Consider the following 230686-nt stretch of genomic DNA (forward strand, 5'->3'; position numbering starts at 1 on the left):
GCAAAAGTATGTATCAACGGAACTTCAGCGGAAAAATTGGTAAAATCGAAGGCTGAATTTGCAGAGGCCGGAATTGATGTGTTCACCGTTGCTTTTGATGTCTCCAATGAGCAAAGTGTCGATGAAGGCATTTCTCAGATTGAGCAGGAGGTAGGACAGGTCGATATCCTGGTAAACAATGCCGGGATTATTAAGCGGGTGCCGATTCTTGATATGCCGGTGGACGACTTTAAACAAGTACTGGATATTGATCTGGTTGGACCACTGATTGTCTCGAAGCGTGTTGCTCCGGGCATGATTGCGAAACGTGCCGGTAAGATTATCAATATTTGCTCGCTGATGAGTATTTACGGCCGCACGTCGGTGTCGGCTTATGCGGCAGCCAAAGGTGGCTTGAAGCTGCTGACCGCTAACATGGCTAGCGAGTGGGCAAAATACAACATTCAGATCAACGGTATCGGTCCGGGTTACATTGCGACTGCTCAAACGGCTCCAATCCGCGAGGGGGGACATCCGTTCAATGACCTGGTGATGGCCCGAACACCGGCCGGACGCTGGGGTACTCCGGAAGATATTGGCTATGCAGCCCTTTTCCTATCAGCAAAAGCGAGTGAATTTGTCAATGGTCAATTGCTCTTTGTTGACGGTGGCATTACAGCCAATTTTGGCTATGTGAAGGGTGAAAACGACTTGTAATTAATGGAGTAGGAGTTCCTCTGCTCTTTGATCCGTTATTTCTATTATTCGCTGTTGAGGGGAGTTATTCTCCTTCTGATGTTTGAAATAGCACAGTGAAGCATTCCTTCATGAATTGCGGCTCCCGGATCTGACACAATAACCCGCGGAAACTTTCCTTTTCAGAATGACCGCTAAATTCGGTTCGTTTGTTAGGAGTTACGCGAACCGATTCCTTGAAATCCATCCTCTTTTGATTTTTCAGTTTCTGGTTTCTTTTCACCGGAAAAGTCAGGGCTAAAGCATGATTCCGTTTCGGTTTAAGGGAATTTTTGCCGTTAAAATTTGTATTTTTGGTGACGTTTTTAACTACTCAATTCATCTATGTTTCTGCGAATAGAAACAAAAACTACTAATTATGAACCGTTTAAACCGTTACCTACTTATTCTCCTTTTTGGGGGATTATCATTTACCGGAAATTCTCAATCCAATAGCAAACAAAATTCGTACTGGCCTGAAATTAAGCAGGAAGCTAAACCGTGGACCCGTTGGTGGTGGTTGGGAAGTGCAGTCGATCAGCAAAATCTTGACCGATTGATTAAAGAATATGCCGACAAAGGTATAGGTGGTGTTGAGATTACGCCAATTTATGGTGTAAAAGGGGAAGAAGCAAATAATATCGATTTTCTGTCACCCAAATGGATAAGCATGCTCAAAGAGACTGTAGATACCGGACAGGCGAATGATTTGGGAGTTGATATGAATACCGGAACCGGTTGGCCCTTTGGCGGCCCTTTAGTGACCGATGAATTTGCAGCCAAAAAGATGCTCTTCCATCAACTTGGAAGTCTTTCTCAGGATGAAGTAAACCAATTTGTCGATTCTATAAAAAGCTCAACTGAGGAAGAATTGATCGCTTTGTCTGCTTTTAATCAGGAAAATCAACGGATAAATTTATTCGCCGAAGGAAGCTCAGTGAATGATATTGATGACGACAACACATTGGTCATCGCAGTGACCGAGTCTAATACAGGGCAAAAAGTGAAACGCGCAGCTCCCGGTGGCGAAGGCTTGGTTTTTAATCATTTCTCGAAACGTTCAACCTTGCAATATTTGGATCGGTTTGATAAAGCTTTTCATGGAAATCCAGGCGTCCGTTGCTTTTTTAACGATAGTTACGAGCTGGAGAGCGCCAGTGCTGCAAGAGAACTTTTTGGAACCTTTAAAAAATTGAAAGGCTACGATCTGGCGCTTTATACCAGGGAAATGAGCGGAGAAGGAAACGCGGACACAATTGCTCGTGTGAAAGCCGACTACCGCGATGTCTTGGGTGATATGCTACTTCATAATTTCACCCAAACATGGACGAACTGGGCCAACACTTATGGTGCTGTTACCCGCAACCAGGCGCATGGTTCACCGGGCAATTTGATCGATTTGTATGCCGCGGTGGGTATTCCTGAAATGGAAACTTTTCATGCGACAAACTTTCCGTTTTTACAGGATTTTATTGATCGTAGTGATGCTAAACATACCGAAAGCAACAAACTGTTCAAAAAGTTTTCATCGTCTGCAGCCCATATGAAAGGCGAGAATCTTGTTTCTTGCGAAAGTTTCACATGGTTGAACGAACATTTCAAAACACCTCTTTATCAGTGCAAAGCCGAGCTTGACGAGCTGTTTGTGAAAGGCGTAACCCACCTGTTTTTTCACGGAACAGCCTATTCGCCAGAGCGTGCCGGGTGGCCGGGATGGTGTTTCTATGCTTCAACACACATGGATCCGAATAATCCGCAATGGGCCCATATCGATGCGATGAACAGTTATATTGCTCGTTGCCAGTCGGTTTTGCAAGCAGGTCAGCATACCAACAATTTTCTTGTATTTTGGTCACCGGACGACTACAATTACGATGCTAACGGTCTCGAAAAAAAGCTGACGTTACATAACTCAGAAAACTGGGTCAATATGCCGGAAATTGAGGATTTGCTTGATGAAGGTTATTTGTTCGATTTCACAACCGATCGCATTATCGCGGACATGAAAGTTGAAGGGAAAGATGTTGTTACGGTTGACCGTGTTCCGTACAAAGCAATTTTGTTGCCAAAGATTCATCGAATCAAATTGGCTACTTTTACAAAGCTTCTGACATTGGCCGATGAAGGCGCGACGATTATTTTTAGCAATATACCCAAGCAGGTTTCCGGCTTCAATAATTATCAGGAAAAAGAAGCAGAACTGGCAGAACTGGTTCGTAAACTGCAGTTTTCCGATAAAGATGATTTTCAGTTTGCTGAAAAAGGGAAAGGGGCAATTTATGTCGGAAACGCCGAGGCTGCGCTAAAAGATTATGGCATCCAACGAGAAAGCCTGAATGATTACCACATCAAAAGCATTTCGCGTAAAACCGATTCCGGCTACTATTATTTTATTGCCAATCACGAAAAGGAAGATGTTGATGCGTGGCTGCCCTTCAAGTATTTTGCGAAGAATGCTTTGTTGATGAATCCGATGAACGGAGATATGGCTGTAGCCGAAACCGATCAGAATAAAGTTAAAATTGCTTTGAAGTCGGGTGAGTCGATAATTGTTTATTTCACAGATGATGATTTATCGGGTGTTGAAAAGTACCAGCCAATGGCGGAAGGAAACGCGTTGGTTCTTGAAAACGGGTGGAAGCTGAAAGCTTTGAACGGTGGTCCGGAGTTGTTCTCAGAGGTTACATTGCCTGAATTGAAATTCTGGACTGAATTGGATGGTGACATTTACCAAAATTTCGCCGGAACGGCTCAATATACGACGACATTTAAAATGAAAAGGCCTCAGGCAAGCGGTTATTTGCTGCGTCTGGACAAAGTAGAGGCTTCCGTGAAAGTGTTTGTGAACGATCAGGAAGTGGCGACACTTTGGAGTTTTCCGTTTGAGGTTGAAGTTGGTAAATATCTGACGAAAGGGGAAAATACGCTCCGCCTCGAGGTTTGCAACCTGGCAGCCAATCGGATCCGTTACATGGATCAAGAAGGCATTGAATGGAAGAAATTTGAAAATATCAATATTGTCGATCTTGATTACAAACCACTGGATGCTTCCAAATGGGAAGTATTGCCATCAGGAATCAGTGGAAACGTTGAGTTGATCGAACAGATCGTAAAATAGATCCAGAATATCACATGACTGGACCAAAGAAGAGTCCTCGTGAACGGTTGTTTACGAGGACTTTTTTTATGTCTTTTTTTAATTAAAAGACAGCTTTTGCGAATTACTGTTAGCCGTGATTTCTTAGCTGATCAATAATTTATTTTTGATATAAATGGATACTAATATCCCAATTATTGGGGATTGCCGGTAGAAATGGGTACTGGTACTTTTGAAGCAGAATAATAACCTGTTTCGCCATGAAAAAACTTGATGCAAGGATCTGCCTTGCTTTACTATTACTTTTTGTATGCTCTTGTACTAGTCAGAACGATGATAACTTACCCTCAAAACTGGACGGTGAGGCTGCAGGAGGCGACATGACTGTTTACCTGAGTACCAGTCAGGCTTTTGGTACACCTGCTCCAAACTTAAGCGCTGAAAACCTTATTTTTCATCAGAATGGTGATGTTGCATTCGAAGCAACATTTGTCTCTAACCCTTCACCTAAGAACGGCGGTTTGGGGCCTGTTTTTAACAACAATGCGTGCAATTCATGCCATCCTGCTGATGGTCGCGCTTCTTTTCCGTCAAACGTGAACGCCATGAGTGGCTTTTTCTTTCGCATCAGTGTTCCCGGAACCGACGAGCATGGAGGTCCAAAACCAGTACCCGGTTTCGGCACCCAGTTGCAACATCAGGCGCTTTACGGCTACGAACCGGAAGGGAAGTTGCAGGTATTTTATAGTGAGCGGGTTGTCCAATTAGCTGATGGAACAGCAGTAAGCCTGCAAGTTCCGGAATACGAAATTATCAATCCATACATGGAGTTGCCGGCTGATGTGCAGATATCACCAAGAATCGGGATGCCTGTTTTTGGGTTAGGCTTATTGGACGCCATTCCGGATGAATCAATCCTGGCCAACGCTGATCCGGATGATTTGGATGAGGATGGTATATCGGGAAAGGCGAACTATGTGTGGGATGTTGTCAGCCAGTCGATGCAACTGGGACGATTTGGATGGAAAGCAGGAACGGCCAGTATTTTGGCCCAGTCGGTTGGTGCATACAGTGGCGATATGGGCTTAACAACTTACTTGCACCCTGTACCGGATACTTACGGGCAGACCAATGGCGACACGGCCATAACTTCGGTTGAAGTTAGTCGCGAAGAGGTGGAAAAAGTTGTTTTCTATGGACAAACGTTGGGAGTTCCGGCTGCCCGAAACCTGGATGATGTTCAGGTAATCAAAGGCCGCCAGGTTTTCGATAAACTGAACTGCAAAGCTTGTCACATTCCTTCATTCACCACAGGAGCCGATTATTCACTGGCGGAAGCCCGCAATCAGAAAATTTACCCTTATACGGACATGCTATTGCACGATATGGGAGATGATCTGGCTGACAATCGCGATGAATTTGCAGCTAACGGAAAAGAATGGAAAACCCGCCCGCTTTGGGGAATTGGATTGACAAAACTGACCAGCGGCCATACCAGCTTTTTGCACGACGGACGTGCTCGTAATCTGACCGAAGCCATTTTGTGGCATGGAGGTGAAGCTGAAGAATCACGGGATGGTTTTATCAATCTATCAACTGCTGATCGGGAAGCTTTGTTGGTTTTTTTGAATGCCCTCTAAGGTATTAATCTAATCAAATGAATATTTAGTATAAATATGAAATTCCCAACTATTAGGGATTGTAGTACTCCTGATAAGAGTGTTGCTTTGCATAAATTAAATTCTTACAGATCTTTTAGTATGAAAAAGCTTATTTTGCCCTTATGGGTAATTATATTCCTGATTGCGACAACAAATGCAAAAGCTCAGAATCAGGATTCGACCTACTCCGTTGGTGCCGGTTTTAGTAAATACCGCTTCGGAGGATACGGTGAAATTCTTTACCAGCATATGGACTATGGCGCCGACCGCTACAATGATCCTAGTGGTGCGCCGAGTGAAAATCGTGCATCAATGACGATACCACGAGTGGTGTTTACTTTCGATTACAAGTTTACTCCCGACATTACTTTTTCTTCGGAAGTTGAGTTCGAATATGGCGGAACAGGTTCTGCACTGGAACTGGAATACGAGGAGTTTGGAGAGTACGAAATGGAAGTAGAGAAAGCAGGCGAGGTGGTTCTGGAACAAATACATTTAACCAAGTTTTTCAGTCCCTACTTTAGTGTTCGGGTGGGACACATGATTATCCCGGTTGGTCAAACCAATAACCGCCACGAATCAATTTTGTACTACGGAACAGTTCGCCCGGAAAGTGAAAGCAGTATTATTCCGCTGACCTGGCACGAAACCGGTCTTTCGATTTTGGGGCGATACAGGGCGTGGTCCTATCAGATTTTCGTGGTAAACGGACTGGATGCCAACGGTTTTTCATCGGCTTACTGGGTTCGTGACGGGAAACAGGGCATTTTTGAAAATGTAAAAATGACTGACCCCGCATTTGCCTGGCGGATTGAAAATACGCGGATACGTGGGTTACGACTGGCCTCATCCGGCTACTGGGGAAACAGTACCGGAAATACTCAAAAACCTGCAAAGATGGCTCATTTGGACGGAAGAGTGGCAATCGTCTCGGGTGAGTTTGAATATACTTCCCGCCGCCTGACTGCCCGTGGAAATGTGATCTACGGCGACCTGACTGATTCTCGTGAGATCTCGACGATTAACCAGAGTATTTCTTCAAACATTCAGTATCAACGAACACCTGTTGCTAAAAATGCATTGGCTTATGGCGGTGAGTTCGGTTATAACCTTTACCTGAAACAGCCGGGGTCAAAGTTGACTCCTTTTGTTCGCTACGAGTACTATAACTCAATGGAGAACACAGACGGAGACCAATTGGCAGACAAACGCTACCAGCGCGATATTTTAACCTGTGGTGTAAACTATTCTCTGAATCAGGCGATTGCGCTGAAAGCGGATTACAGCCTTCGTCGCATTGGATTGGGCGACTACAACAACGAAAACACTTTTGGACTGGCTTTGGTGTATACCGGCTGGTTCATGTCGAAATAATTTTGAAACCACTTTAATCTTATAGCATGAAACAAATTGGAATTTTTATACTTACCCTTTGCTTGTTAAACAGCTGTTCGAAGTCAGACGATCTGGTCGACAGCGAAGAAAGCTACGATTACTCAGCCATTTTAGAGGCTTTTGTGACGAATACCGCCATCCCGACTTATGCGGATATGAAAAACAATTCGATTGAGTTGTTAAGCTCGGTTGACGCTTTTGTTGAAACAGGAGCACAAACCGATTTGGATCAGGCTTGCCTGGACTGGAAAGCGACACGTAAAGCCTGGGAGTCAAGCGAAGCATTTTTGTTTGGTCCGGCAGACTATAATAACCTGGATCCGCTATTGGACTCATGGCCATTGGACCAGGCGCAGCTGGACCAGGTTTTGGCTGGCGAACAGGAATTAACAGCTGACTTTGTGCGCGACGGACTAGGCGCTTTGCTGCGCGGTTTCCATACGATCGAATACTTGTTATTCCGCGATGGAGCAGCGCGTACCGCTGCTGATGTAACCGACCGCGAAAAAGAATACCTGGCTGCCGTAGCGGAAGTGCTACGCGACGATTGTATCACTCTTTGGGCACTTTGGGCCGGTGTTGATGATGGAACTACAGAGGCTCAAATTATGGAAGATTTGGGTATTGATGTAAGCAGTCCCTTTGGTGCGCAACTGAAAAATGCCGGTCAGGCCGGAAGCAGTTACTTGTCGCAGGTAAATGCCGTTGAAGAAATTATCGAAGGGATGATTGCCATTGCCGACGAGGTTGCAAACGGAAAAATTGCAGAGCCTGTAGGTAGCGGAAATGTGTTGGATGTGGAATCATGGTTCAGCTGGAACTCATTGACAGACTTCAAAAACAACATTCGAAGTGTCCAAAACAGCTACATCAATGGCTATGACGGAAGTACGCCGGGAGCGAGCCTTTCGGCCTATGTAGCAGAGCTCGATGCGTCGGTTGATGCGTCGATGAAAGCTAAACTTCAGGCTTCACTTGACGCCTTGGATGCTATTCCGGAGCCTTTCCGCAATAACCTGGGTGACGAAGAAAAAACGACGGCAGCGATCAATGCGATCAACGCGTTGGCGACAGCATTGCAAAACGAGGTAAAACCCTTAGTTGTAGAATAACGACTGACCTTCGGATCACGATTCTACATTTATTTGAAATACTCTTTCCAAGGCGTTTATCGCGCCTGGAAAGAGTGATTTTTAGTTTCAGACGATATCGGTTCAACGATGAAAGTTAAATTCAATATGCCGTTTATAAAACCATTTTTGTCCATTCTAATAGGGGGGATGGTGCTTGCTTTTATGGCCTTTAGGCCCTCTGCCGCCAAAGAGCTAACTGCTGAATTGTATAGTTATGATACCGGATCGGGAAAAACGGAATTCTACCAGGTGAAAAATGCAGAAGGGTTACCGCTCTATTACTACCGGGATATCGATCAATATCCATGTGACGATTCGGTTTGTGCGAAGATGGTGTTGCGGATTTACTGGGATATTTGGGGGAATTTCCTGAAAATTGCCCTGGCCGATAGCCAGCAGCTGACTAAGATTGGACATCAGCCCTTTTCCCAAAAGGATTACGAGCGACTGCATCGCTTGTTAAATGATCCCAAATGCAACCTGCAGTATTACAAAATGGATGATCTGACCGATAAGGAATCGGAGCATGCTTATTACAATGTCGATGCCGTTTCGGCCGCAACGGTCGTCAATTTCACTTTCGACTCGGTGAAAGGTGCAGTCAAGACCTGTTACACCCTTTGGAAAATTGTACACGGAGATATGGTCTCACAGATTTGCCAAACAACCACTGCCGAATTGGATCAGTGGACGGTCCGAGAAGACGACAAAAGATTGGTCGAATTCGTCAATAGTGACTCGGTTGGTCAGAAAACGATCGATTCCTTGAATGCGAGTTTCAAGCCGGATAATTCGTTGGTATTTTTCAGCCTGATTGAGTTAAATCGCAAAAAATCGGCAGCCTCGAAAAAAACGATGGAGCAATTGAGTTTAACTTTAATTCAATCCGGATCAGTAGAAGAAGTCGCGACCTACAACTTTCTGCTGTTGGAGAAATATATGAAAAAGCTGGTTCGTGATTACGAATTATCATTGGACTATTTTCAAGATATCCGATAAATATGCTCTTCAATTTTTCGAATTCGACCTCTTGCATAAAATGATTTTCTTGTTGTATCTTTCAGTCTATGATTGACAATATTATTAACTATTTGGAAGAAGAGCTGGTTGAAACGTTGGGTTCTGGTTTTCAAGTCCAGCGAAAAGAGGCAGTTGGTGGAGGCTGCATCAGTCATACTTATCGGTTGTACACAACGAAGGGGGTATTTTTTCTGAAGTGGAACTATTCCTGTGCCGATGATTTATTTGTTCGCGAAGCTGAATGTTTAACTGAATTGCGGAAACTGGCGGGAACCCAATTGGTTGTTCCTGAGGTGATTTTGGCACAGGAGGCCGGAGAGATGAGCGGATTCATTTTGATGGAAAATCTGGAAAGCGGACGCGTTTCAAATCAGGATGAAAAGTTGGGAAGGGGACTGGCACATTTGCACCGGGTTCAACAAAAAGATTACGGCTTTGGAAACGACAACTATTGCGGAGCAACGCCGCAACTCAATAATTGGAACGAATCGTGGATCGACTTTTTTGCTGAAAACCGCTTGGGATGGATGATCCGTTTAATTCGCAATAACCGCGATTTGTCGGGCGCAGAACTGACCGTTTATGAAGATTTGATTGACCGTCTTCCGCAATTGATTCCCGACAATCCCGGCGCATCACTCATTCACGGTGATTTATGGTCGGGAAATTATCTGTACACGTCGAATGGGCCGGCGATAATAGATCCGGCGTCTTACTACGCTCATCGTGAAATGGAATTGTCTATCATGCAGATGTTTGGTGGTTTTTCTCCTAAATGTTGGGCTGCTTACCAGGAGGCATTCCCGCTAAATGATGGATGGGAAGAGCGTGTTCAGCTTTACCAGCTGTACCACATTCTGAATCATTATTACCTTTTTGGCGGAAGTTACGGACAGCAAGCGCTGTCGGTGGCCAAAAGGTTTATCTGATCGAAGGGATGACGTCGACGATTTTAAATTTCTACCAACTGATTTTTGATGGCGTACATGACTAGTTGAGCGGTGTTTTTACATTCGCTTTTTTCAAGAATGTTTGCCCGGTGCTTGTCTACAGTTCGTTTCGAAATAAACAGCTGATCCGCGATTTCCTGGTTTGAGAATCCTTGGCAGATCAAAATCAAAATTTCAATCTCCCGATCTGATAAGCCCGATTGAGGCTCCTGATTTTGATTGCTACTGCGCAGACTGTTCACCAAGGTCTGCAGGAGCTCGCTCGAAAAATAGTTTCCTCCTTCCAACACGGTGTCAATCGCTGTTTTCACCTCGTTCATGTCCGAGTTTTTCAGCAAAAAGCCTTTTACCCCGGCATCTACCATCTTGTAATAATAGTCCTCTTCACCATACATCGACAAGGTGATTATTTTAAGATTCGGGTATTTATCCATCGCTAATTTGGCTGCAGTAATCCCGTCCATAACCGGCATGTCAATGTCCAGTAAAACAATGTCCGGAGTCATTTCTTCCAATAAATCCAGAAATTCCTGTCCGTTTGAAGCTTCTCCGGCTACCTGGTACTTTTGAATGGTATTCAGTAAAATACGCAGTCCGTTGCGGAACAAGGTATGGTCGTCAACCAAAACTATTTTAAAAATCGAATCATTCATTCTCAATTCCAACTTTTATTAGTACATGTGTTCCCTTTCCGGGCTGACTATCAACATGAATTTCGCCCTTCAGAGAGTTTATCCGGGAGAAGATATTGGAAAAGCCCATTCCACTGTTACTGGGGCGGTCAAGCAACCGTTCCTTGTGAAAGCCTTTGCCGTTATCCTGATACACAATGGTAAGATTTTTTTCTTCTTTGGTCAAACTGATCTCTATTTTTTTTGCTTTGGCATGTTTGATTGTATTATTGATCAATTCGCACACCACACGGTACAAGACCACTTCAATATTATTGTCGAATCGCTCCGAGCCTAAATTCGATTTTAACGTAATGTGCAAGGCCTTTGTCGCGTTGATTTTATTGATGAAGTTTCGGATAGCTCTTGCCAGTCCAAAGTTGTCAAGCACGTGTGGACTGAGGTTGTCCGAGATTTCTTTCAGCGACTTTATCGCTTCGTTAATCACCATCTCCGTATTTTTAACAATCTCCATGGAGCTTTTATCGTGTTCCAGTTGCTCCAGACTGGAAATGGACATTTTTACGGTTGATAACAAGGGGCCGAGTCCGTCGTGCAAATCTTTGGCAAAACGTTTGCGCTCCTTTTCTTCTGTTTGAATAATCGCATTCAAGAACATTTTTTCCGTCAGCCGCCGCGAATCTTCCACCCGTTTCATATACTTGAAAATCTTCTGAATCATGAAAACACCGATGGCAAAGGTGAGTGACATGGCAACACCCGACCACACCATAAATTCACCCAATTCCTGCGACTGAAATTTGCTGATATAGGGGAGCAGTTCCACCAACAGGCGAACGGCCATCACCAGAAACCCAATAGTAAGCAAAATCCATGAGAAGTTATATTTGGTTTCTTTCGTGAGCTTGATGGCTACGGCCACAGCAAAAAACTGAAGGATGATAGCAATTACCAGAAGAAATTGAAGAATCATTGCGTTGTATTTTAGCGATTGCTTTGTGCAAGTTCCTGAGTTTGGGCAGGTCATGCGTTGGCAATTCCGGTGAACTACAAATGTACAAACTCTTGGGCCTTTTCATAATCCTAATTTGCCCGGAAAATGTGATTAACCGTGCCCGGAAAATTGTACTTTTAGCTACAAATTACAAGCACAGCAGCTCAAAAAGGATTGCGTTGCTAAAATCAACCCTGCATGTCTCAACTTCAAATCTATAAAGCTTCTGCCGGATCGGGAAAAACCTTTCGTCTGGCAGTTGAATACCTGAAAATTGCGCTTTCCGGTGAGTTCAACTACAAAAACATCCTGGCGGTGACTTTCACCAATAAAGCAACCACCGAGATGAAAGAGCGAGTTATTGAGGAACTGTATGAGCTGGGACAGGGCAAAAAGACGGCTTACCTTGATGTGCTGAAAGAAGAGATGAACTTGTCGGAACCGGAGCTGGTATTGCGTGCACAAAACGCCTTGAAGAACCTCTTGCACGACTATTCCCGCTTTTCAATCAGTACGATTGATAGTTTTTTTCAGCGGGTAATCAAAGCCTTTAACCGCGAATTGGGAATCAATACGGCGTACCAGGTTGATCTGGAAGATGACCGGATTTTGGATGAAGCGGTTGATCAGTTGTTGCTTTCTATCGACGATGATCCGGAGTTACTGTCGTGGTTGAAACAGTTTGCGGAGGACAAAATCCGGGAAGGAGATGGCTGGAACCTGAAGGGTGATATTCTGTCGCTGGGCCGCCAGATCTACAATGAAACATTCCGCCAGTTAAGCCCGGTTTTGAATGAAAAGCTGAGCGACAAAAAATTCATTCGGAAGTATCGTGCCGAGTTGCGCCGAATTATTGTCAATTTTGAGACTGAATTGAAGAATCTGGGTGAAAAAGGGTTGGGAATCATGCGTCAGGGTGGTGTGACGGTCGATGATTTTAAATATAAGAAAGCTGGTGCCGCTTCAGCCTTCGATAAACTGGCCAGGAACGATTTTGCACCTTCGACCAGAGTTCTGGATGTGGTAAGTGATGTGGCTGTTTTTCACGATAAAAAGGCTTCAGCCCATGTCATTAATCTGGCGAATCAGCTGCAGCCTGTTTTGGTTGAAGCAGTAGATTTTCACCGCGAAAACATTTCAAATTACAATACCGCCCGACTCATTGTCAACCAACTGTACACGTTGGGTATTTTGGTCGATTTACAGGAAACGGTTCGCAAGTTGACCCGCGAAAAAGGGGTGATTCTGATTTCCGAATCGGGAAACCTGCTTAAGCAGATTATCGATGATTCGGACACGCCATTCATTTATGAAAAAACGGGGGTGTATTACAAGCACTTCATGATTGATGAGTTTCAGGATACCTCCGGTTTGCAGTGGGGTAATTTCAGGCCGTTGGTCGGAAATTCGTTGGCCGAGAATAATCTGGGGATGTTGGTGGGCGATGTGAAACAGGCAATTTACCGCTGGCGAAATGGCGATTGGAACCTGCTGGCCAACGAAGTGTCGCAAGCTTTTCCGGCCAATGGGGCGGAGGAGAAGCAGCTGAGCCAAAACTGGCGGAGTTCGGGGACGGTGATCCGTTTCAATAACCGGATTTTCCAGGTTGTGCCACAGCTTATTCAGCAACATTTCTCGGCTGAGATTGCCGAGGCAGGCTTACCTGATAATTTGTTTGGCGATGCGATTTTGGGAATTTATCAAGAAGCTTTGCAGGAAATCGGGCGAACGGAGACCAAAGATGCCGGATACATTCACATGCGTTTTCTGGAGAAGAAACGGAGTGACGATGAAGCCAGCAATGAGGAGTTAATTTTGGGAGAATTGGTCGAGTCGATTCGAACGGCACAGAATAAGGGGGTGAAAGCCAGCGACATGGCGATCCTGGTTCGCACCAAAGCTGAAGCAAAAGTGATCGCCGATTGCTTGCTTACTGAAAAAGCTGCCGGTGACGAAACATACAATTTCAACGTTTTGTCGGGCGAGAGTTTGTATGTCAAGAATGCCGATTCGGTGTCGTTTCTTATTTCCATGCTTCGCCTGTTGAAAGATCCGGATGATGATCTGGCGTTGACCTTCGCCAATTACGAGTTTTACGGGACAATTGAGCCCGCATTGGCTGCAATGGACAAACAAGTTGATTGGGTGGTGGAACCCGGTGCAGGACAATTGCAAATGGATTTTACGCCGCCTTATGATCCAGATCTGGCAGAACGTTTTGAAGATTATAAAAAGGATGAAAATAAACTGTTTGAGTTTTTGAAGAGCAGCTATTTCAATCATCAATTGGCCGCTCAAAATTTACAGGAGGTAATTTTCACCCTCAGTAATCGGTTCTTTTTATTTGACTTTCAGGACGAATTGGCTTACCTCCAGGCGTTCATCGATCATGTGTCAAACTACATGAAAAACAGAAGTGCTGATTTATCCGGGTTCCTTGCCTGGTGGGACGAGCAGGGACAAAAGAAAACCATTTCGGTTTCCGAGGAACTGGATGCTATTCGCATTCAAACCATCCACAAAGCCAAAGGGCTTGAGTACGCTTGCGTGTTTATTCCTTTTTGCGACTGGTCGTTGGGAATTTCGGCCCAACATGCGCCGGTAATTTGGTGCCAGCCCGCAGTGGCGCCTTTTAACCAATTGGAGCTGGTGCCGGTCAAATACAACAAATCCATGGGATTGTCGCATTTCTTTCATGAATATTTTAGCGAAATCCGAGCCAACTATATCGATAACCTGAATATGCTGTATGTCGCTTTTACGCGTGCAAAGACAGCGCTGTACACTTGGTCGGAATACGGAAAGAAGCTTTCTTCGGTCGGTGACTTACTGAAAATGAGTGTGAATACCGAAGAAGGATTTCCGTTTAACGGGCGGGAAGATATCTGTACCAAATTAACCGGTAATTACGACGAAAAAAAGCAATTAATGGAGATCGGCACGTTGAGCGCTTCGCCGGTAAAGGAAGTGCAAGCAAACGGAGCGCTGGCCTTAGATCGGTTTCAGTTTAAAGATTTCAGCGCTTACCTACGTTTGCGGAAGAACCACGAAAATTTCTTCGAACCGGGTGAATCGTACGAGAAGAAAATCAACCGGGGGCGACTGGTTCACGAGGTGCTGGCTCAGATTGAAACAGCGGATCAGCTGGAACAGGCTTGTGACGAATTGATTTTTAAGGGCATGATGACCGAAGATGAAGCCGCTGAAATCCGGCCGCAGTTGGAAGAGTTGATTGCTGACCCAGAGGTTGCCTCCTGGTTTGACGGATCGTACAGGGTACTGAACGAGCACAATATTATTACCGGTTATGCCGGGGTGAAGCGCCCCGATCGCATTATGCTGTCGGATGATGAAGTGATAGTCGTGGACTATAAATCGGGCGAGCACGAATCGGAGAAGTATGTGAAACAGGTGAGGGACTACGTGACTGCGATTGAACAATGCGGCTATCCAAAGGTGAAAGGCTTTATTTGGTACACGCGGATGAATAAGCGGGTACGGGTTAGCTGAATTGGCTAACCCGTACCCGCTTATTCAGTTAGTGCAATAAAAGCGGGCCTTCTGAGCACTTTTCCCGTTCGTGTCCACTGGCGGGGCAGTGTAAGCATTTACGGGCATTTTAATTGTAAAGTCTCCAAATCCAATTCGACTTGTATTAGTTTTCCTTTGGTTTCCGATTAAGGTATCATTGCCAGATTCAGACGTTTTATCGTAAGGTGCGACTAACTTTAATTGAAATTCCTTTGTCCGCAATGTATTTAGGAATCGTTTACAGTTCAAAGGTGCGAGTGACAAACTACAACATCACTTCTTTTTCTTCTTCATATTTTGAATTTTATCACCACGCCTGATTGGTTTTTTGTACCTTTCTTTTAATAGGGTCTGGTAACTTTTTCGCTCGACTTTTTCTTTGCTGTTCTTGGCCGATTTTTCATGAAAAGAAGCCCCTGCTTCAGTAACCGGTTTTTTATGGTACATTTCATCAGGGTCTATCGGTTTGTCCTTCTCTTCAGGAGTAAGCTGGTTCGACACCTGCACTTCTTCAGGCAATTCATTGAACGGAATACTGTAATTCATCAAGCTTTCAATCGACTCCTTTAAAGCTGTTTCCTTCTCACTGTATAAAAGGATGGCTTTCCCACTCTGTTCGGCCCTGCCGGTTCGCCCAATTCTGTGGATATAGTTTTCAGGATAGAAAGGAGTATCAAAACTGATTACGGTGGTAATTTTTTCAATATCAATTCCACGGGCAATAACATCGGTCGCGATCAGAATTCTACTTGTGCCGTTTTCGAACATTTCGATGGATTTCGAACGATGATTTTGTTCTTTACTTGAGTGAATTACCGAAGTTTCAGATTCAAAATTCAATGTTTCAAGTAGTCTGTCGGCATTCGTTTTTGTAGCTACAAAAATTAATACTTTGCTATATTTTTCCTTATCTCCTAATAAATGGTTTAATAAGTTGGCCTTGGTATAAAAATTAGGAACAGCATAAGATTCCTGGCTAATATTTGTCAAAGGTGTACCGCTAATGGAGATGGTTTTCTTAATCGGGTTAACCAGAAAATCATCGATCAATTCATCTACATAGGTAGTCATGGTGGCCGAAAAGAGGATGTTTTGCCGTTTTTCCGGTAGGTGATCGAAGATGTTGTTCAACTGCGTTTTATAGCCAAAATCAAGCATAATATCAACTTCGTCAATCACCAGTTTTTTGATCGATTTTAGTCGTAATACATTACTAAGGGCAAGGTCATACAATCGTCTGGGAGTACCGACAATGATATCCAACCCTTCGGCAATGGCTTTCTTTTGCGTATTTATGTTATTGGTACCCCCGTAAACTCCTAACACTCTTAAGCTGATGTAGGTCGTTAGTTTTTCGATTTGTTCGACTATTTGAATGACCAGTTCTCTGGTGGGAGCCAGGATTAACACCCGGGGGTGTGGTTGATCTGAAAACTTCAAATCCTGCAAGATCGGGAGTAAATAAGCAATTGTCTTTCCGGTTCCGGTTTGTGCAATCCCCACAAAATCGGAGCCACCAAGAATCGTAGAATAGGACTCTGTCTGAATGGGGGTTGGCTTTTCAAACCCTAAATCAGCAATGGCATTTTGCAATTGCTTTTTGATCTTGAAATCTTCGAATGTATTCATGCTGCAAAGTAATTGAGAAAAATCTTCTGGTGAGCGTTTTTATGAGAAAAAAATGGAATTTATCTGCCAATGAGTTCTATCGTAGATCCAAAATGTTTCGCACAAGGTTCAAACTCTTCAAATCTCCATTACTATACTAAGCTCTTTTTCGTTAATGGAGAATTACTGTCCCTTTCCGAACAAAAAAGGATCCGATCTTTACCCAAGATCGGATCCTTCCGTAAAATGATTATGAAGTATTAAATCGGTGCCCGCAACTTACTTCCCTTCAATCCAACTCACAATTTTGGCATCGTCTGGTTTCGTTTTAGGGCTGGCCATGTCAACGAGTTTGCCGTTTTCGTCAATCAGGTATTTCTGGAAGTTCCAGGCAACCGACGAGTCCATGACCCCGTTCTTCGATTTTTCGGTCAGCCAATGGTAAATGGGCGCCATATCGTCGCCTTTTACCGAAATCTTCGACATCATCGGGAAAGTTACGCCATAATTCTTTTGGCAAAATTCCTCAATTTCTTCATTGGTGCCGGGTTCCTGGCTCAGAAAGTTATTGGCCGGAAATCCAACAATAACAAACTTGTCGCCGCCATATTTGTCGTACAATTCCTGTAACCCCTCGTACTGAGGAGTTAGCCCACACTTTGAAGCTGTATTAACGACCAGCACCTTTTTACCTTTCAGGCTGGACAGATCGAAATCATTCCCATCAATATCTTTCACAGTAAAATCGTAAAACGAATTTTGGCCGAAGCTTAATAAGGCCGCAAAGACGAAAATGATGACTAATTCAAATTTTTTCATGGTTTTCAATTTTAATGACAATCATTTATGGTGAAAAACGCTTGTTTGCACCAGTGGTATTTTTGTTCAGTAAATTTTAGTTTAAAACAGTCGCTTTCAGAAAAAGTTTAGGTTGAAGGATTTACAAAAAACGCGCCGCACTGTTAATAAATTCAATCCCGAAAATAGGCTAAAATGTTTATCTTTGGGTTTTCACAAGGAGATTTATGGAGAATTTTATTGTTTCTGCGCGCAAATATCGTCCCGATACGTTTCATTCTGTAGTTGGTCAGGCATCAATTACAGCTACGCTAAAAAACGCTATCAAAAACCAACAATTGGCTCATGCATACTTGTTTTGCGGGCCTCGCGGTGTTGGGAAAACGACTTGCGCCCGTATTTTCGCAAAAACTATCAATTGCCAAAATCTGACCGCAGAGACTGAGCCTTGTAACACTTGTGAATCCTGTCAGGCGTTCAATACTAATCGTTCGTACAATATTCACGAGCTGGATGCGGCATCGAATAACTCGGTGGAAGATATTCGTACCCTGACTGATCAGGTTCGGATACCCCCACAGATTGGCAAATACAGCATCTATATCATTGATGAAGTCCATATGCTGTCTCAGTCGGCGTTCAATGCCTTTCTGAAAACTCTGGAAGAGCCGCCCAAACATGCCTTATTTATTTTGGCAACAACCGAGAAGCATAAAATCATTCCAACGATTTTGTCGCGTTGCCAAATCTTCGACTTTAACCGGATTAAGATCTCTGATATTTCAGGGCATTTAGGATATGTGGCTAAGAGTGAAGCGGTGGAAATTGAGTCGGAAGCGTTGAATGTAATCGCTCAAAAGGCAGATGGTGCTATGCGCGATGCTCTTTCTATCTTCGACCAGATTGTTAGTTTCTCGGGTAAAGACATTACTTATAAGCATGTGATTGCCAACCTGAATGTGCTGGATTACGATTTCTACTTCCGGTTGATTGATCATTTCCTGAAAAACAATGTTCCGGAAGCCTTGATGCTGTTTAATGAAGTGCTGGATCACGGTTTCGACGGACATCATTTTATTACCGGTTTGAGCAGCCATATTCGCGACCTGCTGGTTTGCAAAGACCCGCTGACAGTTCAGTTGCTCGAAGTGGGAGGCGAAATTAAAGAGAAATATAAGCAGCAGGCTGCTGCGTGCGATCAGGAATTTCTTTTCGAAGCATTGAAAGTCGGCAACGAATGTGATATTCAATATAAACAAAGTCAAAACAAACGCTTACTGGTTGAGTTGGCCCTGATTAAAATGGCTCAACTTACCTTAAAAAAAAAATAGCTGACGATACTGAATCGGAGGAGTTGGCACCTATTTTTGAGCAGTTCGCTACAAAGGCGGCTGCCAATGCACCACGAGCTCAATCCAATCAGGCTGTTGCTCAGCCGTCCGAACAACAACATTCGAAGGCACAGAATGAGGTTCAGGAAGAGGCTCCGGCAGCCAAAATAACCACCAAACGGATGATCAAGCGGCGGGGTAGTGGATTTACCCCTTCCATTAAAGATGCCTTGTCCGGTAAATTTGCTGAAGAGAAAGAGGAAGAAACGGCCATCGACAAGATGAAATATTTCACCGGTGAGCAGTTGAATGAGTCGTTTACACAAGAAGCCTTTGATGAAAAATGGGCGGAGTATCTCCTGCGTTTGAATGGGCGTCCTGCCCTGAAAGCATCAATGAGCCGTACACCTCAGATTTTTGACTCATGTAAGCTGAAGCTACAGATCGACAGCAATATTATCGATACTGAAATTAGTAAAATAAAACCGGAATTGGTTTCCTGGCTACGTAAGGAGCTTCGGAATACCAGCATTGAACTGATCACAGAGGTTGTTGAATTGGAAGGAACTTCCAACCGCCCTTATTCTGAACGGGAAAAGCTGGCAGAGATGGTCAAAAAAAATCCGAATGTGAATTTGCTGAAACAAACCTTCAACCTGGATTTTAGTGACCATTGATAAATTTTATTTTAAATCGGTGTGAAAATATGATTAACACTGCCACGATCTTCTCAAATCAGATAGAAATTATTTATATTTGAGAAAAACACAAAAAAATAACTGATTATGCTTAAAGAGACAGTAGAAAAAGCATTAAATGCTCAAATAAACGCCGAAATGCATTCGGCTTATTTATATCTTTCCATGTCAGCTTGGTTGCAAGACAAAGGGTTACCCGGATTTGCAAACTGGATGAAAATTCAATACCAGGAAGAGCTGACTCATGCGATGAAATTCTTCGATTACGTTCACGAGCGCAATGGTCGTGTGTTGTTGGAGCCTATTGCTGCAGTTGACCAGGAGTTTGATAGCATTATTGATGCTTTTGAGAAGACCTTGGCGCACGAGCAAAAAGTTACTGAATTGATTAACGGATTGGTTGATGTAGCGGTTGCTGCTAGCGATCACGCAACCCAAAGCTTCCTGCAATGGTTTGTTGACGAGCAAGTAGAAGAAGAAGCTACCGTCAATGGAATCCTCGATGATCTTCGTTTAATCGATGGTCAGGGTAATGGTCTGTTCATGTTGAATCGTGAATTGGCGACCCGCACATTTGTAGATAGCACGGCAGTATAAGATTTTTTAAAAGAATAGATAAAAAGGCTGCCGGTTTGGTGGCCTTTTTTTATTTTCATAGTCCTCTAACCACTGATACAAGATGAATACGAATATAGAACAAGCCTGGTTGAATTTGGAGCAAGCCTGTAGGGAGAATCTGAATGAAACGGAACGGAAAAAGGTAAGGCGAGCTTTTGACTATGCCTATGATATTTTGGAAGATCGGCAATGGTCGACCGGCGAGACAATTATTATTCATTCACTGGAAGTTGCACAGGTGGTTGCGGGGGAAATTAGCTTGGGAGTTGACTCTATAACAGCTGGTTTGTTACACAATGTACCCTATGAAGACGTTCCCAAACGTCCCGACTTTAGCGAAATTGAAGAGAACTTCGGCCCGGTTGTGAGAGGCATCCTTGAAGGTATGGCCAAGATTAATTCATTGGGTACCGATACGGTTGACTTACACTCGGAGAATTATCGCAAACTGATGCTGGCTTTGGCCGGTGATGTCCGCGTGATCCTGGTTAAAATAGCCGACAGGTTGCACGTGATGCGGCATTTGGATAATTATCCGGCTGATGTTCAGTCGAAGATCTCGGTTGAAACCTCCCATTTATATGCTCCGTTAGCTCACCGTTTGGGACTGTATTACGTCAATTCAGAGTTGCTGGATTTATGTCTGAAATTCTTGACACCCGAGGCCTATTATCACGTTTCTGAGCGACTGGCAGAATCTGAAACAGAGCGTAAAAACTTTGTGGCCGAATTTGTCAAGCCGATTGAGGAAAAATTGAAATCGAGGGGCTTTAAGTTTGAAATGAAGGCCCGGACGAAAGCGATCAATTCAATCTGGAAGAAGATGAAGAACCAGGGAGTTCCGTTCGACGAAGTTTATGATATTTTTGCCATTCGAGTGATTTTAGATTCTCTGCCGGAATCTGAAAAGTCAGACTGTTGGCAGGTGTATTCCATTGTAACCGACGAATATCAGGCAAATCCCGAACGGATGCGGGATTGGATTACTGTACCCAAATCGAACGGATACGAGAGCTTGCACGCGACCGTTTTAGGCCCGAACAAGAAATGGGTAGAGATTCAGATTCGGACAGAACGCATGGATGAAATCGCGGAAAAGGGTTTAGCTGCTCACTGGAAATACAAGGGCGGTTCTGCTTCGGCCGAAATGGAAAAATGGCTGGCCAGTGTCCGCGAAATATTAGAAAATCCCGAGTTGAACGTCGTTGATTTCATTGACGAGTTCAATACCAATATTTATAACGACGAGATTTTTGTATTCACCCCCAAGGGCGATTTAAGGCGACTTCCGGCCGGAGCGACTTTGCTTGATTTTGCTTACGAAATACACTCCGGTGTTGGCGATCGTTGTGTTGGAGGAATGGTGGACGGTAAAAAAGTCACGCTTCGCTATAAATTGAAAAACGGAGAGCAAATTTCGATTGACACTGCCAACAGTCAAAAACCCAAATTGGACTGGCTGGACATCGTAATTACCAGTAAAGCCAAGAGCCGGATCAAATCCAGTTTGAATGAAGAACGAAAACGGGAGGCCGATAACGGAAAAGAAATCTTAGTTCGTAAGCTGAAAAACTGGAAGATTGACTACAACGATGAGTTGATCAGAACCTTGTTGAAGCACTATCAGCTGAAATTGGCGCAGGACCTGTATTACAATATTTCGACTGAAAAAATTGATACGCTCGATATTAAAGAACTGATCACTGCCAAAGAAGAAACGGCACATTCAGCCAAGCAAAAACTGGAGGATAGCCTGCCGACTGAACAGTTCAAGGACATGGAATTTACGGGGGGCGATGATTACTTAGTTATCGACAACAACCTCAAAAACGTTAATCACAAGTTAGCGCAATGTTGTAATCCAATCTTTGGCGACGACATCTTTGGTTTTGTGACCATTGGCGAAGGCATTAAAATTCATCGCCGATCATGTCCGAATGCCAAGCAATTGTTTGAGCGTTACCCTTATCGTATTATTCCTGCCAAATGGCGGGGAAGTGATAAGAAAAGTTCGTTTCAGGCAACCATAAAGCTGTCAGGTACCGATGATGTTGGTATTGTTAGCCAGATTTCGCACGTTATTTCAAAAGACATCGGAGTATCGATGCGTTCAATTAATATTGATACGGCTAACGGCGAATTTGAAGGAACTTTGCGAGTCTATGTTAATAATTTGCAGCACCTCGACTTTTTGATGCGTAAATTGCAGCATATCAAGGGTATCGTGCATGTTTCACGCGCTGATACCTGATTCTTTTCAATATCCAAAAATTTAACATTTATGTGAAAAATGTTAAAACATGTCAATAAATATCGTGGACGATATAAAATGATTATATTTGTATCGCAAACGATATAAATAGAACAGATATGTACAGGACAACAGTAAAAGCAGATGGCGGCCGTAATGGTCGTGTAAAGAGAGAAGATGGAATATTGAATTTTACGATCAAGATCCCCAAAGAAATGGGAGGCCCCGGTGGTCAACACACGAACCCGGAACAATTGTTTGCTGCGGGTTATGCTGCTTGCTTCGATAGCGCCCTTCAATTAATGATATTAAAAGAAGGTTTAAAGCAGAAAGAATCATCAGTCGAAGCAACAGTCGGGTTAAACAGAAATGGTTTGGAATTCGATTTGAGCGTTAAATTGAGGGTGGCAATAAAAAATGTAGATCTGGAAACAGCCCGACGACTTGCCGGCCTGGCTCATGCAACGTGTCCGTATTCGAAAGCAACCAAAGGAAATATTCCGGTGGAGATTGAAATTGTTGAGCCAACTTTAGAAATTCGTAACAACTGATACGCACGACTAAAAATAGAGAAAGCCATGAAAACAATTTATGATTATACAGCAAAATCGCTGCAAGGGAAAGAAGTTACACTGAATGAATTTAAAGGCAAAGTTGTTGTGATTGTCAATACGGCCAGTAAGTGTGGTTTTACACCGCAATACGAAGGACTGGAAAAACTTTACCAAAAGTACAAGGATAAGGGATTGGTAGTATTAGGCTTCCCTTGTAACCAGTTTGGTAACCAGGAACCCGGCTCAGCTAAAGACATTCAGGAAGGGTGTTTGATTAACTACGGGGTGTCATTCCGGATGTTTGAGAAAATTGATGTGAACGGAGATCAGGAACACGCATTGTACTCTTTCCTGAAAAAGGAACAAAAGGGACTGCTTAATAGTAAGATCAAATGGAATTTCACAAAATTCCTCATCGACAGAGATGGTAAACCGGTAAAGCGTTTTGCCCCAATTACGAAGCCCGAAAAAATGGAGGAGGATATACTCCAACTCCTGTAATACATTTAAATATTGCAGGTGGCTTTTGTGGCTGCCTGCAAAACTTTTTATTTATGGAACAACTGAAACTTGATAACCAACTGTGTTTCCCGTTTTATTCCGTTTCGAGACTGGTTATTCGAAAATACCAGCCTTATTTAGATAAACTGAGAATTACCTATCCGCAGTATTTGGTACTGTTGGTTTTATGGGAGACTGATGATATGCCTGTCAACGATATTGCCAAAAGGTTGATTTTGCAGACCAATACCGTAACTCCTTTGCTAAAACGAATGGAAATTCAGGGCATTATTACCCGTGGTAAATCGGCAAAAGATGAACGAAAAGTAATTGTTTCGCTCACTGAAAAGGGGAAACAAATGAAACAGCAAGCTTCGGAAATACCATACAAACTGGCAGAAGGTATGCAGATGTCGCAAGTGGAATTGCAAAATCTGCACCGAACACTTTATCAACTTATCGATCAATTGAAGTAGGTCAAACTAGTTTTTCTTTGTTTGACCGGGCGCATATTTTTTAGCGCTTTTTTTGCCGGTTAGTTTTTTCATTTGCCCTGGTGGAATGTCTCCGTTAGCATTTGTTTTTACGGTTTGATTTTTCCCTACAAAAATGGTTTTACACGACGAGAATGACAGTAATCCTGCAAAAAGGAGAATGATTACGCTTTTTGACTTCATGAATGTTGGTTTTAAAGAACTCAAATCTAAAATAAAAAGCTCAAGTCAATCTATTATTCCCTGATCCACTCTGTTTTTTCAGCCACAGGAATTCGCATTCGGGGAGGACGTTGAACACTTTCGTCAGCTTCGCCAAGGATGAAAAAGCCAATCGGTTCATCTTCAGTCCCTAATTCTAAAAAATCTCTCATTTGCTGAGAGTAACATATACCTCCTGTACTTAAATAACCGGCAATGTCATAAGCTTGCAAACTCAGGTACATGTTTTCTACGGCACAAGCTACCGATGCCACATCTTCCTGCTTCGGAAATCGTTTATATTTATCCCGTTGGGCAATCACCGCGATAATATGAGAAACTCGTTCATGTTTCTCCGAATAAGCCTCATATTTAAAATCCATGTACTTATCAGCCGGGGTAATTTCCTTGTATATTTTTTGCTGAACACTGAAGAAGCGCTTCACAGCGTCTCCGGTAAAAACTTTGAAGTTCCACGCTTGTACCAATCCGTGAGAGGGTGCCCAGCTGGCATTCTCGAGTAGTTTCTCAACTATGGAGTCGTCAATCTTGCTTCCTTTTTTAAGGCCGTTTACAAAAGTTGATTTCCGGTTTCGAATCCAGTTCTCAATATTTTCTGCTTTCGTAGTCATAGTCAAATTATTTCGAATTTAGAGGAAGAAACAAAATTGGAACAGATAAGTTTGTACCTTTCAACCTGGTTTTGGACTCAAAACGCCCGAAAACAGTAGATTTTGATGATAGAAGGTTATGGCACAACAAATTGAGCAAATAAGTCAGTTGATAGACGAAAATCGCCTTGATGAAGCTTCCGGATTGATTGATGAAGGACTGCAGAAAAATAGCAAACTTGCTGAACTGTATTTTCTGAGAGGACAGATTCAGATGAAAAAGGAAGCATGGGGTAGTGCGATCAATTGTTTTCGGAAGGCACTGGAAATTGATCCTGTTTTTCCGGGTGCACAAAACCGGATAGAAATGGCTCAATCGATTTTAGGCTTCTTCAACCCGGATTTACTAAATCCCTGATTAATCCAATACAAAGCGATAGGTGATGGTCCCGGATTGAAAGGCTGGAGCATTTGGGTCGGCGTTGAAGCTGGCTTTGAGCGCCGCCTGACGAGCTGCTTCTAGCAGATTAGCGTTATAGGTATTGGTTCCTTTTACGCCGGGTTTCGCATTGCTTACTTTCCCGTATTTATCCACCGTGATGCTCACCACTACAACACCTTCTTCGTTGCCTGGATAATTAGGTTTCGGCAGTCCTGTAGCACTTCTACCATCCAGACTAAATGAAGGTCCTGAACCGGAATTACCGCTTCCTGTTCCGCCATCGCCGGTGTTGGTTGAGTTACCACCGTTTGGAGTTCCTTGGTTTCCTCCGGGGTAAGTCGTCCCTTGTCCGGTGCTTGTCGAGCTAGTGCTTCCGGCTCCCGAGCCTGAGCCAAAGGCATTAGCTGCCCGGTTGTTTATTTGGGCAATTTTTTGTGCTTCAGCTTCTTTGCGCAAACGTTCTTCCTCTGCAGCTTTTTGCTGGCGTTCCAATTCTGCTTGCTTTTGCCGTTCAATCTCTGCTAAACGTAGTTTCTCAGCTTCAATCTCTTTTTGTTTTTTTATTTCAGCCTGATGCCTGGCTTCAGCTTTGGCAGTCTCTTTGCGTTGCTGCTCCAGCTCTTGTTGTTTCTTTTGATCAGCGAGTTTTTGCTGAAGCGCTAATTCTTCCTGCTTCTTTTTAGCAGCTTCTTGTTTTTTCTTTTTTTCCGCTTCCAGAGCTACGGTTTTTTCATAGTCCTGAGTCATCAGTTCTTCCTTGGCTTGGTCGGACGAAACAGCTGGGACGGCAGATGATGTTGGCGGCGGCGGAGGTGTGCTTGCCTGAACCGGAGTTGAAGTTGCTTCTTGAACAGCAGGAGAACTTTGCCGGGAAGCAGGTGCGGGCTCTTCTTTGCCTGCTCCTTGCTGGCTGTTACCAAAGTTTACCAAAACACCTTCTTCGCCCGGTAAGGGTAATGGTGTAAAGAAACCGAATAAAAACAGCAATATCAGAACAATCGCATGTATGATGATTGTTCCCCAAAATCCTTCCTTATGTTCTCGAAAATAACTCATTAACGTTCAGGTGCAGTAGCTAAAATCAGTTTGTATTTATTGCGTCTGGCAATATTCATCACTTTTACAACTTGTTCTACCGGAACAGATTTGTCGGTGTGAAGTGAAACGTATGCTTCCGGATTGTTGCCAATACTTTTTTGAAGTGCCGGTTCAATTTCACTGAAAGCTACACGTCGAACATTCCCGTCGGTATTGACATAGTATTTCAGATCAGCGGTGATTGAAACCGTTGTAATGGGTTTGGCCGCCGTTTGATTGTTGCTTTCGGGTAGCAGCAGTTTTAGTGCGTTTGGAGCGATCAAGGTTGATGTAACCATAAAAAAGATCAACAGCAAAAACACAATGTCAGTCATTGACGACATGCTGAAACTGGCATCTACTTTATTTCTTCGTTTTAAGGCCATTGTTTCTATTTTGCAGGTTCATTCAACAGGTCCAGGAATTCAGACGTAGCAGCTTCCATTTTGAAAACCACTTTCTCGACGCTGGAAACTAAAATATTGTAGGCAAAGTAAGCGATAATACCAACGGTCAACCCGGCAACAGTAGTAACCATGGCTTGGTATATACCCGACGACAAGAGTGTCACATCGATGTTATTTCCGGCATTAGCCATATCGTAAAATGCCTGGATCATACCAATAACCGTTCCAAGGAATCCAATCATCGGAGCTCCACCGGCAACACTGGCCAGAACCGGCAAGCCCTTTTCAAGCTTCGAAATTTCGAGGTTACCAACCATTTCAATGGCGGAGTTAACGTCTGACATTGGACGTCCGATACGGGTAATTCCCTTCTCGATCATGCGGGCAGTAGGAGTGTCCTGCGAACGGGCCAAAGCCAGGGCCGCGTCAATTTTCCCTTGCATAATATAGTCTTTTACCCGCTCCAAAAGTGATTTATCAACTCTGCCGGCACGCTTAACAGCCAGGTAGCGGTCGATAAATATGAATACTGCGATAAGCGACAAGGCGATGATTGGAATCATGATCCATCCACCTTTTAGCGCCAAATCGAAAAAACGGGTTACAATGCCATCTTGAGCAGCCTCAGCCACGGAGTCAACACCTTCAGTTACTGGTGTGCTCACTTGTAGTAAAACGAAGTTCAACATATAGTTTTCTGTTTTTTGAAATCCTGTAACAATAAAACGAGGCACACTAAAATAAAGTATGCCTCGCAAAAATAAGAATATTTTTAAGCTGACCTTACAGCATGAACTCAATATAATAGAAAGCTGCACCTGCTAAATAACCAACCAAGGCTAACCAGGAAATTTTCTTCAAATACCAGATGAAGTCAATTTTTTCCAACCCCATTGCAGCAACACCGGCCGCTGAACCAATGATCAACATACTACCACCTGTACCGGCAGTGTAAGCCAGGAATTCCCAGAAAACACCATCCTGAATAAAACTTGCTAAATAGCCGGTCGTTCCTGCATCGGAAATTGGGTACATTCCCATGGCACCGGCTACCAGTGGCACGTTATCGATAATAGAGGATAAGACACCAATGGCCAAATCGATCAGGAAAACATTTCCGAGGTGTTCGTCCAAGTATTTGGATAGCAGATTCAGATGACCGGCAGACTGTAAAGCAGCAACTGCCGATAAGATCCCAAGGAAGAACAGTATCGTAGGTACGTCGACCTTACGCAAAACAGCTGTCACTCTTAGTTTGTGCTTTATTTCATCGTCTTTGTCTTTGTGTATGATCTCAGAAACCACCCAGATAAAGCCCAATGACAACAACATACCCATGTAAGGAGGTAGGTGAGTGACTGTTTTGAAAATAGGAACAAACAGCAGACCCGCAATTCCAAGAATGAGTAATAACGTCTGTTCCGACTTCGTTGTCAATTCGATTTCTTCTTCGTTCACTTCAGGACGCGTAACATTTCCTTTCATCGTAAAACTCAGAATTCCCAACGGTACGACCATACAGATTAAGCTTGGGATAAATACCCCTAAAACAATCTTCGCAGCCGTTACCTGACCACCGATCCAAAGCATAATGGTTGTCACATCACCAATAGGAGACCAGGCACCGCCGGCATTGGCAGCCAAGACGACCATACTGGCAAAAAACCAGCGGGTTTGTTTGTCATCAATCAACTTACGCAGCAGAGCTACCAAAACAATTGTAGTGGTTAGGTTATCTAAGAGCGCTGACATGAAGAACGTCAGAAAACTCAGGATCCACAGTAGTTTTACTTTGTTGGTGGTTTTAATACGATCGGTAATTGCCTTGAAACCGTCGTGTTGGTCGACTGTTTCTACAATAGTCATGGCTCCTAACAGGAAGAATAATATTTCGGCGATTTCACCCAGATGGTGAATGATTTCAAACTCGACAATGAACTCATGTGCAGCTTCTATGGTCAACCACATGCCGTGTTCGTGAGAAAATTTTGCCCACGCCGGACTAAAATCCAACGACAATATTTCTTTGGCACCAATGGCGTACACGACCCAACATAGGGTGCCAATTATCAGGGCTGAGGCAGCTTTGTCTACTTTTATTGGATGTTCGAGTGCAATCGCCAGATAGCCAAGCACGAACACCACCACCATTAATATAAACATAGTTTTTAAATTAGGTTAATTATTCAGATTTTGATTCCCAAAGATAGAAGAACCTTGGTTTTTCGCTAAGATTTTTACTACAAAAAAAGGAAAAAGGTGGAAATTATTGAGGAGGTAGGAGGCAATTAGTTGCTTTCCCGTTTTCCGAACAGATGTAAAAATTTTTTCCACAGCTCATCAAAAGTATCGTAGTTTTCGCGGTAGCTAATTCCGATGCCCTGTTTATAAGGTGAGGTTTCGTAGATGATATTGTTATTGGAATGATTATAGGCTTTCAATTGTAATTTCCCGTTATTGGTGAGCTTAACGTTGACATCGAAATCGCCTACAAAATTACTGCTGTTGTTGTTAAGCGTTGAACCGGTTTGATTCGCGTTATTGCTGATATTGCCGTTAATTGTAACACGATCGTTGAAAAATTGGGTACTTAGTGCCAACTCAATCTCGTCATCCGAAAGTTGATTTCCCGGGCGATAATTAACGCCAATATCAAAATCATTACTGATTTGTGACAACCAGTTGCTAAGCTGATTGGAGAACAGTTCGCTGGCAGTTGTTCCCATCAGGTTGGGATTTTGTGCCTGATAGGTGCCTCGAAGATATTCCGGCGTGTAAAACTTGCCCATCACCAGTAAGGACAGAATCTGTTTATTCAAATCTTCCTCGGTATTCATATATTGTTTGACTTCTTCTCTCACCCGATCTTCAATGGTTGGTAATTCAATATCGAATCCGATTGTTGGATTGCTAAGCTCATCGTGAAGCTCAATTTTACAGTTAACCGGAACCCGCTGCGAATAATCGTAGTTTGCGTATGAATTAGCCAGCAAGTCGTTCAGGGAGGCTTTTAGTCGATAGATCGCATTTAGGTTGATAATGGCATCATAGGGATTGCCACTCCACTGTACCTTTCCTCCCTGTTCAATATCGAATTTTTTATTGATCACATTCTTCAATGTAAACAGGTAATCTCCGCGGTCCACAGTGTATTCGCCGTAAATATCGATATTGAATTCAGGGTCAATTTTAATTTGCAGGTTTCCTGTCCCCTGGGCCCTGATCATATCACCAACCTGAGAGTTGTAGACCAACTGAAATCTCGCGTCAGGTGTCAGGTTTACATTAAAATTCATGAACACCGCTGATTCATTCTTAGGCGCTCTCTTGAAAACCGGTTTTTCCTCGGTGGTGTGGTGACTGATAAAACGAATGAAATCGTAAACCTGTGCTTCTTCGTTGTAGTCGAGCGCAATATTTATGGCGGTATGATTTAAAGTTGTCGCAGCTCCATCTATATAAACTTTCTTGCCGTGGCCCTTAATCGTTACAACTCCATTGGCATAAGCTTTTCCGTAAAAACGTTCATTAATCGTAGGAGTCGTATTGATGACCTGAAGATCTTTGGAGTTGATGGATAAGTCATAGTCCATATTCGAGAAATTATCATGTCGGATCGATCCGTTGAATATACCCGTATTTCCCTCAAAGTCGTGTATTGTAATATTATCGAAAACGATGGAGTCGCCTCTGAATTTCACCAAATCGTTGAAATAATAGCTCACTTGCAAGTAGCTTAGCGCTAATCCCGCATTGGTTCCCATCACATCGCCGTACATCAGTATTTTGTCCAGCCCACCTTTAATTTTCACTTCACCGGTGGCATCTCCATGCACATTCTGAAAACTTCCTGCCAAGATTGGTCCCAGTAGACTTAACGAAAGTCCTTCAGCGTTCAGCGTAAAATCAAGACTGTCTTGCGAGGGGAAATAGCTTCCGTAACCATACAACGTTTGCCTTTTTTCATTGTCTACAATCAACTCTGACTGGATGGAACTTGATGGATGGTCCCATTTGCTGAGGACACTTAGATTGCCAACTTTGGTGTCGTTGAAGGCGAAATCGTTCAATTTTACATCTGCGAGGAACAGTGGGCGTTTATAAATATCAATCAAGCTTATTGTCCCATCTAATATCCCTTCCAGTTTGGTTCTCTCGTTAGTAATCAGGTTCAGGTTTTCAAGCTTGAAGTGGTTGATTCGCAATTCGAGTGCGTCATCCTGGTTCTTGGATACGATTCCGTTCATTGAGATAAACTGATCCTTATTCGAGATCATAACATTGTCGACTGAAACCCGACTGGAGTCAATTGATATTGCTGAAGGATGCACGGTCCATAAGGTATCGGCGACATAGATTTTGCTGGGTTCAATCTTTATATCGACATGTGAATCGCCATTTTCCCGTTTACTGAAAAACACGTTACCTTCCAGCTCCCCGCTGTAGGTGAGAACATCGTAGTTATTCCAAATGAGTCTGGTGCTCATCTTATCCTTGCTGGCCGATGCGAGTAAAGCGAGGTTGTAAAGTCGCTGTTCTACGCCCAAATCCAGCTCTTCGATTCGACTTTTTAGTTCCAGCTTGTCGTTCGAATGCACAGATATTGAATAGCCTTTTATCAATAGATTATTAAGCTGAATATCGGCAACCTCGGAGTAAAAATCGATTGTGTTATTCAACTCATCGATTTTCCCCGTTAAATACCCCGGACTTATCCGCAATTGCGGATAGAAAGTATTCAAAACCGGGTTCATATCTTTGATTTCAACATTCAGATCGAAATTGTTTGAACGTGGTGTTTCCTGGTATTCTACTTCACTGGAAGGAAGGTACAATAAAATCAGATTCTCAATGGTTTTGCCCAATGTCGCGAGGTTGTAATGACCTTCAATTTCCGCATCGATAAAATCGGAGTTGAGCTCAAGTTTGTTTTTGTCGCTGCTTGTTGTCCGAATCGTCAGACTATTCAGCTTTAAAGAATCGTTTTCGTTGACATAGTTGCCGTCATCGAAATTTATAACTCCTTTTACGTCATCGATGTTACTTCCCGTGAAATTAGCGTTCACATGCATCGACAATTCAGACTTTTTAAATGTCTTGTCTAATTTCAGCGCAACAAGATCGGCCTTGTCCAATTTTAACTCAAAGTCGAATAACGATGAATCCGGGTCCAGGTTTAGTTTCCCGTTAAAAGCTCCCTGAAGGTTTTGGTCGTTGATGGTTAATTCTCCCTCGAATTTGTGCTCCTGTATCAATCCATCAAGCACGATATTCTTGTATTTGTAATTGCTGTAGGTAATGCTGTCTACCTTACCGGCAATTTTAGCATCAAGCGTATTTTTGATTTGATCAAACTGCCCGTTGATCTGTCCGCCAAAGGTTACTTTCCCCAGGTTCTTTGACTTTAGAAGTTTCCCCAGGTTGAAATTGGTTGTTCGGATATGCCCGTCAATGTCCAGTGCTCTGTTGGAAGCCGGTCGAAAGGACAGGTCGGTTTTGATTCGTCCAAAATTTGAATTAATGGTACCGTAGGCAACAAAATCACTTAAGAACCCGGTAAAGTTACCGTTATAGCTAATGATTCCGGCATCAGTTAGGGTAGAGGAGATTTTCGGATACCGGGAAGCCGAACTGCCCGGAAGCTTTATTTCTGCAACATCATTGAAGTCCAATGTCGAATTTTTGAGGTCCAGCTGAATGAATGCTTTTTCCATATCCGGCAATCCGTTCACATAAAAATCACAGTTAATTGCGGTCGATTGTCCTGTCCTGATTTGAAGATTCCGGGCTTTTAACTCATCAATCCGACCAAAAATGTGACCTGAAATGTTCACTTTCTGATCCATTCCCCTGATTTCAGGAACGACAGTGGCGATATCCTTCAAATTAATTTCAGAGGCGGTCAATTTCAAATCTAGGTACGTTTTTTTGAAATCCTCCCCATCTTTTAGCTGCGTCTGGTCTAAAACGACATCGGCATCGGTAAGCTCCGAATCATTCGTTTTAATGCGGAGATGATGCAGCTTGATGTATTTTTTGTAGGAAACGAACTCGGTACTCAGGTTTTGAAGCCTGAAATTTTTATGGTCGTCAAGTTGCAACTCATTAATCCGAAAATAAATTGAATCCTTATCAAGAATTAAGTTTGAAACCTCCAGGTGGATATTTTGAAGATCGATGAAACGATAATCTTCTTGAGCGAAGTAAGAATACCCAACCTGGGCCTGATCGAACAAAAATTTTTCACAGCTGATATTCCAACTGAGAGTATCTTCTTTCGCTTTCGAATTTCGAAGGCTATCCAACAAAAAGCTATAGTTTGGCAGATGCTGCTCATCTAACGACATGTATACTTTAGTCCGTAACAAATTCACAGCCGAAAGATTAACCTCCCGCTTCTTAAAACTTAAATGGCCAATTGTGGCAACCAGGTTGTCGATGTACAAAAGCGTGTCTGCTTTTTGATCTTCGATGCATACTTCTTTCAATATCAGTTTATTGAAAAAAGATATGTCGACCCGTTTGATGCTAATGTGTGTATTGAATTTATTGCTGAGTTGATTTGTAATCTGCCGGACAACAAAAGTTTGAACGACACTGGTTTGAAAAGCCAGATAAATGAGGAGCAGAAGTAGCGCCAATACTCCTGTAAACCAAACCGCTATTTTGAATGTTTTTTTAATACTTTTGTCCCCTTATTAGTCGCAAATTAAGTTAAAATCGATGGATTTCTTTGGACGTTCAACGAAGTTTTTCGTCTAAAAATATACCAAAAAAGCATGGATCAGAAAAAAGATATTATCATTCTTGGAATTGAGTCGTCGTGTGATGATACTTCAGCTGCTGTTTTGAAAAACGGTTATCTGCTTTCGAATATCATTGCCAGTCAGAAAGTGCACGAAGCTTATGGTGGTGTGGTGCCCGAGTTGGCATCAAGAGCGCACCAGCAAAATATCGTTCCGGTGGTCGATCAGGCCATTAAACAAGCCGGCATTGATCGCAAAGATATTACAGCTATTGCCTTTACCCGAGGCCCCGGATTGCTCGGATCGTTGTTGGTTGGAACCTCTTTTGCCAAAGGTTTTGCCTTGGCTGCCGGTATTCCGATGATCGAAATTAACCACTTGCAGGGACACGTTTTGGCGCACTATTTAAAAGAAGATGGGGCGGAAAACCGCTCTCCAAAATTCCCTCACTTGTGTCTGTTGGTTAGCGGCGGTAATTCGCAAATCATTTTGGTGAAAGATCATTTAAAAATGGAAGTGATCGGGCAAACCATTGATGATGCAGCCGGTGAAGCTTTCGATAAATGCGCCAAGGTGATGGGAATGCCGTATCCTGGTGGCCCGTTGATCGACAAACTGGCACAGCAGGGAAATCCGGATGCTTTTCAATTTGCCAAACCCCGGATTAAAGATTTAGATTACAGTTTCAGTGGTTTAAAAACCAGTTTCCTGTATTTCCTGCGCGATCGTCTTAAGGAGAATGAAAATTTCATTGAGGAAAATAAAGCGGATCTGTGTGCTTCGCTTCAAAAGACAATCATCGATATTTTGATGGTCAAGCTGGTGAAGGCATCGAAACAGACCGGAATTCGAGAAGTGACCGTCGGCGGGGGTGTTTCAGCGAATTCAGGTTTGAAAAATGCGTTAATAGCTGAGGCTGAGAAACGCCATTGGAATGTGTTTATTCCCAAGTTTGCCTTCACGATGGACAATGCAGCGATGATTGCAATGACAGGACATTATAAGTATTTGAACAACGAATTTGCTGAAATGGATGCTATTCCGTTTGCACGGATGAATATTCAGGAATAAGAGATCGTTGATCGAAAAGTAGTTATTTCTTTTCTGTAATTCGTTATTTATTGTCAGAAAAGTCTTATTGCTAGCTAATAAGTAGTTATTGTTGTTTATAAATTGCTCACTACTTTGCAATAATTCGTTATTGCTTGCTAAAAATAGCTTATCAATGAGCAATTAATCGTTATATGTTGCTAAAAAGTAGTTGTTTGTGACTAATTTTTGCACATTTCCGACTGCTTTAGTCGAATTGTTCTGAGCGATCGTTTTACGAACGTTCCAACTATAAAATTCAGCCGTTGTGAATACGAATCAAAAAATACGCGTGGTCCTTGTTACCGGTTTTCTGGGAGCCGGGAAAACAACCTTCATCAATGAAGTCATTAAAAAGCACCATTATCTAAAATTGGCACTGGTAGAGAATGAGTTTGGAGAAAAATCCATCGATCAGGATTTGATTGTCGGAATGCGCGCAGAGAATATTTTCGATTTGAGCAACGGTTGTATCTGCTGCACCATTTCAAATGAGTTTTCGCTGACTTTGCTTGATTTGGCCGACAAAGCTGGAGAGCTGGATTTCCTGCTGATCGAAACAACCGGGATTGCCGACTTGTCGAATGTGATCCGTCCGTTTTACGATGATGAAGATCTGAAAGAGCGTTTCGAACTCCAAGGAAGCATTTGCCTGGTCGACGCGCTGAATTACGAAGAACAGCTTGCCGGAAATGAACAGCAAATGCAGGTCATTCTGAGCGACCTGCTCGTTATTAATAAATCGGATGAAATTGACGCGAAGGCCCTGCAAACATTGGAAAGACAGTTATCGGCTTATAATAATTCTGCTTTAGTAGAACATACCAATTTTGGGCTTTTAGAGGCGTTTGCTCTTGATGATTTTAGTCAAAAGGTACAAGGCAAGATTGAGCAAAAATTACAGCAACCTGTCATGTTTCGGCTGGTTGAATCGAAGAAATACAGCACTTTCACCCACCAATTCCCGGGTTTTATCAATTTGGAGCGTTTCAAATATTGGTTTGACTACTATGCAGCCATCAATCAACGTGAAATTTACCGGGTTAAGGGGATTTTAAATTCGACTGAATCACCTTTTAAAACGATTGTCCAGTCTGTCGGTGGAGCCGTTTCATATGCCGAAGGTTCGTTTGTCGAACCTGGCGAAGAGCCCGTAAATACGCTGGTTTTTATTGGGAAAGATATTGATCATGAACGTGTAGTGCATGAGTTGAAGCACTACCTGGACGGCAATTAGAACACCGTTTGCAACCTGAATTTATTTCGGGATGACGACTGTATCATTGTCTTGTTTAGTACCAACCTAACATCTGCATCAGAATAACGACTAAAACAGTCGTTAATGCTGCAACACCGATCGCCAAACTGCTCATTGCCGCTTCAGTTTCACCCATTTCAATCGCTTTTGTCGTTCCCAATGCATGCGAGGAAGTCCCGATACTCAGGCCCTTCGCAACCGGATGAGTAATTCGTAGCAGCTTTAGCATCATTGGTGCGATAGAGGCTCCCAGTATCCCGGTAATGATAATCGAAATAATAGTGATCCCTTCAGTTGCGTGCAACATGTTGCTGACACTGATTCCGATTGGTGTAGTTACGGAGTGGGGGATCAGCGATCTTTCAAGCAGGTCATTCAGCCCCAACAAGCGACTTAAAACAACTACTGAAATAATGGCCGAGGCAACACCGGAAATAATCCCTCCGATAATGGCGTATTTGTGCTGAACCAGCAACTTGCGCTGCCGATACAGCGGGAGTGCTAAAACAACCGTTACCGGACCAAGAAAAGCGTGAATGACACTTCCGCCTTTCATATAATGATCGTAAGGGATGTCGCCCAAGATCAAGATGCATATGATAATGATAACAGACAGCAAAAGAGGATTCAGCCAATTTAGCCGCGAACGATGCTTGGCTAAGGTGATCAGGTAAAAACAGCCGACCGTCAACAGGATGCCAAATAGGTGCGTATTAGTTGTTATGCTTGCCATTTTTCTTTTCGCTCAGATTAATGAATAACTGGGTTGCAAGTGCCGTGACTGCTAAAACAAGGATGGTTGAAAGGACTACGACCAGTACGGTTTCAAAATAAAAACCATCCAGAGCATGATAAGATACAATAATGCTGACACCTGCAGGGATAAAAAAGAACCCCATATTCTGAAGCATGAAATCAGCAGTGTCGCGGATATGGCGTTCTTTAAGCACCCCTGTGAGTAACAGAACCAGCAAAATAATCATTCCGGTAATGCTTCCGGGAAGCGGAAGGTTCAGGTAACGACTGACCAATTCTCCAGCCAAATTGATGCCAAGAATAATGAATAACTGTTTGAAAATCTTCATGTCAAAATGCTGATGGTTTAGCTTACAGGGCTAAAATTTTCGTAGGTAAACGGGCGTACGTCGATTAGGTACATGCCTGCTGTTTTTGCAGCTTCCATTCCCAATACACCATCTTCCAAAACCTGGCAGTTTTCTGCTTTCACACCGATTAGTTCGGCACATTTCAAAAATGTTTCCGGTTCTGGCTTGTGTTTGGTGACGTCGTCTGCCGTAACAATAGCGTCAAAATATTTGGTGATACCCAATTTTTCGAGTTGTACTTCAGCACTTTTGCGACTAGCACCGGTACCAACAGCCAGCGGAATTTTACCATGATAGCGGTAAACCAATTCCACGACATCTTTGTGGGGCTTTAATAGTGACGCATGATCCCAAAAGGTTTCCTGCTTCAATTTAACCATTTCATTCGGATCAACGCCTTGTAATCTGTTTTCCGCAATTACCCGCTCAGCAAATGCGATCGTCGGCATGCCAGTCATTTCTTCTATAATTTTCTCGTTGAATCGGCAGTTGTAGTGGGCACAGACTTTGTGCCAGGTGGCAATGTGCACCGGAAGCGAATCAGACAACGTTCCATCTAAATCAAAAATCAGCGCTTCGGCATTCGGGTGTTTATCTAATACCATAATGTCTTATTTGTGCGACAAAGGTAGAAAAGTTCTCGATCTGCATTCATAAAGTGTGTTGTCGCGTTTCATAAATCGAAAAAGCTTAAAATTTGCTTTAAATGGGGTGCAAATCCGCTAATTGGCACTTTCTTTCGCTTTAAAAGGTTTGTTTAAAACTAAAATATTCCTAATTTTGCGCCACCTAAAATATAGGTGTATTTTTTTAATGTTTAATAAATTAGATGTTTTATGAAAAACCAGTATGAAACCGTTTTCATCTCAACTCCCGTTTTATCTGACGTTCAGATAAAGGAAGCGGTAAGTAAATTCAAGGGCATCATCACCGAGAACGGTGGAGAGATTGTCAATGAAGAGGACTGGGGATTACGCAAATTGGCTTATCCCATTCAGAAAAAAAGCACTGGGTTCTATCATTTGTTTGAGTTCACAGCTGAACCTGAACTGATTGAAAAATTAGAGCTGCAGTATCGTCGCGACGAGCGTATCATTCGTTTCCTGACTTTCAAACAAGGCAAATACGCTGCCGAGTATAGTCAAAAAAGAAGAAATAATTTGAAAGCTAAAACTGAAAAGGAGAACTAAGCTATGGCAAGTAATCAAGGTGAAATCAGATACCTGACCCCCCCGTCAGTAGAAATTAAAAAGAAAAAGTACTGCCGCTTCAAAAAGAACAAAATCAAGTATGTGGATTATAAAGATCCTGAATTCTTGAAAAAATTCTTGAATGAGCAAGGTCGTATTCTTCCACGTCGTATTACCGGTACTTCTTTGAAGTATCAACGTAAAGTGGCTAAAGCTGTGAAAAGAGCTCGCCATTTGGCTTTGCTTCCCTTCGTAACTGATATGATGAAATAAGAAAAAGAAAGAACAATGGAAATTATTTTATTACAAGATATTAATAATTTGGGGAGCAAAGACGATATCGTTAATGTTAAAGCTGGTTACGGACGTAACTTTCTTATTCCTCAAAAAATGGCTATCGTAGCCAACACGTCAACAAAAAAGATTCTTGCTGAAAACATTAAGCAACGTGCACACAAAGAAGCTAAATTGAAAGATGAAGCTTTGGCATTGGCTGCTCAACTGGAAGGCAAAGAAGTTGTTATTGGCGCTAAAACCAGTACTTCCGGTAAAATCTTCGGATCGGTTAACACCATTCAATTGGCTGAAGCTATCAACAAATTAGGCTTCGACATTGAACGCAAACAAATTCGTTTGACTGAAGACAGCATCAAAGAAGTTGGTAAATACACAGCGAAAATCAAACTTCACAAAGAAGTATTGATTGACTTCAACTTTGAAGTTGTTTCAGAATAATTAATTTTTTCAAACACACACACAAGATTTCAAACGTTTTTCAAACAATAAAAGCCGTCAGCTTCACACACTGACGGCTTTCTTATTTCTAAGCCCACTATTTTCTGACGATTTTAAGCTAAAAATCGTTTTTCTCTTTTTCAATCCGTCTTGCCTTTATTATCTTCGTGATCAAACACGAAGAAATGAGTCAACAAATTCAAACAGCACTGGCTTCGTTCGGTATGTCAGGCATGGTGTTCCACGGTCCTTCATTGAAGGTCAATCCAAATTTCAAACTGAGTAAGATATTGGAACGTTCCAAAAATCTTTCTGAAGCCAATTATCCAGATGCAACTACCGTGCGTACTTACGATGAGATTTTGACTGATGCGGCTATTGACCTGGTGATTGTAAATACGCCTGACTACCTGCATTACGACATGTGCAAACAAGCGTTGGAAGCCGGTAAACATGTTGTTGTTGAAAAGCCATTTACGCAGACTGTTGAACAAGCCAATGAATTAATAGACTTGGCAAAACAAAAAGGTTTGGTGCTCAGCGTTTACCAAAACCGGCGTTGGGATGGTGATTTTCTGACTGTCAAAGAGATTCTTGATGAAGGCCTTTTAGGGCGCTTGGTAGAGTTTGAGTCACATTTTGATCGTTACCGCAATTTTATTCAACCCAATACCTGGAAAGAAGAGGGGATTGATCGGGTAGGTGTATTGTACAACCTGGGATCACATATGGTTGATCAGGTCATCTGTCTATTTGGAATGCCCAAAGGAGTAACTGCTCATATCGATTGTCTGCGGACCGGAGGAAATGTTCCTGATTATTACGATATTCGGTTGCAGTATCCCGGATTCTCTGCGTTATTGAAGAGCTCCTACCTGGTTCGTGAGCCTGGACCACGCTATTCCGTTCATGGAACTCTGGGCTCGTTTCAGAAATGGGGAATCGACCCGCAGGAAGAAGCGTTGAAAGCCGGAAAATTGCCTGGCACTATTGGTTGGGGAGAAGAACCAGAGGATGCATGGGGATTTTTGCATACTGAAAAAGATGGCATAGTCATTCGCCAGCGTTTAGAAACTGTTCCGGGGAATTATGCTGTGTACTACGAAAATATTGCCGATGCTATTATGAATGGTGCCGAATTGTTGGTTAAACCGGAAGAAAGCCGCGATTGTTTGCACGTTCTTGAAGCATGCTTGTTGAGTAATTCGGAGAAACGAACTATTCTTTTGTAAGCGCTGAATCGTCCAGCTGAATTTCCTTAAGAACCGTGCGTTCTTTGATGTTCCCGGTAAATAATACCAAGGTGTAATTTAACTCGAGTGGCAGATCTTTTTCCAATTGAAATGGATTTTTGCCCGGAAACACGGCATTTTGCATGCTTTTTTGCTCACGCAATATCCAGCTTTGCATGTTCATCGGGTTTTTGGGATCGGCATAAATGATTACACCACCCTGACCATTTCCGTTCCTCGCCATCGATCCGATGATTTCAATATAGTCGCCAGCTCTAACGGCGTTATTTTGAGGTGTGATTGGGCCGGCATCTGATTTAAAATGAACATCCTCCGGTAGTTTTATCCGGGCCGAGAAACCGCCGTAGCCTTTGTCATCGTCCGAACCTCCTAATTTCAAGTCATCAACCTGCGAAATTAGACGAATCGTGAAATGAATAATTCGGTAATTGTTCTTTTGCTTGTGAAAAGTATAAGTAGTGATTTCTTTTAAATAGGCTTCTTCTCCGCCTTTATACAGCGGAGAACTCCAAAAAGCTGTTGTTTGCAACTCTCCGTCACCGCTCATTAGGCGTTTGAATTCAACACTTTTTACAGCAACCAGAAAATCTTTCATCTCCCAACCATCACCAACCGGCTGGTTGTTAATTAAAATCTGATGCCAGGCCCAAAATATGCCGCGATGATGCGGATGATCATCAGGTGCATTCTCTGTAATACTTGTTCCGTCGGGAAGCATAACAGGATGCAGAAAATTATTCCGGTTTTCACCGAAGTTAAACCCCATGGGTTCTTTTTGATAGAAGGCAACATTTTTACCGCCGTCGGTAATCCAAAAGCCTCCTTGTTCTTTTTTCATGCTGATTTGAGCGGATACAGATCCAACTCCCATGATCAGTAGAAATATTGTAGTAGTCAGGTTCTTAATCATATCGGTTTTTGGTCGTCAGTTAAGGCTAAAAGCCTTTTGTTTTTGTCTCTCAAGTATTTGAACAAACTCAAAATGTGATGATCAATATACTATCGATATCATTTTAGTGTTAGTAGGGCTTCTAAGATAAAAAATGAATGTTAGATTAGATAAATTTTGATCAATTATTCCACAAAAAAATATGATTACTGTAATCCTTTCTTAAAATTGAAATTGGTTGAAGGTTGAATGGTTTCACCTGAACGATAATTCAGAAACAGCTTCTTGAGCAATTTCGGATTGGGGGATTGGTGCTTCAAGTCGAACATGAAACGACTAAATCCGGCTTTCAATAATTGGCTCTTATATTGAAACAGGTTAACAGGGCGATCGGGAACGACGATGGTAATTCCGTCTTTATTCTGTTTGCTGTAAGTTTTATTGAATTCGTCTTTAATTTGATTCGTCTCGTTTTCGAGCTTGACAGGCATCCGCGAATAAAACAACTCCGGAATGCTGTGAAGCAGAACGATTCCCTGTTTATTTTGGAGGTTGTTCAGGTTCTCGAAATCATCCTCCACCGAATAGCAGAAATGCATCATTTGCTGTTTTGTCAGGAAATGAGAGGCCGCATCATTATACACATAAACTTGTTCATTGCTGCTAATTCGGCTGGTTTTTGAAATCAGCAGCTTTTGAGACAGGTGGCTTATGAAGAAATGACTGATGCCTTTTTCTTCCGCTGTTTTTATCAAGTTACGCCAATCCTCTAATTGGCTTTCTGCGATAAACTTGGGCAGTTCTATAGCTATTTTTGCTTTGTTTTTCTGAATAAAACCTTGTTCAAAATTTGTCTGTTGCAATTGATGTTTGGTCAAAGTCAGGACTAAACATTCAATCTCATCAATCCGGATGAAGGGGAACCAACCGCTTTCGTCAATCCGTAAAAACAGCGATTGGCGGGGATTTGATTTCCCTGAAATTTTCTGTTGATCAATGATCTTGCTTTTCTGCTGAAAACTCAACCGGACCGGTGGTGCAGGGACCTTGGGCAGTCGGGAAGGGAAGGACTGTTCACGCCTTCCAATCCAATAAACTTCGTCGCCGGCATTTATTCGTTCTTTGCTTTTATTGGAGAAACTGTATCGGCCGTTTTCTTCCCACAGATCTTCCAGTTTCTGGCTTACTGTTTTGTTGCTTGTGGTATCACGAAGTCGAATGCGGTCGTCGTTTTTTAATTCATGTGTGCTGAAAAAGGTAATTTCAGATTTTGAGGCCCGAATCACTTGGCCCACCAAAATACCGGTGTTCGAGTTGTCGGCAATGGAGTCCGAAACATTTTGATCCAGAAAATAGCCGGTCTTCGCTCGGCCAAAGTCGAGTTGCAGCATGGCTTCTGCCTCTTGAGTACGATCGGGATGATCCAGTGCTAAACGGTAAGCTGAAGCCACCCGAAAAACATAATCAGCCGATTTCATGCGTCCTTCAACCTTCAGCGAATGAACGCCTGCTTGATGGAGCTTATCGAGGTTCTCAACTTGTTGGTTATCCTTTAAGTTGAACAGGTATTTTTGTTCTTTTTCATCTTTATAAACCATGCGGCACGGTTGGCTGCACATCCCGCGGTTAGCACCACGGCCGCCAATGTAGCTGCTGAAAAAGCATTGGCCCGAAAATGAATAACAAAGCGCACCATGGATGAACACTTCCAGTTCACAAGCGGGTTTTCGGGCAATTGTGTCCACTTCCGTCAGGGTGAGCTCACGGGCCAAAACCACCCGTTTAATGCCGATGTTCGAAGCGAAATCCACACCTGCTGAATTGTGTGTGCCCATTTGAGTACTGGCATGAATGGTGAGCCTGGGAAAGAATTGTTTGGTCAAAGCAAATACGCCCCAATCTTGCACGATGATTGCATCCACGCCGACTTTTTCGAGATAAGCCAGAAAGTCCAGCAGTTTGGGTATTTCCTTATTTTTAATTACTGTATTTAGTGTAATGTACACTTTTACACCGTGATTACGGGCTTCCTGCATGATGGCCGGTAACTGATCTTCACTGAAGTTGTTGGCACGAACCCGCGCATTGAACTGTTTTAGTCCCAGGTAAACGGCATCTGCGCCCCCACGAACAGCAGCCCGAAATGAATCAACACTTCCTGCCGGAACCAATAATTCTGTTTTGCCTTTAGTCATTCTCTAAATTTGGGCAAAAATAGTAAATCCAAAGCGATCTTAATCTATCGAATTAGCGAGTCTCGGTTTGAGCCTATTTTTTCCGAAAGACTACCCTCAGGTTTATGGTCGATTCGACAGCATTTTCGTTGACTGTTTTAGGGCTCCATTTGGGGCCCTCTCGGACAATTTTACTGGCGACTTCAATTAGCTCTTGATCTGCATTGTTGATGTATTTTATAGTGCTAATCTCGCCCTTCCATCCAATGGTTAATTCAAGTTTTACCACGACTTTGTTTGCCGAATAGTCGGCCGGAAGAACAGCTTTTTCTTCCAGGTATTGGTGGTAAGCACGCATGCCATTCGCAGGGCGAGCATTTTGAATGCGATCGGGGGACTCTGATTTTGTTTGAGTGCCATAGCCAATGGCAACAACCTCTTCCAGTGCCAACTGGTCCGGTTTCATGCTGATGATTAGGCTGGAGTTTCCCGGATAAAATTCTTCTGCTTGCATACCAATGAAGTTGGCAACCAGCAGACTATCGGCATTATTGCCAAGCAGCAGTTTGAATCTTCCGTCGATATCGGTAATGGTGCCGTTACCGGTGCTTTTATCAACAATGCTAACACCCGGAATGGGAATGCTATCTCCTTCCATTACGACCTGTCCAAGCACCAGACGCGTATGTTCCGGAATGGCATTGGTCAATTGATGAGTTTGAAGACTATCTATTTGCTTCCTTTTTGACGGGAGAGAGCTGATTCCGCGAATCCGAATAACGGACTCAGTATTGTTGTTAGCGTGTGTAATAGTTTGGGGCGGATTTATTTTAGCGACTTCAATTTTTGCGGCTTTACTTGCTGTGTCATCCTGTATAAAATCCAGTTCAATTTCGTCCTCTTTTTCTACTTGTACTAATTCGTCGCTATTCAATTTATTTTGTGTCTGCTTTTCCGGTACAGCAAAAGCACCATTTTTTTCCTCATCACTATTTGCACCCAGGATAATTTCATCCTTATTTTCAGTCTCCAAAGTATCTACCGGAATTTTTCGTTCCTGCTCCGTTTTCAACTGAGCCATATTGGGAACATCCGGCTTATTTCCGGTTAGATAGAATAAAGTTCCGACACCCAACAGTATTAAGATACTTGCCGCAACAGCCCAAAAGCGGAATGGGCCATCAGATTTTTTGCGTTGCAGTTGGTTCTTCAGTTCTTTAAGGTCGTCTTCAAAGGCATCGGGTGAAATTGATTCGTATCCTTCAAAAGCCTCCGTCAGGAAAGGATCCTTTTGCAATTCCCGTTCAAAAGCATGGCGTTCCTCTTCGTTCATGCGATTTTCCCGGTAGCGACGAAAGTCTTGCTGGTCGATATGTTTTTTGCCTTTGTTCATTCTTTGGTTTCCAAACAGATTTTCAGGTTTCGTTTGCCGTTCTGAATGTAGCTTTTTACCTTTTTCTCTTCCATGTCAAGCAACGAACAAATTTCGCGATAGCTTTTATTTTCAAAGTAAAACAGCTCAATGCACGCCTTTTGTTGTTGCTTCAACTTTTCAATACATCTTTTCAGAGCTTCCTCATTTTGCTCTTCCGGATCTTTATCAATAGGATGCGATTCACTCGCTTTTTCCATAAAAACTTGCAACTCCTGTTCGTAACCTATTGACCGAACCTGGCCTACTTTAGCTTTACGCATTTCCATGAGGCAATGGTTTTTTGTCACGACATACAACCAACTTTTAAAGTTTTGCACTTTGTGTTTGCTTAACAGGGGAATCAGTTTTGCGAAAAGTTCAATAACTGCATCTTTGGCATTTTCGCGCGACTTAAAATGTTTGAGACACAAGCCATACACTAGATCCATATAGCGCGCATACAATTCTCCCAGAATATCGATATCTCCGGTTTGAAGGTAGTTGTGGAGCAAATCTTCGTCTGCGAGTTCCTCTTTTTTTCGGTGAAAAGGATTTAGTTGCATGCGCTTGAATTCAAATCAAAAATAATAAAAATGAAGTTTTTAAATTTTTTTTATGGAATTTATTCGTCTGCGGCATCCCACTGGTGAAATCAAATTTTAAAACCAGTTATTATGAAATGTTTTGTATCCCTATTAATTAGTATTCTGCTGCTGCCGGGACTGGCAATGGCACGAGAAATATCAGGAATAGTAAGTGACGAATCGGGACAGGCCTTGCCGGGCGTTAATGTCATGGTTGCAAACACGAGTCGCAGCACCATAACCGATGTTTATGGCTATTACACAATAGAATTTAAGCCGCAAGATCAGGTGTTGATATTCTCTTTCATCGGAATGGATACCGAAAAGGTTCGGGTTACGGACCAAAATCGGATCGATGTTGTACTGAAAGCTTCTGCAATGGATATGGAAGAATGCGTTGTGATCGGCTATGGATCTCAAAAAAGCTTTCGGGCAAGCCGTTCATCATCTAATATTCGGATTCGCGGAGTTGCAACAGCGGGAAAGCAGCCGGCAGAATGGAATACTGAAAACTATGCCACGGTTCACGAAAATGGCTTTAAGGATGTTGGGGTAAATCCGCTTTCAACTTTTTCTATCGATGTAGACAATGCATCCTATACCAATGTGCGTCGCTACTTGAATCAAGGTCAGCGGCCTCCTAAAGATGCTGTGCGGGTGGAGGAGATGATCAATTATTTCTCCTACGATTATCCCGTGCCGGAAGGTGAGCATCCCTTCAGTGTGAGCACTGAACTTGGGAGCTGTCCCTGGAATCCGAGTCATTATCTGATGCAGGTTGGCTTGAAAGGCAAAAGTTTCGACAAAAGCGAGTTGCCGCCTTCAAACCTGGTTTTCCTGATTGATGTTTCCGGTTCAATGTCGTCAGCCAATAAACTGCCGCTCTTAAAACGTGCTTTTGCGTTGCTGGTGAACGAACTACGTCCGCAAGACCGGGTCGCCATAGTGGTTTATGCCGGTGCTGCGGGAATCGTGTTGGAGTCGACTCCGGGAAATAAAAAGGAGAAAATAATGGAAACACTGGAAAATTTGCAGGCCGGCGGTTCTACAGCCGGAGGAGCCGGTTTAAAATTAGCTTACAAGATTGCCCGAGAAAACTACATGCAAAATGGAAACAACCGCATTGTTCTGGCTACCGACGGCGATTTTAATGTGGGTGTGTCTAGCACCTCGGAGATGGAGCGGCTGGTGGAAATTGAACGGGAAAGTGGCGTTTTTATGTCAGTGCTTGGCTTTGGAATGGGCAATATTAAAGATGATAAAATGGAAACCATTGCCGATAAAGGAAACGGTAATTATGCCTATATCGACAATATACAGGAAGCACGTAAAGTGCTGGTGTCAGAGTTTGGAGGAACACTATTCACGATTGCCAAAGACGTGAAGTTTCAATTGGAATTTAACCCGCAGCAAGTGCAGTCGTATCGCTTGGTTGGGTACGAAAACCGCTTGTTGAACGATGAAGATTTTAATGATGATACCAAAGATGCCGGAGAAATGGGGGCCGGGCACACCGTGACCGCTTTATACGAGATTGTTCCTGCTGGGAACATAACAGGAAAGGTTGTCGTTGATCCGTTAAAGTACAGCAAGTCTATTCCATCTACCGGTGATTATGCCGATGAGCTGCTAACAATTAAATGGCGTTACAAGCAGCCCGATAGTAAAAAAAGTACCTTGATGGAACTGGCTGTTTCGAATGAGTTGGCTGAAGAAAATACCGCCGATTTCAATTTCGCAGCTGCTGTTGCCTCCTTTGGAATGTGGCTGCGAGGTTCCGAGTTCAAGGGCTGTACAACACCAAATCAAATACTGGAACTGGCGAAAGCAGGTCGAGGTAAGGACAAAGCAGGTTATCGTTCCGAATTTATCAGGCTGGTCCAGGCTTTCAACGGATTCGGCTTGTATGTAGACGTTGTTACACCGAACGAATAATTTTATTATCTTGAGCTTTATAGATTAAAGTTTGTGGGGAATCGAAGTTGTATGTGTTGACGCGGATTTTAGGGACGAAAGCGCATGTATTCGAAAAACAATCCGTTAGGTAGGGTGAGTTCACAGACAAACGTAAATTACTGAGCGAATAAAAACTTGATGAAATAAAATGTTTAACCTAAAACCCGAAAGTTTATGATACAGCAGAAAGAAATCAAATTGCCCGCCTTTCGTCGCGGATACCATCTGGTTACAGATCAAATAGAAGCAGAACTGTCTGATTTACCTGATACCGGACTCTTGCATATTCTGGTAAAGCACACCTCCGCAGGGATTACCCTGAATGAGAATGTTAGCCCAACAGTTCGTCGCGATTTCGAGTCTATCCTGAATATCATGATTCCGGAAAACAATAAGATGTATACGCACACCTCAGAGGGGAGTGATGATATGCCTGCTCATGTTAAATCATCAGTGATTGGAGCCGAGCTTACCATTCCGATAACACGGGGAAAATTGAATCTGGGAATCTGGCAAGGGATCTACCTTTGTGAGTTTCGCAATCATGGAGGTCCTCGCATGTTGGTGCTGACTGTTTATTCTTAATTCGCAAGCTATTGCCATTAGTTGGTTGCCGAGCTTCAATCGGAGTCAGGCAAACCACCTGGTGGCAATATTATTTCCAAAATTATCTTCCAGCACGGTAGGCGTCGCAGGCCACAAGGATCCCTATTTATTTTCGAAGTTCACTCGGACTAACGCCGGTTTTACTCTTGAAGATCCGGCTGAAGTAGTGGATTGATTGAAAGCCTAATTCGAAGCTGATTTCTTTAATGCTTTTGTCGGTTGAAAGCAGTAGCTCTTTGGCGCGCATGATCTTTAATTCCAGGTGATATTGGTGCGGCGCAACACCAGTGTAGCTTTTAAACATTTTTCGGAAGTAGGAATACCCAATGTGGTGTTCCTGGGCAATCTGTTCCAGGTCAATCGACTTGTCAACTTCAGCACGCATCTTAAAACGAGCTTCCTCAATGATGGTTGCAATTCGTTTCCCTTGAAATTCTTTTTGCATTTGGAATGAAAGCAAGTACCCTAATAATTTTACAATTAAGCCCGAGGTTATTTGTTGATAGCCGGGCTTTTCTTCCTTCGCTAAATCAAAAATTTTGAGATACGTGTCGAGTATTTCTTCGTGCATTCCAATTTGTATAACCGGTAACTCAGCCGAAAAAAGGGGATGAGCTAAAAATTGCGCCGCGATTTGACCGTTAAAACCGATGTACTGTTCTTTCCATCCTGTCTTTAAAAGTGGTTTGTAACGGTGCCATATATTGGGCGAAATCAGCAAGATACTTCCGGGTTTTATCGGGTATTTACTGTTGTTTATTTCCAAAATTCCCTTGCCTTCTGTAATGTAGTTTATTTGGTACTCGCTTAATAAACGTCCTTGTTTCCAATTAAAGTGATAACCTGTCGGGTGGAGTGGTGACGGATAGATACTATTAGGCTGAACATGAGATGATCCGGCTACATTTAGGTAGATTCCCCAATCTTTATCACGCTCTCCCGGAGTCAGGTATTTTAAAAAATCTGTCATTCGATATTAGTGTCAAAATGTGCAAGTGTTTTGCCAATTTGTGTATTGATGAATAGCCTTTGTCCGACTACTTTTGTTTCGCACTTATGAATATTATCAAACCAAATGTATAAATAATCATTTTAAACCTGATTAATCTACTAAACTATGCAAGCTATTTTAGGAATTATTTTTCACTCTCTCGGTGGTGCTTCGTCCGGAAGCTGGTACATGCCATATGATCTAGTAAAAAAATGGCGCTGGGAGGTCTATTGGATCGTTGGAGGACTTTTTTCGTGGCTGATCATGCCGTTTATCGCAGTTCTTTTAACAACTCCCGACTGGCAGGGGATTTTGGCAGCAGCTGATTCTTCTGTCGTACGTACAACTTATGTTCTTGGTATTCTTTGGGGGATCGGCGGATTGACCTATGGCTTAGGTATCCGCTATCTTGGTATGTCGCTCGGTAACTCAGTACTACTGGGAATTACGTCGTTGGTGGGCTCGTTAGGCTTGCCAATTCTTCGTAATGTTGGCAATTTAGCTGAAGTTTTACCTGCAGGAGATTCACTGACAGATATGTTGGCAAGCGACAGTGGCCGTGTGATTCTGTTCGGTATTCTTGTGCTGATGGTCGGAATTGTCTTTTGCGGGAAGGCCGGTTTGATGAAAGACAAAGACATCGTGGGACATAAAGACGGTGTTAACACCGAATTTAAATTAACATTTGGATTAATTATCGCAGCTATATCAGGTGTGCTAAGTGCCTTTTTTAGTTTTGGTATCGATGCCGGTAAACAGATGGGCGAGGCCGTTCGTGAGGTCGCGGTTTCAAATAATTTCCCGTTTGTTAGCGACGGAACCTACCTGTTTGAGAACAATATCATCTTCTTAGTAATTCTATGGGGCGGTTTAACAACCAATTTAATTTGGTCGGTTGCGCTTATCATTAAAAATAAAACCGGTGGCGATTTGGTTGATTCGTCGTCGCCTCTGCTTAAGAACTACCTGTTCTGTGCATTAGCCGGTACAACCTGGTTCCTCCAGTTTTTTTTCTACGGAATGGGTGAAACAAAAATTGGTAATGGTGCCAGTTCCTGGATTTTACACATGTCTACGATTATTCTTACGGCTAATTTCTGGGGATTTTATCGCAAAGAATGGGCCGATGTTTCCAGTAAGACCAGAACGACCATTTTCCTTGGAATTGGACTGATCCTTTTATCTATAATAATTATGGGTATTGCTAAAAGTGATTTTTTAAATTAAAACAAGCGTGTTATGAGCCGTTTAGCATTTAAAATGCACCTGAATGAAGGGCAAAAAGAAGAATACCGGAAACGGCACAATGAACTTTGGCCGGAACTGAAAAAATTGTTGAAAGACGCCGGTGTGAGCGAATACTCCATCTTTCTGGACGAGGAAACAAATACCCTGTTTGCTTTCCAAAAAGTTAGCGGCGAGGGTGGTTCACAGGACTTAGGGCAAACTGAAATTGTGCAAAAATGGTGGGCATTTATGGCCGATATCATGAAAACAAACCCCGATAATTCGCCTGTGAGTGTGCAATTGGAAGAAGTGTTTTACATGGCGTAAAGGTTGGTTGATCAACGTATTTGACAACCAAATAGTATTTAAAACGAATACGAAAAGTAACAGATACAAGAATTACAGAATCTAAAAATCAATATAAAATGAGCAAGACTGAATTAATCAAAAAAGCTTACGAAATAGCAAAAGAGCAATACGCTGCTTTGGGCGTAGATACAGATGCCGCCATGGCAAAAATGAGCGAACTGGCCATTTCATTGCACTGTTGGCAAACCGACGATGTATCAGGTACTGAGAATCCTGATGGTCAATTGTCTGGTGGTATTCAGGCAACTGGTAATTACCCGGGTAAGGCGCGCAATATTGCAGAAATCACAACAGACTTAGAAAAAGTAATGGCCATGCTTCCCGGTAAGCAACGTATAAACGTGCACGCATTGTATGGTGATTTTTCAGAGGGTATGGTTGATCGTGATACAATCACTGTCAAACAATTCCAAGGTTGGATCGACTGGTGTAAAAAAATGGGAATCGGCATGGACTTTAATGGTTCATTTTTCTCTCACCCTAAAGCTGACAGTGGCTTTACTTTGTCATCAAAAGATGAAGAAGTTCGTAAGTTTTGGGTTGAGCACTTGAAGCGTTCTCGCGAAATCGCCAACGAAATTGGGGCGCAACTTGGATCTCCCTGTGTGTTGAATACCTGGATTCCTGATGGATCAAAGGATACACCTATCGATCGTAACGGCATGCGTGCTCAATTAACAAAATCGTTGGACGAAGGCTTTGCAACTGAGTATCCGAAAGAAAACATGAAAGATGCCGTTGAAAGTAAAGTGTTCGGTATTGGTGCCGAGTCGATGACTGTAGGTTCTCACGACTACTACCTGGGGTATGCGATCAAGAATAACAAAATGATTTGTTTGGATAATGGTCACTTCCACCCGACAGAAGTTGTTGGTGATAAGATTTCGTCTTGCCTTCAGTTTGTTGACGAAGTGTTACTTCACGTAACTCGTCCTATCCGGTGGGATTCTGACCACGTAGTGACTTTGAACGAGGAAATTCAATTGATCGCGTCTGAGATCGTTCGTAACGATTTTATGGGACGTGTAAATGTTGGTTTGGACTTCTTCGATGCTTCAATCAACCGGATTGGTGCTTACGTTGTGGGTACACGCGCTGCACAAAAAGCATTCTTGATTGCTATGTTGGAGCCTACTAAATCATTGATTGAACTGGAAGAAGCTGGTCAAAACTTTGAGCGTCTGGCGATGTTGGAAGAGCTGAAAACAATGCCATTTGCAGCTGTTTGGGATTACTACTGCTTGCAGGAAGGTGTTCCAACAGGATCAGATTACATTGCTGAAATTCAGCAGTACGAAAAAGAAGTTTTAAGCAAACGATAGTTTTTTATTCAAATAATGTGGAAGAGATTTTACCGGCACCGGAAGCGGGATTTAGGAAGTAAGCTGTGCCGGTAAATTCAAATTTTTCTGCAGCAACCTAATTTGTTAGGTTGATTAAATAGGTCGATGACCTTTTTTACTGGAAGATGAAAGAAGTTATTGCAGTATTCGATATTGGAAAAACCAATAAGAAAGTTCTCCTATTCGACGAGGACATGCAACTGGTTTTTCAACACGAACAAAAATTCCCGGTTTGTGCAGATGAAGATGGTTTTGAATGTGATGATATTGATCGGATTACCGATTGGATTAAAGTAGAATTAACCAATTTGACTGAAGCCGGTGAATATAATCTCAAGGCTGTCAATTTTTCAACCTATGGTGCTTCGTTGATGTTCCTGGACGAAAATGGAAAGCGCCTTACCCCAGTATATAACTACCTGAAAGAAGTTCCGGAAAGTATCGCGACCACTCTTTTTGATCAAAACGGAGGCAAAGATGAATTTTGCCGACGTACAGCAAGCCCGGCTTTGGGTTTATTGCTGAATTCCGGAATTCAGGCTTTATGGCTCAAACAGGAAAAGCCTGAAGTTTTTGCGAAGAGTCGTTCAATTCTGCATTTCCCGCAATACCTGACATACGCGTTAAGTGGCCAAGTGGTATCGGAACCAACTTCAATTGGGTGCCACACATTTATGTGGGATTTCGACAAAATGGCTTATCATCCTTGGTTAAAAGATAATGGCATTGAATTGCCACAGCCGTTAACCAACGATCAGGTATTTGATGCTTCAATTGGCGACAAAAAAATATTAGTCGGAACCGGAATTCACGACAGTTCATCTTCGCTTGTTCCTTATTTGAAAGGGAGCGAAGAACCATTTATTTTGGTTTCAACCGGCACCTGGTGTATAACAATGAATCCGTTCAACAGTGAACCGCTAACAGCGGAACAGCTGGAACAGGATTGCCTTTGCTTTTTAAGTCCCGATCAACAACAAGTGAAGTCCTCTCGTTTATTCATGGGGCATTTTCACGAAGTGTGGGCCGCCAAACTGGCCGAACATTTCAAAACGGATGAAAATCACTTTCGCTATGTGAAATGCGATGAGGAGCTAATTGATAGCTTGAATGATCGTTTCAAAAATGAATCGCTCTTCTTCCCGACAGGAAAAAAAAGCTTTGATGATGGATTGAAACTGGTCGGTCTGACGCAATTCTCAAACTACGAAGAAGCTTATACCAAATTGATGATTGATTTGACAGCTTTGTGCATCACATCTATTCATTTGGTGATTCCCGAAAATGATGAAACACGGAAATTGTACATTTCCGGTGGCTTTGCCCGGAACCCGATTTTTATTCATTTACTGAACCAGCATTTTGTGCAAAAGCAAATTGTGACCTCAGAAATTGATAATGCCAGTGCACTAGGCGCAGCATTGGTTGTAGCCGACCGAGTAGGTTTTCGCACAACTACAAAACTGACCAAAAATTAAAAATCAACATAAAATCAACTACAGAAACAATAACAAAATGGAAAGTGCAACAAGAATTTATTTGCCCCCTTTAAGCTTGATTGGCCCTAATGCCTTGGCTGAATTGAAGGAGGATCTGAAAAATAGCGCATACAAGCAAGTTTTATTCGTAACCGACCCTGTTTTAGTTCAAATTGGACTGGCAGCGAAGGTTGAAGATATTTTGAAAGAAGCCGGTTTGAAATATTTGATCTTCGATCAGGTAAAACAAAATCCGACTGTAAAAAACGTCAACGAAGGGTTGAAAGTATACCAGGATAACAACTGCGACTGTATTATAACGCTCGGTGGTGGATCACCTCAGGATTGTGGAAAAGCAATCGCGATTCTGGCAACAAACGGTGGAAAGATTGAAGAATACGAGGGTATTCATAAATCGGCTAAAAAATCGGCTCCGTTAATCGCAATCAATACAACAGCAGGAACGGCCAGCGAAATTACTATTAACTATGTAATTACCGACGAAGAGCGGAAAGTTAAAATGGTGATGGTTGACAAAAACTGTTTGGTTGATATAGCTGTTAATGACCCGATACTGATGCTGAACATGCCGAAAAGCCTGACAGCCGCTACCGGTATGGATGCATTAACTCACGCAGTTGAAGCGTATGTTACTGCAGGTGCTTTTGATTGGTCAGACACCTTGGCATTGAAAGCGATTCAGTTGATTGGCGAAAGTTTGCGGGACGCTGTAAACGACGGTCAAAACCTGGAAGCTCGTAGCAAAATGGCTTGGGGACAATTTATTGCCGGACAAGCATTTTCGAACTGTGGCTTGGGATATGTACACTCAATGGCTCACCAATTGGGAGCAGTTTACGACTTACCACACGGTGTTTGTAACGCAGTGCTACTTCCTTACGTTGAAGAGTTCAATGCACCTGTTTGTGGCGATAAATTCCGAAAAATTGCTGAAGCTTTGGGAGTTGACACAACGGGTATGTCGACAGAAGAAGCAAATAAAGCAGCAATCGCCGCAATTAAAAAATTGTCGTCCGATGTTGGTATTCCTACAGGATTAAAAGAACTGGGCGCAAAAGCCGAAGACTTCGAAACCATGGCCAACAAAGCTTTAGCTGATGTTTGTACAGGAGGTAATCCTCGTTCGGTTAATTTAGAAGAAACGGTGAAAATTTACGAAGCAGCATATTAAATTCCACAATAAAATTTAGTTAGAAATGAGAAAATTAGACACCAAATTGATGCATCCACGTGACCAGATCACGATGATCATTGATAAGATTTACCGAAGCGGTTTGACGACTACTTCAGGAGGTAATATTTCGATTATTGATGAAAATGGAGATATTTGGGTAACCCCGTCGGCTATCGACAAGGGTACACTTCGGGCTTCAGATATTGTTCGTGTTTGTAAAGACGGAACAATTGATGGTCGTCATAAACCCTCTTCAGAATTTCCTTTCCACAAGGCTATTTATGAATGTCGTCCTGAAATTAAAGCAGTTATTCACGCTCACCCGCCGGCACTGGTATCACTCAGTATTGTGCGTCAAATCCCGAATACCAACATCATTCCTCAGGCAAAGAACATTTGTGGTGATATTGGTTATGCGCCTTATGCACTTCCAGGAAGTGATGATTTAGGTGATGTAATTGCTGATGAATTCAAAAAAGGCTTCAGTGGCGTAATCATGGAAAACCACGGTACTGTTGTTGGTGGTACAGACATGATTGATGCCTACCAACGTTTTGAAACCTTGGAATTCTGCTGTCGCACGATCATCTATGGTAGTCAAATTGGTACGCCAAAATATTTGACTGATGAGCAAATCGAAGAGTTTGAATCTCAAATTCCTCGTTTATTGCCGGAAATGGAAACAGTTGAACATCCTTCTGATGAACGTGCTATTCGTGAAGATATCAAGAAGATTGTTCACCGTGCCTGCGATCAAGGTTTGATGATCAGCTCGTACGGAACAGTTTCTGTCCGTTGGAGAGGCGACGACTTCCTGATCACTCCTCCGCAAGTTTCTCGTTGGGATATGCAGAATGACGATATTGTGCAAATTAAAGACGGAAAACGTGAACCGGGTAAAGTTCCGAGTCGGTCAACTTGGTTGCACCAGGAAATTTACAAACGCAACCCGAGCATCAACTCTATCATTTTAACACAAACGCCTTACTTGATGGCTTATAGTGTTACTGATGAGAAGTTAGATGTACGTACGATCCCTGAAAGCTGGATCTTCTTGCAGGATATTCCAAATATGCCGTTTGGTTCGCATTTTGCTGGCGAAGAAGCTATTTTGAATACCATCTCAAACGATACTCCGGCTGTCATCATCAACAACGATTCAGTACTTGTAACAGGTGACAAATTGCTGGGAACTTTTGATAAACTGGAAGTAGCTGAGTTTAGCGCTAAGTCGCTTGTTATGGGAGCTTCTTTAGGTAAACTGGTTCCAATTAACGATGACCAGGTTGAAGACCTGCGGAAGAAATTTTTGAGCTAATACGTTTAGGTTAAAATAGGTTTAGAATTATTGGAAGTAGGATACCTTCGGGTATCCTGCTTTTTTTATGCTTGCTCCAAACGCAATTTACGTTCGTAAGTCCGAATATATTGCGTAAAACTGAGTGATGTAATTGCAATTATAGCACCTGCTATAAACGGAATTCGCCAATCAATTGTCCATAGTAATCCGCCAACAACAGGTAAAACAACTGCCGAAATGTGATTAATCGTAAAACCGACAGCCATTGACGGCGCAATATCTCTCGGTTCGGCATATTTCCTGAAAAAGCTGTTAATGGCAATCGAAAAGCTGAAAAACAGGTTGTCAATCACGTACAGGCCGGTGGCAAAGTTTCTGTTCTCAACCAAGGCGTATCCCAGAAAAACGAATATCAGGCTGCTGTATTCAATGGTCAACATGGTTCTTTCCCCAAAATGGTTGATCGCTTTCCCAACGTACGGACTGAGAAAGTAGGTGATAATGTTATTGATAACGAAAAGGGTCGTGATATGACCAATCGAGAAGTGGTACTTTTCAACCAAAATAAACACCGCAAAAACTACAAAAATCTGACGGCGGGCTCCACTTAAGAAGTTTAAGACATAAAAGAGCCAGTATTTTTTCTTCAGAATCAATTTTTTTTGCTGTGCAGGAAGATTTTTATCCACCGGGTTTCGGGTCAAAGCGTAGGTTCCCAGGATAATTACAATTCCTCCGATAATGTAGAAGATGGAATTCAGTTCAAGATATTTTGAGATGATCCAGATGAAACCACCAACAGCTACATTGGTCAGGGCGCCAAAACTTTTTAGTTTTGCCAGTACCTGGGGCACCCGATTACCCTCGAAATATTGTAGGGATAAGGATTGATTGCAGGTTTCGAAAAAGTGAAACCCGACCGACATGACAACAATGGTGAATAATAAACCGCGGAAGCTGGGAAACAATCCGGTCAGAAAAACACCTATCCCCAACAAAATAACCGAAAACGACGCAAATCTGTGTTCCGCAAAAATCAACAATAGATAAACAACGAAAAAAGTCAGAAAACCGGGAATTTCACGAACTGACTGGATCATGCCGATTTGTACCGAATTGACGCCAACGACATCAACTGCAAAGTTATTGAACAGCGTCCGCCACCCCTGAAAACCCATGGCCGAAGCAACTACAAGTAAGATGAGAAAATGGTACATCGGGTTTTCCCGATACGTTTTGTATGGAGTCATCTTGGATCGTTAATGAAAGCAAACTTAAGAAAACACCTTCGTGATGCATTCAAAAAAGATCGTTTGCGACCAAAGTTTCATTTTCCGGAAATATTCGGTGGAAGTGTCTCTTTCGAAGGTCAATATTGAAATCCTAGATCGCGGTAACCCAATTAAAAGCTCAATAAGATTACTTATTGCGAGAAGAGGACTCCCTTTGGATAAGTTCGGTAGGCATCGTAATCGTAACGTGCTCTTCCAAACGAACTTTCGATTCGATTTCCTGAATGAGTAGTTCTGCAGCCTTAACACCCATTTCGAAAGCGGGTTGTTCTAAAGTTGAAATAGACGGTGTAACAACCTCAGAGAACGGTTCATTGCTAAATCCAATCAACCCAAAATCTTCAGGAATGCGTATGCCAACCTTCTTCAAATATACCATCATGGCCAAAGCTGAAGTGTCGTTCCCGCAAAATGCCGCATCAGGAGGCTGGGGGAGTGCAAGTAGGGTTTTAATTGCTTCCTGTCCTTCAATCCTGGTCAGGCGACCATGAATAATCAGGTTATCGTCAATGTTGACGTTGTACTTCTCCAGTGCAGCCCGGTAGCCCGCCATCCGGTCCCGATAGGTATGCAATACTGTTGGACCTGCTAAATGAGCGATCCTTTTGTATCCCTGTTTAATGAGATGCTCGGTAGCTTTAAAACCGACCATGAAATCGTCGACAACTATTTTGTGGGCCTCTAATTCGGGAACAACGCGGTCAAAAAATACAATCGGAATATGCTTCTTCGAGAACAATTGATAATGGTCAAATTCGTTGGTCTGCATACTTAACGACGCAATCAATCCATCGACTCTGTTTGAGAATAGCGAGTGTACAATCTGCTTTTCTTTTTCCAGTAAGTCATTCGATTGAGAGATAATTACGTTATAACCTGATGCGAATGCAACATCTTCAACACCACTGATAAAGGCTGAAAAGAAGTGCCGATTGATTAGCGGAACAACGATACCGATCGTATTGGTTTTCTGGTTGCGCAAGTTCGAAGCAATCGTGTTGGGTTGATAACCCATTTCCAATGCTTTCGCTTTAATTTTATCCTTTGTAGCCTTGCTGATTCTTGGATTATCATTCAGGGCGCGAGAAACCGTTGACGCAGAGATATTTAGTTCTCTTGCGATATCGTGTATTGTAATTGAAGCTTTATTATCCATAGTTCGAAATTCAGTACAAAGATGGCAATATTTTTGAAAATCAAGCTAAAATACAACTTTTTGCGCAATCGATTGCATCTTTCTGTTTTATATTTTATATTTGCACATGAAATACGGATCGACATGAAAAAGATTGAACTAATTTCAGCTTTGTTTCGTCTATCTTGTATTACATATTTTCATTTTTACAGATTTATAAATCAAATAAAATAGGACATTATGGCTATTACTTTCGAAGAGCGTTACGCTTATAATCCTCAGGACTTTAAATCGTATGATACTGAAAGAATTCGTCAAGAATTTTTGGTGGAAAAACTGATGGAAGAAGGCAAAATCCACATGGTTTACTCTCATATAGAGCGTTATATTGTTGGCGGTGCTGTTCCAGCTGCTGAAGCTTTAACATTGGAAACTGTTGATGCCTTAAAATCAGAATATTTCTGTAAACGCCGCGAAGTTGGTATTATCAATGTAGGGAATACCGGTTCGGTTACAGTTGACGGAAAAGAGTATGTTTTGGACTTTAAAGATGCTTTATACATTGGGAAAGGTGCGAAAGATGTTGTTTTCAGTTCAAAAGATGCTTCGGTTCCTGCTCGTTTCTATTTTAACTCGGCTCCTGCACATAAAGAGTTTCCAACAAAGCACGTTACTTTGAAAGAAGCCAATGTATTGCATTTGGGAGCATTGGAGACATCAAACGAACGCGATATTAACCAATTGTTGATCAATACTGTAGTAGAAACATGTCAGCTGCAGATGGGAATGACTGAGTTGAAACCGGGTAGTGTTTGGAATACGATGCCAGCACATACACACAGCCGTCGTAACGAGGTTTACTTCTACTTTAATGTGCCTGAAGGACAGGCAGTATGCCACTTTATGGGACAACCAAGCGAAACTCGTCACTTGTGGATGAAAAACGAACAAGCCGTTATTTCTCCAAGTTGGTCGATTCACTCTGCTGCAGGAACCAGTAATTATATCTTTATCTGGGGTATGGCCGGCGAAAACCTGGATTATACAGATATGGATGTAATCCAACCAACCGAATTGAAATAAGATCACGAAGAATCTATCTAGCTATCATTTAAAGTTTTAATTATGACAGAATTATTTGATTTGACGGGCAAAGTTGCCTTGGTTACCGGTGGAACACATGGTATTGGTATGGCTATTGGTAAAACATTAGGCAAAGCCGGTGCTAAAATATGTGTAAACGACCTTTCAGAAGAAAAACTTGCTGAATGCAAGGAAGAATATAAAAAAGACGGTATCGACGTCTTCACCGTAAAATTTAATGTAACCAGCGAAGAAGAAGTAGATTTCGGTATTAGCGAAATTGAAAAAAATGTAGGTGATATCGATATTCTGGTAAACAACGCAGGAATCATTAAGCGTATCCCTATTTTGGACATGCCTATTGCTGACTACAAACAAGTAATTGATGTTGACTTGGTTGCTCCGTTAATTGTTTCAAAGCGTGTTGCTCCTAAAATGATTGCAAAACGTTATGGAAAAATCATTAACATGTGTTCAATGATGAGCGTTTACGGTCGTAATTCGGTTTCTGCCTATGCTTCTGCCAAAGGTGGTCTGAAATTGTTGACTGCTAATATGTGTTGTGAGTGGGCTAAATATAATGTTCAAATCAACGGTATCGGACCAGGTTATATTGCAACATCGCAAACTGCCCCGATTCGTGAAGGTGGTCACCCATTTAACGACTTGGTTATGATGCGTACACCGGCTGCTCGCTGGGGAGAACCGGAAGATATTGGTAATGCCGCTTTGTTCCTGTCTTCAAAAGCTGCCGATTTTGTAAACGGCCAGGTGTTGTATGTTGACGGTGGTATTTTGGCCAACTTTGGTTACGTAAAAGGCGAAAACGATTTATAGTATTTAGCTATGAAAAGAAATCTATTCATAGCGTTATCAGCTTTTGCTGTTTTATTCAGTTCGTGTGGTAACGAGAAGCACATTTTTGTTGAAAATCCGATCGATCAGACTCGTGCCGATGAGGTGTTGGTTCTGGATCGTCAGCAACTCGATGCTTCTTTTACCGCTCCCAAAGCGGGACTATTACCGGTGATTCTGAATGGAACAGATACTCTGCCTTCGCAACTTGACGATTTGGACGCCGACGGAGACTGGGATGAGTTGGCCTTTATGGTCAGTTTTCATCCAAATGAAAAGTTGGAATTAAGTGTCGCTTATGTAGATACTTATCCTGTTTTTGAGAAGCGAACAAATCTGCGATTGGGAATCGATCAGGGAGATCACACTTACAAAGAAGTTGACTATTACATGGCGCCTTCTGCAAGTGAGCCTTTCAAAATTATTGCACAGGGAGAAAGTGTGAGCTGGGAAAATGATAAGATGGGTTTTCGAACCTATTTTGACTGCCGGAATGTCAAGGACCTTTTTGGAAAGTTACAACCTGGTTTGATCATTGACAAAATCCATACGCATGAAATGGGCAGTTATCACGAACTGGCAGACTGGGGGATGGATGTTCTGCACTGTGGTAATTCGCTTGGTTCCGGTGGATTGGCGATGTTGGAAAACGATTCACTGTATCGTTTAGGCTCAACAGAGACTTACGAATATCAGAAGATCACTGAAGGACCTGTTCGTTCCGTTTTCGATCTAAAATATGATGGCTGGGCTGTTGCTGATCAAATGCTTTCTGCTGTTGAACGCATCAGCGTTTACCCGGGAAAGTATTGGTTCCAGTCTGATGTTACCGTTTCTGGCTTCACTGGGGAGAAGCAGCTGGTTACTGGTATTGTTACCAGTTTTCTGACTACTAAACCAGAGGAATTCAACGCAAATGCCGATTATGATGTGATTGCAACATTGGATCAGCAGTCGGAGAATCATGATGAACTGGGAATGGCTGTCATGCTAAAGGCTGACGAGGTTACAAAAGTTGCCAGATCAACAGATGTGAACTATTTTGACCAGTACCCAACGGTACCGGAAAAGGGCTTTAGCAATGTAATTTCGGAGACATATTACGTGGCACAAAAAGTTTCGAACGATATTCCTGCACGGCATTATTTTGCTGCCGTTTGGGGTTTGGAAAATCCGAGGTGGAAGAAAATGGATGGATTCAAGTCCTATCTTTCTGCCGAGGCTGAAAAATTGAGTAATCCTATTGTTGTTACGATTCAATAATTACTTTTTTCTTGAAAAATAGAAAGGCTGCCCTCGTGGTGGCCTTTCTTGTTCGTAGTACGCTTTATTTGTTGTACCATTTTTTGTAGATTCACGGCAACAAAACACGTTACACCCCCTCATATGGCTTTAAATTATATTTGGATCTTCTTTTTTCTGATTGCATTTGTTGTAGGCTTGGTGAAATTGATCGTTTTCGGAGATACCGAAATTTTTTCAACGATGATGAATTCAACCATGGATACGGCAAAAACCGGTTTTGAAATCTCGCTGGGCTTGACCGGCGTTTTGACCTTGTGGATGGGGATTATGAAGATTGGTGAAGAAGGGGGAGTGGTTCGCGTATTTTCAAAGTTGATCGGGCCGTTTTTTCGCAAACTCTTTCCGGAGCTGGGAGACAACCACCCGGCGCATGCTTCTATCATGATGAACATTGCTGCGAACATGCTAAATTTGGACAACGCGGCAACACCCATGGGACTGAAAGCCATGCAGGAAATGCAGGAGACTAATCCGAAGAAAAATACGGCATCGAATGCTCAGATCATGTTTTTGGTACTGAACACTTCCGGCTTGACGCTTTTGCCGATTAGTATCATGGTATACAGGGCTCAGCTCGGTGCGATCAATCCAAGTGATATTTTCATCCCCATCATGTTGGCAACGTACTTTTCAACTTTAGCGGGGCTGTTGGCTGTTTCCTATTATCAAAAAATCAATTTGCTCGACAAGACAATTCTTTCCTACCTGGGAGGATTGACTGCAATTATTGCCGGGATTATCTGGTACTTCTCTTCCATCGATAAAGATCAGATTACGATGGTTTCGAATGTTGCCAGTAATTTGATACTTTTCAGCGTTATTGTTTCTTTTATTTTGCTCGGAGTTCGCAGTCGGATAAATGTGTATGAAGCGTTTATCGACGGCGCAAAAGACGGGTTCAAAGTAGCTGTTAAGATTATCCCGTATTTGGTGGCTATTTTAGTCGCTATCGGCGTTTTTCGTACTTCGGGGGCGATGGATTGGTTTATTGATGGTATTGCCTGGATTTTAACAAAAATGGGCGTAAATACCGATTTCGTGGAAGCGCTGCCTACAGCGTTGATGAAACCCCTGAGCGGAAGTGGCGCCCGCGGAATGATGGTTGATGCGATGACAACTTACGGAGCCGACTCGTTTGTAGGACGGGTCGCGAGTACAGTTCAGGGAGCAACCGACACGACTTTCTATATTTTGGCGGTGTACTTTGGGTCAGTTGGAATCAAGAAAACCCGCCATGCTTTGGTTTGTGGACTGTTTGCCGATTTTGTCGGCATTGTTGCCGCAATTACTATGGGCTATTTGTTCTTTCATTAATTGTCAATCGGAAAACAGAAGCATAAAAAATGCAAGAACCGTCTGCTTTTCCGATTCTTGCATTTCTCGTTGGTGGCCCCTCGTTGAAGAACTATAATTCGTCAATCGTTTTTTTCAGTTTAACCAGCTTTGTAAGCAAAGCTTCCAATAGGTCTAATCGGAGCATATTCGCACCGTCTGATTTGGCAACAGCCGGATTAGGATGTGTTTCAATAAAGATTCCGTCAGCACCAACAGCAATCGCTGCACGGGCAATGGTTTCAATTAATTCGGGTTTTCCACCAGTTACTCCGCTGCTCTGATTTGGCTGCTGCAACGAGTGAGTAATATCCATAATTACGGGGCAATTGTTTGCCTTCATCACTGGTATTCCCCTGTAGTCAACCACCAAATCCTGGTACCCAAAAGTCGTTCCTCGCTCAGTCAGCATGACCTTATCGTTGCCACTGTCTTTAACTTTATTCACCGCAAACTGCATGGCCTCTGCCGATAGAAACTGTCCCTTTTTAATGTTGACAACTTTCCCGGTTTCTGCAGCAGCAATCAGCAAATCCGTTTGGCGGCACAGAAAGGCTGGGATCTGAAGCACATCGACGTATTGAGCAGCCAACGCCGCTTCTTGAGCCGAGTGAATATCCGTAACGGTAGGGATATTGAATTTTTCACCAACGGCTTTCAATATACGAAGCGCTTTTTCATCGCCAATTCCCTGAAAGGAGTCTATTCGGCTTCGGTTAGCTTTTCGATACGATCCCTTGAAAACAAAAGGAATATGTAGTTTCGTCGTTATGTCAAGAATCTTCTCTGCAATTTCAAAAGCCATTTCTTCTCCTTCAATAACACAAGGACCGGCCATCAATATAAAATTCTCTCCGGGGTAATTTATTTTTGGAATCATCTCTGTTTTTTATTTATGCGAATATACAATTTTCGCCGGAAGCTTCCATTCCAAAAATAACTGTCAAAAAACGCTGAGAATATTTTGTCTGATGTGTTACAGGAATCAAATCATCTTGCAATTATATCGCTGGCATAACAAGAAGAATTCTATTTCCTCGGTATTTCGTTAACACAACATGAATATTGAGTAAAATTATTGCATGTGATAAACTAAAACTGGCAATTAGGGTTTACTTTAGGGAGAAATACAGAACAACGAAACAATAAATTCATTTGCTTCCTCCAGTGATGGAGGGGGGTAGAAGGCGAAAAAGTACTTGTTCATGAATTAGTATTCTGGATTTATAATTAATTAAGGTACAGGTGGTACATTTGTAAAAGCACAGTTAGATGACTTTTAATTTGAAGGATATAAGTGACGATAAAGTTCAGGACTTGGTAAGGGAAGCTGAATTTAAATCAGGAAAGCAAATTATTAGTTTAATTTCTCATGAAATGAGGACTCCGCTTTCAATTATAAGTTCGAATGTGCAATTATTAAAATCGTTCAGGTTTAACCTGGATGAAAAAATGGTGAACGACACATTTTTGCTGTGTGAAGAAGCCATAAGTTCGTTGACAGATTTTATAGAGAATGTATATTTTTTAAACACTGCGTTTAAAGGTGAAGTTAAAGCTCGCTACAGTCCTGTTGATCTTAATCTATTCATAGATGAGGTGGTTAACAAAGCTGCTGACAGCGAATTTAACAGAAGCCGGATTAAGGTAAAAAAAGAGATTTTAATGGATCCCTTTTTTACGGACAGAATTCTATTAATGCGCTGTTTGGATAATCTTTTGGTGAATGCATTGAATTTTTCTTCAGAAGATATTCAACTAGAGGTTTTGTCTCGTGAAAATGAACTGGTAATAACAATTGAAGATCAGGGAATTGGAATTCCTGGCGAAGAAAAGGAATTGGTTTTTGAACCTTTTAAGCGTTGCAGCAACGTGAAAATGATTTCAGGCTGCGGCATCGGCTTACCAATTGTTAAGATATGTGTAGGATTGTTGGGAGGTAGTATTGATTTTACAAGTAAGTTAAATCAAGGAACAGAGTTCATTATTAAGATTCGTAACCATGAGTGCTAAAAAAGTTTTAATCATAGAAGATGATCAGGGCTTATCCAGAACATTGAAAAATGTTTTGACCGTTAACGGCTATGAGGTACAAATTGCTAATACCGGCGCCGAAGGCATTCAAAAAGCCTACGAGTATAGTCCGGATTTGATTTTGTGTGATATAAATATGTCACCGATCGATGGCTATCAGGTGTATAATATCTTAAATGATAGCTCGATAACAAACAAAATTCCGTTTATATATATATCGGGAAAGTCAGATTTGGAAGATATCCGCCTCGGAATGGAGCTAGGTGTTGATGACTATATCGTCAAACCGTTTAGCAATGAGGAACTATTGAAGTCTATCAAAGTACGTTTGGCGAAGTATGAAAAATTGATGAATGCAGGGAAAAGTGATTACCAGGCACTTGTCGAACTTTCACCGAATGGTATTTTTCTGTTTGACGGAGATACAATCTACGAAATTAACCAAGCTTTCTCTGAAATGATTGGAATCGAGTCAAATGACTTGAAAAAAATGAACTTGAAAGATTTGTTGACTGACAGTTCATACGCCATAATCCAATCCAAAATCTTCAAATGCTCGAATGGGCTAATTAAGAATTTTGACGAAATCATTGAGGTAACAACAGCCAGACGTTCTTCAGACCAGTTTAAGCTCTATGTGACTACCAGCCAAAAATACAAGGGATTTACTTTTATGATTGGTTTGCTGGCACCGGTGGAAAACACAAAATCGAAAGAACAGAATGAATATGACAGGCTGGTTTCAATTTTATCAGAAGAGAAAGTAGATGTAAGTGGCGAATTGGCTATGAAACTTCAAAAAGCTTTTGATTTTCCGGCTGTTCAATCTCAATCCTCACAAAAGCTAATGTCGGAAAGCCTATTCTCGAAACGGGAACAGGAAGTTTTAAAGCTTTCCTGCAAAGGATTGCCAATTAAAATTATCGCTGATGAACTCTCGATTTCCGATCGTACAGTCGAAAAACATCGGGCCAGCCTAATGGAAAAGACCGGTTCAAAGAATATCGTTGAAGTTATTATCTATGCTCTAAAAAACGAGTTGGTTGATTTGTAAGCTAATATTGGGATAAATAAGCAAAATAAAATAGGGTTGGTCCACATCATGGAGCCAACCTTTTTATTTCCCAAATACTTTCATTTAATGTATATCGGAACCGATCGTGAAGGCGATTTGGCCGACCTTGCCAGAATTCTATTTCAACAGCTTTCACCAGGTATCCGCCCCATGTGGCAGGCTTTACAATTTCCTTTCCCTCAAATTGTGCTGTATAGTATTCAAAGTTCTGATCTAACTCTTTTCGTCCGGTAATCTCACGACTTTGAGGCGACGACCATGCTCCAATTTGGCTGTCACGGGGGCGTGAGTTAAAGTAGTCTGTTGAGAGTTGCTCAGAAAGTTTTTCTGCGATTCCTTTTACCCTTACCTGTCGCTCAAGCTTCGGCCAAAAAAAATTCAAGGCTACATGATTATCTTCGCCCAATTGTTTGCCTTTATTACTGAGATAGTTGGTGAAAAATACAAAGCCTGAAGCGCTTACCTCTTTCAGCAGAACAATTCTGGAATCCGGAAACCCTTTCGAGATCGTGGACAATGTCATGGCAGTTGGCTCTTCCTCTTTCCCTTGTATAGCGTCATTTAGCCAACTTTGAAATAAATCCAATGGTTCCTGGCTGAGTTTATCTTCCTCCAGGTTATCTCGTTGGTAGTTTTTTCTTATATCCCTTAGCATTAACAAATTATTTAGAATTTCCTTGAATCATCGGTAAACAATGCTCAAAAAAACGTTGTTGTCAAAAATTATAACCAATACAATTAATATCCATGAAAAGTTTATTGACAGTTTGCTTTTTGTTTTTGGTTAGCCTTGCAATTGCAGGTGGAAACCAGTTAATGCTCGGTGATAAAGCGAAGCATACAGAAGTAAAGATGGCCGACACGTCAGGGAAAGAATATTCTCTTACTGACCTCAAAAAGGAAAATGGAATTGTTGTCATATTTTCTTGTAACACTTGTCCGTTTGTTTTGGCTTGGGAGGATCGTTACAATGACATCTATGAGTGGGCTAAGAAGAATGATGTGGGAATAGCCGTGCTAGATTCGAATTACATGAAGCGGAGTGGAGATGATTCGCTGGAAGCCATGAAAGAGCATGCTTTGGAGAAGCATTATAATTTCCCGTACTTGGTTGACAGCGAAAGTTTAATCGCGAATGCTTATGGTGGTCAAACGACACCACATGTTTTCCTTTTCGATAAAGACTTCAATTTGGTTTACAAGGGAGCAATCGATGACAACTACAAGAATGCCTCCGATGTTAAAGAAGAATATCTAAAAGACGCGATTACCAGTCTGGCCGCGGGTGAAAAGATCGCAGTCGCAGAAACAAAGCCATTAGGCTGTAGCATAAAACGTAAGCTCGATTAATCACAATACAGGTTTGGTTTTGTGCCAAACCTGTATCATTTAAACGAGTACGTTAACAAATCTTTTTTTCTGTCTATATATTCATTTTGAAAAATATGCATATCTGTTGAATACTAATGCCCTTTTACATTGACAATATTATTTGAAATGCTTATGTTTGTTTCAAAAGAAGCTTAAATTCAAAGGTCGATTCCATTTTAAGGTTGATTTTTCAAGAGGTTGGGCCGATATATTATTGAAAATAATCATCTTGTTTTTGCTTTTAGAAATTAAAAAAAAAGTTAACTTGTAAATCGAGTTTTAGCAAATAATATTTCAGTTTGGGAACTCGATTTTTAGTGCATTAGCTAATTTTATGTTTTTCGCGAATGGCAGAACAAAAACATTCTCCTACAATTTTAATTGTTTCTGATACAATGGGGAATACGGATCAATTAAGATCTGTATTAATTAGTCGAGGCTATTTGCCTGTTTGGATGAATAGTACTCAAGCTGCTGTTTTAAAGTCTACCCGTGAAAAATTTGACCTGATTATCCTGGATGTTGAGATATCGGATAAAAACGGGATTGAGATTAGTCGAAAGATTCAAAAAGAAGTTCAAACTCCAGGCGTCCCTCTAATTTTTATTACTCCGGCAAAAGATGAAGACCGCTTGTTAAAAATGTTTCGACCAGGCGAGTTCGACTACGTTCAAAAACCCGTTAAATATGAAGAGCTCATTATTCGAATTGAGCTCCATTTGGCTTTGCGAAGGGTTCAAAACGAGTTGAAAAAATCGAAGGAAATCGCAGAGAAGGCGGCCAATGCGAAATCGTTATTCCTGGCTAATATGTCCCATGAAATTCGCACTCCGTTAAACGGGATTGTCGGCATGGTTGATATCATGAAGCAAACAAAACTGGATGACGAACAACGCGAATATCTGGACATCATTGAAATATCGGGGGAAACGTTGTTGATGATCATCAACGATATTCTTGATTTTTCCAAAATTGAAGCTGGTCAAATTTCGTTTGAAAATATAACCTTTAATATTCGGCACGAGATAGAGAATGTTCGGAAATTGCTGGCCTATAAAATCAAACAAAGCAAACTTGATTTTTCCGTGTCGGTAAGCGATTCTGTTCCCGTACTGATAACTGGCGATCCACTTCGGCTAAAGCAAATCTTAATTAATTTATTGAACAATGCGATTAAATTCACCAATAAAGGATTTGTCAAACTTAATGTAAGTCTCGAAGGGATTATTAATAATAATTATAAGTTACGTTTTGAGGTTGAAGACTCCGGAATTGGCATTTCTTTGCAAAATCAAAGTAAATTGTTTAAGTCATTCACACAGGCCGATACTTCAACAACACGAAAGTTTGGAGGAACAGGTCTGGGCTTGGCAATATGCAAGCGATTGACCCATATGATGAAGGGAGAAATAGGGGTCGAAAGCGAGCTCGAAAAAGGCTCGTTGTTTTGGTTTACCGCTGTTTTTGATCCTGTCGTTTCAGGGAAAAGGCCGGAAAATCCGAACGCTTTTATTTTATCGAGTGAAGAACCGTTGAACATTTTATTGGCGGAAGACAATGAAATTAATGCCAAAGTGTCGATGTTGTGTATCCGAAAGTTGGGACATAAAACGGTTTTGGCTCGTAATGGAATTGAAGCGGTAGATCTGTTTCAACGAAACAATTTTGACATCATCTTGATGGATGTTCAAATGCCAGGCATGGATGGGGTAGAAGCAACTCGCGAAATCAGGCGAATTGAACAACAAAACGGTGTTGAAACACCAATCCCGATTATTGCAATGACCGCTAATAAGTACAGCGATGATATTCGATTATTCATGAAAAGTGGCATGAATGATCATCTTGGCAAACCTTTTAAACCAATAGAACTGGATGCTGTTATTAAAAGAAACCTTAACTTTAAAGAAGTTTGACTATACTATTCTTAGCTTATTTAACGCATGGTAACAACTGAATTAGATCTTACAGGGAAGAAAATTCTGATTGTAGAAGATAATGACACGAGCCGTTATTATTATCAGACGGCTTTGGGGCAATGTAACGCAACTAGCTTGTGGGCTAAAAACGGCGTCGAAGCAGTTTCTGTATTTAAATCAGAACCGGGCATTGAGTTGGTATTGATGGATCTTAATATGCCGGAGATGGATGGTTTTGAGGCAACGAGGCAGATCAAAATAATGAATCCTGCTATTCCAATCATTGTTCAAAGTGCCTTCATTTTATCTGGTGAAGAATCAAAAAGTTACGAAGCTGGGTGTGACGACTTCATTGCGAAACCTGTCCGGTTAAGAACCTTAATGAACGCGATCCAAAAGCATTTAAAATAATTCAGCAAAGGCTCCGAATCTGGTCTCTGAATTGTAAGGGGTCAACGCAATAAAGCCCTTTTTAACGTAACCGTCAGCTAACAGTGGCGGATTTTTTTTTGCCCTATTTTCAGCAAACTCATTGTAATCTCCTTTGGGGTGAAAAACAATCTTAAAGACTCCGTGGGCATCCTGATGAATTCTTTGCTCAATCATTTGACTGAAATAACCCATCGTAAATCGCGGATTAATTTCAAGGCACGGATGAAGTTTGAGTTGGTGATTTTCGTCTAAATAAACGATGGCATCAATGCCTAATATTCCCCGATGGCTTTCGCAAAATGCCGATTTGGCAAGCTCTTCGCCTAGTTTCGATCCTGCTTCTTCCAAAATATTCGTTGAGATTGGTGGCTTCTTGTCATTGCTGAAGTTCAAAAAATGACCGGTGTATTGCCCATTACTGTTGCAGGAAAAAAAACTGGATCCCAAATAGAAAACGTCACCGTTTTGTCTAATCTCAAATTGAAAAGAAAGGTCAGCTTGTTTATTCAACCAAGGTTCTGCACTCAGGTATCCCTGCTGTTCCAAAACTCCTTTAATCCATTGTCGGTTCGCTTCATTTAGCTTATCCTTGCGCAGTACGAGTAGTCCCCGCCCCGACGAACTTAAAGGAGCTTTCACCACGATTGGCCGTTTCTTTATCAGGAGTTCTTCAATTTCCAATTCGGTAGTCACAATCTGAGGAACGATCTCGGTCCCTCCGATTTCTGCAATCGTATTTCCTTTCAGAAATTCAGACAAAAATGTGGCTGAAGCCTTTCGTTCAAACAAACCTTTCTGCTTCTCATCCCATCCATTGAGGTCGGAGTTCAAAAACTTAAATAAATGAGCTGCCACCGGGCTTTTTCCCCATGGCTTGAAATCGAACAGCATCTTTGGATGATCTGAGGCATATTGTTGTACCTCCGCTTTTGTCATGAAAGTAGGAGCAGATAATCCTGTTTTTCTTAGCTGATCAACAAAGCCAGAACCCGGGATCGTTTCACAAATGACAATATCGCTTTCTTTCGCGACGACGAACATTAATGGAGCTAAGTCTGCTTCGAATTTCTGCAGCAAATTAGGCGGGACATAGTAGGGCGAACCATTGGCAATAGCAATTTCGCAGGTGGGATTGAAATGAAAAACTGATACCGTATTTGTTGTCACTTTTTGCGGTAAAAATACCAATTCCTGTTGTTTCTATTCATCTTTTTAAACATAAATGGACCAAAGACAAACACGGTTGTTTATATTTGTTGAGTGCATGTGAAATTTTAACCGTGAAAATAGCCCCCCACAAACGAAACATGAATATTCTCATCAAACTTACTTGGATAAGTAAAGTTGTTTTGTTGGTGAGTGCGATTTTAATCATTCAGCTTACCGGATTTGCACAGGATAAGAAGGCTCTAAAATTGTTCAATGAAGCAAAAACCTATTACAGCAACCGGCAAAACCAGAAAGCTTTGGATAAACTGAATGATGCGATTCGGCAGGATCCTAGTTTTGTTGACACCTATTTGCTGGCCGCCGATATTTATAATGAAATAGATTCCACAGATCTTCAAATTGATGCGCTTCAGCAAGCAATTGCAATAGATTCCTCTAAGTTCCCAAAAGCCTACTACGTATTGGGAAATGCTTATTACCGCATTGGTAAATATTCGCAGGCTTCAGAAGCCTATCAAAATTTTTTAACAACTGGTTTGGCTGGGAAACTGGCTTCAAAAACAGAAAAACGTAATAGCGACTGTAGATTTGCAGCGGAATTGATGAAAAACGAAGTCCCGTTTCATGCTGAAAATATGGGTGATGCAGTGAATACTGATCTAGATGAATATTGGCCTTCCTTAACTATCGATGGGAAAACATTGATTTTTACCCGGTTGGTGCCGTGTGGAAATCAAACCAATGAGTTGATGCCACGTTACCAGGAAGATTTTTATGAATCGGTGCGACAAACCGACGAATGGCTGGAAGCACAGCCGTTATTATCGATTAATACCAATCAGAATGAGGGGGCCCAAAGTGTTTCTGCCGACGGGAAATTGATCTTTTTCACAGCGTGTAATCAACCTCAGGGATACGGCAGTTGCGATATTTATTTCACCCGGCAGTTAAATGGCTCCTGGACAAAACCACAAAACGCAGGAGCTCCGGTAAATAGCGGCGCCTGGGAATCGCAACCTTCAGTTTCTGCAAATGGCGAATACCTCTATTTTGTAAGTAACAGAAAAGGTGGAAACGGAGGGATGGATATTTGGCGCTGTCGTTTGGACGGTTTCAATTTGCATGGGCATCCGGTTTGGGGAAAGCTTGAAAATCTTGGTGATTCAGTGAATACAACAGGCAACGAAATGTCACCTTTTGTACATGCCGATGGCGTTACTTTGTATTTTGCCTCCGATAATTGGCCGGGCCTGGGAGGAAACGACCTGTTTATCACCCGACTTAAAAATGACAGCGTTTGGACAACTCCTGTTAACCTAGGCTACCCGATAAATTCCAGTAAAGACGAACAAGGAATGATCGTGGATGCTGCAGGAAACAATGCTTACTATTCTTCTGACCGTCCAGGTTCAAAAGGCGTTGATATTTATCGCTTTAAGTTGAATGAAGAGGCGCAACCGACTCCGGTTTCTTATGTGAAAGGTACTGTGTACGACAAGTTAACGGGAAGAGCGCTGCAAACGGTCGTTGAATTAATTGATTTGGAAAAGGACCAGGTCGTGTCCCGCACAGAGTCCAATGCCGCGAATGGCGAATTTTTGGTGTGTTTGCCATTGGGCAGGGAATATGCATTCAACGTTTCAAAGACCGGCTATTTATTCTTTTCAGAGAATTTCTCGTTGAAGGAAGTTCGACAGATAACAGATCCGACTCATCTCGAAATTGGCTTAAATCCGCTCGAAGTTGGGAACTCGACCGTTTTGCGCAATATTTTCTTTGAAACCGATTCCTATGAATTGCTCAATCAGTCACAAGCAGAACTGAATCAATTGATTGTGTTCATGAAACAAAACCCCAGTGTTTCAATTGAAATTGGAGGACACACCGACCACGTTGGCGCAGAGGATTATAATTTGATTCTTTCGGAAAACAGAGCCAAAGCAGTTTCTCAGTATTTAATTGAGGCCGGAATAGATGACTTTCGCCTGGCATATAAAGGTTATGGTTATTCCGTGCCGGTAGCCGGCAATGATACCGCCGAAGGGAGGTCGCAAAACCGCAGAACCGAGTTCAAAATTATCGGCCTTTCTAAATAATACCATCCCCTTGAATTGGCTTTTTGGTGCTTTATTTTGCTTGCTGCTAGTTGATTAATGTCAACTTTGAATTTGTTAATATTTCCAACTATTTAGAAGCTTGTTAAATTAAGCTTCTAATTCTCGAATCTGATCGAGTATTGATAAATTTGAGTACCATAAATCAACTTAACACGATGAAAAAAAATATTCTTTCTCTGTTTTTAAGCTGCTTTCTATTCGTACATATCTATGCCCAGCAGGCAACGCAATGGAGAGGAGCAAACTCTGAAGCAAAATATCCAGCACCTAATTTAATCGCGCAATGGCTGGAAACAGGACCGGAAGTGATTTGGCATTTCGATGAACTCGGCGATGGTTTTTCTTCTCCGGTTTTTGCAAATGGCAAAATTTATATCGCCGGAATGGCAAACAGTTTGGGGTATATTTCTATTTTGAATGAATCGGGTCAGCTGATCAAGAAAGTAGAATATGGAACCGAATTCGAAGTGAGCTATCCCGGGTCCCGCGCAACACCAACAATAGTTGGTGATTTGGCATACATTTCTACCGGATACGGAGAATTAATCTGTGTCAATTTAGAAACAGGAAAGCGACTTTGGAGCAAGAACTTAAGTGAAGACTTTGGCTCTGAGAACTTACGTTTCGGTTTTACCGAATCGATAGTTGTTGATGGTGATCAATTGTATTTCACACCGGGTGGAAAGGACTTTAATTTGGTCGCTTTTAACCGCATAAGTGGCGATTTGATTTGGAAAAGTTCAGGGAATGGCAAGCTTTCAGCTTATTGTACCCCCAAATTGGTTCAAGTTGAAGGCCGACAAATCCTGGTAACTCACATGTCTGATGATATTGTCGCAGTTGATACGAGGGATGGAAAAGTTTTATGGACCTACCCGCATCCGAATCAATATAACATTCATCCCAATACGCCAATCTTACAGGATGGTGATTTGCTCTGTTTTAGCGGTTACGGGCAAGGATGCGTACGATTGCACTTGAATGCTGATGGCTCAGCCGTGACCAAAGTTTGGAGCACTGAAAAGATGGACAACCAAATGGGAGGTGCTGAGATCGTCGATGGTTTTATTTACGGATCAGGTCACAAAAGTCGGGGATGGTATTGTCTGGATTGGAAAACCGGTGAAGAGAAATGGCAATCCTCAGCTTTGGGAAATGGTGTGATCATCATGGCAGGCGATAAATTTATAATCTATTCCGAGCGAGGAGAATTAGCGTTGGTCAATCCAAATCCAAGTGACTTTGAAATCATTTCAAAAGCAAAAGTTGAATTTGGAACGGCACAACACTGGGCACATCCGGTGGTATACAATGATATTTTATACGTGCGACACGGAAATTCTTTGATCGCATACAAAATTTCGGTTTAGACCGATTTTTAAAACTTAACAAAACTAACTGAATCAATGAGAAAAATAATAGCCCTGTCGTTTTTTGTCGCAACTTGCTTATTATCAAATGCACAAATTTACCAGTTTCGTGGGCCTTCGCGCGATGGAAAATTCCCGGAAACAGGTTTGATGAAAGCATGGCCGGCTGAAGGACCGAAACTATTACTCGAAATGGAAGGAATAGGGAAAGGCTATTCTTCTGTCATTTCAAATGGGAAATATATTTACGCCTCGGGAATGATTGACACCCTGGATTGCCTGACCTGTATCGATTTTGACGGTGAACAACAATGGCAGGTCGCCTATGGTGAGTCCTGGAAAAAATCGTTTGCCGACACCCGAAGCACACCGACAATTGAAGACGACCGAGTCTATCTGATTAGTGGAATCGGGGAATTAGTCTGTTTGAATGCTGAAACCGGTGAAATTATTTGGAAACAAAACGTTGACCGTGACTTTGAAGCCGATTGGCATATTTGGGGAGTGTCAGAATCGCCGCTGATCGTGGGCGATTTGGTAATTTGTACGCCCGGTGGAAAGAAAACCTCTGTCGTCGCTTTCAATAAACTGACGGGAGAGATGGTTTGGGAAACAGGCAGTATCGGCGGACAGCGTGCCTATGCTTCACCAACGACATTCAATTTAGACGGGCAGCAATATATTTTGGCTGAAACAGCTACAAATTTACTTGTGATTGATCCGCTGGATGGTACTGTCAAAATGAATTACCAGTACTACGAACATGATAAATGGTCGGATCAACCGGGGCTGATTTGGACAAATATTCCACTGATTAAAGGTGATGAGATCTTCCTCTCAATGGGGTACGATTACCCGGCTAAGATGCTAAGGGTAAATGACGACCGGACAGGTTTTGAAGAATTATACACCGACACCATTTTCGACAATCACCATCATGGTCTAATTGAGTTGGATGGTTACATATACGGTTCGAACTGGGAAAATAACCGCAAAGGGAACTGGTTGTGCAAAAATTGGGAGACCGGTGAAATATCTTATAACGAGCCTTGGAATACCAAAGGAGCCATTGTGTTTGCCGATAGCATGCTTTACATCTACGAGGAACAACGAGGAACGGTGGCATTGGTAAAACCTGATCCGGAAAAATTTGAGGTCGTAAGCAGTTTTCAGGTAAAAAAGGGGAGTGGTCCGCATTGGGCTCATCCTTTTATTAACGATGGCAAACTTTTCCTGCGTCACGGCGATGTACTGCAGGTTTATGAAATTAAAGAATAGGTGAAAAAGAATCCGGTCCATATAATTCTGTTGTTGGCGATCCTGGTCGGATTGGCAGGTTTTGTGTATTGGTTTACGACCGATCCGGTGAAAGATTTAGCCGTTAGCGTTCCGGGAAAAGATAACCGGCAAAAAGGCAACCTCATTGAAGAAATCATTAAAATCGGTGAAAAGTTCCAGCTGTTTGGAAAAGCCAGTGAATCCAGTTTTGTCGGTACATGGCCGCGTTTTCGGGGCGAGAACTTCGATAATATCGTTAGCGAAAAACAGCATTTGAAAGACAATTGGGATGCCGGTGAGCCGGAGATAAAATGGTCGGTCGAATTAGGCGAAGGGCACGCCGGCGCTGCAATTTACAAAGGTTTGGTTTATGTAATGGACTACGATGAAGAATCCCGTGAAGATGCGTTACGCTGCTTTTCTCTATTGGATGGAAAGGAAATATGGCGGCGTTCCTACGGCATCCATGTGAAACGGAATCATGGCATGTCACGCACCGTTCCGGCCGTTACTGACGATTATGTCGTTACCATCGGTCCTCGCTGTCAGGTCATGTGTGTTGACCGTAAAACCGGCGATTACTTATGGGGAATTGATATGGTGAAAGAATACGGTTCAGTCATTCCGCAGTGGTACACAGCCCAATGTCCCTTGATCGATGGCAACAAGGTCATTCTGGCTCCGGCCGGAAGTAAACTGATGATCGCTGTTGATTTGCAGACCGGAGAAAAAATTTGGGAATGCCCGAACGACCTTCAGTATAACATGTCGCATTCGTCGATCATGCCGATGACTTTAAACGGTGAAAAAATGTATGTGTACAGTGCGAATGGTGGTATTTGTGGCATATCGGCCAGTGGTGACGACGAAGGAACAGTACGTTGGTATTCCAATGAATGGCGTTTTTCGGTGGTTGCTCCTTCTCCTTTAATTTTTCCTGATGGTCGGATTTTTCTGACGGCAGGTTATGGTGCAGGAGGGATGATGATCAAAGTAATTCCGACAGGAGATAGCTACCAAGTTGATGTTTTAGCGGAGTACAAACCGAAAGACGGACTGGCTTGTGAGCAACAAACGCCGGTGTACTACAACGGTTTTGTATATGGCATTCTACCCAAGGATGGCGGTGCATACCGGAATCAATTGGTTTGTGTGAGCCCCGATGATGTGCAAAAAATTCGGTGGACTTCAGGGAAGGTCAGCCGGTTCGGATTGGGACCTTACCTGATTGCTGATGGCAAAATGTACATTTTGAGTGATGATGGAACGCTGACTATGATCAAGCCGGATCCCAATCAGTACATCCAGTTGGCGCACAAGAAGCTGTTCGATGGGCATGATGCGTGGGCTCCTTTGTCCATCTCAGATGGTTTGCTGCTTTTACGCGATTCGAAAACCATGTTTTGTTTGGATATCAGTGAATAGAAGACTATGAAAAAACGAACGTTAATCAATATTATTCTAATCGTTTCAGCGCTGGCCATTGCGTTTATCATTGGACGAGATTTTGTAGTCAACCGACAGGGAAAGCAGTTGGAAAATCCCTATGAGCTGGATTTGAAACAATTTGCACAGGTTAACCCGGAAGAAATTTTATATGCGGAAACAAAAGCGATCCAATTGAATATCAACGAGGCTTATGCGTTGTCAATATTTAGCGATACCATGTACGTCGTGGCCGACAGTACTTTGTTGCTAGTCAATCAGGAAGGTCAAATATTGAAGTCATTTCAACTTTCGGTACCGGCAACTGCCATTGCTGTCAATCAGTCGATTTGGTTAGCCTTAAAAAACAGGATTATCAATTTAAACAAGGATGGGGATGTCCTAAAGGAATGGGCTGATTTAGGTCCTCGCTCAGTGCTAACATCTTTGGCCGTAGATGATCAATCAGTTTTTGCTGCAGATGCCGGTAATCGGGTCGTTTATCAATTTTCAAAGTTGGGGGAGTTGAAGCAAAAATTGGGAGAACGGGATGAGCAGAAAGGCCTGGAAGGGTTTACTGTTCCAAGCCCGTATTTTGATGTTGCGTTGAGTGAGGATGGCTTTCTCTGGGCTGTAAATCCGGGAACACACAGTTTGATTAACTTCAATGTCGATGGAAGTTTGCGCACTTACTGGTCAAAATCGTCCGCCAATACAGCGGGTTTCAGTGGCTGTTGCAATCCGGCTCATATGTGTATCGCCACTCAGGATAAATTCATCACCAGCGAAAAAGGAATTGTGCGGGTGAAGGTTTACGACCAGCACGGAGAATATCAGGGAGTGGTCGCTGCACCCGATCAGTTTGATGAATACAGTTTGGCGCCGGACGTTTGTGTTGATAATCAAGGAAGGATTGTTTTGCTGGATTTCAACCGGAAACAGATTCGCTTTTTTGAAGCCAAAAACAAGGAACTATGAAACGAAGAGAATTTCTAAGACAATCGGCACGTGTTGGAATTTTGACAGCGATGGCTGGTGGAGTAGTGCTTTTAGCCAGCAAAAACAGAATTGACTGGACTTGCACCGAAAATAAAACCTGCAAGGCTTGCACAAAATATGCTTCTTGTGATTTAGACCAAGCGATAGGAAACAGGAAAAATGAAAAAGGATAAACAACAAAATAGTCGAACCAGCCGGCGCGAATTCATTCAAAAGAGTATGCGGCTGTCGATGGGGATAGGACTCGCTGCAGTTGGTGGATTGGTGGCTTTTCGTGTTCATGCCGATGATACGGTTTGGCAGCTCGATCCATTTAAGTGCGTGGCTTGTGGTCGGTGTGCCGATTATTGCGTCATGACCCCTTCGGCTGTAAAATGCGTGCATGCTTTCGATCTTTGCGGGTACTGCGACCTGTGTGGTGGTTACCTCAAACCCAATGCGAATGCCCGGTCAACAGCGGCGGAGAACCAATTGTGCCCAACCTCGGCTATACGTCGGAAGTTCGTTGAAGAGCCTTATTTTGAATACGAAATAGAAGAGAAATTATGCATTGGCTGTGGCATTTGTGTGGAAGGTTGTACCGCTTTCGGAAATGGATCGTTGCATTTGCAGGTGCGTCACAATGTATGTGTGAATTGCAATGAATGTTCTATCGCACGGGTTTGTCCCGCAGATGCCTTTCAGCGGGTACCGACTTCTCAGCCATACCTGATAAAAGGAGAGTGGACCAAAGACCAGGATAAGAAAAAACAAAGCCCAACCGGATAGAGCCCATGAAAAAGAGACTAATAAAACTAACCCTGTTGATTTTTTTCATCTGCCTGGCGGTTACAAGCTTTGCACAACAGCAGCGATTTCCAAAACCTGAATTCGAAACCGGTTATGTGCAGCCGCCAACCCAGCAACCATTACCACGGGCATTGTTTCTCGAATATCTGGATGTAATTGTCTTGATTGGTGCACTGATTTTGGTATCCTGGTTTTTACTGAAGAAGCGTTCGCGTCAAGGCGTGCTGTGGACATCAGTATTCTCATTGTTGTACTTCGGATTTTACCGCGAGGGCTGCATCTGTGCTATCGGAAGTATTCAGAATGTTGCTTTGGCGATCTTCGATCCTACTTATACTTTGCCTCTGACGGCACTCTTATTTTTCCTGATTCCGTTGATAACCGCGCTCTTCGCTGGCCGAACCTTTTGTGCAGGTGTTTGCCCGCTGGGGGCCATTCAGGATTTGGTTGCTTTTAAACCCATTGAATTGCCGCGTTGGTTGCAGAAAGTCTTGGGACTGATTCCATATGTCTATTTATCGCTGGCAGTACTTTATGCGGCAACCAGATCCGAGTTTTTGATTTGTCGCTACGATCCCTTTGTTGGTTTCTTTCGCTTCGACGGAACCTTCCAGATGTTACTGCTGGGTGGACTTTTCCTTCTAGTAGGCGTATTTGTAGCCCGCCCGTATTGTCGCTTTTTTTGTCCATATGGCGTATTGTTGGGATGGATGTCTTCGTTCTCAAAAAAGCACGTCACAATCACGCCTTCGACCTGCATTCAATGTAAACTTTGTTCCAACTCGTGTCCGTTTGGAGCAATAGAAGAACCACTATTGGAAGAGGGTAAACGCCGTTCAAATGTAAACCGATTGATGACCTACTTGATTCTCATTCCAATATGGATGGGGATCGGCGGGCTTTCCGGTTCGATGCTACACGGTACGTTGGCAAAATTCAATAAAACAGTTTATTTGGCTGAAATGCTGGTCCAGAATCCCGATATCCGCTTTAATCAGGAAAATATTGATGCCCGCACATTCATGCAAAAAGGAAAGACGATGGACGAGCTGGTGGTAGATGCACAAAAAATTAAAAGTCAATTTTATTGGGGAGGATGGATTGCCGGTGCATTCATGGGGCTGGTCGTTGGACTGGTTTTGGTGAATTTATCGTCTTACCGCCGACGAAATGATTATGAACCCGATCGAACAAATTGCCTGAGTTGTGGACGATGCGTTGATTATTGTCCCGTAAAATGAGGTTTTGCTATGATGACTATAAACGATAAAAAGCATTTGGCCCGGGGGCTTGCTTGGTTTGGAGCTATTTTTAGCCTGGTGGTCAGCGTGATGTTGATTGCGAATTACTTTCAACTGAAATCTGTTGATCCGTTGGAAAGCCCGGCTCTGAAGGTTCTCGTGGAGCAACTACATGAAAATCCGCATGATGATGTGTTGAAGGAAAATATTCGGGCACTCGACTTAATGATTCGCAAAGCCTACTTCACCAGCCAATGGCAAATCAGAACCGGAACCTGGATGTTGATTCTGGGAGTATTGGTTCTCATTCTGTCGATTCGTTGGCAGAAATCCCTTCGCAACGAATTAGATGAGCTTGAATCCATCGATAAGAATCCCTTTCTGGACAAACAACTCGCTCGTAAAGGAGTCATATATACCGCTCTTGGAATTTTTATGCTAGCCTTACTTTCCGGTTTCTTATCGGGCAATATCCTGGATCAGTATGATTCAACAAAAGGACAGGACCAAGAGGCAGATTCAGCGGTCGAAATCATTGTGGCTAAGCCAGTGGAGCAAAATTCGGAGACTATTGCAGATTCTTCAAAGTCAGTTAGTATGCAAGAAAAAACTTCAGATGAAATAGTCGAAGTGCCTATAAATGAAGAACTAGATAAAAAAGAAGAAATAGAGAGTAAAAGTGAAGAGGTTAAGAAAATCAAGTCCGAACCGACAGTCCCTTCCAGAGAACAAATTCGAAAAAACTATCCATTCTTCCGGGGACCCGATGGTGACGGAATGAGTTATAAAACCGGCGTACCAAAATCATTTGACGGGCCGAACGTGAAAAACGTTTTGTGGAAAGCGAGTGTTCCGAAGCATGGTTACAACTCACCGATAATTTGGAACGATCGACTCTTTCTTACCGGAGCCGATAGTGAGGCTCGCATGGTGTATTGCTTCGATAAAAACAGCGGAAAGCTTTTGTGGGAATCTGCTGCTGACAATATTCCGGGCTCGCCGGCAAAAATGCCCAAGGTTACTGAAGATACGGGATTAGCAGCTTCGACAATGGCTACAGACGGACAGGCTGTTTTTGCAATTTTTGCAACCGGTGACCTTATCGCACTCGATTTTGAGGGGAAAAGACTTTGGGCTAAAAACCTTGGAGTACCCGACAACCACTATGGACACTCGTCATCGCTGGTAATTTATAAAAACAAATTACTCATTCAGTACGATACCAATAAAGGGGGCAAGCTGATCGCCCTCTCCACTGCCGATGGATCTCAAAAATGGGAAACAACCCGAAATGTAAAGATTTCGTGGGCATCACCGGTTCTGGTTAATACAGGAACACGAGATGAAATTATTTTGACGGCCGATCCGCTGGTGGCCGGATACGACCCCGAAACCGGCAAGGAACTGTGGACTGTTGAGTGCATGATGGGTGAGGTTGGCCCATCGGTTGCCTATGCGAATGGCTTGGTGTACGCGGCAAACGAGTATGCAACCATGGCTGCTATTAGGTTGGGAGGCTCGCCAGAGATCATCTGGGAGGAGCAGGAATATCTCCCCGAAGTGGCCAGTCCGCTGGCAGCAAACGGTCTGCTGATTGTTGCGACAAGTTATGGCGTACTGGCTTGCTATGATGCTGAAACCGGCGACAAATACTGGGAACATGAAGCTGCGAGTGGTTTTTATGCGTCACCGGTTTATGCTGACAGTAACGCCTATGCGATTGACATGAGCGGCAAAATGTACGTGATCAGGATGGCTAAAGAGTTTGAATTGGTTGCGGAGTCTAATCTTGGGGAGAAAGCTTTTGGCACACCTGTATTCTCGGAGGGGAAACTATACCTCAGGGGAGTCGAAAATCTGTATTGCATAGGAGGTAACTAGTATGGCAGAAGATCTTCAACATATCCACAAGCAGGTTGATGAAATCATTAGTAACCGGGGGCGGACGAAAAAGTCGCTGATCCCGATTTTGCAAGACATTCAGCGTCATTTCAATTATTTGCCAGAAGAAGCATTACAATACTTGGTCGAACAGAGCGAAATTACGCCCGAAAACATAACCAGTGTCGCAACATTCTATTCCCAGTTCCGGATGAAGCCTGCGGGACGACACATGATCAAAGTTTGTGTTGGAACAGCTTGCCATGTTAAAGGAGCGATGCAGGTTTACGATTCATTTAAGCGTCATTTTAAGTTGAATGATAATGATCTAACAGATATTACCGGAACTTACACTTTAGAAAAGGTTGCTTGCCTGGGCTGTTGTACATTGGCACCTGTTGTGCAGGTCGATGATGTGACCTACGGACATGTCACCTCGGATAAAGTGGAGTCGGTCATTGCTGATTTTGAGAGTCAGGTTGGAAAGCGAGGCGATCGCAAGCAATTTCGCAATGCTGATGGCTCCGAGTTTCAGGGCGAAATCCGAATTGGATTAGGATCGTGCTGTGTTGCCAGTGGCAGCGAAGAGGTGAAACGTGAAGTTGAAAATACAATTATCGGGACAGGGATTAACCTGCAACTCAAAAATGTGGGCTGCGTGGGGATGTGTCACCAGGTTCCTTTGCTCGAGGTTATTGACGAAAAGCAAAATCATAAACTATACGCGAAAGTAAAACCGAATGAGGTTTCCGGGATTATCAATTCGCACTTTAAGCCCAAAAGTTTGCTGGGAAGGTTGAAGGCCAAAGGCTACAGCTTCCTGGAAAAAATGCAGAGCGACGAATCATGGGAAGGTGTGGAACGTTACGCTTTGGATGTTCGAGAGGACATGGTTTCCGGTTTTCTGGATCGTCAGCTGCCAGTTGCTACTGAGCATCGTGGGGTCATCAATCCGCTCGACATGGACGAATATCGCAGTCATGGCGGCTTTGAGGCGCTAACGAAAGTACTGGGCATGGACAGGCAGGAACTTATTCAAACGGTTAAAGAAAGCGGTTTACGCGGCCGTGGCGGCGCTGGTTTTTTGACAGGCTTGAAGTGGGAGTTTGTTGAAAAAGAAAAAGCCGAACACAAATATCTGATTTGTAATGGTGACGAGGGGGATCCGGGGGCGTTTATGGATCGGATGATTCTCGAGTCGTATCCTTATCGGGTCATTGAGGGGATGCTTATTGCCGCTTATGCAGTAGAAGCTACCGAAGGCTATTTTTACATCCGCGCCGAGTATCCGCTGGCTGTCATTCGAATTCGGCAGGCACTAATCAATTGCCGCGAACAAAATTTATTGGGTGAAAATATATTGGGCTCAAACTTTAGTTTCGATATGCAGATTTACGAGGGTGCCGGTGCATTTGTCTGCGGTGAAGAAACAGCACTGATGACTTCAATCGAAGGAAATCGGGGATTCCCGACAATTCGTCCGCCATTCCCGGCGCAGAAAGGGCTTTGGGGATTTCCCACGCTCATCAATAATACCGAGACCTTCGCACAAATTTCATACATCATTCGCAACGGAAAAGAACAATATTGTTCAATTGGTACCGAGCAGTCGAAAGGCACTAAAGTGTTCTCGTTGGCCGGTAAAATAAATCGCGGAGGACTGATTGAAGTGCCGATGGGGATTACCATTCGGGAAATTGTGGAAGAAGTCGGCGGTGGTGTCCAAAATGGAAAAAAGTTCAAAGCCGTTCAGGTTGGAGGCCCTTCGGGAGGCTGCATTCCTGCCTCACTGGCCGATACACCGATCGATTACCAGTCGCTAACCGCAGTGGGTGCGATGATGGGATCTGGAGGGTTGGTCGTGTTGGACGAGGACGATTGTATGGTTGACATTGCACGTTACTTCCTGTCATTTACTCAGAATGAATCGTGTGGAAAATGTACTTTTTGTCGGATTGGAACCAAACGCATGCTGGATATCCTGAATCGGATTTGCAGCGGGAAAGGTACGCTTAAGGATCTGGATGAATTGAAATATTTGGCTGAATGGACAAAAAAAGGAAGTTTATGCAACCTGGGAAAATCAGCGCCAAACCCAATTCTGACAACGCTCAAATATTTTCATGAGGAATACGAAGCACATTTGGAAGGACGTTGCCCTGCCGGAAAGTGCACCGAAATGATTAGCTACACGATTACAGATGATTGCATCGGTTGTACCAAATGCGCGCAGAAATGCCCGGTTGATGCCATCAAATTTGAAGCACATAAGAAGCACTCGATCAACACAGAACTTTGCATCAAGTGCGATGCTTGTCGCCCGGTTTGCCCGGTCGACGCTGTGAAAGTGCTCTGAGTTGCGTGTTTCGAGTTACAAGTTTCGCCTTTACAACAAAAGTGAAGAGAATGAAAAGTTACAAGGATTTAGAGGTTTATCAGGAAGCATGTAAACTGGCGATCAAAGTTCATCGGGTGAGTTTGGAGCTACCGAAATATGAACTTTACGAGCAGGGGAGTCAGATTCGGAGAAGTTCAAAAAGCATTAAGGATAATATTGCTGAAGGATTTGGGCGAAGAAGATACAAGGATGAATTTATTCGCTTTTTGATATTTGCACATGCATCTTGTGATGAAGCGATTTCGCAACTAAGCATGATTAATGAAATCTATTTTGAAAATAGTGGATTAAATGAACTGCTTAGTGAATATGAGATTCTCAGAGCAAAAATCAATAAATTCATCCAATATGTAGAAAGTAATTGGCAGACTCCAACCCGTAACTTGAAACACAAAACATTGCAATAATGATTAAACTCAAAATAAATAGCCAATCCATCGAAATTCCGAAAGGAACAACTGTTTTGGAAGCAGCCCGAAAGTTAGGCATCAATATACCCACGATGTGCCACCTGGAGGGAACTGAGCATTTTACCTCGTGCATGGTTTGCCTGGTGAAAGATGCCGGCAATGGTCGCTTGCTTGCTTCCTGCTCCATGCCGGCGATGGATGGAATGGAAATAATCACCGACGACGCTGAATGCCTTGAATCGCGAAGAGTGTCACTGGAGCTACTACTGAGCGAGCATGTTGGCGATTGCGAAGCTCCCTGTCAATTGGTATGTCCCGCCCGTATGAATATCCCACTGATGAACCGACTGATTGCCAGCGGGAACTTCAGCAAGGCTATCGAGGTTGTGAAACGTGACATTGCTTTGCCTGCTATTCTGGGACGGATTTGTCCTGCTCCCTGCGAAGCGGGTTGTCGGCGTAAATCCATCGATGAGGCTGTTTCCATTTGCCTGTTGAAGGGTTTTGCTGCAGATAACGAATTGACTACAAATAAACACTCTGTAGCGTCAAGCAGCAATTCAGGCCGCAAAGTTGCAATTATTGGAGCTGGCCCGGCCGGACTGGCAGCTGCTTTTTATCTGAGCAAAGCAGACCATTCAATTTCAATTTTCGAGAAAAATGAGAAAGCCGGAGGTGACTTGCTGAAAATTGAAGAAACAGTTCTACCCGCGAATATTCGGGAAATCGAGATTCAAACTATTTTGAATTCCGGTGTAGCCATTCAATACCAAACAGAAATTGATAAAGTCCGCTTCACAGAATTACAACAGAATTTTGATGCCGTTATATTGGCAACAGGAGCCATGAACGGTGCAATGGAAGAGTGGGGGTTGACTCTCTCTAAAAGTGGGATTGAAGTCGATAAAAAAACCTACCAAACGATACTTCCAAAGGTTTTTGCGATTGGCAACGCCTTACGGCCTTCAAAACTGGCAGTTCGGTCGGTCGGGCAAGGGAAGGAGCTGGCTCACCTACTGGATGAATACTTTAAAAATGATGTGCTGCATGCATTGCCGGAGCGATTCAATTCAAAGTTTGGGAAGCTGATCGAAACCGAGTATGTAACCTATTTGAAGGAGAGCAACACCAATAAACGCGTGGATGCAAGTGGAGGAAAGGCACACGGATTTTCCAGCGAAGAGGCCGTGGCTGAAGCTAAACGCTGCTTACATTGTGATTGTCGAAATCCGGAAAGCTGCAAACTGCGGGCGTTGGCCGACGAATTTGGAGCAGTTCAAAAACGGTTCCAATATGACGATCGTGTGCTCGTTGAAAAAGAATTTGTGTCAAAAAAGATCGTCTACGAACCCAATAAATGCATCAAATGCGGCATCTGTGTTCGACTGACCAAACAGCATCAGGAAGCGTTTGGCTTTAGCTTTATCGGGCGGGGATTTGATGTTCGGATTGGCGTTCCCTTTTCAGAATCGATAGAAAAGGCTTTGGAGAAAACAGCGGTTTTAGTCGCTGAAAAGTGCCCGACTGGAGCGTTGGCTTTACTGGATTCGGAGGAACAATTATAGTTTAAATGAAGCGTTCAATTTAAAAATGCGAAGAAAAATATACCTACTACTTTCAATCCTTTGCTTTTCTGTTTTGGCTAGTGCCCAAAGCGAATGGCCTATTTTTAGAGGAAATCAGGAATTGACCGCATCAATCAAGGCCGATCTTTCGCCTGACCTGAAACTACTGGCTTCCTTTCAAACGGAAGATGAAATAAAGGCATCGCCGGTTGTCAAAGACGGCATCGTGTTTTGCGGTTCGACCGATGGATGGTTTTATGCCTTCAACCTGAAAGGCGAGTTGAAATGGAAATTTCAAGCTGAGAATGGCATTGAAGCTCCTGCTGTTCTATTGGATGGCAAAGTTATATTTGGCTGTCTGGACGGGCAATTAATTTGTCTGGACGAAAAAGACGGCGCGCTCCTTTGGAAATACGAAACTGAGAATCAGATTGTCGGCTCAGCCAATTGGAAGGTGATTGATGAAAAAACAGTTTTAGCTGTTGGAAGTTATGACTATTTCCTCCACGGAGTGAACTTGGCCGATGGGAAGGGATTGTGGAAATATGAATCGAATAATTTCATTAACGGAGCTCCTTCGCTATACAAGAATACTGTTGTATTTGGCGGTTGCGATGGGCTTTTACATATTGTCGATCTGGCAGTTGGGAAGGCTGAAAAGACAATTGAGCTTTCAACTTATGTTGCTTCTTCGCCGGCTATCGTAGAGAATATAGCCTATGTGGGAGATTATGACGGTCGTTTTTTTGCCGTCGACCTGCAAGCGGGAAAGGTGCTTTGGACCTATGACAATCCGGAGAAAGATCTGCCCTTTATCGCTTCGCCCGCGATCAGTGGCGATTTGATTGTCCTTGGAAATGAAGACCGTCAACTCTATGCATTCAATAGAAAAGATGGTACATTAGTCTGGACAAAGCGATTGAGCAATCGGATTGACTCGTCGAGTGCCATTGCCGGAAATTCGGTTTTTACAGCCACCATGGATGGGATGCTGTACCGGCACGATTTGAAAAGTGGCGAGGAACTGTGGACTTACGAAATTGGCAGCCGAATATCAGGCTCACCGGCTATTAGCGATGGAAAGCTAATTATTGGTGCAAGTGACGGCAGAATCTATATTTTCGGAACAGACTAAACCAAACAGTATGAAAATAGCGCATATTATACCAGGTTCCGGAGGCAGCTTTTATTGTGGCAATTGCCTTCGCGATAGCAAATACATGCGGGCCCTGCAGGATTTAGGCCAACAAGTAGTGAAAGTGCCGCTATACCTTCCTTTATTTGAAGATGCGCATGATTTAGCTGAAGTACCCGTTTTTTATGGCGCTGTGGACACTTACCTGAAACAGCGTTTCCCGGTTTTCCGATATATGCCTCCATTGGTTGATAAAATGCTGAACTCGAAACCTGTTTTGCATTTAGCGGCGCAAAATGCCGGTTCAACCCGTGCGAAAGGCTTGGAAGAAATGACTGTGTCAATGTTACTGGGAGAAGATGGTCTGCAAAAAGAGGAGTTGGAACGTTTGGTGGAATGGCTGAAAGAAGAAGCCAAACCTGATGTTGTCCATTTGTCGAATGCTTTGCTATTGGGATTAGCGCGTCGAATCAAACAAAAACTAAAGATTCCGGTGGTTTGCTCCCTCCAGGATGAAGACGTTTGGATTGATGTGATGAGCGAGAAAAACAGGGATGAATGTTGGGAGATCATGAAAGAACGGGCCAAAGAGGTCGACGCATTTGTAGCTGTAAGCGATTTCTATGCCGGCGATATGAAACGTCGTCTTCACCTCAATGACAAGCAACTATTCGTCAACCATATCGGTGTTGATTCGGCTGATTATTCACCTAAAGTAATTGCTGAAAAAAAACCGATAATTGGATATATATCAAGGATGTGTGAAGATAATGGGCTCGACATTTTGGTTGATGCTTATATCTTGCTGAAAGAAGATCCTGCTTTCGAATCGGTTGAGTTAAGAATAACTGGTGGCAAAACAAACGACGACACTAAATTTATTCAGGAACAGAAGAAAGTCATCGCTCAAGCTGGATTGACCGGATCGGTACATTGGGTGGAAGAATTTGAAGGGGAAGCTCGTCAACGGTTTTTCGACTTAGTAGCGCTTTTGTCTGTTCCGGTGTTGAATGGAGAAGCTTTCGGCTTGTATCAACTGGAAGCACTGGCTTCGGGCATTCCACTTGTTCAACCCGAACTGGGGGCCTTCCCCGAAGTTGTCAACCTTTCTGAAGGTGGTGTCATCTATCACCCGAACAGCCCGAAAAAATTAGCAAAAGCCTGGAAAAGTCTGATTCTGGATCCTGCCAAATTGAGCGAACTAAGTAAGGCAGGTCTCGCAGGCGTGAAAAAGCATTTCGACATTCACCAACAAGCTAAAAAGCTGGTGGATATTTATGAAAAGGTCAAAAATTGAAACTATTAATTCGATGCAAACAGATACACAGGGGGTAACGACCGATGACTGTCCCCTGAATCCTGCGTCACCCCAATAACTCATAACACGAAACTCATTTTATGCTTGAAATCAACCAACTTTGCAAAAGCTTCACCTCCGGTTCAGGAGAAAAACGAATCATTCTGGATGAACTGGACCTGACCGTTAATGCAGCCGAACGTGTAGCCATTGTTGGACCATCAGGTTCCGGTAAAAGTACCCTGCTGAATCTGATCGGTGCTTTGGATGCTCCGGATTCGGGGACGATCTTGCTGAATGGTGAATCGGTGTTCTCGAAGACTGAAGCTGAATTAGCTGTTTTTCGGAACCATTCGGTTGGCTTTGTTTTTCAATCGCATCATCTCTTGCCGCAATTTAGTTTGAAAGAAAATATACTGCTTCCGGTATTGGCTCAGCAGCGAAATATTGACCAATTGGTTCTGGAGCGAGCCGATTATCTGATGGAGCGCCTGGGAATAGCTTCTCTGCAGAAACAGCGCCCTTCGCAACTCTCGAGAGGAGAGTGTCAACGCACAGCTGTTGCCCGTGCTCTTATTAATCGTCCCAAGATTCTGTTGGCCGATGAACCTACCGGAGCACTGGATCAGCATTCCGCTGATCAGTTGGTAGAGCTATTGCTTCAGCTCAACCGGGAAGAAAAGGTGAGCTTACTGGTCGTAACTCATGCGATGCGTGTCGCTTCTCAAATGGGCAAAATTTACAACTTGACGGACGGAAAACTACTGATCAAATGAATTCAATCCGCTACGTATTGAAATCCTTGCTTCATTTTTGGAAGCTAAATGTAACGATCCTTTTGGGAGTCGCTCTCAGTACAGCTATTTTACTGGGGGCGCTGATGATTGGCGACACGGTCGCTTTCAACCTGAAGAAAATAAGCAAGCAACGCCTTGGAAATACACAGTGGACGGTATCGGGCGGGGAACGATTGTTTCGGCAACAACTGGCTAACGAAATGAACCATGACGGCGGAGCATATTCGCCTGTGTTGTTTAGCCGTGGTATGGCTGTGCTGGATGGTGGAAAAGCCCGAGCCAATCAGTTACAGGTTTGGGGAGTTGACCATTCATTCAACCCAATTGCCGGCACTGACAGCTTGTTCAATTTAAACAGTAATGAGGCGATACTGAACGAGAAGTTGGCCACTGTTTTGGGCGTAAATGTTGGCGAAGAGCTTATGTTGCGGGTCAATAAGCAAAGTGCTTACCCGGCGAACACCCCTTTGGTCTCCGCTGATGAAAGCACCATTTCGTTTCGGGTGAAGGTGAAAGCGCTGGCAAATGCTGATCAATGCGGGAACTTTAATTTGCAGCCGATTCAGTCTGCTCCGCTGAATGTTTTTGTTTCGCTGGATTTTCTGAACCGGCAAATGCAGCTGGATGCAAAAGCAAATTTAATATTGATACCGGAAGTCCAAATAGATGCTGCAACAATCATCAACCAAGTGCAAGCCAACTGGCAGCTGGCTGATTTGAACCTGGAAATATTCCGTGATTCTGCCAACATGAAATGGGGAATTCGTTCGGAGCGGGTTTTCATTGAAGAGGATTTGGAGAACAAGATCTTGCAGGCAGATTCTTCCGCCCGGTCTGTCCTGACTTACTTTGTGAATCATTTTGACGCTGGCGGACAATCGACGCCTTATTCGTTTGTATGCGGGCTGCCGGATGATGTGCTTCAGCTTGGGGATAATGCCATTGTCATTAATGAATGGCTGGCTGAAGATTTGCACGTTGAAACAAACGATTCGATTGAACTAAGCTATTTTGAAGTCGGCCCCTTGCGTCAATTGGTGGAAAAGAAAACAAAATTCAAGCTGACAGGAATTGTACCTCTTTCCGGAAAATGGGATGATCCCGCACTGATGCCTGAGATTCCCGGATTGTCGGATGCCGGACATTGCAGCGATTGGGAAACCGGTGTCCCGGTTGATTTGTCAATTATTCGTCCGAAAGATGAAGCCTACTGGAATACATACAAAGGCACACCGAAGGCATTTGTGAGCTTAAAAACTGCTCGCCACTTGTGGGGTAACCGCTATGGCAAAGCAACGGCTATTCTTTTTTCAACTCCTGATCGGGAACAGTTGGAACAGAAAATCACAAGTTCAGTTTCTCCAGAAGATTTAGCTTACGCTGTTGTTGCAGTTCAGAAAGAGGGATTGCAAGCGGCCAGTCAGGGGGTAGACTTTGGCGGACTGTTCATTGGCTTGAGCTTCTTTGTTCTATTTGCAGCTTTGCTGCTGGCTTGGCTCATGTTCCGGCTCTACCTGAACTTTCGGCGTTACGAAATCGGAACGCTTCATGCGATGGGCTTTAGGTCACGCTTAATCCGGAAGCTGTTTATGCTGGAAGGAGCCTTTCTCATTCTGCCTGGAATCCTGATTGGGATACCATTAGGCATTGCTTACAACAAAGTCGTTTTGGACGCGATCAATACCATATGGCGGGATATCGTCCGAACATCTGTGCCTGAGGCCTATTTGCAGTTACAATCTGTTCTTATCGCTATTCTCAGCATTCTCGTGATTTGTATGCTGAGTGTGTGGTTTGTTCTTCGGAAGTTTTCGAAGGAAGCGATCACCAGTGTACAACGACAACAAATTGCATCTGCCCGACTAAAGCGGCGCAATTTATGGATTGGATTAGTCTTGCTCATTCTGGCCATTGCTTTAATGTTTTGGCAGGGAGTCGGAAACGAAATTCAGCCTGAAATATTTTTTATAGCGGGATTCTTGTTGCTACCCGGGTTGCTATTTCTCGTCGATTTTGGATTTCAAAAGATACTTACCAAACAAGCGAATGGCTTACCATACGGACATTTCTCAGCCCTGTTGACTTTTGCTGATCGGCGTCGAAATAACCTGACGATCGGTTTTTTAGCCATTGGCATCTTCCTGGTTTTGTCAACCGGAATGAATCGGCAGGATTTGACGAGTGGCGCCGAAGAAGCCTCATCCGGAACGGGTGGCTATCAATTTTTTGCTGAAACCAGTTTCCCGGTTTTGTATGATTTGAATTCAGAGGAAGGCCGTTTTCAACTGGGGCTGGAAGATACGAAAGCCCATTTTGTCCAGTTACAGACGCTGGAGGGCACCGATGCGAGTTGTTTAAATCTGAATCGAGTGAGTAAACCCCGGGTGCTGGGAATTGATCCGACTGAGTTTAATGCACGAAAAGCCTTCAGCTTTAGTTCAAAAAGTGAAGAGCTGAATGACGGGAGTTCCTGGCTGACGTTGAAGAAACAACTGCCCAATGGAGCCATTCCGGCAATCGCAGATGCTTCTGTTATTCAATGGAGTTTGGGCAAGTCGGTGGGTGATACGCTGGTGTACACGAACGAATCGGGAGAGCCCATTGTGCTGCAATTGGTTGGTGGACTGGCAAATTCAGTGTTCCAGGGAAACATCCTGATTGGAGATAGCCTGTTTCGTGCCAACTTTCCATCAATAAGTGGATCTTCGGTATTTCTGATTGATGCTCCGGGCGAAGAGGAAGCCAGCTTAAAAAGTGCCTTTCGCAACTATGGAATAGAGCTAATGCCCAGTCAGGAACGCTTGCTTTTGTTTTACCAGATTGAAAACACTTACCTCAATATTTTTCTGATGTTGGGTGCTTTAGGCTTGTTGATTGGAACCATTGGATTAGCGATTGTTATCTTCCGCAGCTTGTTTGAACAACGGTCTGTGTTTGCCTTGCTTGAGGCTGTTGGCTTTACCCGGGCAAAGATTCGACGCATCAGTCTGAAAGGGCATTTGTTACTGGTTTTGATGGCCTTGCTTATCGGCTTAATTCCGGCTGTTTTATCGGCACTGCCAAGCTTGTTGTCAGCCCAATATTTCAACCTGTTGTATTGGAGCTTAGGTGTTTTTGCCTTGGTGTTGGTGAGTGCCTGGATTTGGGTTTTCACTGGACACCGCCTGGCAATGAAAGGGAAAGCAAGCGACGCGCTAAGAAATGACTAAACTTCGACTTTAAGGATATCGATGTCTTTTTTTTAATCAACACGGACATGATTTAAATGATTCGTAATCTGCAAATTATCTGATTTGCATTTTTCCTCATGTAGTTTTGAAATCAAAAAATCGCTTCCTGTATCAAAACTTTGGCATAAGCTGTTCGTATTCAAAAAAGTCACCTCAGCCAAAATTTTCAAAGTCTGGGAATGAGGTGAGTGAAGGTTTTTATAGCCGTATACTTAACGTTATTTGAAGTACGTCGGTGTGCAGGAAATGAACTTTACAAGAGATCAGTATGTGTTTATTTCCAGAGTTGATATCCAATTTATAGTCAAAACTTTCAATGGAATACAAAAAGTTCATCCTGCGGATGCCGACTTGCGGGTTAGATGTGACGCTGAAATGAAACAATCTGGTTTCAGATCATTTCAGTATTAATCAGTACGTTGGATTATTGAGAAATGTGCAACAGATTTATTTTAACTCCAAACTGTGTTCGCATGAAAACAAAGTTTTTAATCATCGTTGCGTTGCTGTCTTTCTTCATCGGTTGTCAATCGACGAAGAAAGAAAAACAGCCTTTGAGTTATATCACTGCGACTTGTGCTCCGCCTCCAACATCCGACAGCGACTGGTATAAAACAGACAAGAAAGCGCCAGTATTCGAAGGGTTGAACGTTTATCACTATCCGGTAACTACGAATAGCGATGAAGCTCAACGCTATTTTGATCAGGGGCTGATTCTGGCTTACGGATTTAATCATGCAGAAGCGGCCCGTTCCTTTTATTATGCAACAAAACTGGATCCTGAATTTGCGATGGCTTACTGCGGCTATGCCTATGTTTTGGGGCCAAATTACAATGCAGGAATGGAGAGCGACAACTACCAGCGGGCTTATGATGCGATTCAAAAGGCAATAGCGTTATCGGACCATGTAACACCCAAAGAAAAAGCGCTTATACAAACCGTGGCCAAACGATATTCCAAAGAAGTTCCGGAAGATCGGACGAATCTGGATGTAGCCTATTCGGAGTCATTGAAAGAATTGGTTCAACAATACCCGGACGATCCGGATATTGGAACGCTCTATGCCGAATCGATGATGAATCTTCATCCCTGGGATTTGTACGAGGCAGATGGAACAGCCAAGCCGTGGACTCCGGAAATCATCACCACGTTGGAAAACGTCATGCGGATTTCACCCAAACACCCCGGAGCGAATCATTTCTATATTCATGCCGTTGAAGCTTCAAGTACTCCTGAAAGGGGACTGGCATCGGCTAAACGATATGACGATGGCCTGGTTCCGGGAGCGGGGCACCTGGTTCATATGCCTTCTCATATTTATATCAGAACAGGTTATTACCACCTGGGAACAGTTGCGAATATCAGGGCAGTGAAAGTCGATAGTTTGTATACCACTGCTTGTCATGCGCAAGGCGTTTATCCGCTGGCTTATTACCCGCACAATTACCATTTCCTGTCAGCAACAGCTACATTGGAGGGAAACAGTTATTGGGGAATAAAAGCGGCAGAGAAAATGGCTCAGCAAATCAATATTCAACTCATGCAGGAACCCGGTTGGGGAACACTTCAACACTATTATTCAATTCCCTACTATGTGTATGTGAAATTCGGGAAATGGGATAAAATTCTTGAACGGCCAGCCGAAGTCGCCACTTTAACTTATCCTGCTGCAATAAGATCGTACGCGCGGGGAATGGCCTTTCTGGGAAAGAAAGACGTGGAGGCTGCAAAAGAAGAATTTTCTGATTTGGAAAAATACGCTCAGGACGAAAGTTTGAAGCAGCTTACAATCTGGGAGATTAATTCAACGTATGAGCTGGTCCAAATAGCCAGAGATGTGCTAAAAGCTGAAATATTGGCGAGTGAAAACAACTTTGACGACGCCATAGCCATTTTAAAGGAAACCATTAAACTGGAAGACAGCCTGAACTATAACGAACCGCCCGACTGGTTCTTTTCAGTCCGTCATAACCTGGGCGCCATACAAATAGAGGCTGGTCATTATCAGGATGCTGTTCAAACATTCACTGAAGACCTGCAGGAATTACCCAATAATGGCTGGGCTTTGCATGGCTTAAAGACAGCCTATGCCAAGCTTAACCAAAAAGACCACGAATCAGAAGTCGATAAACTACTGGCTGATGTCTGGAAAACAGCTGATACCCAAATAACGACCGCCCGAATTAAATAGCTGCTGGTAAAAGCGCTTTTTTGTCTAATGTTGCCAGGTTCCGAACTTACCCAAACGGTAATCTTCGTAAGCTTGTGCAATTTCTTTGCGGGTATTCATGACAAATGGTCCTTGCGAGACAACCGGTTCATATAACGGAACGGCATGTCCCACCAGCAAAACACTGTCTTCCATGGCATAAATCCGGATCGAATCTGCTTCATTTTCAAATTCAACCAGGCTTTTATTTTCAATTTCGCGTTCATTAACCTTCAGCTTTCCCCGAATAATATAGAAGAAGATATTTTCATCCCCCGGAATTTGCAGCGAAAAATCGGCATGTTTCTTCATTTCAATAGTCGCCAGATGCAAGCCAATTCCGGAATCAAAAGGTCCTGCAACTCCGGCATATTCTCCCGAAATAAGGTTGAAGGTTGTTAAACCATCTTCCGAAACAATCCGCGGAATATCTTCTTTTTGCAATCCTTTGTAAAACGGTTGTGTCATCTTGCTCTTCGCCGGAAGATTAACCCAAAGCTGCAAAATCTCGAGTGGGCCGCCGGTTTGTTTAAACGCTTCTGACGAAACTTCCGAATGGATTAAACCACGTCCGGCAGTCATCCATTGTACGCCACCGGCTTCAATAACACTTTTATGCCCGTCGCTATCGTAATGGGCAATATCGCCATCTAAAATAAAGGTTACTGTCTCCATTCCCCGGTGCGGGTGAGGACCGAACGGTAAGCCATTATTATTGGGTTGATAAACCTGTGGCCCGTGATGATTTAGAAATAAGAACGGATCAAGGTAACTAATCGATGATGTTGGAATAACCCGGTAAGTGACCAAATCGGCAATCGGTTCGTAAACCGGCTTGTGAATCGTTTTAATTGTTCGCATTGTTTTCTGTTTTTCATCAACAGAAACAGCTGACTCGTATGCTTGTTTAGATGAACTGCACCGGGATCGAACATTCTCTTTTCGATGCAGCACTGAAAAGGGACGGTTTCGCTGATCACAGCATAAAATCCGGAACTTTTCCGGTTACTAAAGGGCTGTTTCTTATCCGTTTTGTGCTGCTTCTTTCAAAAAGGGAAGCAATATTGATTAAAACTGCAGCAATATTGATCAACATTAGCCCAATGTTGATTATAACTGCCTCAATATTGATCAACATTACCGCAATGTTGATTAAAACGGTCTGCGTTCTTTAAAGAACCAGCGCACTTCTTTAATGAACTGTCGTGTTTCTTTAAAGAATTGACTTCCTTTTTTAGAGAATTATGCCGGTAAGGCAAACAAAAAGAGCTGCCCCCGAAGGAACAACTCTTTAATATACTAGTCTCAGATTAATTGACTATTGGAAATACCAGCGAGGATCTCCAGCTGATGTTTTTCCGTCGAACAATTCGTCGGCAATAGAATAGTCGCCGTTCGCAGGATCAGTAAACAGGTCTGTTGACGCGCCTGAATAACTGTTCAATCCGCTGATTGAAGCGCCACCCAACACAAAATCGGATGTTGCATAGGTGTTTGTCACTGTTGGGCTTCCGTTGAAGCGAATACCTTTAGCGGTAGCATCTTGTGTTGCACCCAAAATACAGTTTCTCATTGTAAATCCGTTTGACGGACCAAATGAAGAACTATAGTCGAAGAAGTATCTTCCGGCAGCAACAACGGTATCGAATGTACAATCAGCAATCAACACACTACTGTTGTTTGACTTGTTGTGCAGGAACAAACGGCCAATGTTGTAGAACGTTGAGTTGGTGATGCTGATGTTATCGACTACGTGGTTTGACGCAGAACAATTGATCACATAGTAACTGTCGGGTGTATTGTAAACCATACAATTATCAATGTTGAATGTTCCGATGTATTTATCTGCCGAATCTTTCAATCGCAATGGCGTGTTGTTGAAGTCGTGCAACAAACAGTTTGAGAATTCAAGTACTGTTGTGTTCGTTTCGCCACTTTGATTGATGAAATAGCTGTTTACACCTCCGGTTGGAGTGCCTGTAGCATCGTAAACCAAACCAGAGATATCGAGGTTGGCAAACTTCACATAGTCGTGATTGGTTCCCAGCTCTAACTGAGTAAGGTTTAAAATTGCTTTCGTTTCACCCGGCAATCCAAAGAAGTTAAATGAAACTCCGGCTGGCAGGGTTAATGTTTCGGCGTAAGTGAAGAATGTACCGGCAGGGAAAGTCACAGTTACTGTAGATGCTGTGATGGCATCAAACATTTCCTGGGTCAAAACATCACCGGCTTGCAGACGAATATAATATTCAGCCTCCGGCACATCCGGATAAGTGGTGAAGCTGGCAGAACCTCTTTGTTTGGTTCCGTTCATCAGTAAGGCTTCATAGGCCGTTTCAGGCGAAAGGCCTGTTACTTCCAATTCGCCAGCAGCCATTTGCTCAGCCGTGATGGTGATGTTTTGTACTTCAGTACCATCCGCATCGTTGATCACAAAATTGGTCACCGTAGCGCCGGCTTCCCAACGAAGAGTCACCGTACGACTGGCAACATCGCCGGCACCAACAGTTTCCATGATTTGTTCTGCACGGGTCTTAAAGTAAACGGATGCCCATTCAGACTCACCTTTGGCTTTGTCAACAGGAATTGCTTTAATACGCAATGAGTACGCAGTATTTCCATCAAGACCGGTTAAGGTGAAACTGTTTGCAGTTGTGTCGAAAGCAGCGATGATCTCGTCAAAAAGCAAGCTGTCGTTACTCATTTCGAACTGGTAGTACTCAGTTCCCGGAATCGCTACAAAGTTAAGATCTCCGGTTGTTGCTGTAATACTGGTTACAGCCAGGTTGGTTGGGCGGAACATCCGATTATAATCGTCATCCGTTCCCCAATCGTTTTTGTCGACACAGGCATTGAATACAAGCAAGCCTGAGAGGATGACAAAAAGGATTTTAATATTTATCTTTTTTATGAAATTCATTCTTTTACTCGTTTAGTAAGAACGTCTGTTTGGGATAAACTGACCTTCTTGCATTGATTAATTAAATCCGTATGAATTAGAAATCGTTCCGTTTGACTGGCTTACAATTTCCTGGTAAATAGGGAAGAGGTGACGGTTTTGAACCGGGCTGTTCAAGCCTGAGCTGTACCGTTCGATCATTTGTAGTTGTTGTGTTCTTGAACTGCTTTCTGAATCCAATCCCCAAAACCATTTGACAGGCTCTTCGTAACCATCGATCAGATCTGTTCCCAAATCTTCGTAGAAATTAACTTCGTCGAAATTGATGGTTTCGTTATCGTCATTGTATTTGATGTAAATAGCGGAAGGAACATCAACAGTAACACCTGATTGGTTTACAAATTCGCCGCTTGTGTACATTTCGTTCAACGCATCACGTTGTTCCTGTATTTTATCACCAAGCATGTTCCAACGGATCAAATCATATTTGCGAATACCTTCACCACCAAACTCAAACATACGCTCGTTCGCCACGGCGTTGAAGAAGGCATCTTTGTCGTTCAAACCGTCGATGTAAGCATCAACTTTCAACGCTTGGTCATCGGCACTGAATGCGCGACTGCGAACTTGAGACAAAGCATCTTTCGCCAACTGAGTCGGTCCGTTCAATTCATTTTCAGCTTCAGCAAACATCAATAGGATATCAGAGTAACGCATCATGACCCAGTTAATACCTGAACCAATTTTAGAGGTCGCACTGATGTTGATGTTTTTGAATTCTTCGCTCATCCAGCGTTGGTCGTATTTACCGATTGTCCACGAGAAAGGATTGCTCACGAACATTTCCATCGGCGCATTGGCTTCAGCTGCATTCGGGCGATATTCGTAACAGGCAACAGATACATCGCGGCGCATATCTTTGGGATCGAACTGGTAGAAATAGTAAGGTGTTGTTGATACGACGTTGGTGTTGTTTCCGTAACCGTATTTCGTGTTTGTCCGGAAGCGCACACCGATTGAGTATCCAACTTCACCACTGCGTGAAAGTCCCATCGCTACTTCAAACAAGTTTTCGTAAGTGTTAACATCCAGGTTTAAGCCACAAAGGTTCTGGAAAACGGACACATAACTGCTGTTCAGTTTGTGTGGGCCTTCAGTCATTACTTTATAAGTAGCATCGCGTGCAATTTGGTAATAGTCCAGGTAATTGCTTCCGCGTTCAGTTGGGTAACCGCTTTTGTTACGGATTGAGTAACCACCTCTCCACAAAGCGATACGAGCTTGAAGGCCAAGTGCAAATCCTTTTGCGATACGTTCAGGGCTTGTTCCCCAATTCATCATATCGGCAGCAACCGTTAAGTCGTCGATCATCTGATCCAGGATTGTATCGCGATCGGCAACAGCAGGGTAGAAGTTAGCACCGTCAGATTGAGTAGGAACTAATTTGAATGGTACATCGCCCCAGTTACGAACCAGTTCGAAATAGTAAAGTGCACGCAAGGTTAATGCTTCACCATAATAGTTTTGCATTTCACTTTGGGTATCAGCATTTGAGTATGCCGGGCTATTTGGAATTTCCTGAATTGCCAGGTTAGCACGCTCAATACCTTTGTACAGTGCTTTCCATGTTCTGTCCAGGTGACCGGCCCAACTTGGAGATGCCATGTAGTTTGAAATACCACGGTTACCCTGTTGGTTGTAAGAGTCCTGGTTGGCACCAACTACTTCAATGTCGGTGTTTTCGCTATACATCAAACTTAAACGGGACGAGTACATCTCATCGTAAGTCATGATTGAGTAGATCCCTAACAGGGCTGAGTTCGTAAAGGCAGGGTTTGAAAATACCACATCACTGGTACTTTCAGAATCTGATGTCTGGTCCAGGAAATCGGTACACGATGCAAAGCCCAGCGTCAGAAGAATTAATAATGCAGGTAATATTTTATTTTTAATCATCGCTCTAAAAATTAGAATGTTAAGTTCACACCAACAACATACTGACGACTTCTTGGGTAAGCCGAATAGTCAACACCCGGAGTCAGCGGCGTACTTCTTCTTGTATCTACTTCAGGGTCGAAACCGCTGTAGTTAGTCCAGATTGCCAGGTTGTAACCGGTAAAGTACATGCGCAAGCTTCCTTTGTTTTCACCCTGTTTCCAGTTGAATGGCATGGTGTAACCAACCGATACGTTGTTCAAACGAAGGAATGAACCATCTTCAACCGCATAAGAGTGTAAAACAGTCGTTGTATGCAACGGCGACCACATTGTTTTGCCTTCGTTCAGGCTTTGCAATAATGCAGGATCAGCAAATTCACCTCTGTAGATGTTATTTCCGGTAGCCGGATCAATGATGGTGAAACGGTGAGCCAGATCCATGTTTGTAATCAGGTTTTGGTATTTACGAGACATCAATTGGCTTGAGTAGTCTAATTTGTTCGCATTGTAGACTTCGTTTCCGTATGACCAGTTCAGGAACGCAGAGAAATCCCAGTTCTTATAACGTCCGGTAAGGTTGAAACCTCCGGTGTGAGTTGGCTGAGCAGATCCCAGGATTGTTTTATCGTTTTCGTCGATAATGCCGTCACCATTCAGGTCTTTCAATTTCAATGCGCCAGGTCCGAAATAAGATCCGGCAGAAGTTAATCCGCTGTCGTCGGCAATACGGGTTACTCCGTCAGCATAGAATTCGTTCAATGACCATGAATTGCTTGATTGATCAAACGTAAAATCGTCGAATGAATACATTCCTTCAGTCACGTAACCATACATCTGGCCAACTTCATGCCCTTCACGGATGATATAATCTGAAGTTGGAGCAGCAGAACCGTTCCAGCCGGAAGAATAAGTCTTGTAATTTAAGGCTCCGTTCGAGAATTTATCAACCTTGTTTTTGTTGAAAGTAATGTTGAAGGAAGCGTTCAACGAGAAGTCTTTTTTGTCGACCAATACCGCGTCAACAACGATTTCAACCCCACGGTTAGAGGTTTGACCGACATTCATTAACTGAGAGCTGTAACCGGTACTTTCAGGAATCGGTTGGTCAATCAGCAAATCAACCGTACGGTTGTAATAGAAGTCCATCGAACCATTAATACGGCCATCGAACAATCCGTAATCGACGCCCAGGTTAGCAGTATGCGTTGTTTCCCATTTCAAATTTGTATTTGCTAACGTACTTGACGGAACATACTGGGCACCTTCACTTTCATTTGGATAGTATGGTTTGTTGTTGTTATCCGTACTAAACGTTTGTAAATAGGCACCACTTGGGATATTGTTATTACCGGCGCTACCATAGCTGGCCCGTAATTTAAGGTTGTACAACCAGTCATTGGTATTTTCCATGAAACCTTCTTCAGTCATTCTCCAGGCGAAAGCCATTGATGGGAAGTAGCCCCAACGGTTTCCATCGGCGAATTTACTGGAACCGTCAGCACGCATCGTACCTGTTATAAGGTATTTGTCAGCAATCGAGTAATTTACACGTGTAAAGAATGAGGACAGATTTTCGTCTGCAGGAATCGAAGTAACGGTAGGAATTGCAGTTCCCAGGTTGAAGTTCGCTAAAACAGATTCAGCGGTCATCCCGGCAGGGAAGAAGCGTGATTCGGTTGTTACTGATTTCGCTTTTTTAGAAGACATCTCCTGTCCAACCATGATGGTTAAATCTTGTCCGGGAGCGATTTTCTTTTTGTCGAAAGTCAAAACGTTGGCAAAACGCCAGTTTTCACCATCGTAGTTATAAATGCGTCCAACAGGTTGTCCGGCATAGTTTTTAGCCGTACTGGTTGCTTCTCCCCAAACGTAGTCTGTTCGGTTTTGTTGGAAAGCATAACCCCATTCAGTGCGGAAAGTCAATGGTTTTGAAATTTTCCAGTTCAAGGCTGCATTGAAGTTCATATTCAACTTGAACTGTTTTTTGTATTCATCCAATACCGACTCTACCGGGTTATACAACAAACTTGTCGCTTCAGGGCTGTTGATATCATCATCGGCAACATCGCCCTGATTAAATTCGCGTAAGCCTTTTGTTGGGGCATACTTTACCGCGTTACGCAGTTTTGTATTCGCACCTGATTTATCGGAAGAAGTACCTGCACCATTGGTGATCCCATGAGACATACGGGTATTAAAATCTAACGTAAGATTGTCTGTAATTTCCGTTTTCAGTTTGAAATTGAGGTTATTCCGCTCGAACCCTGATGTAATCATGATCGCATCTTCATCAGAGCGAGTCAAACTCAGGTTGAAAGTTGTTTTTTTAGTACCACCACTAACTCCCAAGTTATAATACTGTTGGGTAGCTGTGCGACCAAAAACCTCATCTTGCCAGTCAGTACCTTTCACCGACTTGTAAATATCCAAGTCATCGTACACCCCATAATAACCTTGGAATGTTGATCCTTGATCGAGCTCATATTGATACAAGGTGTATTCGTAAGGACTTAAAACCGATAGTGATTTAACCCGTTGGCGAACACCAAAATAAGAGTTGAAAGAAACGTTAACACGGCCTTCTTTTCCACCTTTTGTTGTAATCAGGATTACCCCGTTTGCACCACGGGCTCCATAAATAGCTGTTGATGAAGCGTCCTTCAAAACAGTGATATCCTGGATATCTGTTGGTGGAATATTGCTGATTGAGCTCACCGGGAACCCGTCAACGATATATAAAGGAGAATTGTCCTGGGTGATTGAACCACCACCGCGGACACGGATTTTAACCTCCGCGTCAGGAGAACCTTCAGTGGTTACAACCTGTACACCAGCCATCCGTCCGGTAATCGCTTCCGAAGCAGAACTTACAGGAATATTTCTTAAAGCGTCAGCACTAACCTGTGCTACAGATCCTGTTAAGTCCTTCTTTTTCATTGTACCGTAACCTACTGCTACGATCTCTTCTACCATTTGTACCGATGAGGTAAGGGTGATCTTAATACCGGTAGTTTGTTGTGCCAGAGATACCTCTGCCGTTTCAAAACCGATACTGCTGACCTGTAACATTTGATTTTTTGCGTCTGCTACATTCAACGTAAAGTTTCCGTCAAAGTCAGTAGAGGCGCCATTCGTGGTGCCCTTCACAATTACTGATGCTCCGGGTAAAGTCTCTCCCTGATCGTCATAAACAACCCCGGTGACCTGGGTCGTTTGAGCGAATAGGCTCAGCGAGACCAAACACATCAGTAAAAAACTTAATAGCTTTTTATTCATAGGATAATTTTTAAAAACAGCCTGAATCATTTTATCGTGTGGAAGAATTTGTGATTCAGCTGACTAGTTTGAAATTGATTGTGTTTAATAATTGATAATTGATTTTTTGTACCTTTTTTTCTCTTCTTTTTTTACCATTTCTATTTCATATCATTAGTCATTATTTGAGTTGTTTATAAGTTGATTTAAATACGTTTCCAGCATGGTGTAGCCCGACTTGTCTAATTGTTGGCTATCTGCAGGATCATTGGGATTCAGTTTGTGTTGAATCTCCCAGTAATCGGGTATTCCGTCCATGTCGTCGTCCAGGGGCGCTTCCACCGAAGTCAGTTTCGGCCATCCACCAACATCGGATTGGCTATCTATGATTCCTGCTATTCCTTCTTCCTTCCCGGAAAAGGTTGTTGTTCCTGTTTCGACCTCGCGAACAATGCGTTTGTCAACAGCATCACGTTGGTGCGAGGCCCCGGCCTGTGCCAGTACTTTTTTATAGGCTTTCTTTGCTTTGTCAATTTTGAGTGATCCGGGGACAGAGAAAGGGATAGCAGCTGCGATACTTGAAAATTCGCCGCCATCGCTCATATCGATGCCTTCAAGATTGCTTTTGCTTATTTCCGGATGGCCAAAGAGGTAGTTGCCGGAAACGAAAAAAGATCCATAGCCCTCATCTTCGGCATAAGGCTGCAGAATACGTTCCGGATTTTTAGACTGAGGACCGGCTTTGTAATAGTTGTTTATGATATTGAATTTTCCGGCTTCACCACCGTAGGACGAATTGCTGTGCCAATTGTAAATGACATTATTAACGAATTCAACATTGCCCCGGTATTCCTGCATTTGTTCCGCTGAATCATAAACGCCCGGATGGTCGAAACGCGGATTGCGGCTGTTGTGGTGGGCAAGTAGGTTGTGATGAAAGGAGGCATTTTTACCTCCCCAAATAGCGCCGTACCCATGGTCTCCTTTTTTGTGAACCGAGTGATTGAGACTTTCGGAAATGATACACCACTGCATGGTGAAATTCTTGTTGCCATAAAATGATGCTGCTTCATCGGTGCTCCAGCTCACGCTGCAATGATCGATGATAATGTTTTTGTGGAATTGACCTTCGATAGCATCAGTTTGCTGCGCCGTCTCATCACCCATCCGGAAACGCAAATAGCGAACAATGATATTGTCCGCATCAATTTTAAACGGGTAGTTTTTAAGTGTAATACCTTCTCCCGGCGCTGTTTGTCCGGCAATCGTCAAACTGTCACTTCGGATCAGTAATTTTTTGGAGAGCTCAATGGTGCCGGAAACTTTGAAGACAACCGTACGGGGATATTTGCGGGTGGCTGCCCAGCGTAAAGATCCTTTTTTACCATCGTCGCTTAAGTTCGTTACATATAAAACTTTTCCGCCGCGGCCACCGCTTGTATACATGCCACCTCCTTCTGCACCGGGGAATGCCCGCAGTTCTTGTGACTTTGCCGTTAAAGCGAAAGCCAGAAGCAAGCAGATTGTCAATAAATAATTTGATATGTTTGAATTTAATTTCATCGGTTGATCGGTTTTAAATATTGATTTCAGGTTTCAATTTTGGTTTGAAACAGGTTTTGACCAGTGAGTTGATCCGTATTGTTTTTGATCAGTGCAGTTTGATTAGATTCCGTCAACGTTAACGGAAAAATGCCGTAAAAAAAGAGCACTGAAGGACAACTAGATACAAAATCGTTTAGCTTGGTAGAAAAAATAGGTTTAGGAACAGTGCCTTGATAATAGTTAGCGAGGTTAGGCTTATGGGTGAATTCAGACAGGTTTGTCTTAGGATCAAAACAATCCAAATAAACAGCATTGCCGTTAACGCAAACGGGATTGCGCAAAATAATAATACGATATGATTCATTTCCTCCTGCTACCATCTTCCTTCTACTTCCTGAATTAATCGTCTATGTTCTCTGCATCTTGCAGAGAACTATCATAATCTCCCTTAGAGGATGCCAAAAATAACTGAAAAAGTATTTTTTACTATTCTAAATTTCCTAATAATCTTAAATGAGAATCGAATGTGATAAACCGCAATAAAACAGGACCTATTTGTATTATTTACGTTATTTTAATATTCTTTTGAATCTGAGTATTTTAGCACATCATGTTATAATGACATATATCATACATTTCAGCTATTTAGATTCGTTCCATATTTCAATATTTTTGATGAAGAATCTAAGAAAGGAGATGTTGTAACCGTAAAAACGTTGTTCGGTGGATAATATACTAAACAAAAAAAGCGCAATTACCATTGCTGATAATTGCGCTTTTTGACCTTGGAGACGTCTGACTTCTTAGTTAAACCAAGCGTCTACAATTGTCTTATGTTCTTCGTACCATTTTTTAGCGGCTTCGCTTTCTTTTCCGGGGTTTCCTTCAACGGCGAGCATTAACGATCCGAGCAGTTCGTCGTCCATTTTAAAGTTTTTAAAGAAGGTAGCCAATTCCGGATTTTGTTCGGACCATCCTTTTGTTGCAATAACCGAGATCGTCTCTGCATCACCCATCGTCTTTTTAGGATCATCAAGAATTTTCAGATCGTAACGGGCAAACTTAGTGTGAGGTTTCCAACCGGTTACAACAACCCATTCTTGCTTATCGTAAGCTTTTTTCAGGGAGGCTAACATTCCTGCTTCGCTCGATGTAACCAGTTCGTAATCCAGGTTGTAATCAGTGATAACTTTCTCAGCAATAGTCATGATTCCAGCTCCCGGATTAATCCCAATGATTTTTCCATCGAATTTATCCTTTACACTGTTTAATTCATCAATTGAGTTAATTGTAACATAACTTGGTACAACTAAGCCCAATCGTCCTTCGGTATAAACGGTACCAATATGTTCGATTTGGTCACCGAATTTTTCGATGTAAGGTTTGTGGGTAACAGGTTCCCAAACTTCCATGAACAGGTCTGCGTTTCCACGTGCTACAGCGGCAAATACAGGCGCTACATCAGCGTTAACCAATTCAACGTCGTATCCTTTTTCTTCCAATACAGCCTTCGCTAAGTTGGTATTGGCGATACATTCAATCCAATTTACCATGGCGATGGTCACTTTCTTCTTGTCAGGTGATTTTTTATTTCCTCCGGTACAAGCGGAAAAAGTTAAACTGATTGCAATAAGAAAAGTTAAGAGATTCAATTTCTTCATGTCTATTTCTTTTTATTTGATTTTCCTAAATTTTGTGTAATTCGATCTAAAATAATGGCCAGGAGGACGACTGCCAATCCACTTTCGAACCCGAGTCCAATTCGCAACTGACTGATCCCTTGCAGGACGATTTCGCCTAAGCCTTTTGCTCCGATCATACTGGCAATAACGACCATTGACAAGGCCATCATGATGGTTTGATTGACACCGGCCAGTATTGTGGGCATGGCCAGCGGTAGTTGCACTTTAAACAACAACTGGCGGGGAGTTGCACCAAAAGCTTTCGTGGCTTCCACAATCTCCTCAGGCACTTGTTTGATTCCCAGCGACGTTAATCGGACGACTGGTGGCATGGCAAAAATAATTGTTGCAAAAGCTCCGGGTACTGTACCTAATCCGAAGAACAGGACAGCAGGAATCAAGTAAACGAAGGCCGGCATTGTTTGCATGAAGTCAAGGATTGGCCGGATAATTTTTTGTGCTGTTTCAGTTTTAGCACTCCAAATTCCTAACGGAATACCCATGAGCAAGGCAATGATTGCAGAAGCTAAGACCAACGCAAAAGTTTGCATGGTTTCAACCCAAAAGCCGGCGAAGTAGATGAATATTAGCCCCAGTACGGTAAGAATGGCGTTTTGCTTTCCTGCTTTCCACCAGGCAACACCTGTGAAGATTGCGATAACAACATAAAACGGCAACCAGACCCAAAAGGCTTCAATAACATTGATCAATGATGACATGCCATAATTCACGGCATCAAAAAAGCCCGAGAAGTTAATGGTCATCCAATTAATGGCATCTTCTATATATTTGCCGACTATCATAATTCAATTGCTTTTTGGATTATATCGTTTATTTCGTGTTTATCCATACCGGTACTTTCGGCGATAATAGAGGTTGGCGATACAACGCCCATCAGATGATTATCATCATTGACGACCGGAATCGGCAGGTTCGTTTTACTCAGCAACGGAAGCATGTTTTCAATGGTTGTGTCCGGTGTGACACTCATAATTCCTTCAATGATTGCTTTGTCAATCGTTTTCGCTTCTTCCTGTTTCAGCCGTAACACATCAGTTAATTTGATAAAACCAAGAAAGGTTCTGTTCGTCCGAACAACAGGCAAATGCTCAACACCATTTTCACGCATAATCCGAAGCACTCCGGCAGGACCATCTTTTTTCAGACGAGCGATCTTCGGTTTAGCAAACATGATTGAACCCGCCGTAACAATTTTACTGCGGTCAACATTCTCGACAAATGATTTGATGTAGTCGTTTGCCGGATTGGTAATGATTTCTTCAGAGGTTCCAATCTGGACAATTTCACCGTCTTTCATAATCGCGATTCGATCACCAATTTTAATGGCTTCGTCCAAATCGTGCGTTATGAAGACAATTGTTTTCTTCATCTTCTCCTGCAAAATGAGCAGCTCATCCTGCATTTGAGACCGAATTAAAGGGTCGAGTGCAGAAAAGGCTTCATCCATTAACAGAACTTCCGGCTTGTTGGCTAGTCCGCGAGCTAAACCTACACGTTGTTGCATGCCACCGGAAAGCTCACTTACTTTCTGGTTTTCGTAACCTTGCAGACCGACCAGCCCAATTGTTTCCATTGCCTGCTTCTCGCGTTCTTGCTGAGGTACGCCCTGAAGTTCCTGGCCAAATGCCACGTTACTTAAAACCGTCCGGTGGGGGAGCAAACCAAAATGTTGAAAAACCATTGCCAATTCCTTCCGACGAATATTCAACAATTCTTTGTCGTTCATATTGGTGATTTCTTCGTTGTTGACGAAGATCTTACCTTTTGTTGGATTGATCAGGCGGTTGATACAACGCAATAAGGTTGATTTTCCACTTCCGGAAAGTCCCATTACGACAAATATCTCACCTTCATCAATGCTTAAATTCGCTTCACGAACGGCGACCGTACATCCGGTCGCATCTAAAATTTCAGCTTTGTTTTTGCCGTTTCCCAGCATTTTAAGAGCTTTGTTCTTGCCCTTCCCGAAAACGAGCGAAAGATTTTCAATTCTAATTTTTTCCATTGACTAGAAATAATAACCGATGTTAATGTTGAATCGTTTTTGCCATTCTGCATCAGCATCGCCAACTCCCATTCCTTCGCCGAAACTAGGTGTCAGCCAAGGTTGGTTTTTACCCATGGCATAATCGATGTAAGTATAGACCGGTCCGGCAGATACCAGAATTCCCGGAATGAGGTGATGTACATTGGCATATTCACTTTCAATTTTGTCCATCAACGTGTAGTCAACATATGCCTGAATGTTTTTAATAGGTCCTAAATCCACATCAAAGCTTTTGGCAATACCGGCACTGTACGCATTTGCTTTGGCAGCAATGTCATAAGGAGTACCGTAAGCACCCATTTGAACAATGTCCAGCATGCGGCCGTCGTCCGATTTTGCTTTATAGTTATAATTGATGAATGATCCTTTGAAATTCCATCCTTTGCCCCAGTTTGCAACCATGTGCAAAGCGAAAGCTGTACTGGTTTCTGATTGATCCAAAACACTGTTATAGATTCCGCCAACTTGCGCCGATGCTCCGAATTCAAGAGATTCATTCACATGGTAAGCAGCGCGAGCATTGAATTGATTTAATTCACGAATATGGGCGTCAACTTGTTCGCTGCCGATACGACCGACTCCCGGAGTAATATCATAAGAATAGCGTCCCGGACCTGCATTTCCATAGGTCACATCTCCTCCGGCAACAGGTCCTTCCGGTTCTGCTTGACGGAAATATGCGAAACTCAAATCCAGCTTTTCAATTCCGGCATAATCGAATTTTATACCGATGTCATAGTCATCTTCCAGACCAAAATAATATTGGCCCTGAAACCACCAGGAGTGGGAAGCGTACTTTGTAATTCCAAATGGCACCTGAACAACACCTAATTTCACATACAGGTCATCCGATACCGCATATCCCAACCAGCCATGATGAATGAAATGGGTTCCAAAAGTAGGGTAGAAGCGATATTCAAAACTGAAATCAACGCCTCCTTGCGAACCATCGACATTTAAGCGCCAGGTATCCAGGGTAAATTCAGGTTGCGTTTTGTTGTTTACCCAACTCTTGGCAAACACATTGAAACGAAGAGCTCCGCCAACTTTGAAACTATTTTCCTTTTCCTGGGCAAAAGCATGTACGCCAATAAATAATGTTAATACAATTAATGTCGTTCTTACAAGCGACGTCCTTAAGTTTTTAAAAATCATAGAAATTTGTTGATTGAATTGGTGTCAGAATAATACACCATAATAGATTCTGTGCGACAAAAGTACACATTTTATAATTGCCGTCAAAAATACAATATGACGACAACGGTCATTTGTGATCTAAATTAGAAATTTAATAGGTTTTATTTCAGCTATTTAAAACCATAATTCATACATGCGTAGTCACTATGCTTAGTGACGATGGGGGAATTAATGTTCTGTGAAAACAATATTAATTAACCAATATTTAATCGTGTATTAAATAGTTTGTATAGAAATTAATAACTGAAACTTGAGAGAAAAAAGGGCACGAAAAGGCAACACTAGTCTGTTCCGGAATTTTGCAACAGATACTGGAGATTAATCGTGAATAAACAGATTTACAGTTTTAAATCTTCATCCGCAGTCAACATGGGGGATGCTTCGACACCTTGGATATTCAACATCTTTGTAAGCAGATCCAATGACTCATTAATGTTGTCAAGCTCTTCATTGGTAAGCTTAGATAATTTTACAGACAACCGCTGTTGGAGTAAATCCGGCGTCTTTTTCAGAAGTTCGTCGCCTTGCGATGTCAGGGTAATATTGGTTACGCGCTTATCGCCGGTTTTTGGCAACCTGGCTAAAAGCCCTTTGGCTTCCAAACGGGAAATTATTCCGGTAACTGTACTCGAATTCAATTTTAAATGATCCCGAATGTCTTTTTGAGAAGCTTGGTAATTTGGAGCAGACCTTAAAAACTCCAAACACAACACCTGGGGAATGCTAACACCAAAATCACTCTGTACCTTTTTTGATTCCAGATTGATTGACCGAACGATTTGTCGGATCTTAATAATGATTTCGGTGTAATTCATATCTAAATTTTGATCAAAAGTAGTTATTTCCTGAAAATTCTTCATCAATTTTATCCGGGAACTTAGTTCATATTTTCTTGTTACTTAAATTATAAATAGGGATTGTCCAGGTCATTTTACCTCCGACATTGACCTGATTTTGCACAAACGCGAAGCGTAAGCCGATTTTCTCTGAAACTAAAATGGGGTTGGGCTGGTATACCTTTATCTAGGCACCTAGCCTCTATAATGATTGAATTTGTACAACAACTTTAATTTAGACCTATGCCAATTTACATGGATCGACATGATGTATCAGCCCAGGTTACTGCAGAAGTGGTAGCACAATTACATCAACAAGATTTAAAACTTCAGCACTTATTTGGTTGTCGCGGATTAACGTATTGGTTTGATGATAAGCGCAAAACAGCTTTCTGCCTGATTGAGGCGCCGGATAAAGAGGCGATTAAAAAAATGCACGATGAGGCGCATGGTGAAGTACCCCACCAGATCATTGAGGTAAGTCCGGATATTGTGGAATCGTTTTTAGGTCGCATTGAAGATCCGGAAAAAAAGACCGATAGTGACCTGAATATTATTGATGATTCTGCTTTTCGGGTGATCATGGTTACCGGTTTTGACGAATGTCTGTTGTCCAAATCAAGTGCTAAAAAAGAAGATGCTGATTTGAATTGCTGCATGGACTTACTTTCGGAGACATTAACCCGTTATGAAGGACAAGTCGTCAAACAGTACGAACAACAACTGATGGCTGTGTTTGAAAGTGTTTCTCAAGCCATATTTTGCGCCATCGAATTGCATTCCAACTATCGCAATTGGAGCACTAAAACACATTGTAAAAAATTCAATTTGAAAACAGGTATTAGCGCAGGTGTTCCTGTAACGGAGGATAAATCCTTTTTCGAGGAAGCCGTTCACAGCGCTGAGCAAATGTTTTTCCTGTCAGATACCAGGATAATTGTTAGTTCAGAAATCAATGAGTTGTATCGTAGCGAGAACCGGAACTTAGCTTTGAGCCGTGACTTATTTGTCGTTCTAACACCTGCTGATGAAGAGTTTTTAGCCGATGTTATGAATTTTCTGGAAGAAACATGGCAATATCCGAACTTGCATGTCGATGATTTTGGGAAAAACCTCGGATTTAGTAAGTCCCAGGTATATCGAAAAATGGTTTCGTTAATTGGGATGTCTCCCAATAGCTTCCTGAAAAATTACCGGCTTAATAAAGCGGTTAGCTTGCTTAAAAAACAAAGCAAAAGTATTGCCGAAGTAGCCTACGATTCAGGCTTTAACAGTCCTTCTTATTTCACGAAATGTTTTCATAATAAGTATGGCGTTTTACCTTCAGAGTATATTCAAAGTTCGATCTAAAGGTTCATCCACATACAGCATAAAGATAAAAAGACCTAAAAGTTTTATTCTTTGAACTAAATGTGCTAGTAAGCACGATGCCCTCTGTTATATCTTTGATAAACAATTATTTCATTTTTACCTGGGGATAGAACCGGATCTACTGGTTTTGCGCTCAGCTAAACAAAAAATACAACAGTTTAAATTTATAATATAAAAAATGAATGTTATGAGTGAACCATTATTTGAACGCCTTGGAGGAACTGAAGGTATAACGAAAATTGTGGACGATGTAATTGAGGCGCATATGAATAACCCGGCTGTTAGTGCTCGTTTTCTTCCTTACAAAGAAACCCCGGAAGTACTAAGTGTAATCAAAAAGCATTCGGTTGATTTTTTTAGTGCCGGAAGTGGCGGGCCTGCTGTTTATGGAGGTCGCGATATGCCTGAAGCCCATCAAGGGATGAATATCAGCCCTGAAGAGTACATGCATGTAATGGATGATATTTTCGGAGTACTGACCAAACATCAAATCGATCAAGATACGCAAAACGATGTGTTGGCCATTCTGTGGTCTATAAAAGGAATGATCATTGCAAAATAACCGCTGAGATTCCAATAGTGGTAAAAGTTTCAATACCCAAGAAAAAATCACCCATTGACCTACTCTTGCTCTCTGTTGTTAATGGGTGGTTCTTTCTGTTTGTTCGGTTGAAAGTTACAAGGCTTGAATTACCCGCTCAAGTCTGGCTTTAATTTCGCCGGCAATTGGAGCCAGTTCTTCATTCTGAATAGCCATCATCGATGCAACGGGATCAACCGCTGCAACAGCAACTGTTTTATCATCTAACTCCCGAACAATAACATTACAGGGCAACATGACCCCAATATGAATTTCTGATTGCAATGCTTTATAAGCATTTGGAGGATTGCAGGCGCCAAGTATCCGGTAGCGGTTAAATTCAACGCCCAGTTTTGACTTTAGTTTTTCATCAATATTGATTTCACTCAATACGCCGAATCCTTCTTTTTGCAGTTCTTCGGTTGTTTTACTGACCGCTTCGTCGAACGAATAATTAGTTGTCTTTTCGATATAATACTTCATGTTTGATTGATTATTTATTGATTTTTTTTGTGTTGAATTTTCTGTTTTCTTAAAATTTGAAAGACGTCTTACTAAGTTAACCAATATCAGTCAAAACATTCCACAACTGTTGCTTAAAATCAACAGGTATGTTGAGAATTAAGGGGACAATTGAGATTGAAAAACGTTCCGGTTAATCTTTCAACGCGTCCGTTTTGGCAGCCATGATGAAGTCATTTTGGTGCAATCCTTTGATTTTGTGCGTCCACCAGGTAACAGTAACTTTTCCCCATTCGGTGGTAATCCTCGGGTGATGATCTTCATGTTCCGCTTCAACTCCAACACGATGGGTAAAGTTCAGCGCATCAATGAAATTGCCAAATACAAAAATACGCTGTAGCTTGCTGATACCTTCTTCTTTTACCAGATCCCATTCCGGAATTTCACCCCTGAGAATTTTAATCTCTTCGTCGGTTACCTGTGGCGCACCAACCCGGCATGCTTCGCAGGTTTGTTCTTTCAATTTGTCCATGACTGATTGCTTTTCCTGTTTTACGGTTCAAAAGTCGCTCCGAAATTAATTGCGTACCAGATCTTCCAGGTTTACTTTCGGGCACAGATACTGATCAATGTAATCAACCAGGTTCAGGAAAAGCCCTCTGATCCGGTTTTCCATTTTCTGATTGACACACTTGCCATCGTCATCAAATACATCCCGAACATGCGGAATGGATACCGGCCCAGGCAATACAATGCCGCCAACGTGCGAACAGACACTTCGTAAATTCTCCAGTGATTTAACAGCGCCAATATCGCCTGCAGCTACCCCCAGCAGGCCAATTGGCTTTCCGGCCAACGCAGAAGGGAATCCTAAATTTTCAATGATCAGCTTAATAACGCTGCTAAAAGAGCCGTGATATTCGGGGGTCGCAAAAATGATACCTGTTGCCGTTTTTACAATCGCAGTCAACCTGACAGCGTCAACCGAATGGTCATTGGTGCCCGGAAAAGGCAACTTAAAATCTTTGGGATCGATGATTTGATAGGATACCGTGTGGTTTTTATTGATTTCATCAATCAACACATTGACAGCCATGGAGGTATAATTATTTGGCCGCATACTACCTTTTATAATGACAATATTTTTCATTGAAATTAGATTTAAGTATTCAACACTATTTTATGCTTTCAAATCCGGAGAGTGCCTTAGCCATCTCCATGTTCTATTAAGAGAGATTAACTTTTTTTCAAACTCAAAAATGTTTCCGATAAAGTTAGATTGAGATGGTCTTGAGTTTATATACGTCGGCTGTCGGCTAACGTTCTGAATCCTGAAAAAATCAATTTGAAACGATAAATGAATGCAAGGGCAAGAAAGATGCCGGTGGTGGTTTAAGCTTCGCGAAAATAAGGACGAAGGGGAAGGGGGAATTGAATTTGAGAAATTATAAAAGGCTGGCAGCAACCAAACAACAATTTGGATACTCTGCCAGCCTTAAGTCATTCGAATTAGAAATCTAACTGAAAGGTTTTTTCCAACTGTTCATTGCTGTTAATGTTTACTTCGAGGTCTTTTACAATACCATTATTAACCGAGTAAACCCAACCATGCACGATTAAATCCTGGTTGTTTTTCCATGCAGCCTGAACGATTGATGTGCGGGCTAAACCGAAAACCTGTTCTTTGACGTTTAACTCCACAAACTGATCAAAGCGTTCTTTTTCGTCCTTAATCGCATCCAACTCAGGCCGGTGAAAACGATAAACATCTTTGATATGGCTGATCCAGTTGTCGATGATCCCAAACGACGAATTGCCCATTGCAGCCTGAATACCGCCGCAGCCATAGTGACCGCAAACAATGATGTGCTGTATTTTCAGGACATTCACGGCATAGTCGAGTACACTGAGCATATTCATATCCGAGTGAACAACCATGTTGGCAATATTTCGGTGAACAAACACTTCGCCCGGTTCGGCTCCAACAATTTGATTGGCGGGAACGCGGCTGTCGGCACATCCAATCCACAACAATGGTGGTTTCTGGCCTTGCGCCAATCGGGTAAAGTATTCGGGGTCTTCGTTTAACTTATTAGCAACCCATTTTTTGTTGTTATCCAGTAACTGTTTGTATAATCTGTGTGGCATAAAGAATTAAAATTTAAACGTTATGAAGCTTGAACTTTAAAAATAGCGTTCAGACTTCTTTCCTCTTTTGAATTTCCATCTTTGCTAATAAGTACGATGGAGATATTTTTGTTTTTGGCTTTGCCCGAAAATTCGTAAAGAATTTCAATGATATCGTGATCGAGGTATCTGCTCTTGCTGATATCGATCTCTAAGATAGTGTTTTCCGGAATCGAATTCAACTCTTTCAGAATTGACGCTTTATTAAAGAAAGTTACCTCTTCGGCCAGCGTCATTTTCACTCGCCTGTCATCACTTTCCTCACCGATGTCGTGCACCAGGTGTGAGTTCTGATAGCTTTTGAAAAGAACAATGGCAACACCAAATGCTAACCCGATACCAATTCCCCACAGTAAATCTTTCAAAATAATGAACGTTACTGTCAAGGCAAAAGGTATAAACTGCTTCCAACCCGATCGGTACATGCTGATCAACAACCTGGGTTTAGCAAGCTTGTAACCAACAATAAACAGTATTGCTGCCAAAACAGACAGGGGAAGCAGATTCAACACCCGGGGAATGAGGACTACGGAAGTCAACAGTAAAAATCCATGAAAGATTGTCGACAATTTCGACTGCGCATTCGACTGGATGTTGGCAGAACTGCGTACAATGACCTGCGTAATCGGAAGACCTCCAATTAAGCCCGAAACAATGTTACCGGCACCTTGTGCAATTAACTCGCGGTTAGCAGGGGTAGTTCGCTTTTGCGGGTCAATCTTGTCTGTTGCTTCAACACTCAGCAGCGTTTCGATACTGGCAACCAATGCAATGGTAAAGGCTACCAGGTAGATCTCCGGGTTCGTTATGGCAGCAAAGTTTGGAAAACTAAACTGTCCGACGAAGGAGTCGAAATTCTCCGGTACCGGAACATTTACAAGATGGCTGACTTCAACGCCCCAAACAGGGTGAGCTCCAAGAAGTTTCTGATACAAAATTCCGATAACAACAGCCACCAGCGGCCCTTGGATCAATTGAAAGATCCGCGCCTTCTTCACCAACACCTGATCCCAAAGAATAAGAATACCAAGAGACATAACTGCAACAAGTGTTGAGCCCAGGGAGATTTGACTAACGCCTTGTGCCATCTCTTTGAAAACCCCGGTACCACTTATTTGAAATAATCCCCAGTCACTTTCGGGACTACCGTCGTAACCAAAAAAGTGTGGAATTTGTTTCATGATGATGATGATACCAATTCCTGTCAGCATTCCTTTAATGACCGACGAAGGGAAGTAGTTCCCGATAACGCCGGCTTTTGCAATTCCGAGGGCAATTTGAAACAGGCCAGCCAATACAACGGCCAGCAGAAAATTCTGATATCCCCCCAGACTGCTAATGGCGATTAATACAATGGCTGCCAAACCGGCTGCCGGACCACTAACGCCAAGTGCCGATCCGCTGATACTGCCAACGACGATACCGCCAATAATTCCGGCAATGATTCCGGCGAAGGGGGGAGCGCCACTGGCTAAAGCAATACCTAAACACAAGGGGAGGGCAACAAAAAACACAATGACTCCCGCAGGAATATCATTTTTAAGATTCTTGAAAATATGCATGGTTTTGTTTTACAATTTGTTTGATTTCCAATGGGTACGGTTTGATTAGAATTGGAAATAAAATTGCATCAAACGAATTGCGGCGGCTTGAAAATGTCGAGGGTAAATTGATAATGATATTGTTGTTGCAGATGGCGTACTTTGAGCATCATTGCTTGCTCAATAACGTTGATAAGAAATATTTGAGGTGATTTCTTTAAGTCTTTTTTAGCCGGAGTCTCTTTGTATTCTTCCTGCTGTTCTTCTGCAAAAGGAGCTATTTGCGAAAGGATATCGGGATTCTGATATTGAACGTAAACGGTGGTTGCTACGAACGATAAAAATACCAATAAACAGCACGCAGCCTTCATCGCTACCTGCAAAATACGCCTATGTTGATCTCCTGTTTTGATACGTTTGTTGTTTGTTTTCGACGAGTAAAATAACGCAAAACAGCTTGCTGTGTTTAGCGGATAGCGCAGCTTTTAGGATTATTAACAAAATTAAAATCCGGCGGTCATGACCGTTTTTGCATCCACGAAAGCATAAGTCCGGTGATTGTTTGCAGGTTACACCGGAACCAATGAAAAGTAAAAAAAAACATGACTGCATCGCAGCTGTTTGTCCGGAACAGCTTGGAGAACGTAGCTGCTAACCGGGGCACTCCAACTACGGAAGGGGGCCGTGCCGGCATAAGTGACGCGGAACGCATATTGTTTCCCGGGAGTGAGCTTATCAATCCGAGCGGTATGTCCGGCGCTCATGGTTTCCTGTCACATACTCCCGGCTGTTAGTGGTACTTCGGTGTATTGAAACACGTAAATTCAAGGCATACAAACGAACTCACTGACACCGTTTATTGGACACTCTCCAACTGACACAGTTATTTGAACATTCCCTATTGGACGTTGAATGAAGTGACAAAACTCGTGAGTTAAGCGACATTACTCGTGAATCAAGCAACATTACTCGCGAGTTAAGTGACATTACTCGCGAGTTAAGCGACATTACTCGCGAATCAAATGACATTACTCGCTAATAAAATGATAAGACTCGACTGTTAAGTGACTTCTTGGCGATAAAAAACGGGGTTTTTTGTGGGATATCGTTACATCGTAGAGAATGGAGCGTTAAGAGCAGCCAATGTTTGAGGGCTTTTCCTATTTTTGCGTTCGCTTTCCGCAAGTAAGCTGTCGGGAAGTCTGCATCCATTCAAATGAAAACTGCTTTGACATTTAATATTCATGATATCGATCTTCCTGTTGTTGCGATTCTGGAAGAGATCCGCGAAAAACTGAGACAGACCAACACGCTGATTATCACCGCACCGCCCGGGGCGGGGAAGAGTACACTGGTTCCATTGGATTTACTGAAGCTGGATGAGTTAGCCGGTCAGAAAATCATCATGTTGGAACCTCGTCGTTTAGCGGCACGCAGTATTGCCGAGCGCATGGCCTCATTGCTGGGCGAAGACGTGGGAGAGACCGTTGGGTACCGCATCCGGTTTGAAAACCGGGTAAGTGCAAAAACAAAAATCGAAGTGGTTACCGAAGGAATCCTCACGCGCATGTTACATGCCGATAATTCGTTGGAGGGAGTGTCGATGGTTGTGTTCGATGAATTTCACGAACGCAGCATCCATGCTGATGTCGCCTTGGCGCTTTGTCGTGAAGCACAGCAAATCCTTCGTCCCGATTTGCGTATTGTGGTGATGTCGGCAACATTGAATTTGCCGCTTTTGTCTGAAATATTGCAGGCGCCTGTGATCCAAAGTGAAGGACGGCAGTTTCCGGTTGACGTGATTTACAGTGGTGAAAGCGATCTTCGGATGTTGGCTGAACTGGCTGCGCAAAACGTTATGCGGGCTCTTCGTGAACAAGAAGGCGATGTGTTGGTCTTCCTGCCTGGTGAAGGAGAAATTCGAACCTGTGAAAGCCTGCTGAAACGCGAGAAGCTTGATCTGGAGATTCACCCGCTTTACGGTATGCTTCCCAAATCGAAACAACTGGCGGCTATTTTCCCAAGCCGGAGAGGAAACCGGAAAGTTATTCTGGCAACTTCAATTGCCGAGACCAGCTTGACGATTGAAGGCGTTCAGGTGGTGGTGGATTGCGGCTATGCCCGTACTGCCCGTTTCGATCCCAAGTCAGGCTTGTCGCGGTTGGAAACAATCCGGATTTCAAAAGACTCAGCTGATCAGCGCGCCGGACGTGCCGGACGGTTGGGCCCCGGAACCTGCTACCGGATGTGGACAAAAGCAAACCAGGAACAATTGGCCGAACATCGCATTCCTGAAATTATGGAAGCTGATTTGGCTGATTTGGTGCTTGATTTGGCACAATGGGGAATCATGGATCCAAACCAACTGAGTTGGCTCAGTCCTCCGCCAAGGGGTGCTGTCGCTCAGGCATCGGAGTTGCTCCACCAATTGGATGCTTTGGAGCAGGGGAAAATAACTGACTTGGGAAGAGAACTTCATCGTCTGCCTTGCCATCCAAGGATTGCTCATATGTTGGTCATGGCCAGGGAAAACGGTCAGATGGAATTGGCAACCGATTTGGCTGCTGTTTTGGAAGAACGTGATCCTTTGGGAAAAGAAGCCGGTATCGATATCAACCTGCGGATTGAAGCCCTCCGCAAGCAGCGAGGGGAAAATCGCCTGTCGAATAAAATGAAGCGGATTGAAAAGATTGCTGAATCGTACCGCAAAATCATTGGTTGTAAGCCAAACAATGAACCCGTTAATCCGTTCGAAACAGGTTTGTTGCTGGTATTTGCCTATCCGGAGCGGATAGCGTTTGCCCGCCCCGGAAATAACGCGCCCTTTCAATTGTCGAACGGCAGCATGGCCAGAGCAGGACACCAGGATGATTTGGCTCACGAACCCTGGTTGGCTGTTGCCCATTTGAATGCACGCGATGGAATGGGAACTATATTTTTGGCATCGCCGTTAGACCCAACCGATCTGGCACCCTTGGTTAAAAATCGGGAAGTGATTAGCTGGGACAGCAAAAAGGGCGGAGTTGTCGCCAACAGTGAGTTGCGTATTGGCAGCATTGTTCTGCAAACGAAACCATTGCCCAACCCGGATAAAAGCCATCTTCAAAAGGCCATTTCCGAAGCTGTTAAAAAGGACGGAGAGCACCTGCTCAACTTCAATGAAGAGGTTACCCAATGGCAAAATCGGGTGATGAGTATCCGTAAATGGCTCCCCGATGGTGACTGGCCCGATGTTTCAACAACAGCCTTGCTTCAAAGTAACGAGCAATGGCTATCGCCCTATTTGGAGGGTGTTCGCAAAGCGGACGATCTGAAAAAAATAGACTTGACCAATGTGCTGCATTATCATCTGACTCCTGAACAGCAGCAAACGCTTGACCGGCATGCACCGGCGCGGGTTAAAGTACCAAGTGGTTCATCGGTTAAGCTGAGTTACCAGTCCAATGGTGCGCCGCCTGTTTTGGCAGTGCGTCTGCAGGAAGTTTTTGGACTGGCCGACACGCCCTCGGTGAACAATGGAAAGATCAATGTGCTGATGCACTTGCTGTCTCCGGGATACAAGCCGGTACAGGTAACATCGGATCTTCGCAGCTTTTGGAACAACACTTATTTTGAAGTCAAAAAGGAACTGAAACGTCGCTATCCGAAACATGCCTGGCCGGAAGATCCGTGGACAGAAGAAGCCATTCGCGGCGTAAAACGCAAGAAAAATGATTAGAAAGGAAGAGCAAATTCAGCTCGTAACGCCCGGCAAGAACGGACAATTGTTGAATGAATACGGTATGCCTGTTAAGCCACCATCAGACTGGCGTTTTCTACCGGCCGGAGATGCCGGTGTAACTCGTAAAGTTACTGCTCAGGGCAAATACTGGCGGGTGCAATATAAAAAAGGACGGAAGACCATCTCCAAAGGTGTTTGGGCACCGGCTGATACCATTAATCAAGCCCAGTCGGAAGTTAAAGCTGTTAGGGAGACCGACAGCTACCGGACGAAACGCGCGGCCGAATTAAAGCGTCGCGAAAAGAAACAAGAGTTGTATCAGGGGGAGTTTTTTCAGGCAGTGGAGGAGTACCTCAATTTTCATCCGGACTTCAAAGCTGTTGGGCATAAGATGGCACAAGCCATAACTGTTCATGCAACACCGGTCGGTAGCGGAACAGTGGCCCGAACACAACTGATTCCGTTAGAGGAACGGGCTGCAAAAGCAGTGATTGCCTGGATGCGTCATCAAACAACGGCTTACGACAATATGAAGATTGCCCGAATTAAGGGGGAACGACGGGCTGTTCGCAGGGAGTTAGCGCAACGATCGGTTCAGCTGCTGAATAACTACAGAAAGGGATTGCCAATTGCCGGTAACTGCCCCCTTTGGCGTGCTGTTCACTCGGATAATCCATCAGAACACCGGGATTAGAAAAAAGAAAACCGCCTCAAAAAACAGGTTCTGAGACGGCACTTTAAAAAGTTGTTTTCAGTCAACTTCTCAGGATATATGATATAGCGATAGCTAAATTTCGTTGTGGAGTTCCTGCTTCCGCGATAACTGCCAAAACCGAAGAACGGCCGTGCTGAAAAAGACCAGACAAAGCGTCCAGAGCGCATTCAGCTGGGGTTGGACGGCAGTCAGATCAGCTCCAAATATTTGAAGTTTCACAATCCCCTGAATTCCGTGTGTACTGGGAATAATGTAAGCCAGCCATTTAAAAAACGGCGGGAAGGCTTCGACCGGCCAACTGATTCCACTCACAAACAGAAAGACAAAGGATGAGAACAGGAATAGCATCATCGATTGTACTCTGAAGCGGAAATAAGTTGATAGCCACATGCTCAGAAAAACCGAGGCCAGCACATAAGGGACAAGGAAAAGCATTACATCGACCGAATTGCCATGGATGGGAAATTCGAACCATTTAAAAATGACAATAAACAGGTAAAACGAGGCCAGCATGAAGATGAAGAAATAGGTGAGGGCACGTCCCAAAAACCAACTTTCCCATCCACGTTCGGTCACAACTTTGGGAAGGACAAATTTACCCTCATTGCTTTCGCGATGGGTGCCACCAATCATTCCAATGCCAATCAGCAGCAGCTGCTGAATAACTAATGCTGCAATTGCCGGCATCAAATAAGTACCATACCCCCCCGAAGCGTTAAACAATGGTTTCGAAACCAAATTCACCGGATTTATTTTGGCCATCAGTTGAGACTCGGGAACTCCCGACATCAATAGTTTTTTGGCTTGAACACCTCCGCCAAAAGTAAGGCCTGTTTTGGTTGCTGTCGTAAGCACTGTTTTGTAATGCATCAAGTAACTACCGTCGCTATAGACGCCAATATGAGCCTGTTCGCCACGCAGTACATCGCGCTCGAATCCCTTATCGACCGTAATGATTCCGTAGATCTTCTTATTCAGAAAGAGCTGTTGGGCCTGGTGAAAGTCCTGAACTTTTTCGGCTACTGAAAGGGTAGATGTAGCATCCAGCATATTGATGAAAGTGCGACTGGTCTGGCTGTTATCCAAATTGATTACAGCTACCGGCAAATCCTGCAGCGCTTCTTTTTGGTAGACAAATGAATACAACGCCGGATAAATCAGCGGGGCCACAAAAAAGATAAGAACCACGCCCGAATCTTTAACGATGCTGTACAGCTCAAGTGAGGCAAAGTAGACAATGGACTTTATTTTTTCGAACAACGGGTTCATTTTACGTGCTTTTTAAGTTTATAATCGGCCATAATACTTCGGATCTGCCAGTATTTTTTTCATCCGGGGAATTGAAAGCACCGGCAAAATCAGAAAGCCGCACATCAAGGCAATTCCGGCAAGACCGTTCACGAAAGACGCTCCGTAAAAGGCTTGATTTAGCATCAATTCAAGATAATGGGTGAAGGGGAAGAATTGCGAAATCGTTGAAGCCGTTTCGGGCATTCCGGATAACGGAAAAGTCAATCCTGAAAAGCTGAAGGCCAACGCGCCTAAAATGGCGGAGACACTTACTGCAAAGCGCATATTGGCCGACCAGGCAATCAGGGTGAACGAAATGCCGAGGTAGCAGCAAATCATTAAGATCAGTCCCGATTCGGTTATGATCCGGCTTCCATACATCGGAACGGATAGATAATCAAACAGCACACTGTTATAAATCAGCCCGACGATTGTGAATATAAGGGCATAGGGAAGCAGTTTACCTAAAACGGCCTTCCACATCTTATTGTCGGCATAGGCCAGCCATTCCTTGCCCGTTCCGTTGCGCAGTTCCCTTCCGATTGCATAACCGCCCACCATCAAAACAAAAATTTGAAGCAGGGCCGGCAAGATGCCTGCAACGAGATAGAACAGGTAGTTCACCGTTGGGTTAAACATCACCTCTGAATCAATCACAATCGGTTGCGCTCTTTTCAAAGCAGATTCGTACGAATCGCCCGCCATCAGATTTCGCTTAACAGCAATACCGACTCCCATGGTCGCGGTAAGCTTGTTCACAGCCTTGCTCACAATCCCGGATGGAATCAGGAGTTCGTTGTTGTAATACATCGCGACGTTGGCCTGCTCACCCTTTAAGATCGCTTTTTCAAAGCCATCAGGGATGAGAACCGTTCCGTACGTTTTACTGGCAACCAATGCTGCTTCGGCCGCAGAAGGCTCGCTATAATCGCGGATTAGCTTCAGTTCGGGGACTGCATCGAGCATGCGAACCAGCTTTTGCGACAAGGCACTGTTGTCCTGATCAACTACCGCCAGCGGCAGATTCGTTGGCTGCTGAGCTTTGAACAATTGCGTAAAGAACAACAAGACGGCCAGTGGCAAATAGACCAGACACAGCCGAAGTGTGCGGTTGCCCAGAATCTCATGCCACTCCCTGCGCATCAATCCCCCAAATCCTTTATATTCGTCTTTTAGCAGCAAAATAGTCTGTATTAGTTGAATAATTCAGCATTCAATACCACACTCATCCCCGGCAAAAGTCCGTTAACCTTATTCACCGGTTTTAGCCGAACTTCAAACGTTTTCAAGTCGTAATCGCCTACCGACTTCGTAGCGGTATTTGTGGCAAAACTTCCAAGGGAATTGATAAAGCTGACTTCAACAAGCACATCTTTTAAGCCCAATGCGGGGATGGCTACCGGAAACTGCGTGCCAATTTTGACATTGGGAAGCCAATCTTCGCGAATGTTAAAATTGATCCAGCAATCATCCAAATCGGTGATGGTTACGACCGGAAGTCCCGGAGTAATCAGCTCACCTTCGTTTGGAATAACCGTCGATATCTGTCCGGTAATTGTTGCCAGCACCTCAGTCTCGTTGATATAAGATTCCACTTCGCTCACAGCTCCCGAAGCTTGGCTAACCAGGGCTGCAGCTGCATCTTTATCTTCCGTACGAGCGCCGTTTTTGGCCATCATATATTGCGATTCGGCTGCTTTAGCTGTTAGCACGGCCGCTTTCATTTGTGTTTCCACTTCATCGCGGCGTTGTGCCGGAACGACTCCTTCTTCGTAAAGTGTTTGGATGCGTTCATCGGTTTTCTTCATCAGGTCGGCAGCTGCTTCTGCTTTTTCCCAAACGCTGCGTGCGGCATCAATCTGTTCCGATCGGGCGCCTTTTTGTGCTTTATCGCTTTGCGCCGTGGCAGCTGCCTGAGCTGCTTCAGCCTGCATTAGTTTGGCGTATACTTCCGGACTGTCGATCACCATCAATGTATCGCCCTTGCTGACAAACTGACCTTCCTCGACATCAAGACGGGATACACGGCCCACGATTTTGGTGGCTACATTTACTTGTTTGGCTTCCACCTCGCCCCGCAATAAAACAGGTTCAGGGCTGACAAAGACCCACCCATATACTGTTACTGCAACCAGTACGACGAGAATGGCAAACAGGAGATAAGCTTTTTTATTCATAGTATTCGTTCGTTAATGGGCGTGTCTGCAATTCATAAGTCGTTCAAATTCGGGTGAATCGCTTCGTGCCGCTAATCTGTTGTGCTTCTTGTTTAAGTATTTATTCTTAGTTTCGGTATTGATCGAAAGTGTCGCTGGCGCCGCAATATTGAAGCAGCGACGCAAGCGAAATGTCGTAGGCATAGGCTGCTTGGAGCTTGGCGATTCGAACTTTTTCCAGGTTTAATTGGGCGTCAACCACATCGGTCGACGTGGCCAGCCCATTGGTAAATGCTTTCTGACGGGCATCGAGGTATTCTTTGGCAAAGTCTTCGGTGGTGTTGAGCGACTGAAACTCATCGTAAGCTTTTCCCATGGTCTGATATAGCTTTTGAACCGCCATTTTCAAATCTTCGGTTGTTTTACTGTAGTAACTATCGACCTGTAGCGCCTGACTTTTGGTTGCTTTAATTTTATTGCTGCGCTCAAATCCATCGAAAAGATTCACTTGAACACCAACACCCACAAACCATTTGGGCGCTAACGATGTCAATTGGTAATCAACCAAATTTGCTCCTCCCATCAGCGCGACATCCGGAAGGTACTCCGATCGCTCGGCTTTCAACTTTTGTGAAACCAAGTCCCTGCGGGCATCAATTTGTCCCAAAAGCGGGCTATTGCTAAGTGCCAAATCCTGGTAGTACGAGAGCGGTTGAATATTTGTGGCGATAAATAACTCGTCGAGCGGAACGATATGTTGATTGGTTCCCAAGGTATTTTGAAGGGCACTTTGCGTGATTTCCAGGTCGCTGGTCGATGAACGGAATTCTCGGGCGGCATTTGCATAGGCAACCTCGGCATGTAGTCGTTCGACATGTGCAATTTGTCCTTGCTCTTCCAGTTTTTTAGCGTTATCGAGATGCTTTTCAATATTGTTTAGTGCATCCTGCCTGATCTTCAGAACACGCGAAGTAAGCTGAACACCGTAATAGCGACTCACCAGTTCAGTCACCTGTTGATTCGTCACTTCCCGCAAATTTTCTTCCGACTCGAATAAACGAGCTTCAGCAGCACCGTGAGCCGCATTTATTTTCCCGCCGGTGTAAATTGGCATCGCGAATGTTCCCATAACCACACCTAGTTGCTGCTCTTGCAAGGTTAACCCTAGATCGGTGGGAAGTGAAACTGAAGGAATGGTTCCGGCAGGCAGCAAGCTTCCGATTCCTTGCAAGAGATTCCCCAAAGGCTCTGTGATTTCCGAGAGATCGGCTTGCATCTCAATATCATCATCCATAATGGCATAAGTGCCGGTAATGCCAATCTTGGGCATGCGGTGGGCATTCGTAGCCTTCTTTTCATGTTCACTGGCTTCTTTTTGGTGAGATGCAACCTGGATGCTTTGGCTGTTTTCCATCAAAAATTGCAGCGACTCGCTGAATCCGAAATAAAGGGTGTCTGCCGGCGTAGTCTCCTGCGCCCGAAGTGCACTGGAAATCCCCATTTGCAACAAGATTAAAATCAAATATTTATTCATATATCGGTACATGTTTATTTCACATTTTTAATCAAGAGCTCCTGAATTTGACTACCTGATATACCCAACATTTCCAGCATTTCAGAAACAACCAGAATAAACTCGGGCCTTCCGGCTACCAGAAACCGGATCCTTTTGTACAACGAGCAATTGATCTCCAGCTCCAGCTTTTCCTGAATCGTCTCCCGTGAGTCTTCAGGGACGCTTGGATTGTAAGGAATAAAATGCACCTGGAATCGCTGCGGCATTCGTTTTGTGAGCTCATGCAGCTCCTGGTTGAATAGAGCCTTTTCAGCATCGTGCAGGTAGATCAGGCTAAGCATTTTGCTTCCGTCTCCCAATTTTTGTTTCAGAACCGGGAACGAATGTCCCAATCCGGGCTCATCGGCAATAAAAATGGAATGCACATGCGGATGCATCAACGCATCTAAAGTGCCGATTAATCGTTGGTATGAATGAAGCTGAAAGATGGTTGTATTCATCGCATTCAAATTGATGAATGCAAAGTTGAGCTGAAAAGAGGAGATATCTTTTGACCTGGATCAAAAAACGCTTTACCATCAAATTATTTCGTGCGGATTCGGCTGAGTGTTTCCTGCGTAATTCCCAAATACGAGGCGATATGACCAAGCGAAACATGCAATAAGATATCAGGATACTTTTCCAACATGGAGTTGTAGCGTTCGAGAGCCGGCTGAAACTGAATGAGATAATATTTGTCGCTCAACTGCCGGATAAATTTCGCCATTTCAATTTCATAGAGATGCAGGATCCCCGGCACCCTTTCGATCATTCGATGGAAGTCACTGTACATAAAAGAGGTGAGTTGAAGATCTTCTTCAGCCTGCAAGCCATACTTTGTCGGATCGTTGAAATAGACAGCATCAACCGGTAGCGTGAAGGTGTTCTCCTTGAGAAAGAAATACGTGATATCCTTTCCGTTTTTCTCATAGAAATTCCGCGCATAACCCTGTTCAATAAAATGAATAATCTTGCTTTTCGTATTCGGTTGGCGAATAATGTCTCCTTTCCCATATTGCTCAACCTTCAGAAATTGCGAAATATAAATTTCGTCTTCCGGTGTTAAATCAACATACGACTTCATAAAACTGATCAGGTCCATAATTATTGATGAGACTGGGTGTTTGATGGAAATTCTTGAATGATTAACAAATTAAGGAAGAAAATCAGACTTTTTGCCTTTGTGCAAATACTTTTTGTAAATCGGCCCCGACAACTAATGTTTTTCTATTTTAGCTTTTCAAATAGAGAATATGGCCGATAGTTTATGTCCTTGCGGATCGAAAAAGTTAAAGAATGCGTGCTGCGAGTTGATTAGCTCGGGAAAGCGCGAAGCAACAACAGCAGAGGAACTAATGCGTTCGCGATACACTGCCTTTACAAAGGCTGACGGTGCTTATTTGATGAAAAGTCACCACCCGGAAACCAGACCAGTAAAAGACCGAAAAGCGATTGAAAACTGGGCTAAATCGGTGCAATGGATGGGACTGGTTATTTTGGGGAAGCAAGCAGGAGAAGCATCCGATAGTAGCGGTCATGTTGAGTTTCGGGCTCTATACCTGGAACGAGGGGAAATGCATCAAATCCACGAAAACTCACTTTTCAGGAAACAAGGCGAAAAGTGGTATTACCATTCCGGAGTCCATTTATAGTCATCGCTTTTCCCGAAAATAGCTTCGAGAAATATGGCTTTCAGCTTGGACTAAAAATAACTTTCAGCGTACCTTTAAGGAAATCGACTAAAATTACGGAAATGAAAAAATTAATATTTGCCGTTACCTTCTTCCTTCTCGTTCTATGTTTGAAAGTTTCTTATGCCCAATCAGTGGAGTTCACCCCAATTGCAGGATATACCTTTGCCGATCGTTTTGACATTTATCGGGGCTATGGCCGTGTAGGCGGCGGATTTACCTTCGGCGGTACATTCGCTTATGTGGTTGATAGCCAGCTGGCTATTGAGTTGAGCTATTCACGCCAGGATGCGTGGGCTACTGCCTGGTCGGATTATTACGGTTTTGACTACGATGACAAGATCAGCGCTAATTATCTGCTGCTTGGCGGAACCAAAATTCTTCCGCTTTCGGAAGCCTTCCGTGTTTTTGGTGGAATGGGAGCCGGAATCGGGATTTTCTCCCCCAAAGGACGCGATTTGAACACCATCACAAAGTTCGCTGTTGGGGTCAAAGCCGGATTGAAATATTTCTTCACCGGGCGCGTTGGCTTTGTTGCACAAACAAGCCTGAACTTCCCGATTACTAATGCCAGCGGGTCCCTTTGGTGGGACGTCGGTAACGGCGCATCGGTCGGTGTATCGAGTACAGTCCCTTTTGTTCAGTTCGGTCTTTCAGGTGGCTTGGTCTTTCGACTGAATTAAAACGGCCAATTGACTCACTTCGGAGTCTTTCAATTCCATGCAGCCGCTATCTGCATCAGCTGAATATTGCCTGTCAATTTTATAAATGAAAAAGGCAGACCAAAATTGATCTGCCTTTTACGTTTATTATTTTTTACCCTGTTACAATTTCTGACTGATTTTTTCTTCCAGTTTGATGATGTCGGCAGCAAACTTGCGGATTCCTTCCGACAGCTTTTCTGTTGCCATAGCATCTTCGTTCATCATCCAGCGGAAGGCTTTTTCATCAAGTGAAATTTTCGCTTGATCATAACCATCCAGATCATCGGCTTTCAACTTTTGTTCCAGTGTTCCGTCCATTTCGTCCAGTTCTTTTAACAGGTTTGGCGAAATGGTCAGCAAGTCGCAACCGGCCAATTCGGTAATTTCACCTGCTTTGCGAAAGCTGGCACCCATCACCTCAGTTTTATATCCGTATTTCTTGTAGTATTTAAAAATCTCGGTTACCGATTCTACGCCGGGATCTTCACTGACGGGAATGTCATCTACACCACGATCTTTCTTGTACCAATCGTAAATGCGGCCTACAAACGGGGAGATTAACATGACTTTAGCTTCGGCGCAGGCAATGGCTTGGGCCATGCTAAACAGCAACGTCAGGTTGCAGTGAATACCTTCCTTTTCAAGGATCTCGGCTGCTTTGATACCTTCCCATGTCGAAGCGATTTTAATCAGAATCTTTTCCTTCGGTATACCTTCGTCTGCATATAATTTGATCAACTGGTGCGCTTTTTTCAAAGTGGCTTCCGTGTCGAATGACAGGCGGGCATCAACCTCTGTCGAGACGCGTTGCGGAACAATTTTCAGAATTTCGGTACCAAAATTCACCGACAACTTATCCATGCAAAGACTCAGTTGTTCTGCTTTCGAACCACCTTTTGCCTTGGCGTATTCCACCGCCTGATCAATCAGGTGTTGATATTTTGGATCTCCGGTTGCCGCATATATTAAAGAAGGGTTTGTCGTAGCATCTCGCGGTGTGAATATTTTCATTGATTCAAAATCCCCGGTATCAGCTACCACTACAGTCATCGTTTTCAATTGTTCCAACAAACTCATAATCGTTTATTTTTTAAGTTCACTTTAATAAACAGATCAGTTTCAGGAGAGTTTAGATTTCTTTCAACTTTTAAATTAAGTTAACACGACGGTCACAACTGTGTCGCAAGCTTCCGTTTTTAACGGGATCAAAAAATTTGTATCGAACCCTTAAATCGAACAAATTGTCGCGTTTTCAGATCAACACATCAGAAGCTGCTATTCTTTAAAAATCCTTAATTCTTGGGCAAAAGCAGTAAACAAATTCCACTGGCGAACGTTCCAAAGGGGGATTTGCTTAATTTGAATTCATTAACCGAAATAACAGCAGACTGCATGCTGTAACGCAATAAATTCATTCTCAACATGTCGAACACATTAGGTACGAAAGAAAAATCAGTACACATCAATATCGATTCAAACTACTATGGTTCCGTTGCCGAAATCGGTGGAGGGCAAGAGACCGCCAGACATTTATTTCAGGCCGGAGGAGCATCGAATACGGTTGCCAAAACGATTTCGGCATACGATAAAAGCTTTAGTGATCATTTCTACAACCATGGCGAGCCTTCGCGATATGTAGCAGAGGATCGGGTCAAGAAAATGGTTGAATACGAGTACAATGAGTTGTTGACCATTCTGGATAAAAAGATCGATCAAAAGTTTTTTGCCTTTGCCAATACGGTAGAGACCTTGAACTATACGAAAACAAACCAGGGAAGCGGCTGGCTGGGAATTGCCGTTGAAGGAACAGATCGGAAAAATCCGAACAAGATATTCATTCATGTGAAACTGCATGAGCGGGATACCCTATTACAGCAATACACCCTTGGAACCCTTGGGATCAACCTGATCTACGGGGCTCTGTTTATGTGGGAAGATCCGAGAAAGCTCTTGTTGACCTTGCTTGACAATTTAGATATTGAGCGGGTAGAAGTGGACTATATTTATGTTGAAGGACCCGGTTTAACCTGGGTTGACAACCGGATTTTGAACCTGATGCTGGTCAGTAATAATATGACGCCTGCAATCATGTTCGACGAAAGCGGAAAAGTGCAGCAACCCGGTGATATGTTGTACAAGAAGAACGTATTGTTAATGCGCGGTTACTTCCGCCCGGTGAATAACCTGGTCATTGAATTCCTCGAAGAAAGCCTCGAAGTTTTTAAACGCGACGAAGACTATCGCCCTGACAATACCATTGCTTTTTGTGAAATATCGCTCAACAACCTGATGCAGGACCGCAAAGTGGATGAGAAAGATTTCCTGCATCGCGTTGATTTGCTGAACATGGTCGGGCAAAGTGTAATGGTCTCGAATTTTAGCCGCTATTTCGAATTGGTCAATTATTTTGGACAATTTAAAATGATTAAGCTGCGGGTGATTATGGGGATGCCAACCTTCGACATGATCTTGGATGGTTCGCTTTACCCCGATTTGAGGGGAGGCCTTCTGGAATCAGTTGGAAAACTGTTCCATGAAAATGTCAAGCTTTACCTGTTTCCGTACATTGATATGAAAAGCGGTGAAATTATTTCGCCGGACACCGACCACTTTGAAGGTTCCAAAAAACTGTTGTGGCAGTACCTGAATGAAACTAAAAAGATTCTGCTCCTGGAAATTCAATCTGAAGATCTGATCAAACAAACTTCAGAACATATTCGGGAGTTAATCCGCAATGGCGATGAGCGCTTGTTAAATGTTTTGCCCGAAAAGGTTTATCGGCACATCAAAGAAAATTCGCTTTTCGATTATAACTGCAATAATGCGCAACAAACCGATTTGATTTAAAAGACTGAATCTTCCTTAAATGGTTGGCAGTTAAAAAAGATATTAAGTGAAACCGTTCAGGCTGTCTTGAACGGTTTTTTTCATATACAAAATTTGGGCGTTTCATACGCGGTCATGAGCGAAACACCCTTCCTTCAATTAACCGAATCCGATCCGGTTAAAGTATTTCCCCCAGCCAGTCCAATACCAATCATTTCTGGACTTCCGCTTTTCAGCTTTTAGAGAATAATTACTTCCGGCGACGAAAATCCGGTATCGTTGAAACTAGCCCGTAGTAAAACCCGAAGGAGCGATGATAATTGCACCAGACAAGTAATATTAGACTTTATCTGAAAAACATTACGATTAGTAGAATGTGTGTTTTAAAGAAATGTCATAACTTGTATGGTAACAATTTGAAACTCCAAATACCTATGGCTTACAATGAAATAGTAAAACTAAAAAAGCAGCTTAATGAATCGATCATTGGGCAGTCTGACTTGGTAGAGAAAATGTTGATTGTATTGCTTGCTGACGGGAATTTTCTACTTGAAGGGCTACCTGGATTAGCCAAAACAAGAGCAATTAAATGTCTGTCGAAGCTGTTGAAAAGCGATTTTAACCGCATTCAGTTCACGCCCGATTTATTGCCTTCCGACATTACCGGAACGACCATCTATCAGCCGGAGAGCGACGAGAAGTTTATTTTCGAACCGGGACCGATCTTCAGCAATCTGATCCTTGCCGACGAAATTAACCGTGCACCAGCAAAAGTGCAGGCTGCTTTGCTCGAAGCCATGGAAGAGCGGCAGGTAAGTGTGGCCGGTAAAACATATGCCATGAAACCACTCTTCATGGTAATGGCAACGCAAAACCCGATTGAGCAGGAAGGAACCTATCCGCTTCCCGAAGCACAAATGGACCGTTTCCTGATGAAGGTGAAAATTGGTTACCCGGATAAAGAAGCAGAGATGCAAATTCTGGATTTGGTACGAGGGGAGAAGTCTTCGACAACAGCAGGCCAAAGCGTACAAATTAATGAACAATCCGTTTTTGAGGCTCGTCGGGAGATTGCGAAAGTAGCCTTGACCGATGCCATGAAATCATATATAACCGATCTTGTTTTTGCGACCCGTTATCCGGAGAATGTAGACGGAGAGCTGGCCCAATGGATCGAGTGCGGCGTATCGCCAAGGGGAACCATTGCCCTGGATGTTTGTGCCAGAGCACATGCCTGGATGCACCAATCCGATCATGTTTCGCCCGAGAATATCAGGGCCATCGCCAAAGATGCACTTCGTCATCGCATCATCCTGTCCTTTAAAGCAGAGGCGCAGGGAATAACCACCGACGATGCGATCGATAAAGTTATTGAAAACGTGGCTTTGGCGTAATCTAAAACAAACGGTATGAATAAAGGAACATCCTACCAGCCCGAAGTTTGCGTGTCGTTTGATGACCTGGTACTGCAGCAGGAGTTCGCCGCATTTGTGAACTTATCATCCCGACAAGCGATTAAAAATGTACTCACAGGTCGACACGGATCAAAGCTGAGAGGTCGCGGACTCGATTTTGACCAGGTGCGCAAATATGTGCGGGGCGATGATGTGCGAAACATCGACTGGAAGGTTACTGCCCGTACTCAGACAACACACATCAAAGAGTTTTGCGAAGAGCGGGAACGTCCTGTCTTGTTAATCATCGACCAAAGTTCGTCCATGTTTTTTGGATCGGAGCGTTACCTGAAATCGGTGATCGCTGCCAGACTGGCCGCGATTTTAGGCTATCGCGTTCTAAAAGATGGAGATCGTGTGGGAGCAATGATCCTAAAGGATCAGGAAGCGGTGTACATCAAACCGGCAAATAACCGGAAAAACTGGCTTCATATTCTACAGGAAATTCATGAGGCAAACAACGAATTGCCGGGCAAGGATCATAAAAATCCGGAGACAGCAACCATTCAAAATTGGTTGGAGAAGGTTCAGCAACTAAAAACGCAAAATTACCTGATCATAGCCATTAGCGACTTTTTGTATTATCGCCCAACAGTGAAAGAAGTCCTGCTATCGCTGGCAAAACACAACGACGTGATCTTAGCCAAGGTGAACGATCGACTGGAATTTGCGATGCAGCAAGACCGTTGGGTCCTCAGTGACGGTGAATTTCAATCGAACTTTAACGGTAAAGACAGTGACATACACCGCAAATACGCTGCAATCACGAAAGAGTCGTTGGATCGATTTGAAGCCGAGTTGGCGCAAACCGGCATTCCTCTGATGCTCTTTAATACCACTGATGATGTTGACAAACAAGTGCACAAACATTTTGCCGGGTACTAATAAAGAATATTTGTAGCTATGCTTCCACAATCAAACATAGAAGCCCCGGAGATAATGGTTCCGGATCCTATCGCATTTTCATTTGAGGCAATCGGCTGGAGCATTTTGTTTGCCTTGCTTGCATTGGTTGTTGTCCTCACCATCGGGTTTTTCGTGTATCGCTACTACAAAAACAGATACAGGCGCGAGGCTATCAAAGAGCTGAGTGCATTGACTGAATCCGGGCTATCGAACCAACAATTGACTGAGAAGATGGGCGAGTGGTTAAAAATAGTCGCAATGTATCGCTATGGGCGTCTCCAAGTGGCCGGGCTCTTTGGCGAAGACTGGCTCAGCTTTCTATTGGGAAAGTACAAGAGAGCCGATAAGGGGCACTTACAGTCCGTGGTTTTTGGGGTTTACAACCCCGGTTACAATAAAGGGTTGGACGACAAGGATTATCAGAATATTGTTGAATCGGTCAAAAAATGGATCAAGCATCATGGGTGAAAGTTTTGAATTTGCATATCAGTGGGTACTTTACCTGTTTCCGCTGCCACTTTTAATGATCTATCTATTTCCGCCCATGCGGGTGCGAAAGACTGCCCTGCGTGCCCCATTTTTCATGCATGCAGTAGCGGCCGGTGGCGACAAACCCAATCCCAGCGTCCGGCAACTGAAACGCCCCTGGCTTCGTTCGCTCATTGTGTGGATCTCCTGGGCTTTAATTCTGACGGCTGTTGCCAGGCCGCAACTGGTGGGTGAGCCCGAGCAAAAGATTAAAACAACCCGGAACATGCTTATCGTAGCCGATCTGTCGTTTAGCATGGTTCAAAAAGACTGGACCCTGAATAGTGAAGCGGTTAGTCGTTGGGATGCCGTGAAGCACCTGCTTGCTGATTTTATTGCTGAACGCAAAAGCGACCGGATCGGGGCTGTCTTGTTTGGTTCAAACGCTTATACACTGGCCCCGTTTACCAGTGACTTAAGTTCCTTGCAGCTTATGCTTGACGATACTGGGGTTGGCATGGCCGGCCAGCAAACCAATATTGGCCGGGCTATCGGGAAAGGAATTGAGCTTTTCGACAACGATACCCTTCCTCAGAGAGTTATGTTGCTGATCACTGATGGTTCTGACAGCGGCATTGGTATGTCGCCGACAGATGCTGCAGTTCTGGCGCAGCAGGATAGCATTACCATTCACACCATCGGTATTGGTGACCCTGCAAAACCGGGATCCGACCTTGACGAAGAGATGTTGCAAAATATTTCAGAATTAACAGGAGGGCAATATTTTCTGGCCATGGACTCGGAGGCGATGAGCCGGGTGTATGAAACGCTCGACGAACTGGAGCCTATTGATTATGAGGTGGAAACTTATACGCCGGTGGAAGAACTGTATTATTATCCCCTAATCGCAGTGATTCTCCTCAGTATGGTGTTTCAATACACCATGGGGATTATTCGCTTATTGAAAAGCTTGGCACAAGCCGCCGGGAAGAACGTAACGCGTCCAAATCCAGCGGACGAATTCAAAACAGAACGAATATGAATTGGATACCTGACTGGGAACTGTTTCATTGGTTGCGACCTCAATTTTTGTGGTTGCTTCTTCCTGCAATATTATCTCCGTTGCTTTACCTGCGGGCTAAACAGCGCAAGGAGAACTGGATAAATAATGTGGCGCCTCACCTGCGAAAGTTTGTTGTACTGAAAGGCAATAACAGGGCTTTGTATGTTGCCCGTACATCTTTATTTATTGTCTGGATATTGCTTGTTGTTGCCATCAGCGGTCCAACCTGGAAACAAATTGAAAAGCCCGGTGGCGAAATTGAAAGTTCAGCGATGTTTATTTTGAAAGTTGCACCGTCGATGTTACTGGACGATTTGCAGCCGAACCGTCTGGAACGTGCCAAATTTAAAGTAAACGACCTGCTGGATGCAAAACCCGGTGTTCGGGTGGGACTAATTGCCTATGCCGGCACAGCTCATCTGGTTATTCCACCGACCATCGATTACTCCACCATATTGACCCATTTGGGAGCCATTGAACCCCGAATTATGCCGTTTGAAGGGGAAGATTTAGGTGCAGCAGTCAGCCTTGCGGATACCGTGCTGATTGACAACGAAGCTCCTTCAAACTATATTTTGCTGACCGATAAGCTTGGAGCGAATGAAATTGCTTTGCTGGAGAAACGTTTTAAGGGATCGAAGGACCTCTTGACGATTATGCCATTGTCGCCGGAGAGTGGACTGTCCTCAAGCGCCCAGGCCGGAAACAGTCTGCCGGATCCCCTGAAACAACTGGAAAATGTCAGCATCATTCAACTAACGCTCGACAACAGCGATATGGAACAACTGGCAGCACAGCTATACGAAAAACGCCTGTTCAAGGAATCTCCGGAAGTGCAGGAGACTTTATGGATCGAATTTGGTTACTTCCTGACCATTCCCATTCTGTTGATTGTCCTGATGTGGTTCCGCCGTGGATTTATGGTAACCGCTTCGCTGGCTTTATTTATGCTGACAAGTTGTTCGAACACCACCGATAATGCCTGGTCGCGCCTTTGGTACTCTGCCGATTACATGGCACAAAAACAGTTTGAAGCAGGCGACTATGCCGCGGCGGCAAATACTTTCGAGTCGAATTTGCACAAAGGGATTGCGTATTTAAAACTGGGCGACTACGAAGAGGCTGCTAAAAGCCTGCAACAAGACACGACCGCCATTGGCCAATACAACTTGGGGGTAGCTTATATGAAAATGGGCAACTACAAAGCAGCATTGAATGCATTTGCCCTTGCCGATCAATTGGATGATAACTTCACGAAAGCAAAGGAAACCGAACAGCAACTTAATGATTGGATTCAATCTCAAGCATTGGCTGAACTCGAAGAAGCCATTCCCGACCTCAGTGATTTGGAAGATCAGTCTACCGAAAATACAAACCCCGATGAGGATTTTGGAGGAGGGGGGCAGGAAGCTACCGAAGAACAGATGAAAGAAGACCGCATGATGGAAGAAGTGGAAGATGAAATGCATGGCGGCAAAGAAGAGGATGAAATACCTGAAGAGTTTGAGATGAACAACGAATTAGACGCCAAAAAAATCATGATTCGTGATGTAGCTGAAGATCCCGGTGAGTTTTTGAAAAAGAAGTTTGAGTATCAAAATAAAAAGCGAAACCAATGAGTCGATTGTTTTTAATACTGACGATACTGGCTTGTGCTTTTTCCACCAACGCGCAGGAAACCTTCGTGTCAGCCAAATTAACCCCAGGCGACGTGTATGTCGGGCAACCGGCAAAACTGTCGATTACCACTTACACCAACACCTGGTTCACAAGCGCTGCCAAAATACCACCGTTGGTTTTGTCCAATGCATTTGTGGTTCCCTCTGAGAATAATGTCGGAACTGAAAGCATTAACGGAACCACCTTTAGCTACGTCTCGACTAATTTTATGATCTATCCGTATTCGAACGAAACGGTAGAAATCCCCGTGCTCAATATCATACTCTTCACCCCCGAACCCGGCGGTTTTAAAGGAAAAGAGAAAACAGTCCGATCGAAAGCACAGAAACTCTTGGTTAGCGACGCTCCCGTATCAGTCGATAAAAGTCAATGGTTGGTCGCCAATTGGCTCAGCGTTAAACAAAACTGGTCAAAGTCGCTCAAGGCTGTTAAAGTCGGTGATGTTGTTGACCGGGAAATCAGTTGGTCGGCCAGTGGCACCATGGCGGCCTTTTTCCCCGACATTGACTGGGTCAAAACTGATGGTCTGAGTGTTTATCCGGAATTGCCCGGTAGCAACACCAAAATGCCGGAACGAGGCTCTGAGCAGATAGCCTATAAGAAACAAAAAATCTCTTATCTGTTCGAGCGGGAAGGGCGCATTACGCTGCCTGCCATAAAGATGGGCTATTGGCATGCACGTCAAAATCGCTGGATCGATCGTTCCCTTCCTGAAATAATCGTTGAAGTAGCAGCCAATCCCGATCTGGCGATGTTAGCATCCGTGCGCGATTCACTGAGCCAGCTAACAGCCGATCCGACTCAGAACAGTGATTTGGAAAATGAAGCTGCTTTTCAATGGAAAACACTGCTGCCGCTTTTGCTGAAGATTGCTGCTTTAGCAATATTGCTGGGCTTGCTGGTTTATTATATTCGGCTGTTTATCCTTAAGCGGAAGCTCTATTTGCAAAGCAATACCCATCAGTTAAGCAAGCTAAAGCAAGCCTTGAGTAAAGGACAAAAACCAACCATCCAGACAGCGCTTTATCGGTGGATGGATCATTTGCCCACCAGTCGGAGAGAAGCGAATTTCTCCCGGCTTTGCGAAGCAAATCTGGACCATGTCAGCCCGTCATTGAAATCAAGCATCGACCATTTATTCGAGCCTGAGCCAAGCATGCTGGACACCAACGATCAAAAGGAATTGCTAAAAACAGTGAAGGTGCTCCACCGGAAATGTTCTAAAAAGCCCGACAAACAAGCCAGGCGATTACAACTAAACCCGTAAATTCAATGACGAGTGTTTCGCTCCCTATGACTAAGCGTTTTTCAGCCACGCTTGCACCATGCGTAGCTCGCCATAGCTGAATTGATCACCCAAGCCGTTTTTCGCTTCGGTTAAGGTACTTGCCGGGTGCTCTTCCATATAGTTCTGGATTTTATTCAGCTTGTCCAGGTCAATCAAGCGGCTTAACTCCAGCTCGCCGGTTGTTACGTAATGCGCCAGATGCCCCTCGATGGTTGTCACCGCCATATCCCGCTCAGTAGCAATCCGCCCGATACTTTCACCATCCAGAAACCGTTGATAGCTAATCTCCCGTGACGGTACTTTCGGCTTCATCTCTTGAGTATCCAGTTGTGTTTGAACCTCAATTTTCAATTGCTTATCCTGCGCGAAATCGGCGATCTGCTTTAAAATGGCGGTGCCGTAATGCTTTACCGTCTTTTTACCAATCCCTTTCAAATCCAGTAAGTCTTTGGTGCTTACGGGCAAGGTGTTCACAATGGCCACCAACGCTTTTTGGGTCAAAATCTGGTAGGCAGGTACACCCTGTTCATCGGCCAAATCTTTGCGCCAGGCTTGCAGTTTACGGAACAAGTCCGGGTGATTTGTTTCAACGGCCCGTGAAGTTGCAGCCGGTTCTTTTTCGGCCGGAGCCGCTGTTAACAGCGCCTTCGCACGGGTTGGCAAGTAGTCCTTAACCACCAAGCCGTTCTGACAAAGCTGCCAGCAAGCCAGTTTCACATGCAGAATCTCGTTCATCTTCCTGAGGCGTCCGTTAATGTCTTTCTTCACCCCGTGGTTGTCGGTTTCAAAGGTAGCGGCTTTCAGCACCTCCTGCCAGTCCACTTTCAACTTATCGTGAAAATAGGCGCTGGCCTTTTTAATGCGTTCCTGCAAATCGGCGTTGTTTTCCACATCGTCGGCAAGCGATGCCAGCTCGTGTACCTGACGCATAAATTTAGCCGACATCGGAATCATTTCGTTGGTGCATTGTGCGGATATCACTCCCAGCTTTTCGCCGAGTGTTCCCAGCACTGAACCGGCATTCTCGCCAAAGATCTTTACAGCCTGCCGAACCTGGTATTCGTACGTTTTGAAATTGAACAACTCTTCGAGCAAAGCGAGCTGGTAAGCCTTTTGCGATTGCTGCAAATCCTTTTGCTCCGGTTGACTGTCGGCCATGCGGCTGTTAAACCCGTTGACCTCACGGTCGCAAATCACCGCCTTATTAGAGAGGGCGCTGCTCAACACCAACCCTTCCATACTTTTACAGCGGCTAAGTGCCACATAGGTTTGACCGTGAGCAAAAGCAGCCTGCGCATCGATGATGGCCCGCTCAAAGGTAAGTCCCTGGCTTTTGTGAATGGTGATGGCCCATGCCGGACGCAACGGATATTGCAAAAATGAGCCTTCAATTTTTTCTTCCAGCTCCTTGGTGCGCTCGTTCAATACATATTTCACATTATTCCAGAGCTCCCGATCAACCGGAATGGAAGCGAAATCGCCCGGACACCGGACAATGATCAAATCCTCCTCGAAGGATTCTACGGTGCCGATCTTCCCGTTATAATACAGTTTGTCGGGTGAGCTGTCGTTCTTCACAAACATCACCTGTGCGCCTTCCTTCAGCACCAGCTTGTCCGCAGTGGGATAGGCATGGTCCGGAAAAACGCCTTCAACCTTCGCCTTAAATTGATGTGGTCCGGTCGTCAGCTTGTCCATCTCGCGGCCGTTAATGGTGTCGGCTGACGAATTGTGGGTGGTCAGGTGAATGTAACCCTCTTCCTTTTTCGGGTTGAAATCGGGTTGATATCGTTTATTCAGGATTTCGAGCGATTGCTGTGTCAGTTTGTCTTCGCGAATCTCATTCAGAATTTGAATAAAAGCACCATCCGACTGCCTGAAAATATGCTTCAACTCAATGCTGATAACCTGCGCTTGCTGAAAGGCTTTGCTGCCAAAAAAGAACAGGCTGCTGTAGTGCGACCGCAGGATGTTCCACTCGTCGTTTCGGACCACCGGAGCCAGCTGCTGCAGATCGCCGATCATAAGTAATTGCACACCACCAAAAGGCTGAAAACGGTTCCGGTACTTCCGCAGCACCCGGTCAATTCCATCGAGCAAATCGGCCCGCACCATACTGATCTCATCAATGATCAGCAGATCCAACGAGCGGATGATATCAATCTTGCGTTTGGTAAATTTGTGGCTGTTCAGCTCATTTTGCTCATTGGCACCTTCGGGCACCGGCAAAATAGGGCCAAATGCGAGCTGAAAAAAGGAGTGAATGGTTACCCCGCCGGCATTAATAGCTGCAACACCCGTTGGTGCCAACACCACCGAACGTTTCCATGCCAGGTTTTTCAGGCGTTTCAGGAACGTTGTTTTACCGGTTCCCGCCTTTCCCGTCAGGAAAATATTCCGATCCGTCAGGTTGACAAAATTCCAGGCCAGTTCCAGTTCTTTGTTGGTTTCCATGTCGTTATCTAATTGGGTGCTTTTGTGGGTTCTCGATAGACCGGCAATTTACGAATAATCGTCCGGACTACCAGTTTGTATTGTCATCAGAAGTTCTGTTTGAAATCCGTTCGCAAATTTCCGGCTCTTTTTTTTAACGCGCAAATCACAAGTCTGCTTCAGCGGTGGTTTTTCTATGAATAAGCCTTATCTCATCTGACATTAAGATATCTATCGGCCGAAAAACTATCAATTTGTAACGATCCCAAAAACATTGTTTACACGATGCCTGATTTCGATGTTAATTTTTAGAAGCCATTATTAACAATCAGAAGGCTTGAGCGTTTATATAGCGAGCAATGCTCGTATTGTTGTTAACTTATACCATGGTTCAGAACAGCACTACGAAATTCACTTTCAAGACAAGTATTTTCAACTCGGAAATTACCTGTTTGACTTTCATAATTCGTTTTTTATAATTGGCAAAAGTGATGGAAAATACAGAAGAAATAAAGCGTTTGCAACGATCGTCCGACAACAGAACCTGGCGGAAGTGGGGGCCTTATGTTTCCGAACGCCAGTGGGGAACGATTCGCGAAGATTACTCGAAGGACGGACAGACGTGGGATGCGATTTCACATGACCACGCACGCAGCAATGCTTATCGCTGGGGAGAAGATGGTATCGCCGGATTTTGCGACAGCCAGCAAATTCTGTGTTTGGCACCGGCATTTTGGAACGGGAAAGACCCTTTTCTGAAGGAACGCTTGTTTGGACTGACCAATGGACAGGGCAACCATGGCGAAGATGTGAAAGAGATTTACTATCACCTCGAATCGTCTCCAACGCATTCGTATTGTAAGTATTTGTATAAATATCCGCAGGAAGAGTTTCCGTACGAGGAACTTGTGGAACAAAACAGGACCAGAGACCGGAACGTGCGTGAGTTTGAAATCACCGATTCCGGAATTTTCGAAGAAGACCGCTATTTCGACATTTTCATTGAATACGCCAAAGCAGGGATCAACGATATTTTGATGAAAATTACGGTGGTTAACCGGGGACCCGAAGAAGCCCTGATTCATGTTTTGCCCCATTTATGGTTCCGGAATTTCTGGAAACACAATGATCGTTTTAAGCGGCCGGAGATCAAAACGCTGGGGGAGAGTACGATTCACACAAACAGCTACCGAAATGGCAGTTTCTATTTTTATCATCAAGGGGGCGAGCAGTTGTTTTGTGAGAACGAAACCAACAACCAGGTAATCTACCAGCTCGAAAACGACTTCGACTATGTCAAAGATGGCATCAACAATCACGTCGTCAACGGCGAAGCATCGGTGAACCCTGCAAAGACGGGCACGAAATGCGCCATTTGGTACACAAAAACAATCCCCGCAGGAGCTTCGGCAGAGATTTGTGTCCGCTTAAGCAAAAATAAGCTGGCCAATCCCTTTGAAAATTTTGAAGAGGCAATTTCCCGCTGCAAAGCCGACAGCGATGCTTTTTACGCCGGTTTGCTGACCAACAGTAGCAGTGACGAACAAAAGTTCCTGGCCAAAAGTGCATTGGGCGGCTTACTTTGGACCAAGCAGTATTACTATTTCGACGTATACAAATGGCTGAACGGCGAACAGGGAAAGACGCCGCCTGAGCGCGACATTGTGCGGAACCACAACTGGCAGCACCTGACCAACCGAAACATCATATCGATGCCCGATAAGTGGGAATATCCGTGGTATGCCGCCTGGGATTTGGCCTTTCACTGCACGTCATTTGCGCACATCGATGTTGGCTTTGCCAAACGCCAGCTGCTGCTCATGCTCAAGGAATATTACATGCATCCCAACGGTCAGATTCCCGCCTACGAATGGAACTTCAGCGACGTGAACCCGCCGGTACATGCCATGGCCGTTTGGCAGGTGTATACCACCGACCGCAAAAAGACCGGGAAAAGTGATTTTGTTTTTTTGGAAAAGGCTTTTCAAAAACTATTGCTCAATTTCACCTGGTGGGTTAACCGAAAAGACGCCGATGGAACCGATGTTTTTGAGGGCGGCTTCCTGGGACTTGATAATATTGGTGTTTTTGACCGAAACAACATGCCCCTCGGTATTATGGACCTTCAGCAGGCGGATGCCACCAGCTGGATGGCCATGTTTTCCCTCAATATGTTGCAGATCTCGCTCGAACTGGCGCAACATAACCTGGTGTACGAAGAGTCGGCTGCCAAATTTTTCCGACATTTTCTGAATATTGCCTGGGCCATGAACAACATCGGCGATAAAGAAATTCCGCTATGGGACGACGAAGACAAATTTTTCTATGATGTAGTCCGCCTCGAGGACGGCAGGAACGAAAAGCTTCGTGTGCGTTCGCTGGTGGGCATTACGCCTTTGTTTGCGGTGGAGGTCATCGACGATAGCACCTTCAAAAATTTACGGCGCTTCAAACGTCGGGCGGTCGAGATTATAAAGTCGCGCCCCGATCTGGCCTCCCTGATTTCCGATATCGAAGTCGAAAACAGTCGCGGTGAATACCTGTTTGCCATTATGCGCAACGACCGGCTCGAAAAGATCCTGGATCGTTTGCTCGACGAAGCCGAGTTTTTGTCGGATTATGGTATCCGGTCGTTGTCGAAATACCACGAAGAAAACCCGTATGCTTTCGAGTATAACGGGGGCAGGCATACGATTGAATATGTGCCCGGCGAAAGCTCATCGCCCATGTTTGGCGGTAACTCAAACTGGCGCGGACCGATCTGGCTCCCGTTAAATTACCTCATTATTATTTCGCTGAAAAAATACTATAAATTTTACGGGCCAACGGTCACTTACGAATTTCCGAAAGGTTCGGGAAAACAACTGAACCTGAAAGAAATTGCCATGGAGTTAACCAACCGCCTGCTTCGGATCTTCGAAAAGAACAGCAGCGTAACCTATCATTATTTCTCCAATCATCCGGTTTATAACCAGGAAAACGGGTCGTTCAACTACCACCAGTTTTTCGAATATTTCAACGGCGATACAGGTGAAGGGCTGGGGGCTTCGCACCAAACAGGCTGGACCTCGTTAATTGCCAACCTGATTATTGAAATGAACGACGATGACGTTTGATTGTTGCTAGCCGCGGATTGCGACAAAAAAAGCCCCGGCAATTCCGGGGCTTTCGACAGATCGATGATAAGAGGTAATAGGCATTAGGCAGGACTATGATCACCAATCTGTATTCTGGTAAATTAACTGGTTTTGCTCGCCAGTCATTCGTCAAAGTGTCTCTTCCTGCACTTCTTCGTCTTCTTCAATCGGGTCTTGCGAACCGTAAATCACATAATCGTTGTAGTAGGCCTCGTTCAGCCCGTTCCAAATATCCTTGCCGGCTTCGCAGATCTCCGAAATCAGCGCATAGAGCTCGTTGGCGGTGTTCTCGCGTTCAATAGTCTTCGCTTCGCGGGTCGACATGGCCTCCTTTTGATCGTCAATGGCATTGTCCAGAACGGCGGTGGCCGCTCCAATTTCGTCCAGCGTTACTGCCGTAATATTCCGCGCAGCCAGTTTGTCTAGCATTTCGTTGCAGGTTAAACAAATATGGTTCGCCAGTACAATGAGATCAGGAGATTTAATATCCTTCAGTTGATTGAAACGCAGGCCTTTGTATTCAACCGATTTTTCGCCCAAGGCATGCTTGCAGCGGTAGCGAAGGCTTACCAACAGGTCGACAACCGTACTGTTCGCTTTATTTTTGGCATCGGTCTTTAGCGTTTGCTGAGCCAACCAGTAGTTGTCGGAAGGTAATTCGCGGAAGTTCGTTAGTTTACTCGCGAAATTGGTTCGGAAGATTTCGTCGTATCCGCGCAAGGCAAATTGAGCGGCATCGCGTAACATCAGGTCATTTACCCGGTCGCCCCGTTGCGTGAGCGTACCCATACTGAAATGAAAATTTGCACTCATAAGTTGAAGATTTATTGGGATTTAAAAATGATTAAACAAAAAGTTACACGAAGTTACGGCCCTCGAATATGATAGTCAATACTTTAGTTATGAAAAACTCACTGTTTCGAAACATATGGTTGAAATTAGCATTTAAATTATGGACATGTAGCTCTTTTATTGCAATTGCATGCTACGGATTATTTTCAGGCAACGGCAGGCTGGTTTTTATGGCAGAGACTTCCGACAATCCAAATGCCTGTATCGCCAATAATGGCGCGCCCTTAGCAAGCTTTTTAGATTTGAGGAAATGCCTGCGAAAGGCGAGGAAAACGCTGCGAAAGGTGAGATAATAACTGCGAAAGACGAGGAAAGCTTTGATCGATAGGAGTGAAGGGCTGCTTAACATGCGAAAAGGTTTCCTAACACCGGGGAAGAGTTTGCTAATTCAGCGGAAGTAAGGACTAACAAGGAGAACAAGCCTACGAACCATGAGCAAGAGCCTACCAGAGACGAGAGCAACACGGCTACCAAAGCGGAAGAGGCTGCTAAGGCCGAGCATCCCCCCGGGAAAAGCGAAGGGAGGACTACTCGCGAATTTCGGACTTGAAAACGATAATTTGGTTTTGATAACTAGTGGATAGAAACGCTGCTTAATAGAAATTATTTTGGAGTAATTTGGGTAAGTTTAAAGACTCAACCTCAATTAACCTTTGATGTTTAAGGAAAGAATTTACCATATCGTTGATAATGGGGCGCACGGTTCAAAATACAATTTGTTTTTTGATTACGGAATAATGCTACTAATCGTGCTAAACGTAATTGCATCAATGCTCGAAACGATCCCTGAAATAGCCTCGGAAGGCTCACGCCCCTTCAGGACTTCGGGTACGTACGAACATATCGGTAACAGGCCCTGATGCTTTGGCACCGTTGGTGCGGGAAAGAGACCCGGATGGAGAACCGAGACAGGCCAACGGCCTGATAGCAATAGCCCGCGGCAACGCCGTGGGAAAAGGAATAAAAAGGAGGTTATCGCCCTGAAGGGGCAATAGCCAACGAATGATAAAAACCAATAACAACAACCAAATGAAACGCAAATTAGAACAAGAAATTCTGGACGCTATGAACCGGGATCCGGGAAACTGGAGAGGTCCGTTTTATGTGAACCGCAAAGATCCGCGGCTGATCGTTCCCAAATACAGTCGCTGGATGGGATTTACGCTAAACTTTGCGAATCCGTTTTCATGGGTGGTCGTTGTTGTGCTTATCGCCATCATTGTGTTGGTTAGTTTGTAAGCCAAACCTGATGCCCGTGCTCCCTTGGTAAAAAGAGAGAAGAGCCTCATAATCCAGCGGTTTCGATCCGCTAAAGGGGGAGATGGAATGAGCCGAATTTTACGAACGCTCAATCACTGATTATTCGTCAATTTTGTCCAATGGTTCATCCACCCGATAAACGTATTCACCTGTAGTGATCGATGGAGCAACTTTGACAAAAGTGACCATTCCCGTTATCGGAGAATGGTATTCTTCGAGCATGTTCCCCCAATAATCGGTGGTATAACCGATTAAGGTGCCTTGTGTAACAAATTGCTCTTTATCGACAAAAGTGTACAAAATTCCGTCGTACGAACTTTTAATTGATTGCTCATTGATGAGATATACGGGGTGTTCATTAACAAAGGGCTTACCTTCGAGCATGCCGATGGTTTTCATCACATTTTTGATGCCCCGTAGCGCGAACTCAACTTCATCCGTTTTAACCATCCCACGATCACCCCATTCAAGGGTGATGGAAACAGCACCCCGGCGAGAGGCTTCCACTTCCGAATATTTAGAAGGCAATGAGTCGGGATAGGAGCTGTAGTCATCGGGAATGAGATATTTATTTCCCATAGCAAGCGCCAGCATTTCCGACTTTTGGCACAAATCGGAATCCGAATTACTTGAGCAGTAATAAATATAGTCGACAACCTGTTCGGTAAACTCGCCGCCATGCATGTCGATGTAATAGTCGCTTTTACTTATAATCTCGGTTGATAGGGTATAGGCAATGCACTCCGAAACCGTACCATCTTTTTTCCCGGGAAATATCCTGTTTAGATTTTTGTGATCGATGGGGCTTAAATACACAGCCTTGGCACGGAAGGCCGGGATGTTGGCAATCTGAACTACCAGAAGTGTTCCCGACAGTTTTGACGGCTCAATCTCCTGAATGATTTTCTGCGCCGTAATGATGGGGACATATTCGGTACCGTGAACCCCGGCAACCAATGTCAACACAGGCCCTGATTTGGCGCCATTGATTATGGTGATCGGAATGAAGGTCGCTTCGTCATTTCCTTGTTCAACATTCAACCTACCTGTAACTTTTTCGCCTGGCTGAGCCAAAATTGAACCGACCGAAAAAAGCATTGGATTTTGAGCAAGAACGCGATTTCCGGCTATTGAGGCTACAATAGCAGCGACGATGAAGAGAAAAAGTTTCCCGGGTTTCAGGTACCAACTATTCGATAAATGGTCAGATTTTTTCATGGTCGTAGATTTTGGTTTATTCGATATTACGAGGAATCGAGTCAAAAGTGAACCTGTGCTTGACTCAAAAACCCGTTAGCGTGCTGTTGGCCTCTTTGGATACAGATAAGATGGAAATCAACGCACTGAAAGGGCATCAGCCACTAATAAATCAACCAATAGGTGACTGATGTAACTTATTTATTGGATATTATAACAGTTCTTGTTTTCAGTTTACTATCTTTGCACCGCTTCTCTCGTCAGATCTCACATTTCTGATCAGGAAAGTGAAAACTCATTTTCTGAATCGGATTACCTAAAAGTTTCGACTTTCAATTGCAAAGCTTTTCTTTTGCGATTTACCTTATTCCGCGACATAGATGATTAAGTTTTCTTTAGAGCTGCATTGTTATTCTTTTAATTAAAATATATAAGATGGGAATAGATTTAGATCAAAAAAAATGGAGTGACATTCAAATTAAGCTACTGAGAAAATATCCACAGTTGACTAATGCTGACGTAATTTGGAGACATGAAACAAGAGATTATTTGATCCGCACAATCGCTACAGGGTTGGGAAAAACGAAGAATGAATTGGAAGAAATCATTGAGCAACTCTAGCTCTCTCCGGATGTTGAGTTGGCGCAAAATCAATTGATGATCGTCGATTTGTCAATCCACTATTAGCACACACAATTACATATTATATGAACAATGGAACAGTAAAGTTCTTCAATGATCTGAAAGGATTCGGATTCATTAAAGACGCAAATTCAACAAAAGAGTATTTCGTGCATTCAACCGGACTGAAAGACAGTATCCGTGAAAACGACGAAGTAACGTTTGACCTGAAAGAAGGTCAAAAAGGATTAAGTGCCATCAATGTTAAACTAGCATAGTTTAAACACATATCGCTTTTAATTAAGAGTCCCGTGTAATAGCGGGACTTTTTTTGTTTCCGTACTTTCAATTCAGGTCGTTCCAGGCAAAATCCGTGGGATTCTCTGAAACTAAAACTCGGTTCTTTTTAATTGACTATTTTTGTGCAAAATTTGGTTTTATGCTGATTATTGATTCTCCATCGAACAACGCTTATTTCAATATTGCTTTCGAAGAATATTTATTGCATCAATATCCCGGTGAAGAGATTTTCCTGCTGTACGTGAATGCCCCCAGCATCATTGTCGGGCGATTTCAGAATACGCTTGCGGAAATCAATCTCGACTATGTAACTAAAAACGGGATTAAGGTCGTTCGGCGGCTGTCGGGTGGAGGAGCGGTGTACCACGATTTGGGAAATCTGAACTTTTCGTTTCATAGTAAAGACGGAACGGATGACTTCGCTGATTTCTCCAGGTTCACCCAGCCGGTTGTTGACCTGTTGAACAAGCTGGACGTACCGGCGAAATTGGAAGGACGCAATGATTTGTTGGTCGACGGCAAAAAGTTCAGCGGCAATGCCAAGCTGGCCCGCAATGGGAAGATGATTCAACACGGAACCATTTTGCTCGACTCCGAGATGCAGGTGTTAAGTGAGGCATTGAAAATTAATCCGCTAAAGTTCAGAGATAAAGCTGTTAAGTCGGCTCGTGCGCGGGTCACCAATTTGATTGATTATTTCCCGGGAGGAATCACCATTGAGAAATTTAAGCAGCTGTTGATCGACCAAATATTGAACGAGAATGATGACAATGCCGCGATTCATCAACTCAATCCGGATGAGGTGGCAAAAATTGAACAACTGGCTGCGGAAAAATACAGCACCTGGGATTGGAACTTCGGCGTATCGCCGGCCTACAATTTCAATAAAGCCATTAAAGTGGCAGCAGGTTTTGTCGAGCTGCACCTGGATGTCAAAAAAGGAGTCATTCAAAAAGCGAAGATTTTCGGCGATTTTTTTGCTTCCAAACCCATTGAAGAACTGGAAGAAAAGTTTGTCGGTGAAAACCATGAGACTGAAAACATCAGGCAAATTTTGTCGTCGGTTAAGCTCACCGAATATTTTGGTCATGTTAGCCCCGATGAACTGCTTGATTTGTTTAAATAGCAACTCCTTCATATATCGTCGGGAGCACTGCATAAAAAAGGTGGCTCCAATCGGAACCACCTTCTGCCTATATAACATCGGTCTTTTATTTGATTAGATGGATCAAGCCAAATCGAACCGATCCAAATTCATTACTTTGGCCCAGGCTGCTGCAAAATCCTGAACGAATTTTTCTTTTGAGTCTGCACATCCGTATACTTCGGCAAGGGCACGAAGTTCGGAGTTTGAGCCGAAGAGCAGGTCAACACGGGTGGCCGTCCACTTCGAAGCGCCGGTTTTACGACAGCTGCCTTCATACAGATCTTGTTCTTCCGAAGTTGCTTTCCATTGGGTATCCATGTCGAGCAGGTTCAGGAAAAAGTCGTTGGTCAGCACTCCGGGTTTGTCGGTAAACACGCCATTTTTCAACTGGTTGTAGTTCGCACCCAGTACGCGCATACCGCCGATTAATACGGTCATTTCGGGGGGAGTCAGCGTAAGCAGCTGGGCTTTATCAATCAGCATTTCTTCAGCCGAAACCGAGTACTTCATTTTCATGTAATTGCGGAACCCATCCGCTTTCGGTTCGAGCACGGCAAACGCTTCAACATCGGTTTGTTCGAGCGACGCATCAGCACGGCCCGGAGCAAACGGAACAGTTACAGCCACACCGGCATCCGCTGCTGCTTTTTCAACCCCGGCACACCCGGCAATAACGATCAGATCGGCCAGCGAAACTTTCTTGCCAGTTGATTGTGCTTTGTTGAATGTATCCTGAATGCCTTCGAGGGTATTCAACACCTTAGCCAACTGGGCCGGTTGGTTCACTTCCCAATCTTTTTGTGGCGCCAGGCGAATGCGGGCACCATTGGCACCACCTCGTTTATCGGAACCACGGTAGGTTGAAGCCGAAGCCCAAGCTGTTGATACCAGCTCTGAAACAGAAAGGCTTGATTCCAATACTTTAGCTTTCAAGTCCGCCACATCTTTTTCATCAACCAATTCATGATCGACAGCAGGAATGGGATCTTGCCAGATCAATTCTTCAGCCGGTACTTCCGGTCCAAGATAGCGGGCACGCGGCCCCATGTCGCGGTGGGTTAGTTTAAACCAGGCACGGGCAAAGGCATCGGCAAATTCATCCGGGTTTTCGTAGAAGTGTTTTGAAATCGGTCCGTAAATCGGATCGAACCTTAATGACAGGTCAGTTGTCAGCATATTGGGTGCAATGCGTTTTTCTGGATCATGAGCATGAGGGACACTACCGGAACCGGCTTGTCCTCGGGGCTTCCACTGGTGAGCGCCAGCCGGGCTTTTGGTAAGTTCCCATTCATAATCGAACAAGTTCTCAAAAAAGTTATTGCTCCATTTAGTTGGCGTTTTCGTCCAGGTTACTTCCAGTCCGCTGGTAATCGTATCACCACCTTTACCGGTTCCGAAACTACTTTTCCAACCCAGACCTTGCTCTTCCAAACCAGCTGACTCGGGATCGGCACCAACATGATCTGCAGGACCAGCACCGTGTGTTTTACCAAAGGTATGTCCTCCGGCAATCAGTGCAACAGTTTCTTCGTCGTTCATCGCCATGCGGGCAAAGGTTTCGCGGATATCAATGGCCGCTTTTAGAGGATCCGGATTTCCGTTCGGTCCTTCCGGATTCACATAAATCAATCCCATCTGAACGGCTGCCAGTGGGTTTTCCAGGTCGCGATCGCCGGTATAGCGTTTATCGTCGAGCCATTCTTTTTCAGAACCCCAATATACATCTTGGTCGGGTTCCCAAACGTCTTCACGACCACCGGCAAAACCGAAGGTCTTGAATCCCATCGTTTCGAGTGCCACGTTACCTGTTAAAATAATCAGGTCGGCCCAGGAAATTTTCTTACCATATTTTTGCTTGATAGGCCATAGCAGGCGCCTTGCTTTGTCGAGACTAACATTGTCCGGCCAGCTGTTTAGCGGAGCAAAACGCTGCTGTCCTCTACCACCGCCACCACGGCCATCACCGGTGCGGTAGGTACCGGCACTATGCCAGGCCATCCGGATAAAGAGTGGTCCGTAGTGACCAAAGTCGGCAGGCCACCAGTCCTGAGAGTTGGTCATTAAGTCTGTCAGATCTTTTTTTACGGCTTTTAAATCGAGGCTATTAAATTCCTCAGTGTAGTTGAATTCTCCACCCATCGGATTGGACAGAGAGGAATGTTGACGTAAAATATTTAAGTTCAATAGCTTTGGCCACCAGTCGCGGTTCGAAGTTCCGCCACCGGCACTGTGTTTTGAAGTTCCTCCCGTAAACGGGCACTTACTTTCATTATTAGCATTGTGAGCTGAAGAACTCGATTGATTTGTATTCTCCATTTTCTAGCAGTTTTTAGATTAACTATTTTGTTTCTATGGATAAAATTACGATAATGCCTATTTATTGAACTTATGATACCATAAGATTAACTTATAGCCACATCCCATATGTTCAGGCTTATCAAGTTACAAAATAATAGGCAGCCAAAAAAGACAAAACGGTATCATTTAGCGAGATAAAAGCTTATCACAAAAGAAAACAGAGCTGAAGATTTTAGGGAAGCCGCTTAAACGGAGACAATGACGTGGGAAAAAAGATCGAAAGAATATTTCTAAAATGATTTTAGGACTCGTTCGGTTTAGAGCAAAAAAAAGAGTAGATCTCTATCTACCCTTTTCAAACCTAACTAAACCAATAAAACTAATCAAACCTAAACTTATGAAATAAAATCTATCACAAAGATAGCGTCCGAAATACAATTAGGTATTAAGTCAACATTAAAGATGTGTTAAGCAACATTAAGAAAGCTATTGCTTTTTTTGACTGCAGTAGTTCGAATTGTTCGTAAAAGACGGGCTAACTTCCCAATACCCTCGATAGGCAAAGTGTTGTTGATTCAAATACGAATAGGGTAGAGCGCTACACCAAATATCGATGTTTGTCTGATAAAACAGGGGGTAATGTCACGCCATTTCCCTTTCATTTGTGACCAATGTCAAGTAGTCCTTTGCGATTTCAATCTTACAGGGTAAGTATCCGGAAGGGTCTCCATCCAGTTCTATTTCAGGATTTTCACAGTTCCCCTGGATCTCAATTTGTTCAATATATTCTAAATAGAACCTTTCCGAATTTTTGAATCTCTTTCCGCTGTAGGCATTTTTCAATATTCCGGGCAACCTTAGTAGTGTAAAATCCCTCGCAACAATGCAGTACAATTGTTTTGAGTCTGGATTCAGCTGATTAAATACTTTGATACCAGAGGCAATGTACCGGGTTTTTCCAATTGACAAATTGTAAAGTTTCGATATTGAACAGGGCACACCGTTTAATACGACAGACTGATCAGATGGGTGAAATTTAAGAATGGATGAGATCAATGAAATGAAAGTGCCTAAGAAATCACCCAGATATTTCCGGATCCCGCTATTTGCTATTCTTGCAACCCTGGATCCGATACCAATGTTGGCACAGCACCCAAAATATTCGGTCTTTGTGATTTTGCAATTAGTTATTGCTAAATCAGTTAAGCTATTATTGTTTTGCTCAGAGAATACGATTTTCCCAACAGCAATTTGTTGCCGGTGATTATTCAATAAGGTATGAATGGCGTCATCAATATTTAACGGGATTTGATAACTTTTGCAAAAATCGGGGCTAGTACCGGTGTATATGATGCCCATAGCCGATGTCGAAATTCGCCGGCCTTCATCATCATAAAAACCATTCATCACTGCTCTTATCGTGCCATCTCCTCCAACAGCGACAATGACATCATATCCTTTTTTGTTCGCTAATGACGAATATTCAACTGCCTCACTGATGTCATCAATTATTTTAAATTCATAAGCAATGCGCGATGCATCAAGCCGGGAAAAAATGGAATCAGTCAACTTACGACTTCTGCCTCCCTTGGCTTTTGGATTTATGATCAGAAAATAAGTCATGCTAAGTCTCTTTTAATTTCCTTGAAACATGAAATTACCCGATCAAGATTTTTTGTCGATAAGTTAGCTCCGGCGATCATCCGGATGACACCTTTATTTTTTGGAACTGAGGGATAAATAAAAGGGGTAGAGATAATTTTGTTAATGAATAGTTGTTTGGCAAACAAAATCGTATCAACGGAATCTCCGGTTCTAATTGAAATAATCGGAGCCTCAGCAGGCGACAGTTGGTAGCCACTTTCACTCAGAGCATCCCTAAGCGTGTTTCGAGCAAACCACATTTTTTGACTTAAGTTATCAAACTCATCTTCAATAATATTCAGGACCTCCAATATCCCAGCTAAAACATGTGGTGGAAGTGCTGTGGAGTAAACCAAATGAGATGAGAAATATTTTAGGTAATCGATCAGACTTTTCTTTCCACTGACTACTCCTCCCAGATTGGCCAGTGCTTTGCCAAGTGACGCCAAATAAATTCCGTCATAGTCTGTTATGCCCAGGTGTTCCAGAATTCCTTTGCCAGTTGCCCCCAAAACACCAATCCCATGGGAATCGTCGATGACTGGTAAGGCACTGTATTGCCGGCAGATATCGACAATTGAATTAAATGGAGCGATGCTCCCTTCCGTTGAAAAAACGGATTCAGTTACGACAAATATTTGGCTATACTTTTCACAGTTTTTGAGGTTGTTTTGAAGGCTGTCGAGGTTGTTGTGTAAGAACGGGCGTATTTTGCACCCGGTTGCTCTGGCTCCTTCAATTAATGATGAATGTGCAAACTGATCGATTACAATAACATCATCTTGTTTGGCAATTGCAGAAAATACACCATTATTTGCCTGGTAGCATGAAGGATATATAAGCGAGTCTTCAAGCCCAATGAATGACGACAACTTCTGGCAGGTTTCCTTATACAAATCGGAAAAACCAACGGAAATGGGCGTCGCGCACATTGATGCGCCATATTTATTGACGGCTTCTACAACTGCTCTTTTTACCCGTTGATCGTTGGCAATGCCCAGGTAGTTATTGGATGCCAGATCGACAACCTCTTCATCTTCAATAATAATCATATCATTGAGGCCCGATTGAACCGTCAAATAATAAGGATTAAAAGCAGCCTTTCTGATCAACTGATCATCCAAATGAAACTTTCCATAGAATGCTTCACAGCTCATGTCGTTTTTTTTAGTTTGAGGTATTTCGTCTCCAATATCTCCGCGATATCATTCACGGTCTTGATCTGTTCAAGATCTTTTCCGTCAAACTCGATCGAGAATTCATCTTCAATTGCATTGATAATCATCAGTGTGTCAAAAGAATCTATTCCCAAACCTTCAGCCAGATCGGTATCCGGTAAAACATCCAGGCAATTCTCCTTATTTGCCTGAATTATTGCTATTACTTTCAGTAGTGTTTCCATTGCTTTTCGTTTTATAACATTGGGTTACACTTTGGGTGTCACACATAATTGCACAATAATTGCAGTTTAGGCATTTTGATTTGTAGTTTGAATCCGTTTCTATTTTCACTACAAAATCAGGTTCACATATAAATGGTCTGCATAAACCAATAAAATTGATCCCATCAATTTTAACAGCATGTTCCATTTCTTTTCCAGTCCGAAACCCACCAACTGAGATAATTGGTTTAGTTGTATATTTCGTTGCAAGGCTCGCATATGCAAGATTGTACATTGATGAAAACGGTTTGAGTCTTCGTTTAAAAAGAGGGAAATAGATCAGTTTGATAAAATGCTTTTCAAGTCTGTTTTCCGATCTGAAAACTTTGTTTTTGGCTAAAATTAAATCAATCGGCATATCTCCTCTGAATATATTCAGGGCATAATCCATGGTTCCATAGCTGATCTCTATAGCATCGATAGCCTTCTCGTCCAGGAATCGAATCAGGTTGATCAATTGCTTTATACCGAATGTGGGATAGTGATCATCTCCACCACTTATTTTGATCAGAATCGGATAGTCCTCTCCACATTTTTCGCGAATATTCGCGATAATCAAATCAAGAAATTTTGTTCCAATTCCTTTTTTCTTATCAATGCCGAACTGATCAGTCCGGTTGTTAATTTTTGGAAAGATAAATTGATGGATTAGGTAGCCATGAGCAGCGTGCAATTGAATCCCATCAAATCCCGACATTTGCGCGTAAAGGGCACTATCCCCAAATTTTTCGATGATCTCATTGATCTCTTTCGGCTTCAGGGTTCTGGGCTTACTTTTAAAATAGGGAGATCGTTTAGTGGAAACACCAACAACTTCTTTCCCTGTCTCTTGCTCCCGAGTTTGCCGTCCGGTATGAGCAAGTTGCATGAATATTTTTCCGCCATTGGCATGAACTCCTGTTGTTACTCTTTTATAATATGGAATGAATTCAGGGCTGTAGATTCCGGCTTGTCCGGGTTGCATTGCTTTGCCCTCGTCTGAAATATATGAAAATCCGGTAATTATGCCACCGATCTTGTTTTTCGATAACTGTTCATAAAAAGACCTATACGTTTCAGTAGGAAAACCTTTCTCATCACACATTCCTTCAAATGTTGCAGAACGAATTATCCGATTGCTTAATTCGCATTTTCCAATATATGCCCTTTCAAATAATTCCATTATGATTGTGTTTACGCTTTAACGTTTGTATTCATGTTAAAAAGAAAACCAACAAAAACATAAGTCAGAATAAATAGAATCATCCCCAGTTCGGGATTAAACAAAGCAACAATAGCAGTTTGTGCACACGTACATGCCCTGATATTAGTCACAAGAGAATAATAGGTTAATTCACCTTTCGGATTTCGGTAATACAGATATCCGGTCCAGACTTGCAGGAAAACAGTTAATAACCCCAGAATCACAAAAATATGGTTAAGCTCAATTTCGATCGCATGTAAAATAAAATAGCCGATCAGAAAAATAACCGATGGGAGAAACGATACAATGATTGCAATATACCGGTTCTTTTCAAGGCCATATTTGACAACAATGGTATTTTTGCCGGCCAGTTTATCTCCGTCAACATCTTTAAAATAAGTATAATAAGTCATTAAGCCATTCGTGACAACGATGAGGATAAGCGCGCTAATTGTACTTTTGGTAAAATAGGTATCGGTGGGGCCGGCTGCCCAATAGCCATATAAGCCACACATGGAAATCATGATCCCGAAAACCAGATTCCCCCAGATCCCATGTCCTTTAGCGTACTCATAGACAACGTTCAACCCAATACCGATAAGCAAAGGGATTATAGCAACCGGTTCAAGATAGAACCAGGTAACAAGAAACGTAATAAATAAAAGAGATACGGACATCAGAAGCGCGCTTTTCGCATTTAATTCTCCTGTTACCATTGGTCTCTCAGGTGCATTGACCCTGTCTTCATCCAAACCCAAATAATCATTGAAAATTTGATTTGTTCCCCATGCCAGGAAGAGGATAATAATGATTACAATTTTCTTTACAAGAGGAGTAGGCTGCTGTATGGTGTGTACAAAATGAGACATCGGGTTATAATAATCTTCACTCGCAATAAATTGATAGTAAGATATCCCAAGCCATCCAACGATTCCAGTGACAAAAGCATAATACAAACGCATTGATTTGACATAAGCTTTTAAGAATCCGATTGCAGGAGCTACTTCCATATTTTCGTTTTTACAAGTTGTTTATTTTGTCGTAAAATTCAACAACGCCTTCTCTTTCCCAACCGGCGTATAACTCCTCTGAAATATCAGGAGGCAGTGGTAAGGATTTAAGCTTGTTGCTGCGTTTTAATTCGAAAACAGAATTGGCATATTTCTCGCACAGCAAACAAGAAGAAGGTTTCTCGAATACTGTTCTCATTTTATTATAGATCACTTCAAAATCGTCATTCTGAATATTTCCGAATGAGATATTCAGAAACTCACAGGGCTGTAAATCGCCTTTGGCATTGATATAGAATCGATCAGTTGCACCGGCCGTGCATCCAAAGAAATCTTTGGATTCTTCCCGAATCATGGCATAAATAGCCGTATCTCTTTTGTGTTTCGATTTTAGATTATAATCATCGACTTTTGCTAATAACTGTTCAGTATCTTCCGGCGTAAATTTATCCAGTGATTTATCAAGCCATCCTCCAGCAGGCTTTGGTTTAATAAGCTGCAATATTGCACCATTGAAATTTCTGGACACCTCTAAGATCTTTTCAAAAGTACCATCGCAAAAGGCTTCCTTTAAAAGACAGGTATTAAAGGTTACCGGAATTCCAACTTGGTGACATAACTGAATACCATTTTCCAGGTTTTCCCATGCCTTGTCAGTCCCCATAAAATGATTCAGCTTATCAGATGAATCTGAATGGAGAGAGAACATTATTCCTAACAGGTTTTTGCGATCGTTCAGCGCTGTTAGGTTTTCCAAGGTCATTCCATCGCCTGTGGAGTTAATAAGTATTTCAGATCTGTCATCAATTGCATTACAAACTTTTAAGAGCCTGTCAAACACCAGGAAAGGCTCACCACCTTCAATGTTGAAGAAAGCAATCCCCTTATCCTGTAGCTTTTTAACTGTTTGAACAAGTATGTTTATGTCAACATCTTTTCCCTGATCAAATTTTTGATAACAGTGAGGACAATTATAGCGGCAGGCAGATGTTACCGAAATCAGGCATGTGATACATGGCATTTTACCGTTAAACTCAAGAACTTTACGACATGCCCGGTAAAAAGCTTTTGACGGGAAGCCCGGCACATAGAGGTTGATTTTTGTGTATTTGCCAATTTTGACATACTTGTTGTGCTTCATTTTTTTTAGAAAATACAACAACCGCTTAAGAACCCGTATGTAATGTTTTGCGGGTAGGCGTCCACCTAAAAGTTCCTTCGTGAAATGAATGAAAGTGAAGATTTTTATTTTTAGCCCAACCAGTTCTTTCCGAATACCTATGTAGTTTTTTATCTCAAGCGTTTCCATATTGGTTTAGATTAGGTGTTGCTTTTTATACCAATTCACCGTTCTCTTAATCCCTTCCTGCAAGCTGTACTCGTTTGAATAGGAGAGCAGTGACTTTGCTTTTTCTGTTGAGAACTCAATATTATCGTAAAACATATTTACTCTCCCTCGCGATAACAGCGGTGGGGATTTCAATTGAAAGAGTGTATAGATTAGTTCCAGTATAAAACCAAGAGGGTAAATTAGTGCCCATGATATGTTTACGGGTTTCGTCACCCCGAGTTCATTGCAAAAAATGGAAAATATATAGTCCATTTGCTCATTCTCCCGATTTCCGACAATAATTCGGTTTATACCTTTCAACGCTTTTTCAAAAGCAAGAAAGTATGCCCGGGCCAGATCTTTTGCATAAATCACATTGAACTTGTTTCTTTTGCTTCCCGGGAAGAACAGGATCTTGCTTTTTACAGTTTTCAGGTAAGTGAAGAATCCAGTGTTGAACTCCCTTTCTCCATAAACCCAGGTTGGCTCAATGATCGTCAAGTTGAGATTATTTTCCTGTGCATATCTCAGTGCTTCCTTTGTGCACATTGCTTTGGTATCCCTGTAATAGTTCATTTTACAGGGAAAAATAGAATCGAAGAAGTACTTGTAGTGCGAGTTGAATGGGGAGTTCTCTGTTTTAACTTCTTTTGAATCCTCTTCGCCATAACTTGAAATTGATCCGGTTATGATAATGTTCGTAATGCCATTTGCCTCACATGCTTTCAATACATTTAGCGTACCCGTGACATTGGTATCATAAAAATCTTTGTATTTCCCCCAATCTTTAACGAGTCCTGCAATATGAATGATACTGTCCATATCTTTTAATAACCCGACAAAGGATGAAAGGCTTCGTATGTCTCCGTACACAATATGAACAGGAAGATGTTCGATGTATGTCAGGTCAGTTGTTTTTTTGACCAGGCAAAAAACATTAAGCTTTCTGTTGCAGAAATATTCGGCTACATGACTGCCAATAAAACCTGCACCTCCGGTGATTAATATTTTTTGCATTTCAGACATCTTAATGACAATTGACTACGAATGAATTATTGCTTGTTTCTGAGCAAGCGATTTCCATTCCTCATACCAACTCCCAAGTTGTTTGCCGGCGTCTTTAGGTGGTTTGTCAACGGCATGCCAAATCAGGTGTGCATCTCCATTGTTCTCAACCAAAACTAATGCACTGAGCCCTTTCGACCGATACAACGTTTGAATGGCCTGTTCCGGCGAATGAACGATAGGGGTGCCAACATTTAATGACGTGTTGACGGCAACCTCCACTCCGATATATTGCTTTAAGCTTTTCAGGATGGCATAGGTGAGAGGATCGGTTTCCTTCCTGCAAATCTGAATTCGACTTGTTCCATCAACATGAATCACAGATGGAATTATAGCATAACTCTTCTTTTTAGCTTCAACAGTGAGGACCATGTAGTTGTAAGCATTGTAATTAGCCATTGCAGCTCCTTTTGACAGGTGAAAAAAGCGCTTTGCTTCCGTCAGTGTGAGAACAGGGGCCAAAGGGCGAATACGCTCCCTGAATTTCACCTGGCTATTTAATAAATTAAGGGTGTCCGGATTACACGGGTTTGCTAAAATTGATCGGTGTCCTAATGCACGAGGCCCTGTTTCCCCAGCACCTTGATACAGTCCGATAATTCCATTTTTCGAAATTACAAAGGCCATGAAATCAGCAACTTTGTTTAACTCATTTTTGTCTTCCAGGTTACCAAGTTTGATTGATCCCAAATCTTCATGTGCCTGAATGCTTTTAACGACTTCACCATTATCCGGCGGATTTCCGCATAGGAAGGCATGTTTTAGAGGCGTGCATTTGTTCACCTTATTTAGCAGCGCAAAATGATAGGCGGCTCCCATTGCTGTCCCCGTATCACTGGGGTTGGGAGGGACCCATAAATGAAGTCTCGTATCCTTTTTTTGTAAGTTTTTCCTGTAATAGGAAGCGTTAAATTGGTTCAGCAATTTCATATTGGCAATGCAATTCAATGCGGTTCCACCACTAAGGATAAGCTTATTGCTGCCTGTTTTTTTTATCAGGTAATCAACCATATGAAACAACGCATCTTCATAAACCAGCTGCAAAGCTGCAGCCTTGTCAACCCGTTGGCGGGTGATGGGAGCGTGTTGTATATCATCAACATTTAAAACAATATCCGGATTCCATATTTTATCTTGGGGAATAGGCTCGCCAAGAATATCTATCAGGCTTTTTGCATAAGGCTTAACCTGCCCGTATTTGTGGTAGTTGATTAACGACCGATTTACATATACCCATCCTTCACCCTGAAACTGTACGATCTGCCTTAACCGTTTATAATATGGATTGGATAACCGGTTCATGTCGCCCCATGCGCTTGCTCCCATGTATCGGCCTTCACTGCTCAACGGTTCCCAACCTCCCTGCGTTGAACTAATTACGGCATACAACAAGCCCTGTGAATCCATTATGCCGGAATAATTTCGAATTCGTTCAATCTTATTTCCCTGGGCAACATAGTGAGAAATGGAACCGTCGTCGCCAAAGCCATCCATTACCACCAAAATAACGGGATCTTCGCTGTTATAAAAAGGAGACATCGCGTAGGCATAATAAGCGTGATTGTTATGATGTTTCATGCCGATTACTGGAATACGTTCCTTGGACTGGAGATAGTTTTTCAGCCTATTCGGAGCCTTTAGTGCTCTGATAAAATGCCAAAAATTCATGTGTGGCGAGGCCTTCTCGTTAACAAGGTTAAAACTTTGAGGAGCTTCCTCTACGGCATGTCGAACAACCGTCGCGATGCCTTTTATGTAGTCCCAGGAAGCAACAACTAAAAAAATATCTTTGGGAGATAATCCCATCGTTGCCATTTTTTTGAGGATATCATTCAACGAATGCTCCGGGAAATGACCGTCATTTTTAATCCCGCTGTATCTTTCTTCTTCATTATTGCACAGAACATTTATGCCTTTAGCTGATGAAACTTCAATCAACGCAGCAGCAGCGTTATGACCACTTGGTATTATTCCCAATAAATAGAGTGTTTCCCCATTCTGAATTTTTTCTGCAAATAGCTTTCCCATTTTTCGACAGTAGACACTATCGGCAGTGTAGAACTTTAGTACTTTGCCAACTGATTTGGCAATAAAATAGGTTATAGCTTCGATAAGCTTACCTGCATTAGAGTGGAGAGGATGATAGCGATAACGTTCAATATGTGAGCCATTCACTCTCATGATACTTTATCTAATGTTTTTGCGTAATTGGTCAAATCATTCACATAATCGCGTATGTGTTCGTAATTTCTGGCTTTTAAATTAAAGTCATTAAGTTCTTTTTCAGCTCCATTAAGAACTAAAACCTTTTTAGCTTCATCGATTATTTCTCCGATTTTTGTTATGTCGAAATGGTTCTCTCTTACCCGGTCGTAAAATGCCTTTTCGTCACTCTTTCTGATGGTGAAAACAAGTTCATATTCACCGCACTCACCCAAAAACAAGGCAGTTCTGGGCTTGCCAAGTAATTTACAGGCGAGAGTGCCTGCACTCAGGTACGGGATGTTAGTGATTTTATATCCGACATGATTAATTTCAGCAATCGTGTTTAGCGCATTTAAAAGCCCATCACTTGAATCGATGCAAGCTGTGGCATATTGACCGATCAATTCTGATTCACGTGACCTGATTGGAAATTGAAGTTGATAATTTCGAATGACCTTTTCAATAAACTTGTTTTTACCAACTAATTTAAGTGCTGCTTCCAGGTTTCCGGCCCCTACATGACCAGTCATAAAAATCAAGTTACCTTCGCTGGCGCCTTTTCTTGTTACAGGGGAGGACGCTTCGCCAATAACGACTCCAGTGTAATGCCAGCTAGCTGATTTCCCAATATCGCCTCCGATAAATCCGACCGATAACTGGTTCAGGACATCTGATATCCCCTTTGTGAAAGAATCAATAAATTCATTATCCCATTCAATGGGAAGAGAAATGCTGTGTCCATAAAAAACAGGTTTTCCGCCTGAAGCAAATATGTCACTGATTGTACATGCAGCGACATTCCATCCGAGCTTGTAGGGATGGTCATCTCGAAAAAAATCTTCTTGAGAAAATTCATCGATGCTGAACAGTAGTTTGCTTCCATTGTAGTTGATTATTTCTGCATCAGACTCGAAAAATTTGTTCGAAAGTGAGTGACTCCCAGGTAGGATATTGAGGATTCTTTTGATTGTTTCTTGTTCTGTATTCATATTTTATGACCTATGAATTCCACAAACATCTTGAATTTCATGCTATCAAAAAAAAAATCACTCGCATAATGTACACTCTGATTGGTTAGTCCATCCGGTGATTTTGGTTTTGTGATTTATACGAAAGTGGTCATTTTATGTTTGATGCGAGTTACCCTACATCTAGAATATTGTTTGTTTCCCCGGTACTAGAATCTATAGAGGGTTGGAAAGGCGAAGTATTATTCGGGCACATTCGAATACTGAAAACAGCAATATGTAAAAATAGGGTAGTTTAATTTATTTGCAGATACAAAAATACAGACCTACTGATTATCAAATCAATGTAGCTGAGAAAATATAATAACAATTGAATAAGAAGAACGTATATTCTTGTTTCATTCTTCATTAGATCTCCGAAATAGTTTGCCGACAAATGAAGCTCCTCCGCAAAAGATCCGATCCTATTCTCGGTTTTTTTGGGGCTAACAAAAATCCCCCGCTGGTAGGCGAGGGAAATGTATTTTGAGGTTCTTCAGTATCCAGAAATATAAATTAGTTCGTATCCCGTTCCCGGATTTCTACACGGCGAATTTTTCCGCTGATCGTTTTAGGAAGTTCTTCTACAAACTCGATAACACGCGGGTATTTGTAAGGAGCTGTTACTTCCTTAACATGATTTTGTATCTCCTTTACAAGATCGTCACCTGCTTTATGCTTGCAATCCTGCGCTAATACGACCGTGGCTTTTACGATTTGTCCGCGTATCTCATCGGAGATGCCAGTGATCGCACATTCCACAATATCAGGGTGAGTCATTAGTGCACTCTCCACTTCGAAAGGCCCAATCCGATATCCTGAGCTTTTAATAACATCGTCAGCCCTTCCTACAAACCAGAAATAGCCATCGTCGTCCTTCCAGGCCAAATCGCCCGTATAGTATATTCCATCTGACATCACCTCGTCTGTCAGTCGCTGATTTCTGTAGTAACCGTTAAATAGTCCCGATGGATATTTTTCACCATAGCGAACAACAATTTGACCTTGTTCTCCTGCTTTGGCTGAATGCCCTTCAGGTGTAAGCAGATCGATATCGTAATGCGGATTGGGTAAGCCCATAGATCCGGGTTTGGCTTTAACCCAAGGCGAGGTAAATATGGTAAGCGTTGTTTCACTTTGTCCGTATCCTTCGCGTAATTTGATACCAGTCATGGCAAGGAATTTTTCGTACACCTCCGGGTTCAATGCTTCACCGGCGATGGTACACCATTCCAGTGCCGATAAGTCGTATTTGGACAGATCTTCACGAATCAGAAAGCGAAAAATAGTTGGCGGAGCGCAAAGCGACGTAACCCGGTATTTCGAAAGAACTTCCAATATCGCTGAAGGTGTAAATTTTTCGTGGTCGTATACAAAAACGGTCGCACCAACCAACCATTGTCCATACAATTTTCCCCAGACAGCCTTGAGCCATCCGGTATCAGCAATGGTTAGGTGAAGACTGTCTTCGTGCAGATTTTGCCAGTATTTTGCAGTAACAATATGTGCCAATGGGTAAACACTGTCCAGCGTAACCATTTTAGGATCGCCCGTGGTTCCCGAGGTAAAACTGACGATGATCGGATCCTCATTTTTAGTCGGTTCTTCCGAACGCTCAAAAGGCTGAGCATTTTTAATTCCGGTCTGAAAGTCCTCCCATCTTTCGGGAATATTCGGGCCAATGGAAATCAGTTTTTCAACCGATGGAGACTCGGGCATGGCCTTATTCACATGGTTTAAGATCGTATCATCCCCATCACAAATAATTGCTTTAATAGAGGCCGCATTGGCTCGGTAAACAATATCTTTAGAGGTTAGCAGGTGGGTTGCCGGTATAATGACAGCTCCAATTTTGTGCAATGCAATAATGGTAAACCAAAACTCGGCACGGCGTTTTAATATCGCCATAACCATATCACCTTTTTGAATTCCGAGGGACGAAAAATAACCCGCTGTGCGGTCGGTAATCTCTTTTAATTCACTAAAGGTATAAGTACTGCTTTCTCCTTTGTCGTTTGTCCAAAGTAAGGCTTTCTTGTTTGGAGCTTTCGCAGCCCATCCATCAACAACATCATAAGCAAAATTGAAATCCTCGGGGATAACTAATTTATAGTTTGCTTTAAAATCTTCAAAATCGTTAAAGGTGCTTTGTTTTAAATACTTTTCAATCATATAATTTCAACTCCTTTCAGCTTCCACTCTAATCAGAGGTCTGCAATCACTTGTTCTCAATCTAGGGGGATTTGGTGTGATCTAAGTTTGGTTATTTGCCTTGCTTCTTATTTTCTGCGCAAGTCTAATACGAATTGTTCACGAAAGTAGGATTAATTTTTTGTCCTTAAAATTATTTCTGGGTTTAGCATGAATCTAATACGCAAAAAGAAGGTTAGATTAAATATACTTTAAGGAAAATGAACCTGAATAAATTACGACAATCATTTTGTTGCTTTAATTGTCATACAAGAGAGAGAGTCGATGAGGAATATTCATGTTCTTCTAGTTACTTTCTGTCGAAATCATGCCAACAAAATAGTTCAGAAGCCGGTATAAATCAAAGAAGCATTCGTTAACTTGTTACTGATATTTTTTCCTAATTGTTTTGAAGCTAGATAGCAATAGAATCTATATTGACATTATTTTCAGATGTTATGCAGAGTTAAATGATTTTTTGGCAGATAAGTGGAAATACAAATCATTTGTCTTAAAATTAAGAACACCGGTTTTTGTTTCTGAAGCCATTGCGACTCTGGGGATACCCTTGTCCGAAATCGATCTGATATTGGTGAATGGCAATCCTGCCGAACGCTGGCATAAATTGGAAAATGGTGATTATATTTCTGTTTACCCAACGTTTGAAACTTTTGATATTAGCAGTCTAAAAACCACTTACAAAGAGGCCTTACGAAAAACAAGATTCATTGCAGATGCGCATCTTGGTAAACTGACGAAGTACTTGCGTATGCTTGGATTTGACACCTTATACCGGAATGATTTTGGCGATGAAGAAATAATTAATATTTCCCTTAGGGAGAATCGAATTATTCTTACGCGTGACAAAATGTTACTGAACTCGAAACGAATAACTCATGGATACTATATAAGAGCAATTCATAAGCATAACCAGCTGATAGAGATCGTTAACAAATTTGATCTGAAAAGTCAGTTTAAACCATTTACGAGATGCATGACCTGCAATGCGCTATTGGTTCCCAAAACACGTGATCAAGTAACCGATTTAGTTGATAAGGATACATTAACTTGTTTCAATGAGTTTTATTATTGTGCAACTTGCAATAAGGTTTATTGGAAGGGTTCACATTTCAAACGCATGAAATCGCTGATTTCAGATATTGCCGGGATGAAGAAATAAAAACAACCGCTCAATGAGCAATTGCCCTATGAATTTATTTGGTATCCTTCCGATGTGGATGACCTGATTAATTCTCGTCGCCATCTTCCTCCGTCAATTCAATCACCACCGGATTAGTTAAAGCGCGCTCTTCAAGCTCTTCGAAGCGCTCGCTCCACGAATTGGCCATCAGGATTTTCTGAGCTTTCGGAAGAGCGTAAACCAGTCGATAAACAAAGGGCTGATATTTGGGTGTAAGAATTTGTTCTGCATCATCAAAAGCAAGGATTTTCACTTTAACCATTGGAATACCGGTTGCACTGAACAACTCATCAATTCGCGTCGGTGTACCAATCAGGATGTCCAATCCTTCGTAAATCATTTCTTTCTGATAAAGTAGATTGCCCTTGTCAAAAACCACGAATGTGCGTAAGTCGGTTTCTTTCCCTAGCATTTTAAACTGGTCTTCCAATTCATAGGCTTTCTCCTTTGTTGGAACAATAATAATTGCTCGTGGTGCCTCTTCTATGGCCTGTTTTAATTGTTGGATGATTCCTATAACCAAAGCTGTTGATTTTCCTGAACCTTCGCATGCATTGACAATCAAGTCTGCGCCCGACATGATTTTCGGGACAGCTATATCTTCAACATCTTTGGATGTTTGATCAAATCCGGCATCTTTAATAGCCGCTGCCAAGGCTGGAATAAACTTTTTTAGTTTCATATAAACGTGTCGTTAATAACAATAGAACATGTAAATGCTTCAAGGCTGATGAAAGATCAATAAAGTTAAATGTCAATATTTATCGTGGTTACAGATTGTAAGCTACAAATCAGATCCTTTTTCATACTAAAACACAAAACACTTACAAAGTAGGGGGCAAATTTACTTTCCGGTTTAGGAAATACAATTGAATATCAAAAAAATATTGTACTTTTTTTGAGTATTGTAATACTGATACTACAAGAATGGACCTGCTATAAATAATATTGGCCAAATACAAAAAGTCCTGCGATTGCTCGCAGGACTTTTTGTATTTTAAAGTTCGAAACCTAATTGTTTAATAACAAACAGGGAGACCCGGCACTTTTGTTTTTTGAAAATTTTACCGACTAACGATCGTCCAAAGTGTTATTTTCCAGGTTTTGAGCAAGGCTGGGTTCTTCTTCAAATCTGGTATTTGAATGTCCGTGCTTTTTGGATGCAAGGCTATGTCCATTTGAACTTGCTGTAAATATAATACCTGAATGTCCGTGCTTTTTGGTTGCCAGACTGTGTCCATCTGAACTAGCGTTATATTCATTACTCGACTGCCAGTGTTTTTTTGTTGTAAGACTGTGCCCGTTTGAACTTGCTGTATATTCAACGCTTGACTTTTTGTGTATCAGTCCGTGTTTCTTTGAAGCTGGTTGAGCACTAACTACGAATACTAAGAGACAAATGCTGAAGGTAAATAGTAACTTTTTCATTTTTCACCGGTTTAAGATTATTATTAGGAGATCGGGATGCATTTATCTTAAATTACGGTTAAATCTTAAGAAGGTTGTAAGAAGTAGGAGGTATTTTGAAAGAAAAATGTTATAAAAAGTGACATCCTCCTGAAAAACTGAATAACTTAAAAATCGTTTGTTATTCGTTAGAGAATAAATGGAATCAAGTGCTAATATCCCGCTAAGAATAGGCCGACATTACACCTAGGTTAATCAGATTAAGCTAGTACAGACTAGCAAGTAGTTTCAAACAAACAAAGTTGACTAACTAAAAAAGCCCTTTTTAAAAGGGCTTTTTTAGTAGATTTTTTAGATGATATGTACGTGCTGGTTTTGTGGTCGTTACTTTCCGATACAGAAATTTTTAAAGATGTGTCCCAGGATTTCGTCGTTGGATATTTCTCCCGTAATTTCTCCGATGTAGTGTAAGCATTCGCGGATATCCTGGGCCAGAAAGTCGCCACTAATACCGTTATTCAAACCATCAATAACGCGCACAACTGCTTGATGAGCTTGCATAAGCGCCTCGTAGTGACGGATGTTGGAAACAATTATATCAGTCCCTTCAGCTTGCTGTAAATTGGCATTTTCTTTTAGCAAGTCAATCAGGTTTTCAAGATTTTGCTGTTGTTTGGCAGAGATAAATACCAAATCTTCCTGATCGCCCAAGCTAATTTCGGCAAGCATTTCCGATAGTTTATCACGTCCCGCAAGGTCGGCTTTATTACCCACGATAATTAAAGCCTGTTCGTGTAAGCGTTCCCTAATTTTATCAATGCGCTGACTAATCAAACTCATTGGGTTGGTCAGGTCTGTCACCAGCAGCACTATTTCTGCCTGCTCCAACTTATTGTAGCTGCGTTCAATCCCCAGATTTTCTATTTGATCGGTTGTTTCACGAATCCCCGCTGTATCAAAAAAGCGGAAAGCAGTTCCTTCAATATTAATTACATCTTCAATCACATCCCGAGTTGTTCCGTGAATATCCGAAACGATGGCTTTTTCTTCTTTCAATAGCGCGTTTAACAGGGTGGACTTTCCAACATTGGTTTCACCAACGATTGCAACCGGGACACCGTTCTTCAGCACATTTCCCAACTTAAAAGAATTGGCTAGTTTGCTGAGCACTGCTTCTATTTCAGTTGTGAGTGAAATGAGTTGTTTGCGATCTGCAAACTCCACATCTTCTTCGCTGAAATCGAGCTCAAGTTCAACCATCGCAATAAAGTGCAGCAACTGTCCGCGCAGCTTACTAATCTCTTTTGAGAAGCCACCGCGCATTTGTTTCAACGCTATTTTGTGATTGGAAGCGTTACTGGAGAAAATAAGGTCTGCCACTGCTTCGGCCTGCGACAAGTCCATCTTACCATTCAGAAAGGCACGTTGAGTAAATTCGCCAGGCCGAGCCATGCGCGCACCGTGTTTTATTAATACCTGCAACAAACGCTGCTGAATGTACACCGATCCGTGACAACCAATTTCGATAATATCTTCGCCGGTGAAAGAGTGGGGGGCACGAAACAACGAAATCACCACTTCATCAATAATTTCTGTCCCTTCGCTGATGGTTCCGTAATGAAGCGTATTTGCCTTTTGGTCGGCGAGCTTTTTCTTTTTATTAGGCGATTGAAAAACCACATCGGCAATTTCTATGGCTGTTTCTCCCGAGAGTCGAATCGTAGCAATTGCTCCCATTCCGGGAGATGTTGCAATGGCACAAATGGTAGCTTGATCGAGCATATTCTGTATTTTCAGCAAAAGTATTGAAATCTTTACAACAATACGCAAAATAAGATTTGGGATCTCCACGATGTACAGTAGTTACATCTGAATCTATAAAACTTTTCGGTCAAAGATTCTAAAGAATTTAGTTAGGAGCTCAGCCATTTCTCAAAATTATTGGGCAAGTTGGTACTTCGATAAATCAAAGCACTATATTTGTTCAGCAAAATTAAAATTGGAAAAATTGAGCTGGTAACGGTTGATCCCCGCAGTTGGAATGAGGCTGATTTATCAGAGGCAATGACCAATAAAAATAAATTTTAAACACATGAAATTACTTGAAGGTAAAACAGCCATTGTAACCGGTGCTTCCAGAGGTATCGGTAAAGCCATCGCCTTAAAATTTGCAGAAGAAGGTTGCAATATTGCATTTACAGACCTGTTTGAAAATGAAACCATGAAAGCGACTGAAGCTGAATTGGCTGCATTAGGTGTAAAAGCAAAAGGATATGCATCAAACGCCGCATTGTTCGATGAGACTGATGCAGTGGTTAGTAAAATCGTTGAAGATTTTGGCCGGATTGATGCGTTGGTAAACAATGCCGGTATTACAAAAGATACCTTGCTGATGCGTATGACAGAAGACCAGTGGGATGCTGTAATCAATGTCAACCTGAAATCAGTTTTCAACTTTACAAAAGCAGCTCAAAAAGTGATGCTGAAACAACGTAGTGGCTCAATCGTCAACTTGAGTTCAGTTGTTGGTGTAAGCGGTAACGCTGGCCAGTCAAACTACTCAGCTTCAAAAGCAGGGATTATTGGGTTCACTAAATCAATCGCTAAAGAGCTTGGTTCGCGCGGCATTCGCAGTAATGCAATCGCTCCTGGTTTCATTATTACTGAAATGACTGGTGCTATTCCAGAAGATGCCCGCAAAGCATGGGAAGCAAACATTCCAATGAAACGCGGTGGTACTCCCGAGGAAGTTGCTAAAGTTGCTCTGTTCCTTGCATCTGATTTATCTTCGTATGTTAGCGGGCAAACAATCAATGTTTGCGGCGCGATGAATACTTAATGAATTCTTAGCAAATTGGATAATTTCAGCCGGATTGATTTTCAGTCCGGCTTTTTATTTTATTTTTAACCATACCAACAGACAAACAAAACCAAAGAACCATGCCCCAAGTTCTTTTTGCCGGTCTGACCACGCTTGATATGCAATATCAGGTAGATCAGTTTCCGGGATCAAACGAAAAAGTAAAATGTAAACCTCCGGATATTTTGGTTGGAGGTCCTGCTGCGAATGCTGCAGCAGCTTTCGCTTTTCTAAATGGAGACTCTTTACTACTAACAGCAATCGGGGCAAATTCTTTTTATCAATTTATTGACGAAGATTTTAAACGTTTCGGCATCCGGGCAATCGATTTTATTGAGGGGAAAAAGGTCAATCCTGTTTTTGCATCTGTGATAACAAGTTCAAATGGTGATCGGACCATTCTTTCGCATCATCCTGAAAATCACAAACTCGATTTGAGTTTTGCGGACTTGTTAATTGAAGAAAAACCTGCCGCAATTCTGGTTGACGGGTTTTATCCCGATATGACATTGTCTCTTTGCCGCGCAGCTAAAGAACAGAATATCACCACTATTTTTGATGGAGGAAGCTGGAAACCTCATTTGTCAGATCTGATTCCATTGTTGGATTTGGTTATATGCTCCGCAGAATTTATGCCTCCCGGTTGTTCAACACATCAGGATGTATTTGAATATTTTAGAAACCAAGGGATTACCCAAATAGCTATTAGCAGGGGAGAGAAATCAATCCTATATTGCGAAGGGGGCGATATTCAAGAGATCCAGACCGTAAATCAGCAAATTATTGACAGCCTTGGAGCAGGTGATTTTCTACATGGAGCTTTTTGTTATTACTGGTTGAAAGACCGAAATTTCAAAACGAGTTTAGCTAAGGCGGGAAAGATTGCTACTGCTACCTGTAATTATACCGGGACAAGAAATTGTTTCAAAGAACTTCAGCAAAGTAAGTTCCGTTAAATATTTTTTTCATAATTTGTATTCACTTAGAGGCTTAGAAGATGGTTAACAGAAGTATAGCGTTTCAGCTTAGTTTCTATATTCTTACTACCGTTACGATAATGGTGGCATTGGGTGTGTATCTGAATTACAATTTCAGTAAGCAAATTCTAATGCAAAAGATTGAAGAAAATGCTGTTCATCAGTCCGATAAAGTCACCAATGAAATCGCACATTACGTCATTACCGCACAGGAAGTCACACGAAATGTAAGTTCTCAGATTCCATATTACAATGCGCATGATGGTCTGGAGCCTTTCCTTACGAATGTGCTGAAGATGAATCCGATACTATCAGGGTTTCGGATTGAATTACCAGGCGAAAAGGAGAATCGGTATCTTTCGGTTTTCAATAAGGGTCAGAATGAACTCCTTGTGCTTCATGAAAAGAAGTACTGTCAGTTTCCAAATATTGATGAGATTAAGAGCATTGTCAAAAATGAAAAAGAAGGCCTTTGGTCTGATCCGTTTTACTGTCCCTTAGATACAAGTTTATTGGTAATTAGCTTTACAAAAGCCATTAGGACCGATGATGGAAAATTATTTGGATACATTTCCGGACAAATCAACTTAAACTTTCTGCGCAAAATTGTTTCCGGAATAAATATTGAAAAAGGCGGGGTTTCAATTATTTTGAGCCAGGATGGAACTTTTCTGACCCATCCGAATCCCAACTGGGTCATGAAGAAAAACATTTACGATGTTCCGGATAAGATATTCCCGGTGAATCGAATGCAATATGAGTCTTTATTGCGATCGCATCAGCAAGGTTCAGGTTTTGCCTACCCGGAAATGTTCAACTATGAGCGTTCCTGGTTTCATTTTGCACCGGTTCCTTATACTTACTGGACTATTGCCATCATTATTCCGGCCAAGAAGTTGTTTTTGGAGCTCGACCAGTTGTTACGAAAAATCATCCTGCTGTCAGCAGCCGGCTTGTTGGTTATTTTGCTAATCATCTTTCTGATCACCCGAAAAATGCTATCTCCCTTATCAGCTATAGCCAAATCAATCAAACGATTAAGCACCGAAGATATCCGATTAAGTGATCAACGCAATGAAATACAGATACTCTCATCAAGTTTAAACGATCTTCAACTGAAGTACACGAAACATCTGAATGAGCAAAATCAAAGTAAAAAGGATCGCAGAAAGATTGAAAAGGATTTAAAGTCAGCTAAAGAAATTCAAACAGCAATTATCCCTGCTGAATTCAAAATGGATCCCAAACATCCACAAATTGAGTTGTTCGCGTCACTGGATCCTGCCGAAACAATTGGGGGAGACCTGTATGATTACTTTTTTATCGATTCGGACCATTTGCTTTTTACAATGGGAGACGTTTCCGGGAAAGGAATTCCGGCTGCTTTGTTTATGGCTGTTGCTCACACAATGATTAAAAGCAAATCGAACGGACTGGATGCTCACCAGATCATCGAACAGGTGAATAATGAGTTGAGTTTGCAGAATTCGAATCAAAACTTCCTAACCTTATTCCTTGGAATATTAAACGTCAGAACCGGGGAGATAAGCTATTGTAATGCAGCACACAATTACCCTTATATTTTAACACGCAATAATGAAGTTCGGGTATTGGATAAAACGCATGGTTTGCCAATCGGTGTTTATTCGTCGAAGGCTTACAGTGGTGATTCTGGAATATTGAAAGCCGGGGATCGTATCATTCTCTATACTGATGGTGTTACGGATTGCAGAAATGAAAAAGGAGAGTTCTTTGGATCGGGTAATCTGTTCCGAACAATTCAAAATCTACCAGATGTGTCGGCAAAAGAGTCAACCCAATTTATCCTGAACCGATTATTTGCTTTTAGAGGTCATGCTGATCAGTCCGACGACATTAGTTTAATGGTCATTCGGTACAAAGGTTAATTATGCGCGCTCTAACATACAAGCCTCTCAAACTAAACTGCCACAAATAGTCAAGTCTAATCCGAAAAAGCGTATTAGTCTCAAATTTTTCAATTCAACTAAGAAATATTTCAATATGAGTGAATTTCAAAGTATAATGATTGGTCTCGTTAGTATTCTCATCGGATTGATTTTGGCCAGTTTAGTTATCCGACTATTAAGGCGCCTCGCCAAGAATGATGATCATGAACACATCTGGAAGAAAGTACTGAAGCGGTTGAGCCTTCCGCTTAGCATTTTGATCATGTTCAGTATGGCAGCAATCTTCATTCCGGGCGACATCTTTGAAAACTGGCCAATTGATATGCACATCATCCAATCCATTATTTTTAATATCCTGATATGCTGGCTGTTAATCATCGCCATCAAAAGCTTGCGCTTGGTTGTTTTAGCGAAGTATGACATCAATTCGGAGAACAACCTTAAAGCACGAAAAATTCAGACACAAATGGTTGTTATTGAGCGGATTTTGATTGTATTGGTTATTCTATTTGTTTTTGCTGTTTCCTTGTTGAGCTTTCCAAAAATCAGACAAGTGGGAATGAGTTTACTGGCAAGTGCCGGTATCGCCGGTATCATTATCGGTTTCGCTGCACAACGAAGTATTGCTCTTTTTCTGGCAGGATTCCAGATTGCGTTTACGCAACCCATCCGGCTGGATGATGTGGTAATTGTTGAAGGAGAGTGGGGGTGGATTGAAGAAATTACGCTGACTTATGTGGTTGTCCGGATTTGGGATAAGAGACGATTAATCGTTCCAATTACCTATTTCATCGACAAGCCATTTCAAAACTGGACCAGAACAACGGCCGAAATATTAGGAACCGTATTTATCTATGTCGACTATGGTTTTCCGGTTGATGCGATGCGGGATGAATTGACCCGAATTTTAGAACGCACAAAAGAATGGGATGGCAATGTAAACGTACTGCAGGTAACCGATGCCAAGGAAATGACGATGGAGATCAGAGCACTTGTCAGTGCCGCAAATTCTCCCACATCATGGGATCTTCGCGTAAAAGTGAGGGAAGAGCTGATCAAATTTGTACAAGAAAAATATCCGCAACATTTACCGCGAACACGGGTTGTATTGCCCAATCCGGGAGAAAATAAAAAGCCGGTTTAAAACCGGCTTTTCTATTTAGTTATGCTTTTTGAGCTGTTCCTAAGATCTTGACTTTTATCTTCTCGTTCTTTTTATCGAATCCGATCGAAACGGTGTCTCCCTCGGTAACGGAAGCCCGAATAATAACTTCGGCCATCTCGTCTTCCAGGTATTTCTGAATAGCCCGCTTCAAAGGGCGTGCACCATATTGGGTGTCATAACCTTTTTCAGCTATAAACTCTTTCGCTGCTTTCGAAATCTTCAGCTTATAGTTCAGCGCTGCAACCCTGTCATACAACCCTTTCAATTCAATATCGATAATTTTGAAGATATCTTCTTTGGATAGCGTGTTGAACATGATCACATCGTCGATCCGGTTAAGGAACTCAGGTGCAAAGGCACGTTTCAAAGCTTTTTCGACGATATACTTCGCATGATCTGATTCGTCTTCAACCGTTTTTGAGGTCGAGAATCCAACACCACGGCCAAATTCCTTCAACTGGCGAGAACCAATGTTTGAAGTCATAATGATAATCGTGTTTTTGAAATCGATGTTTCGTCCCAAACTATCAGTCAAACGGCCTTCGTCCAAAACCTGAAGCATCAGGTGGAAGACATCAGGGTGTGCTTTTTCAATTTCATCGAGCAGCACAACCGAATAAGGTTTACGACGTACTTTCTCGGTCAACTGGCCACCTTCTTCGTATCCGATATATCCCGGAGGTGCTCCGACCAAACGTGATACCGAGAATTTCTCCATGTATTCACTCATGTCGATGCGAATTAACGAATCAACACTGTCGAATAAGTATTTTGCAATTACTTTCGCCAATTGTGTTTTACCAACACCGGTCGGACCCAAAAAGATAAAGGTACCAATTGGTTTGTTGGGATCTTTCAAACCTGCACGGTTCCGTTGAATCGCTTTTACGATCTTCTGAATCGCCTCATCCTGACCAACAACTGAACCTTTCAGTTTCAGCCCCATATTCATTAGGCGTTTGCCCTCAGCCTGTGCAATCCGTTGAACCGGAACACCAGACATCATCGCCACAACTTCGGCAACTTTTTCCTCCGAAACCACTTCGCGATGACTTAACAACTCTTTTTCCCAGGCTTCTTTTTCCTGATCAAGCTGTTGCAACAAATTCTTTTCTTTATCGCGGAAACCGGCAGCTAATTCAAAATTCTGGCTTTTTACAGCTTTGATTTTTTCTTCACGGGTATTCTCTATTTTTTGTTCCAGTTTGACGATTCTATCAGGAACATTGATGTTTGCAATATGCACACGTGAACCAGCTTCATCCAAAGCATCAATTGCTTTATCCGGTAAAAAACGATCGGTAATATAGCGCGAAGTCAACTTCACACAAGCCGCAATCGCTTCAGGTGTATAAATTACATTGTGGTGATCTTCGTAACGTTCCTTGATGTTATTCAGAATCTGAACGGTTTCTTCATCCGAAGTAGGCTCAACCATCACTTTTTGGAAACGCCTTTCCAAGGCACCGTCTTTTTCGATTTGCTGACGATATTCGTCAAGCGTCGTCGCTCCGATACATTGAATCTCACCTCTGGCCAGTGCCGGTTTCAGCATGTTGGCAGCATCCAGTGATCCGGTTGCGCCGCCTGCTCCAACAATGGTGTGAATCTCGTCGATAAACAAGATTACATTATTTACTTTCGAAAGCTCATTCAAGATAGCCTTCATTCTTTCTTCAAACTGCCCACGGTATTTGGTACCTGCAACAATCGACGCAATATCCAGACTCACGACACGCTTATCGAAAAGCACGCGAGAAACTTTTTTCTGAATAATACGAAGAGCCAGCCCTTCTGCAATTGCAGACTTACCAACACCCGGTTCACCAATTAAAATTGGGTTATTCTTTTTCCGGCGAGAAAGGATTTGAGCCAAACGTTCAATTTCCTTTTCACGGCCAACGATTGGATCAAGACTATTTTCTTCGGCTGCTTTGGTGATATCAACACCAAAATTATCCAGCACAGGAGTTTCAGACTTATTTGATCCGGGTTTCTTTTGTGAGCCGGAAGAAGGAGATTTTGAGAATGGATCATCAGCTTCATCATCATCTTCACCACCAAATTCTGATTTAGCCTCCGGTTGCTTATAATCTTCCAACCGTGACTTTAGAATATAGTAATTGATGTGATATTCGTTTAAGATACCGGAGATCTGACTGTCCTTATCCTTTAGGATAGCCAGCAACAGATGCCCAGTGCTGATTGTTTGGCTATTGAGCGCACGCGCTTCTAAATAAACCAGTTTCAGAGCTTTTTCTGCAGATTTCAAGAGTTGTACCGAAGCTTGCGGATCAATTTCTTTGTCGGTTCTAAGCTCGCTTTCAACGGCCGTTTTAACCTCTGATAAGTCAATTCCTAAACCAGTTAAAATGTCAATAGCAATACCTTCACCATCTCTCAAAATTCCCAGAAAAATATGCTCCAACCCAATTTGTTCGTTCCCTAAACGGATCGCTTCTTCGCGACTGTAGGAAAGTACATCTTTTATTCTTGGAGAGAATTGAGAATCCATATGCATTAGATTATATTGTTATGGTTTTTTCTGTAACAAAATTCAATCCGAAAAGGTTGTTCCGAATCTTACTGTAAAAATAGCATTTATCCTTTTAAATTTACACAAAAGGCGCTATGGCAAGGTTTTGGGCTTATTGATTTTTTAAACATTGTGCTGTTGAAATTTAATTCCCCTGGTAGCATTAAAAAGCAAGTATTTCCGCCTGTATTAACAGTATTTTTTTATTTTTGTAAGTCGTTTTTTTTACAAGTAAAAATCTTTGAAAGGAGCATTAAATGACTGAAGGCGAAAGAATTATTAAAATTAATATTGAGGAGCAAATGAAAACTGCCTACATCGATTATTCGATGTCGGTAATTGTTTCACGTGCTCTGCCAGACGTTCGTGACGGTCTAAAGCCTGTTCACCGCCGTGTTTTATTCGGTATGAGCGAGTTAGGAATCTTATCCAACAGACCATATAAAAAATCAGCCAGGATAGTTGGTGAAGTTTTAGGTAAATATCACCCGCATGGTGACTCATCAGTTTACATGACCATGGTACGTATGGCGCAGGATTGGTCGCTGCGCTACCCGCTAATTGACGGACAAGGTAACTACGGATCAATTGACGGGGACAGCCCGGCAGCGATGCGTTATACAGAAGCCCGCATGGCAAAGATTGCTGAGGAAACGCTTAGCGATCTTGACAAAAACACAGTTGATTTTCAACCGAACTTTGATGAGTCTTTAGGTGAACCAACCGTTCTGCCAACCCGAATTCCGAACCTTTTGGTCAATGGAGCTTCCGGTATCGCAGTAGGTATGGCTACAAATATGCCTCCTCATAACTTATCAGACACTATTGATGCCATTGAGGCATACATTGATAATAAGGACATTGAGATCGCTGATTTAATCCCGATTATTAAAGCACCGGATTTTCCAACAGGTGGAATTATCTACGGTTACAAAGGGGTTGAAGAATCTTATGAAACAGGTCGGGGCCGTGTTGTTATTCGTGGTAAAGCTCATATTGAGACTTACGGAAACGGACGTGAACGAATCATTGTAACCGAAATTCCATACTTGGTAAACAAAGCCGAGTTGATCATCAAAATCGCAGAATTGGTGAATGACAAAAAGATCGAAGGAATCTCAAATGTCAACGATGAATCGGACCGTGATGGAATGCGTATTGTAATCGACATTAAGAGAGATGAAATATCCAACGTCGTTCTTAATAAGTTGTACAAATACACGCAGTTACAGACTTCTTTCAGCGTAAACAACATTGCACTGGTCAAAGGCCGTCCAAAGTTGCTTAACCTGAAGGATTTAATCCACTATTTCGTGGAACACCGACACGATGTTGTCGTGCGTCGTACGCAATATGAGTTGGAACAAGCAGAAAAAAGAGCACACATCCTCGAAGGGTTAATAATTGCTTCAGACAACATTGACGAAGTCATTGCGATTATTCGTGGTTCAAAAACACCGGATGAAGCGCGCGAAGGATTGATCAATCGTTTCAACCTCTCTGAAATTCAAGCACGTGCAATTGTTGAAATGAGATTGCGTCAGTTGACAGGCCTCGAACAAGACAAGCTGCATCAAGAATATGAAGATATCGTTAAATTCATTGAACGTTGCTGTGAAATCCTGGCAAACGAGGAGCTTCGGATGCAAATTATCAAAGATGAGCTGACAGCGGTTCGGGAACAGTATGGTGACGAACGCAAAACCGAGATTGTCCCCAATGCTGAAGAATTCAATCCCGAAGACTTCTATGCTGATGAAGAAATGGTGATTACAATTTCTCATTTAGGTTACATTAAACGTACGCCGTTAACTGAATTCAAAACGCAGGGAAGGGGCGGTGTTGGTTCAAAAGGAAGTAACACGAGGGATGAAGACTTCCTTGAGCATCTTTTTGTGGCTACCATGCACAATACGTTATTGCTCTTCACCGAAAAAGGAAAATGTTTCTGGCTGAAAGTTTATGAAATTCCGGAGGGAACAAAAACAAGTAAAGGCCGGGCAATCCAGAACCTGCTTAATATTGAGCAAGACGACCAGGTTTTAGCATATATTAATGTGAAGCGTTTGGATGATGAGGAATACATCAACAACAACTTCATCATTTTATGTACCCAAAAAGGTGTTATTAAGAAAACATCGCTGGAAGCATATTCTCGCCCTCGTCAAAATGGAATTAACGCAATCACCGTTCGCGATGGAGACCATTTATTGGAAGCTCGTTTAACGAACGGAAATCATGAAATAATGATTGCTGTGAAATCCGGTAAAGCTATTCGTTTCCACGAAAACATTGTCCGTGCAATTGGGCGGACAGCATCCGGAGTGCGCGGTATAACCCTTGGAAATGAAGATGATCAGGTGGTTGGCATGATATCTGTAGAAAATCAATCCGAAGACGTTCTTGTCGTTTCTGAAAAAGGTTTCGGAAAACGTTCTTCAATTGAAGACTATCGTGTTACCAACCGCGGTGGTAAAGGAGTTAAAACAATTAATGTGACCGAAAAAACCGGAAGCTTAATTGCTATTAAGAGTGTTTCAGACGCGAACGATTTGATGATTATCACTCAAAATGGTATTACAATCAGGTTACCCATCTCTGCAGTTCGGGTAATGGGACGTGCTACGCAGGGCGTTCGACTGATTAACTTAAGAGGTGATGATGCGATCGCGTCGATTGCACGAGTTGAGTTTGAAGAGGATGAGGTAACAACAATCGAGGATATCGAAATCGATGATGTTACTGGATCAGACGGTCAGGAAAGCTCAGAATCTTCTGAAAATGAAGATCAAGAATAAACAGCAATTTGTTTGCACGACAATAAAAATTAAATTTGAAGCAAAAAAAGTATCTTAAATTAACTATGATGATGAAGAAGACTATCTTATTGTTAGCCATATTAATTTCGACCGTGGCTGGCTCTTATGCTCAAAAGGGCAAAGTATCCAGTGCTCAAACGTTGAAGGAGAGCGGGAAATTAGATAAGGCACTGGAAGCGATCAATGAAGCTATTGATCCAAATAACCCTAAAGCTGAAAAATCAATTCCATGGTCAAGAACTTGGGAAGTACGTGGTGAGATTTATCACGAGCTTTATAAAACCAAGGATGAAAATTTTAAAAAGCTTGCTGAAAATCCACTGGAAACATCATTGGAATCATTCGAAAAAGCGATTGAATTAGACACCAAAGGTAGCGGTAGCAATGGTGTAAAAATCAATTTAACACTGTTAATCAATGATTTTACAGATCAAGCTGTTAAAGGTTTTAATGACAACGATTATAACATTGCATTGAAATCATTCGAAAAGATCCTGGAAATTCAACAACTTCCTTTAATGCAAGAAGATCCTGCGTCTGTTGATACTGTTATTATTTTCAACGCTGGACTAGCTGCTTACAACGCCGAAAAATACGACAAGGCGATCGAGTACTACAAAGAAGCTGCAAAATATGAATACAACGGCGCACGTACTTACGAATTGATTAATGCCTGCTATTTGGCTGAGCAAGATACAGCTAGCGCGTTGACTACTTTACAGGAAGGTTTTGAAAAGTATCCTGAAAACAGCGCATTGCTTGTACAGATGATCAACATCTACATGAATGCCAACAAAACTGATGATGCCATGAAATACCTGGAATTGGCAATCGAACAAGACCCGGAGAATGCATCGTTCTATTTTGCAAAAGGAGCATTGAATGACAAATTGGGAAATACAGATGCCGCAATTCAATCTTATGAGAAAGCGTTGGAATTGAAAGACGATTATTTTGATGCTTATTATAACTTAGGAGCTATCTATTATAATAAAGGTGTAAAACAACTGGATGTTGCGAATGCAGTTCCAACAAACCAACCTGATAAATACGAAGAAGAAAAAGGTAAAGCAGATGTTGAATTCAAGAAAGCAATTCCTTATATGGAAAAAGCTTCTGAAGTAAATCCTGAAGATACTTTCTCTTTGGAATCTCTAAAACAATTATACTATCGCTTAAAAATGATGGATGAGTTTGATGAGGTAAACAAGAAACTCGAAGATTTGAAATAATCTTAGAAATATAAGAGAGGGATTTATTCCCTCTCTTTTTATATCTATATAAAAAACATAATATCAACTATAAGACAACACTATATAATTAAACTGCATGGTGAGATCTGAAATTATAGTAATTGGACAAATAATCAACTCTCTGCTTAAAGATGCCTCAAGGCAAGTATTTTGAAACCCTGGCATACTTTGACAGTCTTTTACCTATCGATTAGTTTTAATGACACATTTAAGCTTCTCAACTTGTCCCAACATCCTGGTAAGGTTCTTTTCCTACCAAATCCCAAATTCGAATGTATACCGGCAAGTAGCAGTTCAATTAAAAATATCGGAAGGATTTCCACTTAATTATGTTTGCAATATTTAGTGGGAAGCTCGTTCGTAGTTCTATAGTGTTTCCTTGAAAATTTCTTCTGATGTTACGACAGTGAAAATTCTGTTGATGTTAAAATAGACTACGAATAATCGAGAGATACATTGGCACCGTCACTAATAAACATGGAATCGCTATACTTTACATTTGGACACATGAGACACATTTGTGAATCTATTAAGTAATTCATTTGCAGCGATTTGTACTATAATGAACTGTGCGGTAAAAAAAATCTGAAAAGCAAACTACTTTCAGGATCAAGTATAATTAATATTTGTAAATTAGAATAAACCGGATCTATCTGACTTTTTAATTCGTCCGGAGTGTGTAAAATTCTTCTAAGCCCAGATTAATAATATCTTGGATATCTCTGATTACTTTCGATTTTGGTCTACGCTTAAAAGCTCGGTCATCATCACGCTTTTTAGACATGATATCTTTCAAAAGATACATGGCTTTAATCATTTTTCTTAATTTTTCTTGTTCCATGGCGTTTAGTCTTTTAACCAAATTTACAACCTTCTTTGGAATCAAGAGTTTACCGATAAATTATGACTTTCTTAAGAAAATGTAAAGCACATGTTACTAAAGATCTACTTCCCTCTTAATATAACTTGAATAATCTTTCAATATCGGTTTGTAACTTTCATGAAATAAGTCAGATGAGATGATAAAATCAGCAGTAGAGCGATTCGGAGCGGTAGGAATATTGTACAACGTTGCAATACGTAATAGTGCTTTTACATCTACATCATGAGGTTGTGGCTGCATTGGATCCCAAAAAAAGATCAGTAGGTCAACACTGCCTTCACAAATTAATGCTCCAAGCTGTTGATCTCCTCCCAGCGGCCCAGACTTCAAACGGGTTACTTCAGGTGGAATTTCGTCATTTTGGTGACACTTTTTTTCGACGGTTTCCTGGATCAATTTGCCTGTTGTACCGGTACAAACCAAACTGTGGGGCATCAATTCTTTCCAGTTATAGGCAACCCACTCCATCATGTCTTTTTTTCGGTGATCGTGCGCAACTAACGCAATTGTCTTTTTCTTTTTCATTTCTCTTTCTGTTTTTTCATCGTTAAATCCGGTGCAAAATTAGTTCATTAATTCATACTTGATTGTCTTCTTTATAAATTCACCTGAGTTACTTAACAGAAAGGTAGCACAAAAAAAAGAGCACGATAATAATTACCGTGCTCTTGAAAATAGAATTATTGTAGGTTCTTCTATTTGAACTCTTTTTTGAGGCTTTCAACCCATTTTTCAACCCGGCCTTTAGTTAGCCTTGGTTGATTTTCCTGGTCGATGCAAAGACCGTAAAATTCGTTATCTCCGCATTCAGCTCTCGATCCTTCATAAGTGTATCCTTCACGAGAAGTGTGACCAACAACTGTTGCGCCACGAGATTCAACCAATTCAGCAAAAATGCCGACTCCATCGTTGAAATTTTCCGGATAGCCTTTCTGATCTCCTAAACCGTAGATGGCAAATTTCTTCCCTGATAAATCCAGGTCCTCAATCGCCGGGACAAACTCATCCCAGTAATTCGGCAATTCACCATCCCACCATGTAGCCACTCCAATAATATAATTATCAAACTTTAAGAAATTCTCTTCGTCTACCTCTTCGGCATTCACTACTTCAAGGTTTTCACGACCAAAAGCCTCTATTATTTTCTCACTTACTTTAGAGGTTTTATTTGTATGGAAACTATAAAATATACCTGTTTTGCTCATGATTTTCTTTTTAGTATGCGATTAATTCTTTTGCTGCAGCCACAATCTTATCCGTATTTGGTAAGATTGCTTTTTCCAGAATACGGTTGAACCCAACCGGCATATAAGGCGATCCAATACGTTTAACCGGAGCATCCAGGTATTCAAAAGCTTCCTCCATAATCATTGATGTGACTTCTGAGCCAAAGCCGGCAAAGACTTTATCTTCATGAACAACCATTACTTTGTTTGTCTTTTTCACTGAATTCAGAATTCCTTCTTTATCCAGAGGTACGATAGAACGTAAGTCAATTACTTCCACGTCGATTCCTTCTTCAGCCAACTTCTCAGCAGCCTCGAGACTGTGAATCAATGTATTTCCATAAGTAACCAAAGTTAAATCCTTTCCGGGACGTCGAATGCGACACTTGCCGAAAGGAACTTCGAAATCATCAGGAACCGCAGCAGCAGCCTGAGGTGCATTGTAAAGCGCTTTAGGCTCCATGAACACGGTCATACCACGGGAACGCATTGATGTCCGCAGTAGTCCGGCAGCATCGTCTGCAAAGGTTGGATATACGATGCGTACACCCGGGATAGTTGCCAGCGCACCTTCGATATTTTGAGAGTGATATAAACCACCACCGATGTAACCACCAGATGCCAAACGAATAGTCATGTTTGGAACGAACTGCCCGTTAGATCTCCAGTAATCGTGACTAGACTCAACGTATTGCTCCATAGCCGGCCAGAAGTAATCGGCAAATTCAGCACCTTCAATAACGATCCGAATTTTGTCGTTAAAACGACTCATACCATTGGCTGTACCAACAATGAAATCTTCAGCAATCGGCGCGCTAAAAACACGTTGATCACCAAACTCCTGTTGCATCCCCTTGGTAACGTTAAATGCACCACCTTTTTCCTTATTGGCAACGTCTTGTCCCCAAATGAAGGTATCCGGGTTTTCACGGAATTCTTCTTTCAATGTTTTGTTGATGGCATCAACTAACTTGATTTTTTCACCATCTGCATCATGCGTTCCTTCCGGATATTTCTCAGCTTTGTAAGGCTCTGGCATTACAAAATCGAATATTGTCGCCGGATCAGGATCCGGAGCTTTCATCGCTTTCTTGTGCGCATCTTTTACAATGGCTTTCGCATCCGCTTCAACGGCAGCCAATTCTTCTTCTGTAAAACGCTTGTATTTCAAAAGCATCCGAGTGAATTTCGCCAGCGGATCGTAAACACGAACGTAATTACGCTCATTCTCGCTACGATACAACTCGTGACGGTCTGAGTTCGAGTGAGATTCCATTCGGACACAGTTGGCCTGAATAATTACAGGCTCACCTGCTTCCAATACATGCTTCTTGGCCTCAGTCATAGCATTCATTGAATCGAAAATGTCTTTTCCGTTACAATGAATAATCCTCAAATTTTTGAAGCCACTGAAGTTATTAGCTGTTTTACGGGTAGCCGTTTGCATGTTTTTCGGTACTGAAATACCGTAACCATTATCCTGCAAAACAAAAATTACAGGAAGTTTCTCACGCGATGCTCCGTTAATCGCTTCATAAACGTAACCTTCCGATGTTGAAGATTCACCATGCGACGTGATTGAAACACCTTTCTGACCGTAATATTTCAGTGCACGGGCAACACCCACTGCATGCAAGTCGTGGTTTCCGGTACAGCTCGAAACATTGTGAATATTCCACTCCGGTTTCGCAAAGTGGTTCGACATGTGACGACCTCCACCAGCAACATCAGTAGCTTTCGAAATACCATTCAGAATGATTTCTTCAGCTGTTAAACCGGCCGAGAAACACGTCATCATATCACGATAGTAAGGAAAAAGGTGATCGGTTGCGCGATCAAAAGTCTGGCCAATCGCGAACTGAATTCCATCATGCCCGGCATAAGGGGCATGATAAGACCAACCAATAGCTTGTTTCAGGTAATTTGGAGCTCTTTCGTCAAGTTTGCGGCCTACAACCAACGTTGTATACCACTTGAGAAGGGTTTCCTTATCAACATTCTTTATCGTATAAATTTTAGGATAGATACTGCTCATTTGGATTAAATTTTTCTGTTTACGTCAAATTCTTCGAGAAGGTCAGCAATTCGTCTGATAAAGGCACCGCCCAATGCACCATCGATAATTCGGTGGTCGTAAGAAAGTGACAAGAACATTTTGTGACGAATAGCAAAAACATCGCCTGCAGGAGTTTCAACCACTGCTGGTTTTTTAGTGATGTTTCCTGTTGCCAGGATGGCCACTTCTGGTTGATTGATAATTGGCGTACCAATATCGTTTTTGAATGTGCCGAAGTTGCTAATACTGAATGTACCGCCTGAAATCTCATCCGGACCTAATTTATTTGAACGGGCACGGTTTGCAAGGTCGTTCATCGATGATGTTAAACCTACCAGGTTTTTCTGATCAGCGTCCTTAATTACCGGAACAATCAGGTTTCCGTCTGGTTTAGCAACGGCAACACCAATATTTACTCGACCACGAAGAATAATTTTATCTCCATCAACCGAAGCATTCAACATTGGGAATTCGCGTAAGGCAGTTGCAGCAGCTTCGATAAATACTGGCATGAAAGTTAATTTCTGACCGTATTTAGACAGGAATTCATCTTTTACTTTGTTTCTCCAAAGAACAACGTTTGTTACATCCGTTTCAACAACTGAAGTAACGTGTGGAGCTGTTGTTACCGACTGAACCATCCGTTCTGAAATAATCTTACGGATCCGGTCCATTTCAACTACTTTATCGTCAGCCCCCACTGTAATATTCATTTTCGGAGCTGCTGGTTTTGGAGCTGAAGCAGCTGTTGCTTCGGCTTTTGCCGCAACCGGAGCCTCTTTTTTCGCTCCTTTTCCTGCCATATAATCCAAAACATCTTGTTTCTGAACACGACCGCCAGCGCCACTACCTTCAATTGTTTCCAATTCTTTTAAAGAAATATTTTCTTCTTTGGCAATCGATCGCACAAGTGGAGAGTAAAAACGGGTAGATTCTTTAAAGTCAGCGGGAGCTTTTTCCTCTGCTGTTTTCTCAGTTTTGGCTTCTGTATCGGCTGAATCAGTAGTTGTTTCGCTTGCGGAACTGGAATCGTCATCATCGTCGTCAGTCTGGATGATGGCAACAATATCTCCGACGGGAACAATTGAATCAACTTCAAACAGAATTTTTTTAATTACACCGTCAACGGGTGAAGGAATTTCTGAATCAACTTTTTCTGTAGCGATTTCGAAAAGCATATCGTCCTCTTCAATCTTGTCTCCTTCTTTTACAAACCACTTTGTAATAGTCGCTTCCTGAACACTTTCGCCCATTTTGGGCATTTGGATTTTAAACTCTGACATTTTCCAATTTATTTATTTAACACTTTATTATCTGGAATTTTCACCACCTTAAACACACAGCAATTCGAAATGTTCAAGCAAAATCAGACTTTACAGACCTTTGATGTGGCCTCATAAAGCTGGATTTTCAGTGGCTGAAAATATGCGAATAAAATTAACGGGGATTTTATAAGCTGAAATCAGTTTTTGATAACTATTTTATCAAAAACTCCGACAATTTCTGCCGGATTATTGGTCGCGCGTAATTCCGCTTCCAATGGAGTCGTGTCCTTTTCGACAATCATCAAACATTTCTCAAGAATTTTTCTGAATTCATCTTCTGCAATTTCCTTTTGAAGTATACCTTTTTTCATGCATTTGCAGAAATATTTCGACAATTTTTGGACTGAATAATATAAATCGGGTTTAAGGATTTCAATTGAAGTTTGAAAATTGGGCGCCCCCATATTTATCTTTTTTGAGTATAGAAAATCAAATTGGGCTAATTTGAGTCGAACATCTTGACTGAGGTATTGGTTGGGAGGACATTCGTTGATCGTTGGAATGGAATATTGAGGATCAACATTAAATACATACTTTTCTTGCGCTTTTGCACAGAAACAACAACAACCAGCAAAAAAAACAAATAACAGTATCCTCATTACGCCCCCTAAATTTCCCTCCTAAATTAGGAAGATTAAGGCAACATGAAAATTAAAAGACGTTAAAATTTATTAAATGGCTCTCAATTAGAGCGTGCCAACGGAAGTGTGTGGATCGGATAATAGTTGAACAGATCCTGTTTAGGCCAATCTTTAACCTTGTGACATATTTTTGCCATTAGCGAGTTGATATCATTGGCCAGCAGTGATCCTTTCCAGCTACTGGTATTCGAGATGAATATCCAGGTTAATCCGTCATCCATTCGTTTAATCATGGCTGATGTTCCGGCCATACTACCTGTTCTGATCCAGTTACCGTTATTGAAAGTGGTTTTCCAGCCCAGTGGCCCTTTTGCATAAGTATTGTCAGTCATTTCCAAAATTGAAGCAGGTTTCAGGATGTCTTTCACACCTGGCTCTCCGTCAATATAGGTGATCAACCGGGCTAATTCAATCGCTGAGCAAATCCATCCTCCGGCGGCACCCAAGAGCTCAACAGGGTTTCCGCCATTCGATTTTTCAACCATTTTCCCCGAACCGGTATATTCAGGAACTAACAAACTACCCTCTGTTTCAAAATAACATACTTCGTTTTCACGCTTGTTCTTTTGGTAGCTATTGCCCAAATGCATATCGGTAATGCCATTTGGAATAAGAATATTATCCTGAAGGAAGTTTTCGTACGGCTCGCCACTTACAGTTGCCACAACTGCACCTAATAACATATATCCCATGTTTGAATAGGACGTTCGGCTACCCGGATAGAATGACAATCGTCGTGAGGCTATGAATTTATAATAGGACTGAATTGTTGCCGGAGCTTCGTCGCCAACTTTTTTAGCGACTGTTAATGAATTAAAGGCCGGATCGCCATAACGTTGCGACCAACCTCCGGAGTGCGCCAACAATTGACGAACGGTTATTTTATAGATTCGTTTATCGCGTACTTTGTTGAAAATGGAATCCTTGATGATGCCTTTCGGACCAAAAACAGTGTCGTCCAGTTTGAGTTTATTTTCTTCGACAAGTTTCATGATCGCAACGGCTGTCAACAACTTGGACACGCTGGCCACACGAAACAAATTTCCAGGCTGTACAAGTTCTTCCTTTTCATTTGCAGAGCCAAAACCTTGCGCATAAACCAGCTTTTCGTCTTTTACAACAGCAACAGAAACCCCCTGCAACGCCCACTGCCGACGAAAACGGTTCACTTGTTTCTCAATATACCCGGAACCGGAAAAATCAGAAAGTTCGTTTGTAATCCGATTATTGAGTCCTTGTAATTCGAGTTGGTAATATGGTGGTATCTGCTTATGGGTATGGTAGCTCTTTGAACTATAGCTAAATACCAAAACCATAATTATAAATAGATACTTAATAAACCTCACGTTACAATTGTTAATTCAGTTTAAACTTGTAAGGCGCCAATGATCTCATTTACAGAACTAAATTTGTGGCGCTCTAAATAATCATTAATTCCATCGACTATTTGAAGGGGTATCGTTGGATCGATAAAAATAGCTGTTCCAACCTGAACCGCTGTAGCTCCTGCGAGCATGAATTCGATGGCATCAGTTGCATTCATAATACCTCCCATGCCGATTACCGGTACTTTTACCGCTTGTGCAACCTGCCAAACCATGCGCAACGCAATTGGTTTAATTGCTGGTCCCGATAATCCACCTGTAATGGTTGATAAAACCGGCTTTCGGCTCTCTGCGTCAACAGCCATCCCCAAAAAGGTGTTTACAAGTGAAACGCTGTCGGCACCCTGACCTTCAACTGCCTTGGCGATTTCTGCAATATTCGTTACGTTAGGCGACAGTTTCACGATCAGCGGCTTGCTATAGACCGCTCTCACTGCTTTTACCACAGCTTCAGCCGATGGACAACTAACACCAAAGGCCATTCCACCTTCTTTTACATTCGGGCAACTAATATTCAACTCAATTGCCGGAATTTTGTCCAACTCATTGATACGTTCTGTCAATTCTACGTACTCTTCAATGGTTGATCCGTTTACATTGACTATGAAATTCGAATCAACATCTTTTATAGTCGGATAAATATTCTTAACGAAGTTATCAACCCCTTTATTTTGCAGTCCCACCGCATTCAGCATCCCTGAAGGCGTTTCGGCCATTCTTGGGTAATCATTTCCTTCGCGATGTTTAAGTGTAGTACCTTTCATAACTACACCTCCCAGCTTAGACAGATCGACAAAATCAGCAATTTCCTGTCCGAACCCGCAAGTTCCGGAAGCAGTCATCACCGGGTTTTTAAAATAAAGATCTTTAATTTTTATGCTTAAATCTGCCATGTCAAATCATTAATATTAAACACCGGTCCGTCGGTGCACACACATTTATGTCCTGAGGTTGTTTTTTCCACACAGCAAAGGCATACACCAAAGCCGCAAGCCATCATATTTTCAAGCGATACTTCACAGAAAACTCCGGCTTTGGCCGCATCAGCAGCGACCGCCTTCATCATCGGGTTTGGTCCACATGTGTAAACCTTGTCGAATTCAGATAGTTTACTTTTGTATACAGGGTGATTTGTAACAAATCCCTTCTCTCCAAGGCTACCATCCTCCGTTGTGAAGTAGAAATTACCGTTTGCTTTATAGGCACTGATATCAACATGGTCCTTATCGCTTCGTGCACCTAGCAAAACATGCACCTGATCCGTATTGAGGCCACAAACCTTCGAGAGGAAAAGCATTGGAGCAACACCGCTACCACCGCCGATCAATAAAACTTTATCGGTGGGTTCAGGCATTTTAAAGCCATTCCCAAGGGGGTAAATTACACTAATCTTATCTCCGGCTTCGTAGGTTGTCAAAACTTTAGATCCTCGTCCGAGAATCTTCACCAACAGTGAAAATTGCTTTTTAGCAGGGTCGATATCCAAGATCGAGAATGGTCTTCTCAAAAATATCTCTGATGCCTTTTTAATTTCAACATTCACAAACTGGCCGGGGTATATAGGCGGCAATTCGCTTTCCGATTGTAAAACCAAGCGAAAATTGTCATGATTTAGTTGTGTATTTTCAACGAGCAAAAGCTCCTGGACAGTTTTTCTCATTCCAAGTTCAATTTGCCGGCAAATATAGGAGAAAAATCAGTTAGATGGTAGGTATTGTTTAAAAGTTTGGTCCGTGTAAAACACCACGATGCGTTCAATTTCTTTGTTTAATGGTGGCACCATGCTCTTCACAATCTCAGGCGTGGGTGGATTGCTGTTAATAACTTCAGCTTGCTTTTCCTCTTTAATCACGGGAGGATCCTCTATCGGCGCCCGCTGTTCCGGTTCTTGCTTAGGCGGCTGAGAATCGAATAAATCGGCTTTTTTAGGTACATCTCCAATCAGCATATCACCTTGTCCTGTAATCAACCATTTGGCGTTTATATCGGGAAAAGTCTCCAGCAATTTACTAATGAACTGGAAGCCGGGTTTATTTCGCCCCTGAAGCACATGAGTCACATTAGAGCGCTGCACGCCGATGGTATCGGCTAACTCCGAAGAACTGATTTGCTTATAGTCCATTATTTGCTTAATCCTGATATTCATAAATGTCAATTATTGTATTCACAAATATAAAACACAAAAAGAAACATTCAAAATACATATGTGAATTGCATTGAGATACATTTGTGAATATACAAATATGAATAAGAACCAGATATCTGCAAGATTCGCATAAATACCTCCGATTACACTTCAAGTGAATCACGCAAAATACTGATAAATAGCAACATAGTAGAAATATTTTTACGAATATAGCTCTCTTTTTGGGGGATTATCACTTATTCTTCATCTTACTATTCAAATAAAGCTAATTTAAATCTGATTACAAGTACTTTATGTGAAAATACAATTGATTTAATATTACCCATTGCTTAGTGTTTACAGAAATTAATTGTATTGATTATTAATGTCATTTTTGCGTTAAAATTCTGTAACTACGCTGTTTATTCGTCAAGTTACTTTTGTAACAATATCAAAGAGCAGCACCAATCTCACTATTTACTTTTTAGAATTTAGATTTTTCTACAGTATGAGGAGAGGTATTTCTGCCGATTACAATCTTCAATTTGGGAATTTTAGTTGATGAGCTGATTTAGTCTAAATCCGGATGCTATTTGTGTGCAGTTGGGCATCTATTTCATTCTATTCAATTCTGGCGAGCTTAATTCTCTCTTTTATAGCACCTAATATACTTTATTTCAACTCAATAGACACATATCCAAAGTAGGCAACGTTCTGTTAGTCCAGAGAAATTCAACAAACTTTACCCATTTTAAATCATTTAGCAGTCCAGTATTGTTATTTTTAGTATCGAAATCATTTATTCAAACTAATATGCGCGGAATACCCGGATCTGGAGTTATCGTTTTTTTTCTGGTCATAATCCTGATTGAAGTGCTTGCCTATTTGGGAATTCTTCAGTTAATATCAGGTAAACGGCAACGAAAGCTGGGATCCATTATTTATGGATTCACAACCATGAGCTTTCTGGTTATTTGGATGATCGCATTTTTCAATCCTGAAAAAATAAGACAAACGACAGATTACACTTTTTTCTATTTCGTGATTGCCCTTTCGGTCATGAATTTATTCCCGAAAGCTTTGATGGCACTGGCAACAATCATATCGTTTCCATTTCGGATGCTGCGGGATCAATTTTTATCGAAACTGATTTTACTTTCCGGCGTACTGATCAGCTTGGGGATAATCCTAAGCGTTGCCTATGGAATTACTTTTGGAAAGGAAACTTTGCAGACGAACAAAGTCGATCTTTATTTGGATTCGCTTCCACCGCAGCTCAACCAGTTAAAGATCGTTCAAATATCTGACTTTCATTTAGGCTCTTTCAAAAGTGATCAATTTCTACAAACAACGACTGCTGAGATTAATCGTTTGAAGCCGGATTTGATCGTTTTTACCGGCGATATGGTAAATAATTATTACCAGGAAATGATTGGCTTTGAGAATGCATTGAAAGAAATGAAGGCTCCGTACGGGAAGTTTGCCATCTTTGGCAATCACGACTACGGCGACTATTCGAACTGGGATGAGCCGGAGGACAAAGCAATCAATCATGCTAAAGTTTCCCAGAAAATTAGGGATGCCGGGTTTAAGCTTTTACAAAACCGAAATGAGAAAGTTGAGATGAATGATACGAGCCTATACATTGTTGGTGTTGAAAACTGGGGGCATAAACCTTTTCCTCAGTATGCCGAATTAGACTCAGCAATGCAAAATGTTCCGGCTCCAGCATTTAAAATTTTGCTGACACACGACCCGGCACATTGGGAAGCCGAAGTTCTCCCAAAAACGAATATTGCGTTGACTCTCTCGGGACACACGCATGGTGGTCAATTCGGATTAAAAATTGCCGGCATTACGTTTAGCCCAATGTATTTGGCTCAAAAATTCTGGGCTGGTTTGTACCTAAACAATAATCAATATCTGTACGTCAATCAAGGTTGGGGATGCGTTGGCTTTCCGGGAAGAATTGACATGAACCCGGAAATTACCCTGCTGACATTACATTCAAATCGCATCGAAACTAATTGAAAACAGAACCTCAAAGCGGAACTCTTCGAAGTCAGGCAGGTAAATGGAACGTAAACCCAACGAGACCGGAGCAGGCAAGCGCAAGAAGTGCCCATCACCAGTCAATTCAAGTCCAACCGAAGTAAGGTATTTTTTATAGATACTGTGCACTGAGCCATCTTCATTATAGGTATACCCCTTCAACGATGAAAAGTCGTAAAATAGTGAAGTCCTCAAACGTTTCAGGAAAAACAACCGGCTCAAACTAAGATCCGGATACCACAGAGGCATGACGTAATCTGCTCCCAAAGTATACAAATCGGTGTTACTGATTCGTTGAATTCCTCTTGGAAACCGCACGACATCAGAGAACGAAATATCCAGGTCGGTATTCTTTTTTTGAAATCCATTGTAGATGCGAATACCCTGATTTCTCCAGATTCCAGGGAAATACAGGTATGTTTGGAGCGCTTTTAAATCGCCAATACCGGTGCCCCCGTTTGGGCTGTGTTTGTAAGCCACATCCACGACTTGTGCCAAACGGGGAATAATATCCAACTCTGCGCTTCTCAGTACGTTTTGGAAATAGAGTCGGTAATTTACTGCGTGATAAAATCCCTGATAAAATTCATCAGGTGTCGTCTGGTCATGAGAAATTTGAGTGAAGTTATAACGAATTTCAGGCCGAATCAGTTGACTGTACTTTCCCTCGCTAAATTTTAGCGGCACGCGAACTCCTAACTCATACGATAATTCGTTCCATGAAAACGTATTGGTGATAGTATCGCCATTCTCCTGTATTATTCTATATCTCGATTTCCGTTTACCATAATTGACCTCGCCATCCAAGACAGGAAACAGACCTGTGTATTCAAAGTTGGCTTTTACCTTTCCTGTCCTTTCCGACATATCATATTCATAGCCCAAATTAGTCGTTGCCGTTCCCAGCTTGTTTTGCGAAAAAAGAGAAACACCTGGCCGAACTTCGTAATCGTTCAAATTGATGTAAGCTGGAGCCCAGCTGTGAAAATTGAATAGATGAGCCAGTTTTCTGTAAGGTTTAGACCGATAGTCTGCCTGATCATCCTCTGACAAGTTCAGAACAACGGCTTCTTGTTTTGCCAAAGAATCAGCCAAGGGATTGGAAAGCATTACCTTGCCTGTTACTGGAATATTCAGGAAATCGGAAGAACTTAATTTTGCCAATTGATAACCATTAGCTGAATAATCACTGAAAAACAGGGCATGGTCAGATGCGACAGCATAATCAGCTCCAAACTCAACACTCGTGAGTTGCTTAATTGAATTGTCTTTTAAATCCAAACAGAAGATATTGTCAATACCTGTTTCAGCCGATGTGTAAAACAGTTGGTTATTTTTGCAGGAAAGATTTCGTATGTCATATAAAACTGGGGCTGTCAACTGCTTAAATTGGCTATCTACCAAGTCTAACTGCCCAAAATATTTCCCTTGACTATTGAGGGCTATGAAGTACAGAGATTGCCCATCTTCACTCCAGGTTGGACTCATCACAAAATCATTCTGAGGCATACTAAATTCATCCACCAAAATCCCACGTTTAAGGTCCCGTATCTGAAGTTGATAGTGATTTTGATTATCGACAGACACTGCTGCAAATGAATTCATTGATGGCGAAATAACCGGACTAAACAATTTTGAATCAGGGCGAAACTCACATTTCGTCATTGTTGCCTGATCAAAAACTACAACGACTGAATAGTCTGCGTGCGTCCATCTAATATCGGGGCGTCTCTCCGACCAAATTAATTTATGACCTCTTCCAGAGAAAGATTCGGAGAGAATTGTCCCGGGAGTAAAAAGGGTTACTTCTCTCCCATTATCAAACGAGATTATTCGCCCAACATCATCTCTACTTTGCTTATATGCAACCAGTTGTTCATCACCAACAATACTGAGATACAAATAATTGACAATCCGATCTTCTTTTTTTATCAAGTTAACGTGTGGGCTAAATTTCAGGCGCTCCAATTCTCCTTGCCACTCAGATTTGTATTCCTGAAACAAGTCCTTGTAAAGTGCTTCTTTATTTTTCCCGGTCTGTTTTTTCAACACTGAATTTACCGGGTTAACTGACAGTGGTGAGCGGGCTACGTGGTTTAAAACATCCGACCAAATTTGAGAACCATATTTTTGCCGAATCCCACCGGCAAACCACCAGCCAAATTTGTATCGGTTAGGGACAAAATCTTTGTATGAGCCCAAGGTAGCCTTGTCATAGGAATACACGCCTTTTTGAAGCAGCTGCGCTTTATTCTCCATCAGAAAATTGGGGTCTCTTCCACGGCCTGTTTTTGTCAATGCTGTCTCCGAGATGACGGCATCACCCTCCAAAAACCAAAATGGCAAATAGGCTCCAACAACAGCAGCGGCGGCCTGTTCGCCGAATATCACCTTAAATATTCCGGGAAGTTCCTGTTCAATTTTATCCATCTGAACAACATGCCGAAACTCATGAACAGCTAACTGTTCAATCCAATCTTGAGCATAAATTCGTTGATTTGGCGTCGGGTATAATTCCATCCTCTTTGGCGACCAGGCAACCATTCCGTTGGAGTTGATCGTGTGTGTATGCAAAACTACCGAGATTTTACGAGGCGGACTTTCCAAACTTATATAGCCATGCTCGTACACTTTCTCCAACATTGCAGCCAGTTTTTTGGCTTGCGATTCGTAGTCGTCCGGGAAAATGATTTGAAAATTCTCAGACACAATCTGGCGCCAAACGATTTTCCCGGGATCCGAGCCAGTTGAAAAATACTGCGCCTGAACCGGAAAGTACAAAACGAAAAGTAAAAATAGCGCTGTGAGTTTAATACGAATCATCGGCATTATACTGGAATTGAGTTTGAAAATATAAAAAAAGGCTGGTAAATATTACCAGCCCATCACATTTTTCACTTATTTTATTTTTAGTAATCAATCGTTCCGTTTTCTTTATTTAATGCTGCCTGATACAAACTGGCGAAAGATGAGTGAATCCATATCAGCGCCGGTAAAATACCGACAATCAAACAGATAATTCCAGCAATGCCAATGAAAAATGACGCAATTGCCATAAATAAAATTGTGAATCCTTTTCCTTTAGTCAGCTTCCAGCTTCGCTCGATGGCCTGCACCCCGTCCAGGTTCTCATCCATAACTAAATAAGGAACGAATGCCAGCCGACAGGCGATAACGATCCCGGGAATAATGAAAAACAAAATACCTACGAAAATCAAGACCGTATGTAAAAGGTTCGCCAAAATGACGTTTAAATAATTCCGGAAACCATCAAACATCTTTTTGATGTCAATTTCCTTGTCTCGAACGGCATCCAGATAAATTAACTTGGAACCATAAGTGATAACGGGCATTACCAGAAAAGCATACGCCACCCCTATAAATGCCAGGAACAGAATAACGGGTAGAAGGTGCCAATCCATATTGTCAGATGAAAATTTAATACCTCCACTGGGACCTTTAAAGAAGCCGACAATGATTACGACGAGCAACAAATACATGAAATATTTTTTCATGACCTCCCAACCATTGCTGAAGCTGCCACCAAAGGTTGGTGTTAAACGGGTGTAATTGATAAGTTCCATCTTTTCATATTTTAAAATTCTACTTCAAACTTAGGGTTTCACCGCTATATTTCCTTCAGACTTTAGTCGTGTTTTGCAAATACTAAACTTTAGTAGTGGCTCAAAATCAATAAGAAATGAATTATAAGACTAAAGTAGGGCAAGCCTGAAGAATCTTTTTCCTATTTTGGTATCATAAACTTACGCCACTCTCGTAAAAACACTGGATGTGCAATTCATTATTTTCATCACATTGCTATTTTTATCTTTCGGGCTTTCAGCGCTTGGAATTATTACCTCGTACAGGTTAAAAAGTAATCCATTAATCGCATTTGCGTCAACACTTTTTTACTGGAGTACTTTTATGACCGCATTTGGATTCTATGGGATATGGGGAATGATTTTTTTTCAATATCTGGCGCGAGCACCCGAATTGTCAACACCTTTTATTCAAAACCTGATCAGTGTAATTCCCGCCTTGGGATCACCACTATTACTCGTTTCCTGGTTTTTGATGATTCGATTCGCATTTGAATTCTCAAAACTGCAATTCCCAAGACTATTGACATTCATCTATTTTGGATTGGCACTACCGCTTTTGATCATCTTTCTTTACTTGATTAAGATCAACTTGCCAACCGACGATTTTGATATGAACCAGTTGTACAAAATTGTTCTAATCATCCATTTTACCTGCTATTTAGGTGTGTCTGCAGTCTTAATATACGGCCGATCAAAACAGAAGAACATCATCTCTCCTTCCCTGCTGATTATGAGCATTATTGCTCCTGCGACAATGTTTATAGCGCTATACTTTTTCCGCCATTCGCACTGGATTATCGAGCATCTATTCATCCTATGCTACTTTATTTCACCCGCATTGGTGCCAGCTATTATTTATTTCAAAATTGGTGATTTCGAAGTCAGAAAAGAAAGCGGAAATAGCTTCAGCCAATTCTGTGAACGTTACGAAATCTCGAAGCGGGAAGCTGAAATTGTAGAGCAAATCTGCAAAGGTAAAACGAACCAGGAAATTGCTGACTCACTATTTATCAGTTTACAAACGGTTAAGGATCATGCTTCGAGAATTTACTTGAAAACCTCGGTTAGTAATCGGGTACAATTAACCAATTTGGTAAGAATTCAGTTAAAATCTCCCTGATTAGTTTTAATCGACGTTTACTGCATTAATTTTTGAAGAAGTATGCTAATTTTGACTGGTACTCTCTAGTATTTAATCAATCAGAAGACCATTTGAAACTCTATTTTGAACAGACAAATTCATTACTCTATTTAATACCTGCCTTGATTTTGGCGGGTTTACTTGTTTTTATTACTTACAGGTCGAAGACGCAAAAAGAGTTTTACGCCAAAAGTCAGATCCGGATCTTAGCTAGTTTACGTTTTGTCTCTTTCTTTCTGTTAATTGTCTTGCTCTTGGCTCCGGCTATTCAATGGTATCAATATCACCGAATAAAACCAATCATTGTATTTGCCACTGATAATTCAGAATCGCTGAAAAATTACACAGAACTAAGCGAAGGGCTTATCAATAAGGCGAAAGAAGAGCTTGGTGATTTCAATGTTGAATACTGGACCTTTGGAGAAAAGGCCAAACAAAGCGAAAAAAACAACTATTCAGAACTTCGCTCAGACTACAGTAATTTATTTCAGACAGTCAATTCGACCTATTTACCTGAGAGTGTCTCAAGCATGGTGCTGGTTGGAGATGGGATTTTCAACACAGGTACCGATCCAACCTTTACCAGTCAGCAATTTCAATACCCGGTTTACACTGTTGGTGTTGGAGACTCTACAAGCCAGGTAGATGCCGCCATTTTAAAGGTCGTCACCAATCAAACAACTTTTCTAAACGATTATTTCCCCGTAGAGATAAATTTGTCCTATCAAAACCTTTCCGGAAAGGACTCGAAACTAAGTATTTGGCAGGGATCTGAAAAAGTGTTTGAGCGAAATTTAGCGGCCAAAGGAAATGATTTCTTTCACCAGGAATTTGTGCGACTAAAAGCAGAAAAAAGTGGCATTATTAATTACCGGATTCAACTGGAAAGTTTTAAAGATGAAAAGAATACCGAGAATAACCAGTATGAGTTCTCCATTCGGGTTCTTGACCAAAAGCAGAAGATTCTGCTTATCGGAAACGGATCTCATCCTGATCTGGCATCCATTATTAGGGTACTAGAACCACAAAGAAACTACAGTTATAAGCTTTTTACATCCGGTGAATCCAATCTCGACTTATCTGATTATGATTTAGTAATTGCCTACCAACTGCCAAACAACAGCAATGCGAAGAGCCTGTTATTACAGGAAATATCACAATTAAAGCTACCGGTGCTTTGGATCGTCGGATTGAAATCATCTATCCCATATTTGAACAAACAACAAACCGGATTTACCTTCGACAACAACCAGCAGTTTGAATTAGCGTCCGCTTTTGTAAATCCGCAATTTAACGTTTTCCAACTGGATGATTTTTGGCCAAATCAGATTGAAACTTGGCCGCCATTGCATGTTCCCTTTGCTGATATTCAATTATCCGGCGATTGGCAGACCTTGCTTAAGCAACGTATCCAAACAGTCAATTTGGAACGGCCTTTAATTAGTTTGGGGAGTACCGACGGTGTAAAAAATGCCCTGATTGCCGGTGAAGGTATATGGGGCTGGCGCATGAATGATTATTTGCAAAACGGATCGTTTGATGTTTTTGATGGCTTAATGTTAAAGCTGATTAACTATCTGATTTTAAAACCTAATCAAGATAATTTCACCGTCTATTTTCAACCCAAAAATGCAGAAGACCAAGAGGTTACTTTTGAAGCTGAATTACTAAATGCAAGCCTTGAACCTGTTACCGATCCGGATGTATCTATCCATATTATTTCAGATTCAGGAACAAGCTATGACTATGTTTTTGACAAATCTGTTGACCACTACGATCTGAATACTGGAAATCTACCTGTCGGGAGTTACTCGTTTGAAGCTTCTGCCCAATTGGGGACCCGATCATTTAAGGAAAATGGCACATTCCGGATTGACAAGTTACAGTTGGAACAAGCCGACCTGCAGGCCAATTTTAATTTACTTTACAAAATAGCAACAAATACAGGTGGTCAATTTGTAAGTTATGATCATTTTTCTGAAATAATTCAGCAAATAAAAAGAGACTCGGTCTCCCGGGAAAACAAAATCAAACAACTGATTTTTAAAGAATTTATCACACTGAAGTGGTTAGCCCTTGTTATTATTCTGCTTTTCAGTTTGGAATGGTTTTTGAGAAAATTTTGGGGCTCCTATTAGTCATCTGCAAAGATTTTCTAACTTACAGGGTTATTAGACCGATTCAATTTTAGAATATTATGAATACTACTAGAAACAAACAGCTGTTATACAGCCTTTTATTTTTGATGTTTCTTTTTTCTTCCTGTGCATCATCGTATAAAAATTTGCTGATTGAGACGGCTCGTCCATCCTCTCATATGCTCCCTGATGATATTAACAGTTTGACTTTAGTCAACCGGGGAATAACGGGCGACTTTCAAAACTTTGAGGCTGATAGTTTGCAACAATTTTTCTATTCCCGTGGTTTTGATTATAATTCAGTAGTGCTGGATAGTATGGCTGCTGATACTACGCTGAAAGCATTAGGAGAATTACTGTTTGAGTCTGGCAGGTATGATGTGGTAATTCCGGAAGAAAGATACCTGGATCGGAATAAGGCATTCTATTTAATGCCTGAAAAGCTGGATTGGGACGAAGTCTCAGAAATGTGCAATACATTCGATACCGACGCTCTGCTGGTTATTGAGCGCTATTACAATAAAATAATGACCAAATATAAAGTGTACGCGTCTCCTGATGGAACACCTCAATATGCATCTGCCTCAATTGATTCGAAGTACGATGCAGTGGTCAAGATATATGATCCTGCCCGAAAAGAGATTATTCGTCAGCTGGTGGTTGACGATACAATATCCTGGCAGGACGCTGATTCATCAACGAAAGCCCTTTTTTCGCGTTTACCAAAAATTAAAGACTGTTTGATCCAGACTGGTATTCAGGTTGCCTTGGAAATAGACAGTCATCTGTCACCTAGTTGGGTTAAAGAAAACCGTATTTTCTTTCTAATTGAAGATGGCGACGCTTCACGCATAAATAAACTGGCTGAAGAGCATAACTGGCAAGGTGCCTATGACTATTGGCTTTCATACTCCAATTCCGACAAAAAAGCAATAAAAAGCAAAGCTGAATTTAACTTATCCCTAGCCTCCGAAATGTTGGGTGACCTGGATTCAGCAGTTGAATGGGCAAACAAATCGTATTACACGAAATACATGCAGCAAACCCAAAACTATTTACTGAAACTGAAGCAACGACAAGAAGTACTGGAGCGATTCCAAAAATAAATAGCAAAAACTATTAATTCTTTGCAGCCGGATAATTGACTTCCGGCTTTTTTATTGCTCTAAAAATCAGATAAAGACCACCAATTATAAAAGGGATACTCAGAATTTGCCCCATATTTAAAGCCATTCCAGCCTCAAACGCTTCCTGATCCTCTTTGATAAACTCGATTAAAAAGCGAGAGCAGAAAACCAAGACAAAGAACAGTCCGACAATGAAGCCTTCGTTCTTTCTAAGATTGGTTTTAAAGAAGATATAAATTAGCAAACCGAACGTAAAAAGGTAGGATAAGGATTCGTAGATTTGAGTTGGGTGCTTGGCAACTGTTTCTCCGTTGTGTTCAAAAATGAATCCCCAAGGCAAGTTTGTTGCCACACCATAGATTTCTGAATTCATCAGGTTACCTAAGCGAATCATAGACGCAACCAAAGCTGTTGGCACAACTACACGGTCCAACACCCACAGCACTGACCGTTTCGATACTTTACGGCTCCAGAAAAACAAAGCAATGAAAATCCCCAGTGCCCCGCCGTGACTGGCCAATCCACCGTGCCAAACTTTAATGATTTCAGCCGGATGCTGAGAGTAATAGTCCCATCCGTAAAAGAAAACATGCCCTAATCGAGCACCAATAACAGTGGCTACCAACATGTAAATAAACAAGCTCTCCAACCACTTTTCATTTGATTTTTCAAACTTGAACATCTTCTCAACGATGTTGTAACCAATCAAAAAACCACTGGCAAAGAGCAATCCGTACCAACGTACAGAAAGCGATCCGATATGAAAAATTTCAGGATTGACGTTCCAGTGAATGAAAGCTAATGTCGATTGCATTTTCCGGAGTTTGTAATTTTGTCTGTTACCACAGACTTAAAAATTTTGATTACTATAAAGCTAAAAAAAGAATAAGTAGCCGAAGCTACTTATTCCAATCCTTTACCGTGACAACTCTTATATTTTTTACCACTTCCACAAGGACAAGGATCGTTACGACCGACCTTCTTCTCGACTCTAACAGGCTGAACCTTTTGTGGTTCTTTATGTTCCTGTTGGCGACCGGAACCAAGCTCCGGAACTTCCGATTTTTGAGTCGAGTACTTACTCATATCCGTCCGCCGTGCAGCTTCTGCTTCACGCACCTGGTTCGGATCAGAGATCGGAATGTGACCTTTCATTAAAGTGGATACAATGTCTTTATTGACCTTCTGAATCATCTCTTTGAACAGGTTAAACGATTCAAACTTATAGATCAGAAGTGGATCTTTTTGCTCATATGCAGCATTTTGCACCGATTGTTTCAAATCGTCCATTTCACGAAGTTGCTCTTTCCACGATTCATCAATCGTTGCCAAAACAATTTGTTTCTGATACGATTTCACCAATTCTTTGCCTTTGTTGCTGTATGCTTTCTCTAGGTTGGTTACGATTTGGAAAATTCGCTTACCATCAGAGATTGGCACTACAATATTTTGGTACAAATGCGATTTGGTTTCATATACATCCTTAATAACCGGGAAAGCTTGTTTTGAGATAGTTTCCACCTTCCGGGTGTAAGAATTGATCATTGCATGATAAATGCGGTCCACAATTTCATCGGGGTTCAATTGTTTGAATTCATCCTCTGAAATCGGAGAACCTATGGACATTAAACGCATCAACTCCATATTGAAGTCTTCGAAATCGCCCTCGTAGTACTCATTCACTAAAGCTTCCAGTGAATCGTACATCATGTTCAGCAGGTCAACCTCCAAACGTTCACCATACAATGCGTGACGACGTTTTTTATAAATTACCTCGCGCTGTGAATTCATCACATCATCGTATTCCAGCAGACGCTTACGGATACCGAAGTTGTTCTCTTCAACTTTTTTCTGTGCCCGTTCAATCGATTTGGTAATCATGGAATGCTGGATAACCTCGCCTTCCTCCAAACCTAAACGGTCCATAATTCCTGTGATACGATCCGAGTTGAAAAGGCGCATCAAATCGTCTTCCAACGAAACGAAGAATTGCGAAGACCCCGGATCTCCTTGACGTCCGGCACGACCGCGCAGCTGTCGGTCAACGCGCCGAGAGTCGTGACGTTCGGTACCAATAATCGCCAATCCACCGGCTTTTTTTACCTCAGTAGTCAACTTGATGTCGGTACCACGACCAGCCATATTAGTCGCAATGGTTACCATTCCTTGTTTACCGGCATCGGCAACAATGTCTGCCTCGCGGGCGTGCAGTTTCGCATTCAGCACGTTGTGCTTGATCCCGCGAATCTTCAACATCCGGCTCAGTAATTCAGAGATTTCTACAGAAGTTGTACCAACCAATACAGGACGACCAGCTTGATTCAATTCAACAATCTCCAATATTACCGCGTTATATTTTTCACGTTTGGTTTTATAAACCTTATCATTCCAGTCGTTACGAACAATCGGGCGGTTTGTAGGAATAACCACAACATCCAACTTGTAGATGTCCCAGAATTCTCCTGCTTCAGTCTCCGCAGTACCTGTCATACCGCCCAGTTTGTGATACATCCGGAAATAGTTTTGAAGGGTCACTGTCGCAAATGTTTGCGTGGCCGCTTCAACTTTTACCCGTTCTTTCGCTTCAATTGCCTGATGCAATCCATCCGAATAACGGCGGCCTTCCATGATACGACCTGTTTGCTCGTCAACAATTTTCACTTTGTTGTCAATTACCACATATTCCACGTCTTTCTCAAACATGGCGTAGGCTTTCAACAACTGGTTGATGGTATGGACACGTTCTGATTTTACAGCATAATTCTGCAGCAAAATGTCCTTCTTTTCAATCTTTTCTTCGCTACCTAAATCGGCGTCGTTTTCAATTTCAGCAACTGAAGAACCCACATCTGGTAAAATAAAGAATTCAGGATCTTCAACATCTGACGATATTAAGTCAATCCCTTTATCAGTTAACTCAACCGAGTTTTGTTTTTCGTCAATTATAAAGAAAAGAGGATCGGTTACAACATGCATATTCTTGCTATTGTCCTGCATGTAATAATTCTCAGTCTTCTGCATCACTGCTTTGATGCCCTCTTCGCTCAAAAACTTAATCAACGATTTCGTTTTCGGCATCCCTTTCTGGGCTCGCAGCAATTGCATTGCTCCTTCTTCTTTTTCATCTTTTGTAGCGTCTGCTTTGTTGAGCAAACGTTTTGCGTCAGTCAAACATTGAGTTGTGTAATTGCGCTGTGCTGCGACTAAACGCTCCACCCGCGGCATTAACTCTTCAAATTTTTGATTGTCACCTTTGGGAACCGGACCGGAAATGATCAACGGTGTACGAGCATCATCAATCAACACGGAGTCAACCTCGTCGACAATGGCATAATGATGTTTGCGTTGAACCAGGTCGCGTGGGTTAATCGCCATATTATCACGCAGATAATCGAAACCAAATTCGTTATTGGTACCATAAGTGATATCCGCATTGTAAGCTTTCCGGCGAGCATCGGAGTTTGGCTGGTGTTTATCAATGCAATCGATACTTAAACCGTGGAACTCAAAGATTGGTCCCATCCATTCCGAGTCACGTTTTGCCAGGTAGTCGTTTACAGTTACCACATGTACGCCTCTTCCTGCTAATGCATTCAAAAATACGGGCAGTGTAGCAACCAATGTTTTACCTTCACCTGTGGCCATCTCCGCAATTTTCCCTGAGTGCAGAACAATACCACCAACAAGTTGTACATCATAGTGTATCATTTGCCAGGTAATTTCCGTTCCGCCGGCAATCCAGGAGTTATACCAAATAGCTTTCTCCCCGTCAATTTCAACATTGTCCTTTGCAGCAGCTGTGTCGCGGTCAAAATCGTTCGCCTGAACGACTATTTTTTCATTTTCCGTAAAACGCTTGGCTGTTTCTTTTATAACAGAAAAAGCAGCAGGAAGTATTTCATCTAAAACTTCTTCAATCTTAAGGTCAATCTGTTCTTCCAGTTTATCAACTCGTTGATAAAGTTGTTCACTTTCCTGGATGTCGGCATCCTCAGCTTGAGCTTTTAACGAAGCAATTTCATCTTCTTCCGGCTTGATCCGCTCTTTTAAAGTATTCTTTAATTTCTCGGATTCTGCTCTAAGCTCATCATTGGAGAGCTGGGTGATCCGGGCATATTCTATTTTGATATTCTCAAGAATCGGAGTGATTTCTTTAATATCCCGGTCTGATTTGTTCCCCAGAAATTTTCCAAGGATTTTACTGATAAAGGCCATTCTATTTAATTTTTCGTATAATTCTACTTAACTGCCCACAAAAGTAATTATAATGAATTACGATACTTATTGGCGGGTTCTTTTTTTTCAATAATAATCATGCCATTTCGGAAAGCCCTAAATATAGAGACAGAATTACATATTCCCGAATTTTTAGTGACATAAAAGCAGCTTTGTTAGGTGTTTGGCAAATAGGTGGAAAGCTCTATTTTTGTCTTTTCCGAGATTAAAAAATATGACTGAGAATTTCCAGAAAAAATGCTTCGTGTGCGAAGAGCCTGTTAATGAAGGCTGTTCAAAAAATATCGAGATTAATCTTCCAGTGTGTGAAAACTGCAGGGGAACTGAAAACGAGAAAAAAGCAGTAAAAGATTTGCAGGAAGGAATGGCAGACGGATTTGTATGCGGGTGTATCTAAAATAAAGTAGCCGCTTTCAGGGGGACGAAAGCGGCACTCGAATTGATAAAATTTAATTATTAAAACGGCTAATTCAACAAATGTTGATAGCTGGGATTTACCAGATCAGGCAGAAAACCTGCGATTAGAGCCAAAGCTCGTTGATCATCAACCTTATCCGGAGTCAGGATACGCTGTTTCGAAAGTTCTGTTTCATTTAATATAGCACGAGTCAATTCAACGGGGAACATCCTTTCTGAAGATTTTACCATACGGGCACCAAAACCTTTTTTTGTACATTCATAAACCACTTCAAAATGATCGCCACGAACGACGTAGGTTTTACAGTGTTTTCCGTTTTTAAATGAAATAACGATGGGGCTTTCATCGGTAGCATAAGCTAACCGCCAGGCTTTATCAACTCCCTGAATGAGATTTGCCTGCTCCATGGGCTCAATTGTGTAATCATCATAAGTACGATTACCACTTGCTGCACTCAACGACAAACTTAGACTCAGCAAAACAACTACTGTTGCAAATTGGAAGATTCTGTTTTTCATGACTGTTCGTTTTAAATGTTTAATTTCTGAAATTGTTTTCTAATTGATCTCTTGTAGTTTGCTTCTCACCTTTAGTAGACGATCAGAAAATCAAATAATTACAGTCAGAACCTTCACTTTCGACAAACAAAGTCAGTCAACAGGTAAACGAGGCAAAATAATCTGTAAACAACAATTATGAATGAAAGAGAATGCTAAGAATTGGTCGTTTGAAGACTTGATTGAAGGTATTTTTCCAATCGATTTAAGCCTTCGGTAATATTTTCGAGTGAGTTAGCGTAGGAAAAACGCAGATAGCCCTCGCCTCCTGGCCCGAAATCAATTCCCGGAGTTACTCCAACATGGGCTTTTTCTAGGATATCGAAGGCTAAATGATAGGAATCACTGGAGAGATGACTCGCATCGACAAAGATGTAAAACGCACCGGTGGGTTCAACCGGAATGTTAAAGCCCAACTGCCTAAGCCTCTGAATCATAAACTTACGACGTTCATCGTAAACTTCGACCATTTCGGAAACAGCTTTAGCACCTTGCTTCAGTGCGGCAATTCCTCCTCTTTGAGCAGTAGAACTAGCGCAAATAAACAGGTTCTGCTGAATCTTCTGCAGGGTTCGGATATAAGGTTTGGGAGCAATTAAATAGCCCAGGCGCAAACCTGTCATCGCATAGCGCTTGGAAAAACCGTTCAAAACAAAAGCCTGATCGGTAAATTCTAAGATGCTCCTCGCCTTTTGTCCGTAAACCAATCCGTGATAAATTTCATCTGAAATAATGGGTACATTCAGCGAAGCCATCATTTGAAGTGACTCATCTGTCAGCAAATTTCCCGTTGGATTCATCGGGCTATTGATAATGATCGCACGCGTTCGCTCATTAATTTTCGCGATAATATCTTCAGCATGAAATTGGAAACCATCCAAGGGAGATACCGGTACACGAACGATTTTTGCTCCAATATAATGGATAAAATTGTCGTAACACGCATAGGCTGGATCAGAAATAATCACTTCATCCCCGGTTTCACATAAAACAGAAAGTGCCATTAAAATAGCCGGCGAAGAGCCCGATGTTACAATGATTTGATCAGGATCTACAGTTACTCCATATTCCTGCTGATACTGATCGGCTATTGCTTGTCTCAACTCCGGATCGCCTAAACTGTGGGTGTAGTGCGTACGCCCACCATTTAAAGCATTGCAGACGGCTTCTTTCACACATACCGGAATATCAAAGTCTGGCTCACCCACCTCGAGATGAATGATGCTCTTCCCTTCTTTTTCCATGGCGTGTGCTTTTTCAAGCACTTCCATTACAATAAATGGATTGATTTCTTTTACACGTGAAGCTGTCATGCGGATCCTTGGTTCGTGGAGCGAAAATACTGAACTTTATCAGTCAAAACAAGATGAAACCTTCTGATTCTTTGTCAAAATTTCATCAATAGCCGGAAGATTGATGATTAATCTGAATTCCTCCACCGATTCGGAATTTATCCGATACTTTATACTCCATATAAAAGTTAATCCCTTGAAAATTCATCTTGTTCGGATCAAAATTCAGAGGCGTTGGATTAAAAATAGAATTCGCAGAAAAACTACTTCCGCCAATTTTAAATTTGTCAGACAACCTATAAACTGCAGCAGAATTCAGCGAATAGCCCGAAATGAATGGATTTATCCAATAGGCATTTGTAAACGGATGGACTAAGCGTGAGTCAATGATTTGGGGAGTATTTATTTGAAGATCTAAAATATTGCTCTCTGCAAAATTTAGCTTCGGGGAAATCAATTCTGAGTTAACCGCACCAAAGATTGAATTGGCACTAAAATTAAATAATTCGTGGTATAAAAATTCGTACTCGGCTGGATCCGTTTCAAATACGATAGAATCGGATTGTGCGTAGGAACTCGCCCCAACCAAAAACAATAGAATCAGAAAAAGTAACTGTTTCATTCTTCAAAAATAAACCTGATTTCTCGACTTTTGAAATTAAACAGCTACTTTTTCCTATCTGCCAAACATTGACGTCGAAGAGAACCTTGTTTAAAGGAATTTAATCCCCAGAGTAATCATAAACAGGTTACTCTTCTCTTCGCTGCCGTTGCTGCTTGAGTGAATATCGCCAAAACTGTTTTCCATCCGGGCATCAAGCGACAGAAACAAAAAATCGACTCCTGCTCCGTATTGTATCCCAACATAGTTGTCTTTAATATTCTCGGGGTCAAAACTACCGCCACTGGTTTCTCCGTCTTTTTTGGTTACAAATGAGAATACAGGACCGGCGTTTAGGCGAACATTGACTGAAGCAGCTTTAAAGACCTTGTACCCCAGTAAAACGGGAACATCAATGGTTTTCAGATCAAATGATTCGGTTGAACTAATTTCTTCCAGTTTACCGCCCTTTGAAGTAAAATAAGCTTCAGGCTGTATATACCAATCTTTCAAATTCACCCTGGCAAAAGCACCAACCAAAAAGTTACTAATGGAACCATCGTTAAACTGGTCCAAACTTGTTGTTATTTTTGACGAATTATAACCTGCTTTTAAGCCCAGGTTTATCGGAGAGCCGGCATAGGTTAATTGAAACGAAAGAAACAGGATTCCTGCTAATAATAGTTTTCTCATGGCTTGAATTTTAGTTTTTTATGTATTATATAATCAGTAATTATAGGCTACTAAACTACAATTTCGGGTATTAAATCCAATGTTCTTAACACCTGATGAATACAAACGGGGAACTAAAATAATTATTGCCAATTACTGGTTCCAGACGAGATCGCAGGCATCAGCCGGCATCCAATGCCTGTCTTTGCCATCCCACTTCACATTACAGCCGATTGGGTTGGTAACCGGCACAGAAACGGCCTTATCTGCAATCAATTCTTCCAAAGCCCGATCCAGGTCATTGACAGTCATTTTCGAGGTATCACGAGGACTGTCCACTGCCCGCCCAGTATAAACTAATTTTCGATCCTGATCAAAAACATAGAAATGAGGCGTACGCAAAGCGCCATACGACAATGCAATATCCTGGCTTTCATCATATAAGTAAACCCATGGAAAATTGAATTCCTCCATTCGTTTTACCATATGCGGGAAATCGTCATCCTGGTAAGTGTTTTTACTGTTTGAATTGATAGCGACAAAACCGACGCCTTGATCCTGAAATCTCAAAACCGTTTTGCGTGTGACTTCGTCACTTCCAATAACATACGGGCAGTGATTGCAGGTGAAGAAAATTACCAGAAAACGACTGTCCGAGAAACTATCGAGGGTATAATTTTTCCCGTCTGTTGCAGGCAAGTCAAACGGAATTGCCTTATCTCCAATTTTAAGTGTAAAACTCATAATCTAACTTTTTAAAGAATAACAACAGGAATATAATTTTGGTTGTCTCCTATTCTTGTCTTCGGGATATCAAAAAGTATAAAACCGCGAAATATTGAAACCAAAATGTTAAGAATATTAAGCAAATGAGAAGAAAAACAACTAATTCTACCGTTTTAGGCTAAAAAAAACGCCATGGTATTGGAAAATAAAAAAAAAATCGAGTAGTTTGGGAAATATGAATTCTAATTCTCTAATTACTTTTTAAACTTCTGTAATCTAAGTTAATAGCTTAAAAATGAAAACGAATAAGCCTTCAAAAAAGAATTTCAAGCATTCTGATATTGAGAAAACTGACATTGGTGGCCAAATTGGCAAGGGTGCTAAAAGAGACAAAAGCGGCAAAAAGCGTTTATCAATTTACGATGAATTCGAAGATGAAGATTATGATCTGACGAATTACAAACGCGAAGACGACGATTTGTATGATGAAGAAGACGAAGAGTATTGACTCACCAAGGTCGTCGTCGTCAATCTATAACTTTGGACTATTAACAACATTTTGAGGTTTATTGCTTAAATAAGCCTCAAAATTAGCTGCAAGAATTTCCATTAATCGTGTTCGAGCTTCTCTTGTTGCCCATGCTATGTGTGGTGTAATGTAACAGTTTTGCGCTTTTATCAATGGATTTGCTTTTGACGGTGGCTCGGTTGAAAGGACATCGAGCCCTGCCCCCGCCAGGTGTCCGTTATTTAAGGAATTGGCTAAGTCTTCTTCCTGAATTAATGGACCACGACCAGTATTGATTAAGACTGCTCCTTTTTTCATCAGGCCAAATTTATCTTTATTCATAAATTCTTTGTTATCCCCTGTTAACGGGCAGTTCAAACTCACAAAATCGGACTGTTGAAGTAATTCGTCCAATTCGACCTGCATCATGCCCTCCGGAATTTCCTTTTTCACCGACCGATTTTGAAAAATCACTCTCATTCCAAAAGCCTGAGCAATTTCAGCAACCCGCTGCCCTATTTTACCAAATCCAATAATCCCTAAAACTTTACCGGATAACTCTACCTGAGGACTTAATGTAAACGAAAAATCGTCACTGTCTGACCAAGCATCCTTTTTTACTTCCGTAGCATGCAAAGCTACTTGGTTCGCGATATTTAAGATGAATGAAAAAACCAATTGCGCGACGGAGTCAGTGCTATAGGCCGGAATATTGGTTACAGTAATCCCTGCGTTATCTGCTGCATCGAGGTCCACCACATTGTACCCCGTAGCCGAAACTCCGATGTATTTAGTTTTGATGCCCCCTCAAGTAACTCCTTTGTCAGAGTTACTTTATTGGTAACAATAGCTGTTGCATCCTGAATGCGTTTATGAACATCCTCCGGTGCCGTACGCTCATGCAATTCCAAATCGCCTAGTTTACTCAACAGATCCCAGGAGAGATCTCCCGGATTTAAGGCATACCCATCTAAAACTACAATTTTCATTTCCGAAATATTACATTAAACGAATGGTGGTACTTTCAACTAGAATTAACGTTGGTCTTTCCATTTCTGTTCTATAAAAAAAATACTCCCGGGAAATCCCGGGAGTATTCTATATCTTTTTTCTTCAAGCGATCACGTTCAATCTGCAATTAATCGTATTCGTCGTATTCTGCGTTAGCATCAAAACGCCAGATATCATCGAAATAATAACTACTGTTTTGACCGGTTGTCAAGAAACCTTTATCGTTAATTGTGAAGGCAACGGCATTATAACGTGCAGATCCTTCAAACGAAGTCTTCTCAACCCATAGGTCTGTGCTAGGATTGTATTCCCATACAGTGCTTCCTGACGTATTTTTTCCACCTGTCGCTACATAACCTTTTCCACCTGAGGTGAACGCTACTGCATTGTTTCTTACAATATCATAGTCATCATCAAAGTCATCGTCTGTCGCATCAGAAATAGAACGCAGCTTTGTCCATGTATTCGCAGAAGCGTTGTATTTGTAGAAATCGTCATTGTAGGTATTATCAACACCGGTACAAACATACGCTTCGCCATCGATTACAAATGCAACACCGTCAGATGATTTATTACCACCGTAACTGTTCACTTGCGTCCAAGCCATCGTTGATGGATCATAAGCGTAGAAATCTTTGTATGAGTTACCACCGTCACGTCCCATTCCAACGTAGCCAATACCATCAATAGTAAATGAAACGGCACCAATACGACCTGCTCCAGGGAAATCAGCAATCTGCTCCCAAGTATCAGAACTTGTGTCGTATTTGTAAAAATCGTTGCTGTAAACGCTTGCATTTGTGGTAGTCGTATAAAACCCGGTACCAACATACAAATCGCCACCTGCCTCAAAAGCAACAGCTGAGTTACGGGCTTCTCCCGGGAAATCAGCAATTTGTGTCCATTGGTTTGCAGTGGCATCATATTTCCAGAAATCATTCAACCTATCTTTATCCTGGTCAAACCCTAATCCGATGTAGCCAACATTATCAACTGTTGTTCCCGCTGCATCGGTTCTTTTATAACCTTCAAATTGAGACAACTCAACCCAGTTTCCTACCAAGTCTTCATCATCATCTCCACTACAAGAGACTAATGGTGCTATAATAGCCAGTACCAATCCAATCTTTAAGGCACGGATGGACCATTTATGTACAAAGAAATTTTTTCGAATCATTTGCTAAAAATTATTCAGTTTGGCCGCAAACATAAGTGGTTAACGATATCTAAAAAAAAATGATAGACGAACAGACTATATTTTTATAGGTAATTCGAATATGTCTATATAATTACCCCGTTTATAGATAAATTTTAAAATTTCGTTAAAATAATTTGGTAATTTTAACAAAACTTAAGTGATCAACAGTATTATTTGCCGTTTCGTCGATACATTTAAAAACTTCATAGATACTTAGGCTATTTTAGTCTATATTTCTTTTGAGACTTCCAGTAATATGATTGCTTTGCAGCCTAAGGTATCTTTTCTTAATATTGTATACAAAAATCATTCAAACTTTATATGAATAAAAATTGGCTTTTGGTGTTCATTATTGGCCTTATGGCGTCGTGTAACACCGATGTTGGTAATTTTGAAATTGGGCAGGATTTAGTTGAATCAGGATCGAAGATTGTGATGATCGATAGTTTTGCTGTTAATTTATCAACTGTACTAGTAGATTCTCTTGCAACGTCAGATCCAACATCGGCCTTAGTCGGGAAATATTCAAATCCGAAGATAGGAACCACGGAATTAAGACATTACTTCAATGTTGATTTGGCCAGTGATTACGCTTCAATTACTGAATTTGAAGATGTATTTGACTCCATTACGGTCAAATTCAACTATTCGGGCTTTAGCATTGGTGACACAATTACCCCCGTTACCTTTTCGCTTCACAGGCTAACTGATGAGTTAGACTTGTTGACAGATGCAAATAATCTGGATTATCTTTATAATACCAGTTCTTTTAGTTATGATGAAACTCCACTTGGAAGCTACACCATTGTTCCTAGTCCATCAAACGATAGTATTGAATTCAAACTGGATCCGGCTTTAGGTGAAGAAATTATCAATTGGCTTTGGAATACTGAATCAATCAATCTTAATAATGACAATTTCCTGACTTTGCTGAAAGGATTTGTCATGACGGTTTCCTCGGATGATGATGTAATTCTCGGCTTTGACAATTCCAATGAGGATGATATCCAGTTGAAACTGTATACCCATGTTGTTGATCTAACGATTACTGAAAACACATACGAATTCAATAAGACAACAGAAGGAACCAGTTTCAATCAATCAATCGCCGACAGGAGCAACACTCCCTTTTCAGGCCTAAAGGTGCAATCAGAAGCTTTACCGTCAGACTCCACTGGAAACATAAGCTATATTCAGGGAACAACCGGGGTATTAAGCCGACTCGATTTTCCTAGCATAGAGAAAATTTTTACTCTTGAAGATCGGGTTCTGATTAAAGCTGAAATTAAATTACCTGCCGCAAGTGAGAATAATTACAGTGATCTTCCTTCTTCGCTGAATTTTTACGCGACCAATCGATTTAACGATTTTAGCACAAGCAATGTTTTATCGGTTACTTCATCGTCAGGAACCACTGTAAGTGTCTCTGCAACTCTCGTATCGAATTATTTGACAAACGAATATTACTATGTTGCAGATATTACGGATTATTTGCAAAGCGAATTGTCCGATGATACTTATGATACTAACCATGGTCTTTTTGTAGGCTTCACATCGACGAATATCTACAACCAGGCACAGCTCCTGATTTTAAATGCAGGAAGCGCTAAGAATCAAAAACCAACGTTGAATCTCTATTTTCTAGAATATGAATAAGCATTTCATCCCTGTTCACATATTAGCCACATTGCTTGGACTTGTATTGATGTACCCTTCTACGGGGATGGCTCAAAATAACACGCGCTCACCCTACTCTATGTACGGATTAGGAGAACTTCGGTCTCAGTTAAACCCGGTAAACACAGGAATGGGTGGAGCTGGATTTGGATTGAGTTCAAAAACCTTCATTAACACTTTAAACCCGGCTTCATATCAAGGCATCGACAGTTTAAGCTTTGTTTTTGATACGGGAATCGAAGGAAAGTATACAACCTTTAAATCGCAAGGTAAATCAGCCAGCTTACAAGATGCCAATTTTAGCTATTTGGCGCTCGGATGGCGAATCAACTCATTTATTGCTGCTGGATTTGGGCTGAATCCTTTTAGTTCTGCCGGATATGAAATCAACACTACGGCTGAGGTTGAAGGTACTCAATCTGAGTATCCGTTGAACATTATCGGGTCAGGAGATATCAGCCGGGCCTACGGAGCCATATCAATTGCTCCGATTCCAAATCTGTCGATTGGTATTAAAACCTCTTTCCTTTTTGGATCGCTAAAACAAACACAGTATCATAATTTGTCGGTGATCGGAAGTACATCAGTTTACAACGAAACCACGGATTATTTTCACAATTTCTATTTTGAATTTGGAGCGCAATACGCGTTAAAGATCCAAAAATACAGTGTGACTATCGGTGCGATTTACAACCCGGGGCAAGCATTGGTTACCAAACGCGACCAGACATCTTATAACTCGTCTGGTGTTGTATTCGACTCTAGCTCGGACAGCCAAAAAGATTTTAAGATTCCAGAAGAAATCGGGGTCGGTTTCGTGGTTGATAACAATAAAAATCTACTCTACGCGCTTGATGCAGGTATGCAAAAATGGTCGGACTACAGCTATGATTTGAGCGGAGTTAAATTGAAAAACAATCCATACATCAGAACAGGTTTGCAATTTACACCAAGCACAAACTTCCTGGCCAGTTTTTTTAGCAAAGTCAATTACCGACTTGGCTTCAATTACTCTAAATCATACCTCGATTTGAGAGGCATTCAACTGGAAGAAGTGGCCGGTTCGTTTGGATTGGGATTGCCCATCCGCAATGGCAAGTCAAAAATCGATGTAAGTTTTGAAGCTGGCACCAAAGGAACAACTTCAAAACGCCTGATTCAGGAAAACTTTGTTCGCCTGCGTGTTGGATTCTCCATGCATGATTTATGGTTCCAACAACGAAAATTCAACTAAAAACTACAAGGTAAACCGATTGATAACTGAACTTTGGAAATCACTCTTATAATTGTCTCCAACAGGTATCCATCGGTCATGAATAATAATCCTGTTTTTAGTTACTGATTTGATCTTATTCGTATTAATAATAAACGATTTATGAACTCTTAGAAAATGGCTTGACGGTAAACTGTCGGCCATTTTTTTTAGGGAATTAAGGGTGATAATCGGTTTGTCTTCGTTTTGAATAAAGATTTTCACATAATCTTTCAGGCCTTCAATAAATAAGATCTGGTTCAATTGAATTTTCACAGACTTATAGTCCGATTTAACCATGATGAAATCTTGCTCTGAGTCCGAATTTTCGCTGATTTCTTCGCGTTTAACTTTCCGGTTCGAGGCGTATAACTGATAAGCTTTATTGGCAGCTCTCAGGAAGCGTTTAAATGGTATTGGTTTGAGCAAATAGTCAACCGCATTCAGTTCAAAAGCTTCCAAGGCATATTCCGAAAACGCCGTTGTAAAGATAAACATGGGCTTGGCATCTAAACTGCTAATAAACTCGACGCCGGAAACATTCGGCAAATGAATGTCTAAAAAGATCAAATCGATGCTCGTCTTCTGCAGAATTTCTAAAGCTTCGAAGACCGAACTACATTTCTTCTCCAATTTCAAAAACGGAATATGTGAAATATAATCCTCAAGGATTTGTTGTGCTAACGGTTCATCATCAATTATGATACACTTCATGGTTCGTATTCTCTAGTTTTAGTTTCAATTCAACGATATATAATGAATTCTTTTCAATAATGTTCATTTTGTGGCGTCCTGGATAAAGTAAATCCAAACGCTTCTGAATATTATCCAGTCCGATGCCTGTTTCGTCACCTCCGAGCCGGTTCTTTTTCTTTTGATTGGGAATCACCGGGTTGGAAACTAAAAAGCTAAGCTCATCGTTCCCTATGCCAATATGCACTTTAATGGTATTTCTTTTTGAATAATCAATTCCATGTTTAAAAGCATTCTCAACCAATACAGTAAACAATAGCGGTTCGATTAAAATATCTTTTGGCTTCCCACTTACCTGGTAGTCTATTTTAACCATCTCTGCTAACCGCAGTTTTTGTAAGTCGATAAAGTTAGCGATATGAGTCAATTCTTTTTTCAGTAAGACCTTGGGCGCACTCGCATCGTAAATAATGTAGCGCATAACAACCGACAGCATCATAATTACGTCCGGTGTTTTATCCGATTTTCTCCGGGCTAAGGCATAAATGCCGTTCAGTGTATTAAAAAAGAAATGCGGGTTGATCTGTGCTTTCAAATAAGAAAGCTCGGCTAACAACTTTTTATTTTCAATTTCTTTCAGCTGAGTTTCATTTTTAAACCACTCCTTCGTAACCCGGATGCTTGTGCTAATTGCCAATGAAACAACACACAGCAATATCATCCCAAAGTTGACAAAAAATGGGTTGCTGGATGAATTTATCCATCCATTCCCTCCTGAATATTTAATTACAGGAGGAGGTATATTAAACAGGTCCTTAAACGACAGTTCGATAAAATGATTCACACAAAATACGATTGTCAGGGCTCCAACAACAGAGATTGCATATTGCTTTAATTTGCGTTTGGAAAGGTATCGTGGAATCAGCAAATTGTAATTTAAGTAAAAGATACCCGCCAAAAAAATCAACCCTTTAACCAGTCTAAATTGATTATCAGCCGGACTAAATTGCAAGAGTATAAAATGGAAAACAAGCGTAATAACACACCACAGTAAAAAATGCCATACGATCTTCAGTATTGTATTTTCATTACGTTTAACCATCCTAGTATTCCTGACAAGGCTCTTAAATTAGATAATTGGAGCTATTTTTTCTGTAAACCACAAATTTGTCATTAATTAATCATTTATCAAACTGTATTTGTTAAGTAGAACGATCGATAAAGTGAACTTCATTCGAAACTTTATTCAATAATCCACTTTCATTCGATACTCCCCTACCAAAAACAGCAAAAAAACCACAAAAAAAGCAGAGTAACGATGCTACTCTGCCAATATCCAACAATATTTTTCTGTCCACTAAATTTGAAGTAATAACTCTTCGGGAGCTTTACCATCAGTTAAAAGCAGTTGCGGATTTTCCAATAAATTCTTCAGTTTTACCAGAAAACCAACTGAGTCTTTCCCATCAATGATCCGGTGATCGTATGACAGTGCAACATACATCATCGGGCGAATTACCACCTGTCCATCGACTGCCACCGGTCGATCAACAATGTTATGCATACCCAAAATCGCCGACTGTGGAGGATTGATAATCGGTGTTGAAAGCAACGAACCGAATGTTCCACCATTTGTAATGGTAAATGTCCCACCTGTCAGTTCTTCCACTGATATTTTCTTCGTTCTGGCTTTTTCAGCCAGTTCCTTAATCTCCAATTCAATTGCCGGAATACTTTTACTTTCAGCATTACGAACAATCGGAACCATTAAGCCTTTTGGAGTCGATACAGCAATACCAACATCAACAAAAGCCGGAGTCAAAATCTCTTCGCCATCAATCATTGAATTCACTGCCGGGTGAAATTGAGCGGCCGTAGCAACAGCTTTTGTAAAGAATGACATAAAGCCGAGCTTGAATCCGTGTTTCTCAACAAATTTCGGTTGGTATTTCTTACGGAGATCCATAATTGGACTCATATCAACCTCATTAAAAGTTGTCAGCATCGCTGTTTCGTTTTTCACCGAAACCAAGCGTTGACTTAACTTGCGACGAAGCATGGACATTTTCTCGCGTTTTTCCTCTCTCGAGAAAAGTGCTTTCGCATTGTTTACAACAGCTTGCTCTACCGGATGACTAACAACAGCTTCAACTTCTTTCTTACCGATGCGTTGCAAGCCATTAATGATATCATCCACCGAGAAATGGTGTTCTTCCATCATTTCTCGGGCTACAGCCGTCGTTTTAATTTTGGGATGATCCTTTTCTGCAACAGGAGCTTTTTCGGCTGTGATGGTCTCTTTAGCTACCGGTTCTTCTTCTTTCTTTTCCTCTTTCGGCGAAGCCTGACCAGGCGCTTCTCCGGCCGCATCTGTATCAATTGTACAGGCGAGCTCTCCAACCGCAACAGTGTCGCCTTCTTCTACTTTAAAACTGATTTTTCCCGACTCTGTGGCAACTAGGGTTAGCGTCGCTTTGTCGGATTCAATTTCAGCTACTTCTTCATTTTTAGAAACGATACTTCCATCTTCTACAAGCCATTTACCTAACTCTACCTCGGTTATGGATTCACCGGGTGTAGGTATTTTAATCTCAATGATCATGATTTTTTATTTTTTTCAAGCGAAAATAGTTTCGCTAAATATTGTATTCATAATTTTTTCGAGGCGCAGATTATGTTGTTTCATTAAACCACCCGCTGGCGTACCACTTTCAGGTCTCGATGCTACGATAATATCCAGGTGCTTTAGTTTACGTTGAATGAATGGCCAAGCTCCCATGTTTTCCGGCTCATCCTGTGCCCAGATCAACCGTTTGGCCTTTTTATATTTCTTGAGAATTGCTTCAATTTGATCGATTGGCAACGGGAAAAGTTGTTCCAGACGGACAATCGCAGTTGTTTCATCTCCGCGATCTATTCGTGCTTTTACCAAGTCGTAGTATAAACGGCCACTGGTAAACACGATTTGTTTAACCTCGGTTGGGTTTGCAATGTGATCATCAATCACTTCCTGAAAACTTCCTTCTGCCAGTTCGTTCAATGTACAATTAACCATTGGGTGCCGCAGCAAACTTTTCGGTGTGAAAACAACCAATGGCATCCGGGTATCCCAAAGCAAATGACGGCGTAACATATGGAACAGACTATCGGGCGAAGTTGGAACTACCACCTGTATATTGTTATTGGCAGCAAGGGTTAAAAAACGTTCAATACGACCACTGGAGTGCTCTGGTCCCTGACCTTCGTATCCATGAGGTAAGAACAGCACAAGGTTGTTCATCAATCCCCATTTTTCTTCGGCCGAAGTAATATATTGATCGATTATAACCTGAGCAACATTCGAGAAATCACCAAATTGCGCTTCCCAAATGGTGAGTGCATTAGGCTGTACCATAGCATATCCATATTCAAAGCCCATGACACCGTATTCCGACAGGTGTGAATTATAAATATGGAAAGGTGCCTGTTCCGGAGAGATGTTCTTTAAGGGGAAGTATTTCTCGTCCATATCTTCCACGACAAAAGACGCGTGACGATGTGCAAAAGTTCCTCGTTCACTATCTTGTCCGCTTATTCGAACCGGAAAACCTTCATCCAGCAAACTGGCATAAGCAAGCAACTCGGCCATAGCCCAGTCCAGTTTATTATCCGAAAGCATCATTTTACGATCGGAAATAATCCGGTTTACTTTGCTAAAGAAAACTTTATCTTGAGGAAGCGTTGTAATTCGCTCACCTAATTGCTGCAGCTTATCTTTTGAAACTTTCGTATCAATCCGCTTAGTAAAGTCAGTTTTACGCGGCTTATGGAAATTTTCATATTCCTGAACTAAGAATTGTTTGATTTTCAGCTTGTCGATTTTCTCCGACTCACTGTACATTTCATCCAGATAGCTGTCAAAATTCAGGACATCCTGCTTAATCTGATCTTGACTCAGGATTCCCAGGGTGGTCAGTTTCTCACCATAAATATCTCTTGGGTTTTTATGTTTGGCAATTGCTTTGTATAATAAGGGCTGTGTAAAACGAGGTTCATCGCCTTCATTATGACCGTATTTGCGGTAGCAAAGAATATCGATAAAAACATCAGAGTGGAATTTCTGACGGTATTCCATCGCCAATTTAATCGTATATACCAAGGCCTCCACATCGTCTCCATTAACGTGAAAAACGGGAGAACGGGTCACTTTAGCAACGTCGGTGCTATATGTACTTGAGCGTGCATCAAGGTAGTTGGTTGTAAACCCAACCTGATTGTTAATCACAAGGTGGATAGTACCGCCTGTTCGATAACCAGTTAACTGAGACATTTGAATAATCTCATAAACAATCCCCTGAGCAGCAATAGCAGCATCACCATGAATTACAATTGGCGCCAGTTTGTCTTCGTCGCCTCCATATAAAGAATCAATACGTGACCGGGACATCCCCTGCACCAAACTGGCAACAGTTTCCAAATGAGACGGATTCGGCACCAAACTTAATTTGATATCTCTACCCGAATCTGATTTAATGGTATTTTCAAATCCAAGGTGGTATTTCACATCCCCCATCGAAATATCTTCTTCGTATTCGGTACCATAGAATTCTTTGAAAATATTTTGATACGGCTTTTTCATAATATTGCTCAGCACATTCAGGCGACCGCGGTGAGCCATTCCGATGATAAACTCACTGATACCAAGCTCTGATCCGTGTTCAATAACGGCATCCAAAGCCGGAACTAAACTTTCAGCTCCTTCCAATGAAAATCGTTTTTGACCAACAAATTTTTTGTGAATGTAGCTTTCGAAGCCAACTGCCACTTTTAAATGATAAAAAATATGCTTCCGCTTTTCATCAGTAAAAGGCTGCGAGTTTTTCGAGCTTTCCATCTTGGTTTGCATCCAGTCTACTATTTCCGGATGCCGGATATACATGTATTCAATACCAATTGAATCGCAGTAGGTCGCTTCCAGGTGTGCTATAATATCTTTTAACTTGGCCGGCCCGATCCCAATGCTATTACCAGCTTGAAAAACCTTTTCCAGATCGTTTTTGTCCAGACCGAAGTTTTCAATGTCAAGGGTAGGTTTGTACTTTCGCCGGGCGCGAACAGGGTTCGTTTTAGTAAACAGGTGTCCACGTTGGCGATATCCGTGAATCAAATTCAGAATGGCGAATTCCTTGTCAATATTACTTCCTGAGAATTCCGATTTGCTCTGGTAATTAGTACGCGCTAACTCAAAGCCTTTAAAGAAATGCCTCCAACTTTCTTCAATACTTTCAGGATCTCTCAGATAATCCTGATAAAGCTCATCTACGGCTGCAATTTCTTGATTTCCAACTAGAGAATATTTATCCATTTTGTTGCGTTCGATTATTCCGACCTTATGTTTTAAAAAGCTCTAAAGATTAACAAATGGTAGTTTTTAAAGTTTAACAAATGTCTTGAATTCTGTAACGATTTTAAACTTTTCATAAACCTAGGTAGTTATTTATAGAAATTCAAACAGAGACCACAAATCATTAGTCATTCCTGAGAATTATCTTGTTTTTGAACTGAACTCGAACTTTAACGGAGGAAATTATGAGACGACGCGATTTTATTTCAAAAGTAGCAATTGGCGGGAGTATTTTATTTGCATCACCATTCTACCTGAATTCTTGCAGTAAAGGTGGTGATAGCTCAACTGATTCCCCTGATAGTTCAAACACTGGCCCGATCACCATTGATTTAACGGACAGTCAATTTTCAGCGCTGGACACCGTTGGCGGATATGCCTACTATGGTAAATACATGATTATCCGGAACGGCGAATCCAGCTTCGTGGTTTTGAGCAAATATTGCACACACCAAAACTTCACCCTGGAATATTTACCGGATACGAATCAAATCCGATGCAATAATCACGGGTCAATGTTTACCATTGACGGGGCTGTCATTAATGGTCCGGCAAGCAGAAGCCTGGCAAGCTACACTGCAACTGTTTCTGACAACATGCTGACGATAAGCTAAAAGGTCATAATATATTTGAGCTATCAGTTGGAGGCCGGCACTTTCCGAGTTAAGACATTTCTCTTAGTTTTCAGAAACTAATTGTGTGTATTGGCTAATGACGCAAACTGTTTGGAGGCTGCCTTTTCTGTATCTCTTCAGAGCGACTTAGGCTATCCGGTCAATTCAAAATCACTCCTTTTTTAAGCGGGTAAACGCAATAATCAGCAAACTCACCATAAAAAATGACGATAACAGCAAGGCGCTGTTTCTCATACTTCCGGTAATCTGTTCAATAATTCCAAATCCCAACATCCCAAATACAATCGCTAGTTTCTCAGTGCTGTCATAAAAAGTGAAATAAGAAGCAGTGTCAGCTGCTCCGGAGGGAATCAGTTTTGACCAGGTGGAACGGGCTTGCGACTGGATTCCGCCCATAACTAAACCAACCAGCGCACCCAGTCCATAAAACTGGTATTCATTTTGGATTAAATAAGCTGAAGCACAAACAAAAATCCAAATAGAGAGCATCCATAGCAACGAGGTTTTATTCCCGTATTTTGTCGATACTTTAGCGAACAGGATCGCACCCAGAATTGCGACAATCTGGATAATCAGAATGGTGATGATCAGCTTCGAGCCGGTAATACCAAGTTCAGCACTTCCAAATAAGGAGGCAATAATGATAATGGTTTGAACCCCCATACTAAAAAAGAAAAACGCCAGCAAAAAGCGATACATCGCCTGATGTTGTTTTATATAACTAAAAACATGGATGACCTCTTTGAATCCGCGGGTCAGGATTTTTGTATCCAATTTAATTTTCCTGCTATCCTCGCGCAGGTAGTAAAAAGCAAATTGAGATATTGCCAGCCACCAAATACCGACTTCAACAAAAGCATATTTTATTGCTTCCAGCTTCCCTGAAAATCCAAACAACTCATATTTTTCGATCGAAAATAAGTTGAATATCAGCAGCAGCATACTTCCGGCGTACCCAAATGAAAACCCTCTTGCACTGATTCGGTCCTGCCTGTCGGGAGTTGCAATGAGGGGAAGAAACGAATTGTAATAGACAAGTGAACCGGCAAACCCTATAACTGCAAGTGCAGGAAGGCCTATTCCCAGACCAATATTTTCCCCGTTAAAACCAAACAGTCCCATGCAAGACAAAGCACCGATTAGCGTAAACATTTGCATAAATCGTTTGCGATATCCTCCCAAATCAGCAATTCCGGATAGGAACAGGGTTAAGAAAATAATGACAAAATAACCGAAAGCAATCGCGTATTCATACAACACCGTATTCTTGATCGTTATTCCTAAAAAGTTGACCATTTCCGATCCAAAAGCCTGTTTGGTAACTTCCTGGTAAAAAATAGGATACAATACCGTAGCAATACTCAGATTGTAGGCTGAATTAGCAATATCGTACGAGCACCAGGCATTGATGACTTTGCTTGAATTGACAGGCATTTTGGAAGTACTTTTCATGGTTGATCAACTAAAATGGATATTGCTAAATTTACTTTTTTATTTTTATATCCAAATATTCTCCCGGATTCCGGTGTATCGTTTTTAGCATTAACAAACATGATAAAACGAGAAATTTTGAAATACTTGACCAGATTTCTGCCATAACCAAGGTATCTGAATACAAGTATAACAACCCAACAAGGAGTCTGAATGAACGGCAAAAGGTATTAATCACATCAAAAAAACCATGAGGAATCACTCTCCTATTATTATTCGCTTTGTGAAAAGTTTACTATTCATTGTCCGAAAAATTCTTTCATTACGGTACAACGTAACGGTTAAGGGAGGCGAAATTTTAGAAAACTCCTCTTCTGTCTTTATATTACCGAACCATCAGGCTCTGATTGATCCGATTCTTTTAATGTGTCACATTCATCGCAATTCCAAAGCAATTCCGGTCATCATTTCAAATTATTACGACATCCCCGTGCTAAAATCCATATTTAAAATGTGGGGAGCCATTCGGGTCAGTAACCTGGAATCAGGCAGCCGTAACGTTAAAGTGCTAAACGAAGTATCCCGCTCCGTGCTCAAAGGATTCAACCGGGGTGAAAACATTCTGCTCTATCCGAGCGGACAGCTTGCCGGGAAGGGCTACGAAAGGATTTTCAACAAACAATCTGCACACAAAATTGCCAGCCGTGTACCCGATAATGTAAAAATAGTGGGGGTACGAATGACCGGTTTATGGGGAAGTATGTGGTCGAAAGCATGGACCGGCGAATCACCCAATTTTTCCGTTCAATTGCTGAAAGGCATGTTTTATATCCTGGCGAACCTTATTTTCTTTTTACCCAAGCGAAAGGTTGTTTTTGAATTTGAAGATCTGACGTCTGCAGCGAAGCAAAAAGCCCGTGAGGGACGCAACGAATTTAATTCCTACCTGGAGGAATTCTATAATCTTCATGGTGAAGAACAAGCGGTTTTTCTGAAGCATTTCTTTTTCATGCCCCAGTTAAAGAAAGAACCGCCAAGTCAAATTGATCAATCGGAAGAAGAAATTCAATCTGCTGCCCTGCCAACCGATGATGAGATCATTCAACCGGGCTTGCTGGAGAAAGTCAAAGGAATCGTTGCCATTGTCATCGGCGCTGACCCGGAAGAAATAACACTTGATTCCTATTTGAGTCATGATTTGGGCGCCGATTCACTCAACCTGGTGGAGATAATGTCTGAAATTGAAAACCAGTTTGACACATTTTCAACCCCTCAAATAAACGACATTAAAACAATCGGCGACTTATGCCTTGTGGCCATGGGCCAATTTACATCTGAAGCGGATCTAAAACCCTCCTACCTGGAGAAATCATTATCCAAAACCGGAAACATTCAGGTTGATCCGGAGAAAAACATACTTTGGCAATTTTTGGATACGTTCACCAGCAACCCCAAAGACTATTTTTCATATGATGCCATGTTGGGCTGTACCAACCGGAAGAATTTCATGCTGAAAGCAGCCGTGGTTTCAAAAATCATCAAAAAGCGCGTCAACGGACCGCGTGTTGGTATTATGCTGCCTGCACTGCAAAGTACCACAACGCTGATAATTGCAAGTTACATGGCCGGCAAAATACCGGTTATGCTCAACTGGACAGTCGGCAAAAAAGTGCTGGAACATTGCATGAAAACGGCCGATGTTGACGTGATTCTTTCAGCCGGAACTTTCATTCGGAGAATTGAGGAGCAACTACCGGAAAGTGTTATAAACAAACTGGTACTGCTTGAAAAAGAAGTTCCGCGGGCTGGCATTATTACCAAACTGAAAGGATTGATCACTGCCAAATTTCCACGATCTTTTCTGCCATACAAGCAACTGAATGAAACGGCTGTAGTGCTGTTTACATCGGGCAGCGAAGCCATGCCCAAAGCTGTTCCGCTCACGCATAAAAACATCGTCAGCGATTTGCACGGGGTTTTCTCAAGCCTGCAAATTGAAAACAATTTGACTTTCCTGGGGTTTCTGCCTCCGTTCCACAGCTTTGGCTTTACCGTATTGTCGGTTCTTCCGCTGGTTTCGGGCGTGAAAGTGGCATACACGCCCAACCCAACCGATGCGCGTGAAGTCCTGAAAATCCTGAAGCATACCAAAGCAAATATTCTGTTGGGCACCCCCGGGTTCCTAAAACTGATGATGGGCCGGGGCACTTCATATTTCTTTAAGTCAGTACGCTATGTAATCACCGGCGCGGAAGCCATGCCTCCCGTTCTGAAGGAGCTTTTTGACCAACTCACGACCAACGCACTGTTGCTCGAGGGCTACGGAATTACCGAATGTGCGCCCGTGCTGACCATAAATCCTCTGGAAAAACAAAAATTAAATAGCGTCGGGAAATTCATTCAGGATGTTGAAGGTCTGATCGTTGATCTGGACACAGGAAAGCCTTGCCGGACCGGTGAGCCGGGAATGATTTATGCGCGGGGCAAGAATGTGTTTCATGGATATTTGGGTGAAGGAGGAACAAGTCCGTTTGAACAAATCGGCGGAAAAACCTGGTACAAAACAGGAGACCTCGGCTATCTCGACGAGGAAGGTTACCTGTTCATTACAGGGCGGCTGAAACGCTTTATTAAAATAGCCGGCGAAATGATCAGCTTGCCGTTTATTGAAAAAATACTGCTTGAGAAATACGGTGAGGAAGAGCAACAGGTCCTCGCGGTGGAAGGTTCCGACACAATTACGCCGCCACAGGTTGTCCTGTTTACAATTCGCCCTTTCGATTTGGACCAGGTGAACAGCTACCTGATGAAAAACGGCGTGGCTCCGATAGCCAGAATAAAACGGATCATTCAAACCGATGAAATACCGCTGTTAGGAACCGGAAAAACAGATTACAAAGTGTTGCGCAAGATGATTGAATCGTAACCAGCCTTGTTCCCGAATAAGAATTGATTCTTGTATTGAAAAGAAGATTCGCCAACCATTCAGGCTGACTTCCTTGCCCCCTGCCCATCAACCCGGATCGAAACAACAGCCAATATGCGCCCCCAAACACGGTGGCTGAAGCCCAGATTGCCCGGTAAGGCAGCTCAATCGGCTCGGGCAATGCACGCAATACCCTATTTTGTCAAAATTTTTCCTTTATTGACCAGCCGATTGTATTAAATTCGCTTTCAAAATAAGAACTATGAACCGCCTCCTTCGGATTCTTTTGGCAACACTTCTTTTCCTGTTATTTTTATATGTCGTTGGCCCGCAGTTTCCGGCTCCCGAATTGACAAACGAATTACCCAAAGTTGAAGTTCAGCTTCGCAACCTCGACCAATACCTTGCTAAAAAGGAAAGCAAGCTCCCGGTTAAACCGGACAATCAAAGCGTGGTGGTTTGGGCTAACGACAGCCTCAAACAGCAAACCGAATGGTGTCTGCTTTATTTACACGGCTTCTCGGCATCGCGCATGGAAGGGTTCCCGACGCATGTCAACTTCGCCGCTCATTTTGGGATGAATGCTTACCTGCCCCGCCTGGCATCGCACGGACTCGATGTTTCGGAACCGCTATTGGATATGACGCCGGACCGCCTGTACGAATCTGCGAAAGAAGCGCTTCAAATTGCCCATCTTTTAGGTAAAAAGGTGATCATCATGAGTACATCGACCGGAGGAACGCTTTCGCTAAAACTGGCGGCCGAATTTCCGGACCTCACCGATGCACTCATCCTGCTGTCTCCGAACGTGGCCATCAATAACAAAGCGGCATTTATGCTGTCGCAGCCCTGGGGCTTGCAAATTGCGCGACAGGTGTATGACGGGGATTACCGCTACGTCAACACAAATTTCGATGACGAAGAATGTGCCTACTGGAACTGTTTCTACCGGCTCGAAGCCGTTGTTTACCTCGAGCAGCTGGTCAATGCAACCATGGTACCCCGCACATTTAACCAGGTGAAAGCTCCGGTTTTTCTGGGCTATTATTATAAGGATGAAGCGCACCAGGATGAGGTGGTTCGGGTTGATGCCGCCTTAAAAATGTTTGATGCGCTTGGAACGACAGCCGAACTGAAGCAAAAGCAAGCTTTCGATTCGGGGGTGCATGTAATTGGAAGCGGTATGTTCTCGACATGCCAGAATGAAGTGGAAAATGCAACCATTCGGTTTGCCGAAAAAACAATGGGCATTTCACCGCTCAAATAAGCGAAGTCCCCGCCGATCGATTACCGGAACAAAGTCTTTGGGCACGCATTCGAACTGGTAGGTTGAAGCGCTGCAAGGGCAGTTGTGTGCTTTCAAAAAGAAAAAGGAGCAGAAACCCGGCGAAGATTCTGTCGAAAATTTCGAAACCGCCAAATTGGTTGTCGGGAGCTTGTCGAAATTTTCGACAGCGCCAAAAGTGTTCTCGCGGACCTGTCGAAAATTTCGACAGCAGGAAAAGAGTCCATTTGGCCTCTCCGAAAATTTCGACAGCATGAAAACAGTCCATTTGGCCTCTTCGAAATTTTCGACAGCATGAAAAGGGTCCTGTTGGCCCTTTCGAAAATTTCGACGGCACCAATTGGACCGAAATGGCCTTTTCGAAAATTTCGACGACCAGAAGGCTGCTTGGCGCGCAGCAAATTAAAAAGGCCAACTCCCTTTTCGAAAGTTGGCCCTTGTTCTATTTTTTAGATTGAACCGAAAAGATCGAATTCGGTCGCATCGTTTATTTTAATGTCGTATAACTGTCCGACCTGCATGCCCGCTGCTTTGTCGATGAGCACTTCGCAGTCAACCTCGGGCGAATCATATTCTGTTCGTCCAACAAAGTATTCTTCCTCTTCCCGATCAACCAAAACCTGCAACGTTTTGCCAATTTGCTTTTGACTGAATTGAGCGGAAATACCCTGTTGCATGTCCATGAGTTCGGCAGCACGAGCTTCCTTCACTTCCTGCGGGATATCATCTTTATACATTTTGTAGGCATAGGTATCGTCCTCGCTTGAGTAAGCAAAAACGCCCATCCGCTCGAACGGATATTCCTGAACAAAGGCCTTCAATTCTTCAAAGTCTTCCTCTGTTTCGCCGGGGTGGCCAACCAGGAAAGTTGTACGCAATGCAATTCCGGGAACGTCTTCGCGGATCTTGTTAACCAGCTTAATCGTTTCGTCTTTGGTAATTTTGCGACGCATAATTCCCAACATCCGATCGGTAATATGTTGCAATGGAATATCGAGGTAATTAGCCACATTCTTGCGTTCACGCATCACCTTCAACACCTCCATCGGAAATTTCGACGGGTAAGCGTAATGCAAACGAATCCATTCCAAACCTTCAATGTCAGCCAGTTTGTCAATCAATTCAGCCAGTTTACTTTCGCCGTAACGATCAATTCCGTAATACGACAAGTCCTGCGCGATAACCAACAATTCCTTCACGCCGCCGGCAACCATTCCCTTCGCTTCTTCGACCAAACTCTCCATTTCACGCGATTTGTGATTCCCCGTAAACTGTGGGATAGCACAGAAAGAACAGTGGCGATTGCAGCCTTCACTGATTTTCAAATATGAAAAATGTGCCGGAGTGGTTCTCACCCGGTGATACATTTTTTGCTCGTAGAAAGTAGCATTTAAATCCTTCACCACCTCTTTGAAATCGAACTTGCCGTAGAACTTATCTACTTCCGGAATTTCCTTGGTCAGATCTTCTTTGTAGCGAGCCGACAGGCAGCCCATCACCAACAATTTATCTAATTTGCCGGCTTTGCGCGCGTCCGCAAAATTAAGGATGGTATTTACCGACTCTTCTTTGGCGTCGGCAATAAAACCACAGGTATTTAGAATGACAATGTTTGCATCATCTTTGTCCGAATCATGCACGACCTGAAACCCGTTTAGGTCCAGCTGATTCAGCAACATTTCCGAATCAACCAGGTTTTTCGAACACCCCAGGGTCATGATATTAACTTTTCCTCTCTTCATATTCATGTCAAATTATTTCGTCCACTACAACAATCGAATACCGCTCTGGTTTTAAAAAGCTGATATTCGTGATACCGACTGCGATTGAATAATGACAGACACAGTCATTCAGGCGATTGCCAAGATCACCTGAGAATTCGTTATCGATTGGTTGATTTTTATTTTGTATTTCAGGAAAACAGTGAGTCTACAAATTCAGCACGGCGGAAAATCTGTAAATCCTCAATTTTCTCACCAATGCCAATGTATTTCACCGGGATTTTAAATTGATCGCTAATGCCGATCACAACGCCTCCCTTGGCTGTCCCATCCAGCTTGGTTAGCGCGAGCGAGGTCACTTCAGTTGTCTTTGTAAACTGTTTGGCTTGTTCAAAGGCATTTTGTCCGGTTGAACCGTCAAGCACCAATAAAACTTCGTGCGGGGCATCCGGAACCACTTTCTGCATCACTTTTTTGATCTTGGAAAGTTCGCTCATCAGGTTGACTTTATTGTGCAAACGACCGGCAGTATCAATAATCACGACATCAGCACCCGAGGCTTTGGCCGATTTCAGCGTATCAAAAGCTACCGAAGCCGGATCTGAGCCCATATTCTGACGAATAATCGGCACATCTACCCGCTTGGCCCAAACTTCCAGCTGGTCAATTGCAGCCGCACGAAACGTATCTGCAGCACCCAAAACAACCTTTTTGCCGGCTTGCTTAAAGTTGTACGCTAATTTCCCAATCGTAGTCGTTTTTCCAACTCCATTGACACCAACAACCATCAAAACATAGGGGTTTTCGCTCTTCGGAAGGTCAAAATCGGTCACATCTTCCGTGTTATTCTCTTCCAGCAGCGCAGCTATTTCTTCCTTCAGAATTGAATTCAATTCATCAACGCCAAGGTATTTGTCCCGGTCAACACGCTCTTCAATCCGGCGAATAATTTTCAACGTCGTGTCCACACCCACATCCGAAGTAATCAATACTTCTTCCAGGTTATCCAACACCTCATCATCAACCTTTGATTTACCTACAACTGCGCGACTCAGCTTCTGAAAAACACTTTCCTTAGTTTTGGAAAGGCCTTGATCAAGGCTCTCTTTTTTAGCTTTGGAAAATAATCCGAAAAGACCCATATAACTTGTATTTTGAGTGCGCCAATTTACAAAATTATGCCGAATAACAGGTAAGTATTTAGCAGATTAGCTGAGTTTTTGGAAACAAAATAATTCACTCTTTACGAAGCTGCCGGATTTCCTCTTTCATTTCCGTTAAGATATCAGAAAGGCGACTAATTTCCAAGTGATTAGGCTGTGGTAGATTGAAGCTCAAAACACCATCAGCTTTCCATAGTTCAAGGACGGTTTCCACATCAATTGTGTAAGGTTCATAAACCGAATTATCCGATTGAAGTCGTAATTCACGATTGCCCTGCAAAAATACGCGCTTGTAAACTAATCCTTCATCTTTGGTTATTAAAACATAAGTCTGCCCTTCTTTAATTGCTGAAATGGTCTCCACAAATTCGCAGAAAACATACGACCCGGGCTGAACAGGCAACATACTATCGCCTTTAATTTGAAAAACACGAAACGTTTTCCCCGGCGATAATTCCGGCACCGGCATATTGAAAGCAGCCAACTGCCCCAGGTACTCTGGATCGGCAAAACCATTCAAATATCCGGCCGATGCTTTGATCGGAATAATCGGAATCAGCTCATTATTTTGAGCATCAACAACGATTGACAAAACTCTCAAATCCTTTTCAACCGGCCCATTCGCGCCGACTCCGACCGCTTTCAAATCCGAACTGATGAACTGATCAAGTGTCAAGTTGAAATGCGCAGCAATTTGCTGAATGACCAAAATTTTGGGGGTCGCCCTACCCTCTTCGTACGCACCAATGAGGGAACGTTTCAGGTTTAAAACATCTGCCAAATCCTGCTGTGTCATCTGCTGACTTTGCCGGAGATATTTTAGATTATCCGGAAGAAAATTCATGCTGCTCAAATTTTTAGTATCCCACATAAAATTAGCTAATATTTTCAGGTATAACTAATTTTATTAGTATTTTTGATCCAAATCATTGGATCGTGTCGCTAAAAATAGGATAATATGAAAGATTCTGTACATGAAAAACTAAAAATATTAGCCGACGCAGCAAAATATGATGTCTCCTGTGCATCAAGCGGAAGTAATCGAAGCAACAGCAAAGGAGGAATAGGAAGTGCTGTAGCTTTCGGCATTTGCCACAGCTTTACGGACGACGGCCGCTGCGTGAGTCTTCTGAAGATGTTGATGACCAACCACTGCATTTTCGATTGCGCCTATTGTATCAACCGCCGTACAAACGACCGGCCGCGAGCTACGATGTCGGTTCAGGAAGTCGTTGATCTGACAATCAATTTTTATCGCAGGAATTATATTGAAGGCTTGTTCCTCAGT

At 42.4% G+C, this 230686-nt stretch carries 190 protein-coding genes (2 of these 190 cut by a window edge); 94 read left to right on the top strand and 96 right to left on the bottom strand.

Going from position 1 to position 230686, the window contains the following annotated elements:
* The 7 genes from GJV22_RS08095 to GJV22_RS08125 all read left to right on the top strand — a co-directional run.
* A protein-coding gene (locus GJV22_RS08095) for a gluconate 5-dehydrogenase (protein ID WP_163711427.1) crosses the window boundary here: on the top strand, positions 1-696 show its 3' portion. It extends 102 nt beyond the left edge of the window; only the last 696 of its 798 coding nucleotides appear in the window; the start codon falls outside the window, past its left edge; the stop codon is at positions 694-696.
* Positions 697-1093: 397 nt separating this feature from the next.
* On the top strand, positions 1094-3832 hold the full coding sequence (locus GJV22_RS08100) for a glycosyl hydrolase (protein WP_163711430.1): 2739 nt from the start codon (positions 1094-1096) through the stop codon (positions 3830-3832).
* 239 nt (positions 3833-4071) lie between these two features.
* Positions 4072-5451, top strand: a complete 1380-nt coding sequence (locus tag GJV22_RS08105; protein WP_163711432.1) for a di-heme oxidoreductase family protein — start codon at positions 4072-4074, stop codon at positions 5449-5451.
* 120 nt (positions 5452-5571) lie between these two features.
* The gene (locus GJV22_RS08110) at positions 5572-6846 is read left to right on the top strand and encodes a hypothetical protein (protein WP_163711435.1); all 1275 of its coding nucleotides are present in this window, start codon (positions 5572-5574) and stop codon (positions 6844-6846) included.
* A gap of 26 nt (positions 6847-6872) precedes the next feature.
* Positions 6873-7979, top strand: coding sequence for an imelysin family protein (locus GJV22_RS08115; protein WP_163711438.1), 1107 nt, complete (start codon positions 6873-6875; stop codon positions 7977-7979).
* 108 nt (positions 7980-8087) lie between these two features.
* On the top strand, positions 8088-8999 hold the full coding sequence (locus GJV22_RS08120; RefSeq protein ID WP_163711441.1) for a hypothetical protein: 912 nt from the start codon (positions 8088-8090) through the stop codon (positions 8997-8999).
* A 68-nt stretch (positions 9000-9067) separates the two neighbouring features.
* Positions 9068-9949, top strand: coding sequence for a fructosamine kinase family protein (locus GJV22_RS08125; protein WP_163711444.1), 882 nt, complete (start codon positions 9068-9070; stop codon positions 9947-9949).
* 23 nt (positions 9950-9972) lie between these two features.
* On the opposite strand, the gene GJV22_RS08130 is transcribed toward GJV22_RS08125, so the two are convergent.
* The gene (locus GJV22_RS08130) at positions 9973-10623 is read right to left on the bottom strand and encodes a response regulator transcription factor (protein WP_163711447.1); all 651 of its coding nucleotides are present in this window, start codon (positions 10621-10623) and stop codon (positions 9973-9975) included.
* The gene (locus GJV22_RS08135; RefSeq protein ID WP_163711450.1) at positions 10616-11575 is read right to left on the bottom strand and encodes a sensor histidine kinase; all 960 of its coding nucleotides are present in this window, start codon (positions 11573-11575) and stop codon (positions 10616-10618) included. Before GJV22_RS08135 ends, GJV22_RS08130 begins: the two co-directional genes overlap by 8 nt.
* A gap of 219 nt (positions 11576-11794) precedes the next feature.
* Between GJV22_RS08135 and GJV22_RS08140 the strand changes: the two genes are divergently transcribed.
* Positions 11795-15106: a UvrD-helicase domain-containing protein gene (locus GJV22_RS08140; RefSeq protein ID WP_163711453.1), complete on the top strand. Its 3312-nt coding sequence runs from the start codon at positions 11795-11797 to the stop codon at positions 15104-15106.
* Between the two features lie 294 nt (positions 15107-15400).
* Here GJV22_RS08140 and GJV22_RS08145 read toward each other — a convergent pair whose 3' ends face one another.
* Both GJV22_RS08145 and GJV22_RS08150 read right to left on the bottom strand, forming a co-directional pair.
* A complete protein-coding gene (locus tag GJV22_RS08145; protein WP_163711456.1) occupies positions 15401-16756 on the bottom strand; it encodes a DEAD/DEAH box helicase in 1356 nt (451 codons plus the stop codon).
* 258 nt (positions 16757-17014) lie between these two features.
* A complete protein-coding gene (locus GJV22_RS08150) occupies positions 17015-17554 on the bottom strand; it encodes a glutathione peroxidase (protein WP_163711460.1) in 540 nt (179 codons plus the stop codon).
* 206 nt (positions 17555-17760) lie between these two features.
* On the opposite strand from GJV22_RS08150, the gene GJV22_RS08155 reads away from it, so the two are divergent.
* From GJV22_RS08155 to GJV22_RS08185, 7 genes are all read left to right on the top strand, one after another.
* On the top strand, positions 17761-18864 hold the full coding sequence (locus GJV22_RS08155) for a DNA polymerase III subunit gamma/tau (RefSeq protein WP_163711463.1): 1104 nt from the start codon (positions 17761-17763) through the stop codon (positions 18862-18864).
* 23 nt (positions 18865-18887) lie between these two features.
* Entirely contained in the window at positions 18888-19541 is a 654-nt protein-coding gene (locus GJV22_RS08160; RefSeq protein WP_163711466.1) for a hypothetical protein, read from the top strand.
* A gap of 108 nt (positions 19542-19649) precedes the next feature.
* On the top strand, positions 19650-20159 hold the full coding sequence (locus GJV22_RS08165; protein WP_163711470.1) for a ferritin: 510 nt from the start codon (positions 19650-19652) through the stop codon (positions 20157-20159).
* Between the two features lie 82 nt (positions 20160-20241).
* Positions 20242-22431 carry a RelA/SpoT family protein gene (locus tag GJV22_RS08170; RefSeq protein ID WP_163711473.1) on the top strand — a complete coding sequence of 730 codons (2190 nt, stop codon included), beginning with the start codon at positions 20242-20244 and terminating at the stop codon, positions 22429-22431.
* Between the two features lie 119 nt (positions 22432-22550).
* Complete coding sequence (locus GJV22_RS08175; protein WP_163711476.1) at positions 22551-22982, top strand: organic hydroperoxide resistance protein; 432 nt, start codon at positions 22551-22553, stop codon at positions 22980-22982.
* Between the two features lie 27 nt (positions 22983-23009).
* On the top strand, positions 23010-23486 hold the full coding sequence (locus GJV22_RS08180; protein ID WP_163711478.1) for a glutathione peroxidase: 477 nt from the start codon (positions 23010-23012) through the stop codon (positions 23484-23486).
* Positions 23487-23539: 53 nt separating this feature from the next.
* On the top strand, positions 23540-23962 hold the full coding sequence (locus GJV22_RS08185; protein WP_163711480.1) for a MarR family winged helix-turn-helix transcriptional regulator: 423 nt from the start codon (positions 23540-23542) through the stop codon (positions 23960-23962).
* Between the two features lie 6 nt (positions 23963-23968).
* Here GJV22_RS08185 and GJV22_RS08190 read toward each other — a convergent pair whose 3' ends face one another.
* The gene (locus tag GJV22_RS08190; protein WP_163711483.1) at positions 23969-24163 is read right to left on the bottom strand and encodes a hypothetical protein; all 195 of its coding nucleotides are present in this window, start codon (positions 24161-24163) and stop codon (positions 23969-23971) included.
* Between the two features lie 53 nt (positions 24164-24216).
* Positions 24217-24813, bottom strand: a complete 597-nt coding sequence (locus GJV22_RS08195; protein WP_163711486.1) for a nitroreductase family protein — start codon at positions 24811-24813, stop codon at positions 24217-24219.
* A 118-nt stretch (positions 24814-24931) separates the two neighbouring features.
* On the opposite strand from GJV22_RS08195, the gene GJV22_RS08200 reads away from it, so the two are divergent.
* Entirely contained in the window at positions 24932-25210 is a 279-nt protein-coding gene (locus tag GJV22_RS08200) for a tetratricopeptide repeat protein (protein ID WP_163711489.1), read from the top strand.
* Here GJV22_RS08200 and GJV22_RS08205 read toward each other — a convergent pair whose 3' ends face one another.
* From GJV22_RS08205 to GJV22_RS08225, 5 genes are all read right to left on the bottom strand, one after another.
* Positions 25211-26290 (bottom strand): energy transducer TonB family protein, encoded by a 1080-nt coding sequence (locus GJV22_RS08205; RefSeq protein ID WP_163711492.1) that lies wholly within the window; start codon positions 26288-26290, stop codon positions 25211-25213.
* On the bottom strand, positions 26290-26697 hold the full coding sequence (locus GJV22_RS08210) for an ExbD/TolR family protein (protein WP_163711495.1): 408 nt from the start codon (positions 26695-26697) through the stop codon (positions 26290-26292). Before GJV22_RS08210 ends, GJV22_RS08205 begins: the two co-directional genes overlap by 1 nt.
* Before the next feature lie 5 nt (positions 26698-26702).
* Complete coding sequence (locus tag GJV22_RS08215) at positions 26703-27407, bottom strand: MotA/TolQ/ExbB proton channel family protein (RefSeq protein ID WP_163711498.1); 705 nt, start codon at positions 27405-27407, stop codon at positions 26703-26705.
* A gap of 94 nt (positions 27408-27501) precedes the next feature.
* The gene (gene nhaD / locus GJV22_RS08220) at positions 27502-28881 is read right to left on the bottom strand and encodes a sodium:proton antiporter NhaD (protein WP_163711502.1); all 1380 of its coding nucleotides are present in this window, start codon (positions 28879-28881) and stop codon (positions 27502-27504) included.
* Between the two features lie 125 nt (positions 28882-29006).
* A complete protein-coding gene (locus GJV22_RS08225; RefSeq protein ID WP_163711504.1) occupies positions 29007-33206 on the bottom strand; it encodes a translocation/assembly module TamB domain-containing protein in 4200 nt (1399 codons plus the stop codon).
* A 291-nt stretch (positions 33207-33497) separates the two neighbouring features.
* On the opposite strand from GJV22_RS08225, the gene tsaD reads away from it, so the two are divergent.
* On the top strand, positions 33498-34535 hold the full coding sequence (gene tsaD / locus GJV22_RS08230) for a tRNA (adenosine(37)-N6)-threonylcarbamoyltransferase complex transferase subunit TsaD (protein ID WP_163711508.1): 1038 nt from the start codon (positions 33498-33500) through the stop codon (positions 34533-34535).
* Positions 34536-34821: 286 nt separating this feature from the next.
* Positions 34822-35790 carry a CobW family GTP-binding protein gene (locus tag GJV22_RS08235; protein WP_163711511.1) on the top strand — a complete coding sequence of 323 codons (969 nt, stop codon included), beginning with the start codon at positions 34822-34824 and terminating at the stop codon, positions 35788-35790.
* A 55-nt stretch (positions 35791-35845) separates the two neighbouring features.
* Here GJV22_RS08235 and GJV22_RS08240 read toward each other — a convergent pair whose 3' ends face one another.
* Genes GJV22_RS08240 through GJV22_RS08250 form a run of 3 tightly spaced genes read right to left on the bottom strand, consistent with a single transcriptional unit; the run spans position 35846 to position 37522 of the window.
* Entirely contained in the window at positions 35846-36544 is a 699-nt protein-coding gene (locus GJV22_RS08240; protein ID WP_163711514.1) for an LrgB family protein, read from the bottom strand.
* A complete protein-coding gene (locus tag GJV22_RS08245; protein WP_163711517.1) occupies positions 36525-36896 on the bottom strand; it encodes a CidA/LrgA family protein in 372 nt (123 codons plus the stop codon). The genes GJV22_RS08240 and GJV22_RS08245 overlap by 20 nt, the downstream gene beginning before the upstream one ends.
* Before the next feature lie 17 nt (positions 36897-36913).
* Positions 36914-37522, bottom strand: a complete 609-nt coding sequence (locus GJV22_RS08250) for an HAD-IA family hydrolase (protein WP_163711520.1) — start codon at positions 37520-37522, stop codon at positions 36914-36916.
* A 231-nt stretch (positions 37523-37753) separates the two neighbouring features.
* Here GJV22_RS08250 and rpsF point away from each other — a divergent pair, with 231 nt between their 5' ends.
* The 4 genes from rpsF to GJV22_RS08270 all read left to right on the top strand — a co-directional run bounded on the left by rpsF (position 37754) and on the right by GJV22_RS08270 (position 40074).
* Complete coding sequence (gene rpsF / locus GJV22_RS08255; protein ID WP_163711522.1) at positions 37754-38107, top strand: 30S ribosomal protein S6; 354 nt, start codon at positions 37754-37756, stop codon at positions 38105-38107.
* Between the two features lie 3 nt (positions 38108-38110).
* Positions 38111-38380, top strand: coding sequence for a 30S ribosomal protein S18 (gene rpsR, locus GJV22_RS08260; RefSeq protein WP_163711525.1), 270 nt, complete (start codon positions 38111-38113; stop codon positions 38378-38380).
* Between the two features lie 15 nt (positions 38381-38395).
* Positions 38396-38842, top strand: coding sequence for a 50S ribosomal protein L9 (gene rplI, locus GJV22_RS08265; RefSeq protein ID WP_163711528.1), 447 nt, complete (start codon positions 38396-38398; stop codon positions 38840-38842).
* A 185-nt stretch (positions 38843-39027) separates the two neighbouring features.
* Complete coding sequence (locus tag GJV22_RS08270; RefSeq protein WP_163711530.1) at positions 39028-40074, top strand: Gfo/Idh/MocA family oxidoreductase; 1047 nt, start codon at positions 39028-39030, stop codon at positions 40072-40074.
* On the opposite strand, the gene GJV22_RS08275 is transcribed toward GJV22_RS08270, so the two are convergent.
* The 4 genes from GJV22_RS08275 to GJV22_RS08290 form a co-directional block, all read right to left on the bottom strand.
* The gene (locus GJV22_RS08275; RefSeq protein WP_163711533.1) at positions 40061-41005 is read right to left on the bottom strand and encodes a DUF6807 family protein; all 945 of its coding nucleotides are present in this window, start codon (positions 41003-41005) and stop codon (positions 40061-40063) included. The genes GJV22_RS08270 and GJV22_RS08275 overlap by 14 nt on opposite strands.
* Before the next feature lie 185 nt (positions 41006-41190).
* A complete protein-coding gene (locus GJV22_RS08280; protein WP_163711535.1) occupies positions 41191-43179 on the bottom strand; it encodes a peptidase U32 family protein in 1989 nt (662 codons plus the stop codon).
* Positions 43180-43252: 73 nt separating this feature from the next.
* Positions 43253-44551, bottom strand: a complete 1299-nt coding sequence (locus GJV22_RS08285; RefSeq protein WP_163711538.1) for a carboxypeptidase-like regulatory domain-containing protein — start codon at positions 44549-44551, stop codon at positions 43253-43255.
* Positions 44548-45135: an RNA polymerase sigma factor gene (locus GJV22_RS08290; RefSeq protein WP_163711542.1), complete on the bottom strand. Its 588-nt coding sequence runs from the start codon at positions 45133-45135 to the stop codon at positions 44548-44550. Before GJV22_RS08290 ends, GJV22_RS08285 begins: the two co-directional genes overlap by 4 nt.
* Before the next feature lie 111 nt (positions 45136-45246).
* On the opposite strand from GJV22_RS08290, the gene GJV22_RS08295 reads away from it, so the two are divergent.
* Positions 45247-47091 carry a vWA domain-containing protein gene (locus GJV22_RS08295; protein WP_163711545.1) on the top strand — a complete coding sequence of 615 codons (1845 nt, stop codon included), beginning with the start codon at positions 45247-45249 and terminating at the stop codon, positions 47089-47091.
* A gap of 195 nt (positions 47092-47286) precedes the next feature.
* Positions 47287-47697, top strand: coding sequence for a secondary thiamine-phosphate synthase enzyme YjbQ (locus tag GJV22_RS08300; RefSeq protein WP_163711548.1), 411 nt, complete (start codon positions 47287-47289; stop codon positions 47695-47697).
* A gap of 127 nt (positions 47698-47824) precedes the next feature.
* On the opposite strand, the gene GJV22_RS08305 is transcribed toward GJV22_RS08300, so the two are convergent.
* Positions 47825-48688, bottom strand: a complete 864-nt coding sequence (locus GJV22_RS08305; RefSeq protein ID WP_163711551.1) for a helix-turn-helix domain-containing protein — start codon at positions 48686-48688, stop codon at positions 47825-47827.
* A 147-nt stretch (positions 48689-48835) separates the two neighbouring features.
* Here GJV22_RS08305 and GJV22_RS08310 point away from each other — a divergent pair, with 147 nt between their 5' ends.
* The 6 genes from GJV22_RS08310 to GJV22_RS08335 all read left to right on the top strand — a co-directional run bounded on the left by GJV22_RS08310 (position 48836) and on the right by GJV22_RS08335 (position 55639).
* Positions 48836-49936, top strand: coding sequence for an L-rhamnose/proton symporter RhaT (locus tag GJV22_RS08310; RefSeq protein WP_163711554.1), 1101 nt, complete (start codon positions 48836-48838; stop codon positions 49934-49936).
* A gap of 12 nt (positions 49937-49948) precedes the next feature.
* Complete coding sequence (gene rhaM / locus GJV22_RS08315; protein WP_163711557.1) at positions 49949-50263, top strand: L-rhamnose mutarotase; 315 nt, start codon at positions 49949-49951, stop codon at positions 50261-50263.
* Between the two features lie 98 nt (positions 50264-50361).
* The gene (locus GJV22_RS08320) at positions 50362-51627 is read left to right on the top strand and encodes an L-rhamnose isomerase (protein ID WP_163711559.1); all 1266 of its coding nucleotides are present in this window, start codon (positions 50362-50364) and stop codon (positions 51625-51627) included.
* Between the two features lie 146 nt (positions 51628-51773).
* On the top strand, positions 51774-53126 hold the full coding sequence (locus GJV22_RS08325; protein ID WP_163711563.1) for an FGGY-family carbohydrate kinase: 1353 nt from the start codon (positions 51774-51776) through the stop codon (positions 53124-53126).
* 37 nt (positions 53127-53163) lie between these two features.
* Entirely contained in the window at positions 53164-54318 is a 1155-nt protein-coding gene (locus GJV22_RS08330) for an iron-containing alcohol dehydrogenase (RefSeq protein ID WP_163711566.1), read from the top strand.
* Positions 54319-54343: 25 nt separating this feature from the next.
* The gene (locus GJV22_RS08335) at positions 54344-55639 is read left to right on the top strand and encodes a class II aldolase/adducin family protein (protein WP_163711569.1); all 1296 of its coding nucleotides are present in this window, start codon (positions 54344-54346) and stop codon (positions 55637-55639) included.
* A 65-nt stretch (positions 55640-55704) separates the two neighbouring features.
* Here the strand turns inward: GJV22_RS08335 and GJV22_RS08340 are convergent, their stop codons facing one another.
* Complete coding sequence (locus GJV22_RS08340; RefSeq protein WP_163711572.1) at positions 55705-56871, bottom strand: MFS transporter; 1167 nt, start codon at positions 56869-56871, stop codon at positions 55705-55707.
* Between the two features lie 169 nt (positions 56872-57040).
* Entirely contained in the window at positions 57041-58069 is a 1029-nt protein-coding gene (locus GJV22_RS08345) for a LacI family DNA-binding transcriptional regulator (RefSeq protein WP_163711575.1), read from the bottom strand.
* 219 nt (positions 58070-58288) lie between these two features.
* On the opposite strand from GJV22_RS08345, the gene kduI reads away from it, so the two are divergent.
* The 4 genes from kduI to GJV22_RS08365 all read left to right on the top strand — a co-directional run bounded on the left by kduI (position 58289) and on the right by GJV22_RS08365 (position 62605).
* The gene (gene kduI, locus GJV22_RS08350; protein ID WP_163711576.1) at positions 58289-59131 is read left to right on the top strand and encodes a 5-dehydro-4-deoxy-D-glucuronate isomerase; all 843 of its coding nucleotides are present in this window, start codon (positions 58289-58291) and stop codon (positions 59129-59131) included.
* 42 nt (positions 59132-59173) lie between these two features.
* Entirely contained in the window at positions 59174-59968 is a 795-nt protein-coding gene (locus GJV22_RS08355; protein WP_163711579.1) for a gluconate 5-dehydrogenase, read from the top strand.
* A 9-nt stretch (positions 59969-59977) separates the two neighbouring features.
* On the top strand, positions 59978-61249 hold the full coding sequence (locus GJV22_RS08360; RefSeq protein WP_163711582.1) for a DUF4861 domain-containing protein: 1272 nt from the start codon (positions 59978-59980) through the stop codon (positions 61247-61249).
* A gap of 123 nt (positions 61250-61372) precedes the next feature.
* Positions 61373-62605 (top strand): nucleoside recognition domain-containing protein, encoded by a 1233-nt coding sequence (locus GJV22_RS08365; protein ID WP_163711584.1) that lies wholly within the window; start codon positions 61373-61375, stop codon positions 62603-62605.
* A gap of 91 nt (positions 62606-62696) precedes the next feature.
* Here GJV22_RS08365 and kdsA read toward each other — a convergent pair whose 3' ends face one another.
* On the bottom strand, positions 62697-63503 hold the full coding sequence (gene kdsA, locus GJV22_RS08370; RefSeq protein ID WP_163711589.1) for a 3-deoxy-8-phosphooctulonate synthase: 807 nt from the start codon (positions 63501-63503) through the stop codon (positions 62697-62699).
* A gap of 392 nt (positions 63504-63895) precedes the next feature.
* On the opposite strand from kdsA, the gene GJV22_RS08375 reads away from it, so the two are divergent.
* Together GJV22_RS08375 and GJV22_RS08380 are read left to right on the top strand one after the other, a co-directional pair.
* A complete protein-coding gene (locus GJV22_RS08375) occupies positions 63896-64636 on the top strand; it encodes a sensor histidine kinase (RefSeq protein ID WP_163711591.1) in 741 nt (246 codons plus the stop codon).
* The gene (locus GJV22_RS08380) at positions 64626-65711 is read left to right on the top strand and encodes a response regulator (protein WP_163711593.1); all 1086 of its coding nucleotides are present in this window, start codon (positions 64626-64628) and stop codon (positions 65709-65711) included. The genes GJV22_RS08375 and GJV22_RS08380 overlap by 11 nt, the downstream gene beginning before the upstream one ends.
* Positions 65712-65757: 46 nt before the next feature.
* Here GJV22_RS08380 and pdxH read toward each other — a convergent pair whose 3' ends face one another.
* Positions 65758-66387, bottom strand: coding sequence for a pyridoxamine 5'-phosphate oxidase (pdxH, locus tag GJV22_RS08385; protein WP_163711596.1), 630 nt, complete (start codon positions 66385-66387; stop codon positions 65758-65760).
* Positions 66388-66479: 92 nt separating this feature from the next.
* On the opposite strand from pdxH, the gene GJV22_RS08390 reads away from it, so the two are divergent.
* The 3 genes from GJV22_RS08390 (at position 66480) to GJV22_RS08400 (ending at position 69433) form a co-directional block, all read left to right on the top strand.
* Positions 66480-67082: a thioredoxin family protein gene (locus tag GJV22_RS08390; protein ID WP_163711599.1), complete on the top strand. Its 603-nt coding sequence runs from the start codon at positions 66480-66482 to the stop codon at positions 67080-67082.
* Positions 67083-67450: 368 nt separating this feature from the next.
* Positions 67451-69019: a response regulator gene (locus GJV22_RS08395; protein WP_163711603.1), complete on the top strand. Its 1569-nt coding sequence runs from the start codon at positions 67451-67453 to the stop codon at positions 69017-69019.
* A gap of 27 nt (positions 69020-69046) precedes the next feature.
* Entirely contained in the window at positions 69047-69433 is a 387-nt protein-coding gene (locus tag GJV22_RS08400) for a response regulator (protein WP_163711605.1), read from the top strand.
* On the opposite strand, the gene GJV22_RS08405 is transcribed toward GJV22_RS08400, so the two are convergent.
* Positions 69425-70621 carry a hypothetical protein gene (locus tag GJV22_RS08405; protein ID WP_163711606.1) on the bottom strand — a complete coding sequence of 399 codons (1197 nt, stop codon included), beginning with the start codon at positions 70619-70621 and terminating at the stop codon, positions 69425-69427. The two genes, GJV22_RS08400 and GJV22_RS08405, sit on opposite strands and share 9 nt — an antisense overlap.
* A 140-nt stretch (positions 70622-70761) precedes the next feature.
* Here GJV22_RS08405 and GJV22_RS08410 point away from each other — a divergent pair, with 140 nt between their 5' ends.
* From GJV22_RS08410 to GJV22_RS08490, 17 genes are all read left to right on the top strand, one after another.
* A complete protein-coding gene (locus GJV22_RS08410; protein ID WP_163711608.1) occupies positions 70762-72720 on the top strand; it encodes an OmpA family protein in 1959 nt (652 codons plus the stop codon).
* A gap of 176 nt (positions 72721-72896) precedes the next feature.
* Positions 72897-74111, top strand: a complete 1215-nt coding sequence (locus tag GJV22_RS08415) for an outer membrane protein assembly factor BamB family protein (RefSeq protein ID WP_163711610.1) — start codon at positions 72897-72899, stop codon at positions 74109-74111.
* Between the two features lie 36 nt (positions 74112-74147).
* Positions 74148-75389: a PQQ-binding-like beta-propeller repeat protein gene (locus tag GJV22_RS08420; protein ID WP_163711612.1), complete on the top strand. Its 1242-nt coding sequence runs from the start codon at positions 74148-74150 to the stop codon at positions 75387-75389.
* Positions 75390-76814, top strand: a complete 1425-nt coding sequence (locus GJV22_RS08425) for an outer membrane protein assembly factor BamB family protein (RefSeq protein WP_163711615.1) — start codon at positions 75390-75392, stop codon at positions 76812-76814. It abuts the gene before it with no gap.
* A 6-nt stretch (positions 76815-76820) separates the two neighbouring features.
* A complete protein-coding gene (locus tag GJV22_RS08430; protein WP_163711618.1) occupies positions 76821-77792 on the top strand; it encodes an NHL repeat-containing protein in 972 nt (323 codons plus the stop codon).
* Positions 77789-77986 carry a hypothetical protein gene (locus tag GJV22_RS08435; protein ID WP_163711622.1) on the top strand — a complete coding sequence of 66 codons (198 nt, stop codon included), beginning with the start codon at positions 77789-77791 and terminating at the stop codon, positions 77984-77986. Before GJV22_RS08430 ends, GJV22_RS08435 begins: the two co-directional genes overlap by 4 nt.
* Positions 77973-78581: a 4Fe-4S dicluster domain-containing protein gene (locus tag GJV22_RS08440; protein ID WP_163711626.1), complete on the top strand. Its 609-nt coding sequence runs from the start codon at positions 77973-77975 to the stop codon at positions 78579-78581. The genes GJV22_RS08435 and GJV22_RS08440 overlap by 14 nt, the downstream gene beginning before the upstream one ends.
* 5 nt (positions 78582-78586) lie before the next feature.
* The gene (locus GJV22_RS08445; protein ID WP_163711628.1) at positions 78587-79843 is read left to right on the top strand and encodes a 4Fe-4S binding protein; all 1257 of its coding nucleotides are present in this window, start codon (positions 78587-78589) and stop codon (positions 79841-79843) included.
* A gap of 9 nt (positions 79844-79852) precedes the next feature.
* A complete protein-coding gene (locus tag GJV22_RS08450) occupies positions 79853-81724 on the top strand; it encodes an outer membrane protein assembly factor BamB family protein (protein WP_163711631.1) in 1872 nt (623 codons plus the stop codon).
* A 1-nt stretch (position 81725) separates the two neighbouring features.
* The gene (locus GJV22_RS08455; RefSeq protein WP_163711634.1) at positions 81726-84080 is read left to right on the top strand and encodes an NAD(P)H-dependent oxidoreductase subunit E; all 2355 of its coding nucleotides are present in this window, start codon (positions 81726-81728) and stop codon (positions 84078-84080) included.
* A gap of 50 nt (positions 84081-84130) precedes the next feature.
* Entirely contained in the window at positions 84131-84529 is a 399-nt protein-coding gene (locus GJV22_RS08460; protein WP_163711638.1) for a four helix bundle protein, read from the top strand.
* Positions 84529-86097 carry a 2Fe-2S iron-sulfur cluster-binding protein gene (locus GJV22_RS08465; RefSeq protein ID WP_163711640.1) on the top strand — a complete coding sequence of 523 codons (1569 nt, stop codon included), beginning with the start codon at positions 84529-84531 and terminating at the stop codon, positions 86095-86097. The genes GJV22_RS08460 and GJV22_RS08465 overlap by 1 nt, the downstream gene beginning before the upstream one ends.
* A 25-nt stretch (positions 86098-86122) precedes the next feature.
* The gene (locus GJV22_RS08470; RefSeq protein ID WP_163711643.1) at positions 86123-87232 is read left to right on the top strand and encodes an outer membrane protein assembly factor BamB family protein; all 1110 of its coding nucleotides are present in this window, start codon (positions 86123-86125) and stop codon (positions 87230-87232) included.
* Between the two features lie 10 nt (positions 87233-87242).
* Complete coding sequence (locus GJV22_RS08475; protein ID WP_163711647.1) at positions 87243-88529, top strand: glycosyltransferase family 4 protein; 1287 nt, start codon at positions 87243-87245, stop codon at positions 88527-88529.
* 101 nt (positions 88530-88630) lie between these two features.
* Entirely contained in the window at positions 88631-89305 is a 675-nt protein-coding gene (locus GJV22_RS08480; protein ID WP_163711650.1) for an ABC transporter ATP-binding protein, read from the top strand.
* The gene (locus GJV22_RS08485) at positions 89302-92535 is read left to right on the top strand and encodes an ABC transporter permease (protein WP_163711651.1); all 3234 of its coding nucleotides are present in this window, start codon (positions 89302-89304) and stop codon (positions 92533-92535) included. The genes GJV22_RS08480 and GJV22_RS08485 overlap by 4 nt, the downstream gene beginning before the upstream one ends.
* 494 nt (positions 92536-93029) lie before the next feature.
* The gene (locus GJV22_RS08490; RefSeq protein ID WP_163711654.1) at positions 93030-94748 is read left to right on the top strand and encodes a tetratricopeptide repeat protein; all 1719 of its coding nucleotides are present in this window, start codon (positions 93030-93032) and stop codon (positions 94746-94748) included.
* Positions 94749-94772: 24 nt separating this feature from the next.
* On the opposite strand, the gene GJV22_RS08495 is transcribed toward GJV22_RS08490, so the two are convergent.
* The 11 genes from GJV22_RS08495 to GJV22_RS08545 all read right to left on the bottom strand — a co-directional run bounded on the left by GJV22_RS08495 (position 94773) and on the right by GJV22_RS08545 (position 110164).
* Positions 94773-95627: a pirin family protein gene (locus GJV22_RS08495; RefSeq protein WP_163711657.1), complete on the bottom strand. Its 855-nt coding sequence runs from the start codon at positions 95625-95627 to the stop codon at positions 94773-94775.
* 457 nt (positions 95628-96084) lie between these two features.
* Complete coding sequence (locus GJV22_RS08500; protein ID WP_163711660.1) at positions 96085-97686, bottom strand: DUF5123 domain-containing protein; 1602 nt, start codon at positions 97684-97686, stop codon at positions 96085-96087.
* 57 nt (positions 97687-97743) lie between these two features.
* Positions 97744-99621, bottom strand: a complete 1878-nt coding sequence (locus GJV22_RS08505) for a RagB/SusD family nutrient uptake outer membrane protein (protein WP_163711664.1) — start codon at positions 99619-99621, stop codon at positions 97744-97746.
* An 11-nt stretch (positions 99622-99632) separates the two neighbouring features.
* Positions 99633-102878, bottom strand: a complete 3246-nt coding sequence (locus tag GJV22_RS08510) for a SusC/RagA family TonB-linked outer membrane protein (protein WP_163711667.1) — start codon at positions 102876-102878, stop codon at positions 99633-99635.
* A gap of 153 nt (positions 102879-103031) precedes the next feature.
* The gene (locus GJV22_RS08515) at positions 103032-104420 is read right to left on the bottom strand and encodes a pectate lyase (RefSeq protein WP_238480300.1); all 1389 of its coding nucleotides are present in this window, start codon (positions 104418-104420) and stop codon (positions 103032-103034) included.
* Positions 104421-104446: 26 nt separating this feature from the next.
* Positions 104447-104782 carry a hypothetical protein gene (locus tag GJV22_RS08520; protein ID WP_163711670.1) on the bottom strand — a complete coding sequence of 112 codons (336 nt, stop codon included), beginning with the start codon at positions 104780-104782 and terminating at the stop codon, positions 104447-104449.
* Positions 104783-105205: 423 nt separating this feature from the next.
* Positions 105206-106063: a glycine betaine ABC transporter substrate-binding protein gene (locus tag GJV22_RS08525; RefSeq protein WP_163711675.1), complete on the bottom strand. Its 858-nt coding sequence runs from the start codon at positions 106061-106063 to the stop codon at positions 105206-105208.
* Positions 106064-106065: 2 nt separating this feature from the next.
* Complete coding sequence (locus tag GJV22_RS08530; protein ID WP_205461797.1) at positions 106066-106887, bottom strand: ABC transporter permease; 822 nt, start codon at positions 106885-106887, stop codon at positions 106066-106068.
* Positions 106884-108110: a quaternary amine ABC transporter ATP-binding protein gene (locus tag GJV22_RS08535; protein WP_163711679.1), complete on the bottom strand. Its 1227-nt coding sequence runs from the start codon at positions 108108-108110 to the stop codon at positions 106884-106886. The genes GJV22_RS08530 and GJV22_RS08535 overlap by 4 nt, the downstream gene beginning before the upstream one ends.
* Positions 108111-108113: 3 nt before the next feature.
* Entirely contained in the window at positions 108114-109307 is a 1194-nt protein-coding gene (locus tag GJV22_RS08540) for a hypothetical protein (protein WP_238480301.1), read from the bottom strand.
* Positions 109308-109687: 380 nt separating this feature from the next.
* Complete coding sequence (locus tag GJV22_RS08545) at positions 109688-110164, bottom strand: MarR family winged helix-turn-helix transcriptional regulator (protein ID WP_163711683.1); 477 nt, start codon at positions 110162-110164, stop codon at positions 109688-109690.
* Between the two features lie 276 nt (positions 110165-110440).
* Here GJV22_RS08545 and GJV22_RS08550 point away from each other — a divergent pair, with 276 nt between their 5' ends.
* Both GJV22_RS08550 and GJV22_RS08555 read left to right on the top strand, forming a co-directional pair.
* Positions 110441-111535 (top strand): nickel-binding protein, encoded by a 1095-nt coding sequence (locus tag GJV22_RS08550; protein WP_163711685.1) that lies wholly within the window; start codon positions 110441-110443, stop codon positions 111533-111535.
* Between the two features lie 208 nt (positions 111536-111743).
* Complete coding sequence (locus GJV22_RS08555; protein WP_163711688.1) at positions 111744-112118, top strand: group I truncated hemoglobin; 375 nt, start codon at positions 111744-111746, stop codon at positions 112116-112118.
* 114 nt (positions 112119-112232) lie between these two features.
* Here the strand turns inward: GJV22_RS08555 and GJV22_RS08560 are convergent, their stop codons facing one another.
* The 6 genes from GJV22_RS08560 to GJV22_RS08585 form a co-directional block, all read right to left on the bottom strand.
* Positions 112233-112619, bottom strand: a complete 387-nt coding sequence (locus GJV22_RS08560) for a DUF302 domain-containing protein (RefSeq protein ID WP_163711691.1) — start codon at positions 112617-112619, stop codon at positions 112233-112235.
* A gap of 172 nt (positions 112620-112791) precedes the next feature.
* The gene (locus GJV22_RS08565) at positions 112792-113130 is read right to left on the bottom strand and encodes a 4a-hydroxytetrahydrobiopterin dehydratase (RefSeq protein WP_163711694.1); all 339 of its coding nucleotides are present in this window, start codon (positions 113128-113130) and stop codon (positions 112792-112794) included.
* 45 nt (positions 113131-113175) lie between these two features.
* Positions 113176-113748: an NADPH-dependent FMN reductase gene (locus GJV22_RS08570; RefSeq protein ID WP_163711697.1), complete on the bottom strand. Its 573-nt coding sequence runs from the start codon at positions 113746-113748 to the stop codon at positions 113176-113178.
* A 359-nt stretch (positions 113749-114107) separates the two neighbouring features.
* A complete protein-coding gene (can, locus tag GJV22_RS08575) occupies positions 114108-114746 on the bottom strand; it encodes a carbonate dehydratase (protein WP_163711700.1) in 639 nt (212 codons plus the stop codon).
* A gap of 20 nt (positions 114747-114766) precedes the next feature.
* Entirely contained in the window at positions 114767-116347 is a 1581-nt protein-coding gene (locus tag GJV22_RS08580; RefSeq protein WP_205461798.1) for a SulP family inorganic anion transporter, read from the bottom strand.
* Between the two features lie 68 nt (positions 116348-116415).
* Entirely contained in the window at positions 116416-116709 is a 294-nt protein-coding gene (locus GJV22_RS08585) for a hypothetical protein (RefSeq protein WP_163711702.1), read from the bottom strand.
* Between the two features lie 219 nt (positions 116710-116928).
* On the opposite strand from GJV22_RS08585, the gene GJV22_RS08590 reads away from it, so the two are divergent.
* From GJV22_RS08590 to GJV22_RS08600, 3 genes are all read left to right on the top strand, one after another.
* Positions 116929-117120 carry a hypothetical protein gene (locus tag GJV22_RS08590; protein WP_163711705.1) on the top strand — a complete coding sequence of 64 codons (192 nt, stop codon included), beginning with the start codon at positions 116929-116931 and terminating at the stop codon, positions 117118-117120.
* A 434-nt stretch (positions 117121-117554) separates the two neighbouring features.
* On the top strand, positions 117555-120044 hold the full coding sequence (gene hrpB / locus GJV22_RS08595) for an ATP-dependent helicase HrpB (protein WP_238480302.1): 2490 nt from the start codon (positions 117555-117557) through the stop codon (positions 120042-120044).
* Complete coding sequence (locus tag GJV22_RS08600; protein WP_238480303.1) at positions 120037-120741, top strand: DUF2293 domain-containing protein; 705 nt, start codon at positions 120037-120039, stop codon at positions 120739-120741. Before hrpB ends, GJV22_RS08600 begins: the two co-directional genes overlap by 8 nt.
* A 93-nt stretch (positions 120742-120834) precedes the next feature.
* Here GJV22_RS08600 and GJV22_RS08605 read toward each other — a convergent pair whose 3' ends face one another.
* From GJV22_RS08605 to GJV22_RS08630, 6 genes are all read right to left on the bottom strand, one after another.
* Positions 120835-122031, bottom strand: a complete 1197-nt coding sequence (locus GJV22_RS08605) for an ABC transporter permease (RefSeq protein WP_163711710.1) — start codon at positions 122029-122031, stop codon at positions 120835-120837.
* A gap of 18 nt (positions 122032-122049) precedes the next feature.
* Positions 122050-123234 carry an ABC transporter permease gene (locus GJV22_RS08610; protein ID WP_163711713.1) on the bottom strand — a complete coding sequence of 395 codons (1185 nt, stop codon included), beginning with the start codon at positions 123232-123234 and terminating at the stop codon, positions 122050-122052.
* Positions 123235-123245: 11 nt separating this feature from the next.
* A complete protein-coding gene (locus tag GJV22_RS08615; RefSeq protein WP_163711716.1) occupies positions 123246-124229 on the bottom strand; it encodes an HlyD family secretion protein in 984 nt (327 codons plus the stop codon).
* Between the two features lie 106 nt (positions 124230-124335).
* The gene (locus tag GJV22_RS08620) at positions 124336-125742 is read right to left on the bottom strand and encodes a TolC family protein (RefSeq protein ID WP_163711719.1); all 1407 of its coding nucleotides are present in this window, start codon (positions 125740-125742) and stop codon (positions 124336-124338) included.
* Positions 125743-125756: 14 nt separating this feature from the next.
* Complete coding sequence (locus GJV22_RS08625) at positions 125757-126224, bottom strand: ferredoxin reductase domain-containing protein (protein WP_163711720.1); 468 nt, start codon at positions 126222-126224, stop codon at positions 125757-125759.
* Positions 126225-126307: 83 nt separating this feature from the next.
* A complete protein-coding gene (locus GJV22_RS08630; RefSeq protein WP_163711723.1) occupies positions 126308-126865 on the bottom strand; it encodes a Crp/Fnr family transcriptional regulator in 558 nt (185 codons plus the stop codon).
* Positions 126866-127016: 151 nt separating this feature from the next.
* On the opposite strand from GJV22_RS08630, the gene GJV22_RS08635 reads away from it, so the two are divergent.
* Positions 127017-127415, top strand: coding sequence for a YchJ family protein (locus GJV22_RS08635; RefSeq protein WP_163711726.1), 399 nt, complete (start codon positions 127017-127019; stop codon positions 127413-127415).
* A 101-nt stretch (positions 127416-127516) separates the two neighbouring features.
* A complete protein-coding gene (locus tag GJV22_RS08640) occupies positions 127517-128137 on the top strand; it encodes a hypothetical protein (protein ID WP_163711729.1) in 621 nt (206 codons plus the stop codon).
* A gap of 141 nt (positions 128138-128278) precedes the next feature.
* Here the strand turns inward: GJV22_RS08640 and tal are convergent, their stop codons facing one another.
* Entirely contained in the window at positions 128279-129235 is a 957-nt protein-coding gene (gene tal, locus GJV22_RS08645) for a transaldolase (RefSeq protein WP_163711732.1), read from the bottom strand.
* Positions 129236-129580: 345 nt separating this feature from the next.
* Here tal and GJV22_RS08650 point away from each other — a divergent pair, with 345 nt between their 5' ends.
* The 7 genes from GJV22_RS08650 to GJV22_RS08680 all read left to right on the top strand — a co-directional run bounded on the left by GJV22_RS08650 (position 129581) and on the right by GJV22_RS08680 (position 137822).
* Positions 129581-131005 (top strand): TonB-dependent receptor, encoded by a 1425-nt coding sequence (locus GJV22_RS08650; protein WP_163711735.1) that lies wholly within the window; start codon positions 129581-129583, stop codon positions 131003-131005.
* Between the two features lie 413 nt (positions 131006-131418).
* A complete protein-coding gene (locus tag GJV22_RS08655) occupies positions 131419-132378 on the top strand; it encodes an AAA family ATPase (protein WP_163711738.1) in 960 nt (319 codons plus the stop codon).
* A gap of 15 nt (positions 132379-132393) precedes the next feature.
* Positions 132394-133323, top strand: coding sequence for a DUF58 domain-containing protein (locus tag GJV22_RS08660; protein WP_163711741.1), 930 nt, complete (start codon positions 132394-132396; stop codon positions 133321-133323).
* An 18-nt stretch (positions 133324-133341) separates the two neighbouring features.
* Positions 133342-133812 (top strand): DUF4381 domain-containing protein, encoded by a 471-nt coding sequence (locus GJV22_RS08665; protein WP_163711744.1) that lies wholly within the window; start codon positions 133342-133344, stop codon positions 133810-133812.
* Positions 133805-134854 (top strand): VWA domain-containing protein, encoded by a 1050-nt coding sequence (locus GJV22_RS08670; RefSeq protein ID WP_205461799.1) that lies wholly within the window; start codon positions 133805-133807, stop codon positions 134852-134854. Before GJV22_RS08665 ends, GJV22_RS08670 begins: the two co-directional genes overlap by 8 nt.
* Positions 134851-136494, top strand: a complete 1644-nt coding sequence (locus tag GJV22_RS08675; RefSeq protein WP_163711747.1) for a vWA domain-containing protein — start codon at positions 134851-134853, stop codon at positions 136492-136494. The genes GJV22_RS08670 and GJV22_RS08675 overlap by 4 nt, the downstream gene beginning before the upstream one ends.
* Positions 136491-137822, top strand: coding sequence for a BatD family protein (locus tag GJV22_RS08680; RefSeq protein ID WP_163711750.1), 1332 nt, complete (start codon positions 136491-136493; stop codon positions 137820-137822). Before GJV22_RS08675 ends, GJV22_RS08680 begins: the two co-directional genes overlap by 4 nt.
* A gap of 30 nt (positions 137823-137852) precedes the next feature.
* On the opposite strand, the gene GJV22_RS08685 is transcribed toward GJV22_RS08680, so the two are convergent.
* Positions 137853-140297: a helix-turn-helix domain-containing protein gene (locus tag GJV22_RS08685; RefSeq protein ID WP_163711753.1), complete on the bottom strand. Its 2445-nt coding sequence runs from the start codon at positions 140295-140297 to the stop codon at positions 137853-137855.
* 470 nt (positions 140298-140767) lie between these two features.
* Between GJV22_RS08685 and GJV22_RS08690 the strand changes: the two genes are divergently transcribed.
* The gene (locus GJV22_RS08690; RefSeq protein WP_163711756.1) at positions 140768-143392 is read left to right on the top strand and encodes an MGH1-like glycoside hydrolase domain-containing protein; all 2625 of its coding nucleotides are present in this window, start codon (positions 140768-140770) and stop codon (positions 143390-143392) included.
* A gap of 150 nt (positions 143393-143542) precedes the next feature.
* Here the strand turns inward: GJV22_RS08690 and GJV22_RS08695 are convergent, their stop codons facing one another.
* On the bottom strand, positions 143543-144226 hold the full coding sequence (locus tag GJV22_RS08695) for a hypothetical protein (RefSeq protein WP_163711758.1): 684 nt from the start codon (positions 144224-144226) through the stop codon (positions 143543-143545).
* A gap of 1068 nt (positions 144227-145294) precedes the next feature.
* On the opposite strand from GJV22_RS08695, the gene GJV22_RS08700 reads away from it, so the two are divergent.
* Positions 145295-145504: a DUF5808 domain-containing protein gene (locus GJV22_RS08700; protein ID WP_163711155.1), complete on the top strand. Its 210-nt coding sequence runs from the start codon at positions 145295-145297 to the stop codon at positions 145502-145504.
* Between the two features lie 120 nt (positions 145505-145624).
* Here GJV22_RS08700 and GJV22_RS08705 read toward each other — a convergent pair whose 3' ends face one another.
* Complete coding sequence (locus GJV22_RS08705; protein ID WP_163711761.1) at positions 145625-146743, bottom strand: succinylglutamate desuccinylase/aspartoacylase family protein; 1119 nt, start codon at positions 146741-146743, stop codon at positions 145625-145627.
* Between the two features lie 414 nt (positions 146744-147157).
* Between GJV22_RS08705 and GJV22_RS08710 the strand changes: the two genes are divergently transcribed.
* From GJV22_RS08710 to GJV22_RS08720, 3 genes are all read left to right on the top strand, one after another.
* Positions 147158-147343, top strand: coding sequence for a general stress protein CsbD (locus tag GJV22_RS08710; RefSeq protein WP_163711763.1), 186 nt, complete (start codon positions 147158-147160; stop codon positions 147341-147343).
* 86 nt (positions 147344-147429) lie between these two features.
* A complete protein-coding gene (locus tag GJV22_RS08715) occupies positions 147430-147621 on the top strand; it encodes a cold-shock protein (RefSeq protein WP_163711766.1) in 192 nt (63 codons plus the stop codon).
* A gap of 161 nt (positions 147622-147782) precedes the next feature.
* Positions 147783-148769, top strand: a complete 987-nt coding sequence (locus tag GJV22_RS08720; RefSeq protein ID WP_163711769.1) for a lipoate--protein ligase — start codon at positions 147783-147785, stop codon at positions 148767-148769.
* Between the two features lie 102 nt (positions 148770-148871).
* On the opposite strand, the gene katG is transcribed toward GJV22_RS08720, so the two are convergent.
* From katG to GJV22_RS08775, 11 genes are all read right to left on the bottom strand, one after another.
* Positions 148872-151106 carry a catalase/peroxidase HPI gene (gene katG / locus GJV22_RS08725; RefSeq protein WP_163711772.1) on the bottom strand — a complete coding sequence of 745 codons (2235 nt, stop codon included), beginning with the start codon at positions 151104-151106 and terminating at the stop codon, positions 148872-148874.
* Between the two features lie 624 nt (positions 151107-151730).
* On the bottom strand, positions 151731-152711 hold the full coding sequence (locus GJV22_RS08730) for a diacylglycerol/lipid kinase family protein (RefSeq protein ID WP_163711775.1): 981 nt from the start codon (positions 152709-152711) through the stop codon (positions 151731-151733).
* Positions 152708-153889, bottom strand: coding sequence for an aminotransferase class I/II-fold pyridoxal phosphate-dependent enzyme (locus GJV22_RS08735; RefSeq protein ID WP_163711777.1), 1182 nt, complete (start codon positions 153887-153889; stop codon positions 152708-152710). Before GJV22_RS08735 ends, GJV22_RS08730 begins: the two co-directional genes overlap by 4 nt.
* Entirely contained in the window at positions 153886-154134 is a 249-nt protein-coding gene (locus GJV22_RS08740) for an acyl carrier protein (protein WP_163711781.1), read from the bottom strand. Before GJV22_RS08740 ends, GJV22_RS08735 begins: the two co-directional genes overlap by 4 nt.
* Positions 154091-155335 (bottom strand): NADH:flavin oxidoreductase, encoded by a 1245-nt coding sequence (locus tag GJV22_RS08745; protein ID WP_163711784.1) that lies wholly within the window; start codon positions 155333-155335, stop codon positions 154091-154093. Before GJV22_RS08745 ends, GJV22_RS08740 begins: the two co-directional genes overlap by 44 nt.
* An 11-nt stretch (positions 155336-155346) precedes the next feature.
* Complete coding sequence (locus GJV22_RS08750) at positions 155347-156366, bottom strand: UbiA family prenyltransferase (protein WP_163711787.1); 1020 nt, start codon at positions 156364-156366, stop codon at positions 155347-155349.
* A gap of 10 nt (positions 156367-156376) precedes the next feature.
* On the bottom strand, positions 156377-157507 hold the full coding sequence (locus GJV22_RS08755) for a radical SAM/SPASM domain-containing protein (RefSeq protein WP_205461800.1): 1131 nt from the start codon (positions 157505-157507) through the stop codon (positions 156377-156379).
* Positions 157508-157681: 174 nt separating this feature from the next.
* Complete coding sequence (locus GJV22_RS08760; protein WP_163711792.1) at positions 157682-158713, bottom strand: NAD-dependent epimerase/dehydratase family protein; 1032 nt, start codon at positions 158711-158713, stop codon at positions 157682-157684.
* Positions 158714-158737: 24 nt separating this feature from the next.
* Entirely contained in the window at positions 158738-160942 is a 2205-nt protein-coding gene (locus tag GJV22_RS08765) for a carbamoyltransferase C-terminal domain-containing protein (protein WP_163711795.1), read from the bottom strand.
* The gene (locus GJV22_RS08770) at positions 160939-161955 is read right to left on the bottom strand and encodes a thiamine-phosphate kinase (protein WP_163711798.1); all 1017 of its coding nucleotides are present in this window, start codon (positions 161953-161955) and stop codon (positions 160939-160941) included. The genes GJV22_RS08765 and GJV22_RS08770 overlap by 4 nt, the downstream gene beginning before the upstream one ends.
* Positions 161956-162489: 534 nt before the next feature.
* On the bottom strand, positions 162490-164145 hold the full coding sequence (locus tag GJV22_RS08775) for an AMP-binding protein (protein ID WP_163711801.1): 1656 nt from the start codon (positions 164143-164145) through the stop codon (positions 162490-162492).
* A 427-nt stretch (positions 164146-164572) separates the two neighbouring features.
* On the opposite strand from GJV22_RS08775, the gene GJV22_RS08780 reads away from it, so the two are divergent.
* Positions 164573-165343, top strand: a complete 771-nt coding sequence (locus GJV22_RS08780; RefSeq protein ID WP_262888215.1) for a Mut7-C ubiquitin/RNAse domain-containing protein — start codon at positions 164573-164575, stop codon at positions 165341-165343.
* Between the two features lie 67 nt (positions 165344-165410).
* On the opposite strand, the gene GJV22_RS08785 is transcribed toward GJV22_RS08780, so the two are convergent.
* From GJV22_RS08785 to mnmE, 3 genes are all read right to left on the bottom strand, one after another.
* Complete coding sequence (locus GJV22_RS08785; RefSeq protein WP_163711806.1) at positions 165411-166046, bottom strand: DEAD/DEAH box helicase; 636 nt, start codon at positions 166044-166046, stop codon at positions 165411-165413.
* A gap of 389 nt (positions 166047-166435) precedes the next feature.
* Positions 166436-166792, bottom strand: coding sequence for a hypothetical protein (locus GJV22_RS08790; protein ID WP_163711809.1), 357 nt, complete (start codon positions 166790-166792; stop codon positions 166436-166438).
* Positions 166793-167155: 363 nt separating this feature from the next.
* Complete coding sequence (gene mnmE / locus GJV22_RS08795) at positions 167156-168553, bottom strand: tRNA uridine-5-carboxymethylaminomethyl(34) synthesis GTPase MnmE (protein ID WP_163711811.1); 1398 nt, start codon at positions 168551-168553, stop codon at positions 167156-167158.
* Between the two features lie 310 nt (positions 168554-168863).
* Here mnmE and fabG point away from each other — a divergent pair, with 310 nt between their 5' ends.
* From fabG to GJV22_RS08815, 4 genes are all read left to right on the top strand, one after another.
* Positions 168864-169610: a 3-oxoacyl-[acyl-carrier-protein] reductase gene (fabG, locus tag GJV22_RS08800; protein ID WP_163711812.1), complete on the top strand. Its 747-nt coding sequence runs from the start codon at positions 168864-168866 to the stop codon at positions 169608-169610.
* A gap of 101 nt (positions 169611-169711) precedes the next feature.
* On the top strand, positions 169712-170587 hold the full coding sequence (locus tag GJV22_RS08805; RefSeq protein ID WP_163711814.1) for a PfkB family carbohydrate kinase: 876 nt from the start codon (positions 169712-169714) through the stop codon (positions 170585-170587).
* Between the two features lie 41 nt (positions 170588-170628).
* A complete protein-coding gene (locus tag GJV22_RS08810) occupies positions 170629-172515 on the top strand; it encodes a SpoIIE family protein phosphatase (protein WP_163711816.1) in 1887 nt (628 codons plus the stop codon).
* 115 nt (positions 172516-172630) lie between these two features.
* Positions 172631-173680: a mechanosensitive ion channel family protein gene (locus GJV22_RS08815; protein ID WP_163711818.1), complete on the top strand. Its 1050-nt coding sequence runs from the start codon at positions 172631-172633 to the stop codon at positions 173678-173680.
* 19 nt (positions 173681-173699) lie between these two features.
* Here the strand turns inward: GJV22_RS08815 and GJV22_RS08820 are convergent, their stop codons facing one another.
* The gene (locus tag GJV22_RS08820) at positions 173700-176216 is read right to left on the bottom strand and encodes an ATP-dependent Clp protease ATP-binding subunit (RefSeq protein WP_163711820.1); all 2517 of its coding nucleotides are present in this window, start codon (positions 176214-176216) and stop codon (positions 173700-173702) included.
* Positions 176217-176494: 278 nt separating this feature from the next.
* Between GJV22_RS08820 and gyrA the strand changes: the two genes are divergently transcribed.
* Both gyrA and GJV22_RS08830 read left to right on the top strand, forming a co-directional pair.
* Complete coding sequence (gene gyrA / locus GJV22_RS08825; RefSeq protein WP_163711822.1) at positions 176495-179035, top strand: DNA gyrase subunit A; 2541 nt, start codon at positions 176495-176497, stop codon at positions 179033-179035.
* Between the two features lie 71 nt (positions 179036-179106).
* Positions 179107-180288, top strand: coding sequence for a tetratricopeptide repeat protein (locus tag GJV22_RS08830; protein ID WP_163711824.1), 1182 nt, complete (start codon positions 179107-179109; stop codon positions 180286-180288).
* A 682-nt stretch (positions 180289-180970) separates the two neighbouring features.
* On the opposite strand, the gene GJV22_RS08835 is transcribed toward GJV22_RS08830, so the two are convergent.
* From GJV22_RS08835 to GJV22_RS08880, 10 genes are all read right to left on the bottom strand, one after another.
* Positions 180971-181150 (bottom strand): hypothetical protein, encoded by a 180-nt coding sequence (locus GJV22_RS08835; protein WP_163711826.1) that lies wholly within the window; start codon positions 181148-181150, stop codon positions 180971-180973.
* Between the two features lie 96 nt (positions 181151-181246).
* Positions 181247-181717 (bottom strand): methylglyoxal synthase, encoded by a 471-nt coding sequence (locus tag GJV22_RS08840; protein WP_163711828.1) that lies wholly within the window; start codon positions 181715-181717, stop codon positions 181247-181249.
* A 170-nt stretch (positions 181718-181887) separates the two neighbouring features.
* Complete coding sequence (locus GJV22_RS08845; RefSeq protein ID WP_163711831.1) at positions 181888-182397, bottom strand: flavodoxin; 510 nt, start codon at positions 182395-182397, stop codon at positions 181888-181890.
* Positions 182398-182407: 10 nt separating this feature from the next.
* Complete coding sequence (locus GJV22_RS08850) at positions 182408-184453, bottom strand: alpha-ketoacid dehydrogenase subunit alpha/beta (protein WP_163711834.1); 2046 nt, start codon at positions 184451-184453, stop codon at positions 182408-182410.
* A 5-nt stretch (positions 184454-184458) separates the two neighbouring features.
* Positions 184459-185757, bottom strand: coding sequence for a dihydrolipoamide acetyltransferase family protein (locus GJV22_RS08855; protein WP_163711837.1), 1299 nt, complete (start codon positions 185755-185757; stop codon positions 184459-184461).
* 179 nt (positions 185758-185936) lie between these two features.
* Complete coding sequence (locus GJV22_RS08860; RefSeq protein WP_163711841.1) at positions 185937-186110, bottom strand: hypothetical protein; 174 nt, start codon at positions 186108-186110, stop codon at positions 185937-185939.
* Positions 186111-186481: 371 nt separating this feature from the next.
* Positions 186482-187756: a serine hydrolase domain-containing protein gene (locus GJV22_RS08865; RefSeq protein WP_163711843.1), complete on the bottom strand. Its 1275-nt coding sequence runs from the start codon at positions 187754-187756 to the stop codon at positions 186482-186484.
* Positions 187757-187806: 50 nt separating this feature from the next.
* Entirely contained in the window at positions 187807-188718 is a 912-nt protein-coding gene (locus GJV22_RS08870; RefSeq protein WP_163711847.1) for a dihydroorotate dehydrogenase, read from the bottom strand.
* On the bottom strand, positions 188706-189485 hold the full coding sequence (locus GJV22_RS08875; protein WP_163711850.1) for a dihydroorotate dehydrogenase electron transfer subunit: 780 nt from the start codon (positions 189483-189485) through the stop codon (positions 188706-188708). The genes GJV22_RS08870 and GJV22_RS08875 overlap by 13 nt, the downstream gene beginning before the upstream one ends.
* A gap of 36 nt (positions 189486-189521) precedes the next feature.
* The gene (locus tag GJV22_RS08880) at positions 189522-189971 is read right to left on the bottom strand and encodes a helix-turn-helix domain-containing protein (RefSeq protein ID WP_163711853.1); all 450 of its coding nucleotides are present in this window, start codon (positions 189969-189971) and stop codon (positions 189522-189524) included.
* A gap of 792 nt (positions 189972-190763) precedes the next feature.
* On the opposite strand from GJV22_RS08880, the gene GJV22_RS08885 reads away from it, so the two are divergent.
* Positions 190764-191981 carry a metallophosphoesterase gene (locus GJV22_RS08885; protein WP_163711856.1) on the top strand — a complete coding sequence of 406 codons (1218 nt, stop codon included), beginning with the start codon at positions 190764-190766 and terminating at the stop codon, positions 191979-191981.
* Here GJV22_RS08885 and GJV22_RS08890 read toward each other — a convergent pair.
* Together GJV22_RS08890 and GJV22_RS08895 are read right to left on the bottom strand one after the other, a co-directional pair.
* On the bottom strand, positions 191958-194825 hold the full coding sequence (locus tag GJV22_RS08890) for a TolB family protein (RefSeq protein ID WP_163711859.1): 2868 nt from the start codon (positions 194823-194825) through the stop codon (positions 191958-191960). The two genes, GJV22_RS08885 and GJV22_RS08890, sit on opposite strands and share 24 nt — an antisense overlap.
* 86 nt (positions 194826-194911) lie before the next feature.
* Complete coding sequence (locus GJV22_RS08895) at positions 194912-195586, bottom strand: hypothetical protein (RefSeq protein ID WP_163711862.1); 675 nt, start codon at positions 195584-195586, stop codon at positions 194912-194914.
* Between the two features lie 208 nt (positions 195587-195794).
* On the opposite strand from GJV22_RS08895, the gene GJV22_RS22155 reads away from it, so the two are divergent.
* The 3 genes from GJV22_RS22155 to GJV22_RS08910 all read left to right on the top strand — a co-directional run bounded on the left by GJV22_RS22155 (position 195795) and on the right by GJV22_RS08910 (position 199992).
* Positions 195795-196727, top strand: a complete 933-nt coding sequence (locus GJV22_RS22155) for a helix-turn-helix transcriptional regulator (RefSeq protein ID WP_205461801.1) — start codon at positions 195795-195797, stop codon at positions 196725-196727.
* 92 nt (positions 196728-196819) lie between these two features.
* A complete protein-coding gene (locus GJV22_RS08905) occupies positions 196820-198886 on the top strand; it encodes a hypothetical protein (protein WP_163711865.1) in 2067 nt (688 codons plus the stop codon).
* A gap of 59 nt (positions 198887-198945) precedes the next feature.
* Positions 198946-199992 carry a DUF6340 family protein gene (locus GJV22_RS08910; protein ID WP_163711868.1) on the top strand — a complete coding sequence of 349 codons (1047 nt, stop codon included), beginning with the start codon at positions 198946-198948 and terminating at the stop codon, positions 199990-199992.
* Positions 199993-200005: 13 nt separating this feature from the next.
* Here GJV22_RS08910 and lgt read toward each other — a convergent pair whose 3' ends face one another.
* Complete coding sequence (gene lgt / locus GJV22_RS08915) at positions 200006-200827, bottom strand: prolipoprotein diacylglyceryl transferase (protein WP_163711871.1); 822 nt, start codon at positions 200825-200827, stop codon at positions 200006-200008.
* An 89-nt stretch (positions 200828-200916) separates the two neighbouring features.
* Entirely contained in the window at positions 200917-204228 is a 3312-nt protein-coding gene (gene secA, locus GJV22_RS08920; RefSeq protein ID WP_163711873.1) for a preprotein translocase subunit SecA, read from the bottom strand.
* Between the two features lie 235 nt (positions 204229-204463).
* On the opposite strand from secA, the gene GJV22_RS08925 reads away from it, so the two are divergent.
* The gene (locus GJV22_RS08925; protein WP_163711876.1) at positions 204464-204646 is read left to right on the top strand and encodes a hypothetical protein; all 183 of its coding nucleotides are present in this window, start codon (positions 204464-204466) and stop codon (positions 204644-204646) included.
* Positions 204647-204714: 68 nt separating this feature from the next.
* On the opposite strand, the gene GJV22_RS08930 is transcribed toward GJV22_RS08925, so the two are convergent.
* The 5 genes from GJV22_RS08930 to GJV22_RS08950 all read right to left on the bottom strand — a co-directional run bounded on the left by GJV22_RS08930 (position 204715) and on the right by GJV22_RS08950 (position 208533).
* Positions 204715-205185 carry a hypothetical protein gene (locus GJV22_RS08930; RefSeq protein WP_163711879.1) on the bottom strand — a complete coding sequence of 157 codons (471 nt, stop codon included), beginning with the start codon at positions 205183-205185 and terminating at the stop codon, positions 204715-204717.
* Positions 205186-205379: 194 nt separating this feature from the next.
* The gene (locus GJV22_RS08935; RefSeq protein ID WP_205461802.1) at positions 205380-206537 is read right to left on the bottom strand and encodes a pyridoxal phosphate-dependent aminotransferase; all 1158 of its coding nucleotides are present in this window, start codon (positions 206535-206537) and stop codon (positions 205380-205382) included.
* An 85-nt stretch (positions 206538-206622) separates the two neighbouring features.
* Positions 206623-207138: a hypothetical protein gene (locus GJV22_RS08940; protein ID WP_163711881.1), complete on the bottom strand. Its 516-nt coding sequence runs from the start codon at positions 207136-207138 to the stop codon at positions 206623-206625.
* Positions 207139-207228: 90 nt separating this feature from the next.
* Positions 207229-207810: a porin family protein gene (locus GJV22_RS08945; protein ID WP_163711884.1), complete on the bottom strand. Its 582-nt coding sequence runs from the start codon at positions 207808-207810 to the stop codon at positions 207229-207231.
* Between the two features lie 132 nt (positions 207811-207942).
* Positions 207943-208533 carry a thioredoxin family protein gene (locus GJV22_RS08950; RefSeq protein WP_163711887.1) on the bottom strand — a complete coding sequence of 197 codons (591 nt, stop codon included), beginning with the start codon at positions 208531-208533 and terminating at the stop codon, positions 207943-207945.
* A 277-nt stretch (positions 208534-208810) separates the two neighbouring features.
* On the opposite strand from GJV22_RS08950, the gene GJV22_RS08955 reads away from it, so the two are divergent.
* Positions 208811-209023 (top strand): hypothetical protein, encoded by a 213-nt coding sequence (locus tag GJV22_RS08955; RefSeq protein WP_163711890.1) that lies wholly within the window; start codon positions 208811-208813, stop codon positions 209021-209023.
* Positions 209024-209047: 24 nt separating this feature from the next.
* Here GJV22_RS08955 and GJV22_RS08960 read toward each other — a convergent pair whose 3' ends face one another.
* The 3 genes from GJV22_RS08960 to GJV22_RS08965 all read right to left on the bottom strand — a co-directional run bounded on the left by GJV22_RS08960 (position 209048) and on the right by GJV22_RS08965 (position 211211).
* The gene (locus GJV22_RS08960) at positions 209048-209782 is read right to left on the bottom strand and encodes an NAD(P)-dependent oxidoreductase (protein ID WP_205461803.1); all 735 of its coding nucleotides are present in this window, start codon (positions 209780-209782) and stop codon (positions 209048-209050) included.
* Entirely contained in the window at positions 209740-210012 is a 273-nt protein-coding gene (locus GJV22_RS22160; RefSeq protein ID WP_205461804.1) for a Rossmann-fold NAD(P)-binding domain-containing protein, read from the bottom strand. Before GJV22_RS22160 ends, GJV22_RS08960 begins: the two co-directional genes overlap by 43 nt.
* Positions 210013-210161: 149 nt before the next feature.
* Positions 210162-211211 carry a Kelch repeat-containing protein gene (locus tag GJV22_RS08965; protein ID WP_163711893.1) on the bottom strand — a complete coding sequence of 350 codons (1050 nt, stop codon included), beginning with the start codon at positions 211209-211211 and terminating at the stop codon, positions 210162-210164.
* Between the two features lie 342 nt (positions 211212-211553).
* On the opposite strand from GJV22_RS08965, the gene GJV22_RS08970 reads away from it, so the two are divergent.
* Together GJV22_RS08970 and GJV22_RS08975 are read left to right on the top strand one after the other, a co-directional pair.
* Positions 211554-212888, top strand: coding sequence for a DUF4270 family protein (locus tag GJV22_RS08970; protein WP_163711896.1), 1335 nt, complete (start codon positions 211554-211556; stop codon positions 212886-212888).
* Positions 212881-214143: a hypothetical protein gene (locus tag GJV22_RS08975; protein ID WP_163711899.1), complete on the top strand. Its 1263-nt coding sequence runs from the start codon at positions 212881-212883 to the stop codon at positions 214141-214143. The genes GJV22_RS08970 and GJV22_RS08975 overlap by 8 nt, the downstream gene beginning before the upstream one ends.
* 3 nt (positions 214144-214146) lie before the next feature.
* Here GJV22_RS08975 and GJV22_RS08980 read toward each other — a convergent pair whose 3' ends face one another.
* From GJV22_RS08980 to GJV22_RS08995, 4 genes are all read right to left on the bottom strand, one after another.
* Positions 214147-214875 (bottom strand): LytR/AlgR family response regulator transcription factor, encoded by a 729-nt coding sequence (locus GJV22_RS08980; RefSeq protein WP_163711901.1) that lies wholly within the window; start codon positions 214873-214875, stop codon positions 214147-214149.
* Entirely contained in the window at positions 214856-215698 is an 843-nt protein-coding gene (locus GJV22_RS08985) for a sensor histidine kinase (protein ID WP_163711904.1), read from the bottom strand. Before GJV22_RS08985 ends, GJV22_RS08980 begins: the two co-directional genes overlap by 20 nt.
* Before the next feature lie 513 nt (positions 215699-216211).
* Entirely contained in the window at positions 216212-217456 is a 1245-nt protein-coding gene (gene odhB, locus GJV22_RS08990) for a 2-oxoglutarate dehydrogenase complex dihydrolipoyllysine-residue succinyltransferase (RefSeq protein ID WP_163711907.1), read from the bottom strand.
* Between the two features lie 15 nt (positions 217457-217471).
* On the bottom strand, positions 217472-220198 hold the full coding sequence (locus GJV22_RS08995) for a 2-oxoglutarate dehydrogenase E1 component (RefSeq protein WP_163711910.1): 2727 nt from the start codon (positions 220196-220198) through the stop codon (positions 217472-217474).
* A gap of 224 nt (positions 220199-220422) precedes the next feature.
* Between GJV22_RS08995 and GJV22_RS09000 the strand changes: the two genes are divergently transcribed.
* Positions 220423-220851 (top strand): QcrA and Rieske domain-containing protein, encoded by a 429-nt coding sequence (locus tag GJV22_RS09000; protein WP_163711913.1) that lies wholly within the window; start codon positions 220423-220425, stop codon positions 220849-220851.
* A gap of 171 nt (positions 220852-221022) precedes the next feature.
* On the opposite strand, the gene GJV22_RS09005 is transcribed toward GJV22_RS09000, so the two are convergent.
* Positions 221023-222306, bottom strand: coding sequence for an MFS transporter (locus GJV22_RS09005; RefSeq protein ID WP_163711916.1), 1284 nt, complete (start codon positions 222304-222306; stop codon positions 221023-221025).
* 247 nt (positions 222307-222553) lie between these two features.
* Between GJV22_RS09005 and GJV22_RS09010 the strand changes: the two genes are divergently transcribed.
* Together GJV22_RS09010 and GJV22_RS09015 are read left to right on the top strand one after the other, a co-directional pair.
* Complete coding sequence (locus tag GJV22_RS09010; RefSeq protein ID WP_163711918.1) at positions 222554-225229, top strand: AMP-binding protein; 2676 nt, start codon at positions 222554-222556, stop codon at positions 225227-225229.
* Positions 225230-225491: 262 nt separating this feature from the next.
* Entirely contained in the window at positions 225492-226496 is a 1005-nt protein-coding gene (locus GJV22_RS09015) for an alpha/beta hydrolase (protein WP_163711922.1), read from the top strand.
* Between the two features lie 467 nt (positions 226497-226963).
* On the opposite strand, the gene rimO is transcribed toward GJV22_RS09015, so the two are convergent.
* From rimO to GJV22_RS09030, 3 genes are all read right to left on the bottom strand, one after another.
* Positions 226964-228262: a 30S ribosomal protein S12 methylthiotransferase RimO gene (gene rimO / locus GJV22_RS09020; RefSeq protein WP_238480304.1), complete on the bottom strand. Its 1299-nt coding sequence runs from the start codon at positions 228260-228262 to the stop codon at positions 226964-226966.
* A gap of 164 nt (positions 228263-228426) precedes the next feature.
* Complete coding sequence (gene ftsY, locus GJV22_RS09025) at positions 228427-229377, bottom strand: signal recognition particle-docking protein FtsY (protein WP_163711924.1); 951 nt, start codon at positions 229375-229377, stop codon at positions 228427-228429.
* A 94-nt stretch (positions 229378-229471) separates the two neighbouring features.
* Positions 229472-230242 carry an XRE family transcriptional regulator gene (locus tag GJV22_RS09030; protein ID WP_163711927.1) on the bottom strand — a complete coding sequence of 257 codons (771 nt, stop codon included), beginning with the start codon at positions 230240-230242 and terminating at the stop codon, positions 229472-229474.
* 114 nt (positions 230243-230356) lie between these two features.
* On the opposite strand from GJV22_RS09030, the gene GJV22_RS09035 reads away from it, so the two are divergent.
* Positions 230357-230686 carry the 5' portion of a putative DNA modification/repair radical SAM protein gene (locus GJV22_RS09035; protein ID WP_163711930.1) on the top strand. It continues 978 nt past the right edge of the window, so only the first 330 of its 1308 coding nucleotides appear in the window; it begins with the start codon at positions 230357-230359; its stop codon lies beyond the right edge, outside the window.

It is taken from the genome of Mangrovibacterium lignilyticum, from assembly GCF_010882175.1.
Classification (GTDB): domain Bacteria; phylum Bacteroidota; class Bacteroidia; order Bacteroidales; family Prolixibacteraceae; genus Mangrovibacterium; species Mangrovibacterium lignilyticum.

Bases quoted from the DNA above. Each gene is read 5' to 3' on its own strand.
- GJV22_RS08505 (WP_163711664.1), bottom strand. From the start codon at position 99,621: ATGATTAAAAATAAAATATTACCTGCATTATTAATTCTTCTGACGCTG.
- GJV22_RS08865 (WP_163711843.1), bottom strand. From the start codon at position 187,756: ATGGTTTTGGTATTTAGCTATAGTTCAAAGAGCTACCATACCCATAAG.
- GJV22_RS08510 (WP_163711667.1), bottom strand. From the start codon at position 102,878: ATGAATAAAAAGCTATTAAGTTTTTTACTGATGTGTTTGGTCTCGCTG.
- GJV22_RS08520 (WP_163711670.1), bottom strand. From the start codon at position 104,782: ATGGTAGCAGGAGGAAATGAATCATATCGTATTATTATTTTGCGCAAT.
- GJV22_RS08820 (WP_163711820.1), bottom strand. From the start codon at position 176,216: ATGGATTCTCAATTCTCTCCAAGAATAAAAGATGTACTTTCCTACAGT.
- GJV22_RS08275 (WP_163711533.1), bottom strand. From the start codon at position 41,005: ATGATTAAGAACCTGACTACTACAATATTTCTACTGATCATGGGAGTT.
- GJV22_RS08895 (WP_163711862.1), bottom strand. From the start codon at position 195,586: ATGGAACTTATCAATTACACCCGTTTAACACCAACCTTTGGTGGCAGC.
- GJV22_RS08650 (WP_163711735.1), top strand. From the start codon at position 129,581: ATGTCGAACACATTAGGTACGAAAGAAAAATCAGTACACATCAATATC.
- GJV22_RS08515 (WP_238480300.1), bottom strand. From the start codon at position 104,420: ATGAAATTAAATTCAAACATATCAAATTATTTATTGACAATCTGCTTG.
- GJV22_RS08345 (WP_163711575.1), bottom strand. From the start codon at position 58,069: ATGGATAATAAAGCTTCAATTACAATACACGATATCGCAAGAGAACTA.
- GJV22_RS08170 (WP_163711473.1), top strand. From the start codon at position 20,242: ATGAATACGAATATAGAACAAGCCTGGTTGAATTTGGAGCAAGCCTGT.
- GJV22_RS08340 (WP_163711572.1), bottom strand. From the start codon at position 56,871: ATGACTCCATACAAAACGTATCGGGAAAACCCGATGTACCATTTTCTC.
- GJV22_RS08460 (WP_163711638.1), top strand. From the start codon at position 84,131: ATGAAAAGTTACAAGGATTTAGAGGTTTATCAGGAAGCATGTAAACTG.
- GJV22_RS08205 (WP_163711492.1), bottom strand. From the start codon at position 26,290: ATGAGTTATTTTCGAGAACATAAGGAAGGATTTTGGGGAACAATCATC.
- GJV22_RS08570 (WP_163711697.1), bottom strand. From the start codon at position 113,748: ATGAAAAATATTGTCATTATAAAAGGTAGTATGCGGCCAAATAATTAT.
- GJV22_RS08690 (WP_163711756.1), top strand. From the start codon at position 140,768: ATGGAAAATACAGAAGAAATAAAGCGTTTGCAACGATCGTCCGACAAC.
- GJV22_RS08500 (WP_163711660.1), bottom strand. From the start codon at position 97,686: ATGAATTTCATAAAAAAGATAAATATTAAAATCCTTTTTGTCATCCTC.
- GJV22_RS08845 (WP_163711831.1), bottom strand. From the start codon at position 182,397: ATGAGCAAAACAGGTATATTTTATAGTTTCCATACAAATAAAACCTCT.
- GJV22_RS08240 (WP_163711514.1), bottom strand. From the start codon at position 36,544: ATGGCAAGCATAACAACTAATACGCACCTATTTGGCATCCTGTTGACG.
- GJV22_RS08535 (WP_163711679.1), bottom strand. From the start codon at position 108,110: ATGGAAAAAATTAGAATTGAAAATCTTTCGCTCGTTTTCGGGAAGGGC.
- mnmE (WP_163711811.1), bottom strand. From the start codon at position 168,553: ATGCTCGATCAAGCTACCATTTGTGCCATTGCAACATCTCCCGGAATG.
- GJV22_RS08700 (WP_163711155.1), top strand. From the start codon at position 145,295: ATGAAACGCAAATTAGAACAAGAAATTCTGGACGCTATGAACCGGGAT.
- GJV22_RS09030 (WP_163711927.1), bottom strand. From the start codon at position 230,242: ATGAATTTTCTTCCGGATAATCTAAAATATCTCCGGCAAAGTCAGCAG.
- GJV22_RS08185 (WP_163711480.1), top strand. From the start codon at position 23,540: ATGGAACAACTGAAACTTGATAACCAACTGTGTTTCCCGTTTTATTCC.
- GJV22_RS08105 (WP_163711432.1), top strand. From the start codon at position 4,072: ATGAAAAAACTTGATGCAAGGATCTGCCTTGCTTTACTATTACTTTTT.
- fabG (WP_163711812.1), top strand. From the start codon at position 168,864: ATGAAATTACTTGAAGGTAAAACAGCCATTGTAACCGGTGCTTCCAGA.
- rplI (WP_163711528.1), top strand. From the start codon at position 38,396: ATGGAAATTATTTTATTACAAGATATTAATAATTTGGGGAGCAAAGAC.
- GJV22_RS08550 (WP_163711685.1), top strand. From the start codon at position 110,441: ATGGATCGACATGATGTATCAGCCCAGGTTACTGCAGAAGTGGTAGCA.
- GJV22_RS08640 (WP_163711729.1), top strand. From the start codon at position 127,517: ATGAAAAAATTAATATTTGCCGTTACCTTCTTCCTTCTCGTTCTATGT.
- GJV22_RS08195 (WP_163711486.1), bottom strand. From the start codon at position 24,813: ATGACTACGAAAGCAGAAAATATTGAGAACTGGATTCGAAACCGGAAA.
- GJV22_RS08485 (WP_163711651.1), top strand. From the start codon at position 89,302: ATGAATTCAATCCGCTACGTATTGAAATCCTTGCTTCATTTTTGGAAG.
- rpsF (WP_163711522.1), top strand. From the start codon at position 37,754: ATGAAAAACCAGTATGAAACCGTTTTCATCTCAACTCCCGTTTTATCT.
- GJV22_RS08250 (WP_163711520.1), bottom strand. From the start codon at position 37,522: ATGGTATTAGATAAACACCCGAATGCCGAAGCGCTGATTTTTGATTTA.
- GJV22_RS08270 (WP_163711530.1), top strand. From the start codon at position 39,028: ATGAGTCAACAAATTCAAACAGCACTGGCTTCGTTCGGTATGTCAGGC.
- GJV22_RS08540 (WP_238480301.1), bottom strand. From the start codon at position 109,307: ATGATTTTTAAAAACTTAAGGACGTCGCTTGTAAGAACGACATTAATT.
- GJV22_RS08450 (WP_163711631.1), top strand. From the start codon at position 79,853: ATGATGACTATAAACGATAAAAAGCATTTGGCCCGGGGGCTTGCTTGG.
- GJV22_RS08410 (WP_163711608.1), top strand. From the start codon at position 70,762: ATGAATATTCTCATCAAACTTACTTGGATAAGTAAAGTTGTTTTGTTG.
- GJV22_RS08785 (WP_163711806.1), bottom strand. From the start codon at position 166,046: ATGAAACTAAAAAAGTTTATTCCAGCCTTGGCAGCGGCTATTAAAGAT.
- nhaD (WP_163711502.1), bottom strand. From the start codon at position 28,881: ATGTTTATATTAATGGTGGTGGTGTTCGTGCTTGGCTATCTGGCGATT.
- rpsR (WP_163711525.1), top strand. From the start codon at position 38,111: ATGGCAAGTAATCAAGGTGAAATCAGATACCTGACCCCCCCGTCAGTA.
- GJV22_RS08735 (WP_163711777.1), bottom strand. From the start codon at position 153,889: ATGAGCTGTGAAGCATTCTATGGAAAGTTTCATTTGGATGATCAGTTG.
- GJV22_RS08745 (WP_163711784.1), bottom strand. From the start codon at position 155,335: ATGGAATTATTTGAAAGGGCATATATTGGAAAATGCGAATTAAGCAAT.
- can (WP_163711700.1), bottom strand. From the start codon at position 114,746: ATGCCACACAGATTATACAAACAGTTACTGGATAACAACAAAAAATGG.
- GJV22_RS08325 (WP_163711563.1), top strand. From the start codon at position 51,774: ATGAAAGAAGTTATTGCAGTATTCGATATTGGAAAAACCAATAAGAAA.
- GJV22_RS08730 (WP_163711775.1), bottom strand. From the start codon at position 152,711: ATGACTTATTTTCTGATCATAAATCCAAAAGCCAAGGGAGGCAGAAGT.
- GJV22_RS08480 (WP_163711650.1), top strand. From the start codon at position 88,631: ATGCTTGAAATCAACCAACTTTGCAAAAGCTTCACCTCCGGTTCAGGA.
- GJV22_RS08310 (WP_163711554.1), top strand. From the start codon at position 48,836: ATGCAAGCTATTTTAGGAATTATTTTTCACTCTCTCGGTGGTGCTTCG.
- GJV22_RS08930 (WP_163711879.1), bottom strand. From the start codon at position 205,185: ATGAAAAACAGAATCTTCCAATTTGCAACAGTAGTTGTTTTGCTGAGT.
- GJV22_RS08720 (WP_163711769.1), top strand. From the start codon at position 147,783: ATGCTGATTATTGATTCTCCATCGAACAACGCTTATTTCAATATTGCT.
- GJV22_RS08295 (WP_163711545.1), top strand. From the start codon at position 45,247: ATGAAATGTTTTGTATCCCTATTAATTAGTATTCTGCTGCTGCCGGGA.
- GJV22_RS08435 (WP_163711622.1), top strand. From the start codon at position 77,789: ATGAAACGAAGAGAATTTCTAAGACAATCGGCACGTGTTGGAATTTTG.
- GJV22_RS08395 (WP_163711603.1), top strand. From the start codon at position 67,451: ATGGCAGAACAAAAACATTCTCCTACAATTTTAATTGTTTCTGATACA.
- GJV22_RS09005 (WP_163711916.1), bottom strand. From the start codon at position 222,306: ATGCCTGTCAATTCAAGCAAAGTCATCAATGCCTGGTGCTCGTACGAT.
- GJV22_RS08135 (WP_163711450.1), bottom strand. From the start codon at position 11,575: ATGATTCTTCAATTTCTTCTGGTAATTGCTATCATCCTTCAGTTTTTT.
- lgt (WP_163711871.1), bottom strand. From the start codon at position 200,827: ATGCAATCGACATTAGCTTTCATTCACTGGAACGTCAATCCTGAAATT.
- GJV22_RS08140 (WP_163711453.1), top strand. From the start codon at position 11,795: ATGTCTCAACTTCAAATCTATAAAGCTTCTGCCGGATCGGGAAAAACC.
- GJV22_RS08605 (WP_163711710.1), bottom strand. From the start codon at position 122,031: ATGAACCCGTTGTTCGAAAAAATAAAGTCCATTGTCTACTTTGCCTCA.
- GJV22_RS22160 (WP_205461804.1), bottom strand. From the start codon at position 210,012: ATGAAAATTGTAGTTTTAGATGGGTATGCCTTAAATCCGGGAGATCTC.
- GJV22_RS08975 (WP_163711899.1), top strand. From the start codon at position 212,881: ATGAATAAGCATTTCATCCCTGTTCACATATTAGCCACATTGCTTGGA.
- tsaD (WP_163711508.1), top strand. From the start codon at position 33,498: ATGGATCAGAAAAAAGATATTATCATTCTTGGAATTGAGTCGTCGTGT.
- GJV22_RS08710 (WP_163711763.1), top strand. From the start codon at position 147,158: ATGGGAATAGATTTAGATCAAAAAAAATGGAGTGACATTCAAATTAAG.
- GJV22_RS08530 (WP_205461797.1), bottom strand. From the start codon at position 106,887: ATGATAGTCGGCAAATATATAGAAGATGCCATTAATTGGATGACCATT.
- rhaM (WP_163711557.1), top strand. From the start codon at position 49,949: ATGAGCCGTTTAGCATTTAAAATGCACCTGAATGAAGGGCAAAAAGAA.
- GJV22_RS08180 (WP_163711478.1), top strand. From the start codon at position 23,010: ATGAAAACAATTTATGATTATACAGCAAAATCGCTGCAAGGGAAAGAA.
- GJV22_RS08600 (WP_238480303.1), top strand. From the start codon at position 120,037: ATGATTAGAAAGGAAGAGCAAATTCAGCTCGTAACGCCCGGCAAGAAC.
- GJV22_RS08130 (WP_163711447.1), bottom strand. From the start codon at position 10,623: ATGAATGATTCGATTTTTAAAATAGTTTTGGTTGACGACCATACCTTG.
- GJV22_RS08330 (WP_163711566.1), top strand. From the start codon at position 53,164: ATGGAAAGTGCAACAAGAATTTATTTGCCCCCTTTAAGCTTGATTGGC.
- GJV22_RS08475 (WP_163711647.1), top strand. From the start codon at position 87,243: ATGAAAATAGCGCATATTATACCAGGTTCCGGAGGCAGCTTTTATTGT.
- GJV22_RS08880 (WP_163711853.1), bottom strand. From the start codon at position 189,971: ATGAATATCAGGATTAAGCAAATAATGGACTATAAGCAAATCAGTTCT.
- GJV22_RS08285 (WP_163711538.1), bottom strand. From the start codon at position 44,551: ATGAACAAAGGCAAAAAACATATCGACCAGCAAGACTTTCGTCGCTAC.
- GJV22_RS08620 (WP_163711719.1), bottom strand. From the start codon at position 125,742: ATGAATAAATATTTGATTTTAATCTTGTTGCAAATGGGGATTTCCAGT.
- GJV22_RS08770 (WP_163711798.1), bottom strand. From the start codon at position 161,955: ATGAATACAGAACAAGAAACAATCAAAAGAATCCTCAATATCCTACCT.
- GJV22_RS08925 (WP_163711876.1), top strand. From the start codon at position 204,464: ATGACTGAGAATTTCCAGAAAAAATGCTTCGTGTGCGAAGAGCCTGTT.
- GJV22_RS08630 (WP_163711723.1), bottom strand. From the start codon at position 126,865: ATGGACCTGATCAGTTTTATGAAGTCGTATGTTGATTTAACACCGGAA.
- tal (WP_163711732.1), bottom strand. From the start codon at position 129,235: ATGAGTTTGTTGGAACAATTGAAAACGATGACTGTAGTGGTAGCTGAT.
- GJV22_RS08590 (WP_163711705.1), top strand. From the start codon at position 116,929: ATGACTGCATCGCAGCTGTTTGTCCGGAACAGCTTGGAGAACGTAGCT.
- GJV22_RS08155 (WP_163711463.1), top strand. From the start codon at position 17,761: ATGGAGAATTTTATTGTTTCTGCGCGCAAATATCGTCCCGATACGTTT.
- GJV22_RS08355 (WP_163711579.1), top strand. From the start codon at position 59,174: ATGACAGAATTATTTGATTTGACGGGCAAAGTTGCCTTGGTTACCGGT.
- GJV22_RS08375 (WP_163711591.1), top strand. From the start codon at position 63,896: ATGACTTTTAATTTGAAGGATATAAGTGACGATAAAGTTCAGGACTTG.
- odhB (WP_163711907.1), bottom strand. From the start codon at position 217,456: ATGATCATTGAGATTAAAATACCTACACCCGGTGAATCCATAACCGAG.
- GJV22_RS08970 (WP_163711896.1), top strand. From the start codon at position 211,554: ATGAATAAAAATTGGCTTTTGGTGTTCATTATTGGCCTTATGGCGTCG.
- kdsA (WP_163711589.1), bottom strand. From the start codon at position 63,503: ATGATTCCAAAAATAAATTACCCCGGAGAGAATTTTATATTGATGGCC.
- GJV22_RS08790 (WP_163711809.1), bottom strand. From the start codon at position 166,792: ATGAAAAAGTTACTATTTACCTTCAGCATTTGTCTCTTAGTATTCGTA.
- GJV22_RS08320 (WP_163711559.1), top strand. From the start codon at position 50,362: ATGAGCAAGACTGAATTAATCAAAAAAGCTTACGAAATAGCAAAAGAG.
- GJV22_RS08525 (WP_163711675.1), bottom strand. From the start codon at position 106,063: ATGAAGAAATTGAATCTCTTAACTTTTCTTATTGCAATCAGTTTAACT.
- GJV22_RS09015 (WP_163711922.1), top strand. From the start codon at position 225,492: ATGAACCGCCTCCTTCGGATTCTTTTGGCAACACTTCTTTTCCTGTTA.
- GJV22_RS08750 (WP_163711787.1), bottom strand. From the start codon at position 156,366: ATGGAAGTAGCTCCTGCAATCGGATTCTTAAAAGCTTATGTCAAATCA.
- GJV22_RS09000 (WP_163711913.1), top strand. From the start codon at position 220,423: ATGAGACGACGCGATTTTATTTCAAAAGTAGCAATTGGCGGGAGTATT.
- GJV22_RS08440 (WP_163711626.1), top strand. From the start codon at position 77,973: ATGAAAAAGGATAAACAACAAAATAGTCGAACCAGCCGGCGCGAATTC.
- gyrA (WP_163711822.1), top strand. From the start codon at position 176,495: ATGACTGAAGGCGAAAGAATTATTAAAATTAATATTGAGGAGCAAATG.
- GJV22_RS08615 (WP_163711716.1), bottom strand. From the start codon at position 124,229: ATGAATAAAAAAGCTTATCTCCTGTTTGCCATTCTCGTCGTACTGGTT.
- GJV22_RS08445 (WP_163711628.1), top strand. From the start codon at position 78,587: ATGAAAAAGAGACTAATAAAACTAACCCTGTTGATTTTTTTCATCTGC.
- GJV22_RS08670 (WP_205461799.1), top strand. From the start codon at position 133,805: ATGGGTGAAAGTTTTGAATTTGCATATCAGTGGGTACTTTACCTGTTT.
- pdxH (WP_163711596.1), bottom strand. From the start codon at position 66,387: ATGCTAAGGGATATAAGAAAAAACTACCAACGAGATAACCTGGAGGAA.
- GJV22_RS08175 (WP_163711476.1), top strand. From the start codon at position 22,551: ATGTACAGGACAACAGTAAAAGCAGATGGCGGCCGTAATGGTCGTGTA.
- GJV22_RS08625 (WP_163711720.1), bottom strand. From the start codon at position 126,224: ATGAATACAACCATCTTTCAGCTTCATTCATACCAACGATTAATCGGC.
- GJV22_RS08805 (WP_163711814.1), top strand. From the start codon at position 169,712: ATGCCCCAAGTTCTTTTTGCCGGTCTGACCACGCTTGATATGCAATAT.
- GJV22_RS08215 (WP_163711498.1), bottom strand. From the start codon at position 27,407: ATGTTGAACTTCGTTTTACTACAAGTGAGCACACCAGTAACTGAAGGT.
- GJV22_RS08455 (WP_163711634.1), top strand. From the start codon at position 81,726: ATGGCAGAAGATCTTCAACATATCCACAAGCAGGTTGATGAAATCATT.
- GJV22_RS08675 (WP_163711747.1), top strand. From the start codon at position 134,851: ATGAATTGGATACCTGACTGGGAACTGTTTCATTGGTTGCGACCTCAA.
- GJV22_RS08855 (WP_163711837.1), bottom strand. From the start codon at position 185,757: ATGTCAGAGTTTAAAATCCAAATGCCCAAAATGGGCGAAAGTGTTCAG.
- GJV22_RS08165 (WP_163711470.1), top strand. From the start codon at position 19,650: ATGCTTAAAGAGACAGTAGAAAAAGCATTAAATGCTCAAATAAACGCC.
- GJV22_RS08365 (WP_163711584.1), top strand. From the start codon at position 61,373: ATGGCTTTAAATTATATTTGGATCTTCTTTTTTCTGATTGCATTTGTT.
- GJV22_RS08555 (WP_163711688.1), top strand. From the start codon at position 111,744: ATGAGTGAACCATTATTTGAACGCCTTGGAGGAACTGAAGGTATAACG.
- GJV22_RS08665 (WP_163711744.1), top strand. From the start codon at position 133,342: ATGCTTCCACAATCAAACATAGAAGCCCCGGAGATAATGGTTCCGGAT.
- GJV22_RS08200 (WP_163711489.1), top strand. From the start codon at position 24,932: ATGGCACAACAAATTGAGCAAATAAGTCAGTTGATAGACGAAAATCGC.
- GJV22_RS08885 (WP_163711856.1), top strand. From the start codon at position 190,764: ATGCGCGGAATACCCGGATCTGGAGTTATCGTTTTTTTTCTGGTCATA.
- GJV22_RS08335 (WP_163711569.1), top strand. From the start codon at position 54,344: ATGAGAAAATTAGACACCAAATTGATGCATCCACGTGACCAGATCACG.
- GJV22_RS08490 (WP_163711654.1), top strand. From the start codon at position 93,030: ATGAAAACAAAGTTTTTAATCATCGTTGCGTTGCTGTCTTTCTTCATC.
- GJV22_RS08290 (WP_163711542.1), bottom strand. From the start codon at position 45,135: ATGCAACTAAATCCTTTTCACCGAAAAAAAGAGGAACTCGCAGACGAA.
- GJV22_RS08305 (WP_163711551.1), bottom strand. From the start codon at position 48,688: ATGACAGATTTTTTAAAATACCTGACTCCGGGAGAGCGTGATAAAGAT.
- ftsY (WP_163711924.1), bottom strand. From the start codon at position 229,377: ATGGGTCTTTTCGGATTATTTTCCAAAGCTAAAAAAGAGAGCCTTGAT.
- GJV22_RS08190 (WP_163711483.1), bottom strand. From the start codon at position 24,163: ATGAAGTCAAAAAGCGTAATCATTCTCCTTTTTGCAGGATTACTGTCA.
- GJV22_RS08470 (WP_163711643.1), top strand. From the start codon at position 86,123: ATGCGAAGAAAAATATACCTACTACTTTCAATCCTTTGCTTTTCTGTT.
- GJV22_RS08935 (WP_205461802.1), bottom strand. From the start codon at position 206,537: ATGACAGCTTCACGTGTAAAAGAAATCAATCCATTTATTGTAATGGAA.
- GJV22_RS08945 (WP_163711884.1), bottom strand. From the start codon at position 207,810: ATGAGAAAACTATTATTAGCAGGAATCCTGTTTCTTTCGTTTCAATTA.
- GJV22_RS08430 (WP_163711618.1), top strand. From the start codon at position 76,821: ATGAAAAAACGAACGTTAATCAATATTATTCTAATCGTTTCAGCGCTG.
- GJV22_RS08760 (WP_163711792.1), bottom strand. From the start codon at position 158,713: ATGCAAAAAATATTAATCACCGGAGGTGCAGGTTTTATTGGCAGTCAT.
- GJV22_RS08815 (WP_163711818.1), top strand. From the start codon at position 172,631: ATGAGTGAATTTCAAAGTATAATGATTGGTCTCGTTAGTATTCTCATC.
- GJV22_RS08810 (WP_163711816.1), top strand. From the start codon at position 170,629: ATGGTTAACAGAAGTATAGCGTTTCAGCTTAGTTTCTATATTCTTACT.
- GJV22_RS08685 (WP_163711753.1), bottom strand. From the start codon at position 140,297: ATGGAAACCAACAAAGAACTGGAACTGGCCTGGAATTTTGTCAACCTG.
- GJV22_RS09010 (WP_163711918.1), top strand. From the start codon at position 222,554: ATGAGGAATCACTCTCCTATTATTATTCGCTTTGTGAAAAGTTTACTA.
- GJV22_RS08465 (WP_163711640.1), top strand. From the start codon at position 84,529: ATGATTAAACTCAAAATAAATAGCCAATCCATCGAAATTCCGAAAGGA.
- GJV22_RS08680 (WP_163711750.1), top strand. From the start codon at position 136,491: ATGAGTCGATTGTTTTTAATACTGACGATACTGGCTTGTGCTTTTTCC.
- GJV22_RS08715 (WP_163711766.1), top strand. From the start codon at position 147,430: ATGAACAATGGAACAGTAAAGTTCTTCAATGATCTGAAAGGATTCGGA.
- GJV22_RS08775 (WP_163711801.1), bottom strand. From the start codon at position 164,145: ATGATTGAAAAGTATTTAAAACAAAGCACCTTTAACGATTTTGAAGAT.
- GJV22_RS08910 (WP_163711868.1), top strand. From the start codon at position 198,946: ATGAATACTACTAGAAACAAACAGCTGTTATACAGCCTTTTATTTTTG.
- GJV22_RS08980 (WP_163711901.1), bottom strand. From the start codon at position 214,875: ATGAAGTGTATCATAATTGATGATGAACCGTTAGCACAACAAATCCTT.
- GJV22_RS08870 (WP_163711847.1), bottom strand. From the start codon at position 188,718: ATGGCAGATTTAAGCATAAAAATTAAAGATCTTTATTTTAAAAACCCG.
- GJV22_RS08210 (WP_163711495.1), bottom strand. From the start codon at position 26,697: ATGGCCTTAAAACGAAGAAATAAAGTAGATGCCAGTTTCAGCATGTCG.
- GJV22_RS08380 (WP_163711593.1), top strand. From the start codon at position 64,626: ATGAGTGCTAAAAAAGTTTTAATCATAGAAGATGATCAGGGCTTATCC.
- GJV22_RS08840 (WP_163711828.1), bottom strand. From the start codon at position 181,717: ATGAAAAAGAAAAAGACAATTGCGTTAGTTGCGCACGATCACCGAAAA.
- GJV22_RS08115 (WP_163711438.1), top strand. From the start codon at position 6,873: ATGAAACAAATTGGAATTTTTATACTTACCCTTTGCTTGTTAAACAGC.
- GJV22_RS08830 (WP_163711824.1), top strand. From the start codon at position 179,107: ATGAAGAAGACTATCTTATTGTTAGCCATATTAATTTCGACCGTGGCT.
- GJV22_RS08580 (WP_205461798.1), bottom strand. From the start codon at position 116,347: ATGCATATTTTCAAGAATCTTAAAAATGATATTCCTGCGGGAGTCATT.
- GJV22_RS08150 (WP_163711460.1), bottom strand. From the start codon at position 17,554: ATGAAAAAATTTGAATTAGTCATCATTTTCGTCTTTGCGGCCTTATTA.
- GJV22_RS08835 (WP_163711826.1), bottom strand. From the start codon at position 181,150: ATGGAACAAGAAAAATTAAGAAAAATGATTAAAGCCATGTATCTTTTG.
- GJV22_RS08695 (WP_163711758.1), bottom strand. From the start codon at position 144,226: ATGAGTGCAAATTTTCATTTCAGTATGGGTACGCTCACGCAACGGGGC.
- GJV22_RS08300 (WP_163711548.1), top strand. From the start codon at position 47,287: ATGATACAGCAGAAAGAAATCAAATTGCCCGCCTTTCGTCGCGGATAC.
- GJV22_RS08390 (WP_163711599.1), top strand. From the start codon at position 66,480: ATGAAAAGTTTATTGACAGTTTGCTTTTTGTTTTTGGTTAGCCTTGCA.
- GJV22_RS08705 (WP_163711761.1), bottom strand. From the start codon at position 146,743: ATGAAAAAATCTGACCATTTATCGAATAGTTGGTACCTGAAACCCGGG.
- GJV22_RS08420 (WP_163711612.1), top strand. From the start codon at position 74,148: ATGAGAAAAATAATAGCCCTGTCGTTTTTTGTCGCAACTTGCTTATTA.
- GJV22_RS08940 (WP_163711881.1), bottom strand. From the start codon at position 207,138: ATGAAACAGTTACTTTTTCTGATTCTATTGTTTTTGGTTGGGGCGAGT.
- GJV22_RS08495 (WP_163711657.1), bottom strand. From the start codon at position 95,627: ATGCGAACAATTAAAACGATTCACAAGCCGGTTTACGAACCGATTGCC.
- GJV22_RS08660 (WP_163711741.1), top strand. From the start codon at position 132,394: ATGAATAAAGGAACATCCTACCAGCCCGAAGTTTGCGTGTCGTTTGAT.
- GJV22_RS08875 (WP_163711850.1), bottom strand. From the start codon at position 189,485: ATGAGAAAAACTGTCCAGGAGCTTTTGCTCGTTGAAAATACACAACTA.
- GJV22_RS08965 (WP_163711893.1), bottom strand. From the start codon at position 211,211: ATGATTCGAAAAAATTTCTTTGTACATAAATGGTCCATCCGTGCCTTA.
- GJV22_RS08100 (WP_163711430.1), top strand. From the start codon at position 1,094: ATGAACCGTTTAAACCGTTACCTACTTATTCTCCTTTTTGGGGGATTA.
- secA (WP_163711873.1), bottom strand. From the start codon at position 204,228: ATGGCCTTTATCAGTAAAATCCTTGGAAAATTTCTGGGGAACAAATCA.
- GJV22_RS08635 (WP_163711726.1), top strand. From the start codon at position 127,017: ATGGCCGATAGTTTATGTCCTTGCGGATCGAAAAAGTTAAAGAATGCG.
- GJV22_RS08655 (WP_163711738.1), top strand. From the start codon at position 131,419: ATGGCTTACAATGAAATAGTAAAACTAAAAAAGCAGCTTAATGAATCG.
- GJV22_RS08545 (WP_163711683.1), bottom strand. From the start codon at position 110,164: ATGAATTACACCGAAATCATTATTAAGATCCGACAAATCGTTCGGTCA.
- katG (WP_163711772.1), bottom strand. From the start codon at position 151,106: ATGGAGAATACAAATCAATCGAGTTCTTCAGCTCACAATGCTAATAAT.
- GJV22_RS08890 (WP_163711859.1), bottom strand. From the start codon at position 194,825: ATGATTCGTATTAAACTCACAGCGCTATTTTTACTTTTCGTTTTGTAC.
- GJV22_RS08280 (WP_163711535.1), bottom strand. From the start codon at position 43,179: ATGACTAAAGGCAAAACAGAATTATTGGTTCCGGCAGGAAGTGTTGAT.
- GJV22_RS08125 (WP_163711444.1), top strand. From the start codon at position 9,068: ATGATTGACAATATTATTAACTATTTGGAAGAAGAGCTGGTTGAAACG.
- GJV22_RS08415 (WP_163711610.1), top strand. From the start codon at position 72,897: ATGAAAAAAAATATTCTTTCTCTGTTTTTAAGCTGCTTTCTATTCGTA.
- GJV22_RS08560 (WP_163711691.1), bottom strand. From the start codon at position 112,619: ATGAAGTATTATATCGAAAAGACAACTAATTATTCGTTCGACGAAGCG.
- rimO (WP_238480304.1), bottom strand. From the start codon at position 228,262: ATGAATATGAAGAGAGGAAAAGTTAATATCATGACCCTGGGGTGTTCG.
- GJV22_RS08755 (WP_205461800.1), bottom strand. From the start codon at position 157,507: ATGAAGCACAACAAGTATGTCAAAATTGGCAAATACACAAAAATCAAC.
- GJV22_RS08120 (WP_163711441.1), top strand. From the start codon at position 8,088: ATGAAAGTTAAATTCAATATGCCGTTTATAAAACCATTTTTGTCCATT.
- GJV22_RS08850 (WP_163711834.1), bottom strand. From the start codon at position 184,453: ATGAGCAGTATCTATCCTAAAATTTATACGATAAAGAATGTTGATAAG.
- GJV22_RS08400 (WP_163711605.1), top strand. From the start codon at position 69,047: ATGGTAACAACTGAATTAGATCTTACAGGGAAGAAAATTCTGATTGTA.
- GJV22_RS08565 (WP_163711694.1), bottom strand. From the start codon at position 113,130: ATGGACAAATTGAAAGAACAAACCTGCGAAGCATGCCGGGTTGGTGCG.
- kduI (WP_163711576.1), top strand. From the start codon at position 58,289: ATGGCTATTACTTTCGAAGAGCGTTACGCTTATAATCCTCAGGACTTT.
- GJV22_RS08145 (WP_163711456.1), bottom strand. From the start codon at position 16,756: ATGAATACATTCGAAGATTTCAAGATCAAAAAGCAATTGCAAAATGCC.
- GJV22_RS08950 (WP_163711887.1), bottom strand. From the start codon at position 208,533: ATGAGTTTTACACTTAAAATTGGAGATAAGGCAATTCCGTTTGACTTG.
- GJV22_RS08765 (WP_163711795.1), bottom strand. From the start codon at position 160,942: ATGAGAGTGAATGGCTCACATATTGAACGTTATCGCTATCATCCTCTC.
- GJV22_RS08110 (WP_163711435.1), top strand. From the start codon at position 5,572: ATGAAAAAGCTTATTTTGCCCTTATGGGTAATTATATTCCTGATTGCG.
- GJV22_RS08740 (WP_163711781.1), bottom strand. From the start codon at position 154,134: ATGGAAACACTACTGAAAGTAATAGCAATAATTCAGGCAAATAAGGAG.
- GJV22_RS08955 (WP_163711890.1), top strand. From the start codon at position 208,811: ATGAAAACGAATAAGCCTTCAAAAAAGAATTTCAAGCATTCTGATATT.
- GJV22_RS08245 (WP_163711517.1), bottom strand. From the start codon at position 36,896: ATGAAGATTTTCAAACAGTTATTCATTATTCTTGGCATCAATTTGGCT.
- GJV22_RS08360 (WP_163711582.1), top strand. From the start codon at position 59,978: ATGAAAAGAAATCTATTCATAGCGTTATCAGCTTTTGCTGTTTTATTC.
- GJV22_RS08860 (WP_163711841.1), bottom strand. From the start codon at position 186,110: ATGAAAAAAGGTATACTTCAAAAGGAAATTGCAGAAGATGAATTCAGA.
- GJV22_RS08995 (WP_163711910.1), bottom strand. From the start codon at position 220,198: ATGGATAAATATTCTCTAGTTGGAAATCAAGAAATTGCAGCCGTAGAT.